Genomic DNA, 224,327 nt, shown 5'->3' with positions numbered 1-224,327 from the left:
ACCGCCGACCGCGAGGCCCTCGCCCGGCTCCTGACGGGCGTCCGGCTCACCGCCGTCGTCCACACCGCGGGCCTGCTCGACGACGGCGTGGTCGAGTCCCTGACCGAGGAGCGCCTCTCGGCCGTCCTGCGGCCCAAGGTGGACGCGGCCGCGCACCTCGACGAGCTGACCGCGGACCACGACCTCGCCGCGTTCGTGCTCTTCTCGTCGGTGGCGGGCGTGCTCGGCAACCCGGGTCAGGCCAACTACGCCGCGGGCAACGTGTTCCTCGACGCGCTCGCCGCGCGCCGCAGGGCCGCGGGCCGTCCCGCCACCTCCCTCGCCTGGGGCCTGTGGGCCGAACGCACCGGACTGACCGGCCACCTGGACGACGGCACCCTCTCGACGCGCGGCATCGCCCCGCTCTCCACCGAGCAGGGCCTCGCGCTCCTCGACCGGGCGCTCGCCGACGACCGGCCCCTGCTCGTACCGGCCCGCCTCGACCCGGCCTCGCTGCGCTCCGACGCACTCGCCGGGACGCTGTCCCCGGTGCTGCGCTCCCTGGTGCGGGTCCCGCGGCGGCGCGCGGGCGATACCGGTCTGCGCCGCAAGCTCGGCAGGATGTCCGAGGAGGAGGGCCGTCGGCTGCTGCTCGACGTCGTGCGCGCCCAGCTCGCCTCGGTCATCGGCAGCGAGTCGACGGACGGGATCGACCCGGACCAGCCGTTCAAGAGCTTCGGCATCGACTCGCTGCTCGCGGTGCAGCTGCGCAACCGGCTCAACTCCGCGACGGGGCTGCGGCTTCCGGCCACCCTGGTCTTCGACCACCCGACGCCGGCCGCTGTCGTCGACTTCACGCTCGCGCTCGCGCGGGAGCGTGCCGAGGCCGCGGCCCCGGCACGGCCCGTCGCCGCCGCCGTCCCGCGTACGGACGACGACCCGATCGTGATCGTCGGCATGGGCTGCCGCTTCCCCGGCGGCATCGCCTCGCCCGAGGCGCTGTGGCGGCTCGTCGCCGAGCGGCGCGACGCCGTCTCGGAGTTCCCGGCGGACCGGGGCTGGGACCTCGACCACCTCTTCCACCCGGACCCGGACCACTCGGGGACCTCGTACGTCCGGCACGGCGGGTTCCTGCACGAGGCGGGCGAGTTCGATCCGGCGTTCTTCGGGATCTCGCCGCGCGAGGCGCTGGCGATGGACCCGCAGCAGCGGCTGCTCCTGGAGGTCTCGTGGGAGGCGCTGGAGCGGGCGGGCATCACGCCCGGCTCGCTGCACGGCAGTGACACCGGGGTGTTCGCCGGTGTGATGTACCACGACTACGGTGGCGGCGGCCGGCTTCCGGAGGAGGCCGAGGGGCACTTCCTGACCGGTACGGCCGGCAGTGTCGCCACCGGCCGGGTGGCCTACACGCTGGGTCTCCAGGGTCCGGCCCTGACCGTCGACACGGCCTGTTCCTCGTCGCTGGTCGCCCTGCACCTCGCGGTGCGCGCCCTGCGGTCCGGCGAGTGCTCGCTCGCCCTGGCGGGTGGTGCCGCGGTGATGTCCACGCCGAACACCTTCATCGAGTTCTCGCGGCAGCGGGGCCTCGCGGCGGACGGCCGGGTCAAGTCGTTCTCGGCGGACGCGGACGGCACCGCCTGGGCCGAGGGCGTCGGCGTCCTCGTCGTCGAACGGCTCTCCGACGCCCGCCGCCTCGGACACAAGGTCCTGGCCGTGGTGGCCGGTTCGGCCGTCAACCAGGACGGCGCCTCCAACGGACTCACCGCCCCCAGCGGCCCCGCCCAGGAGCGGGTGATCCGCGCCGCCGTGCAGGACGCCGGAGTGACGTTCGCCGGAGTCGACGCCGTCGAGGCGCACGGTACGGGAACGGTCCTCGGCGACCCGATCGAGGCACAGGCGCTCCTCGCCACCTACGGCACCGAACGCGACGGGCAGCCCCTCCTCCTCGGCTCCCTCAAGTCCAACCTCGGACACGCCCAGGCCGCCGCGGGCGTCGGCGGCATCATCAAGATGGTCATGGCCCTGCGCCACGGCGAGCTGCCCGCGACGCTCAACGTCGGCACGCCCAGCACCCTCGTCGACTGGGACACGGGCGGTGTCGAGATCCTCACCGAGCCGCGCCCCTGGCCCGTGACCGAGGGCAGGGTCCGCCGCGCGGGTGTCTCCTCCTTCGGCATCAGCGGGACCAACGCCCACGTCATCCTGGCCGAGCCCCCGGTGGAGGAGCCGGACGAGAACGCGGCGCCCGGGCCGGACGGCTCGACCCTGCCGTGGCTCGTCTCGGCCCGCTCCTCGGAGGCGCTGGCCGAGGGCGCCGCACAGCTCGCCGCCTTCGTACGGGAACGGCCCGAGCTGAGCACCGCCGACGTCGCGCTCTCCCTGGCGACCGGGCGCTCCGCCTTCGAGTCACGTGCCGTGATCCGCGGCGCCGAGGGCCGCGACGGGCTGCTCGCGGGCCTCGACGCCCTGGCCTCGGGCGAGGTCCAGCCCGTCACCTCGGCGGTCACCGGAGCGAAGCCGGGCCGCACGTCGAGCGCTCCCGTGGTGTTCGTGTTCCCGGGGCAGGGTTCGCAGTGGGCCGGGATGGCCACCGGCCTGCTGGACTCCTCGCCGGAGTTCGCCCGGGTGATCGCGGCCTGCGAGACCGCGCTGGATCCCTTCGTCGACTGGTCGCTCACCGCCGTCCTGCGCGGCGAGGAGGGCGCTCCGGGCCTGGACCGGGTGGACGTGGTCCAGCCGGCCTCCTGGGCGATGATGGTCGGCCTCGCCGCCCTCTGGCGCGCCCACGGCGTGAACCCGACGGCGGTCGTGGGGCACTCGCAGGGCGAGATCGCCGCGGCCGTCGTGGCGGGCGGCCTCAGCCTGGAGGACGGGGCCCGTGTCGTCGCCCTGCGCTCCAAGGCCCTGCGCGTCCTGTCCGGCGGTGGCGGCATGGCCTGGCTCAGTGTCCCGGAGGCCCGGGCGGAGGAGCTGCTCACCGCGTGGAGCGGGCGCGTCTCGGTCGCCGCGGTCAACGGGCCGTCGTCCACCGTGGTCGCCGGACAGCCCGCGGCCCTCGACGAACTCCTGGCCCGGTGCGAGGCGTCCGGGGTCTGGGCCCGTCGCATCCCGGTGGACTACGCCTCCCACTCCGCCCACGTCGACGAGATCCAGGACACCCTCGCCCACGAGCTGGAGGGGGTCGCTCCCCGCTCGGGCCGGGTCGCCTTCCATTCCACGGTGACCGGTGGGCTCCTGGACACGGCCGAGCTGGGTGCCTCGTACTGGTTCCGGAACCTTCGCAGCAAGGTCCGGCTCGCCGAGGTCGTCACCGGGCTCGCCGCTCCGGGAACGGTGTTCATCGAGGTCAGCGCCCACCCCGTCCTCCTCTCCGGCATCACGGAGACCCTCGGCGACGGCGGGGCCGCCGTCGGCACCCTGCACCGCGACAACGGCGGACTCGACCGCTTCGCCCACTCCGCAGCCGAAGCCTGGACCCACGGCGTCACCCTCGACTGGACCACCCTGCTCACCCCCTTCGGGGCACGCGCCGTGGAGCTTCCGTCGTACCCCTTCCAGCGGCAGCACTTCTGGCTCGTCAACGAGCCCGTCGCCGCTCCGCGCGAGGTCGTGCGGCCGGTGGACCGTCCTGTCGAGCAGGCCGGCCTGCTGGGCGCGCGGCTGCCGGCGTCGCCGCTGGCGCAGGCACAGTTCGCTCCGCACCTCGACCCGGTGGCGCACCCCTGCCTGGGTGACTTCGTGGTCGGCGGACGGCCGGTGGTCAGCGCCGGTGTGCTCGTGGAGTCGCTGGTGGAGGCGGTGACCGAGCTCGCCGGGCCGGGGCCGGTCTCCGTCGAGGACCTGGAGCTCCCCGTCGACCTGGTGCTCGACCCGGTCGGCGCCGATCCGTCGGCGGCCGGTGCCGGGCGCGTCGCCCAGCTCGTCGTGGACGAGGGGCGGTTCCGCTACTTCGCCCAGGACGCCTCCGGTGCCTGGCAGTTGCACGCGCGGGGCCGGGCGACGGCCGGTGCTCCGGCCGCGCCGACGGTCACGCTCGCCCCGGTGGGTTCGGGCCGCGAGCTGACCGGGGACGAGCTCTACCGGCTGCTGTGGCGGCGTGCCCTGTACCTGGGGTCCTCCGCCCGCTGGGTCGAGCGGATCCGGCTCGGCCGGGGCGAGGCCACGGCGGAGATCCGTGCCGCGCTGCCCGGCGAGGCGGAGGGGTACCTGATCCACCCCGGGCTCGTCGACGCCATGTTCCAGACGGCGCTGGCCTGCTTCCCCACCGACGGCCCGGCCCTGGTGCCGGCCGGTCTGGACCGCTTCGCGCACTACGGCCGTGGCGGGGTCCCGGACGGGCTCCGCTGCCACGCGGAGCTGTTCGAGGACGGTACGCGGGCGCGCATCCGGCTCCTCACGGCGCAGGGCCGGCTGGTCGCCGAGGCCGACGGCGTGCGGTTCGTCCCGGTGTCGGACCGGGCGGCGGCGGAGCCGGCGGCGACCCGTGCGCCCTCGGCCGACCGGGTGTCCCCGGTCGAGCCGGAACCGGTGCGGCGGGCCGAGGTCCCGGCGCCCCGGGCGCCGGAGCCCGCCGAAGCGGCCGAGGTCACGCCGTCGGCGGCGCCCGGGGCGGTGCGCGACCTCGTGGCGCGGACCGTCGCGCAGGCGCTCGGCACGGTGGCGGCCCGGCTGGACGCCGGGCGGTCCCTCCAGGCCCTCGGTCTTGACTCGCTGATCGCGATGAAGATCCGGACGGCACTGGACCGGGAGTTCGACGTCCTGCTGCCGATGACGGCGTTCCTGGGCGGCCGCAGCACCGAGGACATCGCCGGGGACGTGCTCGACGCGCTCGGCGCGGGAGCCGAGGACGAGGTGCCGGAGACGGGCGCCGGGTCCCGCTCGTCCGCCGACGACGCGGAGCGGTACGAGCCCTTCGGCCTGACCGACCTCCAGCAGGCGTACCTCGTCGGCCGGGGTGACGCCTTCGAACTCGGCAACACCTCCACGTACTTCCAGATCGAGATCGACCTGGAGCAGGTGGACGTGGACCGGCTGGGGGCGTCCTTCCGGGCCATGGTCGAGCGGCACGACATGCTGCGGGCCGTGTTCACCGAGGAGGGCGAGCAGCGCGTCCTGCGCGAGGTCCCGGCCTATGTGATCCGTGAGACCGACGTGTCCGGGCTGGCCCCGGCCGCGCGCGAGGCGGCGCTGGTCGCCGTCCACGAGGAGATGCGGCACCAGGTCTTCGACACCGCCCGCTGGCCGCTGTTCGACGTGCGGGTGACGCGGATCGACGAGCGGGTGATCCGGCTGCACGCCGGGTTCGACGCCCTGATCATCGACGGCTTCAGCACGTCGATCCTGTTCAAGGAGTGGGCCGCCAGCTACCGGGGCGAGGAGCTGCCCGAGCTGGAGCTGCGCTACCGGGACTACGTGCGGCAGGCCCGCGAGCTGGACAGCGGGCCCGCGTACGACCGGGCGGTGGCGTACTGGCGGGACCGTCTCGACACCCTGCCGGCGGCGCCGCAGCTGCCGCTGGCCGTGGCCCCGTCGAGTCTGGACCGGCCGGTGTTCCACCACCGCGGCGCGACGCTCCCCCGGGAGGAGTGGGACCGGTTCAAGGAGCACGCGGCGGCGGCCGGGGTCAGCCCGTCGGCGGCCCTGTGCACGGCGTACGCGCAGGTGATCGCGGAGTGGAGCGCCACGCCCGACTTCTCGCTGAACCTGCTGTACTTCAACCGGCTGCCGCTGCACCCGCAGGTCGGCGACGTGATCGGCAACTTCTCCACCACGCTGATGCTGGAGATCCGCGACGCGGCCGACGCCACGTTCGCGGCCCGTGCGAACGACGTGCAGGCCCGGCTGTGGAGCGACATGGAGCACAGCCAGGTCAGCGGTGTGCAGGTGCTCAGGGAGCTGAACCGGGCGCGGGGCGCCACGATGCGGGCCGCCGCACCGGTGGTCTTCACGAGCCTGGTGAACTTCGCGGGGCAGCAGGACACCGAGCGGCGCGGCGTCGTCCAGTACCTGGCGGGGATCGGTGAGAACGGCCGTCAGGTGAGCAGCTCGGTCCGGACGCCGCAGGTGTGGCTGGACCACCAGGCGGTGGAGGAGGCCGGTGAACTCGTCCTGAACTGGGACGTGATCGAGGAGCTGTTCCCCGAGGGCTGCGTGGACGCCATGTTCGCCGCGTACCAGCGGATGCTGCGCGAGCTGGCGGGTGACCCGGCGGCCTGGCAGCGGCCGCGTCCGGCGCTCGTCCCGGCGGCCGACCTGGAGGTGCGGGCCGAGGCCAACGACACCGACGGACCCCTGCCCGACGGGCTGCTGCACGACGCGGTCCTCGCCCAGGCCGGGGCCACGCCCGACGCGCCCGCCGTCATCGCACAGGCGCTGACGCTGACGTACCGGGAGCTCGACCTCAGGTCGAACCAGGTGGGGCACGCGCTGCGGGGCCGGGGAGCCGGTCCCGGCGACCTGGTGGCGATCGTCATGGACAAGGGCTGGGAGCAGGTCGTGGCGGCGCTCGGCATCCTGCGGTCGGGGGCGGCGTACGTCCCGATCGACGCGCGGGTGCCCGTCGAGCGGCTGCACGTGCTGCTCGACAGCGCCGGGATCAGCCAGGTCGTCACCCAGCCGTGGGTGGACGAGACGGCGGAGTGGCCCGAGGGCGTGGTCAGGACCGTGGTGCGGGCCGAGGACGCGGGTGAGGAGGCCCCGCTCGGCGAGTCCGGCGCCAAGCCGGGCGACCTCGCCTACGTGATCTTCACCTCGGGCTCCACGGGGCTGCCCAAGGGCGTGATGATCGAGCACGGCGCGGCCCTGAACACGGTGGTCGACGTCAACGAGCGGTACGGCGTCACCGCGGCCGACCGGGCCCTCGGACTGTCGGCGATGCACTTCGACCTGTCGGTCTACGACGTGTTCGGACTGCTCTCGGTGGGCGGCGCCCTGGTGCTGCCCGAGCCGGCCGCGCACCGCGAGCCCGCCCGCTGGGCGGAGCTCGTCACCGAGCACGGGGTGACGATCTGGAACAGCGTTCCCGCGCTGATGGAGATGTTCACCGAGCACGCCCTGTCGAACGGTCTGACCGGTCTGCCGGTGCGGCTGGTCATGATGAGCGGCGACTGGATACCGGTGTCGCTGCCGGGGCGGATCCGGCTCCTCCTGCCGGACGCCGGGCTGTGGAGCCTCGGCGGAGCCACGGAGGCGTCGATCTGGTCGATCCTGCACCCGATCGGGGACGTCCCGGACGACTGCGTGAGCATCCCGTACGGCAAGGCGATGCGTAACCAGCGCTTCCACGTGCTCGACGCCTCGATGCGGCCCTGCCCCGTGTGGGTGCCCGGCGACCTGTACATCGCGGGGGTCGGGCTGGCGCGCGGCTACCTGAACGACGAGGCGAAGACCCGCGCCGCGTTCCTGCACCACCCGGTCACCGGTGAGCGGCTCTACCGGACCGGCGACATGGGCCGCTTCCTGCCGGACGGCACCATCGAGTTCCTCGGCCGGCTGGACTCCCAGGTGAAGATCCAGGGCTATCGGATCGAGCTCGGCGAGGTCGAGTCCGGGCTCACCCAGTGCGAGGGGGTGCGCAGTGCCGCGGTCGTCGCGGCGGGCGAGCGGCACGGGCCGAAGCGGCTGATCGCGTACGTCGTCCTCGACGAGGGGCGCGACGACACGGAGCAGGGGATCACCGAGGCGCTGCGGCGGGTGGTTCCGGCGCACCTGGTGCCGCAGCGGATCCTCGTCCTGGACGAACTGCCCCTCAGCGACAACGGGAAGGTCGACCGGGCGGCGCTGCCCGCCCCGGACGAGGTGGCCGCGGAGGGCGCCGGATTCGTCGCGCCGCGCGACGAGGTGGAGCGCCGGCTCGCGGAGATCTGGGCGGAGTTCTTCGGCGTGACCGAGATCGGGGTGACCGCGAGCTTCTTCGACCTCGGCGGGGACTCGCTGCTCGCGGTGCGGCTGATGGCCCGGATCGCGCGCGGCCTGGGCCGCAGCCTGCCGCTGTCGACCCTCTTCGCCCGGCCGACGATCGAGCTGCTCGCGCGGGCGGTCCGGGAGGCCGGGAGCGGGGAGGTCGGACGCGGGGCGCTGGTGCCGGTGCGCACGGGCGGCACGCGGACGCCGCTGGTGTTCGTGCACCCGGTCGGCGGTGACGTGCTCTGTTACGCGGAGCTCGCCGAACTCCTCGGCGAGGAGCAGCCGTTCTACGCGCTCCAGCTGCCGGACGCGGAGCTGGACGGGGTGGGGGCCATGGCCGCCCACTACGTGGCCGCGGTCCGGGAGGCGCTGCCGGAGGGTCCGTACCGGCTCGGCGGCTGGTCGATGGGCGGGGTGATCGCCCTGGAGATGGCGGCCCAGCTCACCGCGGCGGGCGCCGAGGTGGAGCTGCTGACCGTGATCGACCTGATGGTGGAGCCCGGTCCGGCCGAGGGGGCGCCCGTCTCCGACGAGACGCTGCTGTCCTGGTTCGCCCGGGACCTGGCGGGGCTGGCCGGTGTGCGGTGGGAGCTGCCGGCCGAGGCCTTCGACGGCCGGCCGCCGGTGGAGGTGCTGCACGCCGAGGCGCGGGCCGCGGGGGCGCTGTCCGAGGACATCGACCTCGACACGCTCAGCGGCATCGTCGGCCGGTTCCGGAGCAACTACCGGGCCCTGCTGCGCCACACGCCCACCGCCTTCGCGGGGCGCGTGGTGTCGCTGCGGGCCGCGGACGGCGGCGCGACGGTCGAGACGGCGCGCCGCTGGATGCGGTACTTCCCCGGGGACGCGACCCTCGTGGACGTGCCGGGCGACCACTACACGGTGATGCGCGGCGAGCGGCTGCGCGTCCTGGCGGGCGAGCTGCGCCGGGCGCTCGACGCGCGCTGACCGCTCCGGCCGGGCCGCCCCGCCGGCGGCCCGGCCGGACCCTTCCGGACCGGGCGCCGCCCGGTCCGTGCCGGACGGGGCACGGCCCCGGTCCGGCCGATCCACCCCGGACCGTTCCCGCGGTTCCGCGGGCTCCAGGTCCACGAGACGAGGACATGCGGTATGCGAACAGATCAGGCCGACCCGACGCGTCGGCCGACGAGCACCCTCCCGGCCACCGTGCCGGTCGCCGTCGTCGGGGCGGGCCAGTCCGGGCTCGCCGCCGCCTACCACCTGCGGCAGGCCGGGATCCGGTGCGTGCTGCTCGACGCGGGGGACGAGGTCGGCGAGACCTGGGAGCGGCGCTGGGACACGCTGAGGCTGTTCACCTCCGCGCAGTTCTCCGGGCTGCCGGGGCTGCCCTTCCCCGGCGAGGCGGCGCACTACCCGGGCAAGGACGAGGTGTCGGCGTACCTGCGGGAGTACGCCGAGCGGTTCGACCTCCCGGTGCTGACCGGTCACCGGGTGCTGTCGCTGCGCCGGGACGGCGACGGCTATCTGCTGACCACCGCCGGGGGCGAGTGCCGGGCCGGGCAGGTCGTCATAGCGACCGGCGCGTTCGGCGCGGCCCGGGTCCCGGACTTCGCCGCCGGGCTGAGTCCGGACGTGCCGACCCTGCACACCAGCGCGTACCGGAGTGCCGCCCAGGTGCCGCCGGGCACCGTGCTCGTCGTCGGCGACGGCAACTCCGGCCGGCAGATCGCCGCGGAGCTGTCCGAGACCCACTCGGTGGTCCTCAGCTGCGGCGAGGCCGTCTCGCCGCCCCTGCCCCAGAGGGTCGTCGGCCGGGACATGTTCTGGTGGATGAGCGTCCTCGGCGTGATGAGCCTGCCGGTGAGCATGCAGGCGCCGGATCCGGTCGTCGGCGACCGGGTGCCCGGTCTCGTCGCGGCGGGCCGGATTCGGACGGTGGGCCGGATCACCTCGGCCGAGGGCGCCGAGCTGGTGGCGGCGGACGGGGAGCGCGTGAAGCCCTCGGCGGTGATCTGGGCGACCGGCTACCGCACCGACTGGAGCTGGCTCGATCCGGAGATGCTCGACGAGGAGGGGCAGCCCCGGCACACCGAGGGCACGGGCGTCCTGCCCGGCAGCCACTACCTGGGCCTCTACCGGATGCGTACCCGGGGCTCGGCGCTGATCGGCTTCGTCGGCCGTGACGCCGAGCGCGCGGCGGCGGCGATCACCGCCGCCGCGACCTCCACGACCCCTGCTGCCACGCCGGAGGGCGAGCCGTCATGACCACTGCCACCACGACCGAACTCGACGTGCTGGGCGCCCTGCTGGCGTTCGACTTCATCGGCTTCGCCCAGAAGTCCGCCGCCCTGGACCCCGCCGACGCGCGGTACGGGCGGGCCGTCGGCTGCGCCTTCGGGCTCGCTGCGCGCCGTCGCTTCCCCCGGGGCGCGCACCCCGAGGAGGTGCGCGCGTACGTGGCGCGGTTCCTCGGCTCGCTGGAGGCCGGGGCCGAGGACTTCGACGCGGCGGTGCTCGAAGCCCTGATCTTCGCCGGACTGGACGGGGACGGAGGCCAGGGACCGGGGCCCACGGACCCCGAGCGGACGATGCAGGCCCGGCTCGTCCTGACGCTCCGCTGGGTGCGGGAGCTGGAGCTCGGTCCCGAGGAGCAGCGGGAGCTGCTGGCGCAGGCCGGCCGGCGCGTGGCGGTCTGACGGCCGGCGTACGGGAGAGGCGGCGTCCCGGATGCTCCGGGGCGCCGCCTCCGCGTGCGCTCAGCTCCGCGCGGCGCCCGGCTCCCAGACGTCCAGTGCGCCGTCCCCGTACAGGCTCCTGACGGCCCGCTTGTCGTACTTGCCGACGCTGGTCTTGGGCACGGCGTCCAGGAAGGACCAGCGCTCCGGGATCCACCAGCGCGCGACGCGTCCGCCGAGGAACGCCCGCAGTTCGTCGCCGTCGACGTCGGCTCCGGGCACCAGCGACACGCAGGCCAGGGGGCGTTCCTCCCAGCGGGGGTCGGGGACGCCGACGACGACCGCCTCCAGGACGGCGGGATGCTCGATGATCGCGTTCTCCAGCTCGATGGTGGAGATCCACTCGCCGCCGCTCTTGATGCCGTCCTTGAGCCGGTCGCTCACGACCACCCAGCCGCCGGGTTCGATCACGCCGAGGTCGCCGGTGCGCAGCCAGCCGTCGTGGAACTTCTCCGGGGACTCCTCGGTGTGGAGGTACGAGCCGGTGACCCAGGGGCCGCGCAGCTCCAGCTCGCCCACCGAGGTGCCGTCCCACGGCTGTTCGGTGCCGTCGTCCGCGATGAGCCGCACCTCCACGAAGGGCATCACGCGGCCGCTCTTGGCGAGCCACTGGACCTCCTCCTCGTCGGGGGTGCCGTGCGGCGGGACGGCGAAGGTGGCGAGCGGGCTGGTCTCGGTCAGCCCCCAGCCCTGCTTCAGGCGGACGCCGTAGCGCTCTTTGAGCCGGGCGAGCAGGGCGCGCGGCGGGGTGGCGCCGCCGCACCCCGCGAGCCGTACGGCACCGAGGTCGAGCGGGTGCTCCTCGCCGTGGTGGACCAGGCTGTTCCAGATGGTGCAGATCGCGGCGACCGCGGTGGGCCGCTCCTCGTTGATGACGCGGGCCAGGTCCGGGGTGTGCAGCTGCCGGCCGTTCATGATCAGGTCGGAGCCGGCCAGCCAGGCGGCGTAGGGCCAGCCCCAGGCGTTGGCGTGGAACATGGGTACGACCGGCAGGACGCGGTCGCCGTCGTGCATGGCGAATCCTGCGCCGGCGGAGACGCCGAGCGTGTGGAGGACGATGGAACGGTGGCTGTAGGCGACGCCCTTGGGACGGCCGGTGGTACCGGTGGTGTAGCAGAGCGCCGCCGCCTCGCGCTCGCCGAGGTCGGGCCAGTCGTAGCCGGGCGGCTCGGCGGCCAGGAGCGCGTCCCAGCGGTGCACGGCGAGGTGCGCGGGCAGGTCCGGCTCCGGCGCGTCGCCGATGACGACCACGTGGCGCACGCCGTCGAGCCGGTCGCGCAGCGGGACGAGCAGGTCCAGGAGGGTCGCGTCGACCAGGAGGACGGTGTCCTCGGCGTGTTCGACGATGTATCCCAACTGGTCGGGATGGAGGCGCAGGTTGAGCGTGTGCAGCACCGCGCCCATGCTCGGCACGGCGAGGTAGGCCACCAGGTGCTCGGGGGTGTTCCAGGCGAGGGTGGCGACCCGCTCCCCCGGCTGCACGCCGAGCCGGGCGAGGGCGGAGGCGAGCTGTTCGGCCTGGCGGGCGATGTCGGCGAAGGTCTGTAAGGACCGTGCGGTCGGTCCGTCGGCACATCGGACCACCGTGCTGTCCCCGTAGACGCGTTGACCGTGCGTGAGGATGTCGCGGACGAGCAGTTCGCGGTCCTGCATGGTGCTCTTCATGATGCGGCCCCTTGGAGGTGCGCGGTGGGATGGGAAGGCACTGCGGGGGTGCTTCGCGCGCGGTGGAACGCCGAAGCCGGCCCCGTACGGCGGAGCCGGCTCTGGAGGAGGGTGGCGGGGACGGAGCGGCCCCTTTGTGGGGGCGCTCCGTCAACGTCCGTGGCGGAGCTCCGTCAAGGTCCGTGGCGGCGCTCCGGCACCCCGTGCGGCGGTGCCCCGTCACCCCCTTGTCGCGGTCCGGTCGTCGGCCGGATCAGCCCGTGTACTTGATGTCGCCGAGCAGCGCGTTGCTGACGTGGTCGTGGTCCAGGAGGTTGACGCGGGCGTTCATCTTGCCGCTGCCGATCACGAAGGCGTAGTTGCCGGTGCCCCCGGTGATCTTGAAGGTCCCGGACGGGTAGACCAGGGTGGCCGAGGTGAGCGGCGCGGTGAGCGCGTAGCTGATGGTGAGTTGGTCGCCGTCGGCCTCGACCATCGTGGCCGTGCCCTTGATGTCGTACTTTCCGGGGATCGTGGCGGTGCACACGACCTCGTCCTGGGTCCAGGTGGCGCTGGTGACGGGCTTACCGACGGAGGTGCCCTTCCCGGTCACCTTGTAGCCGTTGCAGCCCACGGTGTCGGGGTGCGTGGTCGCGACCACCGCGAAGTTGCTGGTGATGTTGACCGTCGGTTCGTACACCGGCGCGGGGATCGGCACGTGGTCGGCGGCGAAGGTGACGCCGGCCGTCCCCCCGGTGACGAGTGCCGTCGCGGCGATGACGCCCGCTATGCGCGCGGACCAGTGGCGGACCATTCTTCCCATGTTCTCCCCCGTACGTGTCGGATGCCCAACTCAGCCCGATCGACGGACTGTTGGGGACAAGCTTCCCCGATCGGGACCTCTCCCGTCGAGGCGTTCGCAGCATGGGCGTTGCGGACGGGGGCCGGGCCGGCCCTGTCGGGGACGGGGCCGGCCCGGGGCGACGGGTGCGGACGGGCGCCGTCACCCGCGCCCGAGGTGGAGCGGGGTCAGATCTGCCAGCGGAAGCCCATGGTGCCGTCCAGGTTGGCGCTGACGTGCGCCTTGTCGAGCAGGTTGACCGAGGCGTTCATCTTGCCGCCGCCGACGGCCTCGTCGAAGCTGCCGGTGCCGCCGGTGATCGTGAACGTGCCGGTGGGGTACACCAGCGTGTCCTCGTTCAGCGGCGCGCTGAGGTGGTAGGTGAAGAAGAGCTGGTCACCGTCGGCCTCGGTGATCGTCACCGACCCGTTGATGTCCCACTTGCCGGGGACGGTGGCGGTACACGCGTCCTCCTTCTGCGACCAGGTGCCGCCGCCGGTGATCCGGTTGCCGGAGACGGTCCCCGAACCGACCACCTTGTATCCGTTGCAGCCCGTCGCGTCGGGGTGCGTGGTCGTGACCACGCCGTAGTTCCCGAGACCGGTGAACGCGCTGGCCCCGGGCGGGGTCGTCGCCGCGTTCGAGACGCCGGTCGTGCCGCCGACGACCAGGGCCGCGCCGGCCATCACACCCGCTATGCGCGCCGAACGACGCTGAGCCATCTTTGCCATGTGGATCCCCCCGCATGTGTCAGTTCTTGACGAACTCGACCCGCCTACCGGGCCGTTGACGACATTTTCCATGATCGGGTGGTCCTCCGTCGAGGAATTCCGGCCAGAGTTTCCGGAACCCGGTGATCGGTTTCCGGTATCCGGAAGCCTCTGTTCCATGTCGGCGCCGGACCGCGGGACCGTATGCGTGCCGACGGAGGCGGCCGTACGTGACCGGCAGGGCGAGGATCCTCTTCGCTATCCTCGCCGACGAGCGGTACGTCCGGCGCCACCGCACCGCACTCTCCTCTGTCTCGCGCCGCCCCCTCGAAGGACTGACGCCATGCCTCCGAACGAACCGGACGTCCTCGTCTCGGACCATGAGCGGTCCGAGGCCGAGGAGCGCCTGCGGGCCGGGGTCGGGAGCGGGCGGCTGCCGCTGGCGGACCTGTCGGCCCGGCTCGACGCGGTGCACGCCGCGCGCACCCGGGGTGAGCTGGAGGAGGCCTGTCGCGGCCTCCCCGTCCCCGGCCCTCGGGACGCGCTCGTGGTGGACCTGCCGCCGAGCTCGCGCGGCTTCGTCGCCGGCGTCTTCGGCGCCTTCCACCGCCGGGGCGCCTGGGTGGTCCCGCCCAGGCTGACGGTCTGGTCGATGTGGGGCGGCGGCAGGATCGACCTCACGGAGGCCCGGTTCAGCAGCCAGGAGACCGAGATCCGGGCCGTCGCCCTGTGGGGCGGCACCAGGATCGTCGTGCCGGAGGACATCGACGTCGAGGTGCGGGGCCTCGGGCTCTTCGGCGTCTTCGGCAGGCGCGCCGCCCGGCGGACCGGGAAGGCGGGGGCGCCCCGCGTCGTGATCAGGGGCCTCGCGCTGTTCGGCGCCGTCGTCACCCGCACCGGAACGTAGGCCGGCCCCGGCCGGAGATGGGTGCCCGCACGGATGGACGGCGCTCCGGGGATCAGCGAGGCTTCCGGTGATCCCCGAGCACCAGGAAGTCGACCGTCATGCTGTTCGCCGTCGCCGCCTTCGGCATCGCGCTCTTCGCCGTCACCCTGTGGTGCGCGGTCGTCGTCCTCCGCATGGAGGACCTGCCCCGGTGGCGCCGGGCCTTCCCCCTCGCCTGCCTCCTCCTCTCCTGCTCGGCCAGCGCGCTCCGCGCCGTCGACGTCCCCGAGGTGGCGGCAGCCGTCGCCTTCCCGCTCAACCTCGCGGCCGTCATCGTGGCGCTGTCGGAGATCCGCGCCGCCCGGCGCCGCCGCGCGACCCCGGCACGCGGCTGAGCCGGACGCAACGACGTTCACATCAGGGCCGCTCCCACGACGGCCGTCGCCGACACGGCGATCAGGGTCAGGACGTTGAGCACCATCTCCCACCTCCATCCGCGGCGCTCGGCCTCGGCGTCCAGCGTGAAGACGGCCGGGTCGTCCGGCGCGTACCGGATCGTGACGTCCCGCCCGTACGAGCCCGCCGGGTCCGGCAGGCCCGTCTCGCAGTAGGCGGTGACCGCCACGCCCTCGCGGGTGGTGAAGGAGACGACGGGCACCACGGTCGTGGAGGTGTGGCCGTCGTCGTCGGTGCTGACCCTCCGGAGCACGGCGACGACCCGCCCGGGCGCGGTGGACAGGGACTCCAGCGTGTCGATGCGGCGCCGTGCCCGGCGCAGGTTGCCCGGCAGGTGGTACGCGCCGGAGACCGCCCACGGCCCGCCGAACCCGAACAGGGCCCAGGGCCAGCCCCGTTCGATCGCGGCGACGACCACCGCGCCCGCGTACACGAGGAACACGGCGAAGTTCGGCCATCCCAGCCCGCGACCGGGCCCGTCCGGGTCCGTGGTGAGGCGGTAGGCGTGCGGCCGGCCGCGCGGGTAGCGGACGCCGATCTCCCGGCCGGTCCACGCCGTGGTGATCCGCCCGGCGCGTTCGCCGTCGTCGGTGACGGTGAACTCCTCCCCGGTGTCCGGGTCGTGGAAGGTGACGACCACGGGAATCCCGTCGCTCGGGGAGCTGCCGTGGCGCGGCTCGCGGACCCGCTCGATCCGGCCCACGGCCGTGACCGTCCGCTGGGCGCGGGTCCTCCCGGCCAGCGAACGTCCGTACCCGATCAGCGCGAGCGCGCCGAACACCCCGCACCACAGCGCGAGGTACCCGTGCAGGCCCATGCGTCCTCCTCCCGTCCCCGCGGCTCACCGTGCCGGTGTGCGCCGCACCACCCTGCCCTGTCCGTCGGCCTCCAGCGAGGCCGGTCCCTCGGGTCCGGTGACGGCGACCCGGAGGACGAGGGAGCCGGTGAGCCGGTCGGCGGTGAGCTGCCAGGCCGTCCCGGAGGAGACGCCGAGCGTGGTCCGCGCCTGCCCGACCAGGTCCGGGATCCGCTCGAACGGCAGGGACCGCGGGTCGAAGCGGGGGCCGCGCGCGCCGGAGGGGGCATACACCACCGCGACCAGGTGCTCCTGCACGACCACGGTCAGCGCCTCGCGTGGCGCCCCTCCCCCGGTGAGGCGGTCGACGGCCCGGCGCAGCTCACCCTCGTCGAGGAACGACCGGCCGGCGCCGAGGCCGACGCTGCCCGAGGCCTCCGACACGGTCACGGTCCACGAGGCGGAGGAGGAGACGGAGGGCTCCGGGCCGGCCGGCGGGAGCGCGGTGGCGTCCCCGAACAGCTCCGCGCGGAAGAGCAGGACCACGGCGGTCGCGCCGAGCAGCAGACCGCAGAGGGTGACGAAGCCGGCGGCGGCGCTCTCCGGGGGCGCGCCCACCACGGGCGCCCCGGGCGCGGGGTCGAGGCGGGCACCGGCCGCGCGCTCCTCCCACTGGGGCGTCGGCCGCCTCACGATCCTCGCCCGCCACGGCCGGTCCGCCGGGTAGGCGACCACGACGACGCCGCCCGGCCGGTGGTCGGGGAGGTCGACGACGTGGATGTCCTGGGTGACCGTCACGCGGAACGGCGGCGCGTCCTCCGGCGCGACGGCGAGCTCGAACCGCACCGGCACGTCGGTGGTCTCGCCCACGACGGCCGTCCGGTCCACGATCAGCGCGAGGGCCGCCGTGGGCACGACGGCCGCCTCACGCGCGCGGCGCGGCGCCCCGGCGAGGAGGTGGAGCAGCCCGTACGCGACGGGGACGGCCAGGCCCGTGACGAACAGCGGCACGCTCTCGACGACCGTGCCGACGACGAGCGCCGCGGGCGACATCCCGACCACCCCACCGGTCAGGAACGCCCGGGCCAGGGCGGCCGTCCGACGGGCTGCGGACGGCCGTGCCGTGGTGATCGCCATACGGTCGATTGTGCCGGGCGGCGGTCCCCAACGACAGGCCCGCGAGCGGGACTTCGCCGACCCGATCCCGTCCGCCCGCGCCCGGCGGCCCGCTCAGCGGACCCCCTCCCAGAGGAGCCGTTCGCGGGCCCGCGGGTCCTCGACGGGTCCGGAACCGTCCCCGGTGAAGGTCATCGTGGCGCGGTGCGTCCGGTCGTACGCCTGCCAGCCGGGACGGCCCGTCTTCGCGAAGGACACCCAGGCCCCGTGCACGGCGTCCGCGAGGGACTGCGGCGGGTCGGACCCGAGCAGCGGGGCGTACGACGGGTCGTGGAGGCGGTCGAAGACGAAGGGGAGTTCGAGGGCGTGGCAGGCGCCGAGCGTGCCGCCGAACCGGGGCGAGCGCCAGGCGAACTCGTACAGGTACGAGCCGGGTACGGACTCGGCCAGGCGGACGGCGGGGATCCGGTAGAACCAGTCCGTGGCCACGGCGTCGAGCAGTTCGCCGGGGGTCGCGTCCGGGCGGGCGGCCCGGTAGACGGCGAGGGCTCCGGCCGGGTCGAGGCCGTAGGCCGCGGTCAGGGCGCGGAGCGAGGACTCGGGAAGGACGGCGAGGCGTTCCGTCGGGACGAGGAAGAGCCGGTACTCCTCGCGGTTGCTGCCGATCAGGAGGTCGACGCCGCTGTCCGGGCCCGGGAGGGCCAGGTCCTCCAGGACCGGCTCGAACGGCATCATGTTGAGCGCGGCCTCGCCCCAGCGCGCCGGGTCCGGATCGGCCCCCACCTCGGCCCGCAACTGAAGCTGGGCGGGCAGGAGTTCGTCCAGAGGCACGCCGTCGAAGGCCTCCGGGGTCGGCTCGATCCCCAGCTTCTCCGCCAGCCGGGCCGCGACGAGCTCCGCCGACGGCGGCCGCAGGAAGTGGTGGCAGGCGCCGCTCTGGAGGATCGCCCGGTGGAACAGCCCCCGGGCCCCCCCGGCGGTGAGCAGGGCGCCGATGCTCATCGCGCCCGCCGACTCGCCGAAGACCGTGACCCGGCCGGGGTCGCCGCCGAAGGAGGCGATGTTGTCCCGGACCCAGCGGAGCGCGGCGATCTGGTCGAGCAGGCCCCGGTTGTCGGGGCGGCCCGGCAGGCGCAGGAAACCGTCGGCCCCGAGACGGTAGTTGAGCGTGACGCAGACGACGCCGTCCCGGGCGAAGGCGCTCCCGTCGTACGCGGAGGCCGAACCCGAGCCGTTGGTGAAGGCACCGCCGTGCACCCACACCAGGACGGGCAGGCCGGCGCCCGGTTCGGGGGCCGGGGTCCACACGCCGAGGTTCAGACACTCCTCCCCCGGGACGACGGCGTCGGGGATGAGGGCGTCGAAGGGCGGGGCGTAGGGCGCGTGCGGCGCCGTCGGTCCGTGGGCCGTGGCGTCGCGCACCCCGGTCCACGGCTCCGGCGGTGCGGGCGCCCGGAAGCGTCGCGCGCCGAACGGCGCGGCGGCGTAGGGGATTCCGAGGAAGGAGGTCACGCCGTCGGGGGAGGTCCGGCCGCGGACCTCCCCCTGCCGGGTGCGGCACACCGTCATGCGGACAGGACCTCAAGCAGTGCCTTGCCGAACTCCTCGGGGCGTTCGAGGTGGACGGAGTGGCCCGCGCCCGGCACGGCGACCTCCCGCACCGCGCCGCCGGCCGCCGCGTAGCGGTCCAGGACGTGCCGGGTCTGCGCGATCATCGGCTGCGCCGGGGTGCCGTCCCAGCCCGGCACGGCGCCGATCGAGCCGAGGTGCGCCAGGTCGAACATCGACGTGTCGGAGACGATGATGTCGTCCTCGCCGCGGATCCACAGCACCGGCGGCCTGGGGTCGACGAGGTGCAGGTCGTCGACCCGGAAGTGGGTCGGCGCCATGCTGTTGAGCACCCCGCGCGTGCCGGGCGCGATGCCGGGCCAGGCGCTGGACGGCCTGCTGTCGCCCGGGTAGTGGTCGTCGCCGAGGCGGGTGGCGAGCATGGACTCGACGTACGCGTCCTCGTCCGCGAGGCGCAGCGGCGGCTTCACGTAGCAGGAGGTCAGGACGGAGCGCGGGGAGGTCCGGGAGTCCTCGCCGCGGTCGCCCTCGGCGAGCCGCCGGACGAAGTCGGGGTTGGCGGTGCCGCCGCCCGATCCGGCCCCGTCCTCGGAGTTGAGGGTTCCGTCGATCCCGTGCGTGCCGCCGAAGCCGTACGGGGAGACCGGGCTGACCAGGGTGGCGGAGAGCACCGCGGCCGGGTGGTCGCGGAGGTACTGGAGGACCACGCCGCCGCCCATGGACCAGCCGACGAGGTGGGCCCGTTCGACGCCGAGGGCCGTGAGCAGGGCGGCGAGGTCGTCGGCGTGGTCGCGCAGGCCGCGGGTGGCGTCGACGGGGAGCGGGTCGGTGCCGCCGAAGCCGCGCAGGTCGACGGCGAGGGGGCGGTACCGGTCGGGCAGGGTGCCGAGGGTGCTGTGCCAGAAGGCGGAGGAGGAGACGTTGCCGTGGACGAAGACGACGGCTTCGCCCTCGGTCCGGGCCTCGGTGATCTGCTGGGTGAGTCGGGCGGTGGTGACGCGGCGGGTGCGCAGGGTGGTCATGTTCTCGGGTCCTTCAGGAGAGCCAGGTGGCGACCTGGGCTGCGGCGGTACTGTTCCAGCCCAGTTCGAGGTGGTTGGCGGTCGCGACGGTGGCCTTGCCTCCGACGGTGGGGATGCCGGTGGCGTCGAGCGCGCTGGAGACGAAGACGACTCCGTCGCTGGGGCCGCGGTTCTCGTTGAAGATGCCCACGATGTCGGCGGATCCACCGGCGAGCAGGTAGGTGGTGACGGAGGCGGGGACGCCGGCGGCGCGCAGCGGGGCGATGAGCGATCCGGCGTCGACGGCGGCCTGGATGCCGGTGCCGGCCGTGTTGAGGCCCTGGCCGCCGTAGTAGGTGGTGTACCAGTCCTGGGCGGCGCCGTCGACGCCGTACACCCCGTCCCAGCGGGCCAGCATCTGGCGCTGGCCCGGGTAGTTGTCCTGTCCGCCGGCGGGGGTCATGGAGAGTTCGGGGTGCGCGGTGTAGGTGCCGTAGCAGGTCATGTGGGTGTGCGGGGAGGGTGCGTTGACCTTGCCCCCGCACTCCGGCCAGAGGGAGAAGTCGTGGGCCCAGCCGTGGGCGTAGGGGTAGTCGTAGCCGCCGTTCGGGCCGCCGAGGGTGATCAGCCGGCGGACGTCACCGGCGTAGGCGCGGCCCCAGGCGGGCTTCAGGGACGACACGTACGCGCGGGTCGACATCTGGCCCTTGCTCCAGCCGACGAGGTCGACCTTGTCGACGCCGAGCCTGGCCTTGAGGACGGCGATCGCGTCGCCGACGATCTGGGCCTGCATCAGGTTGTCGCCCTGCTTGTGCGCGAAGCCGACGGCGAAGACGCGGTGGCCGCGCCCGGAGAGGTACTGCATGAGGCCGGTGGAGGGGCAGGTGGCGGCTCCGCAGCCGTAGCCGCCCGATTCGCCGGGGTTGGCCCAGGCGCGGTCGGCGGTGTCGTTCGCCCCGTGGACGAGGAGGACGGGCGTGGTGCGGCTGCCGGTGTTCCAGCCGGGGGCGGAGTAGAGCAGGAAGCGGCCCGAGGAGGGCCGGGAGACGCCGCCGAAGTACGTGACGCGCTTGCCGTCCTGGTCGCCCTGGCCGTCGGCGGGGAAGCCCTCCGTGCGGAATCCGGTGGTCGTGTCGGCGTAGCGCTCGACCTTCTCCCAGCCGTTGGTGACGGTCCCCGCTCCGTAGGTCGCCTCCAGGGTGCGGTACGGGGGCGCCGTCGCGCCGCTCGCGGTGGCGGGCGCCGTGAGCACGCCGGCGGCGACGAGGCCCAGCACCGCGGCCGTCCGGGCCACGCGCTGTCTCCACCCGCTCCTCGGACTGCGTCCCTCGGCCATGGTCCGGCTCCCCCGCTCGTGCGCTCGCGGCGCGTCCGTCCGGTGCCCGTCCCGGCACCGGGTCCGCACACGGTAGGCGGCCCCGGGCACCGGGGGCATGGGGCGGCACCACACACCGGGGGCCGTGCGCATGGTGGCCGGGCTCGGGACGGTGTCCCGGACGCCCCTGGGGAGTGTGTCGACCATCAGGCCGGGCTCGCGACGCCTGGTCCGATCGACAAGGCACCCCCTACGCCTCGCAGCCGTACTTCTTCGCGAGATTGGCCGCGGCTTCCCGTACGACGGCCGCGCTGTTACGAAGGGCGGTGTTCCGGTCGACGAGGCCCTTCTCCTCCTCCTGCGAGGGCGCCTTGAGCGTGACGGTCAGGTAGGGGGCGGTCGAGCCCAGGCGGGCGGCGCAGCCCGCGGGCAGGGTCGCCTCGGCCTCCTCCGGCAGCGCCCAGCCCTTGAATCCGGGGCCGAGGGGGACGGAGTCCTTCCTGGGGCCGGAGTCGTGCCGCTGGTCGGCGACGATCAGCTGGAAGATCCCCCGGGGGGACGCGCTGTCCGGGTCGGCGCGTTGCACCTGGCACGTCCTGAACACCGCGTAGTCGCTGCTGCCGCCCTTGCTCTCCCACTCCTCCGCGCTGACTTCGCCGCCCCTGCCGTCGTCGATCAGCTCCGCCGTCGTCCGGCTGAGCGCGCCCTGGCACAGGCTCTGCGGGAGCGGCGGCTTCGGGTCGTCGGGCCAGAGGCTCGCCGTCACGACGGCCGCTGCGGCGGCGCCGAGGACGAGGGTCAGCGGCAGCCACTTCTTGTCCATCAGTAGCGCTCGCCCATCTTCATGTCCGCGTCCTTGATCCCGTTCTGGTACCACTGCTGGGCGGTCGGCTGAAGACCGTCCTCGTATTCTCCCGGACTCGCGTCCAGCTCCGAGGGGGCGAGGCCGCGTTCCTTCGCCATCTCGCGCAGCATCGCGTACATCTCGCGCTCGCCGTTGTCGTAGTGGTTGATCATGTTGTTGCGGGTCTCGGCGTCGACCTTGGAGTTCAGGCCGTTCATGTACTCGGCCGTGGCGACGTCGACCGAGCGCTGGAGGGCGTCGCCCGCGAGGGGGATGGCGGTCAGGGGGGCGCCGATGACGTGGTAGTTCATCATCTTGTTCCAGCCGTTGGCGTCCTTCTGTGCCTGGCCGAGGTCGTAGATGACGTCGCCCCGCACGCCGTCGAGGTGGCCGAGCACCGACGAGGACTGCTTGATCCAGGCCCGCAGTTCCGGGTCCTCCTTGCGGTACGAGTCCGCCGGGAAGCGGTCCAGGCCGTCGGCGATCACGGCGGTCTGCGAGGCGTGGATGACACCGAAGGCCTGCGGGTCCTCGGCCGTGGACCGGATGATCCTCGTCAGGGCGCCCCGGTCGACGTCCAGGTTGTTGAAGTCGGTCGGGCCGTCCAGGTTCTTGCCGAGGATCTGGTGCACGTCCGATCCGTAGTCGCCGATCATCTCGCCCATGGCCATGCGCAGGGGGACGGGGACGGCGCTCTGGTTCTTCTTCGTCTCCTCGGCGTACGCGTCGAGCATCCGGTCGAGGATGGCGGTCTGCGCCCCGTCGTGGCGGTGTCCGACCGGGTGCAGCGGGCTGCCCGGTTCCCGGCCGGTGGCCGCGGCGTCGACGGCTGCCGCGAACTCGGCGCGGGCCGAGGTGCGCTGGAGGTCGTCGGGCATCTTGTCCTGGACGTCGGCGCCCGGCCAGTCGCGGTCCTCCATGAAGTACTTGAGGTTGTCCGTGGTGTGCGGGTCGAAGTAGTGGGTCGCGGCGGAGGGGGTGCGGCTCATCGCGTTGAGGAGACCCTTCATCGGGTCTTCCTGCGTGCCCTGCCAGTTCTTCATGAAGCCGTCGTAGGCGTCCTTGTCGTTCGTCTCCCACGCGCGGATGCCGTCGCCGACCTGGGTGAGGAACGCCTCGCTGTAGACCGGGTCGTCCTCGTCCTTGCGGAACGGGCTGTCGTTGCGATCCTTCGGGTCGTACGGCTTGTCCCCCACGTCGGCCGCCATCAGCTTCGTGAGCGTGCTCAGTCCCTCCGCCCCGCCCCCCAGCTGGCCCGGGTGCCGGTTCGGCAGCCCGTTGCCGTCGCGGGCCAGGCCGATGAGCCGGTCGGTCCACGCCGAGGTCGTGCCGCCCGGCGAGCCGATCGGGGAGTCGGGCCCGGTGGCCGTGGCGAGGCTCCCGGAGAACGCCTTGTAGAGGCGGGCGTCCGTCGCCGAGACGGAGCCGTCGCGGCCGCCGTGCTCCATGCTGCCGGCGAGCAGGAGGACCGCTTCCTGGCCTTCGCGGCCGTTGTAGCTGAGACGCGTCATCAGCTCCGCGGAGAAGGCCGGGGAGTTCTTGCCGCCCTCGACGAGCGTGAGCAGCCGCTCGCGGTCCTTGTCGTCGAGGTACTCCCAGCGGGCGTACAGCTTGGCCGCCTCGCGGCCGTTCTCGGTCTGCTGCTTCTCCTCCGCGCGCAGCTTTCCCGCCTCGGCGACCCCGCCGATGTCGGTGCTGCCGAAGTCGTTCGGATGGTTCTTGATCAGGGCGCGCAGGCCCCAGGCGCACAGCTCGTCGGCCTCGGCCGCACGCTGCAGGATGCCTTCGAGCTTCCCGCGCAGCGCGTCGAACTGCGCCTCGGTGGCGACGGGTTCGGTGCTGTTCGCCGGGCGCCGGTCGGGGTGCACGCGGTGGCTGAGGACGCCGTTCGGGTAGATGGTGATGCCCGGCGGCGGATTGTCGTACGTGGCCTTCAGGTCGTCCTGCGCGGACTTGAGCAGGGTGTGGGCGTCCTGGAGGAGGTCCCGCACGGATTCGGCCTCGGTGACGGCGTCGCCGAACTCCTTGGCCGTCTTGGTGACGAACTCCTTGGTCACGGAGGCGTTCTCACCCCGCCAGGTGGACCGGTCCGCCTTGGACGTCATGGCCGAGGCGTCCGTCCGGAGCCGCGTCAGCTTGGAGATCATCTCGGTCCACTGCGTGGCGGCGGTGTCCATGGGGCCGAGCTTGGCGTTCAGAAGCTGTTCGAACGTGGGCATGGCTGGCTCGGCTCCTCACCGGAAGTACTGGTTGATCCGCGACGCGGACACGGCGTCGTCGACTCCGGGGGCGACCGGGCCGACGGTACGCAGCCGGGTGGCGATCCAGTCGTCCTCGGTCCGGTTGGACTTCTTCGTGAAATTCAGGTGGTTGGAGATGTGGGCGCAGGCCTGGAGGAGGGTCCTGACCTGGGTCTCCCAGGTCTTGTTCACCTCGCTCAGGGCCGCACCGGCGTCGAAGCCGTCACCCTTCAGGCTTCCGCCCGCGGTCTCGCTGGCCGCGCTCGCGTGCTTGCCGGCGGATTCGAGACCATTGCTCAGGCCGTACGCGGCGTGGCCGATGTCTCCCAGGTCGTCGTCCTCCACGACGTAGTCCCCGGACCCCTTCGCGGGGGTGGAACCTCCCGCGTTGTCGGCCTTGTTCAGCCGCATGGCCACGGCCGCCTTCTCCGCGGCCCACTCGTCTTCGAACGACACCGTCGACACCCCCGTGTCCCCTCGCCAAGGCTTCCCGGCCGCTCACGCTAGGCACTCGGTCACGGCCTCACCACAGGAGGTCGATCTTAAATACGACTTCTTGGCGCGGAGCGGTGTCCCGGCGGGCCTCGGATCAAAGGGCCAGGTCAGAGAAGCGTCGCGGGTCGAAAGATGGGTGTCGGCATGTAGGTGTCCACGGTGGGGCCCGGACGCGTGCGGTCGCTGCCGCGCCCCCGCCGGGACGGTGCTGGGCGGGGGCGCGAGGGTGGGGGCGGGGACCGCGCGGGCGGGAGCGGGGCCACGGCGCGTCGGTGCCGGACCCGGTCAGGTCAGGTCAGGTCAGGTCAGGTCAGGTCAGGTCAGGTCAGGTCAGGTCAGCGTGAGTCCTCCGTCGACGGGGACGATCGCGCCGGTCAGGTACGAGCCGCCCGGCTCGGCGAGCGTCGTGATCCACCACGCCACCTCCTCGGGCGTCGCCACCCGTCCGGCCGGGATGCGCTGCGCGATCTGGTCCAGGAAGCCCTGGTACTGCGCGTCGGACATGCCGACGCGCAGCCCGATGCCGGTGTCGGTGACGCCCGGTGCCACCGACACCACGCGGATGCCGCGCGGAGCCAGTTCGACCGCCCAGGCGCGGGTGAACTGGTTCAGGCCCGCCTTCGCCGCCATGTAGACCGCGTTGTCGGGGAAGCCCTGGGTGGTGAGCGAGGCCGCCGTGCTGACGTTGACGATGGTGCCGCCGGTCTCCTCCAGCGCGTCGAGCGCCGCCTGCGCCAGGAAGGCGGGCGCCACCAGGTCCGTGGTGAACTGCCGCTCCACGGCCGTCCGGTCGAGCTTCGCCAGCGGTGCGAAGGTGCCGGTCGCGGCGTTGTTCACGAGGACGTCCAGGCGTCCGAAGGCGCCGAGCGCCGCCTCCACCACCCGCCGGCCGGCTTCGGGGCCGGTGACGTCCGCCACCAGGGTCCGGATGTTCTCGTGCCCGGCGGCGGTCTCGTCCAGCGTGGCCCCGGTACGGCCGACCACGAGGACCCGGTCGCCCCGCTCCGCGAACCGGAGGGCCGCCGCGCGGCCGATCCCGCTCCCACCACCCGTAATGATCACTGCCCGTGTCGTCATGGCGGCGACCGTACGGACCCGTGGTCGAGACGGGGTCGATCCTCAGCCGTGCGGCCGGTCGTCGCGGGTGATGACCCGCTCCGCGACGAGCAGTGCCCCGTTCCTGCGCACCAGCCGGTCCCGCATCACGCAGGACAGCTCGATCCGGGGTGCTCCGTCGCGCGGGGTGGCGAGGATCTCTACGTGCGACACGGCGTCGGCGCCGTCCTCGGCCGGCCGGACCACCGTCATCGTCACCCAGTGCCGGTGGACCTCGCCGGCGGCCGCCCGGCCCGCCACCGCCGCGCGGGCGCCCGCCTCGATGCCGTCCCGGCCGCGCACCGGCTCCGCCATGGACGGGGAGGCGAAGGTCGCGTCGTCGGTGAAGGTGCGCGCCCAGGCCGTGGCGGCGCCGTCGTCGAGCAGCTGCATGTGCGCGGCGTAGAACCGTTCGACCGCGACGGCGTCGATGCCCGCCTCGGCAGAGGTGTGCGCGGCGACGGCGTCGGCGTGGGTGCGGGGCGTACGGGGTGGGGTGGTCACGGTGCCTCCCGGTCGGAGTGGTCGTCGGTGGGCCGAGTCTGGCCGACGGAGGGCCGGCCGCCGTCGAGACCGGCTCGACTCCGGGAGCCCGGGCCGCCGGAGTCGAGCGGTCTTCCAATGCCCCTTGAGCGGGGGCCGCGAGGCTGGGCGCCGTCGCTCAGGAGGTGACCGTGCGCATCATTGACCTGTCCTCGCCGGTGGACGCCGGCTCGTTCGAACCGGACCCCGTGGTCCACGAGGTGATGACCCCGCGCGAGGGCGCGCTGCACATGCGCGACGAGATGCGGGCCCACTTCGGCCTGGAGTTCGACCCGGACGACCTGCCGGACGGCGAGTTCCTCTCGCTGGACCGGCTGAGCCTGACGACCCACACCGGCACCCACGTCGACGCGCCCTCGCACTACGGCTCGCGGACCACGTACGGCACCGGCGTGCCCCGCCACATCGACGCGATGCCGCTGGAGTGGTTCCTCGGCCCCGGGGTCGTCCTCGACGTGCGGGGCCGCGAGGCCGGTGTCGTCGACGCGGCGGACCTGCGCAAGGAGCTCGACCGGATCGGGCACGTCCTCGCCCCGGGCGACATCGTGCTGCTCCACACCGGCGCGGACGCCTGGGCGGGGACGCGGCGGTACTTCACCGACTTCGTGGGCCTCGACGCGGGCGCGATCGCCTTGCTGCTCGACGCGGGGGTGAAGGTGGTCGGGACCGACGCGTTCAGCCTGGACGCGCCGTTCGGCACCATCATCGACACCTACCGGCGCACCGGCGACAAGGACGTGCTGTGGCCCGCCCACGTCGCGGGCCGGCACCGGGAGTACTGCCAGGTCGAGCGGCTGGCCGGGCTGGACCTGCTGCCCGCCCCGACCGGCTTCCGGATCTCCTGCCTCCCGGTGAAGATCGCCGGCGCGGGCGCCGGCTGGGCCCGGGCCGTCGCCCTCGTCGACGACACCCCCTGACCCGCCCGGGGCGCCCCCGCACCCTTCCGCACCCCCGCGCCGGCGGCTGCCGACCGGCGCCGTGCACCGCAGTCGACCCGAGGAGAACCGCATGTACAGCACGGACCTGGCCGAGGTCTACGAGACGGTCTACCGCAGCCGGGGCAAGGACTGGGCCGCCGAGGCCGAGGCCGTCGCGAAACTGGCCCGCGACCACGCCCCGGACGCCGACTCGCTGCTCGACGTGGCCTGCGGCACCGCGGCCCACCTGGGCCCCTTCAGCACCCTCTTCACGACCGCGGAGGGGCTGGAGATCGCCGCCCCGATGCGGGACCTCGCGCTGCGCCGCAGGCCCGGACTGACCATCCACGAGGGCGACATGCGCGACTTCGACCTGGGGCGCACCTATTCGGTCGTGACCTGCATGTTCTGCGCGATCGGCTACCTCGGGAGCGTCGAGGAGATGCGGGCGGCGATCGCGTCGATGGGCCGCCACCTCGGACCGGGCGGTGTGCTCGTCGTCGAACCCTGGTGGTTCCCCGAGCAGTTCTCCGAGGGCTTCGTCGCCGGGGACCTGGCGCGCGAGGGCGACCGGACCGTGGCGCGGATCTCGCACTCCACGCTCCAGGGGCGGGCGACCCGGATGGAGGTGCGCTTCCTCGTCGGCGAACCCGACGGCATCCGCACCTTCACCGAGATCGACGTCCTCACCCTCTTCACGCGCGAGGAGTACGAGTCGGCCTTCCGCGAGGCGGGCTGCTCCGTCGAGTACCGGCCGGGCGACCCGACCGGCCGCGGCCTGTTCGTCGGCGTCAAGGAGGGCGGGCGATGACCACGTACGTCTGGGACTACCTGCGGGAGTACGCGGCGGAGCGCGAGGAGATCCTCGACGCCGTCGACACCGTCTTCAGCTCCGGGCGGCTCGTCCTCGGCGCCTCCGTCGACGGTTTCGAGCGGGAGTTCGCCGCCCACCACGGCGTGGAGCACTGCGTGGGCGTGGACAACGGCACCAACGCCCTCGTCCTCGGTCTCCAGGCGCTCGGCGTGAAGCCCGGGGACGAGGTCGTCACCGTCGCCAACACGGCGGCCCCGACCGTGCTCGCGATCGACGCGGTCGGCGCCACCCCGGTCTTCGTGGACGTGCGCGAGGAGGACTACCTCATGCGCACCGACCAGCTCGCCGGCGTGATCACGGAGAGGACCTCCGCGATCGTCCCCGTCCACCTCTACGGGCAGTGCGTCGACATGACCCCGGTCACCGAACTCGCCGCCCGGCACGGCATCAAGGTCCTGGAGGACTGCGCGCAGGCCCACGGCGCCCGGCACCACGGCCGGCTCGCCGGCACCATGGGCGACGCCGCCGCCTTCTCCTTCTACCCGACGAAGGTGCTCGGCGCCTACGGCGACGCGGGCGCCGTCCTGACCCGCGACGCGGACGTGGCGGCGGCGCTGCGCCGGCTGCGCTACTACGGCATGGAGGAGCGGTACTACGTTGTCGGCACCCCGGGACACAACAGCAGGCTCGACGAGGTCCAGGCGGAGATCCTCCGCCGCAAGCTCCGCCGCCTCGACGCCTACGTCGAGGGCCGGCGCGCCGTGGCGCGCCGCTACGAGGAGGGGCTGGCCGGCACCGGTCTGGTCCTCCCCTCGAACGCGGTGGGAAACGATCACGTCCACTATGTCCACGTGGTCCGCCACCCCGAGCGGGACCGGATCATCGAGCGCCTCAAGGACTACGACATCGAGCTGAACATCAGCTACCCGTGGCCGGTGCACCGCATGACGGGCTTCGCCCACCTCGGCTACGCGGAGGGCAGTCTGCCGGTGACCGAGCGGCTGGCGGAGGAGATCTTCTCGCTGCCGATGTACCCGTCGCTGCCGCTCCACACCCAGGAGAAGGTCATCGGGGCGATCCGCGAGGTCGTCGCCGGACTCTGACCGGCGCCCGGCCGGTCTCCCCGGTCCGGGCCCGGTGCGCGCGTGTCCCGGTGGGCTCCCCGCCCACCGGGACACGCGCGCGTGCGGCCGCCGGGCTCAGCCGGCGTGGTAGAGGCTGTGCAGGCAGGCGATCAGGCTCCGGGCCTGCACGTTGACGTAGTGGCTGTGCCGCAGCAGGTCCGACAGCTGGTGCAGGGTGACCCAGCGGTGGTCGGGCGAGGCGGTGTCGAGGCCGTCCGGGGCCTCGACGACCAGGTACCGGTTGAGCGCCCGGTGGAAGCGGCCGCCCTCCTCCGAGAGGACCGTGTCGTACCGCACCGCCCCGGGCCCCGCGCCCAGCACGGTGTCCAGGAAGCGTGGCAGGGAGCCCTCCGGGAGGCCGGCGTAGCTCTCCGGCACGCACTGCACGGTCGGTCCCAGCTCCACCACGTCGGTGAACCCGGGCTCCACGCGCGCGTGGACCAGGACGTGCAGGACCCCGTCGATCCGCCGGACCAGGAACGCGATGACGCCCCGGCCCACCGGTTCGATCATCGGCTGGTTCCACTGCCGCACCTCGCGCCCGCCGGCCTCCACCCGGACCCCGATGACGTCGAAGAAGGCGCCGTCGTCGTGGCGTATCCGGTGCTTGTCGCGGGTCCATCCGGTGAGGTCGTCCAGCGGGATCCGGCGGACGGTCAGATCGCCGCCGGCCCGCCGGTCGGTGATCCAGCCGAGGATCTCCTCCAGGGGGTGGAGGCTGCCCGCGGCGGGGTCGCCGGAGCGCCGCAGCGCCCGCCGGAAGGGGTCGGGCTCGTCGTCCGCCTCCGTGCCGGGCCCGGTGAAGGGCAGGCAGGACAGCACGGTCCGGCTGTCCATGTTGACGGTGTCCTCGCGCCCCAGCAGCTCGTGGACCTGGCCGATCGTCAGCCAGCGGTAGCCCTCGCGGGCCTCGACCGGCTCCGGCAGCTCGACCACCATGTTGCGGTTGCGCTTGCGGTAGAACCACGAGCCCTGCTCGGACTGGCGCACGTCGGCCAGCACGCCGGGGCGCCGGTGCGCGTCGAGGAAGTGCTCCACGTAGGGCACGGCCAGGCCCTGGTGCACCCGCGTGTAGTTGCTGCGGGTGGCCTGCACGGTCGGGGACACCTGGAGCCCGTTGGCGTTGCCGGGTTCGACCTTGGCCTGGACGAGGGCGTGCAGGACCCCGTCGATCCGGCTGACGAGCAGGCCGAGGATGCCGATCTCGGGCTGGAGGATGATCGGCTGGGTCCAGCGGGGCACCGCCGCGCCCGGGTGCTCCACCGCCAGTCCGTGCACGGTGAAGAAGCGGCCCGTGTGGTGGCCGAGGTCGCCGGTGGCCGGGTCGGTGACCCAGCCGTCCAGCTCGTCGAGTCCGACCCGCTCGATCCGGGTGTACGCCCTGCGGGCGTGGCCGGCGAACCAGTCGGGGAAGTCCGACAGATCGCCGAGCGGCCCTGCGCCGCGCACCCGCGCGGAGGCGTCGATCCGCCGCGCGGCCTCCGCGCGCGACGCCCCCGTACCGGCACGGGGGACGGGATGGGGGGCGTTCATCGGAGCCTCCTCGGGCGGGTCCGTCCGGTCTCTGCGCGCGCGTACGTCCGGTTCATCCGGTCCCTCCCGGCGGCTCGGCGTCCCCCGCCGCGTCCCACATCGCGCGCAACGACGCGTCGAGCGGGATGCGCGGCCGCCAGCCGAGCAGGTCGGCGGCCAGGCCGATGTCGGCGCAGGTCCAGCTGCCGCCCTTGCTGGCGACGGCCGCCGGGCGCAGCCGCACGGCGGCGGGGTCGACGCCCGACACCTTGACGAGGACGTCGACGAGCTCGGTCATGGGCACCGCCTCCCCGCGTCCGATGTTGACCACCCGGCTCCGGCCGGGCGCGGCCACCGCGGCGACCGCCGCCCCGGCCAGGTCCCGCACGTCGACGAAGTCGCGGCGGGCTTCGGCCACGTCGAGGGTGAGCGTCCCGCCGGGGGCGAGGGCGCGCAGCCGCTCCGCGACGACGCCGAGGAAGCTCGCGGTGGTGGTGTGCGGCCCGCAGACGTTGACCGCCCGCAGGACGAGCGCGTCGATCCGGCCGGCGCGCGACTCGGCGAGCAGGTGCTCGGAGCCGGCGCGCTTGGTGACGCCGTACGGGGTCAGCGGTCCGGGGGCGCGGTCCTCCGCGATGAGGACGCCGTCCTCGACGGGGCCGTACTCGTGGATCGAGCCGATCTGGACGACGCGCAGCAGCCGGCCGGTCGCCGCGCAGCCTGCGGCGAGCCGTTCCGGCAGGTCGACGTGGGCGCTGCGCATCTGGTCGGCGGTGGTGCCCCAGCCGCCGGTGGCGTTGACGACGGCCGTCGCCCCGTGCTCGTCGAGGAGGGCGGCGAGCCGGCCGGGCGCGGCGGTGGCGACGTCGAGGGGGGTGAAGGGGTGGGCGCGGAGGTGCGGGGCGGGGCGGCGGGCGACGGCGAGCACCCGGTGCCCGGTCCGGTGGAGTGCGGCGCACACGGTGCGCCCGACGGATCCGGTGGCACCGAGCACCACGACCGTGCCGGCGGGTCCGCCCCTCGGGTCGGCTTCCACCGGGGCGCTCAGCGCGGGCCGCCGGGGCCGGAGGACCAGAGCTGGTCCTCGACCGCGCGGGAGGCGGCGTAGTCGGGGAGGACGCCCTTGTCGCGGGCCTCGGCGAAGGAGAGGGCCTCCCGGTCGCGGTCCGACTGCACGACGTCGAGTCCGGAGGGGAGGATGATGCCGAGGTCCTCGTCGAAGACGTCGAGGGCGAGTTCGTGCTCGGCGACGTAGGCGCCGGTGAGCATGTAGGACATCACGGTGTCGTCCTCCAGCGCGACGAAGGCGTGGCCGACGCCGACCGGGAAGTACGAGGCGCGGAAGTGGCGCTGGTCCATCTCGACCGCGTCCCAGCGGCCGAAGGTGGGCGAGCCGACCCGCAGGTCGACCACGATGTCGACGGCCCGGCCGCGCGCGCAGTACACGTACTTGGCGGTGCCGGGCGGGGTCACCGTGAAGTGGATGCCGCGGATGGTGCCGCGGCGGGAGACGCTGTGGTTCGTCTGGGCGACGGGGAAGCCGGGCCGCCCGAGTGCCTCGGCGAAGGCCTCCTGCTGGAAGGGGGAGACGAAGAGGCCGCGCTGGTCGGCGAATTGGCGGGGGGTGAACTCGTACGCCCCCTCGACCTGGAGACTTCGTACCTGCATCGTTCGGTTCACCGTCCGGGGGGTCGTCGGATGTGTGGTGGGCTGCGGGGTCGCCGCGGGGTGTGCGGCCGGGCCGGTCACCGGCGGCGGTGCTCGACGGCGAGGCGCTCCAGGGTCGGGACCACCTGGGCCGGTGCGGGGGCGGCGAGCGCCTCGCGCCGGAGCGCCATGGCGTTGCGCTTGAACTCCGGCTCCTCTAGGAGCCGGACGAGCAGCTCGCGCAGGCCCTTGGCGCTGAGCTTGCCCGGGACGTAGAGGCCGGTGCCGGTGGCGTCGAGGTGGCGGGCCTTGTTGATGGTGTCCCAGACGCCGTCGACGACGATGAGCTGCGGGACACCGTGGATCATGGCGGTGCCGAAGCTGCCGGAGCCACCGTGGTGGATGACCGCGTCGCAGGTCGGCAGGAGGGCGTCGAGCGGCACGAAGTCGACGGCCCGGACGTTGTCGGGGACGGTGTCGAGGTCTTTGAGCTGGTTCTCGTCGAGGGTGGCGACGACCTCGACGTCGTCGAGTCCGGCGACCGCCTCCAGCAGGTCGCCGATGGAGGCCCGGTCGGCGCCGAGGACCTCGCGGTGGGCGACGCCGAGGGTGAGGCAGACGCGGCGGCCGCGCTTCGGCGGTTCCTGGAGCCACCGCGGCACCGTCGACTGGCCGTTGTACGGCACGTACCGCATCGGCACGTAGTCCAGGTCGACGGGGAGGCGCATCGACTGGGGCATCGGGCACACGGTGAAGTCGCCGGTGACCGCGGCCTCCTCGAAGGAGGCTCCGTGCCGCTCCAGGCTCCAGGTGAGCCATTCGCGGAGCGGGTCGTCGCGCTGCTCCGGCGGCCGGGCGGCGAGCTGGTCCAGGAAAGTCCGGCGCATGTTGCCGGCCAGGTCCATGCCGAAGAGGACCCGGCCGTGGGCGGTGCCGGTGGCGAGGGCGGCGATGGCGCCCGCGAAGGTCATGGTGTCCCAGAGGACGAGGTCGGGCTTCCAGGAGCGGCAGTGCTCGACGAGCTCGTCGACCATCCGGTCGGAGCAGCAGTTCTGGAAGACCACGGAGGTCATGGCGGTGAAGACGCCGAGCGTGTAGTCCCAGGTGAGGCGTTCCGGGCGGGTCTCGCTCATGTCGAGTCCGACCTGTGCCTGGCTCTCCAGCTGGTCGACGTCCTGCCCGATGTTCTCCTGGGTCTCCTGCATCTGCTCGTCGAGGTGGAGCTCCTCGCCGACGCCGACGGCGGTCAGCCCGGTCTTGGTGATCTCCTCGGCGAGATCGGGATGGCTCGCGATCCGGACGTCGTGTCCCGCGGCCCGCAGGGCCCAGGCCAGAGACACCTGCGCGTGCATGTGCGACTTGGCGGCGAAGGTGGTGAAGAGTACCCGCATCCCTACCCCTGTTCCGGCGAAGACCTGTCTGTTTCCAACGTCCGCACCACCCTCGGCCCGCTTCCTCGTACGGTGGTCGAGAGTCGTTGCAGGGGCACTCGACCGGGGGCCCGCGCGGGGCTTCTCCCCCTCCCCGCCGACCGGAGAACAGCAGGTCATGCACTACCGTGGAGTCCGGTCGGCGCCCTCCGGCCACGAGCGGAGTGCCGGTTCCGGTCCCGCGCCGGAATCACGTCGGACACGCAGCAGGGAGACCATGTCAGCCACACGATTGCTGGTCCTCGGGGTCGTGCGGATGCACGGCAAGGCACACGGCTATCTGGTCCGTTCCGAGCTGCTCTCCTGGGGCGCGGACGAGTGGGCCCACATCAAGTTCGGCTCGATCTACCACGCGCTGCGTCAGCTGGCCAAGGAAGGGCTGCTGACCTCCACCGACATCGCCGAATGGCCGGGCCGGGTGGACTACGAGATGGCGCCGCCGGGCGAGGAGGAGTTCCTCCGGCTGCTCCGTGACGCCCTGCGGCAGGGCAACAACCGCCCGGACATGCTGGGGGCGGCGATCGTCCTGCTGCCGTCGCTGCGCCGCGAGGAGGCGGTCGGGCTGCTGAAGGAGCGGATCGCGTCGCTCTCGGCCGAGCAGGGCGGGGTGGCCGAGCGGGTCGACGAGACGGCGAGCGAGCAGCCGGACCGCGCCCACGTGCGGGAGCTGCTCGGGCTCTGGGAGCACAGCGCCGCGAGCCAGGCCGCGTGGGCCCAGGGTCTGATCGACCGGCTGGAAGCGGGCGCGTACGTGATGTACGGGGAGAATCCGGCCTCCTGAGGCGCCGGGGGCGACCCCGCCGGTGGAGTGACCCGACGTCAGGTGGTACTCAAGTTTGTGCACCCATGGTGCCGGACCCAGGAGGACATCACCGTGCCGATCATGCTGAGCCCGCAGGACGTGGACGACGTCTTCGACGACGAGACCTTCCTCGAGGAACGCTTCGCCGACGTCCAGGCACTGCTCCTGGGAGCCCGTCACGAGCCCGGCGCCGAGACCCTCGTCGACGTCCCCTCCGGCGGGTTGCGGCTCACCGTCCGACCGGACTCCCCCGGCCCCCTCGGCCGTTGCTCCACCATCCGGATCGATCCCTCGCCGCCCGCTCCGGCGGCCCCCGCCGACGGCCGCGTCGAACTGGTCCTCGGCGACGACGGCTCGCTCCTCGGCCTCGCCGACGCCGGGGCCCTCGACGACTGGCGCGCCGCCGTCCCCTCCGGCCTCGCGGCCCGCTACCTGGCGCCGCCCGGCCCCCGCGCCCTCGGTCTCTTCGGCGCCGGGGAGCGGGCGTGGGCCTGCCTCCTCGTGCTGCGCCGCGCCCTCCCCTCGCTCGCCGTCGTCCGCGTCGTCGGCCACGACCGGGACGCCGCCGGGGACTTCGCCCTCGCCGCCGCGCGGCACACCGGCCTCACGGTCACCGCCACCGACGACCCGCACGCCGGGGCCCGGCACGCCGACGTCGTCGTGCTCACCGGCGGGCACCCGCCGGTCCGCGCCGACCGGCTCAGCGCCGGCGCCCTCCTCATCGACCAGACCCGCACCACCCGCCCGCCCCGCACCACCCGCCCGGACGTCCGCGGCGTCTGCCTCGCCCCCGCCGGCCGGACGGCCGGCGCCGCGGCCACCGGCGGGCCCGGCTGCCTCGCCCTCGGCGAGATCGTCGCCGGCCGCGCCCTGCCCCGCCGTCTCGGCGCCGACATCGTCCACTACCGCTCCGACGACCTGGCGGGCTGGAACGGCATGGCCGCCGCCGCCGGACTGCACCAGGCATGGCGCCGCGACCTCGGCACCGCCCTTCCCGCGAGCCGTGCCGGCCGCTGACGCAAGGGCGTCATCCAGCCGTCTTCTAGGCCTCCGCTAGGGCCCCGCGAGCCACGTCGCCGAGGGTGGCAGCTCCGTCCCCGGCACAGTCGCCGCCGGACTCCCGGACGATGAGGAGAGCGCTGCCATGTCAGCTGAGCGGCCCGGCCCCACCACGAGCGGCCCGGCCACGTTCGTCAACAGCTTCACCCTCCACACGACCCCCGAGGAGTTCGAGGAGGTCTTCGCCCGCACCGCCCGGTTCCTGGAGAACCGGCCCGGCTTCCTCGGCTACACCCTCGTCCGCCACGTCGACGAGCCCGACCGGTACGTCAACATCGCCCGCTGGGCCGACCCGGCCGCCTTCCGCGCCGCCGTCACGGAGCCCGGGTTCGTCCCGCACGCCCAGGCCCTGCGCGCGATCAGCACCAGCAGCTCGAACCTCTACGTCGAGCGCCGCAGCGTCACCGCGGAGACCCGATGACGCGGCGCGTCGCCCTCACCGGCATCGGCGTGATCGCCCCCGGCGGCGTCGGGACCAAGCAGTTCTGGGACACCGTGACCGCCGGGCGGACCGCCACCCGGACCATCAGCCTCTTCGACCCGGCCCCCTTCCGGTCCCGGATCGCGGCCGAGTGCGACTTCGACCCGGTCGAGCACGGTCTCGTCGGCGAGTCCGTCGAACAGCTCGACCGCGCGGCCCTGTTCGCCCTCGCCGCGCTGCGGGAGGCGGTCGCCGACAGCGGTCTCGTCACCGACCCCGACCGGGCCCACCGCACCGGCGTCAGCCTGGGCAGCGCCGTGGGCTGCACCCAGAAGCTGGAGCAGGAGTACCTCGCCCTCAGCGGCGGCGGCCAGGAGTGGCTGGTCGACCACACGGCCGCCGGCAGCCGCCTCTACGACCAGTTCGTGCCCAGCTCCATGGCGGCCGAACTCGCCTGGGCCACCGGTGCCGAGGGACCCTGCACCGTCGTCTCGGCCGGCTGCACCTCCGGTCTCGACTCGATCGGCCACGCGGCCGCGCTCATCCGCGAGGGAGCGGTCGACGTGATGATCGCGGGAGCGACCGACGCCCCGATCTCCCCGATCACCGTCGCCTGCTTCGACGCCATCCGCGCCACCTCTCCCCGCAACGACGACCCGGCGACCGCGCTCCGCCCCTTCGACCGGACCCGCAACGGCTTCGTCCTCGGCGAGGGCGCCGCCGTCCTCGTCCTGGAGGAGCTGACCGCCGCCCGCCGCCGGGGCGCCCGCGTCTACGCCGAGATCGCCGGATACGCCTCCCACGGAAACGCGTACCACATGACCGGACTCCGCCCCGACGGACGGGAACTGGCCGCCGCCGTCACCGACGCGCTCGCCGAGGCCCGGCTCCCCGCCGACGCCCTCGGCTACGTCAACGCCCACGGCACCGCCACCCGGCAGAACGACGTGCACGAGACCGCCGCCCTCAAGCGGGCCCTGGGCAGCCACGCCGCCCGCGTCCCGGTCAGCTCCATCAAGTCGATGATCGGCCACTCCCTGGGCGCCATCGGCTCCATCGAGGTCGCCGCGACCGCCCTCGCGCTCGCCCACGGCGTCATCCCGCCCACCGCCAACCTCCACGATCCCGACCCCGAACTTGACCTGGACTACGTGCCGTTGCACGCCCGGGAGACCCGCATGGACACCGCCCTCACGGTCGGCAGCGGCTTCGGGGGATTCCAGAGCGCCATGGTCCTGCGGCTCCCCGAGGGGAGGACCGCGTGAGCGTCGTCGTCACCGGCATGGGGGTCGTCGCCCCCACCGGCCTCGGACTCGACCGCTACTGGGCGGCCACCCTGCGCGGCGAGTCCGGCATCCGCCGCATCCGCGCCTTCGACCCCGGCCGCTACCCCACCCGGCACGCGGGCGAGGTCACCGGCTTCGACCCGGCCGAGCACCTGCCCGGCCGGCTCGTCCCGCAGACCGACCGGATGACCCAGTTCGCCCTCGCCGCGGCCGACTGGGCCGTCGCCGACGCGGCCGTCGACCTCGACGCCATTCCCCCGCTGGAACGCGGCGTCGTGACCGCGAGCTCCTCCGGCGGCTTCGGCTTCGGACAGCGTGAACTCCAGCACCTGTGGGGGGAGTCCCCCAAGAAGGTCAGCGCCTACATGTCCTTCGCCTGGTTCTACGCCGTCAACACCGGCCAGATCTCCATCCGGCACGGCCTCAGCGGCCCCACCGGCGTCCACGTCGGCGAACAGGCCGGCGGCCTCGACGTGATCGCCCACGCGCGCCGCCAGATCCGCTCCGGCACCCGGCTGATGCTCGCCGGGGGAACGGACAGCTCGCTCTGCCCGTACGGCATGGCCGCCCAGCTCGCCGGCGGGCGGCTCAGCACCGGCGCGTACCGCCCCTTCGACGGGCGCGCCGCCGGGCACCTCCCCGGCGAGGGCGGCGCCATGCTCGTCCTGGAGAGCGCCGGACACGCGCGCGAGCGCGGCCGCCGGCCGTACGGCGAGATCGCCGGCTTCGGCTCCACCTTCGACCCGCGCCCCGGATCCGGCCGCCCGCCGACGCTGCGGCGCGCCGTCGAACAGGCCCTGGCCGACGCCCGTACGGATCCCGGCGAGATCGCCCTCGTCCTCGCCGACGGCGCGGGCCTGCCCGGAGCCGACGCCGCCGAGGCCACCGTGCTCACCGAGGTCTTCGGGCCCCGCGGCGTGCCCGTCACCGTGCCCAAGGCGGGCACCGGCCGTCTCTACTCCGGCGCCGGACCGCTCGACGTGGTCACCGCCCTGCTCGCCCTGCGCGACGGCGTGGCCCCGCCCACCGTCGGCGTCGACCGGGTGCCCGAGGCGTACGGCCTCGACCTGGTCACGGACCGGCCGCGCCCGGTCACCGGCACCGCCGCCCTGGTGCTGGCCCGCGGCCACCACGGCTTCAACAGCGCCCTGGTCGTCCGCTCCGCGGACCGCGCCGTCGCCGCCGGAGCCGCCGCGTGAACGGCGGAGAGCTGTACGTCCGGGGAACCGGGATCTGGCTGCCGCCCGCCGAACGGATCGCGGACGCGGTCGCCGACGGGCGCTGCGACCCGGCCGTCGCCCGCGCCACCCGCATGGAGTCGGTCACGGTCTCGGCCGGCGACGCCGGGCCCGAGATGGCGGCCCGGGCCGCCCGTACCGCGCTCGCGCGGGCCGACGCCGGTCCCGGCGACATCGACCTGGTGCTGCACGCGAGCTTCTACCACCAGGGGTTCGACATCTGGGCGCCCGCCTCGTACGTCCAGCACCACTCCGTCGGGAACCACTGCCCGGCGATGGAGATCGGCCAGGTGTCCAACGGCGGCATGGCCGCCCTCGACCTGGCCTGGGCCTACCTCGCCGCCGACCCGGGACGGTCCGGCGCCCTCCTCACCACGGGCGACCGCTTCTGCCCGCCCGGCTTCGACCGCTGGCGCAGCGACCCCGGCACGGTCTACGCCGACGGCGGCACCGCCCTCGTCGTCTCCCGGCACTCCGGCTTCGCCCGGGTCCGCTCCGTCGCCACCGTCTCCGCGCCCGACCTGGAGGGCATGCACCGCGGCGACGACCCCTTCGCCGCCGCGCCGCTCGGCCACCGGCCGGTCGTCGACCTGGAGGCGCACAAGCGGGACTTCCTCGCCCGGTACGGCACCTCCCCGGCCGTCGCCCGGGTCTCCGCCGCCCAGGAGACGGTGGTCAAGCAGGCGCTGGCCGAGGCCGGACTCGGGCTCGCCGACATCGACCGGTTCGTACTGCCCCACCTCGGCCACCGCCGGCTCCACGTCGCCTACCTCACCAAGTTCGGCATCGACCCCGGGCGCACCACCTGGTCCTGGAGTCGCACCGTCGGTCACCTCGGCGCCGGGGACCCCTTCGCCGGTCTCGACCACCTCGCCTCCGGAGGCACCCTCCGGCCCGGCGACACCTGCCTGCTCTTCGGCGTCGGCGCCGGCTTCAGCTGGTCCTGCGCCGTCGTCGAGATCCTCACCCGGCCCACCTGGAGGGACCGATGACCGACCGCGCGGCGCGGACCGCCGGACCGCCGGACGACCGGCCCGTGGCCCTGCTGCTGCCCGGGCAGGGCTCCCAGCACGTGCGCATGGCCGCCGGGCTGTACGGCGTCGAGCCCGCCTTCACCGACGCCATGGACGAGGCACTCGACGCGCTCGCCGCCCCCGGCCCGCTCGGCCGCCGGGCGACCGGACTGCGCGAGGACTGGCTGAACAGCCGGGACAGCGCGGTCGTCGACCACGTCACCCGCTCGCAGCCGCTGCTCTTCGCCGTCGACCACGCCCTCGGCCGACTCGTCCTGGACTGGGGCGTCCGCCCCGTCGCCCTCCTCGGCCACAGCATCGGCGAGGTGGCCGCCGCCGTCCTCTCCGGGATCTTCACCCTGCGGGACGCCGCCGCCCTCGTCCACGACCGGGTCGGCCGGCTCGCGGACGCGCCGCCCGGCGGCATGGTCGCGGTCGCCGCCGCACCCGAGGAGCTCGCCCCGTACCTCGGCGGCGGGGTCGTCGTCGGGGCCGTCAACGCCGTGCGGCAGACCGTCCTCGCCGGACTCGCGGATCCGCTGCGGGCGACCACCGAGGAGCTGCGGGCCGCCGGATTCGTGGTGCGGCCGGTGGCCGCCTCGACGGCCTTCCACAGTCCCGCGCTCGCCCCGGCCATGGAGGGCTCCGAGGACCGGATCGCCGCGCTGCCGGTCGGCGATCCGGCGATCCCCGTCGTGTCCGGCTACACCGCCCGCCCGCTGACCGTCGCCGAGGCGAAGGAGCCCGGCTTCTGGTCCCGGCAGCCCGTCGACCCGGTCCTCTTCTGGCCCGCCCTCGACGGCCTCCTCGACGGCCCGGACCTCGTCCTGGTCGAGGCCGGCCCCGGCCAGGGCCTCTCGCAGCTGGCCCGCCGTCACCCGGCCGTCCGCTCGGGCCGGTCCGTCACGGTGCCGCTGCTGCCGTCCGTGCCCGGCCCGCCCGAGGCCGACCTCGCCGCCGTGCGCGCCGCGGCGGAACGGCTCCGGCCGGGAGGCCTCCCGCCCGGACGGACGGCCGGGCCCTCCGGCGTGTAGCCCGAGTCGAGTGCCCCTGGAGGTGGTGTGGCTAGCGTCGGGAGCGACCTTCCCGCCCTCCTCCGCGCCTCCCGTGCACCGCACCGGAACGGCCCGCGGACCGCGGGACGTTCCGGGCCAGTCCCCCGTACCGGACCTGCCCCTTCCCGGACCCGAGGGTCCCTTCCCAGGACGGTGTCATGCTGACCGAGCAGACCAACAGCGAGCTGGGCCGCCACCTGCTGACCATCCGAGGCGTCCAGTTCATCTTCGGCGCCCAGGGCGACCCCTTCGCCCTCATCCTCCGCGCCGGCGACGACGACCCGCTCCGCCACGGCGAGCGCGCCCGCGAACAGGGCCTGCACGAGAGCGCGGCCGGCGCGTGGGTCACCGCGAGCCACGCGCTCGGCGCGCGGATCCTCGGCGACCCCCGCTTCTCCGCGCGCCACGCGGAGGAGGGCCCGCAGCACCACCCGGGCGTGGACGTCTGGGACAACCCCCTGCTCTGCCACGTCGTCCCCGTCGACGACACCCGCCTCAACCTCGAACCCGCCGTGTACGAGCGGCTCGCCCGGACCGCCGCCCCGCTCCTCGGCGCGGAGGCGCTGGCCGGCCGGACCGCCGACGTGGAGCGGGCCTACCGGGAGGCGCTCGCGGACGCCGAGGCCCGGTTCGACCTCTACCGTGACCTGGCCGTCCCGGCCGCGCTGACCGTGGTCGCCGAGCTCCTCGGGCTGCCGGCGGGCGGCCGGGAGCGGCTCGCCGCACTGCACGCCGGGCTGGCGACCGCCTTCGACGCCGGTCACTGCCCGCAGCAACTCCCCGTGGCCCGCGCCTTCCTGGAGGCCGAGACCGCGCTCTCCGAGGAGCTGGGATCGCTGGTCGCCTCGGGCCGCGCCACCGGCCTCGCCGGGCTGTCCGGGGCGGACCCGGAGGACGCCGTCGCGATCGGTGTGCTCGCCGTCGTCGCCGGGGTCGAGGCCACCGCGACCGCCGTGTGCAACGCGGTGGAGACCCTCCTGGCGCACCCCGGGCAGTGGGAGCGCCTGACCCGCGACCCGTCCCGGGTGGCCGGGGCCGTCCGGGAGGCGCTGCGGCTGTCCCCGCCGCTCCGCTTCGAGAGCCGGATCGCCCGTGAGGCCGTCGAGCTCGACGGGCAGACCGTCGAGGAGGGGCGGCGGGTCGTCGTGCTGGTCGACGCGGCCAACCGCGACCCGGAGGCCTTCCCGGACCCCGGCGCCTTCGACCCGGAGCGCCCCGCGGAGCTCTCGCTGACCCGGACGGGCGGCCCGGCCGACGCCGTCACGGCGGACCTGGTGCGGGTCCAGACCGAGGCGGCCGTCCGCGTCCTGGCCGAGCAGCGGCCCGACCTGCGGATCGGCGCCGAGGTGCTGCGCCGGGCCCGCTCCGCCGTCCTGCGCGGCGTGCTGCGCTTTCCCGTCGCATGAGCGGCGGGAGCGGCGCTCCCGGCTTCGGCCGAATGTGCCGCGTGAGCGACCTCAGCCGCGTGAGCGGCGTGTCCGGCCCGAACCGCACGAACCGCGTACGGGACCACAGCCGCCTGAACCGCACGAACCACGCACGAGATCACAGCCGCCCGCCCGGCACGAACCCCGTACGGCACCGCAGCCGCGTGGGCCGCGTGCGGGACCGCATCAGCCGCACGGTCCGTCCGTCGGCCCTCACGGAAGGAGGCGCCCGGTGCGCGTACTACTGACCGCGTTCGCCCAGGACGCCCATCTCAACGGCATCGTGCCGCTGGCCTGGGCGCTGCGCACCGCCGGGCACGAGGTGCGGATCGCCGGCCAGCCCGGTGCGATCGGGTCCATCACCCGGGCCGGTCTGACCGCCGTGCCGGTGGGCGAGGACCACCGCATGGACGACGTCATCCGCACCGTCGGGCACGGGATGCTCCTGCACCACCTGGACCGCGACTACCTGGAGAACCGGCACGAGCGGCTGAGCACCGACTACCTGCGGGCCTCCAACGCGATCCTGACGTCGACGTTCTACCCGCAGATCAACAACGAGTCGATGATCGACGGGCTCGTGGAGTTCGCCCGCTTCTGGCGGCCCGACCTCGTCCTCTGGGAGCCGTTCACCTTCGCCGGGGCGGTCGCCGCCAAGGCGACGGGGGCGGCGCACGCCCGGCTGCTGGCCTTCCCCGACCTGTTCGCCCGCACCCACCTGGAGCTGCGCCGGCGTCAGGCGGAGCTGCCGCCGGAGCTGTGCGACGACCCGATGGAGGAGTGGCTGGCGTACACCCTCGACCGGCACGGGGCCGCCTTCGACCCCGAGGTCGTCACCGGGCAGTGGTCGGTCGACCAGATGCCCGCGGGGGTGCGGATGGAGCTGGGTCTGCCCCGGCTGCCCATGCGGTACGTCCCGTACAACGGTCCCGGTCCGGCCGTCGTCCCGGAGTGGCTGCGCGAACCGCCGGAGCGGCGCCGGGTCTGTCTGACGCTGGGGCTGACGATCCGGGACACGGAGTTCCCGAACGCGATCGACCTGGACGAGGTGCTGGCCTCGGTCGGCGACCTGGACGTGGAGGTCGTCGCCACCCTGAGCGAGACCGAGCTGGCCGGGGTCTCGAAGGTGCCGGACAACATCAGGGTGGTGGACCACGTCGCCATGCTGGCGCTGCTGCCGACCTGTTCGGCGATCGTCCACCACGGCGGCGCGGGCACCTGGGCGACGGCGGCGGCCTACGGCGTGCCGCAGGTGGCGCTCGGCTGGATGTGGGACGCCATCTACCGGGCGCAGCGTCTGGAGGACCTGGGCGCCGGGCTGCACCTGCACTCGGAGGGGCTGACCGTGGACGTGCTCCGCGACAAGCTCGTCCGGGTGCTGGACGACCCGTCGTACCGGGAGGGGGCGCGGCGGCTGCGCCGGTCGATGCTGACGGCGCCGGCTCCGAACGAAGTGGTGCCGGCCATCGAGCGGTTGACAGCGCGGCACCGTCCGGCGACCGCCGGGCGCTGACGGACCAGACGGCGGTGCGGGCGGGGCGGACGCGATCCTCCGCCCGCCCCCCGTACGACAGGAGGGAACGGGTGTGAACATCCTGGTGACCGGCGCGGCCGGCTTCATCGGCTCGCACTTCGCGCGCATGCTGCTGGACGACGGCGGTCCGGGGCGGGAGGGCGACCGGGTGACCGCGCTGGACGTGCTGACGTACGCGGGCACCCTGAACAACCTGCCCCTCGGGCACCCCCGGCTGGACTTCGTCCGCGGCGACATCGGCGACGCGGCGCTGCTGGACAAGGTCGTGCCGGGGCACGACGCCGTGGTGCACTTCGCGGCGGAGTCGCACGTGGACCGCTCGGTGGAGGGGGCCGAGGCCTTCGTCCGCACGAACGTGCTGGGCACCCAGGTGTTGCTGGACGCGGCGCTGCGGCACGAGGTCCGGGTCTTCGTCCAGGTCTCCACCGACGAGGTGTACGGGTCGATCGCCGAGGGGCGGTGGACCGAGGAGGAGCCGCTGCTGCCCAACTCTCCGTACGCGGCGTCGAAGGCGTCGGCCGACCTCCTGGCCCGCGCGTACGCCCGCACCCACGGGCTCGACGTGCGGATCACCCGCTGCGCCAACAACTACGGTCCCGGGCAGCATCCGGAGAAACTGATCCCGCGCTTCGCCACCCGGCTCCTGGACGGGCTTCCGGTGCCGCTCTACGGGGACGGCTCGAACCTCCGGGAGTGGCTGCACGTCGACGACCACTGCCGGGCGGTGCGGATGGTGCTGGAACGGGGCCGGGCCGGGGAGGTCTACAACGTGGGCGGCGGCACCACGCTGAGCAACCGGGAGATGACCGCCCTGCTGCTGGAGCTGTGCGGCCGGGACTGGGACCTGGTGGAGCGGGTCGAGGACCGCAAGGGGCACGACTTCCGGTATGCGGTGGACGACGCCAAGATCCGGCGCGAGCTGGGGTACGCGCCCCGCAGGTCGCTGGAGGCCGAACTGGCCGCGACGGTGGCCTGGTACGCCTCGCACCGCGATCACTGGGAGGCCGGAGGAGCGCTTCCGCCCCGACCTTGCTAAAACTTGAATATCCCGAGCGCCCTCCCCTATGCTCGGCGGGTACCCAAATTTGAGCACCCGAAGGCACTGCCTGAAAGAAGGGGTGGGCATGGCTGACGCCGATCTGGCGATCCAGACCGAGGCTCTGAAGAAGAAATACGGCGACAAGGAGGCCCTCTCCGGATTCGACTTAGAGGTACCGAGGGGCGTGGTCTACGGCCTGCTCGGCCCCAACGGCGCCGGAAAGACCACCGCGGTCCGCGTGCTGTCCACCCTGCTGAAGGCCGACGGCGGGACGGCCCGCGTCGCCGGCTACGACGTCGCCACCCAGGCCGCCCAGGTCCGGCAGCGGATCGGCCTCCTGGGCCAGCACGCCGCCGTCGACGAGGACCTGAGCGGCCGTCAGAACCTGGTGATGTTCGGCCGCCTCTACCACATCGGCAAGCGCAACGCGCAGCTCCGCGCGGACGAGCTGCTGGAGCGCTTCGGTCTCACCGAAGCCGGGAACAAGCCGGCCAAGCAGTACTCCGGCGGCATGCGGCGCCGCCTCGACCTCGCCGCCAGCCTCATCCTCGCCCCCGGCGTCCTGTTCCTCGACGAGCCGACCACCGGCCTCGACCCCCGGGGGCGCAACGACGTCTGGGAGTCCGTCCGCGGCCTCGTCGCCGACGGGCGCACCGTCCTGCTCACCACGCAGTACCTCGAAGAGGCCGACCAGCTCGCCGACATGATCTCCCTGATCGACGGCGGCCGGGTCGTCCAGACCGGCACCCCCGACCAGCTGAAGAACATGCTCGGCGGCGACCGGATCGAGGTCGTGGTCCGCAGGCCGCACGACCTCGACGCCGCCGCCCGGATCATGGGCTCGCTCCTCGGCACCGACCCCGCCACGGACGCGGACAACCGCCGGGTCGGCGCCGTCGTCCAGGACCGGGTCGCCGCCCTCACCTCGGTCGCCCGGGCCCTCGACGAGAACAGCATCGAGGCGGAGGACATCGCCCTGCGCCGCCCGACCCTCGACGAGGTCTTCCTCAGCCTGACCGGCAACGGATCGGCCTCCTACGCCGAGCAGCGCGACAAGGAGGTCATCCCCTCATGACCGCGATCACCGCCCCCGAGGTGCCGACCAACCCGCTCGCCAAGCTGGGCTGGATCCTCGCCGACTCCTGGACCCTCACCCTCCGCGGGCTCTCCCACTGGGCCCGCAACCCCACCCAGATCCTCGCCGGACTGGCCTTCCCGATCCTGATGGTGCTGCTCTTCGGCGGCATCTTCGGCAGCGGGATGCAGGTCGAGGGCGGCGGGGACTACATGGACTACCTGATGCCCGGCATGTTCGTCATGTCGATGGCCTTCGGCATCGGCGAGACCATGGCCGGCGTCACCGCCGACGCCTCCAAGGGCGTCACGGACCGCTTCCGCTCCATGCCCATGTCCGCCGGATCGGTCGTCCTCGGCCAGTCCATCGTGAACATGCTGTACAGCAGCGTGGTCCTGGTCATCCTCATGGGGTGCGGCGCCGTCGCCGGCTGGAGCTGGAACGACGGCTTCGCCCCGGCCCTCGGCGGCTTCGCCCTGCTGCTCCTGCTCCGGTTCGCGCTGCTCTGGGTCGGCATCTACCTCGGCCTCGTCATCAGCTCCCCGGAAGCCGCCTCCGCCGTCTACACGCTGCTCTTCCCGCTCGGCATCGTCGCCAACACCTTCGCCTCCCCGGAGATGATGCCGGGCTGGCTCGGCACGATCGCCGAGTGGAACCCGCTCTCCTCCACCGCCCACGCCACCCGGGAGCTCTTCGGGAACCCGGGCGTCGGGGGCACCTCCTGGATCGCCGAGCACGCCATGCTCATGTCGTTCGTCTGGCCGCTCCTGATCTTCCTGGTGTTCTTCCCCCTGGCCGTCCGCAAGTACCGCGCCCTGAGCCGGTAGCGGACCCCGTACGGGCGCGGGCCGGCCACCCCCGTACGGCCCGCGCCCTCCCCGCCTCCCGGGCCCCCGACACGGGCCCGGGAGGACCGCTCCGCCGAGCGGGAGCCGAGAGCCCCGCGAGGCGGAGTCGACCGACACCTGACCGCCCCGGCCTAGCGTGCGGACATGACCCTCCACGACATCCCGATCGCCGGACTCGACGGAACCCCCGACCTCCTCGCCCGCCACCGGGGCGCTCCCCTGCTCGTCGTCAACGTCGCCTCCGGGTGCGCGCTCGCCGCCGGGCAGTACCCCGCCCTGGAGGCGCTCGCGCACGAGCACCGGGCGGACGGCCTCGTCGTCGTCGGCGTGCCCTGCAACCAGTTCGGCGCCCAGGAGCCGGGCACCGCCGAGGAGATCGCCGCCCAGTGCTCCGTACGCCGGATCACCTTCCCCCACACGGAGAAGACCGAGGTCAACGGAGCCGGTCGGCATCCGCTCTACACGGCCCTCACCCCGCTCACCGACGCGGAGGGCCACACCGGCGACGTGCGCTGGAACTTCGAGAAGTTCCTCGTCTCCGCCGCCGGCCACCCCGTGGGCCGCTTCGCGCCCACGGTCGACCCCCAGGACCCCGGCCTGCTGAAGGCCGTCCGCGACCAGCTGCGATGAGTCCGGGGGCCGGCGACGCCGCACCGCGCGGCGTCCGCCCCACGACACCACGTCATACGACGCAGAGAGGACCATTCGTGAACCAGACGCCGCCCACCGCACCGGACGAGGGCATCCAGGTCGTCGGTGCCCGGGAGAACAACCTCAAGAACGTCTCGCTCGTCATCCCCAAGAACCGGATCACGGTCTTCGTCGGCGTCTCCGGATCCGGTAAGTCCTCCCTGGTCTTCGACACCGTCGCCGTGGAGGCCCAGCGGCAGCTCAACGCCACCTTCCCGTGGAACATCCGGCACGACCTCCCCAAGTTCGAGCGTCCGCACGTCGACGCCGTCACGAAGATCACCACTCCGGTCGTCGTCGACCAGCGCCCCCTCGGCGGCAACGCCCGCTCGACCGTCGGCACCGTCACCGACGTCTACACGGTGATGCGCGTCCTCTTCGCCAACCACGGCAACGACGGCCTCGGCCAGACCTGGCTGTACTCCTTCAACGACCCCAAGGGCATGTGCCCCGAGTGCGAGGGCCTCGGCCGCGCTCGCCGCGCCAACCCCGAGCTGATGATCGACCGCTCGCGGTCCATCGCGGAGGGCGCCATCCGGGTCCCCGGGCACACCGTCGGCAGCACCAGCTGGCAGTTCTACGCCCGCTACGAGCGCCTCGACGCCGACAAGAGGATCGACGACTACACCGAGGAGGAGCTGCACACCCTCCTCTACGGCAGCGGCGGCACCGTCGAGATCACCTACCCCAACGGCAACGTCCTGGCCCTCAAGTACGAGGGGCTCGTCGACAGCTTCGTCCGCCGCCACCTCAAGCGCGACTCGACCGGCATGAGCAAGGCGGCCCGCGACGCGGCGGCCGAGTTCTTCACCGAGGGCCGCTGCCCCACCTGCGACGGCGCCCGCCTCAACCAGAAGGCCCTGGCCACCCGGATCGACGGCCGGAACATCGCCGACTGGACCCGGATGCAGGTCAGCGACCTCATCACGGTCGTCACCGCCCTCCAGGAACGGCTGGACACGCCCCTCGTCACCACCATCCGCGAGACGCTGGAGCAGATCGAGTCGATCGGCCTCGGCTACCTCACCCTGGACCGCTCCACCTCCAGCCTCTCCGGCGGCGAGGGCCAGCGCCTGAAGCTCGTCAACCACCTCGGCAGCGAACTCACCGGCCTCACGTACATCTTCGACGAGCCCAGCGTCGGTCTGCACCCGCGGGACGTCAGCCGGCTCAACGAGCTGATCCGGGCGCTGCGCGACAAGGGCAACACCGTCCTCGTCGTCGAGCACGACCCCGACGTCATGGCCGTCGCCGACCACATCGTCGAGATCGGCCCGCGGGCCGGCGTGCACGGCGGGACGGTCGTCTTCGAGGGCAGCCACGCCGAGCTGACGGAGGCCGACACCCTCACCGGGCGGGGCCTGCGGCGCATCGGCGGGCTCAAGGAGACCCCCCGCCCCTTCGGCCGGACCCTGCCGGTCCGCGACGCCACCGTGCACAACCTGAAGAACGTCTCCACCGAGATCCCGGCCGGCGTCCTCACCGCCGTCACCGGCGTCGCCGGGGCCGGCAAGAGCTCGCTGATCGCGCACGCCTTCCGGGAGCAGTACCCGAACGCGGTCTTCGTCGACCAGTCGTCCATCGCGCGCTCCTCCCGCTCCACCCCGGCCAGCTACCTCAAGCTGATGGACCCGATCCGCAAGCTCTTCGCCAAGGCGAGCGGCGAGGACGCCAGCCTCTTCAGCTTCAACTCCAAGGGCGCCTGCGAGGAGTGCGAGGGCCGTGGCGTCCTCATCACCGAGGTCGCCTACATGGACCCGGTCACCACCCACTGCGAGAGCTGCGAGGGCCGCCGCTTCAAGGAGTCGGTGCTGCGCCACACCGTGCGCGGCAAGAACATCGCCGACGTGCTGGAGATGTCCGCGGAGGAGGCCACGGAGTTCTTCCCCTCGGGGCCGCTGCGCACCCGGGTCGGAGCCCTGATGGAGACCGGCATCGGCTACCTCGGCCTCGGCCAGTCGCTCGCGACGCTCTCCGGCGGCGAGCGCCAGCGGCTCAAGCTCGCCGACCGGCTCTCCGGCTCGGGCACCGTCTACATCCTGGACGAGCCGACCACCGGGCTGCACCTGTCGGACATCGACATGCTGCTCGGCCTGCTGAACCGGATCGTCGACCGGGGCAACACGGTCGTCGTCATCGAGCACGACCTGGCGGTCGTCGCCCAGGCGGACTGGGTCGTCGACCTCGGCCCCGAGGGCGGCAACACCGGGGGCGAGATCGTCTTCACCGGCACGCCCGCCGAGCTGCTGCGCACCCCGCACTCGCACACGGCGGAGCACCTGCGGCTGTACCTGGACCGTCCCCTCCCGTCGGCCTGAGCCACCTCGCGGGAGGCTCCTCCCGCGACGACCCGGGGCCGTACCGCCGTGGCGGTACGGCCCCGGGGTGCGTGCGGGGGTCAGGCGCCGTCGTGGTCGACCCGACGGTGCCGGACCGCCCAGCCGCCGGCGGCCGGGACCAGCTCGTCCTCGCAGACGGCGCTCAGGTGCAGGACGGTCGGGCCGCCCGGCCGGGTCACCAGGACCTGCGCGTACGAGCGGGCGCGGACCGCGCCGTCGCCGGCCGGGTCCACGGTGAGCATGGCGAACACGTGCCGGCGCTGCTGCGGGTCCGCGGCGAGCCGCGCCTGGTTGGCGCGGACGGCGGCGGCGATGGCCGTCCGGCCGCGGACCGGCTCCGGGCCGGCGTTCTGGCCGAAGACGGCGTCCTCGGTGAAGGTGGCCGCCCACTCCTCCGCGCGGCCCTCGTCGAGGTGGCGCATCTGCTCGGCGTAGAACCGCTGTACGGAGACGTACACGTCGTGGCCGACGGGTCCGGCCGCGCGCAGGCCGTCCGCGTGGGCCGCCGCGTGGCCGAGGGTGGCCCGGCTGTTGCGGCCGAGGGCCTCGCGGACGAACGTACGGGCGCGGGCGACGTCGGCGTCCGGTCCGAGGACGTCCCGCACCGCGCCGGGGGCGATCCGCACGGTGTGCCGGGAGGTGACGACGCAGCCGTCGCCGTCCTCCTCGAAGATCCACTCGCCGGTGTGGGCGTCCATGAGGGCGGGGGTGTGGATCTGTTTGTAGACGATCCGCTCGGCCGGGAAGCAGATCCGTATGGACGTGGTGGTGTGGGTGGAGCCGTCGGCCGTACGGGTGTCCATCTCCAGGATCTGCTCGCCGGGGACGTCCTCGGTCAGCGAGACCCGGGCGACGTGCGGCAGGCGTTCGGTCCACCGGTCGGCGGCGCGGATGAACTCGTAGGCGTCCTTGGCGGATCCCGCGACGCGCACGGTGTCGTCGAAGGTGAGGACGAGCCCGTCGGCGGCCGTCTCGGCGCCCGCGCGCAGGGCCTGGAGCTCGGAGGCGGTGTTGGTGTCGATGGCGCGGCGGATCCAGGCCACGTTCTCGGGGTCGTCGCCGACCGCGGTGAAGGTGTGGGTGAAGCGCACCCGGCTGCGCCCCTCCCCCAGCGGTTCGATGTGCCAGGTGCCGCCCATGCTCGCCACCGGTGCCTGCGACCGCTCCTGCCGGAAGGTCACCGTGCGTGCGGCGCGGTCGAGTTCGCGGCGGGAGGTCCAGTTCTTGACGGCTCCGTTGGCGGTCGCCCAGATCCGCAGGCGCTCCACCCCGTCCTTCCCGCCGCCGCCCTCCAGGACGTCGACGTGGAGGTTGGGCGGGAAGTGGACCGGCCAGCGGGCGGCGTCGGCGACCAGGTCGTAGACCGCGTCGGCGGGGGCGTCCACCTCGATCTCGTGGACGGTCTCGTGGACGGTGGGCGCGGCGGAGGTCTGCGGGTTCTCGTCGGACATGGCTCTCCTCAGTAGTTGCCGAGGCCGCCGCAGACGTTGATCGCCTGCGCGGTGACGGGAGCGGCCGTGTCGGTCAGCAGGTAGCCGACCATCCCCGCGACCTCGTCGGGGGTGGTGTAGCGGCCGAGCGGGATCTTGGCCTGGAAGCGGCCGAGGACGTCGTCCTCGGTGGTCTCCCAGGCGGCGGCGTATCCCTGGCGGACGCGGACCGCCATCGGCGTCTCGACGTAGCCGGGGCAGACCGCGTTGACCGTGATCCCGGTCTTGGCGAGTTCCAGGCCGAGGGCCTTGGTGAAGCCGACGACGCCGTGCTTGGAGGCGGAGTAGGGGGCGCCGAGGACGACGCCCTGCTTGCCGCCGGTGGAGGCGATGTTGACGATCCGGCCCCAGTCGCCCGCCCGCATCCCGCCGGTGGTGAGCACGGCGCGGGTGAACCGGAAGACGCTGTCGAGGTTGGTGGCCATGACGTCGTCCCACAGCTCGTCGGTGAGCGTGTGGGTCTCGCCGCCGCCGCTGCGGCCGGCGTTGTTGACCAGGATGCCGACCGGTCCGTAGCGCGCCACGGCCGCGCCGACCAGCCGCTCGATCGCGTCCGTGTCCCGCACGTCGCAGGCGGCTCCGTCCGCCTCGTACCCCTCGGCGCGCAGCTCCTTCGCGGTGAGCGCGACGCGGTCGGCGTCCCGGGCGCAGAGGAAGACGCGGTGTCCGTCGGCGGCCAGGTGGCGGGCGACGGCGAGCCCGATCCCGCTGGTGGCACCGGTGACGACGGCGGTCCTGACGGTACGTTCGGTCATGACGTGATCAGCCCTTTCGCGTGCAGAACTCGGTGACGGACCCGATGACGTAATCGATCATCTCGGCGGTGAGTCCCGGGTGGACGCCGATCCAGAAGGTGTCCTCGGTGACGGTGTCGCAGTTGGTCAGCTCGCCGACGATCCGGTAGTCCACGTCCTGGTAGGCGGGGTGGCGGGTGATGTTGCCGCTGAAGAGCCGCCGGGTGCCGATGCGGCGCGACTCCAGGAAGTCGACGAGCTCGCGGCGGGTGAAGGCGGCGTCGGGCAGCACGGTGAGGACGAAGCCGAACCAGCTCGGGTCGCTGTCCGGGGTGGCCCGGGGCAGCAGCAGGCCGGGCACGTCGGCGAGGCCGTCGTGGAGCCGCTGCCAGTTGCGGCGGCGGGCGAGGCCGAAGTCGTCGATCCGGCGCATCTGGCTGAGCGCCAGGGCACCCTGGAGGTCGGTCGCCTTCAGGTTGTACCCGACGTGGGAGAAGATGTACTTGTGGTCGTACCCGGCCGGCAGGGTGCCCAGCTGGTAGTCGAACCGCTTGAGGCAGGTGTTGTCCGTGCCGGGTTCGCACCAGCAGTCCCGGCCCCAGTCCCGCATCGACTCGACGATCCGGGCGAGTTCGAGGCTGGAGGTGAGGACGCAGCCGCCCTCGCCGGCGGTGATGTGGTGGGCGGGGTAGAAGCTGACCGTCGAGAGGTCGCCGAAGGTGCCGGTGAGCCGTCCCCGGTAGGTGGAGCCGACCGCGTCGCAGTTGTCCTCGATGAGGAAGATGCCGTGCCGGGAGGCGAGTTCGGCGACCTCGGCGACGGGGAAGGGGTTGCCGAGCGCGTGGGCGATCATGATGAGCCGGGTGCGCGGGGTGATCGCCGCCTCGATCTGTTCGAGCGAGGCGTTGTACGTGCCCATCTCGATGTCGACGAAGACCGGCTTCAGCCCGTACTGGACGAGCGGGTTGACCGTGGTGGGGAAGCCGGCCCCGACGGTGATGGCCTCGTCGCCGGGGCGCAGCCGCACGTCCTTCAGCTTGGGCGAGGTCAGCGCCGCGACCGCCAGCAGGTTCGCCGACGAGCCGGAGTTGACCATGTGCGCCTTGCGGCGGCGGAAGTAGCGCGCGAACTCGCTCTCGAACTTGCGGGACCGCACGCCGGCGGCGATGCGCAGCTCCAGCGCCGCCTCGACGAGCGCGATGCGGTCCTCCTCGTCGAGGACGGCCCAGGCGGGCAGGATCGGAGTGACCCCGGCTTCAAAGGCGCGGGTCTCCTGCTCCTTGTGGAAGGTGCGTGTCAGGTTCAGGACCTGCGCCTTGGTATCCGATATCTCTGACATCTCCGCCTCAGCTGTGGTGGGCGACACGGGGGTCGCGGGACAGCGGTCCGGCGTCGGCGCCGGCGCGGTGCTCGGCGACCAGCCGCTCGATGACCGGGACGATCTCGTTGGGGCTGGGCACGGCGCGCAGCTCCTCCTGGAGCCGGCGGGCGCCCTCGGCGTACGACGGCTCGGTGAGGAGCCGGCCGACCTGGGTGCGGACCGCTTCCGGGAGCAGTTCGGCGCTGGGCAGGCAGATGCCCGCGCCGATCTCCTCCAGTCCGCGGCCCATGACCTCCGTGTCCCAGCCGAAGGCGAGGATGAGCTGCGGGACGGCGTGCAGTTCCGCGGTCGCCTTGGTGCCGACGCCGCCGTGGTGGACGACGGCGGCGCAGGTGGGCATCAGGTCGTTGAGCGGGACGAAGTCGACGAGCCGGACGTTGTCCGGGAGGTCGGCGGCCGCGAGGGTCTCCGCGTCGACGGTGGCGACGATCTCGGCGTCGAGCTCGGCGAGGCCGCCGAGGAGTTTGAGCATGTCGACGCCGGTGTCGGCAGCGGAGGAGCCGAGCGTCACGCACACGCGGGGGCGCTCCGGGGCGGTGCGCAGCCAGTCGGGGACGACGGCGGGGCCGTTGTAGGCGACGTGCCGGACCTGGACGGTCGGCAGCCCGAGGTCGAGCTGGGTGCTGGGCGGGGTGGTGTTGACGGTCCACTCGCCGGTGACCATGGTCTCGGTGTAGCCGTGCGGGGAGCCGATGCGGGCGAGGGTCCGCTCCAGCCATTCGGCGGTGGGGTCCTCGCGGTGCTCGGGTTCCTGCTCGGCGGCGAGGCGCAGGAACTCCTGCCGGGCGCGGACGCTGATGTCCGGGCCCGAGACGAGCCGGCAGTGGGCGGCGCCGGTGGCGCGGGCGGCGAGGGCGCCGGCGAGGGTGAAGGTCTCCCAGACGACGAGGTCGGGCTGCCAGGAGCGGGCGAAGGCGACGAGCGAGTCGACCATGACGTCGTTGTTGAGGGCGCCGTACAGGGTCGGCACCATGACGTTCTCCAGGGCGAGGAGCTGCTCCCAGGTCCAGGGGCGGTCGCCGCGGGCGGCGAAGTCGAAGCCCTGGACGTGCGCGGACGCCTCGTCGTGGAGGGCGCCGAGGAGGCCCATGTCCTCGACCGCGCCCAGGGACCACTCGACCGGGACGGCGGTGAGTCCCGTACCGGTGATGACGTCGGTCAGTTCGGGCTGGCTGGCGACCCGGACCTCGTGGCCCGCGGTGCGCAGGGCCCAGGCGAGCGGCACCAGGGGGTAGTAGTGGGTGTGGTGGGCCAGGGACGTGAACAGGACCTTCATCGGGTCTCCTCCTCGCCGAGCAGCGCGGGCAGCCGGACCAGGCGGCGGGTGACGGGGGCGCGGCGCGCGCGGACGGGCGCGCCGTCGGGCCGGAGGTGCGGGAAGCGTGCGGCGAGCAGCCGGAGCGCCTCCGCGGCGACGGCTCGGGCGCCCGGGAGCAGCAGCCGCGCGTAGGGGGCGGGCGCCGCCGGACCGGGGCCGGGCACGAGGGTGACGTGGTCGCCCGCCCCGATGCGGACGCCGGCCGCCTCCAGGGGGGCGAGGGCGGTCAGCGGGTGGAGGTGCCAGGGGCCCTGCGGGGGCACGGCGGCGCGGACGGCCGAGGCGGCGTGCGCGGGGTCGGTGCGCAGCCGGGTCCACTCCCCGGGCCGGTCGAGGAGGCCCAGCAGCGTCTCGCCGAGGAGGTCGGTGGCGGCGCGCGTGCCCGCGACGGCGAGGACGAGTCGGGCCTCGGCGTCGTCCGTCGGGGCGAGGAGGCCACGCAGGGTGCGGACTCCGGCGGCGGCCCGTCCGGTGACGGCGAGGGTCTGCGGACAGAGCAGGGCGTCGACGCAGGGCGCGGTGTCCGTGACGGCGGCGGCGAACGCGGCCTGCCGGTCGTCCTCCACGCCGAGGAGCGCGGCGTAGCCGGCGGCGGCGAGCGGGGCCGCGACGGTGCCGATCAGGTCGGCGGGGCCGGGCGCGATGCCGGCCGCCGTCGCGGTGACCAGCCGCCGCAGCGGTGCGGCGGCGGCGCGGAGGGCGCCCCGACCGCCCCGGTGGGCGAGGTCGCGGGCCGCGGTGGTCCGCTGCCGGTCCGGTGCGGGCAGCCACGGTTCGGGCTGGGGGACGGCCGCCGCGACCACGAGGTCGGGGCGGCCGAGCAGGGCGGGCAGGGCCGCCGGGCCGGCGACCCAGTGTCCGAGCCTGCTGCGCCACAGCGGTCCGCGCTCCGCGAGGGCCGCGTGGAAGGGTGCGGGGTCCTCGTCGAAGCCGCGCACCAGGCCGGCGTACGGGTCTCCGTCGCCGGGGACGAACGGTTCGCCGTTCACCGAGTAGAGCCACTGGGCCGCGTGTACGAGCTGTAGGTCGCGCCCCAGCGCACTGGTCGCCACTGTCACCGAGCCACCTCCGTCATCCGATTACCCGGCAACGTACGGGCCCGGATTAGAAGAACGCTCGAAGGCGGACCTGGGTCGTCACGGGCCCGTTCCGGGGTGGTTCCGGGGTCCAGTGGTCCTCAAGCGGCGTTGGATCGTCCGGAAATACGGTGGGGGCGCCAAGGGACTCCCGCGAGGTGATGAGGATCGCTATGCCAGAGCACCGTCAGCAACGGGCGCTCAGAATGGGCGTGATCGGGACCGCGAACATCGCGATCCGCCGGATCATGCCCGTTCTCGCCGCGCACGACCGGGTCGACCTCGTGGCGGTGGCCAGCCGGGACGAGGCCAGGGCCGCGCAGGTCGGGGCCGTCTTCGGCTGCGAGGGTGTCGGGGGGTACGAGGCGCTGCTGGAGCGGGAGGACCTGGACGCCGTCTACATCCCGCTGCCGCCCGGCATGCACCACGCATGGGCGATGCGGGCGCTGCGGGCGGGGAAGCACGTGCTGGTCGAGAAGCCGATGTCGGACTCGTACGAGAAGACGCTGGAGCTGCTGACGACGGCGTCCCGGCTCGGGCTGGTGCTCGCCGAGAACTTCATGTTCCTGCACCACTCGCAGCATGCCGCGGTGCGGGCGATGCGGGACGACGCGGTGGGCGGACTGCGCCAGTTCTCGGGGACGTTCGCGGTGCCGCCGCTGGCACCGGAGTCCTTCCGCTACCGGCCGGAGCTGGGCGGCGGGGCGCTGCTGGACGTGGGGGTGTATCCGCTGCGGGCGGCCCAGCTGCACCTGACCGGGGAGCTGGAGGTGCTCGGCGCGTTCCTGCGGGTCGACGGGGCGACCGGGGTGGACGTGGCCGGGAGCGTGCTGCTCTGCGACGAGCGCGGGGTGACGGCGCAGCTGGACTTCGGCTTCGAGCACGCCTACCGGTCGATGTACGCCCTCTGGGGGGACCGGGGGCGGGTCAGTGTGCGGCGGGCGTTCACGCCGCCGGAGCAGCTGCGGCCGGTGGTGCGGATCGAGCAGCAGGACGTGGTGACGGAGCGGGCGCTGCCGGAGGACAACCAGGTCTTCAACGCCATGGACGCGTTCGTGCGGGCGGCGCTGGGCGAGGCCCGGCCGGCCGGCGAGGAGACGGCGACGCTGCGGCAGGCGCTGCTCGTGGAGCGGGTGCGCCAGGTCGCGCGGACGGTCGGCGTGCCGGCGTCCGCGTCCCGGCTGCTGGTCGGGGGGCCCGGCGCGCGCTGAGGCCGGCGGACCGGCGGGTGTGACGGCGCGCCGGTCCCGTCCCCGCGGCGGCCCGGGGCGGTGGAATCCGCCCCGGGCCGCCGCTTCGTCGTCACCGGTCGAGGATCCGCCGCAGGACGTCGCCGAGGACGGCGGCGGTGTCGGTGGGCGCCTCGTCGGCGCGCCAGGCCACGATGCCGTCGGGGCGGACGAGGCTGGCGCCGGACTTGCCGATGCCGTACGCCCCGGGCACCCGGTCGTCCGGGTCGGCGAGGTCGGCACCGATCCGGAGCACCGTGACCGGGACGGACAGTTCGGTGGCGAGCCGGGCGGCCGCGGGGGCCCACGTGTCCCCGGACTCGCCGGCGATCAGGGTCCAGCCGTCGCCGAAGAGTTCGACGGTGGAGACGGGTGCGCCGTCCCGGAGGACCGGGACGTGCGGGCCGCGGAACCCGGGGCGGCCGGTCGGCTCCAGCGGGTTCTCCACCCGGGCCGGGTCGTCGTCCGGGGCGAGCACGGCCGTGGAGCGGTACCGGAAGCCGAGGAGCGTCTCGGCGTATCCCACGGAGCGTTCCCACACGTCGGCCATGTGCGGGGCCATCCGCTCGGCGTAGATGGCCAGCGCCTCGGCGACGACGAGCTCGGCGGCGGTGCGGCGTTCCGGTTCGTACGTGTCGAGGAGGCCGGGTCCCGCCTGGCCCTTCAGGACGGCGCCGAGCTTCCAGGCGAGGTCGAAGCCGTCGGCGACGGCCGCGTTGCCGCTCATGCCTCCGGTCGGCGGGGTGACCTTGGCGGCGTCGCCGACGAGGAAGACCCGCCCGTCGCGCCACCGTTCGGCGATCCGGGCGGCCATCTCCCAGCCCTGGATGTCGATGATCTCCGGTTGCAGGCCGGGTTCCTCCAGGGCGAGCCGGATGAGCTCGGTGCACCGCGCGGGGGTGAAGTCGTCGGGGCTCTCCCCCTTCTCCGGGTCGTACTCGACGAAGAGGGTGAAGCGGTCGGGGCGGTCGGTGGGGCCGAAGGTGCCGGTGAACTCGGGGTGGTGGAGGTAGTACCAGCCGGTGGAGCCCGCCTCCAGCAGGCCCGTCAGGTCCGCGTCGAAGATGACGCCGGTCATCAGGGCGAGGGTGCCGTGTCCGTACCGTCCGATGCCCAGGGACTCGCGGACGGCGCTGCGGTTGCCGTCGGCCGCGACGAGGTGGCGGGCCCGCAGGTCGTATCCGCCGTCGGGGCCCTCCAGGGTGGCCGTGACGCCGTCCTCGTCCTGCCGGAAGGAGGCCAGCCGGGTGCCGAAGCGGACGGCGCCGCCGTGGCGTTCGGCCTGGGCGAGGAGGATCGGCTCCAGTTTGTCCTGGGAAAGCATGGCCCAGCCCGCCGGGGTGCAGGGGGCGGTGGCGGCGACCATGTCGTCGAAGCTCTCGGACACGGTGCGGAGGGGTTCGCCGCGGACCGTGCGGCCGATCCGGATGACGAAGTCGCCCTGGTCGCCGCGGATGTCGTCGGCCCGGACGACCTCGTCGGCGACGCCGCCGATCCGGAGCAGTTCCATGGTCCGCGGGTTCTGGCCGGCGGCGCGCGGGTAGGGCGAGAGCCCCGGCCTGCGCTCCACCACGAGAACCCGGAGGCCCTGCCGGGCCAGGAACATCGCGGTGGACAGGCCGCCGAGACCCGCACCCACCACCAGGACGTCGACCTCGTGGTCGTTCATGTCGCTCCTCTCGTGTCGTTCGCTGCTCGGGTGCGGGCGGCGCCCGCGTCCCCGGTCATGTCAGGACGCCGACGAACAGGCCCCGCCCGGAGGGCTGTCCCGGCAGGTACTCGACCTGGAACCCGGCGGCGCGGAAGGCGTCCTCGTACTCCTCGCGGCTGAACAGGGAGATGTCGTGGCGGTCGACGAAGTGGTGTGCTCCGGCGCCCGGTTCGGCGACGACGACGTGGACGTCCATGTGCGAGACGCGGCCCCGGCGGGCGGAGTGCGAGACGCGGGAGACGGTCACGCCGTCGACGGTGACCACGTCGGCGGAGACATGGCCGTCGAGGAACGTCTCGTCGAACCACCAGGGGTCGACGACGGCCACCCCGCCGGGCTCCAGGTGCAGGGCGAACATGACGAGCGCGCGCCGCAGTTCGGTGGTGGACTCCATGTATCCGATGGAGCCGAACATGCAGGTGACCACCGAGAAGCGGGCGTCGAGCCGGAAGTCGCGCATGTCGCCCGGGTGGACGGGCGTGCCGGGCAGCGCCGCCCGGGCGGCGGCCGCCATCGGCTCGGACAGCTCCAGTCCCTCGACGTGGTCGAAGAGTTCGGCGAAGTGGCACAGATGGCCGCCGGTGCCGCAGGCGACGTCGAGGAGCCGGGAGGCGTCGGGACGGTGCCGGCGGGCGGCGGCGGCCACGGCCTCCGCCTCGATGCGGTAGTCCTTGCCGCGTTCCTTGTGGACCAGGTCGTAGACCTGGGCCAGGTCTCGTCCGTACATGGTGTGTCCGGCTCCCGTCGGCTCCGGCTCCCGCCCGGTCACCGGGGGCCGAGGGCGTGCGCGAGGAGGGCTCCGGCCAGCGGCTCGTGGACGGAGGACGGCAGGGCGTGACCCATCCCGGGGATCTCGACGAGCCGGGCGGAGGGGATGAGGCCGGCGAGGTGCTTGCCGTGCGGCGGCGGGGCGATGGGATCCCGCTCGGCCTGGATGACCAGGGTGGGCACGGTGACCCGGGCCAGTTCGGCGGCGCGGGCGAGCGGCGGCAGGGTGAGCTGGTAGTGCGCGTACGGCTCGGCGAGGGCGCCCCCGGCGTGGTCGACGGCCCGCTCCTCCCACAGGGCGTACTCGGCGTCGTCGAAGGCGACGGCGTCGCCGTTGAGGACGCGCCACTTGCGGACCCGCTTGTCGATCTCCTCGGCCCGGCCCTCGGCGGGCTGGGACATCAGCGCCAGGGCCTCCAGGAACGGCGGCTGCGGTCCGGGCAGTCCGTCGGCGGTGGGCTCGCCGCGCATGACGCGCTCGATGTTGTCGTCGAAGTCGATGTCGAGGCCGCCGCCGAGCATCAGGGCGAGGCTGAGCAGCCGGTCGTGATGGTCGAGGGCGATCACCTGGCAGATCGTGGCGCCCATCGAGAGCCCCAGGACGTGCGCGCGGTCCACCCCCCAGCCGTCGAGCACGGCGATCGCGTCGGCGGCCATCTCGTCGAAGCCGTAGGGGTGTTCGGCGAAGTCGCGGGTGGTGGAGCGGCCGGTGTCCCGGTGGTCGTAGCGGATCACGTGGAGCCCGCCGTCGGCGAGCCGCCGGGCGAACTCGTCGGGCCAGCCGTACGCGGACAGGTTGCCGCCCATGACCAGGAGCAGCGCGGGGTCGGCGGGGTCCCCGAAGTCGTCGCTCCACAGGTCGACGTCGCCGCTCGGGACGAGGCGTTCAGGCATGGTGGTGCTCCTCCTTGGCTGAGGGGCCCGGCCCGGGGGCGCGGACGAACTCCAGGATCGAGAAGTCGAAGGGCAGGGTGCTCGAACCGCTGCCGCCCTCGGCGGTGAGGGCGAGCCCGGCGTCTGCGGCGAGCCGGACCACCTCGTCGCGGGTCCTGACGCGGCCGCCCATGAAGACGAGCATCCGCAGGTCGAGCAGGGTCGAGAAGAAGCGGTCGGAGCCGTCGCCGGCGCGGTCGGCGCGGTCGAGGACGACGACCCGGCCGCCCGGCTCCAGGGCTTCGACACAGCGCCGGAGCACCGCGAGCACGTCCTCGTCCGACCAGTTGAGGAGGACGAAGGAGAGCAGGACGGTGTCGGCGCCGCCGGGCAGCGGGTCGAAGAAGCTGCCGTCGACGACGGCGAGCCGGTCGTCGAGTCCGGCCCCGGCGAAGCGGCGGCGGGCCCGCGCGGCGGGTCCGGGCAGTTCGACGAGGGTGCCGCGGAGCTTCGGCGCGGTCCGGGCGGCGGCGGCGAGCAGGGCGCCGTCACCGCCGCCGACGTCGAGGACGTGCCGGGTGCCGGTCCAGTCGAGGGCGGCGACCGGGGCCTCGTAGGCGAGGTCCTCGTCGCAGGACATCAGGGCGTCGAAGGAGTCGGCCAGCTCCGGCTCGGCGGAGAGGTCCTCCCAGAAGGGGCGTCCGAACCGGTCCTGGTAGGCGGGCCGGCCGGTGCGGATCGCGTCGAGGAGCCCGGCGAAGGCGAGATCGGCGCGGGCGATGGCTCCGCGCAGGTCGAGCCAGGCGCGCTGTTGGGCCGGATGGTCGTCGGCGAGCAGAAGCCCGAGACGGGTGGGGCGCAGCGTGCCGCCGTCACCCTCGCCGTCGCCGTCGCCGTCGCCGTCACCCTCGCCGTAGCCCTCTCCCGCCAGGACGCCGGTGACGATGAGGTGGCGGACCAGGCGGGCGAGGGTGGGAGCGTGGGTGCCGGTCCGGGCGGCCAGCTCGCCGACGGTGGTGGCGCCGTCGCGGAGGTGGTCGACGAGCCGGAGGGTGGCCGCGACCCGGACGGCCATGGGGGTGACCAGATTCCCGAGCTGCTTGAGCAGGATGTCCAGGTCCTGGTCGGTGGGGTCCTGGTCGGTGGAGAGTGTGGTGCTCACCGTGTTCCTTCCCTGGGTGCCGAGGATGCGCGGGGCGCGCGGAGGGTGGGCGGGGTCAGTGCCGCCAGCCCTCCTCGGTCGGCCAGGGCTCGCCGAGCTGGCGGTAGGTGCCGAGGTAGTCGGGCCAGTCGCGGTGGTCGCGGATCTTGTCGTCGACGATCCGGATGAGGTGGATCTGCTCGCCGGAGAAGCGGCGGCCGGTGGCCGGCATCCCGACGAGTTCGCCGACCTGGCGGCCGTAGAGGGCGAGCTTGGCGCGGACCCAACTGCCGTTCTCCTCGTAGGAGATCTCCTCCAGGTGCGCCTCGTCGGAGAAGGTGAGCTTGAGCCACTTGACCGCGAGGCCGAAGGCCTCGGGGCCGCGGACCGTGGGCATGTGCTCCAGGGCCCCCGGATTCAGGTAGTCGGGGTGAATGAATTCAGCCACGTCGTCGACGTCACCGGTGTTGTACGCGTTCACCATGCGACGCACGATGTCGATGTGATCGGCCACGGCGGGACCTCCTCGTCGGGAAAAGGGGCGGTGGCCCCATCCTGACTTCCCGGAGCGCCCGCAACAATCCGATCCCGGCTCCGTCGACCGAAAGGAAAGCGGAATTCGAGCGGGCGACGAGTGCGGATCGACCCCCGTTCCAGAAACAGCGGAGAAAGTGGTCGCGTCGGCTACCTCATCCGGAGAGGAACCATGGACGAGACGAAGTACAAGTCAACGGTGACCGAGGCATTCAACGAGGCCGCCGCCACCTACGACCAGATGGGAGTCGAATTCTTCACTCCCATGGGACGGCGGCTCGTGGAGCGGACCGCCCCGCGCCCGGGCGAGCGGATCCTCGACGTCGGCTGCGGCCGCGGCGCGGTGCTGTTCGAGGCGGCCGACCGGGTGGGCCCCTCGGGCCACGTACTGGGCATCGACATCGCGCCCGCGATGGTGGAGGCGGCCCGTGAGCGGGCGGTGGCCCTGGGGACCCGGCACGTCGAGGTGCGGGTCATGGACGGGGAGCACCCCGATCTCCCGCCGGCCTCGTTCGACGCGGTGACGGGCAGCTACAGCGTGATCTTCCTGCCGGACGCGCCGAAGGCGCTGGGGCGGTACGCGGCGCTGCTGCGCCCGGGCGGCCGGATCGCCTTCACCAGTCCGGTCTTCACCGACGACACCTTCCCGTTCCTGCCGCCGGTCTTCACCGAGCTGATCCCGGAGCGGCTGCTGCGCAACCTGCCGGCGGAGTGGCAGCCGGAGGCCCTGAGGCGCCGGTTCAACAGCTGGCTCGGGGACCGGGACGAGCTGACCCGGACGATGATCCGGGCCGGTTTCGAGGAGATCGAGGTCGTGGACGAGCATGTGCGGCTGGTGGCCGCGGACGGCACGACGTGGGTGGACTGGTCGCACACCCAGGGCATGCGGCTGCTGTGGCAGCACCTTCCGGCCTACGAGAGCGCGCAGTTGCGGAAGCGGCTGATCACGGAGCTGGACCGGCTGAGGGGGGACGGTCCGCTGCACCTGCCGACCCCGGTGCGGTTCGTGCTGGCGTCCGTGGCGGGCTGATCCTCTCCTCGTGCGCGAGCCCCGGGAGCCCGGTCCGCGTGCGGACCGGGCTCCCGGGGATCTCAGTAGACACGCGAGGCGCCCGCGGAGGACATGCGGACGATGTCGCCGGTGGGGCGGCGCAGGCCGCCCTGGGCGTCGATCGGTTCGGCGTTGAGGATGGAGCGGTGCAGTTCCTGTGCGGCGAGCCCGGGCTCCAGGCCGAGGTGGTTGACGAGGTTGACCCGGAGGCGCTGGAACACCTCCAGGGCCTGGGCACGCCGCCCGTTGAGGTAGAGGGCGCGCATGTACTGGGCGTGGAGGCCTTCGTGGTACGGGTTGTCCGCGGTGAGCGCGGCCAGCTCGGTGAGCACCTCGCGGTACATGCCCAGCCTCAGCTGTGTGTCGACGAGGTACTCGAGGACGACGAGCCGTGACTCCTCGAACTGCTGGCGGCGCCCTTCGACGATGCGGCCGGCGGTGACGTCGACGAGCGCCGGGCCCCGCCAGACCTGGAGGGCGCTGGTGAGGGTGGCGAGGGCGGTGACGTCGTCGCCGGAGGACAGGGCCCGGCGTCCGTCCGCGACGAGCTCGTGGAAGCGGTGCACGTCCAGGTCGTCACGGCCGGAGCGGAAGAGGTACCCGCCGGAGCGGGTCACGAGGATCTCGGAGGCCACCTGCCGGGTGGTCAGTCCGGCAGCGGTGGCGAGCAGCTTGCGGAGGTTGAGGATGTACGTCTGCAGCGTGGTGAGGCAGCTGACGGGCGGATCCTCGTCCCAGAGCTCCCGGATCAGCGACGACACCGGCACGACCTGGTCGGCGTGCACGAGGAGCGTCGCCAGAACACTTCTCATCTTGGGCGCGCTCGGCGTGTGCGAGTCCTCACCCACCTGTACGGACAGCGGCCCTAAGACACCTAGCTTCACGACGGTATTCCCCCATGAGGTCAGCTTGGGACAGTGCTTACCATTCCTTTAACGTGACGTCACCCCGCGAACGTTCCCCGGGAGCCCACGGGGGTGGGCCTCCGGAACGGTTCCGCGATGTCGCACCTCACGTCAAGACCGGCCGAGGGTCGGGGACGGCCGGCCACGGTGGGGCCACCCGGCCGTCAGGCCACGGCGAGCAGCCGGTTGACGGTCGCCAGGAAGGCGGCCGGGGTGCGCACGTCCGCGAGCTCGTCCTCGGGGATGTCCACCCGGTACTCCTGGGAGACGCGGGCGGTGGTCTCCAGGAGGGCCAGGGAGTCGTACCCCAGCTCCGTGAACTCCACGTCGACGGCGTCCTCCGCCCCTGCCACGCCCTCCTCCTCCCCCGCGCACTCGCGCAGGATGCCGAAGAGCCGCTCGACGGTCAGTTCCTTCGCCATCGTCCTACCTTCCCTCACGATCGATTTCGGAATGAGCCGCGGTCACGCATAGCACCCTATGCAGGAGCGGATGCGGCATGCTCGAGAACCGATCGAGGACGCCGGACAGAAGCCTCCGAATCGCCCCCGACCTCGTACGGCGGTCGACTCTCCTCCGTCCTTCATTGTTTGTCGGAACTCGGCCGCCTAGGGTCGTCGAAAGATCCCGGAACAGGAGGAGTCGTGAAAGGAATTGTCCTTGCGGGCGGCTATGGAAGCCGTCTGCATCCCATCACTCTCGCCGTTTCGAAACAATTACTGCCGGTGAATGACAAACCTCTGATCTACTATCCGCTCTCCGCACTCATGCTCGCCGACATCCGCGACATCCTGATCATCGCGCTGCCCGACGACATTCCTCAGCTCCAGCGGCTGCTCGGCGACGGAAGCCAGCTGGGGTTGTCCCTGTCCTATGCGGAACAGCCGGTCCCCGAGGGGCTGGCGCAGGCGTTCCTCATCGGCTCCGACCACATCGGGGACGACGACGTCGCCCTCGTCCTCGGCGACAACATCTTCCACGGGAACGGCTTCTACGACCTGCTCGCGACCCACCGGCGGAGCCTCGACGGCTGCGTCCTGTTCGGCTACCCGGTGACCGACCCGGAGCGGTACGGCGTGGGCGAGGTCGACGAGAACGGGCGGCTGGTCTCGCTGGCCGAGAAACCGGAGAAGCCCCGCTCCAACCTGGCCATCACCGGCCTCTACCTGTACAGCAACGACGTCGTGGAGATCGCCCGGCAGATCCGTCCCTCGCCGCGCGGCGAACTGGAGATCACCGACGTCAACCGGGTCTACCTGAACGCCGGGCGCGCCGAACTCGTGCCCTTCGGACGGGGATTCGCCTGGCTCGACGCCGGCACGCCGGAGTCGCTGCTCCAGGCCGGACAGTACGTGCAGACGATGGAGGACCGGCAGGGCGTGCGCATCGCCTGCCTGGAGGAGATCGCGCTGCGGATGGGCTTCATCGACGCGGAGGCCTGCCACCGGCTGGGCGTCAGGCTCTCCCGTTCCGGATACGGCTCCTATGTGATGGCCGTGGCCGAGGAGATGCGGGCCTGAGCCCGGACGTGCGGGGAGGGCCCGGGTGGCCGGGGCCACCGGGCCCTCCCCGCACCGAGGTCACCCCTCGTCGAGCAGCGCCAGCTGCTTCTCGTCGAGCGCGATGCGCTCCGCGGCCATGTTGGCCCGCAGGTGACCGACCGACGACGTGCCGGGGATCGGCATGATCACCGGCGAGCGGTGCAGCAGCCAGGCGAGGACCAGCTGCGCCGGTTTCGCGCCGGTCTCCGCGGCGATCCGGGCCAGGGCGCCGCCCGCGGCCGGGCGGGCGGCGCCGGCGAGCGGCTTCCAGGCGATGAAGGCGATGCCCTCCCGCTCGCAGTGGGCCAGCTCGGGCTCGTAACGGCGGTCGTCGAGACCGTACTTGTTCTGGACGCTGGCGATCGGGGCGACGGCGCGGGCCTGTTCGATCTGTGCGACGGTCACCTCGGAGAGCCCGATGTGCCGGACCTTGCCCTCGTCCTGGAGCTGCTTGAGCGCGCCGACCTGGTCCTCCAGCGGCACCTTCGGGTCGACCCGGTGCAGCTGGAACAGCTCGACGCGCTCCAGCCGCAGCCGGCGCAGGCTCAGTTCGGCCTGCTGGCGCAGGTAGTCGGGGTGGCCGAGGACCCGCCACTGGTGCGGACCGGGACGCACCTCGCCCGCCTTGGTGGAGACGACGAGGCCGGGGGCGTACGGGTGGAGGGCGGCGGCGAGCAGCTCCTCGTTGGCGCCGAGTCCGTAGACGTCGGCGGTGTCGATGAAGGTCACGCCGAGCGCGACCGCCTCCCGCGCGACCTCGATGGCCTTCTCCGGTCTGGCCGGCGGTCCCCAGTGGTGGGGGCCGGTCAGCCGCAGGGCGCCGAAGCCCAGGCGGCGGACGCTCAGGTCGCCGCCCAGGGTGAGGTGGGTGGCGACGGTTCGGCGTGACTCCACGAACTCGATTCCCTTCGTGTGGTGCGCGTGCGGGCGTCCGGGGTCAGGGCAGCCGGACGGAGAGCGGGTGGCGGAAGACGTTCCGCGGGTCCCAGGCGGCCTTGACCCGCTGGAGCCGGGGGTAGCTGTCTTTGTAGTACAGGGTCGTCCAGGGCACCCCGGAGGTGTTCCAGGCCGGGTCGGCGGTGTCGGTGTCCGGGTAGTTGATGTAGCAGCCGTCGTGTTCGGCGTTGGGGACGGGGACACCGCCCGTGTCGGCGAAGACGTCCCGGTACAGCTCGCGGATCCACCGCAGGTGCAGGGCGTCGGTGGCCGGGTCCATCCAGGTGACGGAGAACCACGCCTTGAGGATCGAGTCGCGCTGCGGCACCGCGGTCGCGCTCGCGGGCAGGGCGTTCGCCCGGCCGCCGTACGAGTAGAGGTCGACCGCGCCCCACCCCTCGAAGGCCGGGTCGGTCAGATGGCGGTGCACGGTGGCGATCCGTTCGGCGGTCCAGGTGCGGCGCAGGTAGGCGCTCTTCGACTTGTGCCGGTCGTACCCGCCGGTGTCGACGCGGACGCCCAGGGTCGCCTGGAGCCACAGGTCGTCCTGGTGCTCGACCGCGGGCGTCAGCCCGGTGCCCTCGTTGACCGCCGCGACGAACCGGTCGATCAGGTCGGCCGCGTCGGCCCGGCCGCCGTCGAAGCGGACCTCCATCGACACCGAGCCGATGGCATGGGTGTTGAGGTGCAGGGTGCTGTAGAGGCTGCCGTAGCGCGGATCGGCGTGGTGCGCCTCGAACCAACGGCTGTAGTTCCGCACGAGCCGGGTGAAGCGGGCCAGGTCGAGGTCGGCCCAGGACCAGGTGACGAACGTCGTGCGGAGCCGGGCCGGCGGCTTCGGGAGGAGCGTCTCGGGGTCGTCGCCCTGGGCCCCCGGCGAGCGGAACAGATAGCGGGTGACGATGCCGAAGTTGCCGCCGCCGCCCCCGGTGTGGGCCCACCACAGCTCGCGGTGGGGGTCGTCGGGTTCGCGGGTCGCGGTGACGACGCGGGCTTGGCCCGAGGCGTCCACGACGACGACCTCGACGCCGTACAGGTGGTCGACGACGGTGCCGTCGCGGCGGGTCAGCGGACCGTACCCGCCGCCGGCGACGTGCCCGCCGGCCCCGACCTGCGGGCACACCCCGCCGGGCAGGGTGACCCCGTAGTCGTAGAGCAGGGTGCGGTACACCTCGGCGAGCGTGGCGGCCGGCTCGACGGCGAAGGCCCGGCGCTCGCGGTCGTAGGAGACCGAGCGCATCGGCGAGGTGTCGATGAGCACCTTGACGTCACCGTGGTCGGCGAAGTTCTCGAAGCAGTGCCCGCCGCTGCGGACGGCGACCTGCTTGCCGGCCCGTACCGCGGTGGTCAGCACCTGGACGATCTGTGCGGCCGAGTGCACCACGTGCACCTTCTCCGGCGAGGCGGTGAACCGGCCGTTGAACCCCCTGGCGACCAGCTCGTGGTACCGGGCGTCGCCCGCCCCGACGGTCGTGACGCGCGCCTCGGGCACGCACGGCGTGGTCTTCGGCGGCCTCCCGGCGTCCGCCTGCGCCCCCCTCGTCGCGGTCACGGTCGCGGCCCCCGCCGCTGCCGCGGTCAGCAACCCCCGGCGGCTGATTCTCCCCACAACACACCCCTTACGACGTACGGACATCGAACAGGGGGAACCGACGCGGTGGCCCCCCGAGAACAGGGCCTCCACCGCGTCGGCCCGCTCCACGGCACGACGGGAGCTCCCCAGCCCGCGCGTCGCGCCACCCCCACGGCTCAGCCCTGTCGCGGCTCCAGCACCACGACGGGAATGCGCCGTTCTGTCTTCTTCCGGTAGCTCTTGTACTGCGGGAAGATCGCGGCCATCGCGTCCCAGAGCCGGTCCCGCTCCGCCCCCTCGGCCTCCCGGGCGACGACCTCGTGCACGTCGGCCGCCACCTGGATCCGGGCCCGCGGGTCGGCGAGCAGGTTCAGGTACCACTGCGGGTGCAGGTCGGACCCCCCGTTGGACCCGACGACGACGAAGTTCCCCTCGTCCTCCCCGTAGATGAGTCCGGTGCGTCGCAGCGCTCCCGAGGTGCGCCCCCGGTGGGTCAGCACCAGCGTCGGTTTCCCGTACCAGATGTGCCCCTTGGCCCCGTCACTCGCCAGATACCGCCGCACGTGCGTGGCGACCCAGCTCGTCGGACTGTCCTGCGCCTCGTCCTGCCCGTCCATGCACTCACTCCGTCCAGGGTGGCAACAACGCCACCGCATACTACAGTTTGAGTACCTCCCCCGAGGCAAACCCATATCGCTTAACAGACAGGCAAGTTGACCGAAAACCATGCTCTGCGCCGACCTGGCGGCGCGCTTCGAGCATCCTCGCCGGACGGCCCCGGCACAACACCTTCAGGCCATCCGGGCCACCCGGTCGAGCGACTCTGGACGCGTTCTCGACCGGCATGGTGACCTCCGGTTCCGGGTGCGGCGCCCGTTCATTTCCGCGCCTCGAACCCGGCCAGGAGGGCCCGCGGGTCGAAGGTGACCCGGATCCGGACCACCTTCCCGTCCTGCACCCGCATCCAGTTCACGGTCGGGGTGGGGGGTGCGACGCTGGTGCACAGGTCGAACCAGGTGATGACGTCCTCGCCCTCCGCCACCCGCACCTTCACGTCGATCTTCTCCAGGACGCGGCCGAGCCCCGCCAGCCCGGCGAGCGCCTCGTCCACCCCCGATGCCGTGCCCAGCGCTCCGACGAAGTCGACGTCCTCGGCCAGTACCCCCCGCAGGGTGTCGAGGTCGCCCGCCTCCCAGGCGGCGAAGTAGGTCTCGGCAAGCTCTCGCGCAGTCCTCGTTGTCATACCTCCATCGTTCAACCGTTCCGTCCATCCGTCCAACAGATGGATCGGATGGGACCTATCATCACTGGACATGGAGATGCACCAGCTGCGCTACTTCGCCTCGGTCGCGGACGAGGGCTCCTTCACCGCCGCCGCCCGTCGCCTGCTGGTCAGCCAGTCCGGCGTCAGCACCCAGGTGGCCAAGCTCGAACGGGAACTGGGGCAGCGGCTGATCGACCGCTCCGGCCGCCGGATCCGCCTCACGCCGGCCGGTCAGGCGGTCCTCCCCCTCGCCAAGAGCGCGCTCGCCACACTGGAGGCCATCACGCACACGGCCGCCGAGTTCGCCGAGGCGGTCCGCGGCCGGGTCCGCCTCGGCATGATCATGGGCTGCACGATCCCGGCCTTCCTCGACACCGTCGCCGACCTGGGCCGCAGCCACCCGGGCATCGAGATCAGCCTCCACGAGGGCTACTCCGACCGGCTCCAGGTCCAGGTCCTCGCCGGCTCCCTCGACCTCGCCCTGATCGGCTACGCGGACGAGGTCGCCTCCGGCCTGGAGGCCGGCGTCGTCGTCGACGAGCCGATCACCGCGACCGTCCCCGCCGGGCACCCCCTCGACCGCCCCGACCTGCGCCTGGCCGACCTGCGGGACGAGAGGATCCTCTGCCTCTCCCGGGGCACCGGCATCCGCGCCGCCTACGAGGACTCCTGCCGCGGGATCGGCCTCGACCCGCGCGTGGACATCGACGCCAGTTCCCCGGCCGCCCTGCTGCGCCTCGCCGAGCGCGGCGCGGGCGTCGCCGTCCTCAGCGCCTCCGCCGCGCACGGCTCCGGCCTGCGGACGGTCTCGCTCACCGACGCCGCCACGCCCGCCCGGCTGGGGATCATCACCCGCCGGGGCCCGCACTCCCCGGCCGCCCAGCTCCTGCGCACCAGACTCCTCGCCGCGATGCGGGCGGAGTGAGGCGGGCGGAGTGATGCGCCCGGACCGATGCGGGCGGGCTGAGGGCGCGCGTCGCACGCGCGCGGACGGCGTGGGCCGGACACCCACGCGCGGAACGGCCGGTCAGGACCGTTTCGACGGGCTGAGTCCCTCCACGGCGAGGTGGAAGAGGCGGCCGGCCTGGGCCTCGGGGTCCTTGTGGTGCTCGGTGGCCAGGGCGATGCCGACCGCGAGGGTCAGCAGGTCGTGGAAGGTGACGTGCGGGGCGACCGCCCCCTCCCGTACGGCCCGCTGGAGCAGAGGGCTTCCGGCGGCCTCGATGCGCGTGCCGCAGGAGTCCGGAGAGGGTTCCTCGACCGGGGGCTCGTAGCTGAGGGTGTCGGCGAATCCGCGGGCCGACACGGCGTAGGACACGAGGGCGCGGAGCCACTCCAGCAGAGCGGTGCGGCCGTCCTCCGCCGTGCCCAGGCGCTCGGCGTGCGCGCACAGGCCCTCGATCCGCTCCTGGAAGACGGCTTCGAGAAGGGCCCGGCGGGTGGGGAAGTGACGGCGGACGGTCGCCGATCCCACGCCCGCGGTACGGGCGATCTGCTCCTGGGAGGCCTCGGCACCGTGCGCGGCGACCTCGGCCTCGGCGACGGCCAGGATGCGCTGGTAGTTGCGTCGGGCGTCCGAGCGCTGCGTCGCCATGATCTCCTCGTCGATCTCCCCGTTGCCAAACGGCGGGGCCCGCCATATCGTAGCGGAGGCCTAAACGGCGGGCCCCGCCGTTTCCGTTCTCCCCCGCGAGGAGCAGCGACGATGCCCGTCGACAGCGATACCGTCCTGGTCACCGGAGCCACCGGCCAGCAGGGCGGGGCCACGGCCCGCGCCCTCCTGGCCGCCGACGTCCCCGTGCGTGCGCTCGTACGCGATCCGTCGTCGCCACCGGCCCGGGCGATCGAGGCGCTGGGCGCCGAGCTGGTACGAGCGGACCTCTCCGACCGGGCCTCCCTGGACCCGGCGGTGGAGGGGATCCGCGCCGTGTTCTCCGTACAGATGCCGCCGATGTCCGACGCCGGAGTGGACTTCGCGGGCGAACTCGCGCAGGCCACGCACCTGATGGAGGCGGCGAAGGCGGCGGGAGTCCGGCAGTTCGTGCAGTCCTCGACGAGCGGGGTCGGTGCGCACACCCGAGCCCCCGGCTGGGCCGAAGGGCGCTGGGCCGCCCTGGCGGACTACTTCGACACCAAGCAGGCGATCATGGACGCGGTGCGGGGCGCCGGTTTCGCGCACTGGACGGTGATCAAGCCCGCCTTCTTCATGGAGAACCTCCCCCTGCTGGCGCCCAGGGGGCCCCGCGGCGGGCTGCTGACCGTACTGAAACCGGATACCGAGCTGGCCCTCGTGGCGGTGCGGGACATCGGCGCGGCCGCCGCGCACGCCCTCCGGGATCCCGACCGCTTCCACCGGGTGGAACTGGAACTGGCCGGGGACCTGCGCACGATGGAACAGATCGCGGGCATCCTGTCCACGGCCTGGGGCGTGCCCGTGACCGCGCCCTCCATGGACGTGGCGGAGGCCCTGGCCGCGGGCATGCCGGCGTGGGGGGCGGGCCACGAGTGGAACAACGCGGTCCTCCAGCCCGCCCGGCCGGAATTCGCCCGCGAACTGGGCATCCCGCTCACCACCTTCGCCGCGTGGGCGGCCGAGGAGCTGACACCCGAGTCCGGCCAGGACTGAAGATCGGGCGACGCCTGGCGGAGGGGGAACGGGTGCCCGATCCCGCCCGCCGTAGAGGAATGGGTGCCCGATCCCGCCCGCCCTAGGGGAACGGATGCCTGGTCCCGCAGGTCCTAGTCGACCACCCGGAGGACGATCTTCCCCTGCAAGTGGCCCTCCTCGGCGCGGACATGGGCCCGACTCGCCTCGCTCAGCGGGAAGACGCCGTCGATGCCGACCCGCAGCCGTCCGGCATCGATCAGGCCCGCCAGCACGGCCAGGTGCTCCCCGCTGGAGCGGACCTGCCATCCGGCCACCGCGATGCCGAGCTCCGCCGCGCGCTCGCGGTGGTACTCCCCCGGGAAGACCGCGGCGATGGAGCCGCCGCGCCGCACGACCGGCAGGAAGCGGTGGCCGTCCGGGCCACCGACGGCGTCGATCAGGACGTCCACGTCCCGTACGGCGTCCTCGACCGCGACCCGCGTGTAGTCGACGAACCGGTCCGCGCCCAGGTCCTTCAGGAACGCCTCGTGGCGCCCGGAGGCCACGGCGATCACCTGCGCGGCACCCGCGATCCTGGCCAACTGCACGCAGAAGTGGCCCACTCCGCCGCCGGCGCCGTTCACCAGGACCGTGCCGCCCCGCCCGAGCCGCAGGTGCTCGACGAGGAACTGATGGGCGGTGAGGCCCGCCATCGGCACGGCCGCGGCCTCCACGTGGCTGAGCGCGGCCGGCTTGCGGGCGAGGTGACCGGCGGGCGCGGTGACGAACTCGGCGTACGCCGAGGCCCGGCCCGGAAAGTTCACCAGCCCGAACACCTCGTCGCCGGCCCGCCACTCGGTGACGCCTTCGCCCACACCCACGATCACGCCGGAGACGTCGGAGCCCGGGACGAACGGCAGCGGCCACACCGGACGCATCGCCTCCGGGATGTTCGCGAAGCCCCTGCGCGCGTACCAGTCGGGCGGGTTGACGCCCGCCGCGTGGACGCGCACCAGCACGTCACCCGGCCCGGGAACCGGCTTCGGCACCTCCTCGTACACCAGCTCCTCCGGATCACCGAAGGCGTGCACCCGTACGGCCCGCATCGTCGCTGTCTCCATGCCTCTCCCCCGGACGTCGCATGACGCACCCCGGCCGGATAGGATCCGGAGCACTGCTCCGGATATTAATCGGAGCAGTGCTCCGTTTGTCAACGTCAGGACTTCTCATGCCAGTTGAAGGGGCCCCGCAGGGGCAGCGCGCCGACGCGCACCGCAATCGCGAGCGGATCCTCGACGCCGCGGCCGAGGTCGTCGGCGAGGACGGGACGCAGGCCTCGCTCCGGGACGTCGCCCGCAGGGCGGGGGTCGGGCTGGGCACGCTCTACCGGCACTTCCCGACCCGCGACGCACTCCTGGAGACCCTGCTGCGGACCAGCTTCGACCAGCTCGCGGAGGAGGCCGCCAGGCTGCTCGACGCGGACCTGGCGCGGGACCGGGCGCTGGCCGACTGGCTCGGCGGGTTCACCGAGCGCGCGGGCGCCTTCCGGGGACTGCCGGCCTCCCTGATGGCCACCCTGGGCGATCCGGAATCGGCCCTGCACGCCTCGTGCCTGGCCATGCGCGAGGCCGGCGGGCGGCTGCTGCGTGCGGCCCAGGAGACCGGACGGATCCGGTCCGACGTCGACGGCACGGACCTGTTCGCCCTGGCCAACGCCCTCAGCTGGATCGCCGACCAGGCACCCTCGATCGGCGCGCGGCGCGACCGCCTCCTCGCGCTGATCATGGACGGTCTCGCGCACCCGGGCGACGGTGCCTGAAGGGCGCGCGGACCGGGCGTCAGCGGTCGCTCACGACGCCGCGGTCGGGAGCGCTCATGTCGCCCGTGGCGGGCGTGCCCTCGGCGAGCCCGTAGCGCAGGTACACGACGCCCTTGGGGCCGGCCGCGGGCGGTTCGAGGAGCGTGAGGTTGCTGGGCACCGCCCCCGTGTCGAAGACCTTCTTCCCGACGCCGAGCACGAGGGGGTGCAGCCAGAGGTCGAGACGGTCGAACAGCTTCTCGCGCAGGAGGGTCTGCACGAGGTCCAGGCTTCCGACGACCTTCACGTGCTCGTGCCGGTCGCGGACCTCACGCACGGCGTCGGCGAGGTCCGGACCGAGCTGCGAGGACCCGGCCCACGAGAGGTCCGGGCTGCCGCGCGACGCCACGTACTTCGGGATCCGGTTGAAGAGCGTGGCGATCTCGTCGTCCTCTCCTCCCTCGTGGTGGGGCCAGTAGGCGGCGAAGATGTCGTACGTCCGCCGGCCGAGGAGGAGGGCGTCCGTGCCCTCGTACGCGGCCAGGATCTGCGCCCCGGAGACGTCGTCCATCAGCGGCGCCTGCCAGCCGCCGAACGGGAAGCCGGCGGGATCCTCGTCCGGGCCGCCGGGCGCCTGCCCGACGAGGTCGGCGGTCGCGAACATCTCGATCTCGATGAGACCCATGGCGTAACTCCCGACAGTGCGCTCGTCTGCTTCGAGGGCTCAGGACCGCTCGACCGCGGCCTTGATCCGTCGGCCGAAGGCGGGGGCGTCCTTGCGGGCCGCGCGCAGCGCCGGCCCCAGCAGGAGCCGGCCGAGACCGTGCCCTTCGAGGAGGTTGAAGATCCGTACGCGGGTACGGCCGCCGGGCAGGGCCTCGAGGTCGTAGCCGCCCTCGGCCGTGATGAGGTTCTTGCTCTGCTCGCTCCAGCGGATCGCGCGTGGCGCGTCCAGGCTCGTGACGCGGAACTCGCGGGAGGTCTTCATCCCGGCGTCCTTCACCGTGCTGCGGAAGACCGTCCCGGCGGCGGTCGGGCCGTCCGGGGTCTTCGTGATCTCCAGGACCCGGGGGCTGAACTCGGGATCGTTCCGGCCGTCGGCGAGGTAGGCGAAGACCTCCTCCACCGGCCGGTCGACCTCGACGACGGCCTCGAACTCTCCGGACATTGCGGCTCCTCGCTGGGTGTCCGGCACACGCTTCACCGCCAGGATCCCAGAGAGCCCCGCCCGCTGCCTCCCGACCGGACGCAGCCCACCCGATCGCGGGGTCGATCGGGGCCCGGTTCACCCGGCCACAGGGGCGATCCGAACCCCGCTCACCCGACCTCAGGGTCGATCCGAGGCCCGCCCACCCGACCACAGGGTCGATCCGAGGCCCGCCCACCCGGCCACAAGGACGATCCGAGCCCCGCTCACCCGGTCGCGGGGTACACGCTCAGGTCGATGTCCACCCCGGCGTACTCGTTGATCACGTACGCGCTCCCACCGGCCCAGAGGCTGCGGTCCTTGCCCGTGCGCGCGTCGAGGATGACGCCGTCGGCGTCGGCGCTGGCGTAGACAGCACCGTGGAAGGCGTTCCGGACGTCGGGCTTCTTCCGCGCCGGGTCGTCCTCGGAGACGGTCCAGAGCACCTTGCGGGTCCGGGCGTCGATGCCGCGTGCGGTCTCCTTGGTGTCGCAGACGATCACGGACCGCCGGTCGTCGAAGCAGTGGATGAAGCTGCCGTCCGGCGCACCGGGGACGAGTTCGCCCGTACGGCTGTCGCGCAGCGAGCCCGCGACGAAGAAGCCGCCTCCGACCTGCTCGACCTCCACGCTCCTGTGGCCCTCCGTCTTCCAGCGCGGGGAGCCGTCGGTGAGCGCCAGGCCTGCGAGGACGAGGTCCCCTTCCCGGGAGTGCCAGCCGTCGATGGCCTGGAAGGACGCCTCTTCGCCCAGCCGGGCACCGATGACGATGCCGCTGTCCAGCACGCCGCCCGCGAAGCCGTCCTCCTGCCAGGTCACCTGGTGGCTCTTCAGGTCGACGGCGTAGGTCGTGGCGCTCCGGCCGCCGTCGCTTCCGGCGTCGTCCGGGGTGGTGAGGATCCTGACGGCCGCGGTGCCGCCTTCGGCGCCGATCACCGCCGGCTCCAGATCGCTGACGGTCGCCCCCTTCGGCGCGGGCAGCCGGACCGTCCAGGACACCTTGCCGCTGTCCGCGTCGACGGACCGCAGGTAGACGTCGGTCCGGTCGCGCTCGGTGCCCGAGCCCTTCGTGTAGTCGGCGTACGCGAAGAGGACCTCCGTGCGTCCGTCCGGCCGGGCGAAGACCGGGGGGATGGTCTGGTCGTCGCTCGGCTGGCCCTCCTTGCCGGTGTACCAGTCCTCGCGACCGAGGGGCGACGACCAGAGCTTCCGCCCGGTGTGGGTGTCGTAGGCGTCGAGGGCCGCGGAGGTGCGGTGGTACAGCGTGGGGCCGTTGAGGGCGAACCCCCAGTCCTTGATGTCCTCGTCGACGGGCAGGGCGATCTCCTTGCCGAACTTCACCGGTGGATCGAACGCCTTCGCCTTCTCCGGGGCCGGTGCCTCGGCGCCGGAGGACGCACCCGGCGACCCGGCACCCGCGTCCTTCTCGGACGCGTCGGCGGAACAGCCGACCAGTCCGGTCAGCACGGCCGCGAGAGCCAGGTGCATGACATGCCAGTGCGTCGCTCGCACAGTGATCTCCTTCATCCAGTCAACTTCGGGGCAGCCTAGTGTCGTTGCGCCCGCGACGCCTTCGCTTATGTGACGGGACGGAGCCCCCGGCCGACCCGGCGTCCGACGCCTGGCTCCTGGCTGCTGGCTCCTGGCTCCCGGCTCCCGGCTCCCGGCTGCTGGCTCCTGGCTCCCGGCTCCCGGCTCCCGGCTCCCGACTCCCGACTCCCGACTCCCGACTCCCGACGGCGCGCAGAGGACCGCGAGGGGAATCTCGACGGCGGCGGCCATGGCGAGGGCCAGGGCAGTCTCCTGGCCGGGCGCGGCGGTGGCGAGGTCGGCGCAGGCGTCGGCGACGAGGAGCACCGCCGCCGCAGCCGCGGGGAAGCGGTGGCGACCGTCCGCGCGCAGAAGACTGCTCCCGGCGGCGGTCAGGGCCAGGGCCTCGAAGGAGTCGAGGGTCACCCAGGCCACGGCCTCGGCGGTCGGCAGGGTGGCGGCCAGGTAGCCCATCCAGGGCAGCAGGGCCAGCCCCGCCCCTTTGAGCAGACGGCCCTGCCATCGGTGGGCGCGGCTCGGGCGGGCCGGGCCGGTGGGTACGAAGCCGGTCGCGGAGAAGACGCGGGCGCGGTGTTCGAAGGCAATGCTGGACAAGGCGGAGTCCTCTTCCGGGGTCGCGAACCCGGCGGTCGGGCTCGTGATCAACTCTCCGAAATCCAGCGGACGATGTCGGTAACGCCACCGTCCGTCTGGGGGTGGCACCAGGTGCACCTCCGAGACGGACAGCAGGACCACCGCGGGCGCAGACACCCTGCGCCTAGGGTTGGATCATGAAGATCCCGCCGCTGCCCCGACGCGCGCTCGGCCGCCTGACCCGCGACCTCTCGTTCGTCGCCACCGGGGTGCCGCTGCACCTGGTCCTGGGATTCCTGCTGTTCATGGTCTACGGCCTGCTCTGGGAGATCGTCGAGGGGCGGGACAGCTCCGCGCCCCTGCTGCTCGGGCTCGCCCTGACGCTGGTCGTGATGTCGGTTCCGGCGCTGACGGCCACCCAACGCAGGCGGTTCAGGCGGTTCCTCGGCATCGGCATCCCCCGGCCCGGCTGGCGCGGTTCCGGGCGTCAGTTCGCCTTCCACAGCCTGGCGGGACTGCTGCTCGGCGGGCTCGAAGCGCTCCTGCTCGCGGCGCTGTCGGCGGGACTGGCCGCCACCACGGTGTACGGGTGGATCTGGGCCGTCCCCTGGCGATGGCGGATCGACCACCCCGGATACACGACCCAGGCGTTCTACGTCACCGTCGCGGGCGTCGCCGTGCTCGCCGCCGTACCCGCCCTCGCCGCGTCACTGGTCCGTCTGGAGGCGCGCCTCGGTCCCGGACTGCTGGGGCCCCATCCGGACGAGGACCTGGCCCTTCGGGTGGCCGATCTCACCGAGAGCCGGGCCGGAGCGGTGGACGCCGCGCACGCCGAACGGCGGCGCATCGAGCGGGATCTGCACGACGGCGCCCAGCAGCGGCTGGTGTCGCTGGCGCTGAATCTGGGCCTCGCCAAGGCCACGCTCAAGGATCTGCCGCCGGAGGCGCGGGAGGTGATCGACACGGCGCACCGCGAGGCGAAGGAGGCCATCGAGGAACTGGACGACCTGGTGCGCGGCCTGCACCCGGCCGTACTGGACGAGTTGGGTCTGGACGCGGCGCTGTCGGGCCTCGCCGCCCGGGCGCCCCTGCCCGTACGGCTGCGGGTGGACCTACCGCGCCGACCCTCGCCGGCCGTGGAGGCGGTCGCGTACTTCGTGGTCTCCGAGGCGCTGACCAACATCGCCAAGCACGCCCGCGAGGCGACCCGGGGGGATGTGACGGTCACCCGTCTGGGCGGGATACTGCGGCTGGTGATCGCCGACGACGGCACCGGTGGGGCCGATCCGTCCAGGGGCAGCGGTCTCAAGGGGCTCGCCCAGCGCGTACGGTCCGTGGACGGAACCTTCCGGATGACCAGCCCCGTGGGGGGCCCGACGACGATGAACGTGGAGCTGCCGTGCCCGACATGAGCCGTGGCGCGCCCGAAGCGCACCGTGCGACGTCCGCACGTGGACGTGCCGTGATCGCCGAGGATTCCGTGCTTCTGCGCACCGGGCTGGTCAAACTGGTGGAGATGGCGGGCTTCGAGGTGGCCGCCGAGGTGGGGGACGCGCCGGGCCTGCTGGCCGCGGTCGAGGAGCACCGGCCCGACCTCGCGGTGGTGGACGTCCGCATGCCGCCCGGCTTCACGGACGAGGGCGTGCGCGCCGCGCTCTCGATACGCCGCGACCGGCCGTCCACGGCCGTGCTGCTGCTCTCCCAGTACGTGGAGGAGCGCTACGCGGCGGAGCTGCTGGCCGCACACACCAGCGGGGTGGGCTATCTCCTCAAACAACGGGTGGTGGACGTCGAGGAGTTCGTCGAGGCTCTGCGGCGGGTGGCAGGGGGCGGCACCGCGCTCGACCCCCAGGTCGTCGCGCAGTTGCTGGTGCGACGCCCGAGCGCACCGCTGGACCGGCTGACTCCCCGCGAGCGGGACGTGCTGGCCCTGATGGCCGAGGGGCGCTCGAACGCGGGCATCGCCACTCGACTCGTGGTCAGCGAGAGCGCGGTGGCCAAGCACATCAACAGCATCCTCGCCAAGCTCGACCTCCCCAAGGCCGATGCCGACCACCGCCGCGTCCTGGCGGTCCTGCACTTCCTGGGCATGGCGACGAGCTGACCGCTCCGGCCGGGAGTTGAGCGGAGGGGGCCGTGATGCGGCGTCGGGGCGAGTCGACCGGTGCGAACTCGTCCCTGAAGAGCACCTGTTCCTGGCCACGACAAGTGAACGATGGTGCGAGGTAAGGTCACTTCGCTACACGCGATCACGGCCTCCCGGGAGCAAGGAGTACTGGTGTCCACGGCACCCCCGCCACCGAACCATCCGCCTCATCGACCCCCGTCGAGTACACCGGCAGGGCCGCCCCCTCCGCCGCTGTACCCGCCTCAGGTGCCGAGACGCCAAGGTTGGTTCGGGAGCCTGTCCGAGGGCGGCAAGGTCACCGTGATCGGCTCGGCGATCGTCGGCGTCTCCACCCTGGCGGCCGCGATCCTCCCCTCCCTCCTGTCCTCCGGGGACCGGAAGGGGACGGACGAGGCGAAGCCTCCGGTCCAGACGCAGTCCGAGACGCCGACTCGGGTGACGGATCCTGACAGCGGGACGCCCTCGCAAGAGGAGACACCGGAACCGGATCCGACCGGCACCACCCCCTCGACGGAGCCGACGACCCCTACGGGACCCCCGGCCCCCACGTCGTACAAGGTCGCCTACAAGGACCGCACCATGTCGCTGAGCATGGCTCGTGGCGCCGAGTCCGGTTCGGGCACGACGGGCTCACTCGACTTCGACGCGCCGGCCGCTCGTCGCTACCTGGACAGTGCGTGGGCCGCCGAGAAGGAGAAGGCGGAGGAGTCCGGCGTCCCTCTTCAACCCGACTTGACCTACGCGAACGCCGCATCGGGCTTCCTCATCCTCACCGAGGGCCGGACCGCCGCCCAGCTCCAGCCTTCGGATCCCTCGGAGAAGGCCGAGGACTGTGCGGCGGCGGCACAGGTCGGCGGCTTCTCGGAGGCGCGACTGAACGATTGGCAGCTTCCCCGCAAGACGGTCTTCTGCGTCCGGACGGACCAGGGAAACATCGCCCGCGTCCTGATCGTCGACTTCGTCGGCGGCACGGAGGACGACAACGAGGCGTTCGCCGAGCCTCCGGACCAGATCACCCTCAAGGTCACCCTCTGGAAGCCGAGCGCCTGACCCGGGACGCCGCGGACCGGCCGAGGCGGCGGTCGGGCTAGGCGTTGAAGCTGATCCCGGCCGGCTCCGGCGCCTCCGTCGCGGCACGGACGATGTCCTCGACCAGGCCGTTCGACAAGTCCCGGCCTTCGCTGACGTCGACACCCACCTTGGCCTGGAACGCCACGAGGATGAGACCCAATTCGCTGTCCGGGAGGCGGCTCGACAGAACGTCGGTGGGCTTGACGGGGACAGGAATGTCATAGAGATGTGCCTGCGGCGCTTGGGCGACGTACTCACGCAGAACCTCTTGGAGCGCGGCCAGGGCGTACTCGTAAGTGATCTTCTCCATCTACGGACTGTACGGGCAACTCCCCCGGCCCAGGGGCGATCCTTCCGGCGGTTGCACTCGAACGAGTGATCAGAACGACTACACACCGTGAGAGACACCCACCACCCTGCCTCTGCCCCCACCCCACGCTATGTCCGCCCACCTCGCGGCCTCGCGGCCGGCCGGATCACAGTTCTGCGGGCGAGGCCGGGGGGCGGTTGGAGGAGCTCCAGTCGAGGCGGAGGACGGCGAGGTCGTCGGTGTGGCGGCCGGCGTTCAGTGCCTGTGTCTCCTTGATGAGGTGGTCGAGCTGGGTCGCGGGGTCTGCCGGAGGCATGCGGGCGATCAGTGCCAGCAGGCCTTCGGCGTCGAGCCGGCCGTCGGTGCCGTTGTGGCCTTCGGTGAGGCCGTCGGTGTAGAGGGTCAGGGCTCCGGACGGCGGCAGGGGGATGACGGTGGGGGGCCAGTGGCACAGCGTGGGCGCGATACCCAGGGCGATGCCGTGGGCGGCGGTCACCTCGGTGGTGCCTTCGGGCGTGGTGAGCAGGGGTTCGTGGTGGCCGGCGAGGTGGAGGGTGGCGGTGCCGGCGTCCTGGTCGAGGGTGAGCAGGGTGCAGGTGGCGAACAGGGAGGCGCTGCCGCGTTCGGCGATCAGGATGCGTTCCATCAGGCGCAGCAGGCCGGCGCCCCGGTGTCCGCCGAGCACGAGGGAGCGCCACGCTATGCGCAGGCACACGCCGAGGGCGGCTGCGTCGGGGCCGTGTCCGCTGACGTCTCCGACGACCGCGTGGAGCAGCCCGTCGGTTTCCTCCACGACGTCGAGGAAGTCTCCTCCGAGCAGGGCGTACTCGGTGCCGGGCAGGTAGCGGGAGGTCACCGTGACCTTGGAGGTCTCCAGGAGCGGTTTCGGGAGCAGCCCGCGTTCCAGACGGGTGTTCTCCTCCGCTCGCAGGCGGACGGCCTGCGCCTGGGCGTTGGCGAGTTCCGTCTGGCTGCGGTAGACGGCGTAGCGGAGGGTGCGGTTGAGCAGATCCGCCTCGACCTTCCCCTTGACCAGGAAGTCCTGTGCTCCGGCGGCCATGGCCTCGGTGCCCGCCTGGGCCTCGGACAGGCCGGTCAGGACGATCACCGCGGCGTGCCGGGCCAACGCGCGGACGCTGGTGACCAGGGTGGTACCCGCACCGTCGGGCAGGTGCAGGTCGAGGAGGATGCAGTCGACGGGGTGGTCGGCCAGGGTCTCGCGGGCCTCGGCGAGGGTGCTGCGGGTGGTCAGCTCGAAGCGGAGCCCGGTGTCGAGGAGGAGTTCCTCGACGATCAGGGCGTCCCCCCGGTCGTCCTCGATGAGAAGGATGCGGTAGACCGGCTGGTCGGCGCCGGCGCCGGAGGCGACCGTCATGGCTACGGTCACGGCGTTCTCAGCTCTGCGCCGGAGCGGGTCGCTTCGGGGAGGGTGGCCGGGCCGGGGCGCTCGGGGTGTTCGTGGGCGAGGGTGAAGGTGATGCGCGCGCCGTCGCGGTAGTCGGGATCGATGCCGATGGTGCCGCCGTGGAACTCGACGATCTTCTTGCACATCGCGAGACCGATGCCGCTGCCGCCGTAGGCGTCCTTGTTGTGGAGCCGCTGGAAGATCACGAAGACCTTGTCGGCGTACTCCGGGGCGATGCCGATGCCGTTGTCGGTGACGGTGAAGCGCCACAGATCGCCCTCGCGGGCCGCGGTGACGTGGATCTCCGGGGCCTGGCCGGGCCGGCGGAACTTGACCGCGTTGCCGATCAGGTTCTGCCAGAGCATGCCCATCTGGGTGGGGTCGGCGGCGAGCGTCGGCAGCGGGTCGTGGGTGATCTTCGCCCCGGCCTCCTCCACGCCGACGCTCAGTGCGGCCAGCGTCCGCTCCAGCACCTCGTCGAGGTCGACGCTCTGGTCCTCGTGGTGGACGCGGCCGACGCGTGAGAAGTCGAGCAGGTCGTTGATGAGCACCTGCATGCGGTTGGCGCCGTCGACGGCGAAGTCGATGTACTGGTCGGCCCGCTCGTCGAGCTGTCCGCCGTAGCGGCGCTGGAGGAGCTGGGTGAAGCTGGAGACCTTGCGCAAGGGCTCCTGGAGGTCGTGCGAGGCGACGTAGGCGAACTGTTCCAGCTCGGCGTTGGACCGCTGGAGGTCGGCGGCCTGGGCGTCCAGCCGCATGCGCGCTTCCTCGGTGAAGGCCAGCTCCCGCACCAGGCGGCGGCGCATGAAGTCGATCTCCCGGCTCAGGCGCCTCAGGTCCGCGGGGCCGGTGGGGGTGATGGGGTGGTCGAAGTTTCCCCCGGCGATCGTGCGCGCGTCGGTCCCGAGGCGGTCCAGGGGGCGGGTGATGCCACGGCGCAGGCCCTCGAAGACCAGCCCGGTCATCACCGCGATGACCAGCGCGATCGTGGTGAACAGCCAGTTGCGAAGCCGCATCGTGGAGCCCAGGTCGTCGCGCGCCCGGGCGCGGTCCGCGAGCAGCCGTCCTTGCTGGACGGCCAGGGTGCTGCGCACCTGGTCGAAGGCCGTCTTGCCTTCCGCGGCGCGTGTGGCGACCAGCGGTGAGGGCGCTCCCGGCGGGGAGGCGGCGATCGGCCGGGCGAACCTCTCCTGCCACCGCGCGATGGCGCCCTCGACGGCCTCCAGATCCCGCAGCCCCTTTGCGTCACCGTGCAGCAGATCCGACAGTTGGGCGATGTCCGTCTTCTGCTCGACCAGCCCCTCGCGGTAGGGCACGAGGAACTCCGGCGTGCCGGTCAGGCCGTAGCCACGGACTCCGGTCTCCTGGTTCAGCAGGGCCGCCTCCAGGCGGAACCCCGTGGCCAGGGCGGGAGACTTCACGTCCGACAGGTCCGTGCTGAGCCTCTCGGTCCGCCCCAGCACCCACGCCCCCAGGGCCCCGAGCACGACCAGGACGACCAGGGAACCCGCGACGCCGACGCGCAGCCAGCGCCGGGTCGTCCACGTGGCGAACCTCCGCTCGCGCGGGCGCTTGTCATCGCCGGTCATCGTGTGAACCCCTCCGCTGTGGCAGCCGCATCCAGTCGGATTCGGCACGCGTACTCTAGACCCAGTCGACAACCCGTGTTGTCGCACCCTTGTATTAGGCATACAGTGCCGGTCATGCCTGGCAAGAGCTTCGAACTCCGCACCACCCCGACGGAGACCGCCGCGGTCCTCGACGCGGCGGTGGGCGACCTTGCACGGCACCTCGCTCAACAGCTGGTGAAAACCCCGTCCCGTCCCGCGCCCGACGATCCGTCCCACGCACTGACCGTGCTCCACGTCTTGGACCACCTCCAGCGGGCGACGGAACGCCTGCAACGGGACGCGGCCGTGGCAGCCGCGCAGGCGGGTGCCGGTTACCCGCAGATCGGCGCGGCATGCGGCATGACCCGACAAGGCGCGCGGCGCCGCTGGCCGGGGATCTTCCACCACTCCACCGAAGCACCCACGGAGCACCCGATGACGACCAACCCCGCCCGCCCCTTCGACGTCCTCCTCGTCGAGGACGACATCGCCGACGCCATGCTCATCGAAGAGGCCCTGTCCGAGCGCGGGGCCCGCAACCTGGTCCAGGTCACCGACGGGATCGCGGCGCTCGAGCACCTGCGGGCCCCCGGCAGCCCGCGCCCCGACCTCATCGTCCTCGACCTGAACATGCCCCGCATGAACGGCCGCGACCTCCTCAAGGTCCTCAAGAAGGACGAGGACCTCCAGGGCATCCCGGTCGTCGTGCTCACCACGTCCTCGGCCCCCGACGACGTCAGCGACGCGTACCACAGCCACGCCAACGCCTACGTGACCAAGCCCGTCAACCTGGAAGAGTTCGAGAAGGCGGTCCAGAGCATCGACTCCTTCTACCTGGACACCGCCACCCGCGCCCCCCGCACCGCCTGAACGAGCCGGCACCCCGCAGACCGCGCCGAGGCTCGCCGGGTCCCCGACCATGTGTCGGGGGGACGCGACGGGTGTCGACCTGGCGGACGCGCCGTACCGCCCCGGGGACGGCTGGTCCGGGTGGTTGCCCGCCCACCCGGTCCGCGCCGCTCAGTGGCCGGGCCGCAGGGAGACGACGAGGTCCTGGTCCGCGTTGCGGGTCATGAAGAGGCCGGAGTTGTCCGGCAGCGTCAGGTAGGGGAGCTGGGTGCCGACGCTGAGTACCTTCGGGTCCCCGGTCACTGTCCGGAGGTCGAGCTGGGCGGGGACGGATTCGGTGTCGTTGCCGATGGAGTCGTCGCGGACGGCGCCGTAGGCGGTGCCGTCGTCGCGGAGGGAGCCCAGGACGATGGTCTTGCGGTTTCCGTCTCCCGCCAGGCAGATGCCTCGCTTGGTCTTCAGGTCGAACGCGAGGGGTCCGGCGGCCAGGTAGCGGCCGTCGGGCGAGGTGATGACGGGGTAGTCGCGGCCGGCGCTGGTCTCGTCGGGGACGTCGTAGTCGCAGACGACTTGGGCGGTGAGCGTGCCGGAGGCCAGGTCGTGCACCGACCAGACGGCATCGTCGTCAGAGCCGTACCTGCCGCCGGTGTCCCAGCCGGCCAGAACGTAGCCGTGGGCGGCGGCGTAGACGGTGCCGTTCCACGAGTCGAGGATGCCGGTGGTGGCGCTGACCTGCTTGGGCCGGATCGAGTCGCTGAACCACTTTCCGGGGATGCCGAAGCCTCCGCCGCCCATGCCGACGAGCGGCCCGTCGGGAGTGGCGGCCATGACGCGGCTGCTGTTGCAGGCTGCCGCCTTCTCACACTGCGGCAGCAGCTTGTTGGCGTCCTCGTAGAGGGTCGTCCTGCCCGTGGCCACGTCCACCGCGGCCGACGAACGGGGGAACGCACCGCTCGCTCCCCAGGCCACGAGCAGGCGGCCACCTGATGCCTGTACGCGGATCTCGCCGGGGCCGGCGGAGACGGGGACGTCGATCTCCCGCACCGGCTTGACCGCGGAGCCGGAGGCGTCGGCCGGATAGAGCGCCAGCCGTACCACCTCGACGCCCTCGTGCAGATCGTCCTTGCCGCGCATGCCGTGCGCGTACGCGACCACATAGGCCCGGCCGCCCTGCTCGAAGCCCATCACATCGGGGATCTCGCCGGTCTCACCGGTGCTGCTGTCGCCCTGGGCGCCGTCGACGGGGGTGGGCGGGTTCCACGGTGCCGAGCGCCAGGCGACCTGGCCGCTGCTGCCCGACCGCGCGGTGATCGTGTAGCCGTTGGAGGCCACCTGCATCACCGCGACCGTCGGCGTGCCCGGAACGTTCGTCAGGGGCAGCGTCGTCGCCGACTGCGGCACCCACGACAGCTTCGCGTCCCAGCCCTTCGCCGCGTCGTAGGCCGCCGGCACGCTCAGCTTGACCGGCGGCTCCGCGCGATCCAGCGGACCGGGACCGCCATGACGGGTCGAATCGGCGTCCGACCCGGAGCTCGAACAGCCCGTCACCACCATCAGCACCAGTGCCCCGGCCACCGCCGCACGTGCTCGCATGATCCCCCGCCCTCGTGATTGCCATGATCAGATCAGCTCCGCACCCTAACAACGCCACCCGAGCCATCCGTCCGTCGGCTCCGCGATCAAGCCACTCGACGAGCACCCGCAGGCGGGAGCCGGCCGTGATGACGACGCCCGCGAGTTCGGCCCGCTCCGCTGTTCCCGCGTCAGCCGCACCGGTTGGCCGGCTCGGTGAACAGGCGCTTGATGAAGATCTGGAAGCCGAGTTCCCCGAGCCGCGTCTCAGCGCATCCGACAGCCCCCCGGCGGTCCGCGGCCCTACGTGATCCGGACGCTGCCGACACGACCTGGCCGAACACGGGGGGGCCGGGTCCCTCCCTGGCCCCGGCCGGGAGGGTACGTATCGTAGGCGCGAAGGTTGCACGAATGTCCGGGGGTTGCGTGCGCATCACGGATCACGCTCGGTGGGACCGGGGCTTCCCGGTGAGGTACCTCCTGGTCCAGGAGGACGAAGACGGCGTGGAACAACTCTGGGGAAGGTGCGCGAGCGTCGAAGGCCTGTTCGTCGACCCGGTCCCGCCGCCTCGGGAGATCCTCACCCTCCGCGGATACAGCCCCGACGGCCTCCTGAGCGAGGTCCTGGCCGAGCCCGGCGTTTCGTTTCGGGGGCTGGGCGACGTGTGCGTCGAGGTCTGGGACGACGAGCAGTCCGTGCAGTGGTGGACTCTCGTCGATGCGGTCGTGGTGGCCCGTCAGCCCCATCCCGATGACCCGACGCGGTACGACATCGTGCTCGGCGCCGGCGTCAGGAACGAGGAGAGCTTCTTCGACGTGCCCGCGACACCACGCTTCGAGCTCTTCCTGGGCACGTGGGACGCTTCCGCACGTGCAGGCCGGTGCTCCGCGGTGGACGGCCTGTTCGAGCCACGGGCGGACGCGGCCCCGTCCCGCTGGAGCTGATCGGCTGCGAAGCCACGGAGCCACTGCTCGCGGGGACTCAGCGACCACGCCGGTGGACCGGGAGCTGGGCCGATCTCCTGGTGCTGGATCGCCAGGGCGCTGTGATGGCTTCTCGCCCCGTGGGCCTGGCCATCACCGGAGCGCGCCCGTCCGTGCTCGGCGATGGGCTCGAAGACATCACCCTCACCGATGGTGGCGCCGATCGGCCGTCGCCGGCGGCCCGGTCGATCTGGGCGGAGTGGTATCAGGGCCCACCGGCGGCACCCAACATGTGGGCACCGTACGACGCGCAGGGCAGAGCCGCTTGGCTCGACCTCACCACCCGCGCCTGGCGGGTGGCCGCGCCCCGACCGGACCGTACGGGCGGCGAGTACCATCTCGACGGCCGGTTCGTCACAGACGTCCCCGGACTGCACTGCGCGATCGCCGAGGCGTTGCTCGGGCCTGGCCGCTACTTCGGCCGGGAGTGGGCCTCCTTTTCAGACTGCCTGTGCGGTGGATTCGGAGTGGCCCCGCCCTTCACCTTGACCTGGCATGACTCCGAGGTCGCGCGCCGCGCACTGGCGGATGCTGTGCAGGATACGGAGGATCAGCTCTCCTACTTCGAGGAGATCGTGCAACTCCTCGAAGGGCGCGGCGTCACGGTCGTGCTCCGGTAGTCCGCAGGCACCCGAGCGACGATGACTCGGGGACGGGCTGAGCAAGATTCAGCGCCTGCTGTTGCCGGGCGCTAGCAGGCCGGCGCGCTCGGCGATCCCCTCCGGGGACGGCTCGAAGTGGCGGCGCACAATCTCCGTCTTCCTATGTCGCGACTTCGTCAACAGCACCAACAGGCTGCCCCGGCCTCACCAAGACGCATCAGGTAGCCGGAATTGCGGTACTGGGGACGGTCCCAGCAAGTGCCCGGCCCGCGCACAGCGGTGTACTCGTCAACCGGCCCGCGGCCTGCCCGTAGGAGATTCGGGCGAGTTCGGTACCGGGGCTGTTGAGACCATCTGCATGTCCTCAGGTCGCTGATGCTCACCCCTTGCTCGCGGGACTCAACTACCTGCGTAGTTGGGGAACACGAGCGGATCGGGACGCGGCAGTGTCCGGCGAGGTTGGTGCTCCCTGCTTCAGGACTTGCTTCCCCGGACCGGTATCGTGGGAATCTTCGTGCGGCGCAGGCCGACGGAGTCCTTGAGGGCGAATGTCGACATGACTGATCTCCTGTCCCGCGACGCCGAACGCCGTCTCGATGCTGCTCTGAGGGGGCTTGCCGCCACGTTCCGCGGCGCCACGGCAGCGCCCGAAGAAGTCAACTGCGAGTGCCATTGGGGCAGCGCCGAAGAGCTTGCGCTGCTCAAGGTGCCGGATGTGGAGCTCGCCCCCGACCTTCTGCGCCGAACTTGGCAGGCGCCTGATTGGGACGATCACGCGGCGGTGCTCCGCCGAATCCTGCCTCAGCTCGCGCGCGATCTCACCGACATCGGATCGGAGTCGTTCCAATATCAGGAAGAAATCGGCCAGTCGTTCGCTCGGGCTTGCTGGCAGGAGTGGCCTGCAGAGCAGGTGGCGTCGGTGCGGGAGTTCCTGTGGGCATTCTGGATGCGGAACCTCGTCGCAGCCGACGCTCACGCCCATGAAGCCCTCGTCCTGTGCGTCGAGGTTTCCGGGGAACTACGTCCCTGGCTCGATGCCTGGGAGGATCTCGACCATCCCGCAGCCGACCGGAACCTCGTGGAAGCCATCGCCGACTGGTCCCATGCACTACTCCTCGACGAACTGCCCTGGATCAGCCGATATGACGAGGTCGACCTGCTGGCCGTGCTCACCGCATGGCTCACCGGCCATGCACCGGGCCGCCTTCGAGCCGGCAACGCCCCGAACGACCTGCTGCAACGCCTCAGACTGGTCGGCTTGTCCGGGGGCGATCGCTGGGACGATCCCCATTGGCCCCGCCACAACCCCCTCACCGAAACTCAAGATCACGGACCGGCCCCCACCGCAGCCACGAACTGAGCCGTCGACGCACCGGTGACGACTGGGACCGCCGGGTCCGCAGCCACCGAACACGATGCGGCCCTCAAGCGAAGAGTGCGGGCCGAACCGTGTTGTCAGCGCCTTCGCTTCGTCGCGATCGGGGGACTTGGAGGGTGGGGGCGATGTCGGGGACCCGGCCGTCGGTGGGGGTTCGGCGGCCGTCGGGTCTACCCCTCTGGATTCGCCGAGTCGGCGGAACCGGTCCTGTTCGCGGGTGTCGTCGCGCTGGCGCCCCGACGGCTCAGGAGCGGGTGACCCCGCACTCCCGGTCCCGCGGCCTCACAAGATCCTCGACGGAGCCGAATCCACATGAGCGTCCAGCACCCCGGCACCTGGATACGCGACACACGACGCGGTCCCTGCGGGCACGCCGCTCACGAACGTCGGCGACATCGCGCTGCGGCAGTCCGTGCGCCCCGCAGACGAAGACGACCATTGTTCCCAGGGAACGTCACCCGTGTTCACCGCTACCACTGGCTGACCGGTTGACTTCATCGGATCTCGCCCCGGGAGAGTTCGCCGCTCGGAAACGTGATGTCCTGGAGACGCCGCACCCGCATACCGTGCACGCATGACGCCAGAGCTGCCCTCCGATGTTGCCGACGCGCTCGGCCTTCTCCTCGGCACCGGGGACGCCACTCACCGGGCCCTGCGCCGGCAGGTGCCGCACCTGCGGATCTCTGCACGCTGCACATGCGGCTGCGGCACGACGTACTTCGACCTGGACGCGGACGCCGTGCCGGCAGCACCGTCTCCCGCCGGTACGGTCGTGGTCGCTCAGGCGCAGCTGTTCGACGCGGAAGAGGACTGGATCGGTGAGGTCCTGGCCTTCGCCCGGAACGGATACCTGACGTGGCTGGAAGTCTGCTCCATCACCGACAGCCCCCTGACACTGACGGACGCACTACGGATGCTGCGGCCCTCGGGGGTGTCCGGAACGTCGGGTGACCATGGTTGAGAACCCGACCACCAGGGGCCTGGTCGTCACAGGTGCGACTCTCGACTTCAACAGGCGAACTTCGCGGCCAGGTTGCGGGAAGCCTGCCCCATCCGCGAATACACCAGGAAGAGGACAGCTGTGACCTCGTTCGATGTGAGCGAGCCGGAGGCGCCTTGGGTCATTTTCGGGCCGCGCGAGGCCGTCGAGTTCGACGAGCAGGTGCTCGCGCTGCGCACCGCGGGTGGGCGGGTGTACGAGCTGGAGGCCCGTGACCTGGCGGACCAGGTGAGCACCTGCGACGCCTTCGCCGAGGCGATCGGATTTCCAGGTTATTTCGGACGTAATTGGGATGCTCTGGTCGACAGTCTTGATGATCTTCATCATCCCGCCACCGGCGGGATCGGCATCGTCGTGGTGGTGCACGGGGCCGACGCTCTCCTGGGGGCGGACCACCTCAGGGTGTTCGTGACGATGCTCTGTCTGGCGGCGGACCGCGCGAACACGGATGTCGATCCTGACGGCGAGCCCCGCGGCATTCCTGTGGTGATCGAGCACTTCGTCTTCCTGCTCGACGAGGTGCCGGCGAAGGAGTTCGCGGCCGGGATCGAGGACCCGGACCTGGTGGTCTCCGTCGAGGGAGATTTCCTCACAGTGACCCTGGATCTCACCGTCTGGCGACCGTGACCTCCTGGCTCTCGGTCGACGGGGCCAGGTCGACAGCCGGAGCTGATGGAGCAGAGGCGAGTCGAATCGCCCGTCGGCGATCGGCGACCGGCGCCGCAGGGGCGGAGAGCAGTACACCCAGCTCAACCAGAACGTGCCGGCCTCGGACGATGCCGATGGGAGGCGCGGGATCGCATGCGACGAGTCGTCCCGTGCCTCCGGGTCAGACCGCGTCGGCGCTCGCGGCGGCTCGCAGTGCCTTCTTGTCGGGTTTGCCCGCATCGGTCAGGGGCAGTGTGTCGGTGAAGGTGACCTGGTCGGGCTCGTACATCGCGCCCCGCTGCCCGCGTACGAAGGTCCGTACCTCGTCCGCGGTGACCCGGCTTCCGGGAGCGGTGACCACGGTGGCGTGGATGCGTTCGTGTCCGCCGTCGCCCTTGACGCCGTACACGGCGCTCTGCCGCACGGCGGGGTGGGTGTGGAGGAAGTCCTCCAGTTCGGTGGTGTAGACGTGGCCGCCGACCACGGCGATCATGTCCTTGATCCGGTCGACGACGCTCAGATAGCCGTGCTCGTCGAGCCGTCCGAGGTCGCCGGTGAGGACCCAGCCGTCCTTGAGGACCTGGTCGGTCAGCTCCGGGTTCTTCCAGTAGCCCTCGAAGGCGTGGACGGAGCGGACGCAGATCTCCCCGACGTCGCCGGTGGGCAGGGCGTGGCCGTCGGCGTCGCGGATCTCCACCTCGACGCCGGGTACGGGCCGTCCCGCGGTGCGCAGGATGTCGGGGCGGTCGGGGTCGTGCTCGGCGGCGGGCAGGACGCTGACGGCGCCCGCTTCGAACTGCCCGTAGCCCTGCTGGAGCACGGGGCCGAGGCGGCGTACGGCCTCGGCGATGCGCACCGGTGAGGAGGGGGTGCCGCCGTAGGTGATCTGCCGGAGGCTGGAGGTGTCGGTGCTCGCGGCGTCGGGGTGGTCGAGGACCTGGTAGAGCAGTGGGGGCAGCAGCATCATGTTCGTGATGCGTTCGCGGGCGATCGTGGCGAGGATGTCGGCCGGATCGAAGGCGTAGTGCAGGACGACGGTGCCCCCGGAGGCGAGGGTGGCGTCCGCGATGAAGCCGGCCGCGTGGGACAGCGGGGTGCACACCAGGTCGCGCCGGTCTCCCCCGGTGAACAGCCGCTGGGTCAGGGCCATGCTGTCCTGCATCCGCCCGAACGTCGACCGCACGCCCTTGGGGTGGCCGGTCGTTCCGCCCGAGTGCCGGATGAAGCACAGGTCCTCGGCCCTCGCACCGCTGGGGACCGGCGTGTTGGGCTGCTTGTCGGCCAGAGCGAGGAGATCCTCGCCCAGGTGCGGGGCCGGAACGTCCCGCGCCGCGCCGCCGGGCCGCGCGCCGAGGCGCAGGACGTGCTCGACGGGCGGAACGGCGCGCAGCAGTTCGCGGGCGCGGTCCTCCAGACGGGGATCGACGATGAGCAGGTACGTGTCGACGTCGGCCATCATGAGGGCCTGCACGTCAGCGGACAACCGGTTGTAGAGGTGGTTGAAGTGCCCGCCCAGGAGGTTGACGGCGTAGCGCGCGGCGATCGTCTCCGGGAGGTTGCCGCACAGCAGTGTCACCGTCCGGCCGGGACCGACTCCGTACTCGTGCAGGACGCGGGCGAACCGGTGCACCATCGAGCGGAACCGCACGGCGGTCAGGCGCCGCTCACCGCTCACGACGACCTCACGGCCCGGCTCGTCGGCCAGTCCCTCCAGGATGATGTCGACGTAGTTGCGGAATGCGGGTGTGCCGGGCAAGAGGTGTACCCCTTCTCGATACTGCTGGACGCCGGAGAACCTGTCCGGGCCTGACGGTCGTCGGGCTGGCCCTGAGGGGCCGCGTGCTTCTTCTACGTCAGCAGGTGATGGCCAGGCCCGTCAGGGCGGTGCAGGAGACACTGGCGGAGTTGTTGGTGGTGTCGGGGTCGGGGTCGGCCCCGGTGATGGTCGCGGTGGCCGTGAGCGTTCCGACCGCCAGCGGATTGATCTTCGCGGTCACGACGGGAACGAAGCCCTGGCCGTCGGGCATGCCGGTGAGGTCGCAGGTGACGGTCTTCGCGGTGTTGTCGTAGGCGCAGCCGGACAGGTCGATGGTGGCGCCGGTGGTCTGGGCCGGGAGCCGCAGGACGGCGGTCACGGTGCCCGCGGCGCGGTCGGGTCCGGCGTTGCCGAAGAAGGGCCGGTAGGTGACGGTCCCGGGAGCCCCGGCCGCGGTGACGGAGGCGTACAGGTCGGAGGAGCCGGCGGCATGGGCGGGCGACGCGAGGGCGAGCGTCGCGGCACAGAGCAGGGCCGTGACCGGTACGGCCGTGCGGAGGGGCGCTCGGTGCACGGGAACTCCTTGAGGCGAGGTGACGCGGATGTCCCACACAGGTCGTGGGCCGCGCGGGAGCACGTGGTGGGGTCGCAGGAACTGTAGGGGAGAGGAAAGCCCTGTCGCGGTTCCGGCGTGAACGTGCCGCGGGAATGGCCTGAACCAGCAGCCCGACGACGGCGCGCGGCAGTGGCCTTGACGAGAGCGCCGCCGGGAGCACCAAAGCAGTGGGACGGCCGGTGGACAGCCCGGCCGGTATGCAGGATCGGCCGTATTTCAGGTCAATGTGGGGAAACACCGGCCGGGCTCCGCAGGAAGCCACCGACGGTACTGGTCTGCGCGGGGGCAGACTCCTTCCTCCCGCGCCCCGGCACGGCGACATGGGCTGGTTTCGGCCCGCTCTGAGATCTTGTGTCTGAGGCTGCCGGCCCAGGAACAGGTATGAGGCATGACCTCGTCCACGTCGGCGCCGAAGCCCGTGCAGCCGTTCGTCGTCCGGCTCAGTACCGCGCTCCGCGAGCGCCGTGTGTGCCGTTGAGCCGTCGGCTTCCCCCGTCCGCGTGTGGCACCACCCTCCCCCTCGCTTGGAGCGCATGTGAGCACGATCGTCACCCTGACCGATGCGACCTTCGACGCGAAGGTCGTCAAGGCGTCCGGCCCCGTCCTCGTCTCCTTCCTCGCCGAGTGGTCCGGGCCCTGCAAAATGGTCGAGCCCGTCCTGAAGGAGATCGCGGCCGAGTTCGCCGGCCGCCTGACCGTCGGCAACCTCAACATCGACCAGAACACCGTCACCCCGCCGAAGTACGACGTGACCGCCATCCCGACCCATCTGCTGTTCAAGGGCGGCAAGGTGGTCGGCACCAAGATCGGCCCATGGAGCAAGGCCCAGCTTGTCGAGTGGCTCAAGGAGAACAACGTCTGAGCGGCGCACCCGGGCCGACTCCGCCCGGCGGACGTCCACTGCTGGGCGGGGCCGCCGTTGTCCTTGCTGGAGTTGCCGATCTCCGGGCACTTCCCGCTGTTCAGGTGGCGCAGCTGACCGCTCGCCGGCACCGGTAAGAGAGACGGCCAGGCGTTGAGGCCCTCGGCGACGGCGCCCTGACCGTTGCCCTGGGACACGGCACTTGAGCGCCCGGGGCACCTGCGCCCACCCCTGCACACCGGACAGGCGGAGGAGATCCGGGCAGCATGGACCGCACGGGAGCTGGCCTGGTCCGGCAGCGGAGAGCCCGAACCCTCAGCGCACGTCCCGGCGCATCGGAACGAGTACCGCGGCGATCGCCGCCAGCAGGGCGTACCCGGTGAGCAGGAGTCCCGCGCCCCACGGCGGGAGGAGTGGTACGGGACGGGTCGCCAGCTGGCCGGCTAGGGAGTCGGCGATGTAGGTGAAGCCGGTCAGCGAGGCCGTGGCTCCGCCGGGGAGCAGCGGGTAGGCGAGTTTGACACCGGGGATCAACGTCAGTGTCAGCTCGCCCATGTAGAGGTAGCCCACCACCAGGCTGAGCGCCGCCACCTGATGGCGGATCAGTGCTCCTGCGGCGACCCCGAGCAGTGTGTATACGGCCATGGTGACGGCCAGGCGCGCGAGCAGTTGCAGCACCTCCGCGGTCGCCATCGCCGAGGTCACGCCCCTGGCCGCCGTGCCGCCGAAGAAGGCGGCCGCGGCCGTGGCGGTGAGCACGGTTCCGTAGACGAGTCCGGCGGTCCCGAAGACGACGGTCTTGGCGATGAGTACCTGCCGGCGTCTCGGTGCGAAGAGGAAGGTGTGGGTGATGGTTCCGTGCCGGTACTCGGAGGTCATCGCCAGGGTGCCCAGTGCGGCCGGGATGATCACCGTGAAGCCGAGCATCCCCAGAACCGTCCGGACGCCGTCCTCGGTGTCCAGGCCGGGCATCGGCGGGTCGAAGTTCTCGGGGCCCACGAGCGTCAGGAGACCGGTCAGTCCGGCGCCGAGGCCCACGGCGACCGTCAGCGCCCCCCACCACAGCCGGGTGGAGAGGAGTTTGCGGAACTCCGCCCTGATCAACGCGTTCATCGCTCTGCCTCCGCGTCCTTCGTCCTCTGCTCTGCGGTGAGGCGGAGGTACATCTCCTCCAGACCTCCTGCCCGGGTCATGAGCCCGTGTACGCGCAGTCCGGCCCTCGCGGCGACATCGGCGACGCCGTGGTCGGTCATGTTCCTGACCCGGAGCCATCCGTCCGCCGCCGCGTCCACGGTCACCCCGGCCTGTCGGCCCCTGTGGAGCAGCTCCTCGCGCAGAGCGGAGGCGTCCGGCGAGCGGACCAGTACGGAGCCGGGGGCGGAGCGCTCCAGCTCCGCCAACGGGGCGGCGGCCACGAGCCGGCCCCGGTTGATCATGACGACGTGGTCGGCGACCTGACGGACCTCGCTCAGCACATGGCTCGAGACGAGCACGGTGCGTCCTTCGGCCGCCCTCTCGCGCAGCAGTCCACGAAGCCAGGCGATGCCTTGCGGATCGAGGCCGTTGGCCGGTTCGTCGAGGAGGAGGACTTCCGGATCCCCGAGCAGGGCCGTCGCGAGGCTGAGCCGTTGGCGCGTGCCGGTGGAGTACGTCCGCGTGCGTCGGTCGGCCACCGGTGCGAGCCCGAGTTGTTCGATCAGAGTGTCCACCCGGACGGCGGGGTGACCACCCATGGCGCAGTGGATGCGCAGATGGTCGCGGGCCGTGTGGCCGGGATGGAACGCGGAGACACTCAGCGCCGCGCCGACCTGGCTCGTCGGGCGTGTCAGTTCGGCATAGCGGAGTCCCCCGATCGTCGCGGTTCCGGCCGTCGGGGTCACGAGGCCGAGAAGCATGCGCAGGGTCGTGGACTTCCCGGCACCGTTGGGGCCGAGGAATCCGGTCACCGCGCCCGGCGTCACGTGGAAGCTCAGGTCCTCGGTCGCGGTGACCGAACCGAATCGCTTGGTCAAGCCCCGTACCTCCACGAGGAGGCCGGAGAGGTGACGCCGTGCCATCAGCTGTTCCCCTGGCGCTGCTCGATCAGCCGGCACACCTCTCGTGCTTCGTCGAGGGACAGGACGAGTTCGTCGTACTCCTGGCCGGTGACCGCGCGGTCGAGCGTCAGCAGGAGTCCGGGCCGGTTCCGGTACGCGACGACGAGCCGGCGGGGCCCCTTGACCAGTCCCCAGACGCCGATCTTGGTGAAGCCGGAGATCTCGATCCCCTTGCGGGTCCCGTACGCCGCTTGCAGGGGCGCGTCGACCGGCACGGCGCGGAGGACCGCGGCCAGGGGGACGGTGAGGGCGTCGCGGCGGAGCCATAAGCCCTCGTACCTGCTGAACTCGACGGTGAGATCGGTGGTGGAAACCTTCACGTGTGCCATGGGCACGTCCCTCCCTCGGGGCGCCTCTCCTCCGCTGGGGGGAGTGCGGCACCAGGACCCTGTGCGTCTGTTCTAGTAGATGTATAGCAGATACAATTCCCCTCGTGCAGCTACTACTTGACCTCGACAGCGAGGTCCCCATCTACCAGCAGATCCGCGACCGGGTGGTGGAGGCCATTGCCGACGGCGTACTGGGCCCCGGCGCCGCCCTGCCCTCGACCCGACAGCTGGCCGTCGATCTGGCGATCAACTTCCACACCGTCAGCAAGGCGTACGACCTGCTCCGACGCGAAGGGTTCGTCCGCGTCAACCGCAAGAGCGGCGCCGTGATCCACCCCGACGTCAAGCGGCCGTCGACCGGAGGCGACTGGGACCGGCGCATGCGCACGCTCTTGGCCGAGCTGGACGTCCGCGGCGTGCCCAAGGACGAGGTGATCACGTACGTCGAAGCGACGCTCCGCGGTTTTCCCGGCAGGGACGAAGCCCCCGGACACCCGTAGCGAAGTCCTCCGCCGACCATGAACATCCGATCACGAAATGAGTGAACGCCTTGCTGCACCACGCACTTGTCGACCTCGGCATCCTGGTATCCGTCTGCGCCGGGCTGGCCCTCGCCCCCAGCCCGCTCGTCAACCCCCCACAGGTACCGTTCGGCGTCCGGGTGCCCCCGCACAGGGCCGGCGCCCCCGAGGTCACCGCGCAGCGAAGGCACTACCGCGTCCGGCTCCTCTCGGTGGGCGTGGCCACCGCCGGACCCGTGCTCCTCGCCTCCGCCGCTCTCGACCGGCCCGGCGTCGGCGGACTGGGCGGTGCCCTCCTGGTCACCGTCGCCGCGATCGTCCTGTGGAGCCGCGCACACCGGGCGCTCGTCGACGCCAAGGAACGTGGCGGCTGGTACCGGCAGACCCGACAGGGTGCCGCCGCCGACACCTCCCTGCGCACCGATCCCGTCCGCTTCCCCTGGCCGTGGGCGATCCCCGCGGTCGTGACGGTCGTCGCCAGCGTCCTCGCCGGTGTCGCCGTCTATCCGGACCTGCCGGCGGAGTTGACGCTGCCGTACCTGTCGGCCGACGGCACCGTCCACCCGCGGTACACGACCACCCCGTGGACCGCGTTCGCCTTCGTCATCGCCCAGGTCCTGCTCACCGCCGGCGTGGCAGGCACGGTCGCGGCCGTCCTGCGAGCCCGGGCCGACCTGGATGTCAGCCGCCCCCAGACCGGTGCCGCCCTGTACCGCCGCTACCTCACGAGCCTCTCCCGCTCTCTGCTCGCCACGGCAGCGCTCATGGACATGATGCTGCTCGGCCTGTCGGCGATGGCGTGGAGCGAGATCCGTTCCCAGCCCCTGACCGCGCTGGTCATCGGCCTGCCCTGCCTGGCGACCCTGGCGATCGCCACCCACCTGCTCCTGCGCGTGGGCCCCGGCGGCCGCCGGCTGCCCGCAGCCGTCATCGACCCCACCGAGGCCGACACCGGTCTGGTCCCCCGCGACGACGATCGCTTCTGGTACGGCGCCGGAACCCTGTACATCAACGCCGACGACCCGGCGGTGCTGGTCACCCCCCGCATCGGCATCGGCTGGACCGTGAACCTGGGCAACCCCCGCTTCCTCGCACTCACCTCAGTCCTCGTGGCCTTGGCCGTGGCCACTCTCACCGTCACCGCGATCACCGCCTGAAGCACACCACCCGCGCACGACGACGTACTTCAGAAAGCTCCAGGAGAGGTCGGTGCGGGGTGGACACAGCGAGATGAGGCGCGAGTCGTAGCACACGATCCGCAACCGAGGCCGGTCACATACTCGGCGGATCTCATACGCTCCGCCCACCATGTGACCGCATCAACGCTCTTTCATTTCAGCCCTGTTGGCGTTGAAGCGCGCCTTCTTCACTCGATTGCCGCATGTGTTCATCTCGCACCACTTGCGGGTGCGGCTCTGGCTGGAGTCGAAGAAGGCCGCCCGACACGTCGGCGATGCGCACAGGGCCAGGCTCCCGTCGCGCTCACCGGAGACGATCTCGATCGCGTCAGCCGCGATCACGCCGAGGGCATCCTCGACGCGGGAGTCCGGGCCGAGCCGCCAGCGGCGCTTGCCCTCGAGGGTCAGGACGGCCGCGGCGCGGCCTCGAGCGCTGCAGTCGTTGATGACCTGGACGGCGGATCCGGGGAGATCGCCTCGGAGTGCGGCCGCGGTCGCGACGGCGTGGATCGATTCCCTGAGCTCCCGGGCGAGGGCGAGTTGGGCAGAGGTGACCGAGTCCACGGCGAGACCGCTCACCGCCAGCCAGTCGACGAGCCGGTGCGGCACGGGGATGCGCTCGACAGGGTTGCCCCGGCGTTCCGTCAGAGTCGCCGTGAAGCTCGTCGCGAGCACCTTGCCGAGGCGGAAGGGGGGGAACTCAGCATGCATGGAACCACCTTAGGCGGTTGCGTCGAGCGGGAGGGAGTTGTTAGAACCGTCTTAGCCGGTTCCTCACGGAGCTGGTTCCACGACAGTCACAGGAGGGTCGATGAACCGCCCCAACAGCGACGTGCACGCCTTCGAAGCCCACGCCGACGAAGCCGACCTCGACGATCTGCGCGCGCGGCTGGCCGCGGCACGGCTCCCGGAGGCCGAGACGGTCCAGGGCGCCGCTCCCGGTGCCGGCCGCTGGGCCCAGGGCGTCCCTCGCGCGGACATCGTCGATCTTGTGGACTATTGGCGCACCGGGTACGACTGGCGGGCGTTCGAAGAACGCCTCAACCGCGTCGGCCAGTTCCGTACGGCCGTCGACGGACTGGGGATCCACTTCCTGCACCGCCGATCGATGCGCGCGGACGCCACGCCGCTGCTCCTGACGCACGGATGGCCGGGCAGCATCGTCGAGTTCATCGACGTGGTGGACGAGCTGGCCGATCCCAAGGATGCCGACGCGCCGGCGTTCCACGTCGTGGCGCCGTCACTGCCCGGCTTCGGCTACAGCGACAAGCCGACGACCACCGGGTGGGGAACCGAGAGGATCGCGGCCGCGTGGGTGGAACTGATGGCACGACTCGGGTATGACAGGTTCGCCGCCCACGGGGGCGACTGGGGCGGCAACATCACCACGGTGCTCGCGGGCAGGTTCCCGGAACACGTCCTCGGCATCCACACCCTGTTCGCGGAGGCGCCTCCGGGGCTGACGTCGGAAGGACTGTCGGCTGTCGAGCGCGCGTGGGCGGAAGAGACCCGCGACTTCTGGCAGCACCGCGCGGCGTACGCGAAGCAGCAGGCCAGCCGGCCGCAGACCATCGGCTATGCGCTCGTCGACTCGCCCGTCGGGCTTCTCGCCTGGATCCTCGACAAGTTCGCCGAATGGTCGGACACCGAGGACAGCCCGTTCGAGGCGATCTCCAGGGACCGCATCCTCGACGACGTCACCTTGTACTGGCTCACGCGGACCGGCGCGTCAGCAGCCCGTATCTACTACGAGAGCCACAACTCGCTGGACCCCGAGCTGCGGGTCGACGTCCCGGCAGCGATCACCATGTATCCCCGCGACATCGAGAAGACTCCGCGCCCGTGGGCACAGGAGCGCTACCGGCGCATCGTCCGATGGAACTCGCCCGAGACCGGAGGCCACTTCCCGTCCCTGGAAGTCCCCGCCTCTTTCGTCAAGGATCTGCGAGAGGGCCTCACGGCGGTCCTGGCCGCCGCCCACTGACGGCTCCGTGGCCCGTACGGTCACAGATCGAGCGTGGCGAGGTCGATGGCGGCGGCCATGGCGCGGGTGCCCGCGTCGTTGAGGTGGAGGTGGTCTCCGCTGTCGAGGTCGGCGCGGATGTGGTCCGGGGCGTGCGGGTCCTGGACGGCCGCGGCGATGTCGGCCACCGCGTCGAAGACGGCGGAGGTACGGATCCAGTCGTTGACCTCGCGGCGGACCGCACGGCCTTCGACGGTGTCGATGCCCGGGTAGATGGTTCCGGCGTAGGGGCCCATGGTCAGGGCTATGGTCTTCAGCCCTGCGGAGCGTGCCTGCTCGGCAAGGCGGGTGAAGCCCGCGATGAGGTCTTCGGCGGTGGCCGGAGCCTCCCCGGCCATGCCGGGCAGGCCCACGTCGTTGAGCCCGAAGTGGAAGAGCACGTGGGTGGCGCTCGGAACGGTCAGGACGTCACGGTCGAAGCGGGCCAGGCCCCGCAGACCGACCTCGTCGGTCAGGAGGCGGTTGCCGCCGATCCCCTGGTTGACGACCCATCCCCGCTCGAGGCGCCGGTTCAGCTGGTCGGGGAAGCGCTGGTTGGTTCCGGTGGAGGTGCCGACACCCTCGAACCACGAGTCGCCGAACGCGACGGCGACCGCGGTCCCCTCGGGAGCGAGAACGTCGACACCGGTGACGTAGAACCGTCCGTCGATCTCCTCGGCATCGGTGAAGTCCGCCGAGACCTTGCTGCCGGGGAGCAGGTAGGCGTTCTGCGACGGGGTGTGCGCGTAGGTCGCCAGGCCGGTGTCCCCGGGGAGCTGGAGCGTGAGCGCGAGGTCGGCGCCGGCGGGGACAGCGAGGGGAACCGGATCGCTGTGGAGGCGCTCGCCGGCGGGGATGACCGTCTCACTCGCGCCGTCGAAGCGCAGGGGGGTGTCGGTGGCGGGGTCGATCGCGCCCGCCTCGGTGCGGACGGCGACCCGGGCGGCCGAGACGACGAGGGGTTCCTTTCCGTACTCGTTGCTGAGGAGGACCCGCAGCGCCTCCCCTCCCCCGTCGAGGTGGAGAATCTGGCGCAGGGTGTGGTCGTGGAAGCCGCGGGACGGCTTCATCTGGATGCCCTCGTAGGGGCTGAGGACGGCGGAACGGAAGGCGGCGGCCCAGACGGTCATGGCGGACTCCTCGTCAATTTTAGTTGCCGTGAGGAATATCCTCGCGGCAGGTAAATATCTACCCGGAAGATGTTCCTCACGTCAACTATCCCCACGGCAAGTACTTGGCTAGGCTGTCTCCATGAACCCCGACGTCGTCCACGACCCCCGGCTGACCGCGGCCGGTCTCTTCTTCGAAGCCCACGACGGCCTCATCGCACGGCTCGCCCCGACCCTGGATCAGGCAGGCCTGTCGTCCCTCGACTTCGGTGCCCTGATGCGGCTGAGCCGATCGCCCGGACGCCGGCTGCGCATGAGCGACCTGGCCGCGCAGCTCCTCCTGTCGACCAGTGGCGTCACCCGCCTCGTCGACCGCCTCCAGCGGGGCGGCCTCGTGCACCGCGAGGCAAGCCCGGAGGACCGGCGAAGCACCTACGCCGCCCTCACCCCCGAAGGCGGCGCCCGACTCGACGCCGTCCTGCCCGGCCACGTCGAGGACATCGAGAACTGGTTCACGGGCCTGTTCACCCCCGCCCAGCTGACCGACCTGACCGCTCGCCTCCAGACACTCCGCGACACCGTCCACCCCAACGCCGCGAAGGACACCAACTCCACCTCGCCGGCCCACACATGACCGCTCGCAGCCCCACCCCGTGAAGGCGCGCCGACGGGAGGGCACGGGGCAAGGCGACGGCCCCTCCTCGACGCATTAGCCTCACGGTGTGGACCACCGCAGCAGCCTCACGGATCAGCCTCATCCCGTCCCCGTATCCCGCGACGTGCTGTCGGCGACCACGCAGTGGACGTCACTCGCCACCGCCTTCGGTACGGCCGAGGCGCTGCCGGCAGCCCTGGCACTCCTCACCGATGCTGATCCCGGTGTCAGGGAGGCAGCTCTGCGCGACGCGCTGGGGGCCGTGACTCACCAGAACACCATCTACGAGGCCACCGTCCCCGTGGCGCTGTACGTCGCGGCCATCCTCAGTCACCCGACCATCCAGGTGGACGAGGACCCCGACGCCGGCACACAGCACCGCCCGGCTCTCGTCCAGCTCCTCGAATGGCTTGGTGACACCGCCTACGACGCCAACGACGAAAGCGCGGCGTTCGAGGAACAGCTCGACGGAGAAGGGCCCGATAAGCCGATGCGGGCGTTCCGAGACGCACGGCCGGCGATCCACTCCGCTGTTCGTCCTTTCCTCGACCACGAGAACGCAGCCGTGCGCCACACCGCGCTCGTGGCGTCCATCCCCCTCATCGAGCATCCCGTCCTCGCCCGGCACCAGGCCGAGCTGACCGAACACGCGCGACGCCTGCTGGACACCAGCACCGACCGACACCAACGAGACCGCACTCTGAACGCACTGAACTCCTGGGGCCACGACACCAGCGGCCTGGAGAACGCTTCCGACCGAGCAGCCCGCGTGCACCACGCCCGCCTCAGAGCCGCACACGAGGCCGGGGAGGGCGGCTACAGCGACGACCCACCGTTCTGACGGCGCAGGTGTGCTGCCGCTACGGGACGAACCGGACGAGCTGCCTGCTGATCGGTGTCCGCGAAGGGCCGAACCGTCCGCGCGCTGCCTGCTGATCGCCATCCGAGAAGGGCCGAACCATTCGCGCTGCCTGCTGATCGGTGTCCGGGACGGACCGCACCCGGCCTGCGGTGGTGAGGTATCCGTCGACGGCTCCGACGGCCCGACAGACGGCAAATCGAGGCCGAGAGCCTGACCGCGCTCCTGGCTTCCCATGGAGCCGTCACGTGCGGCTGGTTTGACGTGATCCTGCTGGAGCCGTGGGCCGTGCTCGCCTAGGCTCCCTGTCAGGTCACTTGGCACCAGGGCAGCCTGCCCGGAGCGGACGGCCTCGGGACGGATGACAGCATGATGGCGGCGGAGACTTCTCGAGCTGTGGGTGAGCTGCCGGAGGCGGTGTTCGACCCGGCACGGCTGGCGGCGGTGGCCGAGTCCGGTCTTCTGGACACGGCACCGGAGGGGGCGTTCGACGACCTCGCGCAGCTTGCGCTGGCGATCACGGGTGCGCAGAAGGCGTTCTTCACCGTCGCCGACGGCCGGCGCTCGTTCTGGAAGACCGCCCTGGGCATGGACCCCGCGAGCGGACGGGAGAACGACATCCGTGACAGTCCCTGCCACATCCTGATCGGAACCGGTCGGGAGCTGGTCGCCGAGGACGCCGTCCGCGACCCCCGGATCAAGGACCTCGCGGCCGTCGACGCGCTGAACATCGGGGCGTGGGCGGGATATCCGGTGTTCTCGCCCGACGGTCACGTCCTGGGCGGGTTCTGCGTGGTCGACCAGAACGCGCGTCCGTTCACGCCCGCGCAGTCCGAAGCCCTGCGGACCCTGGCACGGTCGGTGTCCTCCGAGATCGCGCTGCGCCGGGCTCTGCGCCAGGCCCGGGCGAGCGGGGAGGCGTCTGCGGCGCTCGCCCGTACCTTGCAGGACAGCCTCCTGCCGCCCCGGCTGCCGGACGCGCCGGGGCTGGACGTGGCCGGGGCGCACCTGCCCGCCGACGCCACCGGTGCCGCCGGGGCCGAGGTGGTGGGTGACTTCTACGACCTCTTCCGCACCCGCGGCAAGAGCTGGTGCGCGGTCATGGGCGACGTGAGCGGCAAGGGCATCGACGCCGCCAAGGTCACCGCTCTGGCCCGCTACACCATCCGGGCGGAAGCCACCCAGCACACCAGCGCGGTCACCGTGCTGCACCGCCTGCACGAGGCGATGGTCGACCAGCAGGTCAGCGACCGCTTCCTCACCGCCGCCCTCGTCGTCTTCCGTCCCGATGCCGACGGCGTCAGAGGCCGCTTCGCCAGCGCCGGTCACCCCCCGGCCCTGATCCGCCGGGCGGACGGCACCGTCGAAGAACTCCACGCCGACGGCATGCTCCTCAGTCCCCTCCTGCCGATCGCCCACGACCGGCACCGTGAGACACCCTTCCGCCTGGGCCCCGGCGACGCCCTGCTCCTCTACACCGACGGCATCACCGAAGCCCGCTCCCGCGAGCGAGGCCCGCTCTTCGGCGACGACCGGCTCGCCGCCGCACTGGCCGCGACCCACGGACGCACCGCCGCCGAGACTCTGGATCACCTGTGGCGGGAAGCGTCCGAGCACGCCGGCGGCCACGCCGTCGACGACACCGCCCTGATGCTTCTGCGCGTCACCCCGCGCACCTGACCCCTCGGCCGCCGGAGGGTTCCATGGTCGCCCCCCCCCACACCTCACCGCCTGCCAGGAACAGGCCCGCCGACGGGAGGAAGGCGCCGTCCGTGTCACTCTCGGCAGCGCCCTTGAGCGGGTCGACGACGTGCACGAGCGCCTTCTGATCGGGGCTCCGTAAGGCCGCGCAGCAGGGTCATGGCCGCCGCGCGCATGTAGCGGCCGCGAACTATGGTGTCCCACCACATACGCGGCTGACCTGCCCCTTCCTACGGTGTGGCGACACCGAAACGTCCCCGTCATCCGCTCGGAAGTGGTGCACATGGCCGCCGCAACAACCGCTCCCACACCCCCCGGTTCCCTCAAGCGCATCGTCGCCGCGAGTCTCATCGGCACCACCATCGAGTGGTACGACTTCTTCCTCTACGGGTCGGCCGCCGCGCTGGTCTTCAACAAGCTGTTCTTCCCCGAGTCCGACCCCCTCGTCGGCACCCTGCTGTCGTTCCTCACCTACGCGGTCGGGTTCGCCGCGCGGCCGCTCGGCGCGCTGGTCTTCGGGCACTACGGGGACCGGCTCGGCCGGAAGAAGCTGCTGGTCCTGAGCCTGCTCCTGATGGGCGGGGCGACGTTCGCGATCGGGCTGCTGCCGACGCACGCGACCGTCGGGTCCGCCGCACCCGTGCTGCTCACCGTGCTCCGCCTGGTCCAGGGCTTCGCGCTCGGCGGCGAGTGGGGCGGTGCCGTCCTGCTCGTGTCCGAGCACGGCGACGCCAAGCGGCGCGGGTTCTGGGCCTCCTGGCCGCAGACCGGCGCACCGGCCGGACAACTCCTCGCGACCGGCGTGCTGTCCGCGCTGACGGCGCTGCTCTCGGACGCCGCCTTCGCCTCCTGGGGCTGGCGCGTGCCCTTCCTGCTCTCCGGCGTCCTGGTGGTCGTCGGCCTGTGGATCCGGCTCTCCGTCGACGAGTCGCCCGTCTTCAAGGCGGCGCTGGCCGCCGCCGAGGAGCGCAAGGCGCTCGCCGGGCAGGTCGAGAAGATGCCGCTGGTGGCGGTGCTCAAGCACCACTGGCGGGACGTGCTCATCGCGATGGGCGCGCGGATGGCGGAGAACATCTCGTACTACGTGATCACCGCGTTCATCCTCGTGTACGCGACCACCCAGGTCGGCCTGAGCAAGCAGACCGCCCTGAACGCCGTCCTCATCGCCTCCGCCGTCCACTTCGCCGTCATCCCCGCCTGGGGCGCGCTCTCCGACCGGATCGGCCGCCGCCCCGTGTACCTGATCGGCGCGGTCGGCGTCGGCGCCTGGATGTTCCCGTTCTTCCTGCTGATCGACGAGGGGAGCTTCGGCTCCCTGCTGCTCGCCGTCACCGTCGGACTGGTCCTGCACGGCGCGATGTACGCGCCGCAGGCGGCCTTCTTCTCCGAGATGTTCGCGACCCGGATGCGCTACTCCGGGGCCTCGATCGGCGCCCAGTTCTCCTCCGTGGCCGCCGGGGCCCCCGCCCCGCTCATCGCGACCGCGCTGCTCGCCGACTACGGCACCTCGACCCCGATCTCGCTGTACGTCATCGCCGCCGCGCTGCTCACCGTCGTCGCCCTCGTCTGCGCCCGCGAGACCCGCGACCGCGACCTCGCGGAGATCGACGAGCGGACCCCCGAGGACGCCCGCGTCCGCGCCGACGTCTGACCCCTCGCACGCGAGCCCCGTGCCCCGCTCACCGCGAGCGGGGCACGGGGCCGTGGTGCGTCACGCGCCCGTGACCACGTCCGAGAGCGCGTGCAGGCGCAGGGCCAGCTGGATCTCCAGGGCTCGGGCCGGGGACTGCCAGTCGGGGCCGAGGAGCCGGCCGACACGCTCCAGGCGCTGCGCCACCGTGTTGACGTGGACGTGGAGTTCGTCCTTGGTACGAGCCGGGCTCATGCCGCTGGCGAAGTAGGCGTCCAGCGTGCGCACCAGGTCGGTGCCCCTGCGCCGGTCGTACGCCACGACCTGGCCGATCGTCCGGTCCACGAAGCCCTCGATGTCCCGGCCGTCGGCGAGGAGCAGCCCGAGGAAGCCGAGGTCCTCGGCCGCCGCGCCCTGGCCCGAGCGGTGCAGCAGGCCGAGCGCGTCCAGGCAGCGGCGGGCCTCGCCGTACGCGACGGCCACCTGGTCCGGACGGTCCAGCAGCGCCCGTACCGGTGCGGAGGCGCCGACCGTGACCGGCTCGCGCAGGGTGCCGCCCAGACCCTTCGCGGTCTGCCGGGCGAGGTCGGCGGCGCTCTCCCCCGGGCCGAGCGGCAGCAGCAGGACCGTACCGCCGTCGCGGGCCGAGGCCAGGCCGTGGCGGGTGGCGGCCAGGTGCGAGGCGGCCGACCAGAGCCGTCGGCGGTCGGCGCTCTCCCGGCGGCCGGCGTCGGAGTCGGCGGGGCCGCCGGCGGCCCGGTCGACGCGGGCGGCGAGCACGACGTGCGGGACGTCTCCGTCGGTACGGAGCCGGGCGGCGCGCTCGCGCAGCAGACCCCGGTCCCGGTCGGGGGCGTCGATGAGGTCGTCGAGGAGCTCGCCGCGCACCCGCTGCTCGGCCTCCCCCGCGGAGCGGCGGGCGAGCAGCAGCAGGGAGGTCACCAGGGCGGCGCGCTCCAGGGTGCGCTGGTCGACGGGGTCGAGGTCGGGCCGGCCGCGGAGCACGAGCGCGCCGAGCGGCTCACCGCCGGCGGACACGGCGGCCACCCAGTCGTCGCCCTCACGGACCGCGTGGCCCCCGTCGCGGCGCGCGGACCCGGCGCCCGCCCCGGTGAACCCCACCGGTCCGGCGCCCGCCTCGGTGAATTCCACGGTCCCGCCGAGGACCTCGGAGACGGCGTGGGCCACGTCGTGGACGCCTCCGCCGCGCAGGACCAGTTCGGAGAGCCGGTCGTGGACCTCGGAGGCGCGCTCGATGACGCCGCTGTGCTCGCGGATGATGTCGTTGGCCCGCTCCAGCTCGGCGAGGGCCGAGCGGGTCTCGGCGAGCAGGTTGGCGGTGTCGATGGCGACGGCGGCGTGCGCGGCGAAGGAGGCGAGCAGGGCGACCTGCTCGCGCTCGAAGACCCTGGCCCTGCGGTCGGCGGCGAACAGCACGCCGATGACCTGGCTGCCCAGGCTGAGCGGTACGCCGAGGATGGCGACGAGGCCCTCGTCCCGTACGGCCGCGTCGATCGTGCGCGTGTGCTGGAAGCGCGGGTCCTGGAAGTAGTCGTCCGTGACGTACGGGCGGGCGGTCTGGGCGACCAGGCCGCCGAGCCCCTCCCCCATGCCCAGCCTGACCTGCTGGAAGCGGGCGGAGACGGAGCCCTCGGTGACCCGCATGTACGTGTCGCCGGCCGTCGGGTCGTTCAGGCTGAGGTAGGCGACCTCGGTGCCGAGGAGCGAGCGGGCGCGCTGCACGATGGCGCGCAGCACCGCGTCGAGGTCGCGGAGTCCCGCGAGGTCGTGGGCGGTGGCGAAGAGCGCGGAGAGCTCCGCCTCGCGGCGCCGCCGTCCCTCCAGCTCGGCCCGGACCCGCAGGGCGAGCTGTTTGGCCTCTTCGAGCCCGGCCAGCGTCTCGGGGCCCGCGCCGCTCGCGCGGGCGAGCAGCACGGGCCGGTCGTAGGCCTCCGCAGCCGCTCCCCGGGCGAGGAGTTCGAGGTAGGAGACGTGTTCATGGGACATGGACACAGGGATACCTGCCGTACGTGTGGTCGCACCACCCCTGTGGACGAGCGGCTTCACAGGGGTCCGCCTCAGTGCGCGGTCCAGCCGCCGTCGAGGGTGAGGGAGGTGCCGGTCATGAACGAGGCCTGGGGGCTACAGAGGTAGAGGACGGCCTCGGCGACCTCCTCGGGCTCGATGAGCCGCTTGAGCGCCGAGTGCTTGAGCAGGACCTCGGCGAGGACCCGCTCGGGCGGGATGCCGTGGGCGGCGGCCTGGTCGGCGATCTGGCGTTCGACGAGCGGGGTGCGGACGTAGCCGGGGTTGACGCAGTTGGAGGTGACGCCGTGCGGCGCGCCTTCGAGGGCCGCGGTCTTCGACAGCCCCTCCAGGCCGTGCTTGGCGGCCACGTAGGCGGACTTGAAGGCGGAGGCGCGCAGTCCGTGGACGGAGGACAGGTTCACGATCCGGCCCCAGCCCCGCGCGTACATGTGGGGCAGGGCGCCCCGGATGAGCCGGAAGGGCGCCTCCAGCATCACGGTGAGCACGGTGTGGAAGACGTCCGGCGGGAACTCCTCGATGGGGCGGACCAGCTGGATCCCGGCGTTGTTGACGAGGATGTCGGTGCCGGCCGCCGCCTCCTCGGCCGCGTCGAGGTCGGTGAGGTCGAGCAGGCGGGGTTCGAGGGCGCCGGGGAGCGCTCCGGCTTCCTCGGCCAGGGTCTCCAGGCCCTCGGCGGCGCGGTCGACGGCTCTGACCCGGGCCCCGGCCGCGGCGAGCCGTAGCGCGCAGGCGCGCCCGATGCCGCCGGCCGCGCCGGTGACGAGCGCGGTGCGGCCGGTGAGGTCGAGGGCGAGCCCCGCGGCGCGGGGCAGGGGCGAGGCAGCGTCCGTACCGGGCTCGGTGCCGGGGACGGTGATGGGGGCGCTCATGCTCCGCACCCTATGAACGGGCCCCTCCCCCACCGATGTGTGCTCACGCCACAGTTCAGTCCGTTGCTGTGGTGCGGAACCATGTGGGTTCGTCGGCGAGCGCCTTCTCGATCCGCAGGTACGAGAAGCGCTTCATCTCCGGCAGCGCGTCCACCTCGAACCAGCCGACCTCGGTCGACTCGTCGTCGTTGACCCGCGCCTCGCCGCCGACGGCCCGGCAGCGGAACGCGACGTCCAGGTACTGGCAGATGTCGCCGTTGGCGTAGACGACGGGCTTGCGCAGGGTCTCCACGAGCAGGATCCGCTCGGGCACGCACCGTACGGCCGTCTCCTCGTACACCTCGCGGACCACGGCGTCGGCGGGCTGCTCCCCGGGGTCGACGATCCCGCCGACGAGCGCCCAGCTGCCGTTGTCGGCCCGCTTCCCGAGCAGGACCCGTCCCCGGTCGTCGAAGACGACCGCGCTGACGCCCGGCAGGAAGAGCAGCTGGTGGCCGGCCGTCTTGCGCAGTTCGCGGATGAAGTCAGGAGTAGCCATGCCCCGACCCTAGATCATCTCCAGATCGTCCCAGGGGGACGCCCGGGTCCGCGCGGTGCCTCAGCCCGCCGTGGACCGGCGGGCCCGCACCGCGCGGGTGGCGGCCCAGCCGAGCCCGGCCGCGGCGAGCGCCGCGAGGAGGGCCTCGGGCAGGGTGCCCAGGCGGGTGGCGGGGGTCTGCGAGGAGCGCAGCGGGATCTTCTCGACGAGGACGTCGGGGGTGAACATCTTCGTCTGCGCGACGATCTCGCCGTCGGGGCGGATGACCGCGCTGACGCCGCTGGTGACCGGGACGACGACCGCCCGGCTGTGCTCCACCGCGCGCACCCGGCTCATCGCGAGCTGCTGGTAGGTCATCTCGCTCCGGCCGAAGGTGGCGTTGTTGCTGGGGACGGAGATCAGCTGGGCGCCGTGGGTGACGGTGTCGCGCACGGCCCAGTCGAAGGCGGCCTCGTAGCAGGTGGCGAGGCCGACCTTGGTGCCCGCCAGGTCGAAGACGCCGACCTTCGTGCCGGCGCCGAAGTCGCGGCTCACCCGGTCGACGTTGCTGTTGAAGATCCGTACGAAGGAACGCATCGGGATGTACTCGCCGAACGGCTGGACATGCCGCTTGTCGTACGTGGCGACCGGGCCGCGCGCGGGGTCCCACTGGATGAGCGTGTTGCGGAGCTTGCCGGTCTCGGGGGCGATGACGGCGCCGATCACGGTGGGGACGCCGATGGCCTTGACGGCGCCGTCGATGACGTCGGCGGCGTCGGGGTTCGCGAAGGGGTCGATGTCCGAGGAGTTCTCCGGCCAGAGCACGAAGTCGGGCTGCGGCTCGCGGCCCTCCTTGACGGCCTGGGCGAGCTCGCGGGTGCGGGCCACGTGGTTGTCGAGGACCGCGCGGCGCTGGGAGTTGAAGTCGAGGCCGAGGCGCGGCACGTTGCCCTGGACGGCGGCGACGGTCGCGGTGCCGTCCTCGGCGGAGTCGTCGACGAGGGGCAGCGCCGCGACGGCGCCGGTGACCGGGACCAGGACCGCGAGCGCGGCGGCGGCGAGCCGGCCGCGCGGGACGGTTCCGGCGGCGCGGTGGGCGCGGATCTGGCGGACCGCCTCGTAGAGGCCGAAGCCGCAGAGCGCGACGGCGAAACCGAGGACGGGGGTGCCGCCGACGGCCGCGAGCGGCAGGAAGAAGCCGTCCGCCTGCCCGAAGGCGACCTTGCCCCAGGGGAAGCCGCCGAAGGGCACGCGCGCGCGTGCGCCCTCCGCGAGGATCCAGACCCCGGCGGCGAAGAAAGGCCACCAGGGGAGGCGGGAGACGGCCGCGATGCCGAGTCCGGCGGCGGCCACGAAGAGGGCCTCGACGGCGGCGAGCGCGAGCCACGGACCGGCGCCGACCTCCTCGCCGGTCCACACGAGCAGCGGGAGCAGGAAGCCGAGGCCGGCCAGGTAGCCGAGGCCGAATCCGGCGCGGAGCCGACGGCCCCGCAGGGTCCAGCCGAGCAGCGCGAAGGCGGGCAGCGCGAGCCACCACAGGGGGCGCGGCGGGAAGCTCAGGTAGAGCAGGAACCCGGACAGCAGTGCCGCCCCGGGCCGTACGAACCGCCGCAGCCGGGAGACCGGCGTGGGGGCGGCGTCGGGTCCGGACGCGTCGAGGGGGGTGATGGTGGCGCTCACCTTGCGGAGTCTACGTGTCGCCCCTGTGGGCGGGGTGCGTGGTGGGAGGGGTTACGGGGGGGCTCGCCCCCCGATCAGGCGCCGGGCTCCCCCGTACGGCCACGGCGCCACCGGAGGGGGTAAGGGACGCCTCGCCCGCCCGCTCAGACGCCGGTCGCGGCGGGTGGAACCGGTGGGGCCGGGCGGTGGAGGCGGTCGCGGATGACGCGGACCGCGGATTCCGCGTCGTCGACGGTCACGGTGAAGGTGAGGCCGTCGCCGAGGCGCAGCACCAGGCCTTCGCCGCGGCGGACGATCACGGCCGTGCCCTTCTCGGGCCGCCAGCGGTAGCCCCAGCCGCCCCACTGGCGCGGGGTGACGCTGGGCGCGAAGTCGGCGCCGACGACCTGGGCGAGCGGGATGCGGCGGCGCGGCAGACCCATGTGGCCGCAGCGGACCTCCATGGCGCGGTCGTCCACCTTCACGGCCACGTGGACGAAGGCGAGGGTGCCGAAGAGGACGAGCAGTCCGGCCGCGACGCAGCCGATCACCGCCATGAGGAGCGCGGCGATGCCGGAGGTCCAGGGCGACTCCACGGCGAGCGTGATGCCCAGGGCCATGCAGGCCGCGCCGGCGACGGCCGCGACCCACTGGAAGCGGTTGGTGGCGCGGCCGGTCCAGACGGCGGACGTCGGGTCGCCGCCGTGCGGGCTCGGGTGCTGGGATGACTCCCTCATAAGGGGAGCGTACCGAGAACCGGCGGGAGCGGCGCGCCGGAGCGTGTTCGACTGGTGACGCTCGGTTACACGGCGCCTGCCGGGGTGATCAGTGCGCGGCGGCGGTGGCCGCGAGCGTGCGCCCCTCGGCGTACCCCAGCGCGGTGGCGGGGAGCTGCCCCGGCCGGCCGCTGAGCAGGATCGCGAGGGTGCCGGTGGGGTCGGCGTCGGGTGCGGGTGCGGAGCCGATCCGGCGCAGGGCCTGTGCGGCGACGGCCTCGGCGGAGCCGTGGAAGACGATCGGCGGCAGCCCGGCCCGGCGGCGGGGCGTCAGGGCGGCGAGGATCCGCTCCTCGACGAGCTCGTAGTGGGTGCAGCCGAGGACGACGGCGCGGACGTCGGACGGGGTGAGCGCGGCCGCCGCGGCGACGGCGGCGTCGACGGCGTCCCGGTCGGCGTGCTCGACGGCGTCGGCGAGGCCCGGGCAGGGCACCTCGGTGACCTCGGCCCCGTCGGCGAAGTCACGGATGAGTCCCCGCTGGTAGGCGCTGCCGGTCGTGGCGGGGGTGGCCCAGATGGCGACCTTGCCGCCGGCCGCGGCGGCGGGCTTGATCGCGGGCACGGTGCCGATGACGGGGATGTCCGGTTCGAGGGCGGCGCGCAGGGCGGGCAGGGCGTGCACGGTGGCCGTGTTGCAGGCCACGATCAGCGCCTGCGGGCGGTGCGCGGCGGCGGCGAGGGCGACGTCGACGGCGCGCCCCGTCAGGTCCTCGGGGGTGCGCGGGCCCCACGGCATGCCGTCGGGGTCGTTGGAGAGGAGGAGATCCGCGTCCGGCCGGAGGCGCCGCACCGCGGCCGCCGCCGGGAGGAGGCCGATTCCGGAGTCCATGAGCGCGATCTTCACCCGGTCACCCTAGCCGATGAGCCGTTCGTCCCCCTCGATCTGGGGCAGACTGCCGCGAATGAGCACCCTTGCCTGGTTCTCGGTCGTCTCGCTGGCGGTCTGGCTCTGGCTCCTCCTCGGCCAGGGTTTCTTCTGGCGCACGGACCAGCGGCTGCCCTCGGTGCGGCGGACGCCGGGCGGGTGGCCGCGGGTCGCGGTCGTGGTGCCGGCGCGGGACGAGGCGGAGGTGCTGCCGCTGAGCCTGCCCTCGCTGCTCGTCCAGGACTATCCGGGGACGGCGGAGGTCTTCCTCGTCGACGACGGAAGCACCGACGGCACCGGGAAGCTGGCCGTCGAGCTGTCCGAGCGGTACGGCGGGCTGCCGCTGACCGTGGTGTCGCCGGGTGAACCGGAGCCCGGCTGGACGGGGAAGCTGTGGGCCCTGCGGCACGGGATGGCACTGGCCCGGGCGCGCGGGCCGGAGTTCCTGCTGCTGACGGACGCGGACATCGCGCACGAGCCGGACAGCCTCCGGCGCCTGGTGGCGGCGGCCGTGGACAACGGCCTCGACCTGGTGTCGCAGATGGCCCGGCTCCGGGTGGCGAGCTTCTGGGAGCGTCTGGTCGTCCCGGCGTTCGTCTACTTCTTCGCCCAGCTCTATCCCTTCCGCTGGATCAACCGCCCTCGGCCGTGGGCGACGGCGGCCGCCGGCGGCTGCGTGCTGCTGCGGACGGAGACGGCCGTGGCGGCGGGGGTGCCGGAGGTGATCCGGCAGGCGGTGATCGACGACGTGTCGCTGGCGCGCGCGGTGCGGCGGACCGGAGGACGGATCTGGCTGGGGCTCGCGGAGCGGGTGGACAGCGTCCGTCCGTATCCGGGGCTCGGGGAGCTGTGGCGGATGATCGCGCGGAGCGCGTACGCGCAGCTGCGGCACAGTCCCCTTCTCCTGGCGGGGACGGTGGCGGGTCTCGCGCTCGTCTATCTGGTGCCGCCGACGGCCCTGGTGGCGGGTGCCGGGAGCGGGGACGCGGCGGCGGCGTGGGCCGGGGGCGTCGCGTGGGCGGTGATGGCGGGGACGTACGTGCCGATGCTGCGCTACTACTGGCAGCCGCTGTGGCTCGCCCCGCTGCTGCCGTTCACGGCGTTCCTCTATCTCCTGATGACGGTCGACTCGGCGGTCCGGCACTACCGGGGCCGGGGTGCGGCGTGGAAGGGCCGCACGTACACGCGCCCGGAGACCGCTCCGGACCGTTGAACGACCGGATGAACCACCACCTGAACCATCGGATGAACCCCCGGCTGAACACCCGGCCGTTCAAGAGGAGTTCCGCGTCACGGACCCCAGGCCCGGACACCAGGGGCCGCCCGGCGCCCTTCCCGGTGTTCCTCATGTCCACCTGAGCACATTCTCAAGGAACCCTTAAGAAACATCGGTCACCCCTCCCATGCCTCGGACATGCCATCAACAGATGGTTATGTTTCCGGCAGCCGTCCCCTGTGCCACGGACCGTGGGCAGCGCCGCGCTCCCGACGCCGGCACGGCTGCCCCATCACGCACCACCGCTCTCCCTCCACCCTCGTCACCGCGCGGGTCCGGGTGCCCCGACCGTCCGGCACCGCACCAGGCCCGCCGGTTCCCAGGCCCGGAAAGGAATCGTCGCCATGGTCTCGCCCCTCCCCCGAGGCACTGTCCGGCTGTCCGCCCTCCTCGATGTCCTCCCCGACGCCCTCCCGGACGGTCTCGTGCTCGTCGACGGCGCCGGCACGGTCGTCGGCGCCAACGCCCGCGCCCTCGGCATGTTCGGGACCCGCTCGGCACCCGACGGCACCCCTGCCACCGGGACCGGGACGTCCGGCTGCTCCCTCGCCGGACGCCACCTGCGCGACCTCCTGCCCGATGCGTACGCGGGAGTCCCGAGCGGTCCCTTCGCCGCTCCGGACGGCGCGGGGCGGAACCGGTCCGTGCGGACGTCCGCACGGCGTCCCGACGGGAAGACGTTCCCCGTCGAGGTCACGCCCGTCCGCCCGGAGCCCGACGGTGAGGCGCACGAAGAGGGCGAGGACGAGGAGTTGTGGGCGCTCGTCGTGCGCGACGTCACCGAGACGCTCGCCACCGAGGCCGAGCTCGCCCGGGTGCGGCAGCAGTGCGAGATGATCCTCCGCGCCACGACCGAGGGCGTCGTCGGTACGGACCTCGCCGGGCGGGTGGTCCTCGTGAACCCCGCCTTCACCCGGATCCTCGGTTACGAGCCCGGCGAGGTGAGCGGCGTCGAGCTGCACCCGACGGTCCTCCCCCGGCGTGCCGACGGCTCCCCCTTCCCGTACGAGGAGTCCGCGCTCGCCGACACGCTCAGGTCCGGCCACAAGCACCGGGTGCGCGGCCAGGTGCTGGCGGCGAAGGACGGCGGGCGCGTGCCCGTGGACCTGACGACCGCTCCGGTACGGATCGGGGACCGGCTCGTCGGGGCCGTGGTGGCCTTCTCCGACCGCAGGCCGTACGAGCGGCTGATCGAGGAGCACGCCGCCGACACCGTCGGCAGGGCCGAGCGGCACGCCGCCGACCGCAGGGAACTGGAGGCCCGGTACGCGGAGGAGCGCGCGGAGCTGGAGGCCCGGTACGCGGCCCTCGCGGCCCGCCACGCCGAGCTGACGGCGCTCCTCGGCGCTCCCGCGCGCGGGGAGCCGCAGCCGGGTCGCGAGGCCGCCGTGGACCCGGCGGGACCGGCACCGGTCGCCGTCACCCGCCATCCCACGACGCTGGGCACCGTCGTGAACGCCGGTCTGGAGAAGGCCTCGGCGCTCACCGGCTCGCACCGGGCGCAGTTCGCGGTCCACGCGCCGCCCGTCGTCGTCACCCTGGATCCCGCACACGCCTCGACCGCCCTGGCCCATCTGATCGCCGACGCGGCCGGAGTCACCTCGACCGGTGAGGCCCCTCGCCCGGGTCCCTGCGCGCGGCAAGCTGCCGACACCACCGTCGTCATCACGGCGGCGGTACGGGACGACGAGCTGCGCATCGAGGTCTGCGGCCCACGGGCCGTGAACGACCCGGCCCATCTGCTGGTCGCCCGCCGCATCGTCGACGCCCACGGCGGAGTCCTCACCGCGCGGGAGCGTCCACGGACGACGGGCCTCACCTACGTCGTCCGGATCCCCCAGGCCCCGCCGCCGGCGTCCGCCGCCGCGCTCCCGCGGCCCGCGCAAGCGTCCCCGGCCTCGCTCTCGCGGCCCGCGCAGGCGCCGGTCGCCGGGTCCTGGATCATCGGTGCGGCCGTCAGCGCCCGCCGCGACCGTGCCGCCGCGCTCCCCTCCTCCGCCCCGGGGCCGTCCCCTCTCACGGCTCAGGCCGGCCGGTCCCGCCCGTACGTCGTGCCCCCGCGCGCGGAACAGGCGACACCTCGTACGGCCTCCCCGTCCCCTGTCTCCCAGCGCCCCGAGCGCACCCAGTGGGGGCAGCGCGACACGGACGAGGCCGACCAGCAGCGCATCGTCCGTCTGCTCGCGCGGATCAGGCGTCCTTCCGCCTGACGACGTGTGACGGCGGGACCAGTACGGGGCGGACATCGGTCGCGCCGCGCCCGCCCGCCGTCACGCGCCCGCCCGCCGTCACGCGCCCGCCCGGGGTACGGGCGCGACTTCACGAGCACGGGGCGTCCGGTGATTCCGGTACGCCGCACCACCACAGGAGGCACCAGCACATGCCATGGCGCGTCGTCACCGGCCGGAGAGGCTCACGCGGCGGAGGACGGCGGGGACGTCGTGCCGCTCGGCCCCTCCACCGCGAGCACGCCCCCTCCTGGCCGTCCGCCGGGGCGGGTCCAGGTCCTCATCCGGGGACCGGGCGGGCCGAGCAGCCGTCCGCCGGGGCGGGTTCGGGTCCTCGGCCGGGGCCCGGGCGGGCCGAGCGGCGTCGGGCGGCGAAGGGCGGACGGCGCCGAAGGCGGGGCGGGGCGCCCGCGGCCCCGGAGACATCGGCCGCCGAGCGGCGTCCGCTGTCCCGGGTGGAGGCCCGCCGCGCCGCGCGGGCAGCCAGGGAGAGCACGGGCGCGGTGGCCAGTCGTGCCGTGGGTGAACTGTTCATCACCTTCGGCGTCGTCATGCTGCTGTTCGTCACCTACCAGTTGTGGTGGACGAACGTCCTGGCCGGTCAGGAGACCGACAAGGCCAAGGCCCAGATCGAGGACACCTGGGCCCACGCCGACGACGGCGGCAAACCCGAGGCCTTCGAACCCGGCAAGGGCTTCGCCATCATGTACATCCCCAAACTCGACGTCGTCGTCCCCATCGCCGAGGGCATCAGCAAGAGCAAGGTCCTCGACAAGGGCATGGTCGGCCACTACGGCGAAGGCACCCTGAAGACCGCCATGCCCGCCGACAAGGAAGGCAACTTCGCGGTCGCCGGCCACCGCAACACCCACGGCGAACCCTTCCGCTACATCAACCAGCTCAAGCCCGGCGACCCGATCGTCGTCGAGACCAAAAGCGCCTACTACACCTACGAGATGGCGAGCATCCTGCCGCAGACCTCGCCGTCCAACATCTCCGTCATCGACCCCGTACCCAAGCAGTCCGGCTTCAGGGGACCCGGCCGGTACATCACACTCACCACCTGCACCCCCGAGTTCACCAGCACCTACCGCATGATCGTGTGGGGCAAGCTCGTCGAGGAACGCCCACGCAGCAAGGGAAAGCCGCAAGCGCTCGTAGGCTGAGACCCGACACCTCCGTCGACGGGACGACGGGGCTCGTCTTCCTCGGCCCTCTCCCCGGCCTCGCGTCCCTCAGGCCCCCGACTGCGGGGCCTCCAGCTTGACGCCCGCGTGGCGGACCGTGTGCAGGTAGCGGGGGCGAGCCGCCGACTCGCCGAGCTTCCGCCGCAGCCAGGAGAGGTACGCGTCCACGGTGCGCTGACCCCGGTACGTCCGCAGCCACACCTTCTTGAAGAGTTCGCTGCGCGGTACGACGACACCGGGACGCCCGGCCAGGAACTCCAGCAGGTCGAACTCCTTGCGCGTCAGGTCGAGGTCGGTCCCGTCGAGGGACGCGCGCCGCTGTGCCGCGTCGACGGCGAGACCGCCCACCCTCAGGAGGCCGGAGGGCCTGCGGCCGGCGCCGACGACCGCGCGCCGCAGGACCGCGGCCGTCTTCGCGACGAGAAGGTCGCCGGAGAAGGGGCTCACCAGGAAGGCGTCGGCCCCCTGGGCGAGCACCCGCACGACCTCCCGCTCGTCGTGCCGCGCCGTGACGACGACGGGGATGTCCGAGTACGTGCGGAGGATCTCCAGCACGTCCATGCCGCCCAGGTCGAGCAGGCCGAGGTCGAGCACCATCAGGTCGAAGGGTTCGTCCAGGACCGCGCGCAGCGCCTCCGGCGCCGTGCCGCAGCTCCGTACCGCGTACACCTCGGAAAGACACGCGTGCAGGACGGAGCGGACAGCGGGATCGACCTCGACGAGCAGCACCTTTGCCATGCGGGGCACAGTACGTGACACACATGGCCGAAAAGATGGCACGGTGGCGCCGCGTGCGTGGTCGAGACATGGCATGTCGGGTGGCGCCAGGCTCCGTACGAGGTCAGGGCGCTGCCGGACGGGCCGCTCGCGGTCTCGGTTAAAGACCTTTAAGGCATGCCAAAGTCGGTGTTAAGGCCCTGCTTCCCCGTCGACTCCTAAGATGACATGTGTCGCCACGGGGCCGGACAAGGCATGGCCCCGACCGATGAGGCGAGCCGGGGCCGGGAAGAGCGCGCGCAAGTGCTGGAGCTACCGCTCCGACTCCTCGCGGGGAGAGACCGACGTGTAGAAGACGGAGGACCCCTGCTTGGTGCGCTGTGCCTCTCCTCGGGCGACGAGGCTCTCCAGAGAGGTGCGTACGACGGTGGTCTGGACATGGCGGTCGCTGTGCCGCGCGCTCAGAGCCGTCGTCACCTCGCGGGCGGAGCAGGGAGAGCCGCTCGCGGCGAGGTGGGCGCGGATCAGCTCGACGAGGGTGGGCCGGGCCGCCCCGGAACCGCGCTCGCCCTTCCCGGACTTCTGCCGGGGGACCACCTGATCAGATGCCGGCACCGCGGACCGAAGGGCCTCCTGGAGATGGAGAAGCACCACATGATCATGATCCAGCGCTTCGAGCTCCGCCGTCAGGCGGTCGATCTCGCCCCGGATCCTCGCCCGCTCCTCCACGTTCCGTTCGAGGTCGTCGGCGACCTTGCTGGTGTAGGCAGACGTGAGTTCCGTTTCTCCCGACACGCTTCTCTCCGTCACATGATCTCGGACGCGAATCGCTTCGCTCCGTCCAGGGCTTCGGGCGGCGACGGAATCGTCTTCGACTCCGTCGGGCGACGTCGGCTCAAGAAGTCGGCGGCGCGGAACTTCGGCGTTCCCGTCGCTGTGACTCCTTTCGGACTCACGGCCCCGCCGGGGATATCACGCAGAACGTGAAATGCGGGTGCGTCACGTACCCCTTGACGTGGGGTTCGTGGCGCTTAGCAGACGGCGATGACCGACGACCACTGTAGGGCATGGGTCCCGTTAGCAGGCTTTTGGGGATACGGCGGCCATGAAAGCGAACTATTGGCCGTGCGACCAATTCGCGTTCCGGCAACGAGGCGGAGAGGGAGAGGAAACGGAGCCGTCAGGCAGAACCATCGTGCCCGCGCGAGGAGATGCTCGGCCGCGACTCGCGTACGGGGTGCGATCGCTCCCCCGCATCGCGCCTGCCACGCTCGACGGGGCCCGCCCTTGTCCTCGGCCCCTCCTGCTCGCCACGCGAACCGCGCGTCGCGGAAGCGGAAAGGGAAGGAAGCCCGTGTCGAAGAGTGACGCCGAGGACCGCGCAGGGCAATTCCCCTTTCGCTCGGTCCCGGACATCGGGACGAGCGGGATTCCACGGCCGACACGGCAGGCACGTCAGGCACGTCAGCAGAAAGAGTCAGTGGTGAACTTCGAGAAGAACTCGACGACGCTCGCGCACGAAGACGTGCTGGACTTCGTTCCCGACGGTGTGCTGATCGTCGACGACAACGGAACCGTGACCCGTGCGAACCTGGCCGCGGCGGCACTGCTCGGATACGAACGGCACGCGGTCGAGGGCCGGGGCGTACTGGACTTCCTCCCGTCCTTCGACTGGAACCTGACCCGCCTGCCCCCGCACTCCGGGGAGTGCGGGCGCCCCCACGCCGCGGGCGTACGGACCACGGCCCGGACGCTCGGCGGCGGGGCCTTCACCGCCGAGATCAGCGCCCTGCCGCTGGACCGGGACGCCTTCCACGTCGACATCCCGGACGGCTCCTCCCTGGTGGTCTCCCTGAGGAACGTCACCCCGGCCGAGGAGGAACGGGCGGCGCTCTCGCACGCGCTGCGCCAGGCCGAGGCGGTCCTGCGCACCGCCTCCGAGGCACTCGTCGGAACCGACGCCGAGGGCAGGATCGACCTCGTCAACCCGGCAGCGGCGCGGCTGCTCCAGGGGAAGGCCTCGGATCTGGCCGGACGCGAACTCCTGCCGCTCCTCACCCCCCTCGGAGACGGCGGCGAACCGCTCGACGCGCAGACCGCCCCCTGGATCCTCGCCGTCGCGACCGGTCGCGGCGGCGGGCTCCCCGGGCAGGTGGTGCGCCTGCCCGACGGCACCCGGCTGACGGCGGACATCGCCGCACGGCCCGTCACCGAGGACGGCCGGGTCGTGGGCGCCGTCGTCGCGCTCACCGATCGCCGGCCGTACGAGGAGCTCGCCGACGCGTACCTCGCCGCGCGGACCCGCACCGCTCGCCAGCACGAGGCGGCGCTCGCACGGCAGGAACAGCGGACGGACCGCGCCGTGGACCACGCGCACGAGCTCGCCGGCTTCCTGTCCGGGCCGCTGACGCGGGCGCTTCACCACCTGCACGCCGAGACCAGCAGGCTCGCGGGCGACAGCGCCCGGCCCCTGTGGCCCGAGGCGGCCCTCGGCCTCGACACGCTGGCGGCCGAGCTGCGCATGACCATGGCCCTGGTGAGCTCCAGGTCGCGGCCGTACGTCCCTGACGGCGCGCCGGACGAGCCGCGTCGGCGCACGGTCCTCATCGACGACGTGGTGCAGGCCGGGATGAGGGCGGCGACGGCCTTCGGGGGAACGACGCACGTCGAGTTCTCCGTCCACGCGCCGAGGTTCGCCGTCCACGTGGACCCCGAGGACATGACGACCGCCGTCGGCCGCCTGATCGCCGAGGCGATCCACACCGACGAGGACGCGGCCCCTCGCGAGCCCCGTCATGTGTTCGTCGCGGCGCTCCACCGGCACAGCCTGCTGCGCATCGAGGTCCGCGGCCCCTACGGCGGCGGCGTGGGGGAACACCTCGACGTCGTCCAGGGGATCGCGCGGGCGCACGGCGGAACGCTGCACACCCACCGCGCCCCGGGATCCGGCGGCAGCACGTACGTCCTCGAACTGCCGTCGGCCGTCCGGGACGACACCGTCACCGACCCCGGGACGACATCCCCGCCCGCCCTCCGCCCCGCCGGCCGGCACCGCGCCCTGACGGCGTAGCCGACCGGGGCCCGACGTCTCCGGCGGATGCGGCGCGTTCCGTGGTCCGGCGGTGGCGGCCCCACCCTCCGGTCGAGGGCACGGCCCGCCCCTCCGATTCGACGACGGTCGCTCCGCTCCCGACGACAAGTCGGGGCTATCCGCACCGCTCCATTCCAGAACTGGCCGGCGCCGTTCGGCGGTTCGGTAGCCGGGTCGTCACGGAGCGCGCTATCGGTCGGCGGGTTGTCGACCGAACACCAGTTACGGTCGGTAATAGCGCGGTAATCCAGAGCTTCGGGTGTTCAAGATCGATACGATCCGGCCAGGTCGGCGGGGCGGAGTCCAGCCGTCCGGGACCGTCGCCGAGGCTCATCCACGGTGTGTGCATCGGGTGAAAATCTCCCGCCGTTAACACAGCCTTTAACAATGTTTCGGCAGGTCAGGACGGCAAAACCAGCGTAAAACGGATAACCCCAAGATGGGGGCTCCCCAACCAGCACATCGTGGGCTTAACTTATGTGCCATGACCTCCCCCCGCTCCACCTATGGAGGCGGTTACCACACCGCGCCGTCCTTCCCGGACACCCCGATCTACGACTCCCTGGTCGCGGAGCGGGGCACGCCTCAGATCGCCCCGATCCGAGTGCCCGCCGCCTACGACACCGGCAGCAGCTTCCCCACGAGCGGCTCCTACCTGCCGGCGCTCCCCTCGGCGCTGCCCGCCCTCCCGGCGGCGCCCGGCCCGCAGTCCGCCCCCGCCTACAACAGCGGCTACGGCTACCCTCAGCCCGCTCCGCAGATGGCCCCCGTACCGCTCCAGCACGCCCCGGCCCCCTACATCCCGCAGCAGCAGGCGGCCCCGCGCGGCTACCCGGGCGCCGGCTCGTACCCGCAGCAGCCCCGCCCGGCCGCCGCCGGATACGAGGCGATGCGCCCCGCGGCGCCCCGGCCCGCACCGGTCCCCGCCCCGGCGCCGTACGACGACCCGTACAACCGCCCCTACCAGGGCGGGGGTTACTGACCCCGCGCGGCGTTCCGGCCCCGGGAGGACCGGGGTGGCTGGCAGGATGAGGACATGCCGACTCCCGTCCTCCGCTCCGTCCACGTCCATCCCGTGAAGGCCATGCGCGCGCTGGACCGCTCGGAGGCCGAGGTGCAGCCCTGGGGGCTGGCCGCGGACCGCCGCTGGGCCGTCGTCGACGCCGCGCACAAGGTCGTGACCCAACGCCGTCACCCCCGGATGGCGTTGCTCGCGGCGCGGCCGCTGCCGGACGGCGGCGTCGTCCTGTCCGCTCCCGGCCGGGCGGACCTGGTGGTCGAGGTCCCGCACTCCTCGACCACCCTCACGATGGAGATCTTCGACAAGCCCGTGGAGGCGGTCCCCGCCGCTCCCGCCGCGGCCGCCTGGCTGTCCGCGTTCCTGGAGACCGACGTACGGCTCGCGCACATGGACGCGCCCGAGCACCGGCGGCCGGTCGACCCGGTGTACGCGCTGCCCGGCGAGACCGTCACCTTCGCCGACGGCTATCCGCTGCTCGTCACCACGACGTCCTCGCTCGACGCCCTCAACTCGCTGATCGCCGCGGGCGACCACGCCCACGAGGGCCCCCTGCCCATGAACCGCTTCGGCCCGAACCTGGTCGTCGAGGGCACCGCCCCCTGGGCGGAGGACGGCTGGACGCGGCTGACCGTCGGTGAGGTCACCTTCCGGGTCGCCCGGCCCTGCGGGCGCTGCGTCGTCACCACCACGGACCAGCACACCGCCGAGCGCGGCAAGGAACCCCTGCGCACCCTCGCCCGGCACCGCAAGAGCGACGGCCGCGTCATCTTCGGCCAGAACCTGGTCCCCGAGCACACCGGCACCGTCCGGGTCGGCGACGCCGTGAAGATCCTGGACTGACCCGGACACCGGGCCGGGGACGTCGGCGGCGCGCGTCACACTTCCCCCGCCCGGCGGGCGGGGAACCCGGCCCGGGGTCACACTCGTTGGAGGAGCGTTGACGACGAGGGGGTCCACACGTGCGCGCAGCCACCGGACTCTGGCGCTGGCGGCACAATCCCCTGCGCCGGACCACCGATCTCGTCGAGGCGTGGGTCGCCTTCGCGGCGGCCGTCCTGCTCTGCCTCGCGGTGCCCCTGACCGGCTGGGCGGCCGGCACCTCCGCCTACGGCTCGCTGTCGCGCGCGGTCCGCACCCAGCAGGAGCAGCGGCTGCCGACGACGGCCCGGGTGGTGCGGCTCGCCGACGGCCCGGTGAGCGGCCCCCGGTCCGTCGAGACGGCCGGCGAGGAGCGGCTGCGGCGCTCCGTGGTGGCCCGCTGGACGGCGCCGGACGGGTCGGCCCGCACGGGGACGGTGGCGACCGCCCGGCGGCACTCCGCGCCCGGCTCCTCGTTCCGGCTCTGGACGGACCGGGACGGGCGGCCGGTGGGCCCTCCCCTGGGGGAGGCGGCGGCGCGGGCGCACGCGGTGGTCGCCGGTGTGACCGCCGGGCTCCTGGCCGGCGTGCTGGTGGAGCTGGTCCGCCGTCTCGCCGTACGGAGACTGGTGCTGCTGCGGTACGCGCGCCTGGACCGGGCGTGGGCCGCGGCGGGTCCCGACTGGGGCCGTACGGGCACGGGCAGCTGAGCCCGGCACGCCCGCCGGACCACGTTCGGGTGAGACCGCTCCGCGACCGGGTTCGACCGCTCCGGACCACCCGGGACCGGCGGTGACGCGTGTCCGGCACCGCCGGGCGTCCGGCGCGGGTGCGGGCCGCCGACCCGTCAACCCGGGGGCGCCGCGCGCGCTACGGTGGGGCATCGGATCAGCGGCGAGGCATGAGGCGGGGGCAGGACACACCCATGGCACAGGGCACGGTCCAGGTGACGCACACCGGCACATCGCGGTGGCGGCGCCGCACGGGTGAGTACCCCTCTCTCGCCGCCGCGCTGGAGGCCGCCGGCGACGGGGACGTCCTCACCGTCGCGCCCGGCACCTACCGGGAGAATCTGGTGGTCCGGCGCGCCATCACCCTGCGGGGCCCCGAGGGCGGGGTCGGCTCGGTGCGGATCGCGCCCCCGGACGGGGTCCCGCTGACCCTGCGGGCCTCCGTCGTCGTCCAGGACCTGCACATCGAGGGGCAGGACGTGGCCGCGCCCGCCCTGCTCGTCGAGGACGGCACCCCCGAACTGCTCGACCTGCGGATCATGACCCGCTCGGCCGCCGGGATCGAGGTCCGGGGCGCCGCCCGCCCGACGGTCCGCCGCTGCACCGTCGACAATCCGGCCGGGGTCGGCATCGCCGTGCTCGACGGCGCGGGCGGGGTGTTCGAGGAGTGCGAGGTCGTCTCCGCCGGGCAGGCCGGGGTCTCGGTGCGCGGCGGGGCGCATCCGCGCCTGGAGCGCTGCCGGGTGCACCACGCCTCCGGCGCGGGGATCGCCGTGACCGGCGAGGGCACCGGCCTGGAGGGCGTCGGCTGCGAGGTGTACGAGATCAAGGGCGCCGGACTCCAGATCGCGGCCCGCGCCACCGCCCACCTCACCGACTCCTCGGTGCACCGCACCTCGGCGGACGGCATCACGCTCGACACGGACGCGGTCCTGACGCTCTCGGACTGCGACATCCACGACGTCCCGGAGAACGCGGTCGACCTGCGCTCGCGCTCCGTCCTCACGCTGACCCGGTCGACGGTCCGCCGCTTCGGGCGCAACGGCCTCTCGGTGTGGGATCCGGGGACGCGGGTGGACGCCAACCAGTGCGAGATCCACGACAGCACGGGCGACTATCCGGCGGTGTGGGTGAGCGACGGCGCGACCGCGGTCCTCGACGCCTGCCGCGTGCACGACGTCCCGGACGCGCTGTTCGTCCTCGACCGGGGCTCGCGCGTGGACGTCGTCGACAGCGATCTGACCCAGGTGCGGAACACGGCGGTGTCCGTGAGCGACGGGGCCACCGCCCAGCTCGACGACTGCCGGATCAGGGAGGCCTCCACGGGCGCCTGGTTCCGGGACCACGGCAGCGGCGGCACCCTCGGCGGCTGCACGATCGACTCCGTGCAGACCGGCGTCATCGTGACCAAGGGCGCCGATCCCACGATCGACCGGTGCGTGGTCACCTCGCCCGCCGAGGCCGGGTTCTACGTGTCGGCGGAGGGCCGCGGCTCCTTCCACGGCTGCCGGGTGACGGGCAGCGGCGGATACGGCTTCCACGTCACGGACGGCTGCCGCACGATCCTGCGCAAGTGCCGCACGGAGCGGTGCGCGCGCGGCGGGTACGAGTTCCCCGAGGAGGGCGCGAGCGCCGAGGACTGCACCAGCGACGAGAGCGCGGTCCGCTCCTCCGTGCCCGACGGCGGAACCGTCCTGACGGCCACGCAGTCCCCGGGTCTGCTCGGCACGGTGCCCACGGCGCGCGAGCCGGTCCCGGCCGCCGCCCCGGCCGTGCCGGAGCCCGCGCCGGAGGCCCGCTCCTCGCAGGACGTGCTCGGCGAACTGGACGCCCTGGTGGGTCTGGAGAGCGTCAAGCTGGAGGTCCGGACCCTCACCAACATGATCGAGGTGGGGCGCAGGCGCCAGGAGGCGGGCCTGAAGGCGGCCTCCGTCCGCCGCCACCTGGTCTTCACCGGGAACCCGGGCACCGGCAAGACGACCGTCGCCCGGCTCTACGGCGAGATCCTGGCCTCGCTCGGGGTCCTGGAGCGCGGGCACCTGGTCGAGGTCTCCCGGGTGGACCTGGTCGGCGAGCACATCGGCTCGACGGCGATCCGCACGCAGGAGGCCTTCGACCGGGCGCGGGGCGGGGTGCTCTTCGTCGACGAGGCCTACGCCCTGTCGCCCGAGGACTCCGGGCGGGACTTCGGCCGCGAGGCGATCGACACGCTCGTGAAGCTGATGGAGGACCACCGGGACGCGGTGGTCGTCATCGTCGCCGGGTACACCGCCGAGATGGAGCGCTTCCTCACCGTCAACCCGGGCGTGGCCTCCCGCTTCTCGCGGACCATCTCCTTCGGCGACTACGCGCCGGAGGAACTGCTGCGGATCGTCGGCCAGCAGGCGGACGAGCACGAGTACCGGCTCACCCCGGGCACGGACGAGGCCCTCCTCGCGTACTTCGAGAAGCTGCCGAAGGGTCCGGCGTTCGGCAACGGACGCACGGCGCGGCAGACCTTCGAGTCCATGGTGGAGCGGCACGCGGGCCGGGTCGCCGCGCTCGCCGAGGCGAGCACGGACGACCTGACGCTGCTCTATCCGGAGGACCTTCCCGAGCTGCCCTGATCCGCCCCCTCGTCCGCGGCCCGCTGCCGGGGCAGGGCGGGCGGCAGCCGGTCGAGGAGCTTCGAGCGGCACCGCGCGAACGCCGGGTCGGCCTGGTAGTCGGAGTGGCCCAGGATCGGTTCGGGCAGCGGGTGCGCGCGGGTCCGGCCGTACGCGACGGGGTCGAGGAGCACCGCCGCGTCGACGGCCGGTCTGCCGTCCTCGGCGGGCACCCGGACGGGGCCGCCGATCGGGTCGGTGGCGCGGTACAGGTTGCTCCAGCAGTGCACCGTGCGGTTCAGGCCGCGCAGTGCCTCGGGGCCGAAGTAGGCGGGGAACCAGCGGCCGTAGAGCCGCTCCAGGGGTGAGCCGTACGTGAGCAGCGCGACCCTGCTCCGGGTCGCGGGCAGCAGCTGCCAGACGGCGGCCGCCGCCAGCACGCTGCCCTGGGAGTGGCCCGAGATGACGAGCCGCCCGCCGGTGGCCCGGGTCCAGGAGCTCATCCGCCAGGTGAGGTCGGGGACGGCGCGCTCGGCGTAGCAGGGCGGGGCGAACGGGTGGGCGGCCCGGGGCCAGAACGTGCCCACGTCCCAGAGGATGCCGATGGTGCGGCGGGCGGAGGCGTCCTTGTAGGCGCGCCGGCCCCAGGTGACGAAGAGCAGGAAGCCCAGGCCGATCATCCAGGAGCCGAGGGCCTGGGTGACGGAGGCCAGGGAGGCGATCGCGGGATGGGCCCCGTCGAAGGCGCGGCCGGGCACGTTCCCGCTGGCCCAGGCACCGGCGACGGACGCGGCCCCGAGCAGCAGCGTCGCGCCCGAGACCACGCCGACGAGGACGGGCGCGGAGTCGGTGAGGGAGGCGCGGGCCCGGTCGGCCGCGATCTGTCCCGTACGGACGGGGTCGCGCTCGGCGGCGGCGTCGTAGTCGGCCTCGACGGCGGAGCGCAGGCGCCGGGCGTCGAGGGCGGTGCGTACGGCGAGGAGGGCGGCCGGCACGAGGAGCAGCAGGAGCAGGAGCGGGATGACCGAGGCCTGCCAGCTGAGGAGCACCGGCGGGCCGATCCGGGGACCGCTGTGATCGCCCATGCCGGGGGTGGCGGGGCCGTCGAGCCAGTCGGCGACCCGCTGTGCCACGCCTCCGGACATGACGCCGCCGAGCGCGCAGGCGAGCATGGCGACGGCGGGCCCGCCGAGTCCGCGCAGCGCGGTGCGGGGGTCTCTGCGGGGGCGCTGGAGGAGCAGGGCGACGACCCCGAGGACGACGACGAGACCGCCCTGGGCGAGGGTGAGCGCGCCGAAGACGGCGTCGCCCGGAAGGGTCCCGCTGGAGGTCCAGCCGGGGCGCGCCCAGCCGGCGTGCAGGGCGGCGAGCGCCAGCAGGAGCAGGGACGCGGCGGGCAGCCAGGAGACGAGCGCCCGTTCGACGCGCCAGTCGAGGCGGCGCTCGCTGCGGCCGCGCCGGCAGACGACCCAGAGCACGACGAGGGCGAGGAACGCGACGGCGCCCCGCAGCCCCCAGCCGAGCACCGTACGGGGGCCGGGGAGGCCGGCGTCGTGGCGGGCGGTCGCCGTGACGAGGGCGGCGGCGACGGTGAGGAACCCGGCGGCGGTGTGGGCGGCGCGGAGGCGGGCGACGAGCCGGCGGCCGTACCAGAAGCCGGGGCGGCCGAGCGCGGGCCGGAGCTCGACGGGACCGGCGGGGTCGGCGGCGTCCGCGGCCTCCGTGTCGGCCGGGGGCTCCGCGACGGGCACGTCGTATCCCGTGGGCGGGCGCTGTGCCTCGTACGCGCTCCAGGTCCGGTTGGAGAGGTACCAGAGCAGGCCCACGAGCACGGTCGGCACGACGGCGGCCAGGGCGAGGCGGCGGCCGGGCACGGACCACCAGCCGCCGCGCCCGGCGGAGAGGAACCCGAGCCAGGAGTACCGGTCGGTGCAGGCGGTGGTGGCGGCGCACTGCCAGGCCGTCAGGTCGAGCGCGACCTCGCAGGCGGCGGCGGTCAGGAGCACGGTGAGGGTGAGGGCGACGAGCCGGACGAGGACGCCGTAGAGCCGCACGAGCCCCGGCCTGCCTTGGGAGGGCGGCCGCATCCAGTGCGCCAGATTGGCCACCATGAAGGGCAGGAGCAGCAGCCACAGGGCCCGGGCGCCGTCCCCGGAGGTCAGGTTGGACCAGCAGTACGCCTCCGGGACGGGGCGTGCCGCGTACCGCTCGGGGTGGTCCTCGGCGTCGAGGTCCTCGCCGCGCCGGTACATCGCGGCGGTCCGGTCGCCGGTGACGCGGACGGTCCTGGGGTCGTCGAGCATGTCCTGGGGGGTGGCTCCGCCGACTCCGTGGACGAGGAGTTCGAGCGCCGCGCCCCCGCTCTCCGGGGCGGGTGTGGCAGGGGACACTGAGGCGACTTCCTCTCGGAGTGGGAAGATGCGTCGTCGGCAAACAGGATCCCGGAAAGCCGTGCGGCCGCGCACGGACTCTCACCGAATCCGACAATCATCCCCTTGTCTCCTGCGGAAGGACCGGCCCCGGCGGTGACTGACAACCAGAACCTCCTCGCGGAGCAGCGGCGTGCCCTGATCCTCGACGAGGTACGGCGGCGTGGCGGCGTGCGGGTCAACGAACTGACCCGCCGTCTGAACGTCTCGGACATGACGATCCGCCGCGACCTGGACGCGCTGGCCCGGCAGGGCATGGTCGCCAAGGTCCACGGCGGGGCCGTTCCGGTGGTCGAGGCGAGCACCCACGAGCCCGGCTTCGAGGCGAAGTCGGTGCTGGAGCCGAGCGCCAAGGACGAGATCGCCCGGACGGCGGCGGCGCTCGTCGCGCCGGGCACGGCGATCGCCCTGTCCGGCGGCACGACGACCTACGCGCTCGCCCGCCACCTGCTCGACGTGCCGGACCTCACCGTGGTGACCAACTCGGTGCGGGTCGCCGACGTGTTCCACGAGGCGCAGCAGACCGGCGCCGGGGGCGAGTCGCGGCGCGGGGCGGCGACGGTCGTCCTGACCGGCGGGGTCCGCACGCCGTCCGACGCGCTCGTCGGGCCGGTCGCCGACCGGGCGATCCGCTCGCTCCACTTCGACCTGCTCTTCCTCGGCGTGCACGGGGTGTCCGCGGAGGCCGGGCTCTCGACGCCGAACCTGGCGGAGGCCGAGACCAACCGGTGCCTGATGCGCTCGGCGCGGCGGGTCGTGGTCGTCGCCGACCACACCAAGTGGGGCACGGTGGGACTGAGTTCCTTCGCCTCGCTCGACGAGGTCGACACCTGGGTGACGGACCGCGGCCTGCCCGACGGGGTACGCACCGAGGTCGCGGAGCACCTGCCGGGTCTCGTGGTGCCGGGCGAGGAGCAGGCGTGAGCCTCATCCTCGTCGAGCGGACCGTGCCGCTGGCGCCGGAGGAGGTGTGGCTCCGGCTCACCGACTGGCGGGCGCACGGCCGTCAGGTGCCGCTGACCCGGACGCGGGTCCTGACGCCGGGGCCGAACGGCGCGGGGACGCGGTTCACCGCGCGGACGGGCATCGGGCGGCTGTCCTTCGACGACCCGATGGAGGTCGTGCGCTGGGAACCCCCGTCGGCCGGCCGGCCCGGCGTCTGCCGCCTGGAGAAGTCGGGGAGGGTCGTGCGGGGGTGGGCGCGGATCGAGGTGACGGGGGCGGAGGGCGGCTCCCGGGTGTACTGGACGGAGGAGCTGACGCTGCGGGGCGTGCCGCGCGCCCTGGACCCACTGCTGGCGGCGACGGGCCGCGCCCTCTTCGGCCGAGCACTGGACGGGCTGCTGCGGGGGCGGTGAGGGGTGGCCCGCCGGGGCGGCGCGCCCGCCGGCCCTGTTGTGGGCGGCGCCCCACCGTTGTGGGCAGGCGTTCCGCAAGGGGCGATGGGGGTCCCCCCTGCTCGAGCGAAGCCGAGAGCTTGGGGGAGGGTGGGCACAACGGAACGGCGCCCTTGCCGGCGCGGGAGGCTCCTGGGCCTGAACCCGCACCGCAGGTAACGGCACCTTTGTGGTGCGGGCCAGGGCACGGAACGCGGAGGCGCCGCTAAGGGGCGCCGTCCCGTGTGCCCACCCGTCCCGCCCCAGCGGGACGATTGCCCACACGGGGCGTGGCCGGAGGCCCGCCCACACCGCGAGGCGCAAACCAACCGGGGCGCGGGCCCGCGCAGATGGCGGGCCCGGACCGGGACGCAGGCCCCGCGGGCGCAAGGGCCCGTCGGCGCGGGCGCGTGGGCTCGGGCCCCGCAGGCCCAGCCCCTGGGATGTTGACGAGGTGTCAGCTATCGTGCTCCATCCATTCGCGCCCCGGGAGGACCCATGCCCCGCCGACTGCGCCCCGTGGAGCTCGACTTCACCGTCTCCGCGCCCGTCCGTCTCGTCTTCGTCGCGACCCTCGCCGCGCCGCCCCCGGCCGTCTACCGGTCGGTGGCCGTGGAGGTGGGGAGCCTGCCGTCCTGGTTCAGCGCCGTGGTGTCGGCCGTGCCGACGGGCGACGGCGCGGGGCGGAGCGTGCGGCTGCGCGGCGGGATCGCGTTCGACGAGACGATCCTGGCGTCGGAGCCCGGCCTCCGCTACGCGTACCGGGTGGACGTCACGAACGCCCCCGGTGTGACCGCCATGGCGGAGGAGTGGAGCCTCTCCCCCGCCGGCACGGGCACCCGGCTGCGCTGGACGATGGCCGCCGACGGCTCCGCCCCGTTCCGGCTCGCGCTGCGCCTCGCGGCGCCGGGAGTCGGCTACTCCTTCCGGGACGCCGCCCGTCGGCTGGACCGGCGGCTCACTCCGGCCATGCCCCCGTCGTGAGGAACCGCTCGATGGCGGCGGAGTACGGGGCGATGTCCAGGCCCTGCGCGGCCAGCCAGTCGTCGGAGTAGTACTTGTCGAGGTAGCGCTCGCCGCCGTCGCAGATCAGGGTGACCACGCTGCCGGTGCGGTCGTGGGCGACCATCTCGGCCACGATCTTGAAGGCGCTCCACAGACCGGTGCCGGTGGAACCGCCCGCCTTGCGGCCGATCGCCGTCTCCAGGGCGCGGACGGCGGCGACGCTCGCCGCGTCGGGGACCTTCATCATGCGGTCGACCGCGCCCGGCACGAAGCTGGGCTCCATGCGGGGGCGGCCGATGCCCTCGATGCGCGAGCCGCAGTCGGAGGTGGCGTGCGGGTCGTGGTGCGTCCAGCCGTCGAAGAAGCACGAGTTCTCCGGGTCGGCGACACAGATCCGGGTGTCGTGCTGGAGGTAGTGGACGTAGCGGGCGATGGTCGCCGAGGTGCCGCCGGTCCCGGCGGTGGCGACGATCCAGGCCGGTTCGGGGTACCGCTCCAGCTTCAGCTGCTGGTACATCGACTCGGCGATGTTGTTGTTGCCGCGCCAGTCGGTGGCGCGCTCCGCGTAGGTGAACTGGTCCATGTAGTGGCCGCCGGTGCGCTCGGCGAGGGCCGCGGCCTCCTCGTACATCGTGCGCGAGTCGTCGACGAAGTGGCACTGTCCGCCGTGGAATTCGATGAGCCGGCACTTCTCGGGGCTGGTCGTGCGGGGCATGACGGCGATGAAGGGGACGCCGATGAGCTTCGCGAAGTACGCCTCGGAGACGGCCGTCGAGCCGCTGGACGCCTCGATGACGGGCTTTCCGGGCCGGATCCAGCCGTTGCAGAGCCCGTACAGGAAGAGGGAGCGGGCGAGGCGGTGCTTGAGGCTGCCCGTCGGGTGCGTCGACTCGTCCTTCAGGTAGAGGTCGATGCCCCACTTCTCGGGGAGGGGGAAGCGCAGCAGATGGGTGTCGGCGGAGCGGTTGGCGTCGGCCTGGACCTTCCGCACGGCCTCCTTCAGCCAGGCCCGGTACGCCGGGTCGCTGCGGTCGACGTCGACGGTGGCCGCCGCGGCGGTCGCACTCTCGTGGGTGGTGCTCATCCGTCCCTCTCCTCATGTGTCCCCGATGGACTCCCCCAGCACCGACAATACCGCTCTCACCTGGGCAAACGTTCCCTTTGACGATCCATAGGCCTGCCTTGTGGACCCGTCCGGGAAGCCCCCCGGAAGGGCTACTGGTGCGCGCGGCGACGGCCCGGCACACTGAGTGGGGCAACCGGGTGAAAGGGGCGGATCGACATGGCGAATCCCGAGTTCAGCGCCAGGGGCGTACGGATCGCGCGCTGGCCGCGCTCGCTGACGCGGGCGGGAGAGGTGCGGATCGAGGACGGGCGCCTCGCGCTCCTCACGAGTTACGGCAGCGAGATCGACAGCGCTCCGGTCTCGGCGGTGCGGGCGGGGCGCCCGTGGTTCGCGAAGTCGGACGAGACGGTGGCGACCGTGAACGGCACGCGGTACCGGCTGACGCTCCAGGACCGCGACCCCGGCCGGGACGGCGGGGCGCAGACCTCGGGGCGCTTCCTCGCGGCGCTGCGGAGGGCGGCCGGACGGTCCTGAGCTGCGACGGCTCGCGGCGAGTTGCGGGGCGGTCACGGCTGGTCCAGGCTGGAACCCACCTCACTGAGGGTTCAGCGGTGGTGACGCTGCGATCGGGTCACCGCCCCTTCTGTACCGCATTGACGGATCCGAATCTTCGTCTTCTTCCGGACCACTTCGGGGAGTCGCAGCCGTGATCAGCGAGCCGAGCAGGTACTACGCGGTGGAGCTTCAGGCCCTGCCGTCGCGGATCGGACAGGTCCGCCGCATCATCTCCGCCCACCTCCGACATTGGCAGCTGGACGCCCTGGTCGACCAGGCCGTCCTCGGCGTGACGGAACTTCTGACGAACGTGCACCGTCACGCCCGGCCGGACAAGGACTGCACGGTGGAGCTCGAGCTGCTGCTCGACCGGCTCACCGTCTCGGTCCGTGACCACGATCCCCGGATCCCCGAGGTGCGTCCCCTGGACGCCTTCGGCCCGGTGGACGACCTCGACGCGCTCGCCACCTCCGGACGGGGTCTCGGCATCGTCCGCGCGCTCAGCGAGAGCTGGGGCATCCGGCCGTGCGGGGCGGACGGCAAGGTCGTGTGGTTCACGCTCACGGCGCCGCCCCTCGGCGGCCCCGTCGAGGAGTCCGCGCACGCCGTGAGCTCCGCCGCGGCGGACCTGCCGCTCGCGGGCCTCGGCTACAGCCGGCTCCCCGGTGTCCCGCTCAGCGCTCCGGCCGAAGCGGTGCCCGCCCCGTCGCTGGCCGGCCCGGTCCTGGCGGGCCGGGCGGGCTGACGGGGCCGGCGGGGCTTTGGGCGGTCACTCCGTGGCGATCGCCCGGAGGATCTCCAGCCGGGCCGCCCGGCGGGCCGGGCGCCAGGCCGCCAAGGCCCCCGCCACCAGTCCGACCAGGGCGACGGCCGCGAGCCGCACCACGGGCACGGCGAACGCGAGGGCGCTGCCGCCCGAGCCGTCCGTGGCGCGCACGAGGGCCCAGCCGAGGAAGGCGCCGAGTGCGAGACCGCCGACCGTGCCGAATGCGGCGACGAGTACCGACTCCCAGCGGACCATCGCCCGCAGCTGTGTCCGGGTCTGCCCGACGGCCCGCAACAGGCCCAGTTCGCGGGTGCGTTCGTGGACGGAGAGGGTCAGCGTGTTCGCGATGCCGAGCAGCGCGATGAGGACCGCGAGCGCGAGGAGCGCGTAGATCAGGGTGAGCATCATGTCGATGCCGCCCGCCGAGGCCGCCGCGTACTCCTCCCGGGTCTGCACCTCCGGGTGGCCGTACCGGTCGGCGACCTCGGTCACGGCGGCCTTGCCCTGCTTGGCACCGACGCCGTCCCGGAAGGACACGGCGACGAGCCGGTCGGCGTCCTGGGTGCGGTGCGGGGCCCAGGCCGCCCGGGTGACGAGGTAGTCCCCGGCGAGGTCGGCGCGCTGGTAGACCGCGCGGACCGTGAAGGTGTGGCGGCTGCCGTCGGTGAAGGTCAGCACGGCGGTCCGGCCCGGCGCCAGGCCCGAGTCGGCGGCCTCGTCGGCGGCGACGGCGATCCCGTCCGTACCGAGTCCGGTGAGGGAGCCCTGTACCTCCCCCAGGTCCAGCGTGCGGGCGAGCGCGGCCGGGTCGGTGACGGTGAGCGCGCGGCCCCTGCCGTCCACCTCCGCGACGCCCCGCCCCAGGCCGACGGCGGTGTCGACCTCGGGCAGCGCGGCGACGGCCGGGGCGAGGCGGGGGCTGAGCCCGCTGCCGCCCGCGCCGAACGAGGGCGTGCCGATGGCCACGTCCCCGGCGAAGGAACGGTCGACCGTGCGGTCCATGGTCGCCTTCAGCGAGGCGCCGAAGACCGTGAAGAGGGTGACGACGGCGACGCCGATCATCAGGGCGGTGGCGGTCGCGGCCGTACGGCCGGGGCTGCGCAGGGCGTTGCGCCGGGCGAGGCCGCGGTTGGTGCCGCGCAGCGGCCGGCCGAGCACCCGTACGGCGAGCGTGGCGGCGACCGGTCCGAGGACCACGAAGGCGGCGACGGCGAGACCGGCCCCGAGGGAGGCGAGCCACAGCGACGGGGTGCCCAGCACCCCGGCCAGGACCGTGCCGACGGCGGTCGCGAGCAGGGCGCCGCCGGTCAGGGCGCGTCGGCGCGAGGTGCCCGAGGCGTCCACGTCGGTCTCGCGGAGCGCGGCCAGCGGGGCCGTGCGTCCGGCCCGTACGGCCGGCAGGAGCGCCGAACCGGCGCAGACGGCGAGCCCGACGCCGAGCGGCAGCAGGAGGGAGGTGCCGGTGACGACGAGGTCGCCCTCGGGGAAGGGGAAGCCGATCGCGGGGAACAGCGCCTGGAGTCCGGCGGCCACGCCGATCCCGGTGAGGAGTCCGGCGAGGGAGGCGAGGAGTCCGACGGCGAGCGCCTCGGCGAGCGTGCCGGTGACGATCTGGCGGCGTGCGGCGCCGATGGCGCGGAGCAGGGCGTTCTCGCGGGTGCGCTGGGCGACGAGGACCGCGAAGGTGTTGTGGATGGTGAAGACGGAGACGAGGACGGCGACCCCGCTGAAGACCAGCAGGAAGGTGGTGAAGAGGTCCAGGAAGCGTCCGGAGACCATCTGGGTGTTCTCCTCGGCGGCCTGCTGTCCGGTGATCGCCTCGACACCGTCGGGCAGCGCGGGCGTGAGCGCGGCGACGAGTTCCTCCTGCGAGACGCCGGGACCCGCCCGTACGGCGATGCTGGTCGCCTCGCCGGGCCGGGCGGTCAGGTGCTTCTCCGCGTCGGCGCGGGTGAGGCCGGTCCAGGTGACCTGCCCCATGCCGTCGGCGCCGCCGAAGGTGGCCAGGCCCACGACGGTGACCTTCACCGGGTCGGGGGTGCGCAGGACCGTCGTGTCGCCGACGGCGAGACCGGCCGTCTTCGCCGCGCCCCGGTTGACGACGACCTCGCCGGGGGCGTGCGGCGCGTGGCCTTCCGCGAGGCGGTACGGGTTGAGGGCGGGGTCCTCGATCCAGTTGCCCGCCAGGGTGGGCGGACCCTTGCCGCCGACGGGGGTGCCGTCGGCGGTGAGGAGCTGGCCCGCGCCCTCGATGCGGGGCGCGGCGGCGGCGACCCGGGGCAGGGTGGCGAGCCGATCGGCGAGGGCCGCGTCGACGGGGCCCCTGGTTCCCTGGCCCTCGCCGGGGGCGGTCACGGTGGTGGAGCTGCGGACGACGGCGTCGGTGCCGCGGGTGGCGCTGGTGAACATCGAGTCGAAGCTCGCCCGGAGGGTGTCGCCCATGACGAGGGTGCCGGTGAGGAAGGCGACGCCCAGGAGGACGGCGGCGAAGGTGCCGAGGAAGCGGCGCCGGTGCGCGCGGAGGGAGGAGCGGGCGAGGCGGAGGGTGGCGGGGGTGTTCATGGGGTGCCTCCGGGGACCGTCGTGATGCCCGTGTCGAAGGCCTTCATGCGGTCGAGGACGCGGTCGGCCGTGGGGCCGGTCATGCGGTCGACGAGCCTGCCGTCCGCGAGGAAGACCACCTCGTCGGCGTGGGCGGCGGCGACGGGGTCGTGGGTGACCATGACGACCGTGCGGCCGGTGTCGCGGACCGTGCGGCCGAGCAGGCGCAGGACCTCCTCGCCGGAGCGCGAGTCGAGGTTGCCGGTGGGTTCGTCCGCGAAGACGACGTCGGGGTCGCCGGCGAAGGCCCGGGCGACGGCGACCCGTTGCTGCTGCCCGCCGGAGAGCTCGCCCGGCCGGTGGTGGAGGCGGTCGCGCAGGCCGACGGTGTCGACGAGCCGGTCGAAGCGCTCGCGGTCGACGGGGTGCCCGGCGAGGTCGAGCCGGAGGGTGATGTTCTCGGCGACGGTGAGGGTCGGCAGCAGGTTGAAGGCCTGGAAGACGAAGCCGATCCGGTCCCGGCGCAGCCGGGTCAGGCGCCGGTCGTCGAGGCTGGAGAGGTCGGTGTCGCCGACGAGCGCGGCGCCGGAGGTGAGGGTGTCGAGTCCGGCGGCGCAGTGCATGAGGGTGGACTTGCCGGAGCCGGACGGGCCCATGACGGCGGTGAAGCGGCCGGCGGGGAAGCCGACGCTCACCCCGTCGAGGGCCCTGACCTCGGTGTCGCCGCGCCCGTAGACCTTGACGGCGTCGACGACGCGGGCCGCGGGGAGCGGGGCGGGCGCGGTCATGTCCGGCGTCCCTTCGGGTCCGCGCTGCGGCCGAACTGCTCCTCCAGGACGCTCAGGCGCCGCCAGTACTCGTCCTCGTCGATCTCCCCGGCAGCGAACCGGTGGCCGAGCAGGGCGATGGGCGAGTTCTCGTCCGGTCCGCCGTCGCGGCGGGCGCCGGGGCCGAAGCCCGGGCCGAAGCCGCGTCCGCGGCGCCATCCGGCGCGACGGGCGACGGTGACGACCGCGATGACGACGGCCGCCCAGACGAGGGGGAAGAAGAGGATCCACGGGCCGGGGCCGGCGTGGGCGAGTGTGTTCATGGTGGTTCAGCTCCTCCGCTGGGGTGCGGTGTTGTCCGTGGTTCGAGCGTCGCTCCGGGAGGGGGTCCGGGTCGTCGTACGGGCAGCGGCTTCCGGCGTACGCCCCGGGGAGTACGCCGGCGCGCGGGACCTGCTTCCGTTCTGTACCTACTGGTATGTACAGTGCGCTCATGAGCATGAACGCGTCCGAGCGGCTGATCGAGGCGACCCGTGAGCTGCTGTGGGAACGGGGCTATGTGGGCACCAGCCCCAAGGCCGTCCAGCAGGCGGCGGGAGCGGGCCAGGGCAGCATGTACCACCACTTCGCCGGCAAGCAGGACCTGGCGCTCGCCGCCATCCGGCGCTCGGCGGAGGAGCTGGGTGCCGCGGCCGAAGCGGTCCTGGGCGGCGGGGGCTCGGCGTACGCCCGCGTGGAGGCGTACCTGCTCCGCGAGCGCGACGTCCTGCGCGGCTGCCCGGTGGGGCGGCTGACCATGGACCCGGAGGTGATCGCGGACCCCGGGCTGCGCGCCCCGGTGGAGGAGGTGCTCGGGCGGGTGCGCGGGCGGCTCGCGGAGGTGGTCCGGGAGGGCGTCGACAGCGGGGAGTTCAGCCCCGCCCTCGACCCGGACGAGATCGCCGCCTCGGTGCTCGCGACCGTCCAGGGCGGTTACGTGCTGGCCCGTGCGACGGGTTCGCGGGCGCCCTTCGACAGCGCCGTACGCGGGCTGCTCGCCCTGCTCGCCCCTTCCGCGTGAGCCACGCGGACCCCGAGAGAAGGAGTCTCACCGTGCACGCGATGCAGTACGAGATCACCCTGCCGGCCGACTACGACATGGAGATCGTCCACGACCGGGTGGCGACCCGGGGCCATCTGCTCGACGACTTCCCCGGGCTCGGCCTGAAGGCCTATCTGGTCCGGGAGCGGGAGTCCGGCTCGCCCGTGAACCAGTACGCGCCGTTCTACCTCTGGAACACCGCGGAGGGCATGAACTCCTTCCTCTGGGGCCCCGGTTTCCAGGGCATCGTGCGCGACTTCGGCCGGCCGGTGGTGCGGCAGTGGACGGGAGTGTCGTACGAGGAGGGGCCGGCGGCCGCCGTGGTCCCGGGCGCGGCGACGCGCCGCAGGACCCCGCTCGGGGAGGCGGTGGCGCCCGGCGAGGCCGTGACGGAGGCCGTCGCCCGGCACGCGCGCGAGGCGCGGCGGGACGGGGTGGTCGCGTCCGCCCTGGCGGTGGACCCGCACCAGTGGGAACTGCTGGCGTTCACCCTGTGGGCGGGCCCGGAAGCCCCCGCCGACGAGGGCGAGCGCTTCCGGGTGCCGCACCTGTCGCAGCCGGGCCGTGCCGGGCTCCGGCGGGGGCGGCAGTGGTGAGGGCCGCCCGGCGGTGAGGCTCAGGCCACCGCGACGAGCGTGAGGTAGGCGATGCCGAGGACACCGCGGTAGCCGTTCAGCCAGCTCGCACGCTGCCGGTCGACCCGCTCGCGCGTCTCGGCGGCGCGCGGGTGGTCGGGGTGGGCGGCGAGCCAGACCTCGGTGTCGTAGCGGTAGCCGGACTCGAACTCCTCCCATTCCTCCCGGGTCGCCGTCTCGATCCAGGCGGGCCGGAAGCCCGCGTCGATCGCGAGGTCGACGAGCGCACCGAGCGAGGTGTGGTCCCCGGTGGTCGCGTCGGGCCACATCCCGGCGAGTTCCGCGTCGGTGGGCGTGCGCTCCCAGAAGCCCTCGCCGAGCACGACCCGTCCGCCGGGCCGGACCAGCCGACGCAGTTCGCGCAGGGCGGCGGCCGGGTCGTGCGGCAGGTCGGGGTCGCAGAGGGCCTGGCTGGAGCCGAGACAGAGGACGGCGTCGACGGGGCCCCGGTCGGTGCCGCGCGCCGACTCCTCGACGAACGCCACCCGGTCGGCCAGGCCGCGCTCTCCGGCGAGCTCCCGGCCGCGCTCCAGGTCCTCGGAGTTGATGTCGATCCCGGTGCCGGTGGCGTCGGGCACCGCCTCCAGGAGGCGGAGGAGCAACTCGCCCCAGCCGCAGCCGATGTCGAGCGCGTCGGCCGGCCCGGTGGCGGCGAGCCGCTCGATCATGCGGGTGGCGCGGGCCTCGGAGAGGGGACCGTGGAAGACGAGGCTGCCGAGGCGCGGAGGAAGGTCCGCGGCGGAATCAGAGGTGATCATGGGGAGGAACGGTACGTCGCCCCGGTCCCCGGCACACCTGATTTCCGACGGCGCCCGCGCCGGTGCGCGGCTAGCCTGGGAGGCGTGTAGTACACCACGCGCGTGTCCCGTCACGTCGACGCCCCCGCCTCGGTCGTCTACCGGTCGCTCCTCGATCCGGACGCCGTGGCCCGCTGGCGGGTCCCCTTCGGCATGACCTGCGAGGTCCAGTCCTTCGAGGCGCGCGAGGGCGGCGCGTTCCGGGTGTCGCTGCGGTACGGGTCGGCCGGCGGCGCGGGGAAGTCGGGGGGCGGCACGGACACGTACCACGGCACGTTCCTGGAGCTCGTGCCGTACGAACGGGTCGTCGAGAGCATCGAGTTCGAGACGCCGGACCCGCGTCTGCACGGCACCATGATCGTCACGACGACGCTGACCGCGATCGGCGACGGCACGGAGGTCTCGGTCGTGCACGAGGGGGTGCCGGACGTCGTTCCGGCCCCGGAGAACGAGACGGGGACGCGCATGGCCCTGGACCGGCTCGCCGCGCTGGCGGAGGGACGGCCTGACCCGGCCGGAGACTGACCGGACCCGGCGCGGGGGGCGGAGGCGTCGGAGCGGTTGAGCGGCCACGCGACGCTGGGCCCGTTTCGCCTCAGGCTTCGGCTTCGGTGTCCGCTTCGACTTCGGCTTCGACTCAGGCTTCGACTTCGACTCAGGCTCAGGCTTCGGCTTCGGCTTCGGCTTCGGCTTCGGCTTCGGCTTCGGCTTCGGTCAGACCGTCTCGCGGCCGAGGGCCGCCAGCGGGTCGTCCAGGACCGGCTGCCAGGCCAGTTCGGCCGCGCCGACCAGGCTGTTGTGGTCCAGGGTGCACGGGAGGATCGGCACCCCGCCGCTGCGGCCCCAGAGGCTGCGGTCGGCGACCACCGCGCGGAGCCGCTCGGGGTCCGCGTCGAGCAGCTCGCGGTGGAGCCCGCCGAGGATGATCCGGTCCGGGTTGAGGATGTTCACGAGGCCGGCGAGGCCCAGGCCCAGGCGGTCGATCAGCTCCCCCACCGCGACCCGGACCCCCGGGTCCTCGGGGCTGGTGCGCAGCAGGTCCCGGGACTGCTGGAGCAGCGAGACCTCGGGGCCCGGAATCCGGCCCGCGGCCGTGAGGAACGCGAGCGGGTCGGTCTCGACGTCGAGGCAGCCGCGGCTGCCGCAGTGGCAGGGTCGCCCCTCCGGGTTCACCGTGAGGTGGCCGACCTCCAGGGCCAGGCCCGAACTGCCGGTGTGCAGACGGCCGTCGAGGACGAGCGCCCCGCCGACTCCGCGGTGGCCGGTGGCGACGCAGAGCAGGTCCCGGGCGCCGCGCCCGGCGCCGTGGCGGTGCTCCGCCAGCGCGGCGAGGTTCACGTCGTTGCCGGTGAAGGCGGGGCCCTCGATCCCGGCGGCCCGTACCCGCTCGGCGAAGATCTCCCGTACGGGGGCTCCGGCGGGCCAGGCGAGGTGGAGCGGGTTGAGCGCCGTCCCCTCGGGTTCGGCGACGGCGGACGGTGCGGCGAGTCCGGCCCCGACGCAGCGGCGGCCGCTCGCCGCGAGGAGCGCCGTGCCCGCCTCGACGACGGCGCCGAGGACCTGCGCCGGGTCGGCGGAGACGGTGACGCAGCCGGGTGCCGTGGCGACGATCGTGCCGCCGAGGCCGACGAGCGCGGCCCGGAAGCCGTCGGCATGCACCTGGGCGGCGAGGGCGACGGGGCCCTTCTCGTCGACGGCGAGGCGGTGCGAGGGCCGCCCCTGGGAGCCCGCCGCGGCACCGGGGTTGGAGTCGACCCGGATGAGGCCGAGGGCCTCCAGCTCGGCGGCGACGGCGCCCGCGGTGGCCCGGGTGACGCCGAGCTCGGCGGTGAGGACGGCCCTGGTCGGGGCCCTGCCGGTGTGGACCAGTTCCAGCGCGGGGCCGAGCGCGCTACGCCCCCTGTCCAGCCGTGTCCGGGTCGTCGTCGCCTTGCCGTTCATGGGGGTGAGTCTCCCATGATCAGGCCGGTCCGCCGTCCCCGCCCGGTTGATTCCCCCGCCGCTCGCCCCCTATCCTGAGTTTGTGCCGCTACTAAACAAAGTACGGACGGCCATGACGGGGGGACCCGGCGGAGACAACGCCACCCGCTCCCTGACCCGCCTCCGCTCCGCCCTGACCCTCTTCTTCGCCCTCGACGGCTTCCTGTTCGCCGGCTGGGTGGTCCGCATCCCCGCCGTCAAGCAGCAGACCGGCGCCTCGGCCGGAGACCTCGGCCTCGCCCTCCTCGGCGTGTCCGCGGGCGCCGTGATCACGATGACGCTGACCGGGCGGCTCTGCCGCCGGTACGGATCCCACGCCGTCACGGTCGTCACCGCCGTCCTCCTCTCGCTGTCGGTCACCCTCCCGGCGCTCACCCGGTCCCCGCTCGCGCTCGGTCTCGTGCTGCTCGTCTTCGGCGCCGCGTACGGCGGGATCAACGTCGCCATGAACAGCGCCGCCGTGGATCTCGTGGCCGCGCTGCGGCGGCCCGTCATGCCGAGCTTCCACGCCGCGTTCAGCCTCGGCGGCATGCTCGGCGCCGGCCTCGGCGGCCTGCTCGCCGGGAGCCTGTCCCCCACCGCCCACCTCGCCGGACTCGGCCTCGTCGGACTCGCCCTCACCGCCCTGGCCGGACCCGTGCTGCTGCGGCACCCGTCACCCGTGCCCCACGAGGCCCTCCCGTCGCCGTCCGCCGCCGCCCCGCGGGCGGCCGGGGCACGCCGTACGGTCCTCGTCTTCGGCGTCATCGCGCTCTGCACGGCGTACGGCGAGGGGGCGCTGGCCGACTGGGGCGCACTCCACCTGTCGCAGGACCTGAACGCGCACCCCGGGGTGGCCGCGGCGGGCTACTCCGTCTTCGCCCTGACCATGACCGCGGGCCGGCTCTCCGGCACCGCCCTGCTCGAACGCCTCGGCCAGACCCGCACCCTGGTCGCGGGCGGTGCCACCGCGGCCGCCGGCATGCTCCTCGGCGCGCTCGCGCCGAGCGTCTGGGCCACGCTCCTCGGCTTCGCGGTCACCGGCCTCGGCCTGGCCAACATCTTCCCCGTCGCCGTGGCCCGCGCGGGCGCGGTCGCCGGTCCCGGCGGGGTCGCCACGGCGTCCACCCTCGGCTACGGGGGGATGCTCCTCGGCCCTCCGTCGATCGGCTTCCTCGCCGACTGGTTCTCCCTGCCCGTCGCCCTCACGACCGTCGCGGTCCTCGCGGCCGGTGCGGCCGTCATGGGTTACTGGGCCCGCAACGCGGGAGCCACCGGGGCGCGTTGATCCGTCACCCTCGTCCGCCTGCCACAATCCGCTCCATGGACACCCTGACGATCACGGAGCACATCGACGCCCTGGAGGCCGCGGGCCGCGGCCTCGCGGACGCCGCGGCACAGGCCGGGCCCGACGCGGAGGTGCCGACCTGCCCCGGCTGGCGGGTCCGCGACCTGCTCCGCCACACGGCGATGGTGCACCGCTGGGCCACCACGCTGGTGGCCGAGGCCCGCACCTCGTACCACCCGGGTGACGGCGAGACCACGCTCGACGGGGAGGACCTGCTGGCCCACTTCCGCGAAGGACACGCGCGCCTCGTCGCCACCCTGCGCGCGGCGCCGGAGTCGCTGGAGTGCTGGACCTTCCTGCCCGCGCCCTCCCCGCTGGCCTTCTGGGCCCGGCGGCAGGCGCACGAGACGACCGTCCACCGCGCCGACGCCGAGTCCGCCCTCGGCGGCGGTCCCGGGCCGGTGGATCCGGCGGTCGCCGTCGACGGCGTCGACGAACTGCTCGGCGCGTTCCACTCCGGCGAGCGCAGCCGAGTGCGGCCCGAGGAGCCCCGCACCCTGCGGCTGCGGGCGACGGACACCGGCGACGTCTGGACCGTACGCCTGACCCCGGCGGAGCCGCCCCGGACGGAGCGGGGCGCGCGGGGGCCCGCCGACACGGAACTGAGCGGTCCCGCCGACCGGCTCTACCTGACCCTCTGGAACCGGCTGCCGGCGGACGCCGTCACGGTGTCCGGCGACCCGGACCTCGCCCGGCTGTGGCGGGAGACGTCCGCGATCACCTGAGGGTGAGACGCGTCCGCGACCACCTGGGGGTGAGCCCCGGGGCCGGTCGGGCCGGGTTCAGGCCGGGCCGGGCCTGTCGAGCGGGGGGTCGGGCCGGTCGGGGCTCACTCAGACCGGGCCGGTCGGGCCCGGATCCGCCACGGCGGGTCGGGAACGGACCGGTCGGGCTCAGCCCAGCCAGCCCGGGCGGACCAGGCCCGACTCGTAGGCGAGGACCACCAGTTGGGCGCGGTCACGGGCACCGAGCTTCACCATGGCACGGCTCACATGGGTCTTCGCCGTGAGCGGGCTCACCACCAGCCTGCGGGCGATCTCCTCGTTCGACAGGCCGATGCCCACCAGGGCCATCACCTCCCGCTCCCGGTCCGTCAGGGCGCCCAGCGCGGCCGTCGCCGCCGGGGCCTTGGAGCGGGCCGCGAACTCCTCGATGAGCCGGCGGGTGACGCCCGGGGAGAGGAGCGCGTCCCCGTGGACCACCGCGCGCACGGCCCGCAGGAGCTCCTCCGGCTCGGTGTCCTTGACCAGGAAGCCGGAGGCACCCGCGCGGATCGCCTCGAAGACGTACTCGTCGAGCTCGAACGTGGTCAGCATGACGACCCGCACCCCGCCGAGGCCGGGGTCGCCGGTGATGTGGCGGGTGGCCTCCAGGCCGTCGAGCCGGGGCATCCGGATGTCCATGAGGACGACGTCGGGACGCAGGGCGCGGACCCGTTCCACCGCCTCGTCGCCGTCGGCGGCCTCACCGGCCACCTCGATGTCGGGCTGGGCGTCGAGCAGCGCGCGGAACCCCGCCCGTACCAGCGACTGGTCGTCGGCGAGCAGAACGCGGATCACGGGGTTCCCTCCGGGCGCAGCGGGAGCACGGCGTGGACGCGGAAGCCGCCGTCCGGGCGGGCGCCCGCCTCGATGGTGCCACCCAGGGCCGCGGCCCGCTCCCGCATGCCGGCCAGTCCGTTGCCGCTGCCCCCGGCCTCGGTGCCGGTGGCGGGGCCGTCGTCGTCGACGGTCAGTTCCAGGCGTCCGGCGCCGTGTCCGACCCTCACGAGGGCCGTACGGGAACCGGAGTGGCGCACCACGTTGGTGAGCGCCTCCTGCACGATCCGGAAGGCGGCGAGGTCGGCGCCGGGCGGCAGGGCGGCCGGAGGTCCGGACGTCTCGACGGTGACGGTGAGACCGGCGGCGGCGGCCTGCTCGACGAGCTCGGGGAGCCGGCCGAGCCCGGGGGCCGGGGCGCGTGGGGCGTCGCCGGGGGTGCGGAGGGTGTCGAGGACCTGCCGGACCTCGCCGAGCGCCTCCTTGCTGGCCGCCTTGATCGTGGCCAGCGCGGTCCTGGCCTGCTCCGGGTCGGAGTCGAGGAGGGCGAGGCCCACGCCCGCCTGGACGTTGATGACGGAGATCGAGTGGGCGAGCACGTCGTGGAGCTCGCGGGCGATCCGGAGCCGCTCCGCGTCGGCGCGGCGCCGCTCGGCGGCGGCCCGCTCGGCCCGCTGCTGGGCCCGCTGCTCGCGCCGCACCCGGACGGCCTCGGAGGCGGCGAGCACGGCGACGGCGAACGCCGCGGCCGGCAGCTCCTGCCCCCAGGGCGCGGGTCCGTCCCCGGCCGGGGGCAGCCACCGGTAGAGCCAGTGCGAGAGCAGCAGGTGCCCCGCCCAGACCAGGCCGATGCCCCACCAGGCGGCGGTCCGGTGGCCGTGCACGACGGCCGCGAAGCAGGCGACCGCGATCATGACGAAGACCGGGCCGTACGCGTACCCGGCCGCGAGGTAGCCGAGGGTGACGGCCGCGACGGCGAACACCACCGGCACCGGCCTGCGGTGACGGAACAGCAGCGGGACCGTCCCGAGCAGGAGCAGCGCCCGCCCGGCGGCGTCGAGCGGCTCCCGGCCGGTCTGGTTGCGCGCGGCGAACCCGGAACCGACCAGGACGAAGACCGCGATCAGCAGCGTCGACCGCCAGGGCAACCCGTCGCCGCGCCCCCACCGGTCCCAGGGCCCGCGCGGCCAGTCCTCGTGCATCCCGGCGTCCATACCGGTCACGCTAGCCGGGCGCGCCCCGCACGCACGTCAGCCCGGCGGGGTGGTCGCGGCTACTCCCCCGGGAGTACGAGGCGGGGGGCGGGGGCCCCGAGGCCTGGACGGCGGCCGGGGGGAGGATCCGGGGCCGGAGCCGGGTCGGGAGCCTGGGGCGGGAGCCAGGGCGCGGCCCGGGACCAAGCCCCGGCCCGGAACCAAGCCCCGGCCCGGAACCAGGGCCTGGCCCGGAGCCAGGGGCAGGCCCGGGCCTTGGCCCGCCCCGGCGTCTCCCGTCGGGTCAGCCCCGTGGCAGGAGGCCCACGTCCTGGCCCAGGCGGCGGGCCGCCGTCGCGAAGAAGGTGTCGCGGTCCTCGACGACGCGGTGGAACTGCCCGAAGACCTCGAAGGAGACCAGCCCGAAGAGCTGCGCCCAGGCGGCGACCAGCGCGACGGCCAGGGCCGGGGGGAGGTCCGGGGCGAAGTCGGCGCTCATGCGGACGGCCTCGGGGCGCAGGTCGTCCGCGAGCGGCGGAAGGGCGACGCCCTCGGCCGCGTGAGCCCGGCGGGCGATCTCGATGAGGACGAGTCCGACGCGGGAGGCGGGGACGACCGTGTCCTGGGGGGCGGTGTAGCCGGGGACCGGGGAGCCGTAGATGAGGGCGTACTCGTGGGGGTGGGCGAGGGCCCAGGTGCGGACCGCCCGGCAGACGGCGGTCCAGCGGTCCAGGGGGCGGTCCGTCACGGCCTCGGCGGCGGCCTGCTCGGCGGCGGCGCCGACGGCGTCGTAGGCGTCGACGATGAGCGCGGTGAGGAGGTCGTCCCGGCTGGGGAAGTAGCGGTAGAGCGCGGAGGAGACCATGCCCAGCTCGCGGGCGACGGCCCGCAGGGACAGCTTGGCCGCCCCTTCGGCGGCGAGCTGGGTGCGGGCCTCGTCCTTGATGGCGGCGGTGATCTCGATGCGGGCGCGGGCGCGGGCTCCTCGGACGGTCGTCATGGAGAGCAGTGTGCCACTTTTGGAGCACCGATACGAAACGAGAGCACTGCTCTTGCTTGTGAGCACCGAACCGTGCACACTGATCTCAAGCGAGAGCAGTGCTCACACTTAGCAGCCCCAGGAGACCCCCATGTCCGCTCAGCCCGCCGACCCCGCCCCCACCGGCTCGACCCCTGCCGGCCAGGCGCCCACCGGATCCAAGCCCGCCGGCCCCACCCCCACCGGCCCCACGCCCCCCGCCCACGTCAAGAAGCCCGGCTGGTTCACCGTGCACGTCGTCAACCGGGCCGTCGCCTGGATGACCCGCCGCGGCATCAGCGTCTGGGGCTCCCGTGTCCTCGCCGTCCGGGGCCGCAAGAGCGGCGAATGGCGCCGCACCCCCGTCAACCTCATGACCGTGGACGGCGCCCGGTACCTCGTCGCGCCCCGTGGCCACGTCCAGTGGACCCACAACATGCGGGCCGCCGGCGGTGGGCAGCTGCACCTCGGCAAGCACGTGGAGGAGTTCACCGCCGTCGAGGTCGCCGACGACGACAAGCCCGTCCTGCTCCGCGCCTACCTGAAGCGCTGGAAGGCCGAGGTGGGCGTCTTCTTCGACGGCGTCGGCCCTGACTCCTCCGACGAGGAGCTGCGGGCCATCGCCCCCAGGCACCCCGTCTTCCGCATCACGACGACGGGCCCCGCCTCCCCGGCGGCATGAGCCGGCCGGAGCGGCGGAGCCCGCACCCGTCGTCCGCGGCGCGTGCCGCGATCGGTCAGACCTCTTCCGCTGCCTCCGCGGACTCGGCGCCCTCCGGCTCGGACCCCGCGCGGTCGCGCGCGCTGACGCCCCGCCCCGCCGGGCCGACGCCGGACGTGGTGTCCATGCGCTTGTCGAGGAGCTCCAGGGCCCGCCGGGCGAGCCCGTTCGAGCGGACCATGCCGCCGAGCGTGGCCGCGCCGCGGGTGATGTCCGCGAAGGCGTTCCAGGCCGGCCGCACGCCCGTGATGGTCGCGTGCAGCAGCCCCGGCCGCCGCTCGAAGACGGCGAGCATCCGGCGCCCGACCGCCATCTCGACCCCGAGCCCCGCCTTGATGGCGAAGGCGTAGTTCAGGGCCTGCCGGCGCGCGTCGACCGCGTCGCCCGACTCCGCGACCCGCACCGCCCACTCCCCCGCGAGACGGCCCGAGCGGAGCGCGTACGAGATGCCCTCGCGCGTCCACGGCTCCAGGAGGCCCGCGGCGTCACCGCAGACGAGGACCCGGCCGCGGGAGAGCGGCGAGTCGTCGGTGCGGCAGCGCGTCAGATGACCCGAGGAGATCGTGGGCTCGAAGCCGGCGAGGCCGAGCCGGGCCACGAAGTCCTCCATGTACCGCTTGGTGGCGGCGCCCTCACCGCGCGCCGAGATGACGCCGACGGTCAGCGTGTCGCCCTTGGGGAACACCCAGCCGTAACTGCCGGGCATCGGACCCCAGTCGATGAGGACCCGCCCCTTCCAGTCCTCCGCCACCGACGGCGGCACCGGGATCTCCGCCTCCAGGCCCAGGTCGACCTGGCCGAGCTTCACCCCCACGTGAGCGCCTATCCGGCTGGCGCTGCCGTCGGCGCCGACGACCGCGCGCGCGAGGACGGTCTCGCCGTCGGCGAGGACGACGGCGACCGTGCGCCGGTCCGGGACGGCCGGGCCGTGCTGCTCCACCCGGGTCACCGTGGCACCGGTCCGCAGTTCGGCGCCCGCCTTCTGGGCGTGCTCGACGAGCTGCGCGTCGAACTCGGGACGGTTGATGAGCCCGAAGAGCATCCGGCGCGAGCGGCGGGTGCGGGCGAAGCGTCCGTCCAGGGAGAAGGTGACGGCGTGGACCCGGTCCTGGAGGGGCAGTTCGAAGCCCGGCGGGAGCGAGTCGCGCGAGGGGCCGATGATGCCGCCGCCGCAGGTCTTGTAGCGGGGCAGCTCCGACTTCTCCAGGAGCAGCACCCGGCGGCCGGCGACCGCGGCCGCGTAGGCGGCGGACGCGCCGGCCGGTCCCGCGCCGACCACCACGACGTCCCAGACGTCGGCCGACTCCTCGGCCTCCAAAGCGGACTCCCCCTCCGCGCCCCCGACCGGCGGGACGTCCGGCACCGCGTCGTCCGGCAGGGGCGCCGGCTCCGCGTCCGCACGTCCGGCCGCGCTCCGGGCGGCGCTCCCCTCGGCCCCGGGAGCCGCGTCTGCGGGCTCGGCGGGCTCCGGACCGGCGTTCTCTGCGTGCTCGCTGCTCACGTGTGCTTCTGCTCCTGATCCGACCGGTGGTCTGCTCCTGACGCATCCTACGGCGCGGTAGCCAGGGGCCCGCCCGTAGGATCGACGGTGCGTTCGCCGTACCACGACATACGACGAACGTCCTCCTCAGTCGTAACGTCGCACCCATCAGGAGCGTGCCCATGACCTCGAATCCGATCGCCGAGACCGTCCGGTCACTGATGCCCCGGGCCAAGGCCGAGCTCACGGAGCTGGTGGCCTTCGAGTCGGTGGCGGACGAGGCCGTGGCGCCCCGCAGCGAGTGCGAGGCCGCCGCAGGCTGGGTCGCGGACGCCCTGCGCTCCGAGGGCTTCGAGGACGTGGCGCTGCTCGACACCCCGGACGGCTCGCAGTCGGTGTACGGCGTCCTGCCCGGCCCGGCCGGCGCGCCGACCGTCCTGCTGTACGCGCACTACGACGTGCAGCCGAAGCTGGACGAGTCCGTCTGGCTCTCCCCGCCGTTCGAGCTGACCGAGCGGGACGGCCGCTGGTACGGGCGCGGCACCGCCGACTGCAAGGGCGGCTTCATCATGCACCTGCTCGCGCTGCGCGCCCTCAAGGCGAACGGCGGGGTGCCGGTGACCGTCAAGGTCGTCGTGGAGGGCTCGGAGGAGCAGGGCACCGGCGGTCTGGAGCGGTACGCGGAGCAGCACCCCGATCTGCTCACCGCCGACGCCATCGTGATCGGCGACGCGGGCAACTTCCGGGTGGGCCTGCCGACCGTGACCGCGACCCTGCGCGGCATGACGATGATCCGGGTCCAGATCGACACCCTGGAGGGCAATCTGCACTCCGGTCAGTTCGGCGGCGCCGCGCCCGACGCGCTGGCCGCGCTGATCCGCGTCCTCGACTCGCTGCGGGGACCGGACGGTTCGACCGTCATCGACGGTCTCGCGGGCGACCAGGTGTGGGAGGGCCTCCAGTACCCGGAGGAGGACTTCCGCCAGGACGCCAAGGTGCTGGCGGGCGTGTCGCTGCCGGGCGCCGGCACCGTCGCCGACCGGATCTGGGCCCGCCCGGCCGTCACGGTCATCGGCATCGACTGCCACCCGGTGGCCGGGGCGACCCCCTCGGTCCCGAAGTCGGCCCGTGCGCAGATCAGCCTGCGGGTGCCGCCGGGCGAGGACGCGGCCGAGGTGACGAAGCTGCTCTTCGCGCACATCGAGAAGCACACGCCGTGGGACGCGCGGGTGACGCTGGAGCAGGTCGGCCAGGGTCAGCCGTTCCAGGCGGACACCTCCAGCCCGGCGTACGCCTCGATGGCCGAGGCGATGCGGGTCGCGTACCCCGGTGAGGAGATGCAGACGGCCGGCATGGGCGGCTCGATCCCGCTGTGCAACACGCTGGCCTCGCTCTACCCGGAGTCGGAGATCCTGCTGATCGGCCTGAGCGAGCCGGAGGCGCAGATCCACGCGCCGAACGAGTCCGTCTCGCCGGAGGAGCTGGAGCGGCTCTCGGTCGCCGAGGCGCACTTCCTCGTCAACTACGCCCGCTCGAAGCAGGTCTGACGCCGGATCGGGCCCGGCGTCGGTGCCGGGCCCGGCAGCGGATCGGTTCAGCGTTGGGCGAAGCTCGCCGAGAGCGTAGAAGGGCACGGCGGACCTGCGTGGATGCGTAGGTTCGCCGTATGACATCCATCGGACTCGCCCGGATCACCCCCCGACTCCACCTCCTGGACTTCTCCATCGGTCAGGCCTATCTGTGGCAGGACGGGGAGGAGCTGACCCTGATCGACGCCGGCTGGGCCGGTGCGGCGGACGGCATCGCCGAGGCGATACGGTCGGCCGGCCTGGACCCGGAGCGGCTGCGCCGGATCGTGCTGACGCACTGCCACCGGGACCACGTGGGCTCGGCGCAGGAGCTGGCGGACCGGTACGGGGCGGAGATCCTCGCGCACCGGCTGGACGCGCCGGTGATCCGGGGCGAGGCGCCGGTCCCCGAGCCCGATCTGCTCGACTGGGAGCGTCCGATCTTCGCGCACGGCCTGACCTCGCCGGAGGCCCCGCCCACCCGGGTCGACCGGGAGGTCGAGGACGGCGAGGAGCTGGGCTTCGGCGACGGGGCCGTGGTCGTGCACGCCCCGGGGCACACGCCCGGCTCGATCGCCGTCCATCTGCCGCGCCACGGCGTGCTGTTCGCCGGGGACACGGTGGCCTCGGTGCCGGACGTCATGTTCGGCGTCCTGCACGTCGACCGCGCCCTCGCCCTCGACTCGATGCGGGCGCTCGCGAAGCTCACCCCCTCGGTGCTGTGCTGCGGCCACGGCGCGCCGGTGACCGCGGACACGGCGGAGCGGCTGACGGCGGCGGCAGCGGAGGCACGGGCGTAGAGGTGTCCCGTCGGATCGGGCCGGGCTCTCGACGCCCGACCGGCGGGACGCCTCCCGGGGATCCCCGTCAGCCCACCGGGACGCCCGCCTCCAGGTTGAGGACGGTGCCGCGCTCGCGGGCGCGCAGGGCCCAGTGGAGGCGGCGGTAGCGGACGGGCGGCAGCAGGGCCTCGGCCTCCTCCTCGGTGACGAACCGCCAGCCTCGGAGCTCGGAGCCGGGGAGGCGGAGGCGTGCCGCGTCGGCCGCCCGCAGGGTGCCGCCGTCGAAGAGGAGGCGCAGCCCGCCGTAGCCGGGCGGCTGGGGGCGCTCCCAGTCGACGAGCAACAGGCGGGGCACGGATTCGAGTGCGAGACCGATCTCCTCGGCCACCTCGCGCATGCCCGCCCGGGCGGGGGCCTCGCCGGCCTCGACGACCCCGCCGGGGAACTCCCAGCCGGGCTTGTAGGTGGGGTCGACGAGGAGGAACCGGTCCTGTTCGTCGAAGAGCAGCACCCCGGCGGCGAGCGTCTCGCGCGTGGGCTCGGGCGTCTGGACGATGCCGCAGGGGGCGACCCGGCCGGCGCGGACCGCGTCGGCGACGGCCCGGGCGGCCTCGGCCGCCGTGAGGGCCGAGGTGTCGAGCGTGTACGCGTCGGCTGCGAGCCAGTCCAGGGCGACGCGGTACTGCGGCAGGTGCTGGTGACACCACTCCCGCACGCGGGCGTCCACCGCCGGGTCGCCGAACTCCGCCCGCCCGTCGATCCGCTCCCGCAGGATCGTTTCCTCCGGAGCGAGGAGCACATGGCGCACCTCGATGCGCCGGGCGGCGAGCCCGCCGAAGATCTCGTCCCGGTACTCCTGGCGGAGCAGGGTCATCGGGACGACGAGCACGCCGCCGACCTCGGCGAGCAGGGCGGCCGCGGTGTCGACGACCATCCGGCGCCAGATCGGCAGGTCCTGATAGTCCTCGACCTCCGCGAGCCGCTTGGCCGGGAGGAGCCGGCGCAGCTCCCCGCCGGTGAGCTCGGGGTCGTACAAGGTGCTGTTCGGGATCAGATCGACCAGCTCGCGCGCGGTGCTCGACTTTCCCGCGCCGAACGTACCGTTGACCCAGACGATCACGTTTCCCCCTCTTCGACGGCCCCCAGTGGCTTGCCCGCAACACCCTGCCACGGAAACCACGAGCCTTGTCTCGGCATGGGCGTGACACTTCCGGGCACCCGTCGTTGAGAACGGAGAGCACGAGGGGGTGCGGAGATGAGTCGTACGGTTCTCGAACGGTTTCCGGCCGGCGGCCCGCGGGGCAGCCTGCCGGCGGAGGAGTTCGCCGGGGCGCGACGCGGCGAGGGGGTGCCGGCCCGGGTCGTCATGGACCTGGAGTCCGACACGTTCCTGGTGATCGTCGAACAGCGGACCTTGGAGCGGGTCCGGGAGTGAGTTCCGGTGCGGGTCGGTGGCGCCTCCGCGTCGGAGACGCGTACGGGTCAGGGACGCGTACGGGTCGGTGACAGGTGCGGGTCGGTGACAGGCGGTCGGTGACAGGTGCGGGTCAGGGACGGACGTCCCCCGGCATCGCCGCCGCAGCCGCGCCGAGGAGGCCCGCGTCCGTGCCGGTGACGGCGGGGACGACCGTCAGGTCCCGGACGAACGAGAGCGTGGCGTAGTCACGGAGGCCGCGCCGGAGCGGGGCGAAGAGGACCTCCCCGGCGCCCGCCACCCCGCCGCCGACGACCGCGATGTCGATCTCGACGAGGGCGGCGGTGGCGGCGATGCCCGCCGCGAGCGCCCGCGCGGCGCGCTCGAACGAGGCGATCGCGACCGGGTCCCCGGCCTGCGCGGCGGCGGCCACGGCCGCGGCGGAGACGTCCCCGTCGGGGCCCGGCCGCCAGCCGTCGTCCAGGGCCCGGCGCGCCAGGTGCGGGCCGCTGGCGACGCGCTCGACGCAGCCGCGCCCGCCGCAGGCGCAGGGGTCGCCGTCCAGGTCCACCGGGACGTGGCCGATGTGACCGGCGTTGCCGGTGGGTCCGGGGTGGATCCGGCCGTCGAGGACGAGGCCGCCACCGACGCCCGTGGAGACCACCAGGCACAGGGCGTTGGCGTGCCCGCGGGCCGCGCCCAGCCAGTGTTCGGCGGCCGTCATGGCGACGCCGTCGCCGACGAGGGTGACCGGGCGGCCTCCGGCGGCCCGGCCGACCCGCTCGACGAGCGGGAAGTCGCGCCAGCCGGGCACGTTGACCGGGCTGACGGTCCCCCGGGAGGCGTCGACCGGTCCCGCGCTGCCGATGCCGACGGCCGTCGCGGACGCCCAGAGCGGAGAGCCCGCCAGGTCCGCCAGGACCGCCCCGACCGCCGCCATCACCGTCTCGGCGTCCTCACGCGCGGGCGTGGGCCGCTGCGCGCGGAGCCGGATCCGGCCCGCGCGGTCGACCAGGGCCCCGGCGATCTTGGTGCCCCCGATGTCGAGGGCGGCGACGAGGCCGGTGGCCGGGTCGGTGTGCATGGGCGCGGGGTCTCCCGTCGGCGGTCGGTCGGGGGGCGGGAAGTGGTTCCGTACAGTCTTACCTCCTCTGACAACGTTGTCCAGGCTCTATGCTCGAACCGAGATCGACTCGACACCCTCCGGAGGAACCGCGCACCGTGGCCGACATCGCCAGCCGCACCGAGTCCCGTTACGGCAATCGGCCCACCATGAAGGACGTCGCCGCACGGGCCGGCGTCGGCCTCAAGACGGTGTCCCGGGTCGTCAACGGTGAAGCGGGCGTCACCCCCGACACCGAACGCCGGGTGCGGGAGGCCATCGAGGCCCTCGGCTTCCGCCGCAACGACAGTGCCCGCGTCCTGCGCAAGGGCAGGACGGCGACCGTCGGACTGGTCCTGGAGGACCTCGCCGACCCGTTCTACGGGCCGCTCAGCCGGGCCGTGGAGGAGGTCGCGCGGGCGCACGGGGCGCTGCTGTTCAACGGCTCCAGCGCCGAGGACCCGGACCGCGAGCAGGAGTTGGCGCTCGCGCTCTGCGCCCGCCGGGTCGACGGCCTCATCGTCATCCCGGCAGGGGACGACCACCGTTATCTGGAGCCCGAGATGAGGGCGGGGGTCGCCACGGTCTTCGTCGACCGTCCCGCCGGACGGATCGAAGCCGACGCCGTCCTCTCCGACAGCTTCGGCGGCGCACGCGCGGGCGTGGCCCATCTCATCGCGCACGGCCACCGCAGGATCGGCTTCATCGGCGACCGGCCCCGCATCCACACAGCCGCCGAACGGCTGCGCGGTTACCGCGCGGCGATGGACGACGCGGGCCTCCCCGTCCGGGACGCCTGGGTGTCCCTCGGGTCCACCGACCCGGAGCGGGTGAGCGCGGCGGTACGGGAGATGCGGGCGGCACCCGAGCCGGTGACGGCGCTGTTCTCGGGGAACAACCGGGTCACCGTGACCGTCGTCCGGGCGCTCGCCCGGCACGGGCGGCCGGTGGCCCTGGTGGGCTTCGACGACATCGAGCTGGCCGATCTGCTCGGCGTCACCGTCGTGGCCCAGGACGCCGCCGCGCTGGGCCGGACGGCGGCGGAGCGTCTCTTCCGGCGCCTCGACGGGGCCGAGGAGGCGCCGGAGCGGCTGGTGCTGGGCACGACGCTGCTCGCCCGCGGATCGGGCGAGATCGCGCCGCCGGCCGCCTGAGCCGCCTCTCGCCGGAGCGACGACGGACCCGTCGGGTCGGCCGGATCAGCAGGTCCGCAGGCCCGCCACGGGACCGCCGCCCGCGCCGCCGGACAGGTGGAGCACGCTGAGGTAGACGTTGGTGTTGCCGCTGTCGTCGTCGGTGCGGGCGAACCAGCGGCTGACGGCGCCGCCGTACGACTCGGTCCGGTCGAGGTCCACCTGGCAGAAGAAGACGTGCGGCCCCGCGCCGACCGTGCCCATCTCCCCGCCGTCGTAGCGGGTGGTGGTGGCACTCCGTACCACCTGGCAGGTCGCGGAGGAGCCCGAGGCGGTGCAGCCGGAGGCGGGCGGCGGGGTGGTGGGCGCGGTCGTGGCGCCGCCCCCGCCCCCGGAGGGGTCCCGGGTCGCGGCGGTGCTCCCGCCCTGCCTGCCCGGGGCCGTCGTGGCGCCACCCGCACCGCCCGGACCGCTCCCGCCGGACGCGGTGCCCGGTCCCGTACCGCCCGTGTCCGTGCCGCCCGCCGACGGGTCGGGGCCTGAGCCGTCCGAGCCGGGGCCGCCGGTGGCCGGTGCTCCGCCGGCCGCGGCGCCCGACGCCCGGCCCACGGGGGTGGTGCCGGGGGACGGCGTGCCGGTGCCGGTCGGGCGTCCGGAGGGCGCGGTGCTGCTCCCCGGGTCCAGGACGCGGCCGGGGTCGCCCACAGTGCCGCCGCCCGCGTCCCCGTCCCGCGGGGTCCCCGAGGCGCGCGCGGTGTCGTCGCCGTCCATGAGGGCGTACGTGATGCCGCCGCCGGCCAGCAGGACGGCGGCCACGGCGGCGGCGACCAGGGCGTTGCTCCGGCGGGGCCGGGTCCCGGCGCGCCGCGCGGCCCGCGCCCCGGCCCGTCCGGTCGTGCCCGCGTCGAGCGGGGCGGCAGGCACCGGGACGGCGGGCCCGAAGGCCCCGGCGGGTGGCGCGGCGAGGGGCGGCGGGGTCCGCGCCGGGCCCGCGTGGGGGTTCCCGTGCGCCCCTTCCGCGTACGGGTTCGCCTCGGGGGCACCTGCGTACGGGTGCACCGCCGGGACGTCCGCGTAGGCGTTCGCCTCAGGGACGGCCGCGTACGGGCGCGGCGCCTGGGCCTCCGGCGCCGGCGGCTCGGCGGCGACGGGCGCGGGCGGTGCCCCCGGAGCCGTGGCTCCGCCCGTCACCGCCTCGGGGCGGGGCTCCGTGTCCGCCAGGACGTCGAGCAGTCGGGCCGCCTCGCGGGCGGTCGGCCGGGCGGCGGGGTCCTTGTCCAGGAGCCGGAGCAGGACCGGGGCGAGGGCTCCGGCGCGGCGGGGCTCCGGAAGGGGTTCGGTGACGATGGCGGCCAGGGTCGACCAGGTCGACGTGCGACGGAAGGGCGAGGCGCCCTCGACCGCCGCGTACAGGGTCGCGCCCAGCGCCCAGACGTCGGACGCGGGCCCCGGATCCTGACCCAGGGCGCGCTCGGGGGCGAGGAAGTCGAGGGATCCGACGATCTCGCCGCTGCGCGTGAGGTGGGTCGCGGAGCCGTCGCCGGGGTCCTCCATCGTGGCGATGCCGAAGTCGGTGAGGACGACCCGGCCCGAGGGGTCGAGCAAGATGTTGCCGGGCTTCACGTCCCGGTGGAGGACGCCCACGTCGTGCGCGGCGGCCAGTGCCTCCAGGACGCGGGCGCCGATGCGGGCGGCCTCGGCGGGCTCCACGGTGCCGCGCTCGCCGAGGACGTCGTCGAGGGAGGGCCCCTCGACGAGCTCCATGACGATGACCGGCCGGCCCTCGTGCTCGGTGACGTCGTGCACGGCCACCACTCCGGGGTGACGGACCCGGGCGGCGGCGCGGGCCTCGCGGGTCATCCGCAGGCGCAGGTCGGCGAGTTCGGGCGCCGCCGCGTCGGAGAACGTACGGAGTTCCTTGACGGCCACCTCGCGGCCGAGGACCTCGTCGACGGCCCGCCAGACGACGCCCATGCCTCCTCTGCCGAGTCGGCGCACGATTCTGTAGCGGCCCGCGAGCCGCCCGTTCTCCCCCGATGACACCGCTGCCCCGTCCCCTGTCGATCATGTGAACTCGACCAGAGTACGGGGCAGTTGGCCAGAAAGTGACCGTTTAGCGATCAGTCGTGACCGTGAGGTCGCCTCGGCGCGGGGCGGCGAAGCGGTCCAGGTCGGCGCGGGTCATACCGGTGAGGGCGTCGACCTCGGCGGTGTCGAGCGCGCCGCACTGGAGGCCGCGCAGCAGGTAGGAGGCGAGGGCCTTGGCCGTGGCGGGCTCGTCCATGACGTCGCCGCCGGCGTGGTTGGCGTAGGCGGAGAGTCGCTTGGCGGCGGTCTCGAAGCCTTCGCGGTAGAAGGCGAAGACGGCGGCGTAGCGGGTGGGGATGTGGCCGGGGTGCATGTCCCAGCCCTGGTAGTAGGCGCGGGAGAGGGCGCGGCGGGTGAGGCCGTAGTGCAGGCGCCAGGCCTCGTGGACGTGGGCGGTGGAGCCGACGGGCAGGACGTTGGTGGAGCCGTCGGAGACGCGGACGCCGGTGCCGGCGGCGGCGACCTGCATGATCGCCTTGGCGTGGTCGGCGGCCGGGTGGTCGCTCGCCTGGTAGGCGGCGGACACCCCGAGGCAGGCGCTGTAGTCGAAGGTGCCGTAGTGCAGTCCGGTGGCGCGGCCCTCGGCGGCGTCGATCATGCGGGCGACGGCGGCGGTGCCGTCGGCGGCCAGGATGGACTGGCTGGTCTCGATCTGGATCTCGAAGCCGAGGCGGCCCGCGTCGAGGCCGTGGGCCTTCTCGAAGGCCTCCAGGAGCCGGACGAAGGCGGTGACCTGCTCCGGGTAGGTCACCTTGGGGAGGGTGAGGACGAGGCCGTCGGGGAGGCCGCCGTTCTCCAGGAGGCCGGTGAGGAAGACGTCCGTGGTGCGGATGCCCCGGTCGCGTACGGCCGCCTCCATGCACTTCATCCGGATGCCCATGTACGGGGCGGCGGTTCCGTTCGCGTACGCCTCGGAGATCAGGCGGGCGGCGCGGGCGGCGTCGTGGTCCTCGTCCTGCCCGGCGTAGCCGTCCTCGAAGTCCACGCGGAGGTCCTCGATGGGCTCGCGCTCCAGCTTGGCCCGTACGCGGCTGTGGACGTCCTCGGCGAGGTCGTCCGAGAGGCCGAGGACGGCGGCGAAGGACGCGGCGTCGGGGGCGTGCTCGTCGAGGGCGGCGAGGGCCTGGTCACCCCAGGAGCGGATCGTTCCGGCGTCGAAGACGTTGCCCGGGACGTAGACGGTGTGGACGGGCTGGCGGGTGCCGGGGTCTCCCGGGTAGCGCCGGTCGAGCTCGGCGTCCACCGCTGCGAGCGAGGCGCTGATGCCCTCGCTGACCGCGCCCGCGAGGCTCGTCGACACCTTCTCCTGCTGACCCATCCTGCATCCTCCTGTTTTCCGCTTCACGGAATCAACAATCCGTATAGCGAAGTTAATAGGCGCCGGGACCTGCGTCAATGGTTGTCCGAAACGGCCGGGGGCCGCACGGCGAAAGATCGCCGTGCGGCCCCCGGGACCGAAGAACCGCAGGTCATCAGCCCTTGCGGGTCTTGACCTCTTCGGTGAGCTGCGGGACGACGTCGAAGAGGTCGCCGACGACGCCGTAGTCGACGAGGTCGAAGATCGGGGCCTCGGCGTCCTTGTTGATCGCGACGATCGTCTTCGAGGTCTGCATGCCCGCGCGGTGCTGGATCGCACCGGAGATGCCGGAGGCGATGTACAGCTGCGGCGAGACCGACTTGCCGGTCTGGCCGACCTGGTTGGCGTGCGGGTACCAGCCGGCGTCGACGGCGGCGCGGGAGGCGCCGACGGCGGCACCGAGCGAGTCGGCGAGCGCCTCGATGATCGCGAAGTTCTCCGCGCCGTTGACGCCGCGTCCGCCCGAGACCACGATCGCGGCCTCGGTCAGCTCCGGGCGGCCGGTCGACTCGCGCGGGGTGCGCGCGGTGACCTTGGTGCCGGTGGCCAGCTCGCCGAAGGAGACCGCGAGGGCCTCGACGGCGCCGGCGGCCGGGGCGGCCTCGACGGGAGCCGAGTTCGGCTTGACCGTGATGACCGGGGCGCCCTTGGAGACGCGGGACTTGGTGGTGAAGGAGGCGGCGAACGCGGACTGCGTCGCGACCGGGCCCTCGTCACCGGCCTCCAGGTCCACGGCGTCGGTGATGATGCCGGAGCCGATGCGGACCGCGAGGCGGGCGGCGATCTCCTTGCCCTCGGCGGAGGACGGGACGAGCACGGCGGCCGGGGACACCGCGGCGACGGCGGCCTGGAGCGCGTCGACCTTCGGGACGACCAGGTAGTCGGCGAACTCGGGGGCGTCGGCGGTGAGGACCTTGACGGCACCGTGCTCGGCGAGCGCGGCGGCGGTGTCGGCGGCGCCGTTGCCCAGCGCGACGGCGACCGGGTCACCGATGCGGCGGGCGAGCGTCAGCAGCTCCAGGGTGGGCTTGCGGACGGCTCCGTCGACGTGGTCGACGTAGACGAGGATGTCAGCCATGGGACTTCAATCTCCTGCGAAGGGGGCGGTCTGAGGGGAACGGGCGCGGTTCGCGCGAGCCCTTTAGATGAACTTCTGGCTCGCGAGGAACCCGGCCAGCTCCTTGCCGCCCTCGCCCTCGTCCTTGACGATCGTGCCCGCGGTGCGCGCCGGACGCTCGGCAGCGGAGTCCACCGCCGTCCAGGAGCCCTCGAGGCCGACCTCGTCGGCGTCGATCTCCAGGTCCTCCAGGTCCAGGGACTCGACCGGCTTCTTCTTGGCGGCCATGATGCCCTTGAAGGACGGGTAGCGGGCCTCGCCCGACTGGTCCGTCACGGAGACGACGGCCGGAAGCGAGGCCTCCAGCTGCTCCGACGCGGTGTCGCCGTCGCGGCGGCCGGTCACGACGCCGCCGTCGATCTTGACCTCGGAGAGCAGCGTGACCTGCGGGACGCCCAGGCGCTCGGCGAGGATCGCCGGAAGCACGCCCATGGTGCCGTCGGTGGAGGCCATGCCCGCGATGACGACGTCGTAGCCGACCTTCTCGATGGCCTTGGCGAGCACGAGCGAGGTACCCATGACGTCCGTGCCGTGCAGGTCGTCGTCCTCGACGTGGACGGCCTTGTCGGCACCCATGGAAAGCGCCTTGCGCAGGGCGTCCTTGGCGTCCTCGGGGCCGACCGTGATCACGGTGACCTCGGCGTCGTCGGCCTCTTCGGAGATCTGAAGGGCCTGCTCGACGGCGTACTCGTCGAGCTCCGACAGAAGGCCGTCGACGTCGTCGCGGTCGACGGTCAGGTCATCGGCGAAGTGCCGGTCGCCGGTGGCGTCGGGCACGTACTTCACACAGACAACGATCCTCAAGCTCACGCCGGCTCTCCTACTGCATCGGTCATAACTGGGCTGCCTTGTTGCTCGCAGCATAGGCGCCTGAAGGGCGGGTTTCCGGTCGGGGCGCCTGACGCCCCGACCCAAATATTACTCGCCAGTACACCCAGTTCGTTACCGCTGAGCAAGCGCTCAGGCGTGTGACCTTGCCAACGCGCGGAGAGCGGCGCGCACGGGAACTCTCAGTCGCGCAGCGCGTTGAAGCGGCCGTGGTGGTAGAGGAGCGGGCGCCCCGCCCCGTCCGGATCCCCGGCGACCGCCTGCGCGATCACGATCCGGTGGTCCCCCGCGGGCACCCGGGCCACCACGCGGCAGACCAACCAGGCGAGGACGCCGTCGAGCACGGGCACGCCCTCGGGGCCGACGCTCCAGCGGGTTCCCTCGCCGAAGCGGTCGGCGCCGCTGCGCGCGAAGGTGGCCGCGAGGTCCTGCTGGTGCTCGCCGAGTATGTGCACCCCGATGTACTCGGCCTCGGAGACGACCGGCCAGCTGGAGGAGCCCGTGCCCACCCCGAAGGAGATCAGCGGGGGTTCGGCGGCCACGGAGTTGAGCGAGGTCGCGGTGAAGCCGACGGGCCGCTCGCCCTGCGCGGTGACGACCGCGACTCCGGCGGCGTGCCGGCGGAAGACGGAGCGGAGCAGATCGGGTGAGGCCTGCCGGGGTGCGCCGATCGTGGGAACCGTGCTGAGCTGGAGGTCCGGAGTGACCGTCATGGAGTTGTCCTTCTGCGAGGGCGTCATGAGTGGAGTCCTGGGGTGGTCAGACACCCGGACAGCGCGCGCTCGCGTTGCGGGCCAGGTCCACGTGGGCCCGGCCGTAGAGAAGGAGTTCTATGGGCACCACGCCAGGGTGACGATCGGTGGACGGTGCAGTCAAGTGGGTACCGGGATGTGGGAGAAGTGTCACGGCGTCAGACCGCCCGGCCGAGCGCGGCGATGACGTCCGCGCGGCGGGGCTGCCCGGCGGCCCGGCGGACGACGCGCCCGGCGGCGTCGAGGACGAGGACGGTCGGGGTGCGGGCGATGCCGAGCTCCCGCACCAGGTCGAGCCGCGCCTCGGCGTCGATCTCCACGTGCCCCACGCCCGGCACCATCGCGGCGACCTCGGCGAGGGTGCGGCGGGTGGCCCGGCAGGGCTGGCAGAACGCCGTCGAGAACTGGACGAGGGTGGCCCTCTCCCCCAGCGCGGCGCCGAGCGCCTCCGGCCCCAGGACCTCGGTCATGCCACTCCCCTTCAGTCGTCCGTTCCCCAGGTGCAGCACCGGACCCCGCGGATCGATTCCCGCCACGGCCACCGCGAGTGACGAGAATCTCCCTGTACGAAGGCGTCTGGACTGGTCACGAGGCCCCGCATGGGGCACGATCTGCCCAAAGCCGAAAACCTACGGCCGCGTAACTTCGCCGGGAGAACCCGCTCCGGGCGCCTGAAGAAGAGGTTCCTCTCCGATGGCAGAACTCGTCTATCGACCGGTCGTCGGTGCCGCGCTGACCCTGTTCAAGGCGCTCGACCTGAAGATCGACACCCAGGGTGCGGAGCACATCCCCCGGACGGGCGGCGCCGTGCTCGTGAGCAACCACATCAGCTATCTGGACTTCATCTTCACCGGTCTCGCCACGCTGCCGCAGAAGCGCCTCGTGCGCTTCATGGCGAAGGACTCCGTCTTCAAGCACAAGATCTCCGGGCCGCTCATGCGCGGCATGAAGCACATCCCGGTGGACCGCGCCGCGGGCGAACACGCCTACAAGCACGCCCTGGAGTCGCTGCGCGCCGGGGAGATCATCGGTGTCTTCCCCGAGGCGACCATCTCGCAGTCCTTCACGCTCAAGAGCTTCAAGACGGGTGCCGCGCGACTGGCGCAGGAGGCGGGCGTCCCGCTGATCCCGATGGCGCTGTGGGGCACCCAGCGACTCTGGACGAAGGGCCGGCCCCGGAACTTCAAGCGGAGCCACATCCCGGTCACGATCCGCGTCGGCGAGCCCGTCGAGGCTCCCGCCGACCAGTACGCGGGCGCGATCACCCGGCGGCTGCGCGAGCGCGTCCAGGAGCTCCTGGAGGCCGCCCAGCGCGCCTACCCGGTGCGCCCCAAGGACGCGAGCGACACCTGGTGGGTGCCGGCGCACCTCGGCGGTACGGCTCCGACGCCGGCCCAGGTCAAGGACGCCGGCTGACGCGGCCGCGCCGCCCGTCGGCTCAGAGGCCGGTCGGCAGCGTCCGTTCGAGGGCCGCGCGGTCCGGCGCGGCCTTCAGGGCCGCCAGGACGGCCGGGTGCGGCTCCGCGTACAGCTCGGGGTGGTTCACCTCCCCGAGGCCGGGCCGTACGGTCCAGGCGAGCCGCTCCTCCCGCAGCGAGAACCGGGCGTCGACGCCCGGCTTGTTCCCCCGCACGTCCTGGCGGGCCCAGACGCGCTCGCCGGGCAGCAGGACGGCGACCAGGCCGTGGACGACCGGGTCCGAGCCGTCGTCCTCGGTGAGCCGCTGGTAGCAGAGGGCCGCCGGGATGCCGCGGGCCCTCAGCAGCGCCGCGTAGGCGATGGACTTGGCGTAGCAGATGCCGGTGCGGAGCTCCAGGACGTCCGAGGCGCGCCAGGTGACGCGGGGGTCGCCGGAGTCCATGGAGTGCGGGATCGTGTCGCGGACGAGGACATAGGCCGCCTCGGCGTATGAGTATGCGTCGGGGTGATCGTCGGCGAGGTGTCGCGCCGTCCTCGTGACGAGCGGGTGGTCATGGTCGACCGCTTCTCCCACTGCGAGATACGCATGGATGTCGGGGTTCTGCTGGATGAGTTCCATGCGGGACGACCCTATGAAGACGGCCGGACAGAGTCAATGACTTTCCGTCCGGCCGTATATTCATGCATCGCTCGTCAGCGCGCCATCTCTTCCTTCAGGGCCTGGAGGAAGGCGTCCACGTCGTCCTCCGTGGTGTCGAAGGCGCACATCCAGCGGACGTCACCGGCGGCCTCGTCCCAGAAGTAGAAGCGGAACCGTTCCTGCAGGCGTCGGCTCACCTCGTGCGGGAGGCGGGCGAAGACCGCGTTGGCCTGCACCGGGTAGAGGATCTCCACCCCGTCGACCTCGCGCACCCCGGCGGCGAGGCGGCGGGCCATCGCGTTGGCGTGACGCGCGTTGCGCAGCCACAGGTCCTTCGCGAGGAGGGCCTCCAGCTGCACCGACACGAAGCGCATCTTCGAGGCGAGCTGCATGGACAGCTTGCGCAGGTGCTTCATGTGGCTGACCGCGTCGGGGTTGAGGACGACGACGGCCTCGCCGAAGAGCATGCCGTTCTTCGTGCCTCCGTACGAGATGACGTCCACGCCGGCCGCGTTCGTGAACGCGCGCATCGGGACGTCGAGCGAGGCGGCCGCGTTGGCGATGCGGGCCCCGTCGAGGTGCACCTTCATGCCCTTGGCGTGGGCGTGCTCGACGATCGCCCGGATCTCCTCCACCGTGTAGACGGTGCCGAGCTCCGTGTTCTGGGTGATCGAGACGACCTGGGGCATGGCCCGGTGCTCGTCCTCCCAGCCCCAGGCCTGCCGGTCGATGAGCTCGGGGGTGAGCTTGCCGTCCGGGGTCGGGACGGTGAGCAGCTTGAGGCCGCCCATCCGCTCCGGCGCGCCGCCCTCGTCCACGTTGATGTGGGCGCTCTCGGCGCAGATGACGGCGCCCCAGCGGTCGGTGAGCGCCTGGAGGGCGGTCACGTTCGCCCCGGTCCCGTTGAAGACCGGGAACGCCTCGGCGGAGGAGCCGAAGTGGCTGTGCATGATCCGCTGGAGGTGATCGGTGTACTGGTCCTCGCCGTAGGCGACCTGGTGGCCTTCGTTGGCGAGGGCGAGGGCCGCGAGGACCTCGGGGTGTGCGCCGGCGTAGTTGTCGCTGGCGAAGCCCCGGACCGACGGGTCGTGGTGACGACGCGCGTCGGTCCTGGGGCCGAGTGCCGGGGTCACGGCTTGGGGGTCAGCCACAGACGCTGTCCATTCACTTCCTGGGCGGGCTTGTCCCAGAGCCCGGCGATCTCGTCGGCCAGGTCCTTGACGTCGGTGAAGCCCGCGAACTTCGCGTGGGGGCGCTCGGCGCGCATGGCGTCGTGCACCAATGCCTTGATCACCAGGATGGCAGCCGCCGCCTGCGGACCGTCGTCGCCCCCCAGCTTGCGGAAGGAGTCCGCCATGGCCAGGGTCCACGCCTCGGCGGCCGCCTTGCCCGCGTTGTACGCGGCGTTGTTGGCGACCGGCTTGTGCGCGCCGGACTGGCTGATCAGGGCGTACCGCCCGCGCCCGCCGGCGCGCAGCAGCCCGTCGTGGAAGGCGAGCGAGGTGTGCTGGACCGTGCGGATCAGGAGCTTCTCCAGGAAGTCCCAGTCCTTGGGGTCGGACTCGGTGAAGGAGGGGGCGCCGCGCCAGCCGCCGACGAGGTGGACCAGGCCGTCGATCCGGCCGAACTCCTTCTCGGTCTTCGCCGCCCAGTCGCGCGTGGCGTCCAGGTCGAGGAGGTCGACGGTGTCGCCGACGACCTTGGCCCCGCCGTGCGCGTAGCGGGCGGCGTCGACGGCCTCGGCGAGGCGCGCCGGGTCGGCGTCGGAGGCGACGACCGTGGCGCCGGCCTCGGCCAGTCGCTGGAGCGCGGCCCGGCCCGCGGGACCGGCCGCGCCGGCGACCGCGATGACGGCGCCGTCGAGCGGTCCGCCGTTTCCGTTGGAGATCATGGGCGACGCCTCCTCGGTGTTCTCGGTGAGGTCGCTCACGCGGCGGCCCGCTCGGTGCTCGGGACGTCGGCGGCGGTGATCCCCTTGGTGTCGGCGATCACGCCCTTCAGCCTCTTGGCGAGGGCCTCAAAGAACATGCTGAGCGGAAACTCGTCCGGAAGCACGTCGTCGACGAGCTTGCGGGGCGGCAGCGAGAGGTCGAGGGCGTCGGGACCCTTGGCCCACTTCGATCCCGGGTGCGGGGCGAGGTAGCCGGAGACGAACTCGTACGCCTTGAACCAGTGGACCAGCTTCGGGCGGTCGATGCCCTCGCGGTAGAGGGTCTCGATCTCGGAGCAGAGGCGGTTGGTGACCTCGGGGGCCCGGTCCCAGTCGATCCTCAGGATGTTGTCCGTCCAGCGCACCACGTCGTTCCGGTGGAGGTACGCGAAGAGGAGCTGGCCACCCAGGCCGTCGTAGTTCCGGTTGCGGTCGCCGGTGAGCGGGAAGCGGAACATCCGGTCGAAGAGGACGGCGTACTGCACGTCACGGCCGTGCGCGTTGCCCTCGGCCTCCAGCTTCACGGCCTCCTTGAAGGCGGTGAGGTCGCAGCGGAGCTCCTCCAGGCCGTACATCCAGAAGGGCTGGCGCTGCTTGATCATGAAGGGGTCGAAGGGCAGGTCGCCGCGGCTGTGGGCGCGGTCGTGGACCAGGTCCCAGAGGGCGAAGGCCTGCTCGCAGCGCTTCTGGTCGCCGAGCATGACGGCGATGTCCTCGGGGAGCGTCACGCCGAGGGTGTCGACGGCCGCCTCGGTGACCTTGCGGAAGCGCGCGGCCTCGCGGTCGCAGAAGATGCCGCCCCAGGTGAAGCGCTCCGGGACCTCGCGGACGGCGACGGTCTCGGGGAAGAGGACGGCCGAGTTGGTGTCGTAGCCGGCGGTGAAGTCCTCGAAGGTGATGCCGCAGAAGCCGGGGTTGTCGTAACGGGTGCGCTCCAGCTCGGACAGCCACTCGGGCCAGACCATGCGGAGCACGACGGCCTCGAAGTTGCGGTCCGGGTTGCCGTTCTGCGTGTACATCGGGAAGAGCACGAGGTGCTGGAGCCCGTCGGCGCGGCCGCTGGCCGGGTGGAACTCCATGAGGGAGTCCAGGAAGTCCGGCACCGCGAAGCCGCCCTCGACCCAGTGGCGCAGGTCCGCGACGAGGGCGCGGTGGTAGGCGCCGTCGTGCGGGAGGAGCGGGGAGAGCTGCTCGACGGCCGCGACCAGGCGGTCGACGGTCAGCTCGGCGAGCGCGCGGGCGGGGGCGCCCTCGGCCTCGAAGTCGATGGAGCCGTCCGGGCGCTGCCAGGGACGGATCTCCTCCACGGCATTCTTGAGCTCGGTCCAGGCCGGGTGGTCGATCACAGGGGCGTCGGTGGATATCCCCCCACCGGTCACGTCCTGCACAAGAATTTCCGTCATGCCTCTTCCTCCACAGGAGAACCTTGCGTCAGGACAACGTAACCAGTGACGACTGATTCCCACAAGGGGAGACAAGGGAAATTATCCTGCGAGACCCCCCAGAAGACAGAAGTTTTTCCTGCGAACCAGGGGGTAGGCGCTTCTTCCGCCGTACGGATCAGCCCAGCGGCTTGATCAGCAGCTCGAACTCCAGGTCGTCGCGCTGGGGCAGGCCGAAGCGCTCGTCGCCGTACGGGAAGGGGGTCGTCCGGCCGGTGCGCCGGTAGCCGCGCCGCTCGTACCAGGCGATGAGCTCCTCGCGCACCGAGATCACCGTCATGTGCATCTCGCGCGCGTCCCACAGCTCGCGCACCCGGCGCTCCGCCTCCGCGATGATCTGCTTGCCCAGACCCGCGCCCTGGAGGTCGGGACGGACCGCGAACATGCCGAAGTAGGCCGCCTCGCCCCGGTGCTCCAGCTGGCAGCAGGCGACGAGCTCGCCGTCGCGCTCGACGACCAGGAGACGGCTCCCGGGCGCCTCGATGACCGCGGCGACGCCCTCGGGGTCGGTGCGCTGCCCCTGGAGGATGTCCGCCTCCGTCGTCCAGCCGCCGCGGCTGGCGTCGCCCCGGTAGGCCGACTCCACGAGCGGGACGAGCGCCGGGACGTCGTCGAGGACCGCCTCGCGGTAGCTGATCCGGCCGGTCTCCTGGGACGTGGCGGTGTCCATGTGTTTCGGGCTCCCCTCGGGCGCTGACGATCGGCGTGCGCGATCGTCCCGAGCCTAACGCGCGCGCCCCTTCGCTCCCCTCGTACACCCGTGCGCACCTGTGCGCCCGCGTGCGGCGCCGGGCGGACGGGCAGCCTTCCTCCCGGGGGACGGCGTCCAGGGGAGGTGTGCCCGTGCACGGAGCGGCCCTGACCGGGTGGCTGCTGGTCGCGCTGTGCGCGGCGACGGGCGCGTACTGCCTGCTGCGGATGCGCGCCTGCGTCGGCGCGGAGCGGCGGGCCGCGGGCGGCGAGGCGGTGATGGGCTTCGGCATGGCCCTGATGGCGCTTCCCGCCGCCGCCCTCAGTCCGCCGCAGTGGAGCTGGACGCTGTACGCGGCCGTCTTCGGCGCCGCGACGCTGCACGGCCTGCTCGCGCTCCGGCACGGCGGCCGCCATCTGCACCACCTGGTCGGCTCGCTCGCCATGGTCTACATGGCGCTGGCGATGGCGGCCCCCGACGCTGCGGGGGCGCACGCGGGGCACACGGCCGGGGCCATGGGGCCCGCGGGAGGCATACCCCTGCTCACCGGCGGCCTCCTCCTCTACTACATGGCGTACGTGCTGCGCGCCGGGACACGGCTCGTCCCGGTGGCGGCGACCGAGGGCGGACCGGGGCCGGCCTGGGCGACCCGGCCGGAGCTGACGCTCGCCTGCCGCCTCGCCATGGCGCTCGCGATGCTGGCGATGCTGGTGACGCTGTGAGGCGGCGCGCGCCCGGGCGTGAGGGGTGACGCAATGGAGCCGCGTGTGCGGACCCGGGCGGTGACACAGCGAGGCCCCGCGCCCGGACCCGGGCGGGTGACGCAATGAGGCCGCGTGCAGCCGGACCTGGCCGGTGACGTCGTAAGGCGGCGCGCCCGGCGCGCCTCCCCTGGATCCGGCCCCGCGGCGGCGGCTTCCGGCCAACCAAACCGTGGCGTACGTCACTTGCCGCACGCGCCCGTACCCCCGGTGCGTACCGCGCTCATAGGGTGACGCCATGTGGGTCTCCCTCGCGCTGTTCCTGCTCGGCGTCCTGACCGCCCTCGCGGCCCCCCGGCTGCTGTCCCGGGCGGACTGGGTCGAGCGAGAACCCGTGGTGGCCCTGTGGGTGTGGCAGTGCGTGGTGGCCGCCGTACTGCTGAGCTTCGCGCTCTCCATGACCTTCAGCGCCTCGGCCGCCTGGCAGGCCGTCCGGGGGCAGGTCTTCGCGGGCGCGCCGCGCGCCGTGGTCGACGCGTACGAGCTCGGCACGTCCGGTCCCTGGTCCGCGGTCCTCGCGGTCGTCCTCGCGGCCGGCGGGCTCTGGTCCGGGGCGATGCTGGGCCGCGAGATCGGTCTGGCCCGCGCCCGGCGCAGGCAGCGGCACTGCGAGCTGCTGGTCCGCGCGCCCCTGCTGCCCGGGGAGCTGCCGGGCAGCGAGCGGCTCGTCGTCCTGGAGGGCGAGCGGGCGCACGCCTGGTGGCTGGCGGGCTCCACGCCCCAGCTCGTCATCACGACCGCCGCGCTGCGACGGTTGAAGGGGCGTCAGCTGGACGCGGTCCTGGCGCACGAGCAGGGCCACGCCCGGGCCCGGCACGACTGGCTGCTGCACAGCTCGGGGGCACTGGCGGCCGGATTCCCGGGGATCCCGGTCTTCGCGGCCTTCCGCGAGGAGATGCACCGGCTGGTGGAGCTGGCCGCCGACGACGTGGCCTCGCGCCGCTTCGGCCGGCTGACGATAGCCCTCGCCCTGGTCGAACTGAACGAGGACCGGGGCGTGTTCGGCCCCGGCCCGGCCCCCGCCGCGGACCTCCCCCAGCGGGTGAACCGGCTGCTCACGGCCGCGCCGCGCCTCACCGCCGGGCGCCGGCTCCGCCTGACGGCCGCGGCGTCCCTGGTGCCCGTGGTCCCGGTGCTCGTGGCCTTCGTCCCGGCGCTCCGCACACTGGGCTGACGGCGGGTGCGAGCTCGCGCGACCGGGAGCGGCCGGACAGCCGTGGACGACCCGACCGCCGACGGGCCGACGACTGACGGGCCCGCCGGTGGCGCGGTCCGGGCCGGACCCAGGGGCCCGGCCGCCCCGGGGGCGGTGGAGCGGCGCGGACCCGGGGACCCGGCCGACCGGACGGCGGCGCGCGGTGGACCCGGGGAGGGCGGTGCGGGGCTCGCCGTCGGGCAGGATCGGGGGATGCGCACCTCCGCCGTGATCTCCGGGGCCCTGGCCGTGGTCCTGCTCGTGCTCGTCGTCGTGGGGTGGTCGCCGCTGCTCTCCCTCGACCGGTCGGTCGCCGAGTCCCTCCACCGCAGCGCCCTCGCCCACCCCGGGTTCACCCACGTCAACCGGATCCTCTCCGACTGGGTGTGGGACCCCTGGACGATGCGCGCCCTGGCCGCCGTCGCCGTGGTGCTGCTGTGGTGGCGGCGGGAGCGGCGGACGGCGCTGTGGGTCGCCGGGACGAGCCTGCTGGCCGTCGGGCTCCAGCAGGCCCTCAAGGCGCTGGTGGGGCGGGACCGGCCGCAGTGGAGCGACCCGGTCGACTCCGCGCACTACGCCGCCTTCCCCTCGGGGCACGCGATGACGGCGACCGTCACCTGCGGACTGCTCCTCTGGGTCCTCGCCCTGCACTGGCGCGAGGAGTGGCGTGGCTGGGGCACGCTCGCGGGCGCGGCGGTCGTCTCGGTGCTCGGGGTCGGCTGGACGCGGGTCTACCTGGGCGTGCACTGGCCCTCGGACGTCGTCGAGGGGTGGCTGCTCGGCTGGTGCTGCGTGGCCGTGGCGGTGCTCGCGTACCGGCGGACCGCACCGGACCCGGACGGCGGAGACGCCGCGAGCGGTGGGAGCAGAATGGGAGAAAGACGATGAAGCCGCCTGTTCTGGACGATCCCCCGTGTCGCCCAGAACAGACGGCGTCCCCGGCGGTGTGCCACACGGGCATGCCGACGGGATGCGCCGAGTATATTGGCCGGCAGCCAGTCAACGCAGGAGTCCAGCATGTCCCCGCGTAGCCCATCGGTCAATGAAGAGCTGCGACGCAGGTCGCGGGAGCGCATCCTCCAGGCCACCGTGGACCTGGTCGACGCCCACGGCTACGAGGCGACCACGCTCGGCGACATAGCGGAGCGGGCCGGGACGGCGCGGGGACTGATCTCGTACTACTTCCCCGGCAAGCACGTGCTGCTCCAGGCGGCGGTGCACCGGCTGATGCACCTCACGCTGGAGGAGGCGCTCGAACGGGAGCCACGCACGGAGGACGGCCGCGAGCGGCTCGCCCGGGCGGTCGACGCGATCCTGGGGCTCGCGGTGACGCGGCCCACCCTGATGCGGACCCACATGGCGGGCATCCTGCAGGCCGACGGATTCGTGCAGTGCGAGGAGCAGCAGCGCCTGGCGTTCCTGCTGCGGGACACGGTCACGCGCTACGGCTCCCCGGACGTGGAGACGGACTACCCGCTGCTGCGCGCCCTGCTGATGGGCTCGGTGGTGGCGGTGCTGCTGCCGGGCGCCCCGATGCCGCTGGCGCGCCTGCGGTGGGAGCTCTTCCAGCGGTACGGGCTCGACTGGGAGGCGGGCGCGCCGCCGGACGGGGGTCCGCCCGACGGCGCGCCGCGATCACCGTAGAGGGGCCGTCGCCAGGTGGTCACCGCCCGGCGACGTGCCGGACGGTGACCTGGTGAGGTGCCCGAGTGGCGGGCCTGATGACCTGCTCGGTGACGAGCCCGGTGGCGGGCCTGGTGACCGCCCGGTGATCAGTGCCGGAAGTCGTCGAAGTAGTCCGGCTGCGTCTGGACGTTGAGCTCGTCCATCCGGATGCGCTTCGCCGGGTCCGTACGGCGGTCGGAGAGCTTCAGGACGTCGAAGCCCTTCGCGATGTCGTTCGAGTAGATGTGGCCGTTGTAGTAGTACGCGGACCACGAGCCGCCGGTCGCGACGGTGGTGGCGGACAGCGGGCCGCGCTCGAAGTAGGCGATCTCCTTCGGCGCGGAGGAGTTCGTGAAGTCCCAGACGGAGACACCGCCCTGGTACCAGGACTGGACCATGAGGTCCTTGCCCTTGACCGGGATCAGCGAGCCGTTGTGGGCGACGCAGTTCTCGGTGTCGGCCTGGTGGCGCGGAATCTTGAAGTAACCGCGGAAGACGAGCTTGCGCCGGTCGCCCTTGCCGACGATGTCGTAGATGCCGTCGGCGCCGCGGTTCGGGCCGATCTCAGCGTTGCAGGTGGCGGCGCCGCCACCGCCGAGCTCGTCGGTGAAGACGACCTTGTCCGCCTTCTGGTTGAAGGTCGCGGAGTGCCAGAAGGCGAAGTTGACGTTGTCCTGGACCTGGTCGATCACCCGCGGGTGCTCGGGGTCCTTGATGTCGAAGAGGATGCCGTCACCCATGCAGGCGCCGGCCGCGAGGTCCTTCTCCGGCAGCACGGTGATGTCGTGGCACCCGGTGGTCTTGGAGACGCCCGGGTTGGTGGGCGAGCCCGGGTTGCCGCCGCCGTCCGGGCCCTCGCCCGGGAAGAGGACGGGGAAGTTGACGACGGCCGCCTTCTCGGGCGCCTTGCGCGGCACCTTGATGACAGAGATGCCGTCGTGCGGGGGCTGGCAGTCGGGGAAGGCGGCGTTGGGCGAGTACGAGGAGACGTACACGTACACGTTCTTGCCCTTGGGCAGGATCGTGTGGGTGTGCGAACCGCAGGCGGTCTCGACGGCGGCGACGTACTTCGGGTTGGCGATGTCGCTGATGTCGAAGATCTTCATGCCCTCCCAGGATTCCTTCACCGAGGCGGGCTGCGTCGTGCTGGCGCACGAGTTGTCGCTGCGGGAGGAGTCGGTGGAGAGGAAGAGCAGGTTCCCGGAGACCGAGATGTCGTTCTGGGACCCCGGGCAGAGGACCTGGGCGACGGTCTTCGGGGTCTTCGGGTTGCTGATGTCGTAGATGCGGAAGCCGTCGTAGTTTCCGGCGAACGCGTACTTGCCCTGGAACGCCAGGTCCGTGTTGAGGCCCTGGAGGGCGTCCTTGGGGACGTTCGCGAGGTGCTCGATGTTCTTGCTGTGGACGATCTCGTCCACGCCGGGTATCTCGCCGCTCTGGATGGCGGAGCGCGCTTCGGCCGCCTGCTGCGAGGAGACCGCGCCCCGCGCGGGGGCGGCGTCTCCTGGGTCGGGGGTGGCGGCCGCGGGGCCTGCGGCGAGCAGTGTGGCCAGCAGCCCGGCGGCGGCGGATGCCACGCCCAGGCGTCTGACCCGGGCACGCGGGGCTCGCGTGTCGGACGTGGTACGCGGGGTACGCAACGAAGTCACTCCGTCCTCCCTGGTGTCCGTTCGGCTGTGAACGGGTGTGGGACCCCGGCAGTATCTTCCGTGGCGTGGACATCTCAACAGATGGCAACACAGACGTAATGAAGGTTTTTGATCGGTCCCCGCGAGAAAAGTGCTAGGAACGGTCACTGAGCCCGCAAGAACACCTGGAGGTCGCGTTGTTGATCCGCCGTCAGCGTGCCGTCACCCTCGCGACCCTGTCCGTCGTGGCCGTACTCGCCCTGGGTGCCTGCGAGTCGGGGTCCGGCCAGGACGCGCCGCGGGCCGGTGCCTCGACCGCGCCCTCGGTGGTGGCACCGGGCAAGCCCGGCGAGCCGGCCCGGCGGATATCCCCCGAGGAGGCCGCCCGGCTACTCCCCGACGAGAGCCCGAACGGCGCCGACTTCCGGTACGCGCAGATGATGATCGTGCACCACGAGCAGGCCCTGACGATGACGGAACTGGCCCCGGCGCGGGCGTCCTCGCCTCAGGTGAAGAAGGTCGCGGAGCGGATCGCGTCGGCCCAGCGGCCGGAGATCGACGCGATGGAAGGTTGGCTGAAAAACAACGGCGGTCCGCGTGAACAGGGCGCCCACGACCACCACTCGATGCCGGGCATGGCGACCGAGGCGCAACTGACACAGCTGAGGAAGGCGAAGGGCGAGGCCTTCGACGCCCTCTTCCTGAAGCTGATGATCAGGCATCACGAGGGTGCCGTGACGATGGCCGCCGAGGTGCTGAGCGAGGGGAACAACGTCCTCGTCGAGGAGATGGCGAACGACGTGATCGCCCAGCAGACCTCGGAGATCAACCGGATGCGTTCCCTGTAACTCCCCCGGGGGGGCGAGGGCGGCGACCGTCGGAGCGGGCCGCCCTCGGGGCCGTCGGGCCGTCTCGCCCTCGCGACCGTCAGGCCGTCCCGCCCGCGCCCTCGCGGCCGTCCTGGGCGCTCGCGGCGGCCAGGACGGAGTCGAGGAGGCCGGGGAAGAGGGCGTCGAGGTCGGTCCTGCGCAGGCAGTTGAGCTTCGCCGTGCCCTGGTACATCTGCTGGATGACCCCGCTCTCACGGAGCACCCGGAAGTGGTGCGTGGTCGTGGACTTGGTGACCGGGAGGTCGAAGTACGAGCAGCTGAGCTCGGTCTGCTCGCGCGCCAGTTGCTGCACGATCCGCAGCCGCACGGCGTCGGAGAGGGCGTGCAGCACCTCTTCGAGGCGGATCTGGTCGCGCGCGGGGTGTTCGAGGACGCGCGGGCTGGTGGTGGTCGTCATGGCGGCGGCTCCACTTCATCCGGGATGCCGCCCATTGTACGAGAGCCCTCGTAGTTTGACAGACGCCGTACTACGATGAGTATCGTACGAACACCTTCGAGGCATCCCGAAACGGAGTCCGTCATGAGCGTCGCCCTGTTCGAGCCCTACACCCTGCGGTCCGTCACCGTGCCCAACCGGGTCTGGATGGCGCCGATGTGCCAGTACTCGGCGGAGACGACCGGACCGCACGCCGGGGTCGCCGGCGACTGGCACTTCGCGCACTACGCCTCCCGCGCCACCGGCGGCGCCGGACTGATCCTCGTCGAGGCGACCGCCGTCGCCCCCGAGGGCCGCATCAGCCCGGCGGACCTCGGCCTCTGGAACGACACCCAGATCGAGGGGCTGCGGCGGATCTCCGGATTCCTCAAGGAGCACGGCACCGTGCCCGGCATCCAGATCGGACACGCCGGGCGCAAGGCGGCCACCAACCGCCCCTGGCAGGGGCGCGGCCCGGTCGACGCGTCCGAGGGCTGGCAGCCGGTCGGACCCAGCCCGGTCGAGTTCGCCGAGGGCTACCCCGTACCGACCGAGCTGACCGTGGAGCGCATCCGGGAGATCACCGGGCAGTTCGCCGACGCGGCCCGGCGCGCCCTGGCGGCCGGCTTCGAGGTCCTGGAGGTGCACGGCGCGCACGGCTACCTCATCGGAGAGTTCCTCTCCCCGCACAGCAACCACCGCACGGACGCGTACGGCGGCTCCTTCGAGAACCGCACCCGGCTCGCCCTGGAGGTCGTCGACGCGGTGCGCGCCGTCTGGCCCGAGGAGCTGCCCCTCTTCTTCCGGATCTCCGCGACCGACTGGCTGGAGGACCAGGGCTGGACGGCCGACGAGACCGTACGGTTCGCCGCCCTCCTCCGCGAGCACGGCGTCGACCTCCTGGACGTCTCCAGCGGCGGCAACGGCGGACCGGCCCGGATCCCGGTGGGCCCCGGCTACCAGGTGCCCTTCGCCGCGCGGGTCAGGGCGGAGACCGGGCTGCCGGTCGCCGCGGTCGGTCTGATCACGGAGAGCGAGCAGGCCGAGAAGATCCTCTCGAACGGCGAGGCCGACGCGGTCCTCCTCGGCCGCGAGCTGCTGCGCGACGCCTCCTGGCCGCGCCGCGCCGCCCGCGAGCTGGGCGCGCGGACGCCCGCCCCGTCGCAGTACGCCTGGGCGATCTGAGCGCACGGCCGGAGAGCCGGGGCGCACGGGGCCGTGGGTCCCGGGCGCGCGGTCGGAGAGCCGGGGCGCGCGCGGGCCCCGGCTCTCCGACCGCGCGTCCGGGACCCCGGAGTGCGGGGCCGGACGGGGGCCGGAGTGTCTCCGGGGGCCGTTGTCAGTGGCCGGGTGCAGACTGGCCCGTATCCGCGACAACGGCGTCCTGGAGGTGGCAGTCATGCCCGACGTACTCCTTACCGTAGGCACCCGCAAGGGCCTCTTCATCGGCCGGCGGCACGACGGGCGGTGGGAGTTCGACGACCCCGCCTTCCCCGCGCAGGCGGTGTACTCCGTCGCCGTCGACACCCGGGGCCCCGCCCCGCGGCTCCTCGCGGGAGGGGACAGCGCCCACTGGGGCCCGTCCGTCTTCCACTCCGACGACCTCGGCAAGAGCTGGAGCGAGCCGGCCCGGCCGGCGGTGCGGTTCCCCGAGGACACCGGAGCCTCGCTGGAGCGCGTCTGGCAGCTCCATCCGGCGCCCGAGCACTCCCCCCGCGTCGTGTACGCGGGGACCGAGCCGGCCGCGCTCTTCCGGTCGGCGGACGGCGGCGAGTCCTTCGAGCTGGTGCGCCCGCTCTGGGAGCACCCGACGCGCTCGAAGTGGGTGCCCGGCGGGGGTGGCGAGGCCGTGCACACCGTCGTCACCGACCCCCGTGACCCGGACGCGCTGACGGTCGCCGTGTCGACCGCCGGGGTGTTCCGCTCGACGGACGGCGGGGACGCGTGGGCGCCCTCGAACGAGGGGGTGTCGGCCGTCTTCCTGCCCGATCCGCACCCCGAGTTCGGGCAGTGCGTCCACAAGATCGCCCAGGACGCGGGCGACCGGGACCGGCTCTACCTGCAAAATCACTGGGGCGTGTTCCGCAGCGACGACGCGGGCGCCACCTGGAGCGACATCGGCTCGGGACTCCCGTCCGACTTCGGGTTCGCGATCGCCGCGCATCCGCACCGCCCCGACACCGCCTACGTCTTCCCGATCACCGCCGACTCCGACCGGGTCCCGGCGGGGCACCGCTGCCGCGTCTACCGCACGACGGACGCGGGCTCCACCTGGGAGCCGCTGAGCCGGGGGCTGCCCGAGGGCGACCACTACGGCACGGTGCTGCGGGACGCGCTCTGCACGGACGACGCGGACCCGGCGGGCGTCTACTTCGGAAACCGGAACGGCGAGCTGTACGGCAGCGCCGACGACGGGGACAGCTGGCAGCTCCTCGCGGAGCACCTGCCGGACGTGCTGTGCGTGCGGGCGGCGGTGATCTGACGGAATTCCGAGTTCCGCCGGATTCCCTCAATGCCCTTCAGGAGAAGGGGAGTTCGTTCATGCCGTCATGCGATCATGGGGCCGCTCCCCCGGCCGTCGGCCGGGGCCTCCCTGATTGCAGAGGACCATGAAGCCCAGCCCCTCCTCCCGCGCCCGTCGCGGCCTGCTCGTGCTCGCCGCCGCCCTCGGCCTCGTCTTCGGCGTCACCGCCGCCCCGGCCCAGGCCGACTCGCGCGTCTACGACTTCGCGTACACGATCCGTCCGCAGCACGCCCCGGGGATGTGCCTGGAGGTCGCCGACTGGCGCACGGACAATGGCGCGCCCGTCCGCCAGTGGCCGTGCACGGGCAAGGCCAACCAGCAGTGGCGCAAGTACTACATGACGAGCTCCTCCACCGGCCCGTACTGGTACGTGAACGTCAACAGCGGCAAGTGCCTGGAGATCGGCGGCTGGGCGACCGACAACGGCGCCACCGCCAACCAGTGGAGCTGCCACTGGGGCGCCAACCAGACCTGGTACGGCAACACGGGCCTCATCTACCCGGACTACGCCTACGCCTCGAACAAGTGCCTGGAGATAGCCGACTGGAGCCAGAGCGCGGGCGCCCTGGCGCGCCTGTGGGACTGCCACTACGGCGCCAACCAGAAGTTCGGCTTCACCATCGCCTGAGCCGACTCGGGGGGCGTCGGGACGCGCCCGGCGCCCCTGGGCGGGTCTTGTCGATCAGGCGTCGCGGGGCAGACGGGAGCTTGACGACACGCCCTAGGGCAGGCGCCAGTCCACCGGCTGGGCGCCCTGGGCGAGGAGCATCTCGTTCGCCCGGCTGAAGGGGCGCGAGCCGAAGAAGCCCCGGTCCGCCGACATCGGCGACGGGTGCGCGGACTCGACCGCCGGCAGGTCCCCGAGGAGCGGACGGGCCCTGCGGGCGTCGCCGCCCCAGAGGATCGACACCAGGGGCTTGCCCCGGGCGGCCAGCGCGCGGATGGCCTGCTCCGTGACCTCTTCCCAACCCTTGCCCCGGTGCGCGCCCGCCTTGCGGGGGGCGGTGGTCAGCGCCCTGTTGAGGAGGAGCACACCCTGGCGGGTCCACGGCGTCAGATCGCCGTTCGACGGCCGGGGCAGACCGAGGTCGGTGTGCAGCTCCCGGAAGATGTTCTCCAGGCTGGGCGGCAGCGAACGGACCTCGGGCGCGACCGAGAAGCTGAGCCCCATCGGCATCCCGGGCGTGTGATAGGGGTCCTGACCCACGATCAGGATCCGCACGTCGTCGAACGGCTGCTGGAACGCCCGCAGCACGTTCGGCCCGGAGGGCAGGTAGGTCCGCCCCGCGGCGATCTCCGCCCGCAGGAAGTCCCCCATCGCGGCCACCCGGCCCGCGACGGGCGCCAAAGCCTCCGCCCAGCCGGGCTCCACCAGTTCGTTCAAGGGTCGCGCTGTCACGATCCGTCACTCTACCGGCCTACAGTGACACCCCGGTCCGGCCCGGACCTCCGCGCGCTCCCGCGCACGTCTTCGAGGATGGTGCACCGTGGTTTCCGTGAACGAGCACGCGGACGGGCTTGTCCTCGGTGTCGACTCCGGGGGGTCGGGGCTCCGGATCGCCCTGGCCGGGGCCGCGGGGGCAGGGGTCCTCGCCGAGCGCGTCTCGCGCGAGCCCGTGCGCACCGGGTCCGGGGGGATCTCCGCCGGGCACTTCCTGGAGCAGGTCCTGCCCGCCGTCGGGGACCTTCGGGAGGCCCTCCCGGGGCGGCCCGTCGTCGCCGTGGCCGTGGGGGCCGCCGGGATGGCGACCCTCGGAGACGAGCTGCGGGCCGAGCTGCCGGGTGCCTTCGCCGAGGCGTGGGGCGTGCGCCGGCTCGTGCTCGCGGCCGACGCGGTCACCGCGTACGCCGGGGCGCTCGGGCAGCGGCCGGGTGTCGTGGTCGCGGGCGGTACGGGGCTGATCGCGCTCGGCACGGATCTGACGTCCTGGCGGCGGGCCGACGGCTGGGGCCATCTGCTGGGCGACTGCGGCAGCGGTGCCTGGATCGGCCGGGCGGGCCTGGAGGCGGCGATGCGCGCGCACGACGGGCGCCGCGGCGGCTCGGAGACGCTCCTGGCCCGGGCCGAGAAGCGCTTCGGGCCCGCGGCCGGCCTCGCGGGCGTGCTCTATCCGCGGACGGACCGGCCCGCCGTACTCGCCTCCTTCGCGCCCGAGGTGGGGGACTGCGCCGCCACGGATCCGGTGGCGGCCGGGATCCTCGCGCGGGCCGCCGCGCACATCGCCGAGGCCGCCGAGGCCGCGTGCCCGCCGGAGCCGGGTGCGGCGGTGGCCCTCACCGGGGGGCTCTTCAGGATGGGCGAGCCGCTGCTCGGCCCCCTGCGGGCCGCTCTCGGGGAGTCGCTGCCGACGGCGCGGACGGTGGAGCCGGCGGGCGATCCGCTCGCCGGGGCGGTCGCGCTGGCCGCCGCGCACGCCACCGGCACGCTGCGCCTGCCGGAAGACCCCGCGCTGCTCCGCCTGTTCGGCGCCTGACCGGCCCGGGCGAACCGTCCGCGCAGGTGGGAGCGGGTGCGCGGGAGCGGGCGGGGGTCCGCTCGGCGCGAGGGCACGAGGGGGGCGGAACGGAAGCGGGGGCCGAGAGCGGACATAGGGGGGCAGAAGACGCGTGACCGCACCTCAGCCAACGGCGCGGCGGGCGAAACCAGTAGCATGCGGCGCCATGAGCTCCCCCACTGGGCCTGCTTCCGGCCTGCCTGTACGAATGCCTCGACCCCGCCAGTCCGGGCGGCACCGTCGCCCCGAACCCGCGGCGGCGCCCGAGGGCGCTCCCGCACTGGTTCTCGCCGTGCCCGGCGCGCCGTCCGCCGCCATACGCTCGCTGGCCGAAGAGGTCGTGAGCATCGCCCGCTCCGAGCTGCCCGGCCTGGAGGCCGCGATCGGCTTCCTGGAGGGCGACGACAGCGAGTACCCCTCGCTCGCGACCGTCCTGACGACGGCCGCCACCCTGCGCACCGAGCGGTACCAGCTGGCCCTGGCCGCCGGCCGCGAGGCCACCGCCCCCACGGGCCCGGCCGCGGTCGTCGTCCCGCTGCTCGCGGGCCCGGACAGCGTGCAGATGCGCCAGGTCCGCCAGGCCCTCATGGACGGTGGCAACACCGCCGAGCTGACCGACGTCCTCGGCCCGCACCCGCTGCTCGCCGAGGCGCTGCACGTGCGGCTGTCCGAGGCCGGTCTGGCCCGCGCCGACCGCGCCCGCCTGTTCACGGTCGCGACGGCCGCCGACGGCATCATCCTGGCCACGGTCGGCGGCGAGGAGGCCGTGCAGGCCGCCGGGATCACCGGCATGCTGCTCGCCGCGCGCCTCGCCGTCCCGGTGATGGCCGCCGCGCTCGACCAGGAGGGTTCCATCACCTCCGTGGCCGACCAGCTGCGCGCCGCCGGTGCGGAGCAGCTGGCCCTCGCCCCGTACCTGATCGGCCCGGAGCTGGCCGAGGGTCTGCTCGAAGAGGCGTCGAAGGAGGCCGGTTGCGCCGCCGCCGAACCGCTGGGCGCCTACCCCGCCATCGGCAAGCTGGTCCTCTCGCAGTACACCGCCGCGCTGGGCATCCCGCCGCAGCAGCCGCAGGGCGCGCCCGCGCTCTGAGCCGTACGGAAGGGCCCGCGCCGGACACGTCCGGTGCGGGCCCTTCGGCGTGTGGGGCGGGCGTCGGGCCGGTCAGCCGAGGACGACGCAGGAGGCCGCGGGGGCTTCGACCGCGCCCGCGCGCACGGGGACGCCGGTCCGCGGGTCGAGGGTGAACCAGGTGACGTCGCCGGAGCGCTCGTTCGCCGCGTAGAGGTGCCGGCCCGTGGGGTCGAGGGTGAGGTCGCGGGGCCAGGTGCCGCCGCAGGGCACGGTGGCGGTGAGGCGGGCGCGCGCTCCGTCCGCGTCGAGGGCGAGCACGGCGAGGGTGTCGTCGCCGCGCACGGCGGCCCAGAGGAAGCGTCCGTCGGGGGCGACGACCACCTCGGAGGGGTAGCTGGGGCCGGTCGTGCCCTCGGGGACGACCGGGGTCTCGGCGAGCGGTTCGAGGACGCCCCGCGCGGCGTCCCAGCGGCAGACGGTGAGGGTGGGCTCCAGCTCGTTCAGTACGTACGCGTGCGTGCCGTCCGGGTGGAACGCGAGGTGGCGCGGTCCGGTGCCGGGGCGCAGCGCGGTCTCGCCGTGGAGGGTGAGCGTCCCGGTCCGGGGGTCGAGGGCGCAGATCCGTACGGAGTCGGTGCCGAGGTCCACGCTGAGGACCCAGTCGCCGCTCGGGTCGGGGAGCACCTGGTGGGCGTGCGGGCCGTGCTGGCGGTCGGCGACGGGGCCGCTGCCCTCGTGCCGCAGGACGGCGGTGGCGGGACGGGCCGTGCCGTCCTCGGCCAGCGGCAGGACGGTGACGCTGCCGGAGGTGTAGTTGGCGGTGAGGAGGTGTCCGGCGGCGAGCGCCAGGTGGGTGGGACCCGCACCGTCGACGGGGGCGGGGGTGCCGAGCGGCCGGGGCGCGGGGCCGGTGACGTCGAAGGCGGCGACGGTGCCCGTCCCGGTCTCGGACACGGCGTGCAGGACAGGCCCGTCGAGGGCGAGGAAGGAGGGGTCGGCGACGGCGTCGCTGCCGCCGGTGACGGTGAGCGCGCCGGTCTCCGGGTCCACGTCCGCGGCGAGGACGCCGCGGCCGCCCGCCGAGGTGAAGGAGCCGATGTACGCCCGTACCGCGCTCCGGCTCTGGTCCGTCCCTGTGCCGCTCACGGCGCCTCCCCTGCCCCGGGGCCGGTCGTGCGCGACCGGCCGTCGTCTCGTGGCGCCGACGGTAGCAGGCGGTCTAGACCAAAGCGGGGACGGAGCGGGTGTCCCGTCCGGAGCGGCGGAGCCCTCTCGGGAGGGCTGCGGCGTCAGGTGCCGTGAAGGCGCCTCGCCTGCGGGGAAGGGCCGGGCCGCCCCGCAGGGGACCTCCCGCGTCAGGAGCGGACGAGCAGCGGGCCCCTGGGGGTGCGCAGAGGTTCGTCCAGGGCGGCCAGGAGCTTCTCCAGGCCGCTCACGTGGCCGAGCGCGCCCTGGCCGGCGGCCAGGTGAGCGGCCTCGGCGGCCGGGGTGTCCCGGTCGATCGCGCGGTCGCCGCGGGGGGACGTGAGCCGCTCCACGGCGGCCTCGACGCGCCAGCAGGCCGCCGCGAGCCGGGCGTCGTGGCTCGCGGCGGGGTCGGCCGCGACCGCCGTCAGTCCGCGCACCTCCTCGGCGCACTCGTCGAGCAGCGCGAGGACCTGGCGGGCGCGGGCCTTCCGGCCCCGGAACGGGCTCAGCGGGTGGACCAGCGGCGCGAGGGAGAGCCGCACGCGTCCGAGGACCAGCTCCAGCTCCGTGGCGTGCGGGGTCGGGTCGGCGTCGGGTTCGCCGGACAGGCGCCGCAGGGAGGCGGAGGTGGCGGCGTGCACGCCCCGAAGGGCCCGCTGGATCCAGGCGTCGTTGATCGCGTGGGTGGTGACCGGGAGGATCAGGAGGACGGCGAGCGCGGCGGCGGCCGCGCCCACGGCGGTCTCCTCCAGGCGCAGCACGAGCAGTGCCGGGTCGAGCACGCCGAGGAGTCCGTACAGCAGGCCGGCCATCACGGTGACGGCCAGCATCATCCAGCTGTAGGAGACGGGCGCCGCGTAGAAGATCCCGAAGACGCACAGGGCGACCAGGAGGGCGGTCGGCACCGGCGCGCCGTGCAGCGGGATGGCGACGACCATGCCGACGGCGATGCCGATCACCGTGCCGAGGACCCGGCGGAAGCCGCGTACGAGCGTCTCGCCCCGCGACACCGTGTTCACGAAGATCCACCAGGTCGTGCCGACGGCCCAGTACCAGCGGTCCTCGGAGAGCACCTGGCCGATCGCCAGCGCCACGCCGCAGGCGGCGGCGGCCTGCACGGCCTGCCGGGTGGTCACGCGGGCGAGACCGGTGCCGGGCAGCGGGGCCGGGACGGCGGCGGGGGGCGTACGGCGCTCCAGCGGCCACAGGACGAAGCGCACCGTGGCCGCCGCGGCCAGGGCGATGCCGACGGCGGCGAAGAGCTCGGGGAGCTGGCCGGGCACCGCGTGCAGGAACTGGGTGGTGAAGAAGTTCATGAAGGCGAAGATCCCCAGCGCGTGGCCGCGCGGGCCCCAGCGCCGGGCGTAGACGCCGCAGAAGACGGTGGCGAGGAAGGCGAGGTCCCTGAGCGGGGTGAGGTCGTGCAGCGCGGTCGCGACGGCGAGCACGGGGAACCCGGCGGCGGGCAGCAGCAGGGTGGTCGTGAACTGGGCGCGGACGGTGCTGTCGGTCACGGTGAACAGCGCCAGCAGTGCGGCGAGACCGCCCGTGATGGAAGCGGTGAGCGAGAGCCCGGCGAGCTCCGCGAGGGCGACGGCGAGCGCGATCCCCACGACGGCCCGCAGCGAGTTCCTCAGTCTGACGCGCCCCGGATCCGGCGCCACGAACATCCTCTTCACGGCGGTGAGCCGCCCCCTTGTCTTGCCTTCCGTCCCGTCGCGCGGTGTCCCGGGGTGGTGGGAGCGCGCGGACACGACGAAGGCGCCGCGGTCCGGACCGGCCTCGTCGCCGCCCCGGCGCTGCGGCGCCGAAAGTACCTGGATGGGACAAGGAAACCATCCGGGTGCCGCTGGCTCAACTCAGAGCCGGTCGGGTGGGCCATTGGCCCGCCTTGTCGCCGCACGACCCGGCCACCGACGGACCAACGGACCAGTCGGGCACCCGGCGGGAGCGCGGGCCCATCGCGCGGCCTCCCCGGACGGGAGCGGCCGGTCGGGACACGCTTCCCCGCCGCGTCCGGTCCGCCGGGGCATGGGTACAGTCGGAAACCGGACGAGCCGGGGCGAAGGAGGCCGACGGAGCATGGCGGTGGACGCGCTCGACACGCGGATCCTGCGGCTGCTGATCGAGCAGCCCCGGACGAGCGTCCGCGAGTACGCGCGGATCCTCGGGGTCGCGCGGGGCACCGTCCAGGCGCGGATCGACCGCCTGGAGCGGGACGGGGTGATCACGGCCACGGGGCCGGTCCTCTCCCCCGCCGCCCTCGGGCACCCGGTGCTCGCCTTCGTGCACGTCGAGGTCACCCAGGGACACCTGGACGAGGTCGGCGACGCGCTCGCGGCGGTGCCGGAGATCGTGGAGGCCTTCTCGATCACCGGCGGCGGCGATCTCCTGACGCGGGTGGTGGCGCGGGACGCCGGACATCTGGAGGATGTCATCCAGCGGTTGATCCAGCTGCCCGGCGTGGTCCGCACCCGCACCGAGATCGCGCTGCGCGAGCGGGTGCCGCACCGGCTGCTCCCGCTCGTCGAGGCGGTCGGACGGCGGTCGGGGACGGCCTGAATCCCGGCGCTCTCCGACCCGCCCCGGCGTGAAGGATGGCACATGCGATGAAATTCGCCTGAATTCCTTGCACGTGAGACCTCCAACGTCCTAACGTGATCGTCATGCAGTCCTACACCATCGGTCAGGCCGCACGCCTCCTCGGCGTCAGCCCCGACACGGCACGCCGCTGGGCCGACGCCGGCCGGATCCCGACCCACCGCGACGAGAACGGTCGGCGGCTCATCGACGGCCGCGACCTGGCCGCCTTCTCCATCGAGGTCGGACAGGGGGCCGCCGGGGGCGACGACGGGTCGTACACCTCGGCCCGCAACGCGTTCCCCGGGATCGTGACCGCCGTCAAACTCGGCGACATCGCCGCCCAGGTCGAGATCCAGGCCGGCCCGCACCGGCTCGTGTCGATGCTGACGCGCGAGGCCGTGGAGGAGCTGGGCCTGGAGGTCGGCGTGCAGGCCATCGCCCGGGTGAAGTCGACCAGCGTGCACATCGACCGCGCCTGAGCCGACATGTGACGATCCGTCACCGCGCGCACTCCGCAATGTGACGGATCGTCATGGAACGGATGTCACGCCATGACGGCCGCCCGTCATGGCGCGGACCCCGCAGCGCGCTCCGGAGGCGTCGGGCTCCGGGGACAGAGGGCGTCCGGCTCCGGGGATATTCACGGGCGGCGGGCAATCCCCTGTGGCAGGGTACGACCGCCCTGTCCCCCCGTGTGATCCGGAGCGTTCCCGTGCCCCTGCCCGAGCGGCTCGTCCCCCTCCTCGACCAGTTCGACTTCGCCCGGAAGCGGCTCGCCGACCGGATGGCGGGACCCGTGGTGGACAGCGGCAACGGCACGGACGTCGAGGTCGGCCCGATGACCGACGCGGAGTACCTGTGGGAGCCCGTGCCCGGCTGCTGGTCGGTCCGGCGGCACGCCGAGGGACCGGGGAGGGGCGCGACGCTCCTGGTGGGCGGCGGCGCGTGGGGGCGTGACACGACGCCTCCTCCGCACCCCGTGCCGCCGCCGTTCACGACGATCGCCTGGCGGCTCAGCCACCTCTCCGAGATGCTCGCCCTGCGCGCCGACCACACCGACGGCAGCCGCACCCTGACCCGCGACGACCATCCGGTGGCCGGGGACGCCGTCGGCGCCATGGCGGCCTTCGACGCCGCCGCCACCGCCTGGCGCCGGGCGCTGCTGTCCGTGGACGACGAGGCCCTCGACACGGTGGGCCACTGCACGTACCCGCACGGGAGCGACGCGGAGGACCCCTTCCTGGAGATCGTCTGGTGGGTGAACCAGGAGCTCCTGCACCACGGCGCGGAGATCGCCCTCCTCCGCGACCTCCACCGCACGCTCCGGTAGCGGGACGCGGGAGGACGTCAGCGGGTCGTACGGGCCAGGAGCATCGCCACGTCGTCCTGGGCGGCCCCCACCAGGAGCCGCCCGAGGACCTCGTCGCACAGCGTGCCGAGGGGCCGGTCGAGGGGCCGCAGCGCCTCGGCGAGCTGCCGCATGCCCTGGTCGAGGTCCCGGCCGCGGGCCTCGATGAGGCCGTCCGTGTAGAGGACGAGGAGTCCGCCCTCGGGCAGGACGACCTCCTGCGTGCCGAAGTCGTGGGCCCCGGTGCCCAGCGGGGTCCCGGGCTCCCCTTCGAGGAAGGTGATGGTGCCGTCCGGGGTGGCGACGGCCGGCGGCGGATGGCCCGCGCGGGCGATGACCCAGCCGCCGGTGGCCGGGTCGTGCACCGCGTACACGCAGGTCGCCATCTCGTCCTCGCCGAGGTCGGCCACGACGGCGTCCAGGGAGCTGAGCATGCGGGCCGGCGGGATGTCATGGCGGGCCAGGGTCCTCACCGCGGTGCGGAGTTGGCCCATGACGGCCGCCGCGTGGATGCCGTGCCCCATGACGTCGCCGATGACCAGGCCCGTCCTGCCGCCGGGCAGGGCGATGACGTCGAACCAGTCGCCGCCGACGTCGTGGGAGCTCGCCGGGAGGTAGCGGCCGGTGAGCTCCAGTCCGGTGACGGCGGGCAGTTCGTTGTTGGTGAGGCTGCGCTGGAGGGTCAGGGCGGCCTCGCGCTGGGTCGTGTAGAGCCGGGCGTTGTCGATGTTCAGGGCGGCGCGCGCGACGACCTCGTCGATGAGGACGCAGTCCTGCGCGTCGAAGGGCTCGCGGGTCCGCAGCCGGGTCACCGTGATCGCCCCGAGCACCTGGCCCCGGGCCACGAGCGGCACGAGCCGGGCCGAGCCGGTGCGGGTGGCGAAGTAGGCGCGGAGCGCCTCGGTGCGCGGATCGGTGAAGAGCGCCGGGATGTCGGACGTGTAGAGGTTGGTCGGCCGACCTCGGCCGACCACCTGCTCGTACACCGAGTCGAGGGGGATCTGGAAGGTCTGCCCGGGAACGAGGAGGGCCGTGGGGGCGCTCGGGTCGGGGAAGCGGGCCGCCAGGCGCCGCAGCACCCCCCGGGTGGAGGCGGCCGGATCGTCGGGTGCGAGCACGGACTCCAGCATCTGCACGTCGGCCGAGTCCGCCAGCTGGGGCACGAGGAAGCGGACGGCCTCCTCGGCCGTCTGCCGGAGGTCCAGGGTCGTGCCGATCCGCGCCCCGGCCTCCGCGAGCAGCGCGAACCGGTGGCGGGCGCGCTCGACCTCGGTGTGCGCCTCCTGGCTCTCGGTGATGTCGACCAGGGAGGCGATGAGCCCGAGCGGCCGCGTGCCGGCGCGGTCGGCGAGCGGGGCGTAGGAGCAGGACCAGATGTGGTCGCGGTCGGGGTCCGCGGGGGTACGGCCGACCCGCCGGGCGTCCACCACCGCCGTACCGCTCTCCAGGACCTGGCGCATGAGCGCTTCGAGGGAGGCGGCGTTGACGCCGGGCACGACCTCGGTGAGCCGGTGCCCCACGTGCCGCGCGGCCGGGACGCCGTTCATCCGGGCCAGGGCGTCGTTGACGCGCAGGAAGCGCAGGTCGGGGCCGAGCAGCGCGAGACCGATGGGCGACTGGGTGAAGAGGCTCTCCATCGCCGCCAGGTTCTCCCGCATCCGCAGGACCTCGGAGGTCTCCACGGCGATGAGCAGGGCCCCCGGGCGGCCCTCCGGGTCGGCGGCCGGGACGATCCACATCTCCATGGCGATCGTGTGCCCGTCGCGGTGGCGGACGGGCAGGGTGCCGACCATGGTCTCGCCCGCCTGCACGCGGTCGGTGAGCCGCTCGGCGAGCTCGCGGTTCGCGTCGGGGACGAGGAGCGGGGTGGCGAGCCTCCCGAGCGCGTGCTCGGGCCGGTGGCCGAGGAGGTCCTGCGCGGCGAGCGACCACTCGACGATCCGGCCCTCGGCGTCCTCCCGCCAGAGAGCGATCGGCAGCAGCTCCCGGAGCACGCCCGCGTCCCCGACGGCCGCCCGGGGCGGCTGCGGAACCCTGCTCGACGACTGATCAGTCTCCAACGCCTCGACCTACGCATCGGCCTGGCCCCGGGGGGCTCAATACCTACCGATTCACCCTAGCCGAGGAGCCGACGGCGGGCGCTGCGCAGTGCGGCCGATCGGTGCGGGCGCTGCGCGGCGCCGCCGATCGGTGCGGACGCTGTGCGGTGCCGCCGATCGGTGCGGGCCCTGGACACCCGGGGATCCCGGATCTCCCCTTCCCCCGGCCCCCGGCCCCCGGTCCCTCGGATCCTCCGGGCCTGCGGGGCGGGTGGGGCCGACGGGAGGGGTGGGACGGACAGGACCGGTGGGTCGGGCGCTGCTGGCGGGACCGGCAGGCGGGCGCCGGCCGGCCGGGCGGCGCCGAGGGTTCCGTAATTCTACGGATGTGCGGGGACGGGCGGGGGTGCAACAGTCGGAGCGATCCCCGTGCGCGGGCCTCTCGCCGCGCGTCCCCTCCCCCGTCTCTCCCCGGAGCAGCCCGCATGAGCAGCCGCTCGCCCGACGACCCCCTTCCCGGCGTGTCCCGGTACGCGGCCGGGGCCCCGGCCGCCGAGGGACCGGGGGACCCGCACGAGCTGCTCCGCCGGGCCCGGCGGCTCACCGCCGAAGGGCACCCGTCGGCCGGCGGCGCCTGGGAGCGGGCGTCGACCGCCCTGCGGCGCGCGGGCCACCCCCTCGCGCCCGGCGACCACGCCGACGCGCTGGACGCGACCGCGCTCGACTGCCGGGGCCGGGCCCGGCCGGCCGCAGGCCCGCTCTTCTCCCGCGCCGCGGGCCTGCACGAACGGGCCGGGCGGCGCGGCAAGGCCCTCGTCTCGCGGGCCCGGGCGCTGCTCAGCGAGCCGGAGCCGGGGGCGACGGTCTGCGCCGGGCTCGCGGCCCTCGGCGAGCGGGCGAGGGTCCTGCACACCACCGGGCAGGCCACCGCCGCCGAGACCGCCACGGTGCTCCTGCTGCGCTGCCGGGCCCGCGCGGACCTCCTCGACACCGGCCCCGACCCGGCCGCCGAGGCCACCGCCCTGCGCCGCGACCTCACCCGGCTGATCGCCTTCGTCACGCCGCACCGGGCGGACCCGGCGGTCCTCCGGGTGCTCGCCGAGGCCCGGACGCTGCTCGGCCGCGTCACCGTGCCCGACGACCCGGCCGCCGCGCTCGTCCGGCTGCGGGCCGCCGTGACCGACCACCGCACCGGCGGGCGGCCGTGGCAGGCCGCCGAGAGCGAGCTGCTCCTCGCCGGGGTGCTCCGCGCCACCGGCGCCCCGCAGGAGGCGGCCCGGGTCCTCCGGGCCGCCACGCCGCTACCCGGTGCCGACCGGGCGCGGCAGTGTCTCGCCCTCGCGCGGACGCTCGCCCTGTCCGGAGGCGAACCGGACGGGGACACCGAGACGGCCCTGCTCGCGGAGGCCGTGCGGCACGCCGACGGGGTCACCGGGGACAGCCGCCTGAGCACCCTCGCCCGCCTCGCGCTCGGCATCGCGCAGGCGGAGCGGGGCCGTTGGCGTGCGGCCTCCGCCGTCCTGGAGGAGGCCCTGTCCGGGCTCTCCGGGGACGGCGACGACGACGAGACGGCACGGGTACGGGCCAGGGCCTGGCTCGCGTACTGCGCGCTGTGCCTCGGCGAACCCGGCCGGGCCGCCGGAGACTTCGCGTACGCCGAGGCGGAGGCCAGGCGGTGGGACGACCGGCACCACGGCGCGGCCCTGAGCCACCTCACCGCGTACGCGCTCTGCGCGGCCGGGGCGCCGGAGAAGGCGGCCCGCGCCTATGAGCGGGCGGCGGACCTGTGGCGGTCGGCCGGTGACCACGCCGCCGCCGCGCACTCCCTGCAGTCCAGGGCCCGGCGCGTACGGGAGGTGTGGGGCGCGGACGCCGCCGACGTGGTCGAGGAGGAGGCCCTGCGGGAGGCGGCGCGCGGGCTGCCGGGCGACGGGGAACCGGACCGCGCGCGGGCCTCGCTGCGGAGCCTCCCCGAGCCGTACGGGCCGCCCGGGCCCTATCAGGTGGACGTGTACGGCGAGGTCGGCGGCACGGGGACCGGCCGGGGTGGCCGGTACGGCCCGGAAGAGCGGGGGGCGGCCCGGGCACGGGGGTGCGCGTGAGCCGGGTGGTCGGCCGGCCCGGGCCGCGCACCGCCCTCACCCCGGGGTCGACGCTCCTCGGGAACGCGGCGGGGCTGATCGTCTGTCTGCCCGACACCTACGCGTGGCCCACCTGAGGGCCGACGTCGAGGGCCGGGTGGCCGCCGCCTATCCGCGCGGGGACCGACCGCCCGCCGCTGCGTCCCGGACGACCAGCGAGGCCAGGCCCGCCCGGGTCTCCACCCCCGTCTTGCGGTAGACCCGGGCCACGTGGCTCTCGACGGTGCGGGGGCTCAGACAGAGCCGGTCCGCCATCGCCTGATTGGTGAGGCCCTCGGCCACGAGGGCCGCTATCTCCCGCTCGCGCGGGGTGAGGACGGCGAGCGGCCCGCCCGCGGTGCCGGCGCGGGATGGTGCGGGCCGGCTCCGGTCGGCCAGGTCCACCAGCATGCGGGCGCCCGCCTCGACGGCCAGGCGGCGGCCCCTGCGCCACACGGCGGCGGCCTGCGGACCGTCGCCCGAGGCCTGGAGCTGCGGGGCCGCGAGGAGCAGGCTCTGGGCCTCGCGCAGGATCGCGCCCGAGCGCGCGCCGTCCCGCGCCGCCTCCGTGAACTCCCTTGCCGCAGAGCCGGGTTCGCCCCGATGGGCGAGGACGCGGCCCCGGGCGCGGTGGGCCGCGCCGCACTGCTGGGGCAGCCCGAGGGCCTCTGCTTCCGCCCGGGCGAGGCGGGCGGTGCGCTCGGCCTCCGGGAGGTCCCCCGCGGCGAGGGCCGCCCCGGAGAGCAGTTCGAAGTAGCCGGGGCGCAGGGACGGCTGGAGCCGGGAGAGGTCGCGGTCGCCGCCCGCGCGCACGAGCACCTCCCGGACCCGGTGCGGGTCGCGGCCGGGCGGGACGGTGTGGGCGAGCATGGACCGGGCCTGGGTGGCCCACCAGCCCTCGGCGGTCCCGACGGCCGCCGCGGCCTCCTCGGCGGCGGCGGGTGCCTCGGGGGCGCCGAGGGGCCGGGCGTGCAGGAGCACGGTGGCCCGCATCGCCCCGCTGAAGCCGATGAGTTCGGCGCCGCCCAGGGCGCGGGCGACCGCGAGGGCCTCCTCGGCCCGGTCGAGCGCGACGGCGACCCTGCCGGTCAGGAGGTGGACGTACGCGGAGCAGAGCAGCAGCTGCGAGAGGGCGAAGGGCCGTCCGGCGCGGCGGGCCACGGTGATGCCCCGGGCGGTGTGCCGCTCGGCCGCGCCGTACCGCTCCAGGAAGGCCTCGCTCCAGCCGAGGCGCACCAACGACTCGGCGTGCTCGGCCAGTCGGCCGTCGGTGAGGGCGTCCGTGAGCGCGGCGGCCTCGGTGGCGTGGACGCGGGAGGCGGCGGTCCCGCCCTCGTACGCCTCGCCGAGGGCGGCCAGGGTGAGGACCTCGGCCGTGCCGGTGTCGTCGCGGCGCCGGCGGGCCGCGTCGAGGGTCTCGGCGACGGTGGCGCGGACCTGGGGGTAGCGGGCGGCGAACAGGGCGCGGCAGCCCCACTCGACGACCAGCCGGGTCCGCAGGTCCGGCCGGGGCCCCGGGCTCCGCTCCAGCTCGCGGCGGAGCAGGGCGTCGGCCTCGGGATACCGGCCGAGGTGGCGCTCCGTGAAGGCGCACAGCAGCACGGCGGAGGTCAGCGGCTCCGGGTCCCCGGGTCCGTCCGCCCCGGGGTGGCCGCCGTCGATGAGGGGATGGAGGAGGTCCCGGCTCTCCGCGACGCGGCCCGCCGCGCCGAGGGCGCGGGCCCGGCGGAGCGTCAGTTCGCGCCGGGCCGGGCGGTGCTCGGCCCCGGCGGGCAGCAGGTCGAGCACGGCGCCCAGCCAGTCGGCGGCGCGCGCGGGGTCGGCCGCCCCGATCCGCTCGGCGGCCTCGGTCAGCTCGGCCGCGGTGACCGGGTCCCAGACGGCCGTGGACCGGAGCAGGTGCGGGGCGCGCTCGGTCAGCGGAGCCCCGGCCTCGGCCAGCGCCCGGGCGGCCCGCCGGTGCAGCTCCCGGCGCCGCCAGGGGTCGAGCGCGCCGAGGACCAGCTCGGGCAGCGCGGGATGCCGCAGCACCAGGCCGCGCCCGTCGGGACCGCACCGGACGAGGTCCCGCCGCACGAGCTCCCGCAGTGTTTCGCCCGTCTCGTCCTGGAGCGCCTGCTCCGAGAGCGCCTCTCGCGGTAACGCCTCCTCCTGGGGCGTCTCCCGCTGGAGCGCCCCGTCCTGGGGCGTCTCGTCCTGGGGCGTCCCGTCCTGGAGCGCCCCGTCCTGGTGCGTCTCGTCCTGGGGCCTCTCGGCCTGGAGTGCCGTCTCCCGGAGCGCCGGCCGAGCGGGGTGCCGGTCGGGTCGGATGAGCGTCGTGAGCAGTTCGGCGGTCGCGCTGTCGCCGAGGACCGCCAGCGCCTCCACGGCCGACCGCCGGGCCGGGTCGAGCGGGGCGAGTTCGGCCAGGAGGGCGGCCACCGGCCCGGGGTGGGGGGCCTCGGCCCCGCGCGTGCGGGTGTGCGCGAGCGCCCGGTAGTAGAGCGGGTAGCCACGGCTCGCGGCGTGGATCTCGCGCGCCAGCGCGGGCGGCAGTCCGGCCCCGAAGCCCTCGGCGCAGTCCTCGGGCGTCAGGGGGGCGAGTAAGAGCGGTGCGAGGGACCCGGTGTCCTCGGCACGCGCGAGGGCGGCCGCCAGGGCGGGCGGGGTCTGGCGCTCGCGCCGGGCGAGGACCAGGAGGAACGGTGCCCTCGGCGGGTGGCGGAGGAGGTGGTCGACGAGCGCGACGGAGGCGGGGTCGGCGGTGTGGAGGTCGTCGAGCACGAGCACCAGTCCGGGCGCGGCGACCCGGGTCAGGGCGGCCGCGATCCGTCGCGCCTCTCCGGCGGTCTCGACGCGCTCCGCGAGGTCGGCCAGGTCGGGCGCGGCCGCCCGGTCGCGGTGGTCCAGATCGGCGAAGGCGTCCAGGAAGGGCTGGTAGGGGGTGCCGGGCTCGGGAACCGGTCCCGCGCGGCCGTGCAGGACCGTCGGCCCGTGCCGCCCGGCCCGGAGCGCGAACTCGGTGAGCAGGCGCGTCTTGCCGATGCCGGGCTCCCCCGTGACGTCCACGGCCACCGGGCCCGCACCGCCGGCCCGGGCGCGCAGCAGGGCGTCCAGCCGGGCGAGTTCCCGGTCGCGTCCGACGAGGGGCGCGCGGTCGACGCGCCTCCGGTCCGCGAATGCCTCCATGTGTGTCCCCCTGTCCCGCCGTCTGCCGCGTTCTCAGTTGTACGGCACGCCACTAACAGGGGTCAGCCGGTCGCGAGGTCCTTGAAGGCGCGGGTCTGTTCCGTGATGGCCCGCTCGGTGGGCAGGCGTTCGATCGAGGACGCCCCGAAGAAGCCCACGACGCCGCTGGTGTGCTCCAGGACGTGGCGGGCGTCCTCGGGTTCCGCGATGGGTCCCCCGTGGCAGAGGACGAGGACGTCGGGGTTCACCCGCTTGGCCGCGTCGTGCATCTCCTGGACGGCGGCGGCCGCCTGGTCGAGCGTCATGGCCGTGCCGGCGCCGATGGCGCCCTTGGTGGTGAGTCCGACGTGCGGCACGAGGACGTCGGCTCCGGCGGCGGTCATGTCGGCGGCCTGCTGGGGGTCGAAGACGTACGGGGCGGTGAGCAGGTCGCGCTCGTGCGCGGCGCGGATCATGTCGACCTCCAGGCCGTACCCCATGCCGGTCTCCTCCAGGTTGACCCGGAAGGTGCCGTCGTACAGACCGACCGTGGGGAAGTTCTGCACTCCGGCGAAGCCCATGGCCTTGAGCTCGTCCAGGAAGAGGTCCATGCGCCGGAACGGGTCGGTGCCGCAGACTCCGGCGAGGACGGGGGTGTCGCGGACGACGGGCAGCACCTCGCGGGCCATGTCCTGGACGATCGCGTTGGCGTCGCCGTACGGGAGGAGGCCGGCGAGCGAGCCCCGGCCGGCCATCCGGTAGCGGCCGGAGTTGTAGAGGATCAGCAGGTCGACGCCGCCGGCCTCGGCGCACTTGGCGGACAGGCCGGTCCCCGCGCCCGCGCCGACGATCGGGCGGCCCGCGGCGACCTGGGCGCGCAGCCGGTCGAGCACGTCCTGGCGGCTGAGGGTGGTCCGGGTGTTCACGCTGGTCTCTCCTCGGGTGTGTCGATGTCTCGCTGACTCGGTGTCTCGCTGACTCGGTGACTCGGCGGTCGGTGGTGCGGGGGCTGTCGGTGCTCGGCGGTCGGCAATGCGGCGGTGCGGCGGGTCACTCGACGGTCAACGGTCCACCGCGCGGGGATCCTCGGTCGTCAACGGTCCACCCCACGGGGGTTCTCCGCGATCAGCCGGTGGAGGCGGTCGGCCATGGCGACCGCGAAGGAGGGGTCGTTGACGTGGGCGTCGAGCTCGTGGACGCGGACCTCGCCGCCCAGGACGGCGGCGCGCAGCGCGTCGAGCCCGGCGCGGTCCGCCTCGGGGTCGGCGAAGGGTCCGTCGGCCGTGGAGACGGCGGAGACACCGCGCAGGGGCCAGAAGACCTCGGCGGGACCGCGGGCCGCGCGGAGCTTGCGGCCCATCCCGGTGCCGAGTTCCGCCATCTCGCCCGCGGTGGTGCGCATCAGGGTGACCGTCGCGTTGTGGGCGAGCAGCCGGCGTCCGGCGAACCGCTCCGGGACGGTCGCGGCGGGGCCGAAGTTGACCATGTCAAGGGCGCCCGGCGCGACGACCTGCGGGATGCCGACGGCCCCCGCGGCGGTGAGCCGGGACGGTCCGGCGCTGAGCACGCCGCCGACGAGCTCGTCGGCGAGTTCGGTGGTGGTCAGGTCGAGGACGCCGTCGAGCATGCCGTCCCTGGCGAGCTTCTCGACGGCCCGGCCGCCCGCGCCGGTGGCGTGGAAGACGAGGACCTCGTAGCCGAGTTCGGCGAGCCGGGCGCGGGCCGTGTCCACGGCCGGGGTGGTCACGCCGAACATGGTGGCCGCGACGACCGGCCGTCCCCGGCCAGCGGACTCGTCGTGGTTGCGCTCGTGGCGTCGGGCCATTCCGGCCGCGGCGGCCGCCGCGTTGCCGAGGACCTGCCGGGAGACGGCGTTGAGCCCGGAGATGTCGACGACGCTGTACATCAGCGTGAGGTCGCTGCTGTCGACGTACGGGGAGACGTCACCGCCGGCCATGGTGCTGACGAGCACCTTGGGGACGCCGATGGGCAGGGCCCGCATGGCCGGGGCGGCGATCGCGGAGCCCCCGCTGCCGGCCGCGGCCAGCACGGCGTGCAGCCTCCCCTTGCGGTAGAGGTCGACGACGATCCGGGTGAGACCCTGCGCCATGGCGGTGACGGCCGCCCCGCGGTCCCCGGCGGCGCGGAGACTCGCCAGGTCGTGTCCCGCGGCCCGCGCCACGACGTCGGCGCAGACGTCGGCCGCCGGTGCCTGGGCGGACGGCGGCATGACCCCCGTGTCGACGAGGAGGACCTCACTGCCGTACTCCCTGAGCCGCTCGCGCAGCCAGGCGTACTCCTCGCTCTTGGTGTCCAGTGTGCCGACCAGCACGACGGTCGCCATGCCCTCACCCTTCTCCCGGTCCCGCCCTGTGTCCCGGTCCCGTCCACCGGTCCCGCCGTGACGATCCTCCGTCGGGTGACCTGCGAGGACAACGACCAGTCGGGCCGGATTGGCCTGCGCCGCGGTGACCGGGGCGCGGGCGCCGTGGAGCAAGATGGGGGCCATGGCCAGGATTGCTTCGACCCGTCTGTCACGGCTCCTCACCGGCTGGTCGTCGGAGGGAGCGGGGCCGCTGCCGCGCCGCCTCGCCGACGCGCTGCGGGAGCTGGCCGAGCGCGGGGACGTCGCCGGCGGCAGCGTGCTGCCCTCGCAGCGCGAACTGGCGCTGGTCCTGGGGGTGAGCCGGTCCACCGTGACGGCCGCGTACGGGCTCCTGGAGCACGAGGGGTGGCTGGAGAGCGTGCGGGGCAGCGGGTCCCGGCTGCGCGGGTCGGGTGCGCTCGACCGGTACGTGGCGGAGGGGCGCCTCGTGAGCTTCCACGCGCGGGCGGGGGGCTCCGGGACCGCCGACCTGTCGAGCGGGGCGCTGCCCGGGCTCGGCGCGGTCGCCGAGGCCGTCGGGTCGCTGAGCGGGGGCGACCTGCGCGGCCTGCTCGGGGACGACGGCTACCACCCGTACGGGATCCCCGCGTTGCGCGAGGGCATCGCCGCGTACTACCGGGCGGCGGGGGTGGCGACGGAGGCGGAGCAGATCCTGGTGACCTCGGGCTCCCAGCAGGCGGTGTGGCTGGTGACGCAGGCGCTGGTCGAACCGGGCGACACCGTGGTGGTGGAGAACCCCACGTACCGGGGAGCCCTGGAGGCGCTGCGCGCGCGGGGCGCCCGTCTGGTCCCGGTCGGCGGCGACGGGGCGGACGGGGCCGGTCCCGCCGAGCTGCTGCGGCTGTGCGCGCACGGGCGGCCCCGGCTGGTGTACCTCCAGCCGACGGTCCACAACCCGACCGGTCGCACGCTCGGCGACTCGGTGCGGCGGGAGTGGCGGCGGGTGCTGGCGGACCGGGAGCTGTTCGCGGTCGAGGACACGGCCTGCGCCGAACTCGCCCTGGGGGACGGGGAGGACGGGGACGCCACCGCCCCGGTCCCGCTCGTCGCGGGGCTCCCGATGACCTCCACGGTGACCGTCGGCACGCTCTCCAAGCTGTTCTGGGGCGGGCTGCGGGTGGGCTGGGTGCGGTCGTCGCCGCAGGTGGTGGCGCGGCTCGCGGAGATCAAGACCTCGGTGGACCTGGCCTGCTCGGTCGTGGACCAGCTCGTCGCGGTCCGGCTGCTCGACGGGCTGCCCGAGGCACGTGTCCGGCGCAGGGCCGAGCTGCGGGGGCAGCGGGACGCGGCGGAGGCGCTGGTGCGCGGGGCGGCGCCCCACTGGGAGTGGACGCGGCCGGCGGGCGGCCCGGCGCTGTGGGTGCGGGTCCCGGGCACCGACACGGAGGCCCTCGCCCAGCTGGCGCGGCGGCACGGGGTGTCGGTGGTGCCGGGCGCGGCGTTCTCGCCGGTGGACGGCTTCCGGGACCGGCTCAGACTGCCGTACGCCCGTGGCACGGAGGCGCTGGCCGCCGCGCTCCCGGTCCTGCTGGACTGCGCGGACCGCGCGGCGGGCTGACGGCACGGCGGCGACCGGGGAGCCCCCTCAGGGGTGCATCCGGGCCCCCTTCAGCACCTTGTCGACGGCATTGCGCGGCCCGTACACGGCGATGCCCACCAGATCCAGCTGTCCCGTGCCGACGGCCCGTACGGCGGCCCGGTTGTCCCGGTCGTTGCCCGTGGTGAAGAGGTCGCCGGTGAACACCGCGCGGGGCAGTCCGCGCGCGAGGGCGCGGCCGTGGGCGGCGGTCAGGGTCTCCTCGGCGCCCTCGAAGACCAGGACGGGCTGGCGGAACATCGGCAGGTAAGGGGTGTCGTCGGCGTCCGCGTAGGGCGCGCCGATCACCTCGGGAAGCTCCGTGCCGAGCCCGCTGACCAGGAACGCCGTCACGTTCAGGCGCTGCCAGGTCTCCAGGTCCTCGCGCAGCAGCACGGCGATCTTGGTGTCGAAGCGTACGGGGGCGTGCTCGTTCGTCGTCATGGTCCGAGACTGCCGCCGGGCCCCTCGTACGGTCTTGTACGTTTCTTGCGAGGTGACCGCGGGGTGGCCGCGCGCACGGCGTCCCACCGGCGCCCCACTCGTCGACACTCGTCGGCACTCGTCGACACTCATCGGAGGAGAGGTTTCCCGTATGGCGGCTCGTGGGGAGACCCGGCAGGAGGTCTCGGCCTGGCGCCCGCGGGTGCCGGGTGTCGTGGAGGTCTTCCACGCCCGGTTCACCGAGCACGCGTATCCGATGCACGTGCACGACGTGTGGACCCTGCTCATCGTCGACGACGGCGCGGTCCGCTACGACCTCGACCGGCACGAGCGCGGGACGCCCCGCGACACCGTGTCCCTGCTCCCGCCGCAAGTGCCGCACAACGGTTCCCCCGCGACCTCCGACGGCTTCCGGAAGCGGGTGCTCTACCTGGATTGCACCCAGCTGGACGCGAGCCTCATCGGTCCGGCGGTGGACGCGCCCGACCTGGTCGACCCGCTGCTGCGGAGGCGCGTCGGGCAGCTGCACGCCGCGCTCGCGGAGCCGGGGGACGAACTGGAGGCGCAGAGCCGCCTCGCCCTCGTCGGGGACCGGCTGCGCGGCCATCTGCGGCCCCGGCAGGTGAGGCCGGGGCCGGAGGCCGGGCCCGGCGTGGCTCATGCCCTGCGCGAGCTGCTCGACGCGCGCGTCGTCGAGGGCGTCACCCTGGACGAGGCCGCCCTGCTGCTGCACGCGCACCCCGCGCATCTCGTACGGGCCTTCAGCGGGGCCTTCGGGATCGCACCGCACCAGTACCTGACGGCCCGCCGGATCGACCGGGCCCGGCAGCTGCTGCTCGACGGCCGGGCGCCCGTCGACGTGGCGGCGGCGACCGGCTTCTACGACCAGTCCCACCTGAACCGTTCCTTCAAGCGGATCGTGGGCACCACTCCCGGGCGCTTCGCCGGCGCGCGCGGCGGACCCTCGTCGGGGGTGTGATCCGGCCACCCGGCCCGACGTGCCGTTCCTCTCCCGCGGACGGCTGGATTCCGCCCGGGGTCGCGCAAACGGAACAGATGACGCACTGGTGGTGACTCCGCTCCGGCCGGTGTGATCCCCGCGCCCCGTCGCACGCCCTGTCGAAGCCGATCTTCCGCCCCCACCCTGATCGGCGGCGGGACGAGCGAGCGGGGAGCGGGTGACCGGGTGGGCGACGGTGTGGACGTGTGCGTGGTCGGAGCGGGGCCGGCCGGTCTGACGCTCGCGATCGGCCTGCGCCGTCTCGGGCTGCGGGTGCGGATCGTCGACAGGGCGACCGCCGCCGCGCGCGAGGTCCGCCCCCTGGTGCTCTGGGCGCGGGCCCGCGAGGCGCTCGACGCCCTGGGGATCGACGCGGTCCTGCGGCGGCACGGCAGGGAGGCGGACGCGGTCACGATCCACGCGCGCGACCGGTTCCTCGGCGAGCTCACCACCGGCTGGGTTCTGTCCGCCCACGCCCGCCCCCTGGCCGTCGCACGGCACGACGTGGAACGCCTGCTCCGCGAGGAGCTCGCCCGGCTCGGCACCCGCGTCGAGTGGAGCGCCGAGCTGACCGGCGTCGAGGTGCACGAGGACCGGGCCGCGTTCACCCTGCGCCACGGGGACGGCCGGGTCGAGTCCGCCGCCGCTCCGTGGATCGTCGGCTGCGAGGGCGTCTCCAGTGTGGTCAGGGACCGGCTCGGCATCCCCTTCGAGAGCCGCCCCGGTGTCGGCCTCCTCGTCGCCCGGGGCGCCGCCCGGCCGGGCCGGCCGCCGGGTGAACGGCCCGGCGGAGGGCGCCTCTTCCTGGCCCCGCACCGTTCGCTGCTCGTCCTCCCTCAGCCCGGCGGGGACCTCCGCTTCTTCTGCTTCCTGGACGGTCCCGGCACGGCCCCGGCCGCCGCGCCCTCCCGGGCCGAACTGCGCGACCTGGTCGCGGACACCCTCCGCGTCCCGGGGCTCCGGCTCCTGACGACGGACCGTGCCGGACAGGACCGGGACCGCCCCGGCGACCGGATCGCCGCACGGCTCCGGCACGGCCGCGCGCTGCTCGCCGGGGGCGCGGCGCACGCCTGGGACCGGGCCGGCGGCCACGGCGTGAACCTCGGCATCCTCGGCGCCCACAACCTCGCCTGGAAGCTGGCCGCCGTGCACCGGGGGCAGGCGGGCGAGGGACTCCTGGACACGTACAGCGACGAGCAGCGGCGGATGGCGGTCCGTTACGTCCGCGCGATGCGGTTCGACTTCATGGAGCGGCCGTTGCCCCCGCTGGGCCACCGGGCGTTCACGGCCGCGGTGCCGGCCGCGCTCCCCCGCCGCGGCTTCCGGCGCCGTCCCGACCCGCGCCCCGGCCACCGGGGCGGCGCGCTGTCCTGGCACCTCGCCGCCCCGTACCACCGGACCGGGCCCCGCGCGGGCGACCGCATGCCCGACGTCAGGGTCGCCGCCGCGGGACCCGTCGCCCGGCGGATCCACACCCTGCTCGGCTACGGGCGGTGGACGCTGGTCCTGCGCGCGGGGCGGGCCGAGCCCGCGCTGGTCGACGCCCTGCGCCGGGAGTGCGCCCGGTTCCCGGCGCCGGTGCGGATCCTGCCCGTGACCCCCCGGGACGGCATCGAGGCCGGACGGCTCGGCCACCCGGGCCTCCTGTGTCTGGTGCGGCCCGACGGGTACGTGGGGCTCGTCGCCCCGCTCGCCCGCCCCGCCCTGCTCGGCGCCTATCTCGCGGCGCTCGGCCACGCGCGGACCGACCGGTCCCCCGGGCCTCGGGGGAACCTCTCGACACCCCGTCGCGTTATACCCCCCAAGGGTATGTAGAGGAGGGGTTCCATGACCACCAGACGACTGACCGCGCTCACCCCGGAGCAGGCACCCGGACGCGCCCGCGAGCTGCTCACCGACCTCGTCGAACGGCACGGGTCCGTCGGCGAGATGGTGTCCACGATGGCCCACTCGCCGGCTCTGCTCGACGGCTATCTCGGCCTCTCGCGCGCCATGAAGCGGGTCAGGATCCCGCGGGCCCTGAGCGAGAAGCTGTCCCTCGCCGTCCAGGAGTGGATCGGCTGCGGCACCTGCCGCGAAGCGCACCAGGAGGCCGGACGCGCGGCGGGACTGACCGCGACCGACATCGAACTGGCCCGCCAGGGCACCTCGACCGACCCGCGCGAGGCCGCTCTCATCGGCCTCGCGCTGCGGGTCCTCGCCGAGCCGGGCTCGCTCGCGGACGAGGACGTGGCGGAGGTGCGGGCGCACGGCTGGAGCGACCGGGTGATCGCCGAGGTGGTCGGCGTGGTCACGCTCAATCTGCTCACCGGTGCGTTCAACCTCCTCGCGGGCATCCAGCCGGAGCACGAGGAGTGAGCGGAGGCGGGCGGGCCTACCTCGCGGCGGGCGCCGCGAACGTCACGTCCGCCGCCGTGACGGTGGTCTCCGCGTCGCTCCCGAGGGCGTACGCGGCGACCCGGGACACCGTCGCCGCCGGGACCGACTCGGCGATGCCGGGCGCCCCCGGGATGTCCTGGGTGGCGTGGGCGTCGTGCGGGACGACGACCCGGTAGCCGAGCGCCAGGGCCGTACGCGCCGTCGCCTGGACGCACATCTCCGACATGACGCCGCAGACGGCGACCGACCGCACGCCCGCCCCGGTGAGCACCTCGCCCAGCGTGGTGTCCTCGAACCCGTCGTCGTGGGGCTTGCGGATCACGACCTCGGTGGGACCGTGGGCCACGGCGTGGTGCAGTTCCCAGCCCGGCGTGTGCGGTTCGTCCTCGGCTCCGGGCGGCCCGTCGTTCTGTAGGTGGGCGATGAACGCGCCGTCCCGCCGGGCCCGTTCGATCAGGTCGCTGGTGCTGTCGACGAGCCGGGCGGCGGCGGGCACCGCCCCCTCGCCGGTGACGAAGGCCGACTGGACGTCGACGACGATCAGGGCATCCACGGGCAGCGCGCGCTCGGTCATCCGGCCATCATCACCCCCACCGACCCCCCGCGCCACGGAGTTTCGGCCCCGCCGGCGCGGGTGGAAAACCCGGGCGCTCCCCTCCGGCCCGCGCGTAGCCTCGGGGGCCGGGAAACAGGGGAGGATCCGCATGGCCGAGTCGACGGCGTCTGCGTGGTGGGAACTGCTGCCGGACGGCATCCGGAGTCAGGTCGACGGGTACGTCCTCCAGGACGCGCGGCTCCAGGCCGTGCGGGTCGTGTGGCAGACGTGCCGGGGCCGCGGTCTGGGGCTCCACGACGCGGAGCGGGTCGTCCACGACCGGTACCTCCACCACGGCGACCGGATCGCGCGCACCCCGCCGAGTCCCCTGGACCTGGAGTCGCTGGCGGCCCGTGCCGCGGGCTGTCCGGGGCGGGTGGTCGCGGTCGAGGCCGTCTGGGACGGGGACACCGTGCACGACTGGTTCGTGCTCCTCCTCGCGCTCACGGACGACCCCGTCGGCGAGCACGAACTCGCCATGATCCACCGGGAAGCCGCCGTGCTGCACCTGGGCGGGAGGCGGACCCGCGACCGGCTCCACCCGGCGGCCGAGGCCGCCGAATCGGCCGGCCGGGCGCTGGCCCGGCACCTCGCGGTCCCCTTCCACTTCGGGAGCCCGGACACCCCGGACGACGGGGCCCCGCGATGGCGTTCCTGAGCCGCGCCCGCACGCATATTCGTTTGCCGCCGCTGAGTCCGGTCCGATAGGAATCCCGCATGCTGCGAGGTACCACGGTCGGGCTCAGGGCCCGCCACGAGGAAGACATCACGCTCCTGCGGACCGAGCTCTACGACGACGTGGTCAACGGGTCGCGGTCCGAGGCGGCGCCGTGGCGGCCGATCACACCCGGCGCGAAGGACCCCCGGCTCGTGGTGGACGACACCAACGAGCGGAACGTCTCCTTCTCCATCGTGGAGCTGGAGGGCGGTTCGCTGATCGGCAGCGCCAACCTGTGGGGCATCGACAACCACAGCCGGAGCGCGCACATCGGTCTGGGCCTCTTCCCCTCGGCCCGCGGCAAGGGCTACGGCACGGACGTGGTCGCCGTGCTCAGCCACTACGGCTTCGCCGTGCGCGGCCTCCACCGGCTCCAGATCGAGACGCTGGCCGACAATGCCGCGATGCTGCGGTCGGCCGAGCGCAACGGCTTCGTCCGCGAGGGCGTGCTGCGCTCCTCCGCGTGGGTCATGGGCGAGTTCCTGGACGAGGTGCTGCTCGGCCTCCTGGCCGACGAGTGGAAGTCCCGCCCGGCCTAGGGGGTGTAGTCAGGGAGACCGGCCGGACGCCCCCGGGGAGCGCTCCCCTCGCCCGCCCGGACGGCGCGGGCGAGGAGCCACCGGCCCGAGAGGCCCGTGACCAGGAGTCCGGCGACGAGCGTGACGAGGGCCGCGCCGGGGCCGGAGGACCAGTCGACCGCGGGGGCGCGGGCGGCGAGGACCACCCCGAGGGCGACGGCCACCGCCGGTACGGCGTGGAGGGCGGGGCGGATCCGGGCCAGGTCGTCCTCCACCAGGGAGCCGAGGACGCCGACGCCGAGCGCGAGCGCCCAGACGCCGAGGCCCTGGGCGTCCGCGCGGTTCACCGTCCAGGGGAGCAGCGCTCCCCAGAAGCCGGGGAAGCACAGCAGTCCCGCGCCGATGCCGAGCCATCCCGAGCCGAGCACGGCGAGCGGCGGTTTCGACCAGGCGGGGAGCGGGGCGACCGGACTCCGCCGCGCCACCGCGCCGGTGGGGCGGCTGCGGTACTGGGCCGCGAGGCAGCCGACCGCGGCGAGGGCGAGGACGCCGAGGGTGGCGACCCAGCCGAGGCTGAACAGGGCGAGGAACAGGGGACCGCCGCGTACGGCCTGGAGGCTTCCGGCGTTCAGCACGGTCACCGTGAAGAGGCCGACGAGGACGATCGCGAGCGGCAGCACCAGGCTCCTGGCCTCCTCCCAGACGCGGGCCCGGCCGATCGTGAAGAGCGCGGGCGCCACGCCCGCCATGGCCGCCCCGACGAGGCCGGGGCTCAGCGCCTCGGGCGACACCCAGGCCCCCGCCGCGTGCCCGGTCAGGGCCGCCACGGCGAGCAGCGTGCCGACGGCGGCGCTGATGCCGCCGACGACACCGCTCAGGACCACGACGGCGGGCGCGAGCGCCCGTCCGCCGGTGTCTTCCGCGCGCGTGACCGTCTCCTGCCCGGTGGCGCTCATCCCCTGGCTCCTTCGGCGGAGGCGCCCGTCGCGACCGGCGCGTGCGCCGGCATCGTGGGCAGGTCGGCGAACTCCCGCTGCCGTCGCGTGACTTCACGCGCGTACAGGATCCGCAGGCTCACCACCGCGACGGCGGCGTACGCGAGCATGCCGCAGCCGACCCCGACGCCCGCGACGAGGGCCGTGAGCCGGTCGAGGCCCAGGGTCCGTTCGAGTACGGGCACGGTCGCCGCCGAGAAGGCGGGCGCCAGGCAGAGCGCGGCGAGGTGCAGCGACCACTCCTCGCGCGCCCAGTGCGCGCCCCGGGCGCCGGCGCGCGCCGCCCGGACGGCGAGGACCGCGTACGTGACGGGGTACGGGACGAGATAGGCGAGGAGCAGTCGGCGCCCGGCGGTGCCCTCGTCGAGGAACGCGGCCGTGATCCACACCAGGCCCGCCGCGCCCGCGAGATGGGCGGCGATCCGCACCGGCGGGGGACACCAGGTGCCGGTCACGCCGGGGACGGTGGGCCGTCGGTCGAGGCTCCGGGAGGCGAGGAGGGCGCCGAAGGTGACGAGCGCGCCGAGGTGCATGATCGCGACCCGGTTGATGTCCGCGAGGCCGAGCCCGGGATACAGGGAGGGCAGCAGGCCCCACTCGATCCGGAGCAGCGGAGCGGTCATCAGGAAGCCGTAGCAGAGCAGCATCCAGCGCTGGTGGAGGTCCGGGAGGCCCCGGACGGCCGCGAGGACGCCGAAGGTCACGCTGCCGACGGTGCCGGCCAGGATCGTGGCCAGGACGATCCAGAACGCGGCCCCGCTGAAGGCCTCCTCGGGCGGGGTGCGCACCAGGTACAGGGCGGCGCCGGCCATCGACGCGTACACGGTGACCGCGAAGACGGTCCCGGCGATCCGGTGCAGCCGGACGCGGCGGCGGACGGCGGAGAGCAGCTGCACGGGGCCGAGCACCATGAGCAGGCCGCCCAGGACCGAGTGCGCGATCAGGGGGACGAGGCTGCGGCCGTACGGTCCCATCCGGTCGCGCACCGCCTCGGCCACGAACTCCGGGGAGACGGAGCGGCCGAGGAGCCACTCGCCGAGGGCGGGCGCTCCCGGCCGGGCGTACGGCCAGAGCTCGGTCACGGCGATCGGCGCGTACGCCAGGCAGACCACGGTCACCGTCACGGTGGCCGCCCTCCCCCACCGCGCGCGCGTGCCGGTCGGACGCCCCATGGCGGTTCCCCCTCTCGATAGTCACTTCTGGACTATGGAGGAAGGTAGGGCGGGAGGCGGCCGGGGTCAACCGGTCGGTAACAAAAGGCCGGTGGCGGGCTCAGGGCTCGCGGCTCTCCACCCACTGCCAGAAATCGACCATCATCCGCTCATACCGGATGCCGAACTCCAGCGCCTCGCGCTGCCCCCGCGTCAGCAGTTCCCCGACGTCCTGCGCGAGGTCCTCGTAGGTGTCCAGGGTCCGCCGGTGCTCGTCGATCTGGACCGGGGCGTGGACGCGCGGACTGGCGCCGAACCACAGCTTGAGGATGCCGCGTTCACGGGCCTCGACGGGGACGAAGGCGGGGTCGGCCAGCCAGCCGCGCAGCGCCGCCGTCCCCTCCGCCGTGAGGCTCATCAGACGCCGGTTGCGCCCGCCCGGCTGCCGCACCTCCGACAGCAGTCCCGCGTCGAGGAGCCGGTCGCACTGCGCGTACACCTGGGCGTGCGGCATCGACCAGAACGGGGCCACCGTCCGCGCGGCCTCCACCTTCACGTCGTACGGAGTGGCCTCGCCCAGCTTGTCGATGATGCCGAGCACGAGGAAGGAAGGCGTGGTCAAGCGGACTTCAGACATGCGGCGACGGTACCGCGACGGCGGCGCGGCCCCGCGTCGTCGCCTGCCCCGGCCGCGCGACCGGGCCCGGGCGGGGGCCCGCCGTCTACGAGGCGGGGCCGGTCGCCCCGGGCTCGGAGCGGACCGGAACCGCCGCGTCCCTCGGCCGGCCGAGGGCGCGGGGTGGCCCCGGCTCGGGGCAGAGCAGGTCGTCCAGCGCCGTCAGCCGGATGAGCCTCAGGGTCCACGGCTGGTCGCAGACCAGCCGCCACCGCGCACCGCGCCGGTGCACGCGCCCGGCGCAGTGCGCGAGGAGGCCGAGACCGGTGGCGTCGCAGAAGGTGAGGCGCCGGATGTCGACGGTCAGGGCCTCGGCCTCCCGGGCGAGGGCGTCGAGCTCGGGCCGCAGGTGCCGCACGAGGACGAGGTCGAGCTCGCCCCGGAGGGCGGCGACGGTGACACCGCCGGTCGAGCGGACGTCGAGGTACGGGTCATGACGGGGGATCTGCTGCATCGGGTGCTCCACAGGGTGGCTCCATGTGTCACGTCGAGCCTGGCCGCCCTGCCAGGGGGAGGGACGTTTCACCTCGACCGCAATCACCTGAATCGGTGAATATTCACCCCCTTTTCTCTCGCTCGGACACACCCGGACCGGACGTCAGTGCGGTGAGGACGGCCGCCGAGCGGCCCCGCCCGCAGGGAGACGGCGGCGCCCGAGCGTGCGGAAGCGCGCGGAGTCACGACGCGGCGCCTCGCGCTACGGCGCGGCTTTGGTGAGCGTCCGCAGGGGAATCCGCCGGAACTCCACCGTCTCGTACGGGCTCCTCGCCCCGGTCTCGTACAGCAGGCCGACCGTCTCTCCGTCGAGCCGCACCAGGTCCGAGTAGCCGGCCTTCCGCCCGTCCACCGTCAGCGCCTTCGTGAAGCTCCGCCCGCCGTCCCGGCTGCTCCACAGCGCCTCCTCCTCGCGCGCGGTCGGCACCGAGGGGGCCGAGAACAGCAGGAGGCCGTCGCGACCGCCCAGGTGCAGCAGGCCGCCGTGCACCACGGGCACGCGGTCCAGGGTGCGCTGGGGCGCGAAGGGGCGGTCGAGGCTCCGGCCGCCGTCGCCCGAGGTGGCGTCGGCGCGATGACCGGGGCTCGTCCCCAGCTGGTCCCGCGCGCTGAAGTACAGGGATCCGTCGGGGAGCTGAGCGGCGGACGTCTCGTTGGCGTTGACGAATCCCTCGTAGGCGTCGTCCACGAAGCCGAGGGACCAGGACCGGCCGCCGTCGTCGCTGAGGAGCGCGTGCGCGCCGTAGTAGCGGGGCTCCTCGCCGGTGTCCGGCGATCCCGGGGGCGGCGCCGCCGAGTGGTCGGCGGGCACGACGAGCCGCCCGGCGTGCGGGCCGCGGGTCAGGGCGAGTGCATGCCCGGGGCCGGTGGCGTACCAGCGCCAGCCGGGCCGCTTCACGCGCGTGGTGATCTCCTCCGGCGCGGAGAACGTCCGCCCGTCGTCGGAGCTGCGCTGGACGAACACCCGGCGCCCGCGCACCGGGGGGACCTCGCCGCGCAAGATCCGGCGCTCCGTGGCCTCCGCGCCGTTGTACGAGCTGAGCAGCACCACGTCGCCCGAGCGCGGGTCGACGACCGGTGCGGGGTTCCCTCGGGTGTCGCCGCGCCCCTCGGCGGCGACCGTCAGGGGCCCCCACGTACAGCCGCCGTCCGCCGACCGGCGGACCACGACGTCGATGGCCCCGGTGTCCCCCGCCCCGGTCCGGCGGCCCTCGGCGAAGGCGAGCACGGTCCCCGCGCGGGTCCGTACGACGGCGGGGATGCGGTACGTCGCGTAGCCGCCCGCCCCGGACGCGTACGGGACGGAGACCTGGCACCCGGCCGGGGCCGCCGGCGGGCCGGACGCCCCGGCGGGGTCCCGCGCGCCCCGCTGCGCGGCGTACAGTCCCGCGCACACCAGCAGGAGGAGCAGCCCCAAGCTCTTCACCCTCACACGCCCCATCCGCCCCACCCTTCCCCCCTCGCGGGACGGCAGGGGGAACTCCGGGGCGACACCCGGGGCCGTATCGGCGAATTCGCGCGGACGGCCCCGGAGCGGTGGTTCAGCCCGCGAAGCGGGCCATCCACGCCTCGACCTCGGCCGAGGAGCGCGGCAGACCGGCCGACAGGTTCTCGTGGCCCTCCTCGGTCACGACGAGGTCGTCCTCGATGCGGACGCCGATGCCGCGCCACTCCTCGGGCACGGTCAGGTCGTCCGGCTGGAAGTACAGGCCGGGCTCGACCGTGAGCACCATGCCCGGTGCGAGGACGCCGTCGACGTACTCCTCCGTGCGGGCCCGCGCGCAGTCGTGGACGTCCAGGCCGAGCATGTGGCCGGTGCCGGCCATGGTGAAGCGGCGCTGGAGGCCGAGCGCGTAGGCGCGGTCGACGGGGCCCTCGATGAAGCCCCACTCGACGAGGCGCGCCGCGAGGTGGCGCTGCGAGGCCTCGTGGAAGTCCCGGTACGGGGCACCGGGCTTGACCGCGGCCATGCCCGCCTCCTGCGCCTCGTACACCGCGTCGTACACCTGGCGCTGGACGGGGGTGAAGGTGCCGCTGATGGGGAGCGTGCGGGTGACGTCGGCGGTGTAGAGGGAGTGCGTCTCCACGCCCGCGTCGAGGAGCAGGAGTTCGCCGGGGCGCACGGGTCCGTCGTTGTCGGTCCAGTGCATGATCGTGGCGTGGTCTCCGGCGGCGCAGATCGAGCCGTAGCCGACGTGGTTGCCCTCCAGGCGGGCGCGGCGGAAGAAGGTGCCCTCGATCCACCGCTCGGACGAGGCGACGGCGCGGGAGAGTTCGGCGACGCAGTCGGTGAAGCCGCGCACGGTGGAGTCCACCGCCTTGCGCATCTCGCCGAGCTCCCAGGCGTCCTTGACGAGGCGGAGGTCGCTGAGGGCCCCCTCCAGCTCGGCGTCGCGCTCCTCGTCGGTGGTGACGGCGGCTTCGAGCGCCGGGTCGACGCCCCGGACGATCCGGGTCGGCACGCCGGAGCCGGCGGCGAGGTCCTCGGTGACGGTACGGACGTCACGGCAGGGCAGTCCGAGGACGGTCTCGGCCTCGGCGAGGGAGCGGCGGCGGCCCATCCAGAGCTCGGCCGTGTAGCCGATCCAGAACTCGTCGTCGTCGCGGCTGTCGCGCGGCAGCTGGTAGCAGAAGGCGTCGTGGCCGCCGTCGGCGCGGGGTTCGAGGACGAGGGCGCCGTCGCGGGCCTGGTCCCCGGTCATGTGCACGTAGCCGGAGTACGGGCGGAAGGGGTAGGTGTCGTCGTTGGAGCGGGTCTTGAGGTTCCCCGAGGGGACGATCAGCCGCTCGCCGGGGAAGAGCGCGGAGAGCGCGGTGCGGCGTGCGGCCGCGTACGGGGCCTGCTCGGCCGGTTCGAGGTCGTGCCGCTCGGTGTCCGCCCACCCCGTCCTCATGAGGGCGGAGAGCTCCTCGGAGACGCTGTTGTAGAGGCCGTTCTTGCGACCCTTCGCCACGTCCTGCACCTTCTTCCGGTTGTCTTCTGGGCCGCCGGACGTCGGCGGCACCCGGACGGTACTGCGCCGCGGGCGTCCCGGGTGCCCCGATCGGTCAGTGGCACGGATCGGCCACGACGCGTCCTCGGCGCCCCGATCGGTCAGTGGCGGGGATCGGCCACACCCGGGCGGCGGGGAGGTCAGGGGCCGGTCGATAATGCGGTCCATGGCGAACGAGAAGCTCGGTGAGGCGCTGCGGCTCCTCGGGATCGGGGACGAGGCCCGGCGGGTCTACGTCCGGCTCCTGGACCTCGGCCCGGCGCCGCTGAGCGAGGTGGGCGGCGCGGCCGGTCTGGGCGGCGCGGCCCTGTCGGCGGCGTACGCGGAACTGGTCGACGCGGGGCTGGCGAGCCCCGCCTCGCAGGGTCCGGACCTGGTGGCGCCGGTGCCGCCGGCCGCCGGTCTGGAGATCCTCGGGCGGCACCGGGCGGCCGAGCTCGACGAGTCGCGGATCACCGTGGGCGGTGCCTTCGAGTCGTTCCGGCGGCAGCGGCTCGCCGCGTACAACGACGATCTCGTGGAGGTCGTGACCGGCGACGCCATCGGCCCCCGGAGCCGGCAGGCCTGGGCCAGCGCCCGTGAGCAGATCCGGCAGTTCGACACGCCCCCGTACACGCTCATCCCCGGCTCGACCGACGACGCGCTGGCGACGCTGGCCCGGGGGGTGACGCAGCGGGTCATCTACTCGCAGGCGTCGCTGGAGCACCCGGACAAGATGCGGACGAGCATCGAGCCGTGCGTCGAGGCGGGCGAGCAGGCCCGGGTGCTGCCGCAGCTCCCGGTGAAGCTCATGATCATCGACGACGCGTACGCGCTGGTGTCCCTGTCGATCAGGGAGGCGGACGTGCACAACACGATGCTGGTCGTGCAGCCGTGCGGGCTGCTCTCCGCGCTCATCGCCCTGTTCGAGCAGACCTGGCGGAGCGCCCTGCCGTTCCACGGCCGCACGGCCCGTCCGGCGGGCGTGCTGCCCGCCGGACTGCTGCCCTCCGACCGCCGGCTGCTGTGGCTGCTGGCGGGCGGGGCGGGCGACGACGTGATCGCCCGGGAGCTCGGGGTCAGCCGCCGCACGCTCTTCCGCCGCGTCCAGGTGCTGATGGCCCGGCTGGGCGCCACGAGCCGTTTCCAGATGGCGCTTCAGGCGCAGCGCCAGGGCTGGCTCTGAGACCCGGGCCGGGCGCCTGGCCCGGGCCATGAGACCCGGACGAGGCGCCCGGTTCTGAGACCGGGGCGAGGCGCCGGGCGCTGAGACCCGGGCCAGGCGCCAGGCTCCGGGACTCAGGCGAGGTGCTTCCGGAGGAAGGTGTGGACGAGGGCGCTGTTGTGGGCGGCCTGCTCGTTGTCCCCGGCGCCCGCGTGGCCGCCGCCGGTGTTCTCGTGGAACAGCACCCGGTGGCCGAACTCCCTCAGCCGGGCGGCGGTCTTGCGCGCGTGGCCGGGGTGCACCCGGTCGTCGCGGGTGGACGTCATCAGGAGCACCGGCGGGTAGGTCCGGTCGGCCTCGATGCGGTGGTACGGGGAGAGGGCACGCAGGTGGGCGAGGTCGGCCTCGTCGTCCGGGTCTCCGTACTCGGCGATCCAGGAGGCGCCGGCGAGGAGCTTGTGGAAGCGGGTCATGTCGAGCAGCGGGACCTGGGCGACGATCGCGCCGAACAGCTCGGGGTGACGGGTGAGCATCGCGCCCATGAGCAGGCCGCCGTTGCTGCCGCCCGAGGCGCCGAGCCGGTCCGGGGTGGTGATGCCCCGGGCGACGAGGTCGCGGGCGACGGCGGCGAAGTCCTCGAAGGCCCGGGGCCGGTCCGCGCCGAGGGCGGCCTGGTGCCAGTCCGGCCCGTACTCGCCGCCGCCCCGGATGTTCGCGATGACGTGCGTGCCGCCGCCCTCCAGCCAGGCGCGGCCGGTGACGGCGCCGTAGTAGGGGGTGAGGGACACCTCGAAGCCGCCGTAGCCGTACAGCAGGGTCGGTCCGGGGCCGGTGACGGCGTGGTCGGGGCCGATGACGAAGTACGGCACGCGGGTGCCGTCCTCGGACGTCGCGAAGTGCTGCCGGACGGTGAGTCCGGCGGTGTCGAAGCGGTCGGGGGCCTGCTTGAGGACCTCCGTGTCGCCGCCGACCTGGCCGCGGTGGAGGCTGGAGGGCTGGAGGAAGCCGGAGACGTCGAGGAAGTACTCGTCGGAGACGTCCGGGTCGGTGTCGACGACGCCGACGGCGGACAGTGGCGGGACGCCGACGAGCGGCTTCCGCGTCCAGCCGGCGCCGTCGCGGCCGGGGGTGAGGACCTCGATGTGGGTGCTGACGTCCCGCATCGTCTCCAGGATCAGGTGGTGGCGGGTCCAGGAGTGCCCGGCGAGGGCGGTCCGCTCGTCCGGGGTGAACAGCGCCTCGGCGGTGCGGTCGCCGGCGAGGAAGGCCTCGAAGTCGAAGGCGAGGAGGGAGCCGGTGGGCTGCCCGAGCCAGTCGGACTTCAGGGTGACGAGCAGGTGTCCTCGGTGGACGTGGACGAGGGCGTCCTCGGGGACGTCGACGCGCACGGTCGTGCCGTCGGGCCGCAGGAGGTGCGTCTCGCTGCGGAAGAAGTCCAGGGAGCGGCCGACGAAGTCCCGCTCGAAGCCGGGTGTGTCGTCGCGGTAGCCCCAGGCCGACACATCGGTGTCGGCGGCCTCGTAGACGAGCTCGGACTCCTCGACGGGCGTGCCGCGGTGCCAGCGGCGGACCGTGCGCGGGTAGCCGGAGTCGGTGAGCGAGCCCGGTCCGGTGTCCGTACCGACGAAGACGGTGTCCGCGTCGATCCAGCCGATGCGGGTCTTGGCCTCGGCGACCTCGAAGCCGCCCGCGACGAACTCCCCCGTGGTCAGGTCGAACTCGCGGACCACGACGGCGTCGCCGCCGTCCCGTGACAGCCGCACCAGGGCGCGGTCGTGGGCGGGGCGGCGCACCCGCGCCCCGTCCCACACCCACTTCTCGTCCTCGGCGACGGCCAGCGCGTCGATGTCGAGGAGCACCTCCCACTCGGGCGCGTCCTTGCGGTACTGCTCCAGGGTCGTGCGCCGCCACACGCCGCGCACGTGGGCGGCGTCGCGCCAGAAGTTGTAGAGGAACGCGCCGCGCCGGACGGTGTACGGGATGCGGTCCGAGGCGTCGAGCACCTCCCGGACGCGTGCCTTCAGCGGGGTGAAGCCGGCGTCTGCGGCCAGCGCCTCCGCCGTCTCGGCGTTCCGCTCGGCCACCCACGCGAGGGCGGCCTCGCCGGAGACGTCTTCGAGCCACATGTACGGGTCGTCATCGTTCACCCCCGTATTGTGCGGGACCGGGGTCAGCCCCGGTGTGCGCGGTGCAGCCGCGCGGCGAGGTGGTGCTGGAGCGGCCGGCCGACGGCGGCGAGGTCGTGGACGAAGTCGAGGGTGTCGCCGCCGGTGAGGGTGTAGCGGCGGCGGGTCGCGTCGACGCGCTTGGCGGTGGGGGCGAGGGCGACCTGCTCGGTGGCGAGGTCGACGGCCGTCCCGTCCGCGTGACCGACGGCGATCTCCGCGATGCCGGTGGGCTGGGTGATCAGGGCCTCGACCCGGCCCTCGGGCTGGAGCCGCCACCAGCCGCTCTCCCGGGCGGAGGGACGCAGCGGGGTGCCGTCCGCGTCGATCAGCCAGGCCCGCGCCTCGTAGTGCAGGAAGGGCCGCCCGTCATGGCTGAAGGTGACCTCCTGCCGGTACGTGAACTCCTCGGCGAGCGTGGGGTAGCCGCCGCGCCCGGTCCCGGTCCAGGTGCCGAGCAGCCCGGCCACCGGCGCGAGCAGCGGGTGCGGCGCGGGCGCCCGGTCGGGGCTGAGGGCGTCGGGGTAGGGGTACGCGCGGTCGCGGTCGTCCATGGGGTGTGCTCCTGGGTCGGGTTCGGTGCCGCACCGCGGGCCCGTGCGCCGGGGGCCGGGGTGCCGGACGGCAGCTTAGGCGCCCGGCGCACGGGTCCGGGGCCGCCGGACCGCGGCTCAGCCGCCCGAGGTTCGGGTGCCGCGCCGGGACGCCCGGAGTACGAGCGCGGTGGTGACGCCCGCCGCCAGGCCGACGACGAGGGCGGCCGGGATGCCGTCGCCGAGGCCGGCGGAAAAGTACGGGAGGCCCTGGTCCGAGCGCGTCCGGGTCACCGCGATCCGCAGGAGCTGGCTCGCGAGGAGACCGAGGACGGTCGCGCAGACCGCGCCGACGGCCGTCGCGGGGAGCGTGGCGCGGGTGAGGAGCCCGGGCAGGAGGCGCAGGGCCCACCAGACGACGACGAGGAGGAGGACGTCGGGGGCGCGGTACAGGAGCCAGTCGCCGAGCGGGCCGCCCTCGGGGCCCGACCAGCCGCCGAGCAGCAGCCACTGGCGCAGCAGGTCGCCCGGTTCGGACAGGAGCCCGTCAACCGGGGAGAACTCCTGGAGGGCGGCGGCGACGGACCGGTACGAGAGGACGACGAGGGACAGCGCGATCACGGCGGTCCCCGCGGTGGCGGCCAGGCGCGCGGACCGGGCCGGGACCTCGGTGCGCGGCGGTCGGCCCGTGTCCCCGGCGGTGATCCGGGCGAGGAGCACGGTCGCTCCCGCGACGACGAGCCCGACGGCCAGGGGGAGCTGCCGTCCGGAGGCGATCACGTTCGCCAGCTGGGGCAGGAAGCGGTAGCTGCCGTGCCCCGTCGAGGCGATCAGCCACGGCGCGGACACGGTGACGGCGAGGGTTCCGGCCACCGCGGCCCAGGCCCACAGGGCGAGGAACGCGGCCGTCGCCCGCCCGCGCAGCGGCGGCAGTCTGCGGATCAGGAGGAGGGCGCCGAGCACGAAGAGGACGAACACGGCGGCGAAGCGGATCTGAAGGCCGGTCGTGTACAGGGCCGTGTAGTGGTCCCGGCCGTCGTCGCCCCGGGTGTCCGGGAGGGCGCCGGAGCCCTGCGCGCCGGCGTCGAGGAAGAGCGGCGGGTCGTACGCCCAGGGGGTGAGCCACCGCCGGAGCTCGGCGAGGGCGTCGATGCCGAGCGTCCCGCCGCTTCCGGGCAGGTGCAGGGCGTCCGCGCTCGCCCCCGCCCACCAGAGCAGTGCGGTGAGCAGCAGCCCGCCGGTCAGTGCGGGTATCACCGCGCGCCGGTACGTCATGTCGTGTCCCCCGTCGTGAACGGTTCCGGTCAGCGGGACCCTAGAACACGGCGATCACGCGCGGGGCACGGTCGCACCTCGTTTCGACCCCCGCGGACGGGCCGGACATCCGTCCAGCGTCCGAGACACCGTTGACCGGACGCGTGACGGCCGCTACGTTCGCGCCATGTTGCGTACAGCCCTGCTCACCACGCGCGGTCACATCGACCTGCTGCGGGTGGCCTCCGCCGCGTGTCGCCGCGGCTGCTGACGCCCTTTCACCCGCACCACCCCCCTCTGACGCCCTGATCGCCGTGCGCGCGTGTCCGTTCCGCGCCCACGGCCGCTGAGGCGTACCTTCACCTCCCTCTCGCCCCCGGAGTCCGTCATGACGGTCGACCACGCCCCTCCCTCCTCTCCGCCCGACATATCGCCTTTGCCGGATGTCGAGTCCCTGACCCCGTCCCGGGCCCCGGGCCGTGGACCGGCCGTTCCGCGCTGGCTGCGCCGGACGGTGGTCCCGGTCCTGCTGCTCGTCCTCTGGCAGGCGAGCAGCGCCGCCGGGATCCTCCCGGCGGACGTGCTGGCCTCGCCGGGGACGATCGCCCGGGCCGCCGGGGACCTCGTCGCGGACGGGACCCTGCCGACCGCGATGGGGGTCTCGCTGCGCCGGGTCGCCGTGGGACTGCTGCTCGGCGGAGTGGTGGGGATCGCGCTCGCCCTGGTGTCCGGGCTCTCGCGGCTCGGGGAGGACCTCGTCGACGCCCCCGTACAGATGCTGCGGACCGTGCCCTGGGTCGGTCTCATCCCGCTGTTCATCATCTGGCTCGGCATCGGCGAGGCGCCCAAGGTGGCGCTGATCGCCCTCGGCGTCGCCTTCCACCTCTATCTGAACGTGTACGCCGGGATCCGCGGGGTCGACGCCCAACTCGTCGAGGCGGGCGAGTCCCTGGGGCTCGGCCGGTGGGGTCTGGTCCGGCACGTCGTCCTGCCGGGCGCGCTGCCCGGGGCGATGACCGGGCTGCGGTACTCCCTCGCCACGGCCTGGCTCGCGCTCGTCTTCGGCGAGTCGATCAACGCCGACGCCGGGATCGGCTTCCTCATGAACCAGGCACGGGAGTTCTTCCGCACGGACGTGATCGTCGTCTGCCTGGTCGTGTACGCCTTCCTCGGCCTGCTCGCCGATGCCCTCGTCCGCACTCTCGAAAGGCTGCTGCTGCAATGGCGACCGACCTTCACCGGGCAGTGACCGTCCAGGACCTCACCCGCTCCTTCGACGGGCGACCCGTCGTCGACGGGCTCGATCTCACCCTGCGTGCCGGGCAGTTCACCGCGCTCCTGGGACACAGCGGCTGCGGCAAGTCGACGCTCCTGCGGATCCTGGCGGGACTCGACAGGGAGGTGTCCGGCACGGTCCTCGTGCCGCGCCGCCGCGCCGTGGCCTTCCAGGCGCCCCGCCTCATGCCGTGGAAGAAGGTGTGGCGCAACGTCCTGCTCGGACTGCCGGGGAAGCCCGGCCGGGCGGTGGCGGAGCAGGCGCTCGCCGAGGTGGGGCTCTCCCACCGCTCCGGAGCGTGGCCGAAGACCCTCTCCGGCGGTGAGGCCCAGCGCGCCTCCCTCGCACGGGCGTTGGTACGGGATCCGGACCTGCTGCTGCTCGACGAGCCGTTCGGCGCGCTCGACGCGCTGACGCGGATCAAGGCCCAGCGGCTGGTGGCCGAGCTGTGGCAGCGGCGCGGCTGCACGGTCCTGCTCGTCACCCACGACGTCGACGAGGCCCTGCTGCTCGCGGACCGCGCCCTGGTCATGCGGGACGGGGCGATCGCGTACGACACCGCCGTCGACCTCGACCGGCCCCGCTCCCCCGGCGACCCCGCCCTCGCCGCCCTCCGCACCCGACTGCTCGCCGAACTGGGCGTGGCGGAGGGCGAGTTCGCCGGTCACGTCCCGGCCTGACCGGCGTACCCCCGGCCCCGCTCCCGCTCCCGCCCGCTGTCCCGCTTCCGCCCCCGCCACCGTTCCCGCCCCCGTTCCCACTCCCGCCCCCTCCCCCGAGGAGACCTCCATGAAGTCCTTCCGCCTGTCCGCCGCGGCCCTGCTCGTGCCGCTCGCCCTGCTCGCCTCCGCCTGCTCCGGTGCCTCCGCCGCCGGAGACACCACCTCCGACGGCAAGGGCTCCCTCGTCCTGAACGTCGGCGACCAGAAGGGCGGATCGGAAGCCCTGCTGCGCGCCGCCGGAGAACTCGACGACCTGCCGTACCGGGTGAAGTGGTCGACCTTCACCTCCGGTCCACCGCTCCTCGAAGCGGTCAACGCGAAAGCCGTCGACATCGGCTCCGTCGGCAACACCCCACCGGTCTTCGCCGCCGGCGCCGGCTCGAAGATCACCGTGGTCGCCGCGACGCACGGCGACTCCGCCGGCGAGGCGATCCTCGTCCCGAAGGACTCCCCGCTGCGCACCGCGCGGGACCTGAAGGGCAAGAGCGTCGCCGTCGCCCAGGGCAGCTCCGCCCACTTCCAGCTGATCGCCTCGCTCCGCGCGGCCGGCCTCGGGCTGTCCGACGTCCGGGTCAGCCTCCTCCAGCCGGCCGACGCCCTGGCCGCGTTCACCAGCGGCAAGGTCGACGCCTGGGCGGTCTGGGACCCGTACACCTCCCAGGTGCTGCTGAGCGGCAAGGGCCGGGTGCTGGCCGACGGCCGCGGCCTCGTCAACGGCCTCGGCTTCCAGGTGGCCGCGCCCTCGGCGCTGGCCGACCCGGAGAAGGCGAAGGCGATCGGGGACTTCGTGGAGCGGCTGCGCCGGGCCCAGGACTGGGTGTTCGGCCACCCCGAGGAGTGGGCGAAGGCCTGGGCGAAGGAGACCGGACTGCCGTACGAGGTGGCCCTCGCCGCCGTGAAGCGCAGCAACGGCACCCGCATTCCCGTCGCGCTCGACGACGCGGCGATCGCCTCCGAGCAGAAGATCGCCGACACGTTCGTGGCGCTGAAGCTCGTCCCCCGCACGTTCCGCTTCGCCGACTTCGTCGACACCCGCTTCAACAAGGACCTGCCGCCGTCCACCACGGCGGCGCGCGGCTACGGAAAGGCCTCCTGATGACCGTCCACCTGCACTGGTTCCTGCCGACCGGCGGCGACGGCCGGACCCTCGTCGACCGGCACGCCTACACGGACGGCGGGATCACCCGGAACCGGACCGTGTCCGGGGTGCGCGCCCCCGACATCGACTATCTCGTCCAGATCGCGAAGGCCGCCGAGCAGCTGGGCTTCGAGGCCGTGCTGACCCCGACCGGCACCTGGTGCGAGGACGCGTGGCTGACGACGGTGGCGCTCGCCCAGCACACCGAACGGCTGAAGTTCCTGGTGGCGTTCCGGCCGGGGGTGATCTCGCCGGTGCTCGCGGCGCAGATGGCGTCCACGTACCAGCGGATCACCCGGGGCCGTCTCCTGCTCAACGTCGTGACCGGCGGCGACTCCGCCGAGCAGCGCCGCTTCGGCGACCACCTGGACCACGACCGGCGGTACGCGCGCACGGCCGAGTTCCTCTCGGTGGTGCGGGGCGTGTGGGCCGGGCGGCCGTTCGACTTCCAGGGCGAGCACTTCCAGATCGACGGCGGGCTCACCGCCCTGCCGCCGGACCCGCTGCCCGAGGTCTTCTTCGGCGGCTCGTCCGAGGCGGCCGGTCCGGTCGCCGCGGAGCACGCGGACGTGTACCTGACCTGGGGCGAGCCGCCGTGGCAGGTGAAGGAGAAGATCGACTGGATCCGGCGGCTCGCCGAGGAGCGCGGCCGGACGGTCCGGTTCGGGATCCGGCTGCACACGATCTCGCGCGACTCGGCGCGCGAGGCCTGGGCGACCGCCGACCGGTTGCTGTCCGACCTCGACGCGGAGACCGTCGCCGCGGCGCAGGAGCTGCTCGGACGGAGCGAGTCGGTCGGCCAGCAGCGGATGCTGGCGCTGCACGGCGGGGGCTCGCTCGACCGCGACCGGCTGGAGATCTCGCCGAACCTGTGGGCGGGCGTCGGTCTGGTCCGGGGCGGGGCGGGCACCGCGCTGGTCGGCAGCCACTCCGACGTCGCCGACCGGATCGAGGAGTACCACGCCCTGGGCGTCGAGCACTTCGTCCTGTCCGGCTACCCGCACCTGGAGGAGGCGTACTGGTTCGGCGAGGGCGTGACGCCCGAACTGGCCGCGCGCGGGCTCCTCGCGTCGGCCCCGGCCTCCCCGCTGCTCGGCGTCCCGGCGGCGAACGGCCGCCCGGCCTCGGCCCCGGGCGGCGCTCCCCTGCTCGTGCCCGGCGGGCGGTAGGAGCGGGCGGCCGGGCCGGACCCGGCGTCACACTCCCGCCGTCGTCCTCGGACCCGTGCTCCGAGGACGACGGCGGCCCCGTCCCCGCGAGGTTCCGGAGGCGCGGGCACCACGGCTCCCCCGGTACCCCGTTCCCCGGCACCCCGGGTCGGATCTACGCTGCCCGGCATGAAGATCGGTGAACTGATAGGCACCGGCCGCACCGCCGACGTCTACGCCCTCGACGAGCACCGCGTGCTGCGGCGCTACCGCGACCCCTCGCACGGCGACCCGGCCTCCGAGGCCGCCGTGATGATCTACCTCGCGCGGCACGGCTATCCCGTCCCCGCCGTCCGGCCGGAGGACACCCCCGGCCCCGACAGCCTGGTCATGGAGCGGATCACCGGCCCCACCATGACCGAGGCGCTGCTCGCCGGCACGATCACCCCCGACCGGGCCGGTGAGGAGCTGGCAGGGCTGCTGAACCGTCTGCACGCCGTCCCCGCTCCGGAGACCGCGCCTCCGGGGCACCGGATCCTCCATCTCGACCTGCACCCCGAGAACGTCCTGCTGACCGGCTCCGGGCCGGTCGTGATCGACTGGAGCACGGCGGAAGTGGGACCGCCCGGCCTGGACTCGGCGATGTCGGCCCTGATCCTCGCCCAGGTGGTGGCCGGGATGGCCGTCGGGCTTCCCCCGGCCGCCCTGGAGGCGGTCCGGGAGGTCCTGGCCTCCCTGCTCCGCAACCTGGACGACCCGGCCGCGCCGCTCTTCGCGCGGGCCCGCGCCCGCAGGGCCGCCAACCCCACCCTGGGCCCCGATGAGGTCGCCCTGCTCGACGAGGCCCTGAGGATCATCGAGGCGATCCCCCGCTGAGGCGTCGGCGGGGCCCGGGAGGCCGGGAAGAACCCCGCCCCCGCCCCGGTTGGTGGAAGCGTGAACGATTTCGGGTTCGAAGCGGTCAGGTCGGTGGACGTCGTCGTCATAGGCGCCGGGCAGGCGGGGCTGTCGGCCGCCTTCCATCTGCGGCGCACCGGTCTGGAGCCGGACCGGGACTTCGTGGTGCTGGACCACTCCCCCGAACCCGGTGGCGCCTGGCAGTTCCGCTGGCCGTCCCTCACGTACGGCAAGGTCCACGGGATGCACGCGCTGCCCGGCATGGAGCTGACCGGTGCCGATCCCGCGCGCCCCTCCTCGGAGGTGATCGGCGCGTACTTCGACACGTACGAGCGGACCTTCGGCCTGCGGGTGCACCGGCCCGTGGACGTCACCGCCGTCCGGGAGGGCGAGGGCGGCCGGCTCCGGGTCGAGACCTCGGAGGGCGTCTGGGCGACGCGGGCCCTGATCAACGCGACGGGCACCTGGGACCGCCCCTTCTGGCCGCGCTACCCGGGGCAGGAGACCTTCCGGGGCCGTCAGCTGCACACCTCCGGATACCCGGGGCCCGAGGCCTTCGCCGGGCAGCGGGTGCTCGTCGTGGGCGGCGGGGCCTCCGGGACCCAGCACCTGATGGAGATCGCGGAGGTCGCCGCCGGGACGACCTGGGTGACCCGGAGCGAGCCCGTCTGGCGCGAGGGGCCGTTCGGCGAGGCCGAGGGGCGCGCGGCCGTGGCGCTGGTCGAGGAGCGGGTGCGGCGCGGGCTGCCGCCGCGGAGCGTCGTCTCGGTCACCGGGCTTCCCCTGAACGACGCGATCCGCGCGGCACGCGCGCGCGGGGTCCTGGACCGGCTGCCGATGTTCGACCGGATCACCCCGACCGGGGTGGCCTGGGACGACGGGCGGGCCGTCGACGTGGACGTCATCCTGTGGGCGACCGGCTTCCGGGCGGCGATCGACCATCTGACACCGCTGCGGCTCCGTGAGCCGGGCGGCGGCATCCGGGTGGAGGGCACGCGCGCGGTGCGGGACGAGCGCGTCCACCTCGTCGGCTACGGACCCTCGGCCTCGACGATCGGCGCCAACCGGGCCGGGCGCGCGGCGGTCTCCGGCATCCGCCGCCTGCTGGCGCGCGAACCGGTGGCGGCTCCGGCCGGCTGAGCCGTCGGGTCAGCGCTTCTCGGCGGCCCGGTTGGCGTTGAACTCGGCGACGTTCGCCTGGTGGACCGCGTAGTCGGCGGTGAAGCGGGTGTCTCCCGGGGCGACCGTGACGAAGTAGAGCCAGTCGCCGTCCGCCGGGCGGATCACCGCGTCCAGGGCCTCGTCCCCCGGGTTCCCGATGGGGGTGGGCGGCAGACCCTTGCGCGCGTACGAGTTGTACGGGCTGTCGGACCTCATGTCCTCGTGGCTCGTGTCGACCGTGCTGCGGCCGAGGCCGTAGTGGAGCGTCGAGTCCATCTGGAGCGCCATGCCCCGGGCGAGCCGGTTGTGGACGACGCGGGCCACCTTCGCCATGTCCTCGGGGTTGTCGGCCTCGGCCTGCACGATGCTGGCGGCGACGACCGTCTCGTACACGCTCAGTCCGTGGGCCCGCGCGCCCTCGGCGATCCGGGCCGTGCCGTAGTGCTTGGCCGCGGTGTCCGCCATGAAGCGCAGCAGCGCCTCCGGGGTGGTGGTGGAGAGCACGGGGTACGTCGCGGGGAACAGGTAGCCCTCGGGGTTGCCGCCGGCCGGGGCGGGCAGCGGCAGGGCGCCGGGCGTGGTGGCGGTCCGCCGCGCGGTGCCGTCGGGCAGCCGGAGGGCCCGGTCGACGGCCCGGTAGACCTGGCCGGATCGCCAGCCCTCGGGGACCAGCAGGGTGCGGGGCTGTTCGACGGCCGGTCCGTCGTGGGTGAGCAGCAGCGGGACGGCGACGCCCGCGGTCACGGTGAGGACGGCGCCGAGGAGCAGCGCGAGGCGGCCGCGGCGGGTGAGGCGGCCGCGGTGGGGCGGCGTGCCGCGCCGGGGCGGACGGGGCAGTGAGGGGCGGCGGGGTCGGCGCGGAGGCGCGTACGGGGACGACGACCGGTACGTCATGGCCGCACGCTAACCCGGGCCGTGCGCGAATCCCGGGAACCGCGCACGCGGCGGCGCCGCCGGCCCCCTGGGACGGGGGACCGACGGCGCCGGGCACTGCGATCGTCAGACGAGCCAGCCCAGGAAGTGGAGGACGCCGGCGAGCAGGTTGGTGATGACGTTCATGGTGGTGCTTCTCCTCGTGCAGGTACATCAGTGGGACGGTGCGGTCGCGGTCTGCAGCCCGTCGCTCGCACTCCGTCATCCTCCGGCGCCGTGTGGGCGCCGGGCAACGGATCCCGGCACGATCACACGTTCTGGGGAACAACCGCTCCCACGTTCGCCTGTTCGGTACGGGCGTCCCGGCGGACCAGGTCCGCGTACCGCCCGCCCTGGGCGAGCAGCTCCTCGTGGGTCCCGCGCTCGGCGATCCCGCCCGCCTCCAGGACGACGATCTGGTCGGCGTGGCGGACGGTGGAGAGCCGGTGCGCGATGGTGACGGTGGTGCGGCCCGCCGACAGGGCGTCGATGGCGCTCTGCACCGCCTGCTCCGTCCGGGTGTCGAGGGCGCTGGTGGCCTCGTCGAGGATCAGCACCGGCGGGTCGCGCAGGATGGTGCGGGCGATGGCGAGCCGCTGCTTCTCGCCGCCCGAGAAGCGGTAGCCGCGCTCGCCGACCAGGGTGTCGTACCCGTCGGGGAGCGAGGCGATGTGGTCGTGGATCTGGGCGGCGCGGGCGGCGGCCTCGATCTCCTCGTCGGTGGCGTCCGGCTTGGCGAAGCGCAGGTTGTCGGCGACGGAGGCGTGGAAGAGGTACGTCTCCTGGGAGACGACGCCGACCGCGCGGGCGAGGGTGTCGAAGTCCAGGTCGCGCACGTCGGTCCCGTCGAGGGTGACGCGGCCGCCGGTGACGTCGTACAGCCGGGGCACGAGGTAGCTGAGGGTGGACTTGCCGGAGCCGGTCGGGCCGACGACGGCCAGGCTGCCACCGGCGGGGACGGTCAGGTCGATGCCGTCCAGGGTCGGGCGGCTCTGCCCCTCGGGGTCGTAGTGGAACGCGACCTTCTCGAAGGCGACCTCGCCGCGGATCTCCGGCAGCCGGACCGGCGCCTCGGGCTCGGTGATGTCGACCGGCAGGTCGAGGTACTCGAAGATGCGCTGGAAGAGCGCGAGGGAGGTCTGCACCTGGACGCCGGTGGAGAGCAGGCTCACGGCGGGCCGGAAGAGGCCCTGCTGGAGCGAGACGAAGGCGACGAGCGTGCCCAGCGAGATCTCGGAGCCGCCCGAGCCGAGGGCGATGCCGGCGGCCCAGTAGATCAGGGCGGGCATGGCGGCCATGACGATGCCGATGGTGGACATGCGCCACCGTCCGGCCATGGAGGAGCGCACTTCGAGGTCGACGAGGCGCTCGGACTCCTCGGCGAAGGACCGGGTCAGCGAGTCGGCGCGGCCCATGGTGCGGCCGAGCAGGATGCCGCTGACCGAGAGGGACTCGGTGACGGTCGCGGCCATGGCGGCCATCTGCTTCTGCCGCTGGGTGGTGATCCTCTTGCGCTCGCGGCCGACGCGGCGGCTGATCCAGACGAAGACCGGCAGCAGGAGCAGCGAGACGAGGGTGAGCCGCCAGTCGAGGGCGAGCATGGCGACGACGGTCGCGATGACGGCCGTGAGGTTCGAGACGAGGGAGGTGGCCGTGGAGGTCACGGTCGCCTGCATGCCGCCGATGTCGTTGGCGATGCGGGACTGGACCTCGCCGGTGCGGGTGCGGGTGAAGAAGGCCAGCGGCATCCGCTGGAGCTGCTCGTAGACCCCGGTGCGCAGGTCGTGCATGACGCGCTGGCCGACCGTGGTCGAGATGAGGGTCTGGAGGACGCCGAAGACGCTGGTCAGGACGGCGGTGGCGATCATGCCGAGGGCGAGCAGGCTGAGCAGCCCGGTGCGGCCCTGGGGGATGGCGACGTCGAGGATCTCCCGGAGGAGGAAGGGCGAGGCGACCGAGACGAGCGAGGCGGCGCCGACCAGGAGGCCGACGAGCGCGAGGCGCGCGCGGTAGGGGCGGAAGAGCCGGAGGATCCGCCGCACCTGGGCGGGCTCCTGGGGCTGGCCGGAGTCGCGGGGCGGGGGCGTCCATTCGGACTGGTCGTGGGGGCGCATGGGCTCCTTCAAGGTGGACGATCGAACGGAGCATAGCTCACTGTTACCTATACTCACAATGAACCAGGTCCTGATATTGTTCCCGCATGAGCACCTCCGACCGCCCGAGCCCCTCGGACCGCCCGGGCGACACCGCCCGGCCCGGCGGCACCAGCCTCCGGAGCGGGACCGACCGGCCGGGCGGGACCGACACCGACGGCCTCCTCGCCGAGCAGCTGCTGCGCCTCACCCGGCGCCTGCACCGCATCCAGAAGCACCACCTGGAGCCGGTCGGCATCACTCCCGCGCAGTCCCGCCTGCTGCGCCTGGTCGCGCACTTCGGCGAGCCGCCCCGGATGGCCGACCTCGCGGCCCGTCTGGAGGTCGTCCCGAGGGCCGTGACCAGTCTCGTCGACGGTCTGGAGGCGGGCGACCGGGTGCGCCGCGTGCCCGACCCGAGCAACCGCCGGGTGGTGCGCATCGAGCTCACCGACACGGGCCGCGCCACGCTGCGCGAGCTGCGCAGCGCGCGCCGGGCGGCCGCAGAGGACATCCTTGCTCCATTGACCGTCGAACAGCGCGAGGTGCTCGAAGGTCTGCTGTCCGCCCTGGTCGACCCCGGCCCGGAGCGCGGCTGCTGACCCGCTGGGCACGGGGACGCGCCGAAGGGGAGTCATCAGATGCCGCTGCTCGAACCCGACCCGCGGGCCCTCCGTCCCGGTACGAAGCGGACCCCCGCCCCGGACCGCGTGCCGGAGCTCCAGGCCCGGGGCACGCCGCGGCGGCTGCGCGAGGAGCTCACCGAGCTGCTCGGGCCCGGGAAGGTCCTGTCGAAGATCTCCGACCTGGTGCGCTACGCCTCGGACGCCAGCCCGTACCGCTTCGTCCCCCAGGTCGTCGTGGTCGCCGAGGACATCGACGACATCTCCGCCGTCCTGTCGTACGCCCACGGCAAGGGCCGCGAAGTGGTCTTCCGCGCCGCCGGGACCAGCCTCAACGGTCAGGCGCAGGGCGAGGACATCCTCGTGGACGTGCGGCGCCACTGGGCGGGCGTCGAGGTCCTGGACGGCGGTGCCCGGGCCCGGATCCGGCCCGGCACCACCGTCGTGCGGGCCAATGCGGCGCTCGCCCCGCACGGCCGGGTCCTGGGCCCCGATCCGGCCAGCGCGATCGCCTGCACGGTCGGCGGCGTCGTCGCCAACAACGCCTCGGGCATGACGGCCGGCACCACCCGGAACTCCTACCGGACCGTCGCCTCCCTCACCGTCGTGCTGCCGAGCGGGACCGTGGTCGACACGGCGGACCCGGACGCCGACGCGGAGCTCGCCCGCGCCGAGCCGAGGCTCTGCGCGGAGCTGATGGCGCTGAAGGCGGAGATCGAGGCGGACGGCGAGCTGACGGCCCGGATCCGCGCCAAGTACGCCATCAAGAACACCAACGGCTACCGGCTCGACGCCTTCCTCGACGGCGACACCCCGGTGCGGATCCTGCGCGGACTGATGGTCGGCTCCGAGGGCACCTTCGGCTTCATCTCCGAGGTCGTCTTCGACACCGTCCCGCTGGACCGCGAGGTGTCCACGGCGCTGCTCTTCTTCCCCTCGCTGCCGGCCGCCGCCTCGGCCGTGCCCCTGTTCAACGAGGCCGGGGCGCTCGCCGTCGAGCTGATGGACGGCAACACGCTCCGCGCCTCGGTGAGCGTGGCCGGGGTGCCCGCCGACTGGGCGGAGCTGCCGAAGGAGACGGCGGCGCTGCTGGTCGAGTTCCGGGCCCCGGACGCCCCGGCCCTGGAGGCGTACGAGCGGGCGGCGCGCGCCGTGCTCGACGGCCTCTCCACGGTGGCCCCGGTGGCGTCCGTGGAGAACGCCTTCACCCGGGACCCGAAGCGGATCTCCGGCTACTGGAAGGCCCGCAAGGCCTTCGTGACGGCCGTCGGCGGCTCCCGCCCCTCCGGCACGACACTGATCACCGAGGACTTCGCGGTGCCGCCGGACCGTCTCGCCGAGGCCTGCGAGGCGCTGCTCGGGCTCCAGGAGCGGCACGGCTTCGACGCCGCCGTGGCCGGTCACGCGGCCCACGGCAACCTCCACTTCCTGCTCGCCTTCGACGCGGCCGACCCCGCCGACGTCCAGCGGTACGCCGCGTTCATGGACGAGTTCTGCAAGCTGACCGTGGAGCGCTTCGACGGCTCGCTGAAGGCGGAGCACGCCACCGGCCGCAACATCGCGCCCTTCCTCGAACTGGAGTGGGGCGCGCGGGCGACCGACCTAATGTGGCGGGTCAAGGAGGCCCTCGACCCGGCCGGCGTGCTCGCCCCGCGGATCGTCCTGGACCGCGACCCGCAGGCCCATCTGCGCGGCCTGAAGACGATTCCGGCCGTGGAGCGGATCGCCGACCCGTGCATCGAGTGCGGCTTCTGCGAACCGACCTGCC

202 protein-coding genes (2 of these 202 only partly in view) are annotated in these 224,327 nt (G+C 73.6%); 99 read left to right on the top strand and 103 right to left on the bottom strand.

Annotated features, from left to right (window positions below):
• The 3 genes from ACFYXU_RS14425 to ACFYXU_RS14415 form a co-directional block, all read left to right on the top strand.
• Positions 1–8,832 carry the 3' portion of an amino acid adenylation domain-containing protein gene (locus tag ACFYXU_RS14425; RefSeq protein WP_389457838.1) on the top strand. 4,323 nt of this gene lie to the left of the window's left edge, so the window shows 8,832 of its 13,155 coding nt (coding positions 4,324–13,155); the start codon falls outside the window, past its left edge; it ends in the stop codon at positions 8,830–8,832.
• Between the two features lie 162 nt (positions 8,833–8,994).
• Complete coding sequence (locus ACFYXU_RS14420; protein WP_389457836.1) at positions 8,995–10,110, top strand: flavin-containing monooxygenase; 1,116 nt, start codon at positions 8,995–8,997, stop codon at positions 10,108–10,110.
• The gene (locus ACFYXU_RS14415; RefSeq protein ID WP_389406526.1) at positions 10,107–10,541 is read left to right on the top strand and encodes a hypothetical protein; all 435 of its coding nucleotides are present in this window, start codon (positions 10,107–10,109) and stop codon (positions 10,539–10,541) included. The genes ACFYXU_RS14420 and ACFYXU_RS14415 overlap by 4 nt, the downstream gene beginning before the upstream one ends.
• A gap of 60 nt (positions 10,542–10,601) precedes the next feature.
• On the opposite strand, the gene ACFYXU_RS14410 is transcribed toward ACFYXU_RS14415, so the two are convergent.
• The 3 genes from ACFYXU_RS14410 to ACFYXU_RS14400 form a co-directional block, all read right to left on the bottom strand.
• The gene (locus ACFYXU_RS14410; protein ID WP_389457834.1) at positions 10,602–12,245 is read right to left on the bottom strand and encodes a long-chain fatty acid--CoA ligase; all 1,644 of its coding nucleotides are present in this window, start codon (positions 12,243–12,245) and stop codon (positions 10,602–10,604) included.
• A 253-nt stretch (positions 12,246–12,498) separates the two neighbouring features.
• Complete coding sequence (locus tag ACFYXU_RS14405; RefSeq protein WP_361401692.1) at positions 12,499–13,047, bottom strand: hypothetical protein; 549 nt, start codon at positions 13,045–13,047, stop codon at positions 12,499–12,501.
• 206 nt (positions 13,048–13,253) lie between these two features.
• Complete coding sequence (locus tag ACFYXU_RS14400) at positions 13,254–13,796, bottom strand: hypothetical protein (protein ID WP_384571514.1); 543 nt, start codon at positions 13,794–13,796, stop codon at positions 13,254–13,256.
• Positions 13,797–14,118: 322 nt separating this feature from the next.
• Here ACFYXU_RS14400 and ACFYXU_RS14395 point away from each other — a divergent pair, with 322 nt between their 5' ends.
• Both ACFYXU_RS14395 and ACFYXU_RS14390 read left to right on the top strand, forming a co-directional pair.
• On the top strand, positions 14,119–14,682 hold the full coding sequence (locus ACFYXU_RS14395; RefSeq protein WP_389457832.1) for a DUF1707 domain-containing protein: 564 nt from the start codon (positions 14,119–14,121) through the stop codon (positions 14,680–14,682).
• A 98-nt stretch (positions 14,683–14,780) separates the two neighbouring features.
• Positions 14,781–15,056, top strand: a complete 276-nt coding sequence (locus tag ACFYXU_RS14390) for a hypothetical protein (RefSeq protein WP_389457830.1) — start codon at positions 14,781–14,783, stop codon at positions 15,054–15,056.
• A gap of 17 nt (positions 15,057–15,073) precedes the next feature.
• Here ACFYXU_RS14390 and ACFYXU_RS14385 read toward each other — a convergent pair whose 3' ends face one another.
• From ACFYXU_RS14385 to ACFYXU_RS14340, 10 genes are all read right to left on the bottom strand, one after another.
• Positions 15,074–15,934, bottom strand: coding sequence for a DUF3592 domain-containing protein (locus ACFYXU_RS14385; RefSeq protein WP_389457828.1), 861 nt, complete (start codon positions 15,932–15,934; stop codon positions 15,074–15,076).
• A 24-nt stretch (positions 15,935–15,958) separates the two neighbouring features.
• Positions 15,959–17,050, bottom strand: a complete 1,092-nt coding sequence (locus tag ACFYXU_RS14380) for a hypothetical protein (protein WP_389457826.1) — start codon at positions 17,048–17,050, stop codon at positions 15,959–15,961.
• Between the two features lie 93 nt (positions 17,051–17,143).
• Positions 17,144–18,598: a carboxylesterase/lipase family protein gene (locus tag ACFYXU_RS14375; RefSeq protein WP_389457824.1), complete on the bottom strand. Its 1,455-nt coding sequence runs from the start codon at positions 18,596–18,598 to the stop codon at positions 17,144–17,146.
• Positions 18,595–19,620, bottom strand: a complete 1,026-nt coding sequence (locus ACFYXU_RS14370) for an alpha/beta fold hydrolase (protein ID WP_389457822.1) — start codon at positions 19,618–19,620, stop codon at positions 18,595–18,597. The genes ACFYXU_RS14375 and ACFYXU_RS14370 overlap by 4 nt, the downstream gene beginning before the upstream one ends.
• A 13-nt stretch (positions 19,621–19,633) precedes the next feature.
• On the bottom strand, positions 19,634–20,893 hold the full coding sequence (locus ACFYXU_RS14365; RefSeq protein WP_389457820.1) for an esterase/lipase family protein: 1,260 nt from the start codon (positions 20,891–20,893) through the stop codon (positions 19,634–19,636).
• Positions 20,894–21,164: 271 nt separating this feature from the next.
• Complete coding sequence (locus tag ACFYXU_RS14360; RefSeq protein ID WP_376517033.1) at positions 21,165–21,737, bottom strand: hypothetical protein; 573 nt, start codon at positions 21,735–21,737, stop codon at positions 21,165–21,167.
• Positions 21,737–23,977: a DUF6571 family protein gene (locus ACFYXU_RS14355; RefSeq protein ID WP_389406517.1), complete on the bottom strand. Its 2,241-nt coding sequence runs from the start codon at positions 23,975–23,977 to the stop codon at positions 21,737–21,739. Before ACFYXU_RS14355 ends, ACFYXU_RS14360 begins: the two co-directional genes overlap by 1 nt.
• 15 nt (positions 23,978–23,992) lie before the next feature.
• The gene (locus tag ACFYXU_RS14350; protein ID WP_376517038.1) at positions 23,993–24,454 is read right to left on the bottom strand and encodes a hypothetical protein; all 462 of its coding nucleotides are present in this window, start codon (positions 24,452–24,454) and stop codon (positions 23,993–23,995) included.
• A gap of 369 nt (positions 24,455–24,823) precedes the next feature.
• Positions 24,824–25,555 carry an SDR family NAD(P)-dependent oxidoreductase gene (locus ACFYXU_RS14345; protein ID WP_389458474.1) on the bottom strand — a complete coding sequence of 244 codons (732 nt, stop codon included), beginning with the start codon at positions 25,553–25,555 and terminating at the stop codon, positions 24,824–24,826.
• A 57-nt stretch (positions 25,556–25,612) separates the two neighbouring features.
• A complete protein-coding gene (locus ACFYXU_RS14340) occupies positions 25,613–26,092 on the bottom strand; it encodes a nuclear transport factor 2 family protein (protein ID WP_389457818.1) in 480 nt (159 codons plus the stop codon).
• Between the two features lie 170 nt (positions 26,093–26,262).
• Between ACFYXU_RS14340 and ACFYXU_RS14335 the strand changes: the two genes are divergently transcribed.
• From ACFYXU_RS14335 to ACFYXU_RS14325, 3 genes are all read left to right on the top strand, one after another.
• On the top strand, positions 26,263–27,048 hold the full coding sequence (locus tag ACFYXU_RS14335) for a cyclase family protein (protein ID WP_376517042.1): 786 nt from the start codon (positions 26,263–26,265) through the stop codon (positions 27,046–27,048).
• Positions 27,049–27,139: 91 nt separating this feature from the next.
• On the top strand, positions 27,140–27,859 hold the full coding sequence (locus ACFYXU_RS14330; RefSeq protein ID WP_376517044.1) for a class I SAM-dependent methyltransferase: 720 nt from the start codon (positions 27,140–27,142) through the stop codon (positions 27,857–27,859).
• Complete coding sequence (locus ACFYXU_RS14325) at positions 27,856–28,965, top strand: DegT/DnrJ/EryC1/StrS family aminotransferase (RefSeq protein WP_389457816.1); 1,110 nt, start codon at positions 27,856–27,858, stop codon at positions 28,963–28,965. Before ACFYXU_RS14330 ends, ACFYXU_RS14325 begins: the two co-directional genes overlap by 4 nt.
• 96 nt (positions 28,966–29,061) lie before the next feature.
• Here ACFYXU_RS14325 and ACFYXU_RS14320 read toward each other — a convergent pair whose 3' ends face one another.
• From ACFYXU_RS14320 to ACFYXU_RS14305, 4 genes are all read right to left on the bottom strand, one after another.
• Complete coding sequence (locus ACFYXU_RS14320; protein WP_389457814.1) at positions 29,062–30,519, bottom strand: NDP-hexose 2,3-dehydratase family protein; 1,458 nt, start codon at positions 30,517–30,519, stop codon at positions 29,062–29,064.
• 52 nt (positions 30,520–30,571) lie between these two features.
• Positions 30,572–31,534 carry an NAD-dependent epimerase/dehydratase family protein gene (locus tag ACFYXU_RS14315; protein ID WP_376517434.1) on the bottom strand — a complete coding sequence of 321 codons (963 nt, stop codon included), beginning with the start codon at positions 31,532–31,534 and terminating at the stop codon, positions 30,572–30,574.
• Between the two features lie 8 nt (positions 31,535–31,542).
• On the bottom strand, positions 31,543–32,166 hold the full coding sequence (locus ACFYXU_RS14310; protein ID WP_389457812.1) for a dTDP-4-dehydrorhamnose 3,5-epimerase family protein: 624 nt from the start codon (positions 32,164–32,166) through the stop codon (positions 31,543–31,545).
• Between the two features lie 77 nt (positions 32,167–32,243).
• Positions 32,244–33,536 (bottom strand): activator-dependent family glycosyltransferase, encoded by a 1,293-nt coding sequence (locus ACFYXU_RS14305; RefSeq protein WP_389406511.1) that lies wholly within the window; start codon positions 33,534–33,536, stop codon positions 32,244–32,246.
• Positions 33,537–33,792: 256 nt separating this feature from the next.
• On the opposite strand from ACFYXU_RS14305, the gene ACFYXU_RS14300 reads away from it, so the two are divergent.
• The 14 genes from ACFYXU_RS14300 to ACFYXU_RS14235 all read left to right on the top strand — a co-directional run bounded on the left by ACFYXU_RS14300 (position 33,793) and on the right by ACFYXU_RS14235 (position 49,380).
• Entirely contained in the window at positions 33,793–34,356 is a 564-nt protein-coding gene (locus ACFYXU_RS14300) for a PadR family transcriptional regulator (RefSeq protein WP_329849309.1), read from the top strand.
• 102 nt (positions 34,357–34,458) lie between these two features.
• Complete coding sequence (locus ACFYXU_RS14295; protein ID WP_389457809.1) at positions 34,459–35,394, top strand: hypothetical protein; 936 nt, start codon at positions 34,459–34,461, stop codon at positions 35,392–35,394.
• A gap of 127 nt (positions 35,395–35,521) precedes the next feature.
• On the top strand, positions 35,522–35,857 hold the full coding sequence (locus ACFYXU_RS14290; protein ID WP_329849305.1) for an antibiotic biosynthesis monooxygenase family protein: 336 nt from the start codon (positions 35,522–35,524) through the stop codon (positions 35,855–35,857).
• Complete coding sequence (locus ACFYXU_RS14285) at positions 35,854–37,122, top strand: beta-ketoacyl-[acyl-carrier-protein] synthase family protein (protein WP_376517426.1); 1,269 nt, start codon at positions 35,854–35,856, stop codon at positions 37,120–37,122. Before ACFYXU_RS14290 ends, ACFYXU_RS14285 begins: the two co-directional genes overlap by 4 nt.
• Positions 37,119–38,342 (top strand): ketosynthase chain-length factor, encoded by a 1,224-nt coding sequence (locus tag ACFYXU_RS14280; protein ID WP_389457807.1) that lies wholly within the window; start codon positions 37,119–37,121, stop codon positions 38,340–38,342. Before ACFYXU_RS14285 ends, ACFYXU_RS14280 begins: the two co-directional genes overlap by 4 nt.
• The gene (locus tag ACFYXU_RS14275; protein ID WP_376517423.1) at positions 38,339–39,373 is read left to right on the top strand and encodes a ketoacyl-ACP synthase III family protein; all 1,035 of its coding nucleotides are present in this window, start codon (positions 38,339–38,341) and stop codon (positions 39,371–39,373) included. Before ACFYXU_RS14280 ends, ACFYXU_RS14275 begins: the two co-directional genes overlap by 4 nt.
• Entirely contained in the window at positions 39,370–40,428 is a 1,059-nt protein-coding gene (locus ACFYXU_RS14270; protein WP_389457805.1) for an acyltransferase domain-containing protein, read from the top strand. Before ACFYXU_RS14275 ends, ACFYXU_RS14270 begins: the two co-directional genes overlap by 4 nt.
• 179 nt (positions 40,429–40,607) lie before the next feature.
• The gene (locus tag ACFYXU_RS14265) at positions 40,608–41,855 is read left to right on the top strand and encodes a P450-derived glycosyltransferase activator (RefSeq protein WP_389406506.1); all 1,248 of its coding nucleotides are present in this window, start codon (positions 40,608–40,610) and stop codon (positions 41,853–41,855) included.
• 253 nt (positions 41,856–42,108) lie between these two features.
• Entirely contained in the window at positions 42,109–43,389 is a 1,281-nt protein-coding gene (locus ACFYXU_RS14260; protein ID WP_376516907.1) for an activator-dependent family glycosyltransferase, read from the top strand.
• A gap of 73 nt (positions 43,390–43,462) precedes the next feature.
• Positions 43,463–44,446 (top strand): dTDP-glucose 4,6-dehydratase, encoded by a 984-nt coding sequence (gene rfbB / locus ACFYXU_RS14255; protein ID WP_389457803.1) that lies wholly within the window; start codon positions 43,463–43,465, stop codon positions 44,444–44,446.
• 88 nt (positions 44,447–44,534) lie between these two features.
• Entirely contained in the window at positions 44,535–45,524 is a 990-nt protein-coding gene (locus ACFYXU_RS14250) for an ATP-binding cassette domain-containing protein (RefSeq protein ID WP_389406504.1), read from the top strand.
• Positions 45,521–46,351, top strand: coding sequence for an ABC transporter permease (locus tag ACFYXU_RS14245; RefSeq protein WP_376516912.1), 831 nt, complete (start codon positions 45,521–45,523; stop codon positions 46,349–46,351). The genes ACFYXU_RS14250 and ACFYXU_RS14245 overlap by 4 nt, the downstream gene beginning before the upstream one ends.
• 165 nt (positions 46,352–46,516) lie before the next feature.
• On the top strand, positions 46,517–47,002 hold the full coding sequence (locus ACFYXU_RS14240; protein WP_329849292.1) for a glutathione peroxidase: 486 nt from the start codon (positions 46,517–46,519) through the stop codon (positions 47,000–47,002).
• Between the two features lie 77 nt (positions 47,003–47,079).
• Positions 47,080–49,380: an ATP-binding cassette domain-containing protein gene (locus ACFYXU_RS14235; RefSeq protein WP_389457801.1), complete on the top strand. Its 2,301-nt coding sequence runs from the start codon at positions 47,080–47,082 to the stop codon at positions 49,378–49,380.
• An 80-nt stretch (positions 49,381–49,460) separates the two neighbouring features.
• Here the strand turns inward: ACFYXU_RS14235 and ACFYXU_RS14230 are convergent, their stop codons facing one another.
• From ACFYXU_RS14230 to ACFYXU_RS14210, 5 genes are read right to left on the bottom strand one after another with little or no spacing between them, the layout of a single operon-like run.
• Entirely contained in the window at positions 49,461–50,852 is a 1,392-nt protein-coding gene (locus ACFYXU_RS14230) for a nuclear transport factor 2 family protein (RefSeq protein ID WP_389457799.1), read from the bottom strand.
• Between the two features lie 8 nt (positions 50,853–50,860).
• Entirely contained in the window at positions 50,861–51,646 is a 786-nt protein-coding gene (locus ACFYXU_RS14225) for an SDR family NAD(P)-dependent oxidoreductase (protein WP_389406501.1), read from the bottom strand.
• 7 nt (positions 51,647–51,653) lie between these two features.
• Positions 51,654–52,964 (bottom strand): lipopolysaccharide biosynthesis protein RfbH, encoded by a 1,311-nt coding sequence (rfbH, locus tag ACFYXU_RS14220; protein ID WP_389406500.1) that lies wholly within the window; start codon positions 52,962–52,964, stop codon positions 51,654–51,656.
• Positions 52,965–52,971: 7 nt separating this feature from the next.
• A complete protein-coding gene (locus ACFYXU_RS14215; protein WP_389457797.1) occupies positions 52,972–54,282 on the bottom strand; it encodes an activator-dependent family glycosyltransferase in 1,311 nt (436 codons plus the stop codon).
• Positions 54,279–55,382 carry a hypothetical protein gene (locus ACFYXU_RS14210; protein ID WP_376516925.1) on the bottom strand — a complete coding sequence of 368 codons (1,104 nt, stop codon included), beginning with the start codon at positions 55,380–55,382 and terminating at the stop codon, positions 54,279–54,281. Before ACFYXU_RS14210 ends, ACFYXU_RS14215 begins: the two co-directional genes overlap by 4 nt.
• Positions 55,383–55,606: 224 nt before the next feature.
• Here ACFYXU_RS14210 and ACFYXU_RS14205 point away from each other — a divergent pair, with 224 nt between their 5' ends.
• Entirely contained in the window at positions 55,607–56,611 is a 1,005-nt protein-coding gene (locus ACFYXU_RS14205; protein WP_376516927.1) for a Gfo/Idh/MocA family protein, read from the top strand.
• Positions 56,612–56,702: 91 nt separating this feature from the next.
• On the opposite strand, the gene rdmE is transcribed toward ACFYXU_RS14205, so the two are convergent.
• From rdmE to ACFYXU_RS14180, 5 genes are read right to left on the bottom strand one after another with little or no spacing between them, the layout of a single operon-like run.
• A complete protein-coding gene (gene rdmE, locus ACFYXU_RS14200; protein WP_389457794.1) occupies positions 56,703–58,298 on the bottom strand; it encodes an aklavinone 12-hydroxylase RdmE in 1,596 nt (531 codons plus the stop codon).
• Between the two features lie 55 nt (positions 58,299–58,353).
• Positions 58,354–59,067 (bottom strand): class I SAM-dependent methyltransferase, encoded by a 714-nt coding sequence (locus ACFYXU_RS14195; protein ID WP_389457792.1) that lies wholly within the window; start codon positions 59,065–59,067, stop codon positions 58,354–58,356.
• A 38-nt stretch (positions 59,068–59,105) separates the two neighbouring features.
• Entirely contained in the window at positions 59,106–60,002 is an 897-nt protein-coding gene (locus tag ACFYXU_RS14190; RefSeq protein WP_389406496.1) for an alpha/beta fold hydrolase, read from the bottom strand.
• Positions 59,995–61,143 carry a methyltransferase gene (locus tag ACFYXU_RS14185; protein ID WP_389457790.1) on the bottom strand — a complete coding sequence of 383 codons (1,149 nt, stop codon included), beginning with the start codon at positions 61,141–61,143 and terminating at the stop codon, positions 59,995–59,997. Before ACFYXU_RS14185 ends, ACFYXU_RS14190 begins: the two co-directional genes overlap by 8 nt.
• Positions 61,144–61,198: 55 nt before the next feature.
• Positions 61,199–61,636, bottom strand: coding sequence for a SnoaL/DnrD family polyketide biosynthesis methyl ester cyclase (locus tag ACFYXU_RS14180; RefSeq protein WP_389457788.1), 438 nt, complete (start codon positions 61,634–61,636; stop codon positions 61,199–61,201).
• A gap of 192 nt (positions 61,637–61,828) precedes the next feature.
• On the opposite strand from ACFYXU_RS14180, the gene ACFYXU_RS14175 reads away from it, so the two are divergent.
• Positions 61,829–62,686: a class I SAM-dependent methyltransferase gene (locus ACFYXU_RS14175; RefSeq protein ID WP_376517626.1), complete on the top strand. Its 858-nt coding sequence runs from the start codon at positions 61,829–61,831 to the stop codon at positions 62,684–62,686.
• Between the two features lie 62 nt (positions 62,687–62,748).
• On the opposite strand, the gene ACFYXU_RS14170 is transcribed toward ACFYXU_RS14175, so the two are convergent.
• Positions 62,749–63,519 carry an AfsR/SARP family transcriptional regulator gene (locus tag ACFYXU_RS14170; RefSeq protein ID WP_329849273.1) on the bottom strand — a complete coding sequence of 257 codons (771 nt, stop codon included), beginning with the start codon at positions 63,517–63,519 and terminating at the stop codon, positions 62,749–62,751.
• Between the two features lie 257 nt (positions 63,520–63,776).
• Positions 63,777–64,034: an acyl carrier protein gene (locus ACFYXU_RS14165; protein WP_329849272.1), complete on the bottom strand. Its 258-nt coding sequence runs from the start codon at positions 64,032–64,034 to the stop codon at positions 63,777–63,779.
• A gap of 222 nt (positions 64,035–64,256) precedes the next feature.
• On the opposite strand from ACFYXU_RS14165, the gene rfbA reads away from it, so the two are divergent.
• Entirely contained in the window at positions 64,257–65,132 is an 876-nt protein-coding gene (gene rfbA / locus ACFYXU_RS14160; protein ID WP_376517789.1) for a glucose-1-phosphate thymidylyltransferase RfbA, read from the top strand.
• A 60-nt stretch (positions 65,133–65,192) separates the two neighbouring features.
• On the opposite strand, the gene ACFYXU_RS14155 is transcribed toward rfbA, so the two are convergent.
• The 4 genes from ACFYXU_RS14155 to ACFYXU_RS14140 all read right to left on the bottom strand — a co-directional run bounded on the left by ACFYXU_RS14155 (position 65,193) and on the right by ACFYXU_RS14140 (position 68,905).
• On the bottom strand, positions 65,193–66,047 hold the full coding sequence (locus ACFYXU_RS14155) for an aldo/keto reductase (protein WP_389457786.1): 855 nt from the start codon (positions 66,045–66,047) through the stop codon (positions 65,193–65,195).
• Positions 66,048–66,090: 43 nt separating this feature from the next.
• Entirely contained in the window at positions 66,091–67,725 is a 1,635-nt protein-coding gene (locus tag ACFYXU_RS14150; protein WP_389457784.1) for an FAD-binding oxidoreductase, read from the bottom strand.
• A 113-nt stretch (positions 67,726–67,838) separates the two neighbouring features.
• Positions 67,839–68,279: a nitroreductase family deazaflavin-dependent oxidoreductase gene (locus ACFYXU_RS14145; protein WP_389457782.1), complete on the bottom strand. Its 441-nt coding sequence runs from the start codon at positions 68,277–68,279 to the stop codon at positions 67,839–67,841.
• 260 nt (positions 68,280–68,539) lie between these two features.
• Positions 68,540–68,905, bottom strand: coding sequence for a nuclear transport factor 2 family protein (locus ACFYXU_RS14140; protein ID WP_376515709.1), 366 nt, complete (start codon positions 68,903–68,905; stop codon positions 68,540–68,542).
• Positions 68,906–68,975: 70 nt separating this feature from the next.
• Here ACFYXU_RS14140 and ACFYXU_RS14135 point away from each other — a divergent pair, with 70 nt between their 5' ends.
• On the top strand, positions 68,976–69,851 hold the full coding sequence (locus ACFYXU_RS14135; protein WP_376515711.1) for a LysR family transcriptional regulator: 876 nt from the start codon (positions 68,976–68,978) through the stop codon (positions 69,849–69,851).
• Between the two features lie 102 nt (positions 69,852–69,953).
• Here ACFYXU_RS14135 and ACFYXU_RS14130 read toward each other — a convergent pair whose 3' ends face one another.
• Positions 69,954–70,520: a TetR/AcrR family transcriptional regulator gene (locus ACFYXU_RS14130; protein WP_376515713.1), complete on the bottom strand. Its 567-nt coding sequence runs from the start codon at positions 70,518–70,520 to the stop codon at positions 69,954–69,956.
• 111 nt (positions 70,521–70,631) lie between these two features.
• Here ACFYXU_RS14130 and ACFYXU_RS14125 point away from each other — a divergent pair, with 111 nt between their 5' ends.
• Positions 70,632–71,552 (top strand): NmrA/HSCARG family protein, encoded by a 921-nt coding sequence (locus ACFYXU_RS14125; protein WP_389457779.1) that lies wholly within the window; start codon positions 70,632–70,634, stop codon positions 71,550–71,552.
• Positions 71,553–71,665: 113 nt separating this feature from the next.
• Here ACFYXU_RS14125 and ACFYXU_RS14120 read toward each other — a convergent pair whose 3' ends face one another.
• On the bottom strand, positions 71,666–72,634 hold the full coding sequence (locus tag ACFYXU_RS14120; RefSeq protein WP_389457777.1) for an NADP-dependent oxidoreductase: 969 nt from the start codon (positions 72,632–72,634) through the stop codon (positions 71,666–71,668).
• 107 nt (positions 72,635–72,741) lie between these two features.
• Here ACFYXU_RS14120 and ACFYXU_RS14115 point away from each other — a divergent pair, with 107 nt between their 5' ends.
• Entirely contained in the window at positions 72,742–73,332 is a 591-nt protein-coding gene (locus ACFYXU_RS14115) for a TetR/AcrR family transcriptional regulator (protein ID WP_376515719.1), read from the top strand.
• 19 nt (positions 73,333–73,351) lie between these two features.
• Here the strand turns inward: ACFYXU_RS14115 and ACFYXU_RS14110 are convergent, their stop codons facing one another.
• From ACFYXU_RS14110 to ACFYXU_RS14100, 3 genes are all read right to left on the bottom strand, one after another.
• Positions 73,352–73,996 carry a dihydrofolate reductase family protein gene (locus ACFYXU_RS14110; protein ID WP_389457775.1) on the bottom strand — a complete coding sequence of 215 codons (645 nt, stop codon included), beginning with the start codon at positions 73,994–73,996 and terminating at the stop codon, positions 73,352–73,354.
• Positions 73,997–74,035: 39 nt separating this feature from the next.
• Positions 74,036–74,479, bottom strand: a complete 444-nt coding sequence (locus ACFYXU_RS14105) for an SRPBCC family protein (protein WP_389406486.1) — start codon at positions 74,477–74,479, stop codon at positions 74,036–74,038.
• Positions 74,480–74,724: 245 nt separating this feature from the next.
• Complete coding sequence (locus ACFYXU_RS14100; RefSeq protein WP_389457773.1) at positions 74,725–76,641, bottom strand: hypothetical protein; 1,917 nt, start codon at positions 76,639–76,641, stop codon at positions 74,725–74,727.
• A 176-nt stretch (positions 76,642–76,817) separates the two neighbouring features.
• On the opposite strand from ACFYXU_RS14100, the gene ACFYXU_RS14095 reads away from it, so the two are divergent.
• The 3 genes from ACFYXU_RS14095 to ACFYXU_RS14085 all read left to right on the top strand — a co-directional run bounded on the left by ACFYXU_RS14095 (position 76,818) and on the right by ACFYXU_RS14085 (position 79,798).
• Positions 76,818–78,032 (top strand): sensor histidine kinase, encoded by a 1,215-nt coding sequence (locus tag ACFYXU_RS14095; protein ID WP_389457771.1) that lies wholly within the window; start codon positions 76,818–76,820, stop codon positions 78,030–78,032.
• Positions 78,029–78,724 (top strand): response regulator, encoded by a 696-nt coding sequence (locus tag ACFYXU_RS14090; protein ID WP_389457769.1) that lies wholly within the window; start codon positions 78,029–78,031, stop codon positions 78,722–78,724. Before ACFYXU_RS14095 ends, ACFYXU_RS14090 begins: the two co-directional genes overlap by 4 nt.
• A gap of 270 nt (positions 78,725–78,994) precedes the next feature.
• Positions 78,995–79,798, top strand: a complete 804-nt coding sequence (locus ACFYXU_RS14085) for a hypothetical protein (protein WP_389457767.1) — start codon at positions 78,995–78,997, stop codon at positions 79,796–79,798.
• Positions 79,799–79,835: 37 nt separating this feature from the next.
• Here the strand turns inward: ACFYXU_RS14085 and ACFYXU_RS14080 are convergent, their stop codons facing one another.
• The 3 genes from ACFYXU_RS14080 to ACFYXU_RS14070 all read right to left on the bottom strand — a co-directional run bounded on the left by ACFYXU_RS14080 (position 79,836) and on the right by ACFYXU_RS14070 (position 83,123).
• Complete coding sequence (locus tag ACFYXU_RS14080; RefSeq protein ID WP_361401522.1) at positions 79,836–80,129, bottom strand: hypothetical protein; 294 nt, start codon at positions 80,127–80,129, stop codon at positions 79,836–79,838.
• Positions 80,130–80,295: 166 nt separating this feature from the next.
• Positions 80,296–81,504 carry a PP2C family protein-serine/threonine phosphatase gene (locus tag ACFYXU_RS14075; protein ID WP_389458472.1) on the bottom strand — a complete coding sequence of 403 codons (1,209 nt, stop codon included), beginning with the start codon at positions 81,502–81,504 and terminating at the stop codon, positions 80,296–80,298.
• Positions 81,505–81,512: 8 nt separating this feature from the next.
• Complete coding sequence (locus ACFYXU_RS14070; RefSeq protein ID WP_376511180.1) at positions 81,513–83,123, bottom strand: ATP-binding protein; 1,611 nt, start codon at positions 83,121–83,123, stop codon at positions 81,513–81,515.
• A 114-nt stretch (positions 83,124–83,237) separates the two neighbouring features.
• Here ACFYXU_RS14070 and ACFYXU_RS14065 point away from each other — a divergent pair, with 114 nt between their 5' ends.
• Positions 83,238–84,014: a response regulator gene (locus tag ACFYXU_RS14065; protein ID WP_389409059.1), complete on the top strand. Its 777-nt coding sequence runs from the start codon at positions 83,238–83,240 to the stop codon at positions 84,012–84,014.
• Between the two features lie 150 nt (positions 84,015–84,164).
• Here ACFYXU_RS14065 and ACFYXU_RS14060 read toward each other — a convergent pair whose 3' ends face one another.
• The gene (locus ACFYXU_RS14060) at positions 84,165–85,586 is read right to left on the bottom strand and encodes a hypothetical protein (protein WP_389457764.1); all 1,422 of its coding nucleotides are present in this window, start codon (positions 85,584–85,586) and stop codon (positions 84,165–84,167) included.
• Positions 85,587–86,069: 483 nt separating this feature from the next.
• On the opposite strand from ACFYXU_RS14060, the gene ACFYXU_RS14055 reads away from it, so the two are divergent.
• From ACFYXU_RS14055 to ACFYXU_RS14035, 5 genes are all read left to right on the top strand, one after another.
• The gene (locus ACFYXU_RS14055; RefSeq protein WP_389409057.1) at positions 86,070–86,510 is read left to right on the top strand and encodes a hypothetical protein; all 441 of its coding nucleotides are present in this window, start codon (positions 86,070–86,072) and stop codon (positions 86,508–86,510) included.
• An 80-nt stretch (positions 86,511–86,590) separates the two neighbouring features.
• The gene (locus ACFYXU_RS14050) at positions 86,591–87,169 is read left to right on the top strand and encodes a barstar family protein (protein ID WP_389409056.1); all 579 of its coding nucleotides are present in this window, start codon (positions 86,591–86,593) and stop codon (positions 87,167–87,169) included.
• 538 nt (positions 87,170–87,707) lie between these two features.
• Positions 87,708–88,511, top strand: coding sequence for a hypothetical protein (locus ACFYXU_RS14045; RefSeq protein ID WP_389409055.1), 804 nt, complete (start codon positions 87,708–87,710; stop codon positions 88,509–88,511).
• A gap of 592 nt (positions 88,512–89,103) precedes the next feature.
• Positions 89,104–89,490 (top strand): hypothetical protein, encoded by a 387-nt coding sequence (locus ACFYXU_RS14040; RefSeq protein WP_389457762.1) that lies wholly within the window; start codon positions 89,104–89,106, stop codon positions 89,488–89,490.
• 120 nt (positions 89,491–89,610) lie between these two features.
• Complete coding sequence (locus ACFYXU_RS14035) at positions 89,611–90,156, top strand: barstar family protein (RefSeq protein WP_389409054.1); 546 nt, start codon at positions 89,611–89,613, stop codon at positions 90,154–90,156.
• A 202-nt stretch (positions 90,157–90,358) separates the two neighbouring features.
• Here the strand turns inward: ACFYXU_RS14035 and ACFYXU_RS14030 are convergent, their stop codons facing one another.
• Both ACFYXU_RS14030 and ACFYXU_RS14025 read right to left on the bottom strand, forming a co-directional pair.
• Complete coding sequence (locus ACFYXU_RS14030; RefSeq protein WP_389409053.1) at positions 90,359–91,933, bottom strand: AMP-binding protein; 1,575 nt, start codon at positions 91,931–91,933, stop codon at positions 90,359–90,361.
• Positions 91,934–92,030: 97 nt separating this feature from the next.
• Entirely contained in the window at positions 92,031–92,507 is a 477-nt protein-coding gene (locus ACFYXU_RS14025; RefSeq protein ID WP_389409052.1) for a hypothetical protein, read from the bottom strand.
• Positions 92,508–93,084: 577 nt separating this feature from the next.
• Between ACFYXU_RS14025 and ACFYXU_RS14020 the strand changes: the two genes are divergently transcribed.
• Complete coding sequence (locus ACFYXU_RS14020; protein ID WP_389409051.1) at positions 93,085–93,411, top strand: thioredoxin family protein; 327 nt, start codon at positions 93,085–93,087, stop codon at positions 93,409–93,411.
• A 315-nt stretch (positions 93,412–93,726) separates the two neighbouring features.
• Here the strand turns inward: ACFYXU_RS14020 and ACFYXU_RS14015 are convergent, their stop codons facing one another.
• From ACFYXU_RS14015 to ACFYXU_RS14005, 3 genes are read right to left on the bottom strand one after another with little or no spacing between them, the layout of a single operon-like run.
• Positions 93,727–94,524 carry an ABC transporter permease gene (locus ACFYXU_RS14015; protein ID WP_389409050.1) on the bottom strand — a complete coding sequence of 266 codons (798 nt, stop codon included), beginning with the start codon at positions 94,522–94,524 and terminating at the stop codon, positions 93,727–93,729.
• Complete coding sequence (locus ACFYXU_RS14010) at positions 94,521–95,468, bottom strand: ABC transporter ATP-binding protein (RefSeq protein WP_389409049.1); 948 nt, start codon at positions 95,466–95,468, stop codon at positions 94,521–94,523. The genes ACFYXU_RS14015 and ACFYXU_RS14010 overlap by 4 nt, the downstream gene beginning before the upstream one ends.
• Positions 95,468–95,836, bottom strand: coding sequence for a hypothetical protein (locus tag ACFYXU_RS14005; RefSeq protein WP_376511199.1), 369 nt, complete (start codon positions 95,834–95,836; stop codon positions 95,468–95,470). Before ACFYXU_RS14005 ends, ACFYXU_RS14010 begins: the two co-directional genes overlap by 1 nt.
• Before the next feature lie 104 nt (positions 95,837–95,940).
• Here ACFYXU_RS14005 and ACFYXU_RS14000 point away from each other — a divergent pair, with 104 nt between their 5' ends.
• Both ACFYXU_RS14000 and ACFYXU_RS13995 read left to right on the top strand, forming a co-directional pair.
• Complete coding sequence (locus tag ACFYXU_RS14000) at positions 95,941–96,336, top strand: GntR family transcriptional regulator (RefSeq protein ID WP_376511201.1); 396 nt, start codon at positions 95,941–95,943, stop codon at positions 96,334–96,336.
• A gap of 41 nt (positions 96,337–96,377) precedes the next feature.
• A complete protein-coding gene (locus ACFYXU_RS13995) occupies positions 96,378–97,514 on the top strand; it encodes a DUF1648 domain-containing protein (RefSeq protein WP_389409048.1) in 1,137 nt (378 codons plus the stop codon).
• 162 nt (positions 97,515–97,676) lie between these two features.
• Here ACFYXU_RS13995 and ACFYXU_RS13990 read toward each other — a convergent pair whose 3' ends face one another.
• A complete protein-coding gene (locus ACFYXU_RS13990) occupies positions 97,677–98,246 on the bottom strand; it encodes a CGNR zinc finger domain-containing protein (RefSeq protein WP_389409047.1) in 570 nt (189 codons plus the stop codon).
• 100 nt (positions 98,247–98,346) lie between these two features.
• On the opposite strand from ACFYXU_RS13990, the gene ACFYXU_RS13985 reads away from it, so the two are divergent.
• Positions 98,347–99,519, top strand: coding sequence for an epoxide hydrolase (locus tag ACFYXU_RS13985; RefSeq protein ID WP_389409046.1), 1,173 nt, complete (start codon positions 98,347–98,349; stop codon positions 99,517–99,519).
• 20 nt (positions 99,520–99,539) lie between these two features.
• On the opposite strand, the gene ACFYXU_RS13980 is transcribed toward ACFYXU_RS13985, so the two are convergent.
• The gene (locus ACFYXU_RS13980) at positions 99,540–100,667 is read right to left on the bottom strand and encodes a GDSL-type esterase/lipase family protein (RefSeq protein ID WP_389409045.1); all 1,128 of its coding nucleotides are present in this window, start codon (positions 100,665–100,667) and stop codon (positions 99,540–99,542) included.
• A gap of 121 nt (positions 100,668–100,788) precedes the next feature.
• Here ACFYXU_RS13980 and ACFYXU_RS13975 point away from each other — a divergent pair, with 121 nt between their 5' ends.
• From ACFYXU_RS13975 to ACFYXU_RS13960, 4 genes are all read left to right on the top strand, one after another.
• Positions 100,789–101,280, top strand: coding sequence for a MarR family winged helix-turn-helix transcriptional regulator (locus ACFYXU_RS13975; protein ID WP_389409044.1), 492 nt, complete (start codon positions 100,789–100,791; stop codon positions 101,278–101,280).
• An 88-nt stretch (positions 101,281–101,368) separates the two neighbouring features.
• Positions 101,369–102,142 (top strand): hypothetical protein, encoded by a 774-nt coding sequence (locus tag ACFYXU_RS13970; protein ID WP_389409043.1) that lies wholly within the window; start codon positions 101,369–101,371, stop codon positions 102,140–102,142.
• A gap of 414 nt (positions 102,143–102,556) precedes the next feature.
• Complete coding sequence (locus ACFYXU_RS13965; RefSeq protein ID WP_376511214.1) at positions 102,557–103,840, top strand: PP2C family protein-serine/threonine phosphatase; 1,284 nt, start codon at positions 102,557–102,559, stop codon at positions 103,838–103,840.
• A 304-nt stretch (positions 103,841–104,144) separates the two neighbouring features.
• On the top strand, positions 104,145–105,512 hold the full coding sequence (locus tag ACFYXU_RS13960) for an MFS transporter (protein ID WP_389409042.1): 1,368 nt from the start codon (positions 104,145–104,147) through the stop codon (positions 105,510–105,512).
• 60 nt (positions 105,513–105,572) lie between these two features.
• On the opposite strand, the gene ACFYXU_RS13955 is transcribed toward ACFYXU_RS13960, so the two are convergent.
• The 6 genes from ACFYXU_RS13955 to ACFYXU_RS13930 all read right to left on the bottom strand — a co-directional run bounded on the left by ACFYXU_RS13955 (position 105,573) and on the right by ACFYXU_RS13930 (position 112,205).
• A complete protein-coding gene (locus ACFYXU_RS13955) occupies positions 105,573–107,498 on the bottom strand; it encodes a helix-turn-helix domain-containing protein (RefSeq protein WP_376511218.1) in 1,926 nt (641 codons plus the stop codon).
• Positions 107,499–107,569: 71 nt separating this feature from the next.
• A complete protein-coding gene (locus tag ACFYXU_RS13950; RefSeq protein ID WP_389409041.1) occupies positions 107,570–108,409 on the bottom strand; it encodes a 3-hydroxybutyrate dehydrogenase in 840 nt (279 codons plus the stop codon).
• A 55-nt stretch (positions 108,410–108,464) separates the two neighbouring features.
• The gene (locus ACFYXU_RS13945) at positions 108,465–108,947 is read right to left on the bottom strand and encodes an NUDIX domain-containing protein (protein WP_329851487.1); all 483 of its coding nucleotides are present in this window, start codon (positions 108,945–108,947) and stop codon (positions 108,465–108,467) included.
• Between the two features lie 60 nt (positions 108,948–109,007).
• The gene (lnt, locus tag ACFYXU_RS13940) at positions 109,008–110,606 is read right to left on the bottom strand and encodes an apolipoprotein N-acyltransferase (RefSeq protein ID WP_376511222.1); all 1,599 of its coding nucleotides are present in this window, start codon (positions 110,604–110,606) and stop codon (positions 109,008–109,010) included.
• A 143-nt stretch (positions 110,607–110,749) separates the two neighbouring features.
• Positions 110,750–111,322 (bottom strand): hypothetical protein, encoded by a 573-nt coding sequence (locus tag ACFYXU_RS13935; protein ID WP_376511224.1) that lies wholly within the window; start codon positions 111,320–111,322, stop codon positions 110,750–110,752.
• Positions 111,323–111,410: 88 nt separating this feature from the next.
• Positions 111,411–112,205 (bottom strand): glutamate racemase, encoded by a 795-nt coding sequence (locus ACFYXU_RS13930; RefSeq protein ID WP_389409040.1) that lies wholly within the window; start codon positions 112,203–112,205, stop codon positions 111,411–111,413.
• Between the two features lie 58 nt (positions 112,206–112,263).
• Here ACFYXU_RS13930 and ACFYXU_RS13925 point away from each other — a divergent pair, with 58 nt between their 5' ends.
• The 3 genes from ACFYXU_RS13925 (at position 112,264) to ACFYXU_RS13915 (ending at position 116,896) form a co-directional block, all read left to right on the top strand.
• Positions 112,264–113,439: a glycosyltransferase gene (locus tag ACFYXU_RS13925; protein WP_389409039.1), complete on the top strand. Its 1,176-nt coding sequence runs from the start codon at positions 112,264–112,266 to the stop codon at positions 113,437–113,439.
• Between the two features lie 407 nt (positions 113,440–113,846).
• Positions 113,847–115,712 carry a PAS domain-containing protein gene (locus ACFYXU_RS13920; protein ID WP_389457759.1) on the top strand — a complete coding sequence of 622 codons (1,866 nt, stop codon included), beginning with the start codon at positions 113,847–113,849 and terminating at the stop codon, positions 115,710–115,712.
• Positions 115,709–116,896, top strand: coding sequence for a class E sortase (locus tag ACFYXU_RS13915; RefSeq protein ID WP_389458470.1), 1,188 nt, complete (start codon positions 115,709–115,711; stop codon positions 116,894–116,896). The genes ACFYXU_RS13920 and ACFYXU_RS13915 overlap by 4 nt, the downstream gene beginning before the upstream one ends.
• A 69-nt stretch (positions 116,897–116,965) precedes the next feature.
• Here ACFYXU_RS13915 and ACFYXU_RS13910 read toward each other — a convergent pair whose 3' ends face one another.
• Together ACFYXU_RS13910 and ACFYXU_RS13905 are read right to left on the bottom strand one after the other, a co-directional pair.
• A complete protein-coding gene (locus tag ACFYXU_RS13910; RefSeq protein ID WP_389457757.1) occupies positions 116,966–117,655 on the bottom strand; it encodes a response regulator transcription factor in 690 nt (229 codons plus the stop codon).
• A 291-nt stretch (positions 117,656–117,946) separates the two neighbouring features.
• Positions 117,947–118,429 (bottom strand): hypothetical protein, encoded by a 483-nt coding sequence (locus ACFYXU_RS13905; protein WP_389409036.1) that lies wholly within the window; start codon positions 118,427–118,429, stop codon positions 117,947–117,949.
• 688 nt (positions 118,430–119,117) lie between these two features.
• On the opposite strand from ACFYXU_RS13905, the gene ACFYXU_RS13900 reads away from it, so the two are divergent.
• The 5 genes from ACFYXU_RS13900 (at position 119,118) to ACFYXU_RS13880 (ending at position 125,941) form a co-directional block, all read left to right on the top strand.
• On the top strand, positions 119,118–120,704 hold the full coding sequence (locus tag ACFYXU_RS13900) for a PAS domain-containing protein (RefSeq protein WP_389457755.1): 1,587 nt from the start codon (positions 119,118–119,120) through the stop codon (positions 120,702–120,704).
• Positions 120,705–121,209: 505 nt separating this feature from the next.
• A complete protein-coding gene (locus tag ACFYXU_RS13895) occupies positions 121,210–121,707 on the top strand; it encodes a DUF6643 family protein (RefSeq protein ID WP_361401399.1) in 498 nt (165 codons plus the stop codon).
• 54 nt (positions 121,708–121,761) lie between these two features.
• Positions 121,762–122,586: an MOSC domain-containing protein gene (locus ACFYXU_RS13890; RefSeq protein ID WP_389457753.1), complete on the top strand. Its 825-nt coding sequence runs from the start codon at positions 121,762–121,764 to the stop codon at positions 122,584–122,586.
• Between the two features lie 119 nt (positions 122,587–122,705).
• Positions 122,706–123,314, top strand: a complete 609-nt coding sequence (locus tag ACFYXU_RS13885) for a hypothetical protein (RefSeq protein ID WP_376511240.1) — start codon at positions 122,706–122,708, stop codon at positions 123,312–123,314.
• 215 nt (positions 123,315–123,529) lie between these two features.
• Positions 123,530–125,941, top strand: coding sequence for a right-handed parallel beta-helix repeat-containing protein (locus tag ACFYXU_RS13880; RefSeq protein WP_376511241.1), 2,412 nt, complete (start codon positions 123,530–123,532; stop codon positions 125,939–125,941).
• On the opposite strand, the gene ACFYXU_RS13875 is transcribed toward ACFYXU_RS13880, so the two are convergent.
• The gene (locus ACFYXU_RS13875) at positions 125,911–128,310 is read right to left on the bottom strand and encodes a hypothetical protein (RefSeq protein ID WP_376511243.1); all 2,400 of its coding nucleotides are present in this window, start codon (positions 128,308–128,310) and stop codon (positions 125,911–125,913) included. The two genes, ACFYXU_RS13880 and ACFYXU_RS13875, sit on opposite strands and share 31 nt — an antisense overlap.
• A gap of 135 nt (positions 128,311–128,445) precedes the next feature.
• Here ACFYXU_RS13875 and ACFYXU_RS13870 point away from each other — a divergent pair, with 135 nt between their 5' ends.
• The 3 genes from ACFYXU_RS13870 (at position 128,446) to ACFYXU_RS13860 (ending at position 130,709) form a co-directional block, all read left to right on the top strand.
• Positions 128,446–129,273 (top strand): DeoR/GlpR family DNA-binding transcription regulator, encoded by an 828-nt coding sequence (locus tag ACFYXU_RS13870; RefSeq protein WP_329849583.1) that lies wholly within the window; start codon positions 128,446–128,448, stop codon positions 129,271–129,273.
• Entirely contained in the window at positions 129,270–129,707 is a 438-nt protein-coding gene (locus tag ACFYXU_RS13865) for an SRPBCC family protein (protein WP_389409033.1), read from the top strand. Before ACFYXU_RS13870 ends, ACFYXU_RS13865 begins: the two co-directional genes overlap by 4 nt.
• 516 nt (positions 129,708–130,223) lie before the next feature.
• Positions 130,224–130,709, top strand: coding sequence for an SRPBCC family protein (locus tag ACFYXU_RS13860; RefSeq protein ID WP_389457751.1), 486 nt, complete (start codon positions 130,224–130,226; stop codon positions 130,707–130,709).
• On the opposite strand, the gene ACFYXU_RS13855 is transcribed toward ACFYXU_RS13860, so the two are convergent.
• Entirely contained in the window at positions 130,684–131,814 is a 1,131-nt protein-coding gene (locus ACFYXU_RS13855) for a PLP-dependent cysteine synthase family protein (RefSeq protein WP_376511249.1), read from the bottom strand. The two genes, ACFYXU_RS13860 and ACFYXU_RS13855, sit on opposite strands and share 26 nt — an antisense overlap.
• Positions 131,815–132,012: 198 nt before the next feature.
• Between ACFYXU_RS13855 and ACFYXU_RS13850 the strand changes: the two genes are divergently transcribed.
• Positions 132,013–132,330, top strand: coding sequence for a hypothetical protein (locus ACFYXU_RS13850; protein WP_329849589.1), 318 nt, complete (start codon positions 132,013–132,015; stop codon positions 132,328–132,330).
• A gap of 172 nt (positions 132,331–132,502) precedes the next feature.
• Complete coding sequence (locus ACFYXU_RS13845) at positions 132,503–133,096, top strand: ATP-binding protein (RefSeq protein WP_376511251.1); 594 nt, start codon at positions 132,503–132,505, stop codon at positions 133,094–133,096.
• Between the two features lie 24 nt (positions 133,097–133,120).
• On the opposite strand, the gene ACFYXU_RS13840 is transcribed toward ACFYXU_RS13845, so the two are convergent.
• Genes ACFYXU_RS13840 through ACFYXU_RS13830 form a run of 3 tightly spaced genes read right to left on the bottom strand, consistent with a single transcriptional unit; the run spans position 133,121 to position 136,748 of the window.
• Positions 133,121–135,679 (bottom strand): ABC transporter permease, encoded by a 2,559-nt coding sequence (locus ACFYXU_RS13840; protein WP_389457749.1) that lies wholly within the window; start codon positions 135,677–135,679, stop codon positions 133,121–133,123.
• The gene (locus tag ACFYXU_RS13835; protein ID WP_389409030.1) at positions 135,676–136,446 is read right to left on the bottom strand and encodes an ABC transporter ATP-binding protein; all 771 of its coding nucleotides are present in this window, start codon (positions 136,444–136,446) and stop codon (positions 135,676–135,678) included. The genes ACFYXU_RS13840 and ACFYXU_RS13835 overlap by 4 nt, the downstream gene beginning before the upstream one ends.
• A complete protein-coding gene (locus ACFYXU_RS13830; RefSeq protein ID WP_376511257.1) occupies positions 136,443–136,748 on the bottom strand; it encodes an SHOCT domain-containing protein in 306 nt (101 codons plus the stop codon). The genes ACFYXU_RS13835 and ACFYXU_RS13830 overlap by 4 nt, the downstream gene beginning before the upstream one ends.
• A gap of 155 nt (positions 136,749–136,903) precedes the next feature.
• Here ACFYXU_RS13830 and ACFYXU_RS13825 point away from each other — a divergent pair, with 155 nt between their 5' ends.
• Together ACFYXU_RS13825 and ACFYXU_RS13820 are read left to right on the top strand one after the other, a co-directional pair.
• A complete protein-coding gene (locus tag ACFYXU_RS13825) occupies positions 136,904–137,485 on the top strand; it encodes a TetR/AcrR family transcriptional regulator (protein ID WP_329849597.1) in 582 nt (193 codons plus the stop codon).
• A gap of 32 nt (positions 137,486–137,517) precedes the next feature.
• A complete protein-coding gene (locus ACFYXU_RS13820) occupies positions 137,518–138,102 on the top strand; it encodes a DUF4865 family protein (RefSeq protein ID WP_389409029.1) in 585 nt (194 codons plus the stop codon).
• Positions 138,103–138,122: 20 nt separating this feature from the next.
• Here the strand turns inward: ACFYXU_RS13820 and ACFYXU_RS13815 are convergent, their stop codons facing one another.
• Positions 138,123–138,899 carry an SAM-dependent methyltransferase gene (locus ACFYXU_RS13815; RefSeq protein ID WP_389409028.1) on the bottom strand — a complete coding sequence of 259 codons (777 nt, stop codon included), beginning with the start codon at positions 138,897–138,899 and terminating at the stop codon, positions 138,123–138,125.
• A 102-nt stretch (positions 138,900–139,001) separates the two neighbouring features.
• On the opposite strand from ACFYXU_RS13815, the gene ACFYXU_RS13810 reads away from it, so the two are divergent.
• Complete coding sequence (locus ACFYXU_RS13810; protein WP_389457747.1) at positions 139,002–139,463, top strand: SRPBCC domain-containing protein; 462 nt, start codon at positions 139,002–139,004, stop codon at positions 139,461–139,463.
• A 189-nt stretch (positions 139,464–139,652) separates the two neighbouring features.
• Here ACFYXU_RS13810 and ACFYXU_RS13805 read toward each other — a convergent pair whose 3' ends face one another.
• Positions 139,653–140,879 (bottom strand): ROK family protein, encoded by a 1,227-nt coding sequence (locus tag ACFYXU_RS13805; protein ID WP_376511265.1) that lies wholly within the window; start codon positions 140,877–140,879, stop codon positions 139,653–139,655.
• Positions 140,880–140,961: 82 nt separating this feature from the next.
• Between ACFYXU_RS13805 and ACFYXU_RS13800 the strand changes: the two genes are divergently transcribed.
• Together ACFYXU_RS13800 and ACFYXU_RS13795 are read left to right on the top strand one after the other, a co-directional pair.
• Complete coding sequence (locus ACFYXU_RS13800; RefSeq protein WP_389409027.1) at positions 140,962–142,185, top strand: MFS transporter; 1,224 nt, start codon at positions 140,962–140,964, stop codon at positions 142,183–142,185.
• A 44-nt stretch (positions 142,186–142,229) separates the two neighbouring features.
• Positions 142,230–142,970: a maleylpyruvate isomerase family mycothiol-dependent enzyme gene (locus ACFYXU_RS13795; protein WP_376511290.1), complete on the top strand. Its 741-nt coding sequence runs from the start codon at positions 142,230–142,232 to the stop codon at positions 142,968–142,970.
• Positions 142,971–143,138: 168 nt separating this feature from the next.
• Here the strand turns inward: ACFYXU_RS13795 and ACFYXU_RS13790 are convergent, their stop codons facing one another.
• From ACFYXU_RS13790 to ACFYXU_RS13780, 3 genes are all read right to left on the bottom strand, one after another.
• Complete coding sequence (locus ACFYXU_RS13790; protein WP_389409026.1) at positions 143,139–143,804, bottom strand: response regulator; 666 nt, start codon at positions 143,802–143,804, stop codon at positions 143,139–143,141.
• Positions 143,801–144,997: a sensor histidine kinase gene (locus tag ACFYXU_RS13785; protein WP_376511270.1), complete on the bottom strand. Its 1,197-nt coding sequence runs from the start codon at positions 144,995–144,997 to the stop codon at positions 143,801–143,803. The genes ACFYXU_RS13790 and ACFYXU_RS13785 overlap by 4 nt, the downstream gene beginning before the upstream one ends.
• 283 nt (positions 144,998–145,280) lie before the next feature.
• A complete protein-coding gene (locus tag ACFYXU_RS13780; RefSeq protein ID WP_376511272.1) occupies positions 145,281–145,976 on the bottom strand; it encodes a TetR/AcrR family transcriptional regulator in 696 nt (231 codons plus the stop codon).
• Positions 145,977–146,106: 130 nt separating this feature from the next.
• Here ACFYXU_RS13780 and ACFYXU_RS13775 point away from each other — a divergent pair, with 130 nt between their 5' ends.
• Positions 146,107–146,676, top strand: coding sequence for a nitroreductase family deazaflavin-dependent oxidoreductase (locus tag ACFYXU_RS13775; RefSeq protein ID WP_389409025.1), 570 nt, complete (start codon positions 146,107–146,109; stop codon positions 146,674–146,676).
• A 55-nt stretch (positions 146,677–146,731) separates the two neighbouring features.
• On the opposite strand, the gene ACFYXU_RS13770 is transcribed toward ACFYXU_RS13775, so the two are convergent.
• Entirely contained in the window at positions 146,732–148,033 is a 1,302-nt protein-coding gene (locus ACFYXU_RS13770; RefSeq protein ID WP_376511294.1) for a geranylgeranyl reductase family protein, read from the bottom strand.
• 344 nt (positions 148,034–148,377) lie between these two features.
• Between ACFYXU_RS13770 and ACFYXU_RS13765 the strand changes: the two genes are divergently transcribed.
• The gene (locus tag ACFYXU_RS13765; protein ID WP_389409024.1) at positions 148,378–149,742 is read left to right on the top strand and encodes a dipeptidase; all 1,365 of its coding nucleotides are present in this window, start codon (positions 148,378–148,380) and stop codon (positions 149,740–149,742) included.
• A 119-nt stretch (positions 149,743–149,861) separates the two neighbouring features.
• On the top strand, positions 149,862–150,563 hold the full coding sequence (locus tag ACFYXU_RS13760; RefSeq protein WP_329849614.1) for an MBL fold metallo-hydrolase: 702 nt from the start codon (positions 149,862–149,864) through the stop codon (positions 150,561–150,563).
• A gap of 67 nt (positions 150,564–150,630) precedes the next feature.
• Here ACFYXU_RS13760 and ACFYXU_RS13755 read toward each other — a convergent pair whose 3' ends face one another.
• Complete coding sequence (locus tag ACFYXU_RS13755) at positions 150,631–151,665, bottom strand: NUDIX domain-containing protein (protein WP_389409023.1); 1,035 nt, start codon at positions 151,663–151,665, stop codon at positions 150,631–150,633.
• A gap of 135 nt (positions 151,666–151,800) precedes the next feature.
• On the opposite strand from ACFYXU_RS13755, the gene ACFYXU_RS13750 reads away from it, so the two are divergent.
• Positions 151,801–151,980 (top strand): hypothetical protein, encoded by a 180-nt coding sequence (locus tag ACFYXU_RS13750; protein WP_329849616.1) that lies wholly within the window; start codon positions 151,801–151,803, stop codon positions 151,978–151,980.
• Positions 151,981–152,092: 112 nt separating this feature from the next.
• Here the strand turns inward: ACFYXU_RS13750 and ACFYXU_RS13745 are convergent, their stop codons facing one another.
• The gene (locus tag ACFYXU_RS13745) at positions 152,093–153,043 is read right to left on the bottom strand and encodes an ROK family protein (protein ID WP_389409022.1); all 951 of its coding nucleotides are present in this window, start codon (positions 153,041–153,043) and stop codon (positions 152,093–152,095) included.
• A gap of 137 nt (positions 153,044–153,180) precedes the next feature.
• Between ACFYXU_RS13745 and ACFYXU_RS13740 the strand changes: the two genes are divergently transcribed.
• Entirely contained in the window at positions 153,181–154,215 is a 1,035-nt protein-coding gene (locus ACFYXU_RS13740; protein ID WP_389409021.1) for a LacI family DNA-binding transcriptional regulator, read from the top strand.
• A 45-nt stretch (positions 154,216–154,260) separates the two neighbouring features.
• Here the strand turns inward: ACFYXU_RS13740 and ACFYXU_RS13735 are convergent, their stop codons facing one another.
• The 6 genes from ACFYXU_RS13735 to ACFYXU_RS13710 form a co-directional block, all read right to left on the bottom strand.
• Positions 154,261–156,237, bottom strand: coding sequence for a serine/threonine-protein kinase (locus ACFYXU_RS13735; RefSeq protein WP_389409020.1), 1,977 nt, complete (start codon positions 156,235–156,237; stop codon positions 154,261–154,263).
• A 70-nt stretch (positions 156,238–156,307) separates the two neighbouring features.
• Positions 156,308–157,600 carry a DUF6986 family protein gene (locus tag ACFYXU_RS13730; RefSeq protein ID WP_329849623.1) on the bottom strand — a complete coding sequence of 431 codons (1,293 nt, stop codon included), beginning with the start codon at positions 157,598–157,600 and terminating at the stop codon, positions 156,308–156,310.
• Between the two features lie 154 nt (positions 157,601–157,754).
• Positions 157,755–158,717 (bottom strand): electron transfer flavoprotein subunit alpha/FixB family protein, encoded by a 963-nt coding sequence (locus tag ACFYXU_RS13725; protein ID WP_389409019.1) that lies wholly within the window; start codon positions 158,715–158,717, stop codon positions 157,755–157,757.
• Positions 158,718–158,780: 63 nt separating this feature from the next.
• On the bottom strand, positions 158,781–159,566 hold the full coding sequence (locus ACFYXU_RS13720) for an electron transfer flavoprotein subunit beta/FixA family protein (RefSeq protein ID WP_361401323.1): 786 nt from the start codon (positions 159,564–159,566) through the stop codon (positions 158,781–158,783).
• Positions 159,567–159,766: 200 nt separating this feature from the next.
• A complete protein-coding gene (locus ACFYXU_RS13715; protein WP_361401432.1) occupies positions 159,767–160,297 on the bottom strand; it encodes a flavin reductase family protein in 531 nt (176 codons plus the stop codon).
• Positions 160,298–160,494: 197 nt separating this feature from the next.
• A complete protein-coding gene (locus ACFYXU_RS13710) occupies positions 160,495–160,806 on the bottom strand; it encodes a thioredoxin family protein (RefSeq protein ID WP_329849627.1) in 312 nt (103 codons plus the stop codon).
• Between the two features lie 223 nt (positions 160,807–161,029).
• Between ACFYXU_RS13710 and ACFYXU_RS13705 the strand changes: the two genes are divergently transcribed.
• Positions 161,030–161,752 carry a lysophospholipid acyltransferase family protein gene (locus ACFYXU_RS13705; RefSeq protein WP_376516948.1) on the top strand — a complete coding sequence of 241 codons (723 nt, stop codon included), beginning with the start codon at positions 161,030–161,032 and terminating at the stop codon, positions 161,750–161,752.
• A 22-nt stretch (positions 161,753–161,774) separates the two neighbouring features.
• On the opposite strand, the gene ACFYXU_RS13700 is transcribed toward ACFYXU_RS13705, so the two are convergent.
• The 5 genes from ACFYXU_RS13700 to ACFYXU_RS13680 all read right to left on the bottom strand — a co-directional run bounded on the left by ACFYXU_RS13700 (position 161,775) and on the right by ACFYXU_RS13680 (position 166,437).
• Positions 161,775–162,374 (bottom strand): transglutaminase family protein, encoded by a 600-nt coding sequence (locus tag ACFYXU_RS13700; protein ID WP_389457744.1) that lies wholly within the window; start codon positions 162,372–162,374, stop codon positions 161,775–161,777.
• A gap of 74 nt (positions 162,375–162,448) precedes the next feature.
• Positions 162,449–163,528: a threonine aldolase family protein gene (locus ACFYXU_RS13695; protein ID WP_376516952.1), complete on the bottom strand. Its 1,080-nt coding sequence runs from the start codon at positions 163,526–163,528 to the stop codon at positions 162,449–162,451.
• Entirely contained in the window at positions 163,525–164,286 is a 762-nt protein-coding gene (locus ACFYXU_RS13690) for an SDR family NAD(P)-dependent oxidoreductase (protein WP_389409063.1), read from the bottom strand. The genes ACFYXU_RS13695 and ACFYXU_RS13690 overlap by 4 nt, the downstream gene beginning before the upstream one ends.
• A 35-nt stretch (positions 164,287–164,321) precedes the next feature.
• On the bottom strand, positions 164,322–165,728 hold the full coding sequence (locus ACFYXU_RS13685) for a DUF6421 family protein (protein ID WP_329849632.1): 1,407 nt from the start codon (positions 165,726–165,728) through the stop codon (positions 164,322–164,324).
• A gap of 157 nt (positions 165,729–165,885) precedes the next feature.
• On the bottom strand, positions 165,886–166,437 hold the full coding sequence (locus tag ACFYXU_RS13680; RefSeq protein ID WP_361401312.1) for a GNAT family N-acetyltransferase: 552 nt from the start codon (positions 166,435–166,437) through the stop codon (positions 165,886–165,888).
• A gap of 173 nt (positions 166,438–166,610) precedes the next feature.
• On the opposite strand from ACFYXU_RS13680, the gene ACFYXU_RS13675 reads away from it, so the two are divergent.
• The 4 genes from ACFYXU_RS13675 to ACFYXU_RS13660 all read left to right on the top strand — a co-directional run bounded on the left by ACFYXU_RS13675 (position 166,611) and on the right by ACFYXU_RS13660 (position 170,058).
• Positions 166,611–167,180 (top strand): DUF5134 domain-containing protein, encoded by a 570-nt coding sequence (locus ACFYXU_RS13675; RefSeq protein ID WP_376516942.1) that lies wholly within the window; start codon positions 166,611–166,613, stop codon positions 167,178–167,180.
• A 277-nt stretch (positions 167,181–167,457) separates the two neighbouring features.
• The gene (locus tag ACFYXU_RS13670; RefSeq protein ID WP_329849638.1) at positions 167,458–168,393 is read left to right on the top strand and encodes a M56 family metallopeptidase; all 936 of its coding nucleotides are present in this window, start codon (positions 167,458–167,460) and stop codon (positions 168,391–168,393) included.
• Between the two features lie 234 nt (positions 168,394–168,627).
• Entirely contained in the window at positions 168,628–169,302 is a 675-nt protein-coding gene (locus ACFYXU_RS13665) for a phosphatase PAP2 family protein (RefSeq protein WP_389457741.1), read from the top strand.
• 129 nt (positions 169,303–169,431) lie between these two features.
• Positions 169,432–170,058 carry a helix-turn-helix domain-containing protein gene (locus ACFYXU_RS13660; protein ID WP_329849641.1) on the top strand — a complete coding sequence of 209 codons (627 nt, stop codon included), beginning with the start codon at positions 169,432–169,434 and terminating at the stop codon, positions 170,056–170,058.
• A gap of 128 nt (positions 170,059–170,186) precedes the next feature.
• On the opposite strand, the gene ACFYXU_RS13655 is transcribed toward ACFYXU_RS13660, so the two are convergent.
• Positions 170,187–171,728, bottom strand: a complete 1,542-nt coding sequence (locus ACFYXU_RS13655) for an LVIVD repeat-containing protein (RefSeq protein ID WP_389409015.1) — start codon at positions 171,726–171,728, stop codon at positions 170,187–170,189.
• Positions 171,729–171,904: 176 nt separating this feature from the next.
• On the opposite strand from ACFYXU_RS13655, the gene ACFYXU_RS13650 reads away from it, so the two are divergent.
• Complete coding sequence (locus ACFYXU_RS13650) at positions 171,905–172,555, top strand: DUF305 domain-containing protein (protein WP_389409014.1); 651 nt, start codon at positions 171,905–171,907, stop codon at positions 172,553–172,555.
• Positions 172,556–172,634: 79 nt separating this feature from the next.
• Here ACFYXU_RS13650 and ACFYXU_RS13645 read toward each other — a convergent pair whose 3' ends face one another.
• Positions 172,635–172,994 carry an ArsR/SmtB family transcription factor gene (locus ACFYXU_RS13645; RefSeq protein ID WP_376516932.1) on the bottom strand — a complete coding sequence of 120 codons (360 nt, stop codon included), beginning with the start codon at positions 172,992–172,994 and terminating at the stop codon, positions 172,635–172,637.
• A gap of 123 nt (positions 172,995–173,117) precedes the next feature.
• On the opposite strand from ACFYXU_RS13645, the gene ACFYXU_RS13640 reads away from it, so the two are divergent.
• From ACFYXU_RS13640 to ACFYXU_RS13630, 3 genes are all read left to right on the top strand, one after another.
• The gene (locus tag ACFYXU_RS13640; RefSeq protein ID WP_389457739.1) at positions 173,118–174,197 is read left to right on the top strand and encodes an NADH:flavin oxidoreductase/NADH oxidase; all 1,080 of its coding nucleotides are present in this window, start codon (positions 173,118–173,120) and stop codon (positions 174,195–174,197) included.
• A gap of 214 nt (positions 174,198–174,411) precedes the next feature.
• Positions 174,412–175,494, top strand: a complete 1,083-nt coding sequence (locus ACFYXU_RS13635) for a WD40/YVTN/BNR-like repeat-containing protein (protein WP_376509664.1) — start codon at positions 174,412–174,414, stop codon at positions 175,492–175,494.
• A 127-nt stretch (positions 175,495–175,621) separates the two neighbouring features.
• The gene (locus ACFYXU_RS13630; RefSeq protein ID WP_389409012.1) at positions 175,622–176,164 is read left to right on the top strand and encodes an RICIN domain-containing protein; all 543 of its coding nucleotides are present in this window, start codon (positions 175,622–175,624) and stop codon (positions 176,162–176,164) included.
• Between the two features lie 93 nt (positions 176,165–176,257).
• Here the strand turns inward: ACFYXU_RS13630 and ACFYXU_RS13625 are convergent, their stop codons facing one another.
• On the bottom strand, positions 176,258–176,935 hold the full coding sequence (locus ACFYXU_RS13625; RefSeq protein WP_389409011.1) for a uracil-DNA glycosylase: 678 nt from the start codon (positions 176,933–176,935) through the stop codon (positions 176,258–176,260).
• An 88-nt stretch (positions 176,936–177,023) separates the two neighbouring features.
• Between ACFYXU_RS13625 and ACFYXU_RS13620 the strand changes: the two genes are divergently transcribed.
• The gene (locus ACFYXU_RS13620; RefSeq protein WP_389409010.1) at positions 177,024–178,010 is read left to right on the top strand and encodes a BadF/BadG/BcrA/BcrD ATPase family protein; all 987 of its coding nucleotides are present in this window, start codon (positions 177,024–177,026) and stop codon (positions 178,008–178,010) included.
• A 187-nt stretch (positions 178,011–178,197) separates the two neighbouring features.
• Positions 178,198–179,121 carry a sirohydrochlorin chelatase gene (locus ACFYXU_RS13615; RefSeq protein WP_376509656.1) on the top strand — a complete coding sequence of 308 codons (924 nt, stop codon included), beginning with the start codon at positions 178,198–178,200 and terminating at the stop codon, positions 179,119–179,121.
• Positions 179,122–179,193: 72 nt separating this feature from the next.
• Here the strand turns inward: ACFYXU_RS13615 and ACFYXU_RS13610 are convergent, their stop codons facing one another.
• Both ACFYXU_RS13610 and ACFYXU_RS13605 read right to left on the bottom strand, forming a co-directional pair.
• Positions 179,194–180,249 (bottom strand): lactonase family protein, encoded by a 1,056-nt coding sequence (locus tag ACFYXU_RS13610; protein WP_389409009.1) that lies wholly within the window; start codon positions 180,247–180,249, stop codon positions 179,194–179,196.
• Between the two features lie 209 nt (positions 180,250–180,458).
• Positions 180,459–181,961, bottom strand: coding sequence for an FUSC family protein (locus ACFYXU_RS13605; protein WP_376509672.1), 1,503 nt, complete (start codon positions 181,959–181,961; stop codon positions 180,459–180,461).
• A gap of 412 nt (positions 181,962–182,373) precedes the next feature.
• Between ACFYXU_RS13605 and ACFYXU_RS13600 the strand changes: the two genes are divergently transcribed.
• The 3 genes from ACFYXU_RS13600 to ACFYXU_RS13590 all read left to right on the top strand — a co-directional run bounded on the left by ACFYXU_RS13600 (position 182,374) and on the right by ACFYXU_RS13590 (position 184,204).
• Positions 182,374–182,853, top strand: a complete 480-nt coding sequence (locus tag ACFYXU_RS13600) for an Lrp/AsnC family transcriptional regulator (RefSeq protein ID WP_329852413.1) — start codon at positions 182,374–182,376, stop codon at positions 182,851–182,853.
• 104 nt (positions 182,854–182,957) lie between these two features.
• Positions 182,958–183,353, top strand: a complete 396-nt coding sequence (locus tag ACFYXU_RS13595; RefSeq protein WP_329852411.1) for a helix-turn-helix transcriptional regulator — start codon at positions 182,958–182,960, stop codon at positions 183,351–183,353.
• Between the two features lie 233 nt (positions 183,354–183,586).
• Complete coding sequence (locus ACFYXU_RS13590; protein WP_389409008.1) at positions 183,587–184,204, top strand: DinB family protein; 618 nt, start codon at positions 183,587–183,589, stop codon at positions 184,202–184,204.
• 17 nt (positions 184,205–184,221) lie between these two features.
• On the opposite strand, the gene ACFYXU_RS13585 is transcribed toward ACFYXU_RS13590, so the two are convergent.
• The gene (locus ACFYXU_RS13585) at positions 184,222–186,282 is read right to left on the bottom strand and encodes a SpoIIE family protein phosphatase (protein WP_389409007.1); all 2,061 of its coding nucleotides are present in this window, start codon (positions 186,280–186,282) and stop codon (positions 184,222–184,224) included.
• A gap of 464 nt (positions 186,283–186,746) precedes the next feature.
• On the opposite strand from ACFYXU_RS13585, the gene ACFYXU_RS13580 reads away from it, so the two are divergent.
• On the top strand, positions 186,747–188,363 hold the full coding sequence (locus ACFYXU_RS13580) for a hypothetical protein (RefSeq protein ID WP_389457737.1): 1,617 nt from the start codon (positions 186,747–186,749) through the stop codon (positions 188,361–188,363).
• A 147-nt stretch (positions 188,364–188,510) separates the two neighbouring features.
• On the opposite strand, the gene ACFYXU_RS13575 is transcribed toward ACFYXU_RS13580, so the two are convergent.
• The 3 genes from ACFYXU_RS13575 to ACFYXU_RS13565 form a co-directional block, all read right to left on the bottom strand.
• Positions 188,511–191,549 carry an AAA family ATPase gene (locus ACFYXU_RS13575; protein ID WP_389409005.1) on the bottom strand — a complete coding sequence of 1,013 codons (3,039 nt, stop codon included), beginning with the start codon at positions 191,547–191,549 and terminating at the stop codon, positions 188,511–188,513.
• A 62-nt stretch (positions 191,550–191,611) separates the two neighbouring features.
• Positions 191,612–192,454 carry a phosphoenolpyruvate hydrolase family protein gene (locus tag ACFYXU_RS13570; protein WP_361401263.1) on the bottom strand — a complete coding sequence of 281 codons (843 nt, stop codon included), beginning with the start codon at positions 192,452–192,454 and terminating at the stop codon, positions 191,612–191,614.
• A 167-nt stretch (positions 192,455–192,621) separates the two neighbouring features.
• Positions 192,622–193,872: a Tm-1-like ATP-binding domain-containing protein gene (locus ACFYXU_RS13565; protein WP_389409004.1), complete on the bottom strand. Its 1,251-nt coding sequence runs from the start codon at positions 193,870–193,872 to the stop codon at positions 192,622–192,624.
• Between the two features lie 163 nt (positions 193,873–194,035).
• Between ACFYXU_RS13565 and ACFYXU_RS13560 the strand changes: the two genes are divergently transcribed.
• Positions 194,036–195,472 (top strand): PLP-dependent aminotransferase family protein, encoded by a 1,437-nt coding sequence (locus ACFYXU_RS13560; RefSeq protein ID WP_389409003.1) that lies wholly within the window; start codon positions 194,036–194,038, stop codon positions 195,470–195,472.
• Between the two features lie 27 nt (positions 195,473–195,499).
• Here the strand turns inward: ACFYXU_RS13560 and ACFYXU_RS13555 are convergent, their stop codons facing one another.
• A complete protein-coding gene (locus tag ACFYXU_RS13555) occupies positions 195,500–195,934 on the bottom strand; it encodes a DUF2000 domain-containing protein (protein ID WP_361401254.1) in 435 nt (144 codons plus the stop codon).
• A 151-nt stretch (positions 195,935–196,085) separates the two neighbouring features.
• Here ACFYXU_RS13555 and ACFYXU_RS13550 point away from each other — a divergent pair, with 151 nt between their 5' ends.
• From ACFYXU_RS13550 to ACFYXU_RS13540, 3 genes are all read left to right on the top strand, one after another.
• Complete coding sequence (locus tag ACFYXU_RS13550) at positions 196,086–196,913, top strand: AraC family transcriptional regulator (protein WP_389409002.1); 828 nt, start codon at positions 196,086–196,088, stop codon at positions 196,911–196,913.
• A 207-nt stretch (positions 196,914–197,120) separates the two neighbouring features.
• Positions 197,121–198,749, top strand: a complete 1,629-nt coding sequence (locus ACFYXU_RS13545; protein WP_389457735.1) for an FAD-dependent monooxygenase — start codon at positions 197,121–197,123, stop codon at positions 198,747–198,749.
• Positions 198,750–198,761: 12 nt separating this feature from the next.
• Positions 198,762–199,292 carry a carboxymuconolactone decarboxylase family protein gene (locus tag ACFYXU_RS13540; RefSeq protein ID WP_389457733.1) on the top strand — a complete coding sequence of 177 codons (531 nt, stop codon included), beginning with the start codon at positions 198,762–198,764 and terminating at the stop codon, positions 199,290–199,292.
• 16 nt (positions 199,293–199,308) lie between these two features.
• Here ACFYXU_RS13540 and ACFYXU_RS13535 read toward each other — a convergent pair whose 3' ends face one another.
• On the bottom strand, positions 199,309–199,887 hold the full coding sequence (locus tag ACFYXU_RS13535; RefSeq protein ID WP_389457731.1) for an isochorismatase family protein: 579 nt from the start codon (positions 199,885–199,887) through the stop codon (positions 199,309–199,311).
• 130 nt (positions 199,888–200,017) lie between these two features.
• Between ACFYXU_RS13535 and ACFYXU_RS13530 the strand changes: the two genes are divergently transcribed.
• The gene (locus ACFYXU_RS13530; RefSeq protein ID WP_389457729.1) at positions 200,018–200,566 is read left to right on the top strand and encodes a hypothetical protein; all 549 of its coding nucleotides are present in this window, start codon (positions 200,018–200,020) and stop codon (positions 200,564–200,566) included.
• Between the two features lie 59 nt (positions 200,567–200,625).
• The gene (locus ACFYXU_RS13525; protein ID WP_389457727.1) at positions 200,626–201,165 is read left to right on the top strand and encodes a GNAT family N-acetyltransferase; all 540 of its coding nucleotides are present in this window, start codon (positions 200,626–200,628) and stop codon (positions 201,163–201,165) included.
• On the opposite strand, the gene ACFYXU_RS13520 is transcribed toward ACFYXU_RS13525, so the two are convergent.
• The 6 genes from ACFYXU_RS13520 to ACFYXU_RS13495 all read right to left on the bottom strand — a co-directional run bounded on the left by ACFYXU_RS13520 (position 201,162) and on the right by ACFYXU_RS13495 (position 207,415).
• Positions 201,162–202,100, bottom strand: a complete 939-nt coding sequence (locus ACFYXU_RS13520) for a hypothetical protein (RefSeq protein ID WP_389457725.1) — start codon at positions 202,098–202,100, stop codon at positions 201,162–201,164. The two genes, ACFYXU_RS13525 and ACFYXU_RS13520, sit on opposite strands and share 4 nt — an antisense overlap.
• On the bottom strand, positions 202,097–203,263 hold the full coding sequence (locus ACFYXU_RS13515; protein WP_389457723.1) for a DUF2306 domain-containing protein: 1,167 nt from the start codon (positions 203,261–203,263) through the stop codon (positions 202,097–202,099). Before ACFYXU_RS13515 ends, ACFYXU_RS13520 begins: the two co-directional genes overlap by 4 nt.
• A gap of 148 nt (positions 203,264–203,411) precedes the next feature.
• Positions 203,412–203,927 carry a PadR family transcriptional regulator gene (locus ACFYXU_RS13510; protein ID WP_376509622.1) on the bottom strand — a complete coding sequence of 172 codons (516 nt, stop codon included), beginning with the start codon at positions 203,925–203,927 and terminating at the stop codon, positions 203,412–203,414.
• A gap of 85 nt (positions 203,928–204,012) precedes the next feature.
• A complete protein-coding gene (locus ACFYXU_RS13505; protein ID WP_389408998.1) occupies positions 204,013–204,420 on the bottom strand; it encodes an STAS domain-containing protein in 408 nt (135 codons plus the stop codon).
• A gap of 243 nt (positions 204,421–204,663) precedes the next feature.
• A complete protein-coding gene (locus ACFYXU_RS13500; protein WP_389408997.1) occupies positions 204,664–205,902 on the bottom strand; it encodes an exo-alpha-sialidase in 1,239 nt (412 codons plus the stop codon).
• A gap of 100 nt (positions 205,903–206,002) precedes the next feature.
• The gene (locus ACFYXU_RS13495) at positions 206,003–207,415 is read right to left on the bottom strand and encodes an aminopeptidase P family protein (RefSeq protein ID WP_389408996.1); all 1,413 of its coding nucleotides are present in this window, start codon (positions 207,413–207,415) and stop codon (positions 206,003–206,005) included.
• A 205-nt stretch (positions 207,416–207,620) separates the two neighbouring features.
• Between ACFYXU_RS13495 and ACFYXU_RS13490 the strand changes: the two genes are divergently transcribed.
• A complete protein-coding gene (locus tag ACFYXU_RS13490; protein ID WP_361401221.1) occupies positions 207,621–208,619 on the top strand; it encodes a LuxR family transcriptional regulator in 999 nt (332 codons plus the stop codon).
• A gap of 113 nt (positions 208,620–208,732) precedes the next feature.
• On the opposite strand, the gene ACFYXU_RS13485 is transcribed toward ACFYXU_RS13490, so the two are convergent.
• From ACFYXU_RS13485 to ACFYXU_RS13475, 3 genes are all read right to left on the bottom strand, one after another.
• Positions 208,733–210,724: a prolyl oligopeptidase family protein gene (locus ACFYXU_RS13485; RefSeq protein ID WP_389409062.1), complete on the bottom strand. Its 1,992-nt coding sequence runs from the start codon at positions 210,722–210,724 to the stop codon at positions 208,733–208,735.
• 44 nt (positions 210,725–210,768) lie between these two features.
• A complete protein-coding gene (locus ACFYXU_RS13480; RefSeq protein WP_376509614.1) occupies positions 210,769–211,317 on the bottom strand; it encodes an FABP family protein in 549 nt (182 codons plus the stop codon).
• Between the two features lie 117 nt (positions 211,318–211,434).
• Positions 211,435–212,571 (bottom strand): hypothetical protein, encoded by a 1,137-nt coding sequence (locus ACFYXU_RS13475; RefSeq protein ID WP_389408995.1) that lies wholly within the window; start codon positions 212,569–212,571, stop codon positions 211,435–211,437.
• A gap of 166 nt (positions 212,572–212,737) precedes the next feature.
• Between ACFYXU_RS13475 and ACFYXU_RS13470 the strand changes: the two genes are divergently transcribed.
• The 7 genes from ACFYXU_RS13470 (at position 212,738) to ACFYXU_RS13440 (ending at position 218,871) form a co-directional block, all read left to right on the top strand.
• Positions 212,738–212,821 carry a putative leader peptide gene (locus tag ACFYXU_RS13470; protein WP_351816447.1) on the top strand — a complete coding sequence of 28 codons (84 nt, stop codon included), beginning with the start codon at positions 212,738–212,740 and terminating at the stop codon, positions 212,819–212,821.
• A 117-nt stretch (positions 212,822–212,938) separates the two neighbouring features.
• The gene (locus ACFYXU_RS13465) at positions 212,939–213,799 is read left to right on the top strand and encodes an ABC transporter permease (RefSeq protein WP_389457721.1); all 861 of its coding nucleotides are present in this window, start codon (positions 212,939–212,941) and stop codon (positions 213,797–213,799) included.
• Positions 213,772–214,506, top strand: a complete 735-nt coding sequence (locus tag ACFYXU_RS13460; protein ID WP_389408993.1) for an ABC transporter ATP-binding protein — start codon at positions 213,772–213,774, stop codon at positions 214,504–214,506. The genes ACFYXU_RS13465 and ACFYXU_RS13460 overlap by 28 nt, the downstream gene beginning before the upstream one ends.
• A 109-nt stretch (positions 214,507–214,615) precedes the next feature.
• Positions 214,616–215,644, top strand: a complete 1,029-nt coding sequence (locus ACFYXU_RS13455; protein WP_376509606.1) for an ABC transporter substrate-binding protein — start codon at positions 214,616–214,618, stop codon at positions 215,642–215,644.
• A complete protein-coding gene (locus tag ACFYXU_RS13450; protein WP_389408992.1) occupies positions 215,644–216,855 on the top strand; it encodes an LLM class flavin-dependent oxidoreductase in 1,212 nt (403 codons plus the stop codon). The genes ACFYXU_RS13455 and ACFYXU_RS13450 overlap by 1 nt, the downstream gene beginning before the upstream one ends.
• A gap of 168 nt (positions 216,856–217,023) precedes the next feature.
• Positions 217,024–217,710: a phosphotransferase gene (locus ACFYXU_RS13445; protein ID WP_389408991.1), complete on the top strand. Its 687-nt coding sequence runs from the start codon at positions 217,024–217,026 to the stop codon at positions 217,708–217,710.
• 60 nt (positions 217,711–217,770) lie between these two features.
• On the top strand, positions 217,771–218,871 hold the full coding sequence (locus ACFYXU_RS13440; RefSeq protein ID WP_361401194.1) for an NAD(P)-binding domain-containing protein: 1,101 nt from the start codon (positions 217,771–217,773) through the stop codon (positions 218,869–218,871).
• A gap of 9 nt (positions 218,872–218,880) precedes the next feature.
• Here the strand turns inward: ACFYXU_RS13440 and mltG are convergent, their stop codons facing one another.
• Both mltG and ACFYXU_RS13430 read right to left on the bottom strand, forming a co-directional pair.
• Positions 218,881–219,786 (bottom strand): endolytic transglycosylase MltG, encoded by a 906-nt coding sequence (mltG, locus tag ACFYXU_RS13435; protein ID WP_376509598.1) that lies wholly within the window; start codon positions 219,784–219,786, stop codon positions 218,881–218,883.
• 287 nt (positions 219,787–220,073) lie between these two features.
• Positions 220,074–221,918, bottom strand: coding sequence for an ABC transporter ATP-binding protein (locus ACFYXU_RS13430; protein WP_376509596.1), 1,845 nt, complete (start codon positions 221,916–221,918; stop codon positions 220,074–220,076).
• An 86-nt stretch (positions 221,919–222,004) separates the two neighbouring features.
• Between ACFYXU_RS13430 and ACFYXU_RS13425 the strand changes: the two genes are divergently transcribed.
• The gene (locus tag ACFYXU_RS13425) at positions 222,005–222,538 is read left to right on the top strand and encodes a MarR family winged helix-turn-helix transcriptional regulator (protein ID WP_376509594.1); all 534 of its coding nucleotides are present in this window, start codon (positions 222,005–222,007) and stop codon (positions 222,536–222,538) included.
• Positions 222,539–222,577: 39 nt separating this feature from the next.
• On the top strand, positions 222,578–224,327 hold the 5' portion of the coding sequence (locus ACFYXU_RS13420) for an FAD-binding and (Fe-S)-binding domain-containing protein (RefSeq protein ID WP_376509592.1). Its footprint extends 1,175 nt past the window's final position; 1,750 of the gene's 2,925 nt are visible here — the first part of the coding sequence; its start codon is at positions 222,578–222,580; the stop codon falls past the right edge of the window.

This window comes from Streptomyces sp. NPDC002232, from assembly GCF_042890295.1.
Lineage (GTDB): Bacteria > Actinomycetota > Actinomycetes > Streptomycetales > Streptomycetaceae > Streptomyces.
The sequence above is the reverse complement of the archived record's forward strand: the minus strand, read 5'-3'. Positions and strand labels throughout refer to the sequence as shown.

What these genes read in the sequence shown, in the direction of transcription:
- ACFYXU_RS14420 (WP_389457836.1), top strand. Translation starts at nt 8,995, where the DNA reads ATGCGAACAGATCAGGCCGACCCGACGCGTCGGCCGACGAGCACCCTC.
- ACFYXU_RS14415 (WP_389406526.1), top strand. Translation starts at nt 10,107, where the DNA reads ATGACCACTGCCACCACGACCGAACTCGACGTGCTGGGCGCCCTGCTG.
- ACFYXU_RS14410 (WP_389457834.1), bottom strand. Translation starts at nt 12,245, where the DNA reads ATGAAGAGCACCATGCAGGACCGCGAACTGCTCGTCCGCGACATCCTC.
- ACFYXU_RS14405 (WP_361401692.1), bottom strand. Translation starts at nt 13,047, where the DNA reads ATGGGAAGAATGGTCCGCCACTGGTCCGCGCGCATAGCGGGCGTCATC.
- ACFYXU_RS14400 (WP_384571514.1), bottom strand. Translation starts at nt 13,796, where the DNA reads ATGGCAAAGATGGCTCAGCGTCGTTCGGCGCGCATAGCGGGTGTGATG.
- ACFYXU_RS14395 (WP_389457832.1), top strand. Translation starts at nt 14,119, where the DNA reads ATGCCTCCGAACGAACCGGACGTCCTCGTCTCGGACCATGAGCGGTCC.
- ACFYXU_RS14390 (WP_389457830.1), top strand. Translation starts at nt 14,781, where the DNA reads ATGCTGTTCGCCGTCGCCGCCTTCGGCATCGCGCTCTTCGCCGTCACC.
- ACFYXU_RS14385 (WP_389457828.1), bottom strand. Translation starts at nt 15,934, where the DNA reads ATGGGCCTGCACGGGTACCTCGCGCTGTGGTGCGGGGTGTTCGGCGCG.
- ACFYXU_RS14380 (WP_389457826.1), bottom strand. Translation starts at nt 17,050, where the DNA reads ATGGCGATCACCACGGCACGGCCGTCCGCAGCCCGTCGGACGGCCGCC.
- ACFYXU_RS14375 (WP_389457824.1), bottom strand. Translation starts at nt 18,598, where the DNA reads ATGACGGTGTGCCGCACCCGGCAGGGGGAGGTCCGCGGCCGGACCTCC.
- ACFYXU_RS14370 (WP_389457822.1), bottom strand. Translation starts at nt 19,620, where the DNA reads ATGACCACCCTGCGCACCCGCCGCGTCACCACCGCCCGACTCACCCAG.
- ACFYXU_RS14360 (WP_376517033.1), bottom strand. Translation starts at nt 21,737, where the DNA reads ATGGACAAGAAGTGGCTGCCGCTGACCCTCGTCCTCGGCGCCGCCGCA.
- ACFYXU_RS14355 (WP_389406517.1), bottom strand. Translation starts at nt 23,977, where the DNA reads ATGCCCACGTTCGAACAGCTTCTGAACGCCAAGCTCGGCCCCATGGAC.
- ACFYXU_RS14330 (WP_376517044.1), top strand. Translation starts at nt 27,140, where the DNA reads ATGTACAGCACGGACCTGGCCGAGGTCTACGAGACGGTCTACCGCAGC.
- ACFYXU_RS14325 (WP_389457816.1), top strand. Translation starts at nt 27,856, where the DNA reads ATGACCACGTACGTCTGGGACTACCTGCGGGAGTACGCGGCGGAGCGC.
- ACFYXU_RS14320 (WP_389457814.1), bottom strand. Translation starts at nt 30,519, where the DNA reads ATGAACGCCCCCCATCCCGTCCCCCGTGCCGGTACGGGGGCGTCGCGC.
- ACFYXU_RS14310 (WP_389457812.1), bottom strand. Translation starts at nt 32,166, where the DNA reads ATGCAGGTACGAAGTCTCCAGGTCGAGGGGGCGTACGAGTTCACCCCC.
- ACFYXU_RS14305 (WP_389406511.1), bottom strand. Translation starts at nt 33,536, where the DNA reads ATGCGGGTACTCTTCACCACCTTCGCCGCCAAGTCGCACATGCACGCG.
- ACFYXU_RS14300 (WP_329849309.1), top strand. Translation starts at nt 33,793, where the DNA reads ATGTCAGCCACACGATTGCTGGTCCTCGGGGTCGTGCGGATGCACGGC.
- ACFYXU_RS14295 (WP_389457809.1), top strand. Translation starts at nt 34,459, where the DNA reads ATGCTGAGCCCGCAGGACGTGGACGACGTCTTCGACGACGAGACCTTC.
- ACFYXU_RS14290 (WP_329849305.1), top strand. Translation starts at nt 35,522, where the DNA reads ATGTCAGCTGAGCGGCCCGGCCCCACCACGAGCGGCCCGGCCACGTTC.
- ACFYXU_RS14285 (WP_376517426.1), top strand. Translation starts at nt 35,854, where the DNA reads ATGACGCGGCGCGTCGCCCTCACCGGCATCGGCGTGATCGCCCCCGGC.
- ACFYXU_RS14270 (WP_389457805.1), top strand. Translation starts at nt 39,370, where the DNA reads ATGACCGACCGCGCGGCGCGGACCGCCGGACCGCCGGACGACCGGCCC.
- ACFYXU_RS14265 (WP_389406506.1), top strand. Translation starts at nt 40,608, where the DNA reads ATGCTGACCGAGCAGACCAACAGCGAGCTGGGCCGCCACCTGCTGACC.
- ACFYXU_RS14250 (WP_389406504.1), top strand. Translation starts at nt 44,535, where the DNA reads ATGGCTGACGCCGATCTGGCGATCCAGACCGAGGCTCTGAAGAAGAAA.
- ACFYXU_RS14245 (WP_376516912.1), top strand. Translation starts at nt 45,521, where the DNA reads ATGACCGCGATCACCGCCCCCGAGGTGCCGACCAACCCGCTCGCCAAG.
- ACFYXU_RS14240 (WP_329849292.1), top strand. Translation starts at nt 46,517, where the DNA reads ATGACCCTCCACGACATCCCGATCGCCGGACTCGACGGAACCCCCGAC.
- ACFYXU_RS14230 (WP_389457799.1), bottom strand. Translation starts at nt 50,852, where the DNA reads ATGTCCGACGAGAACCCGCAGACCTCCGCCGCGCCCACCGTCCACGAG.
- ACFYXU_RS14225 (WP_389406501.1), bottom strand. Translation starts at nt 51,646, where the DNA reads ATGACCGAACGTACCGTCAGGACCGCCGTCGTCACCGGTGCCACCAGC.
- rfbH (WP_389406500.1), bottom strand. Translation starts at nt 52,964, where the DNA reads ATGTCAGAGATATCGGATACCAAGGCGCAGGTCCTGAACCTGACACGC.
- ACFYXU_RS14215 (WP_389457797.1), bottom strand. Translation starts at nt 54,282, where the DNA reads ATGAAGGTCCTGTTCACGTCCCTGGCCCACCACACCCACTACTACCCC.
- ACFYXU_RS14205 (WP_376516927.1), top strand. Translation starts at nt 55,607, where the DNA reads ATGGGCGTGATCGGGACCGCGAACATCGCGATCCGCCGGATCATGCCC.
- rdmE (WP_389457794.1), bottom strand. Translation starts at nt 58,298, where the DNA reads ATGAACGACCACGAGGTCGACGTCCTGGTGGTGGGTGCGGGTCTCGGC.
- ACFYXU_RS14195 (WP_389457792.1), bottom strand. Translation starts at nt 59,067, where the DNA reads ATGTACGGACGAGACCTGGCCCAGGTCTACGACCTGGTCCACAAGGAA.
- ACFYXU_RS14190 (WP_389406496.1), bottom strand. Translation starts at nt 60,002, where the DNA reads ATGCCTGAACGCCTCGTCCCGAGCGGCGACGTCGACCTGTGGAGCGAC.
- ACFYXU_RS14175 (WP_376517626.1), top strand. Translation starts at nt 61,829, where the DNA reads ATGGACGAGACGAAGTACAAGTCAACGGTGACCGAGGCATTCAACGAG.
- ACFYXU_RS14170 (WP_329849273.1), bottom strand. Translation starts at nt 63,519, where the DNA reads ATGAGAAGTGTTCTGGCGACGCTCCTCGTGCACGCCGACCAGGTCGTG.
- ACFYXU_RS14165 (WP_329849272.1), bottom strand. Translation starts at nt 64,034, where the DNA reads ATGGCGAAGGAACTGACCGTCGAGCGGCTCTTCGGCATCCTGCGCGAG.
- ACFYXU_RS14150 (WP_389457784.1), bottom strand. Translation starts at nt 67,725, where the DNA reads ATGTCCGTACGTCGTAAGGGGTGTGTTGTGGGGAGAATCAGCCGCCGG.
- ACFYXU_RS14145 (WP_389457782.1), bottom strand. Translation starts at nt 68,279, where the DNA reads ATGGACGGGCAGGACGAGGCGCAGGACAGTCCGACGAGCTGGGTCGCC.
- ACFYXU_RS14140 (WP_376515709.1), bottom strand. Translation starts at nt 68,905, where the DNA reads ATGACAACGAGGACTGCGCGAGAGCTTGCCGAGACCTACTTCGCCGCC.
- ACFYXU_RS14135 (WP_376515711.1), top strand. Translation starts at nt 68,976, where the DNA reads ATGGAGATGCACCAGCTGCGCTACTTCGCCTCGGTCGCGGACGAGGGC.
- ACFYXU_RS14130 (WP_376515713.1), bottom strand. Translation starts at nt 70,520, where the DNA reads ATGGCGACGCAGCGCTCGGACGCCCGACGCAACTACCAGCGCATCCTG.
- ACFYXU_RS14125 (WP_389457779.1), top strand. Translation starts at nt 70,632, where the DNA reads ATGCCCGTCGACAGCGATACCGTCCTGGTCACCGGAGCCACCGGCCAG.
- ACFYXU_RS14120 (WP_389457777.1), bottom strand. Translation starts at nt 72,634, where the DNA reads ATGGAGACAGCGACGATGCGGGCCGTACGGGTGCACGCCTTCGGTGAT.
- ACFYXU_RS14115 (WP_376515719.1), top strand. Translation starts at nt 72,742, where the DNA reads ATGCCAGTTGAAGGGGCCCCGCAGGGGCAGCGCGCCGACGCGCACCGC.
- ACFYXU_RS14110 (WP_389457775.1), bottom strand. Translation starts at nt 73,996, where the DNA reads ATGGGTCTCATCGAGATCGAGATGTTCGCGACCGCCGACCTCGTCGGG.
- ACFYXU_RS14105 (WP_389406486.1), bottom strand. Translation starts at nt 74,479, where the DNA reads ATGTCCGGAGAGTTCGAGGCCGTCGTCGAGGTCGACCGGCCGGTGGAG.
- ACFYXU_RS14095 (WP_389457771.1), top strand. Translation starts at nt 76,818, where the DNA reads ATGAAGATCCCGCCGCTGCCCCGACGCGCGCTCGGCCGCCTGACCCGC.
- ACFYXU_RS14090 (WP_389457769.1), top strand. Translation starts at nt 78,029, where the DNA reads ATGAGCCGTGGCGCGCCCGAAGCGCACCGTGCGACGTCCGCACGTGGA.
- ACFYXU_RS14080 (WP_361401522.1), bottom strand. Translation starts at nt 80,129, where the DNA reads ATGGAGAAGATCACTTACGAGTACGCCCTGGCCGCGCTCCAAGAGGTT.
- ACFYXU_RS14075 (WP_389458472.1), bottom strand. Translation starts at nt 81,504, where the DNA reads ATGACGGTCGCCTCCGGCGCCGGCGCCGACCAGCCGGTCTACCGCATC.
- ACFYXU_RS14070 (WP_376511180.1), bottom strand. Translation starts at nt 83,123, where the DNA reads ATGACCGGCGATGACAAGCGCCCGCGCGAGCGGAGGTTCGCCACGTGG.
- ACFYXU_RS14065 (WP_389409059.1), top strand. Translation starts at nt 83,238, where the DNA reads ATGCCTGGCAAGAGCTTCGAACTCCGCACCACCCCGACGGAGACCGCC.
- ACFYXU_RS14060 (WP_389457764.1), bottom strand. Translation starts at nt 85,586, where the DNA reads ATGCGAGCACGTGCGGCGGTGGCCGGGGCACTGGTGCTGATGGTGGTG.
- ACFYXU_RS14045 (WP_389409055.1), top strand. Translation starts at nt 87,708, where the DNA reads ATGACTGATCTCCTGTCCCGCGACGCCGAACGCCGTCTCGATGCTGCT.
- ACFYXU_RS14040 (WP_389457762.1), top strand. Translation starts at nt 89,104, where the DNA reads ATGACGCCAGAGCTGCCCTCCGATGTTGCCGACGCGCTCGGCCTTCTC.
- ACFYXU_RS14015 (WP_389409050.1), bottom strand. Translation starts at nt 94,524, where the DNA reads ATGAACGCGTTGATCAGGGCGGAGTTCCGCAAACTCCTCTCCACCCGG.
- ACFYXU_RS14010 (WP_389409049.1), bottom strand. Translation starts at nt 95,468, where the DNA reads ATGGCACGGCGTCACCTCTCCGGCCTCCTCGTGGAGGTACGGGGCTTG.
- ACFYXU_RS14005 (WP_376511199.1), bottom strand. Translation starts at nt 95,836, where the DNA reads ATGGCACACGTGAAGGTTTCCACCACCGATCTCACCGTCGAGTTCAGC.
- ACFYXU_RS13990 (WP_389409047.1), bottom strand. Translation starts at nt 98,246, where the DNA reads ATGCATGCTGAGTTCCCCCCCTTCCGCCTCGGCAAGGTGCTCGCGACG.
- ACFYXU_RS13985 (WP_389409046.1), top strand. Translation starts at nt 98,347, where the DNA reads ATGAACCGCCCCAACAGCGACGTGCACGCCTTCGAAGCCCACGCCGAC.
- ACFYXU_RS13980 (WP_389409045.1), bottom strand. Translation starts at nt 100,667, where the DNA reads ATGACCGTCTGGGCCGCCGCCTTCCGTTCCGCCGTCCTCAGCCCCTAC.
- ACFYXU_RS13975 (WP_389409044.1), top strand. Translation starts at nt 100,789, where the DNA reads ATGAACCCCGACGTCGTCCACGACCCCCGGCTGACCGCGGCCGGTCTC.
- ACFYXU_RS13960 (WP_389409042.1), top strand. Translation starts at nt 104,145, where the DNA reads ATGGCCGCCGCAACAACCGCTCCCACACCCCCCGGTTCCCTCAAGCGC.
- ACFYXU_RS13955 (WP_376511218.1), bottom strand. Translation starts at nt 107,498, where the DNA reads ATGTCCCATGAACACGTCTCCTACCTCGAACTCCTCGCCCGGGGAGCG.
- ACFYXU_RS13950 (WP_389409041.1), bottom strand. Translation starts at nt 108,409, where the DNA reads ATGAGCGCCCCCATCACCGTCCCCGGCACCGAGCCCGGTACGGACGCT.
- ACFYXU_RS13945 (WP_329851487.1), bottom strand. Translation starts at nt 108,947, where the DNA reads ATGGCTACTCCTGACTTCATCCGCGAACTGCGCAAGACGGCCGGCCAC.
- ACFYXU_RS13935 (WP_376511224.1), bottom strand. Translation starts at nt 111,322, where the DNA reads ATGAGGGAGTCATCCCAGCACCCGAGCCCGCACGGCGGCGACCCGACG.
- ACFYXU_RS13925 (WP_389409039.1), top strand. Translation starts at nt 112,264, where the DNA reads ATGAGCACCCTTGCCTGGTTCTCGGTCGTCTCGCTGGCGGTCTGGCTC.
- ACFYXU_RS13920 (WP_389457759.1), top strand. Translation starts at nt 113,847, where the DNA reads ATGGTCTCGCCCCTCCCCCGAGGCACTGTCCGGCTGTCCGCCCTCCTC.
- ACFYXU_RS13910 (WP_389457757.1), bottom strand. Translation starts at nt 117,655, where the DNA reads ATGGCAAAGGTGCTGCTCGTCGAGGTCGATCCCGCTGTCCGCTCCGTC.
- ACFYXU_RS13895 (WP_361401399.1), top strand. Translation starts at nt 121,210, where the DNA reads ATGACCTCCCCCCGCTCCACCTATGGAGGCGGTTACCACACCGCGCCG.
- ACFYXU_RS13890 (WP_389457753.1), top strand. Translation starts at nt 121,762, where the DNA reads ATGCCGACTCCCGTCCTCCGCTCCGTCCACGTCCATCCCGTGAAGGCC.
- ACFYXU_RS13880 (WP_376511241.1), top strand. Translation starts at nt 123,530, where the DNA reads ATGGCACAGGGCACGGTCCAGGTGACGCACACCGGCACATCGCGGTGG.
- ACFYXU_RS13860 (WP_389457751.1), top strand. Translation starts at nt 130,224, where the DNA reads ATGCCCCGCCGACTGCGCCCCGTGGAGCTCGACTTCACCGTCTCCGCG.
- ACFYXU_RS13855 (WP_376511249.1), bottom strand. Translation starts at nt 131,814, where the DNA reads ATGAGCACCACCCACGAGAGTGCGACCGCCGCGGCGGCCACCGTCGAC.
- ACFYXU_RS13850 (WP_329849589.1), top strand. Translation starts at nt 132,013, where the DNA reads ATGGCGAATCCCGAGTTCAGCGCCAGGGGCGTACGGATCGCGCGCTGG.
- ACFYXU_RS13840 (WP_389457749.1), bottom strand. Translation starts at nt 135,679, where the DNA reads ATGAACACCCCCGCCACCCTCCGCCTCGCCCGCTCCTCCCTCCGCGCG.
- ACFYXU_RS13835 (WP_389409030.1), bottom strand. Translation starts at nt 136,446, where the DNA reads ATGACCGCGCCCGCCCCGCTCCCCGCGGCCCGCGTCGTCGACGCCGTC.
- ACFYXU_RS13830 (WP_376511257.1), bottom strand. Translation starts at nt 136,748, where the DNA reads ATGAACACACTCGCCCACGCCGGCCCCGGCCCGTGGATCCTCTTCTTC.
- ACFYXU_RS13825 (WP_329849597.1), top strand. Translation starts at nt 136,904, where the DNA reads ATGTACAGTGCGCTCATGAGCATGAACGCGTCCGAGCGGCTGATCGAG.
- ACFYXU_RS13815 (WP_389409028.1), bottom strand. Translation starts at nt 138,899, where the DNA reads ATGATCACCTCTGATTCCGCCGCGGACCTTCCTCCGCGCCTCGGCAGC.
- ACFYXU_RS13805 (WP_376511265.1), bottom strand. Translation starts at nt 140,879, where the DNA reads ATGAACGGCAAGGCGACGACGACCCGGACACGGCTGGACAGGGGGCGT.
- ACFYXU_RS13785 (WP_376511270.1), bottom strand. Translation starts at nt 144,997, where the DNA reads ATGGACGCCGGGATGCACGAGGACTGGCCGCGCGGGCCCTGGGACCGG.
- ACFYXU_RS13780 (WP_376511272.1), bottom strand. Translation starts at nt 145,976, where the DNA reads ATGACGACCGTCCGAGGAGCCCGCGCCCGCGCCCGCATCGAGATCACC.
- ACFYXU_RS13775 (WP_389409025.1), top strand. Translation starts at nt 146,107, where the DNA reads ATGTCCGCTCAGCCCGCCGACCCCGCCCCCACCGGCTCGACCCCTGCC.
- ACFYXU_RS13765 (WP_389409024.1), top strand. Translation starts at nt 148,378, where the DNA reads ATGACCTCGAATCCGATCGCCGAGACCGTCCGGTCACTGATGCCCCGG.
- ACFYXU_RS13760 (WP_329849614.1), top strand. Translation starts at nt 149,862, where the DNA reads ATGACATCCATCGGACTCGCCCGGATCACCCCCCGACTCCACCTCCTG.
- ACFYXU_RS13750 (WP_329849616.1), top strand. Translation starts at nt 151,801, where the DNA reads ATGAGTCGTACGGTTCTCGAACGGTTTCCGGCCGGCGGCCCGCGGGGC.
- ACFYXU_RS13745 (WP_389409022.1), bottom strand. Translation starts at nt 153,043, where the DNA reads ATGCACACCGACCCGGCCACCGGCCTCGTCGCCGCCCTCGACATCGGG.
- ACFYXU_RS13730 (WP_329849623.1), bottom strand. Translation starts at nt 157,600, where the DNA reads ATGGGTCAGCAGGAGAAGGTGTCGACGAGCCTCGCGGGCGCGGTCAGC.
- ACFYXU_RS13725 (WP_389409019.1), bottom strand. Translation starts at nt 158,717, where the DNA reads ATGGCTGACATCCTCGTCTACGTCGACCACGTCGACGGAGCCGTCCGC.
- ACFYXU_RS13715 (WP_361401432.1), bottom strand. Translation starts at nt 160,297, where the DNA reads ATGACGGTCACTCCGGACCTCCAGCTCAGCACGGTTCCCACGATCGGC.
- ACFYXU_RS13710 (WP_329849627.1), bottom strand. Translation starts at nt 160,806, where the DNA reads ATGACCGAGGTCCTGGGGCCGGAGGCGCTCGGCGCCGCGCTGGGGGAG.
- ACFYXU_RS13705 (WP_376516948.1), top strand. Translation starts at nt 161,030, where the DNA reads ATGGCAGAACTCGTCTATCGACCGGTCGTCGGTGCCGCGCTGACCCTG.
- ACFYXU_RS13700 (WP_389457744.1), bottom strand. Translation starts at nt 162,374, where the DNA reads ATGGAACTCATCCAGCAGAACCCCGACATCCATGCGTATCTCGCAGTG.
- ACFYXU_RS13690 (WP_389409063.1), bottom strand. Translation starts at nt 164,286, where the DNA reads ATGATCTCCAACGGAAACGGCGGACCGCTCGACGGCGCCGTCATCGCG.
- ACFYXU_RS13685 (WP_329849632.1), bottom strand. Translation starts at nt 165,728, where the DNA reads ATGACGGAAATTCTTGTGCAGGACGTGACCGGTGGGGGGATATCCACC.
- ACFYXU_RS13680 (WP_361401312.1), bottom strand. Translation starts at nt 166,437, where the DNA reads ATGGACACCGCCACGTCCCAGGAGACCGGCCGGATCAGCTACCGCGAG.
- ACFYXU_RS13670 (WP_329849638.1), top strand. Translation starts at nt 167,458, where the DNA reads ATGTGGGTCTCCCTCGCGCTGTTCCTGCTCGGCGTCCTGACCGCCCTC.
- ACFYXU_RS13665 (WP_389457741.1), top strand. Translation starts at nt 168,628, where the DNA reads ATGCGCACCTCCGCCGTGATCTCCGGGGCCCTGGCCGTGGTCCTGCTC.
- ACFYXU_RS13660 (WP_329849641.1), top strand. Translation starts at nt 169,432, where the DNA reads ATGTCCCCGCGTAGCCCATCGGTCAATGAAGAGCTGCGACGCAGGTCG.
- ACFYXU_RS13645 (WP_376516932.1), bottom strand. Translation starts at nt 172,994, where the DNA reads ATGACGACCACCACCAGCCCGCGCGTCCTCGAACACCCCGCGCGCGAC.
- ACFYXU_RS13640 (WP_389457739.1), top strand. Translation starts at nt 173,118, where the DNA reads ATGAGCGTCGCCCTGTTCGAGCCCTACACCCTGCGGTCCGTCACCGTG.
- ACFYXU_RS13635 (WP_376509664.1), top strand. Translation starts at nt 174,412, where the DNA reads ATGCCCGACGTACTCCTTACCGTAGGCACCCGCAAGGGCCTCTTCATC.
- ACFYXU_RS13630 (WP_389409012.1), top strand. Translation starts at nt 175,622, where the DNA reads ATGAAGCCCAGCCCCTCCTCCCGCGCCCGTCGCGGCCTGCTCGTGCTC.
- ACFYXU_RS13615 (WP_376509656.1), top strand. Translation starts at nt 178,198, where the DNA reads ATGAGCTCCCCCACTGGGCCTGCTTCCGGCCTGCCTGTACGAATGCCT.
- ACFYXU_RS13605 (WP_376509672.1), bottom strand. Translation starts at nt 181,961, where the DNA reads ATGTTCGTGGCGCCGGATCCGGGGCGCGTCAGACTGAGGAACTCGCTG.
- ACFYXU_RS13600 (WP_329852413.1), top strand. Translation starts at nt 182,374, where the DNA reads ATGGCGGTGGACGCGCTCGACACGCGGATCCTGCGGCTGCTGATCGAG.
- ACFYXU_RS13595 (WP_329852411.1), top strand. Translation starts at nt 182,958, where the DNA reads ATGCAGTCCTACACCATCGGTCAGGCCGCACGCCTCCTCGGCGTCAGC.
- ACFYXU_RS13580 (WP_389457737.1), top strand. Translation starts at nt 186,747, where the DNA reads ATGAGCAGCCGCTCGCCCGACGACCCCCTTCCCGGCGTGTCCCGGTAC.
- ACFYXU_RS13575 (WP_389409005.1), bottom strand. Translation starts at nt 191,549, where the DNA reads ATGGAGGCATTCGCGGACCGGAGGCGCGTCGACCGCGCGCCCCTCGTC.
- ACFYXU_RS13565 (WP_389409004.1), bottom strand. Translation starts at nt 193,872, where the DNA reads ATGGCGACCGTCGTGCTGGTCGGCACACTGGACACCAAGAGCGAGGAG.
- ACFYXU_RS13560 (WP_389409003.1), top strand. Translation starts at nt 194,036, where the DNA reads ATGGCCAGGATTGCTTCGACCCGTCTGTCACGGCTCCTCACCGGCTGG.
- ACFYXU_RS13555 (WP_361401254.1), bottom strand. Translation starts at nt 195,934, where the DNA reads ATGACGACGAACGAGCACGCCCCCGTACGCTTCGACACCAAGATCGCC.
- ACFYXU_RS13550 (WP_389409002.1), top strand. Translation starts at nt 196,086, where the DNA reads ATGGCGGCTCGTGGGGAGACCCGGCAGGAGGTCTCGGCCTGGCGCCCG.
- ACFYXU_RS13540 (WP_389457733.1), top strand. Translation starts at nt 198,762, where the DNA reads ATGACCACCAGACGACTGACCGCGCTCACCCCGGAGCAGGCACCCGGA.
- ACFYXU_RS13535 (WP_389457731.1), bottom strand. Translation starts at nt 199,887, where the DNA reads ATGACCGAGCGCGCGCTGCCCGTGGATGCCCTGATCGTCGTCGACGTC.
- ACFYXU_RS13530 (WP_389457729.1), top strand. Translation starts at nt 200,018, where the DNA reads ATGGCCGAGTCGACGGCGTCTGCGTGGTGGGAACTGCTGCCGGACGGC.
- ACFYXU_RS13525 (WP_389457727.1), top strand. Translation starts at nt 200,626, where the DNA reads ATGCTGCGAGGTACCACGGTCGGGCTCAGGGCCCGCCACGAGGAAGAC.
- ACFYXU_RS13520 (WP_389457725.1), bottom strand. Translation starts at nt 202,100, where the DNA reads ATGAGCGCCACCGGGCAGGAGACGGTCACGCGCGCGGAAGACACCGGC.
- ACFYXU_RS13510 (WP_376509622.1), bottom strand. Translation starts at nt 203,927, where the DNA reads ATGTCTGAAGTCCGCTTGACCACGCCTTCCTTCCTCGTGCTCGGCATC.
- ACFYXU_RS13505 (WP_389408998.1), bottom strand. Translation starts at nt 204,420, where the DNA reads ATGCAGCAGATCCCCCGTCATGACCCGTACCTCGACGTCCGCTCGACC.
- ACFYXU_RS13500 (WP_389408997.1), bottom strand. Translation starts at nt 205,902, where the DNA reads ATGGGGCGTGTGAGGGTGAAGAGCTTGGGGCTGCTCCTCCTGCTGGTG.
- ACFYXU_RS13490 (WP_361401221.1), top strand. Translation starts at nt 207,621, where the DNA reads ATGGCGAACGAGAAGCTCGGTGAGGCGCTGCGGCTCCTCGGGATCGGG.
- ACFYXU_RS13485 (WP_389409062.1), bottom strand. Translation starts at nt 210,724, where the DNA reads ATGTGGCTCGAAGACGTCTCCGGCGAGGCCGCCCTCGCGTGGGTGGCC.
- ACFYXU_RS13480 (WP_376509614.1), bottom strand. Translation starts at nt 211,317, where the DNA reads ATGGACGACCGCGACCGCGCGTACCCCTACCCCGACGCCCTCAGCCCC.
- ACFYXU_RS13475 (WP_389408995.1), bottom strand. Translation starts at nt 212,571, where the DNA reads ATGACGTACCGGCGCGCGGTGATACCCGCACTGACCGGCGGGCTGCTG.
- ACFYXU_RS13470 (WP_351816447.1), top strand. Translation starts at nt 212,738, where the DNA reads ATGTTGCGTACAGCCCTGCTCACCACGCGCGGTCACATCGACCTGCTG.
- ACFYXU_RS13465 (WP_389457721.1), top strand. Translation starts at nt 212,939, where the DNA reads ATGACGGTCGACCACGCCCCTCCCTCCTCTCCGCCCGACATATCGCCT.
- ACFYXU_RS13460 (WP_389408993.1), top strand. Translation starts at nt 213,772, where the DNA reads ATGGCGACCGACCTTCACCGGGCAGTGACCGTCCAGGACCTCACCCGC.
- ACFYXU_RS13455 (WP_376509606.1), top strand. Translation starts at nt 214,616, where the DNA reads ATGAAGTCCTTCCGCCTGTCCGCCGCGGCCCTGCTCGTGCCGCTCGCC.
- ACFYXU_RS13450 (WP_389408992.1), top strand. Translation starts at nt 215,644, where the DNA reads ATGACCGTCCACCTGCACTGGTTCCTGCCGACCGGCGGCGACGGCCGG.
- ACFYXU_RS13445 (WP_389408991.1), top strand. Translation starts at nt 217,024, where the DNA reads ATGAAGATCGGTGAACTGATAGGCACCGGCCGCACCGCCGACGTCTAC.
- mltG (WP_376509598.1), bottom strand. Translation starts at nt 219,786, where the DNA reads ATGACGTACCGGTCGTCGTCCCCGTACGCGCCTCCGCGCCGACCCCGC.
- ACFYXU_RS13430 (WP_376509596.1), bottom strand. Translation starts at nt 221,918, where the DNA reads ATGCGCCCCCACGACCAGTCCGAATGGACGCCCCCGCCCCGCGACTCC.
- ACFYXU_RS13425 (WP_376509594.1), top strand. Translation starts at nt 222,005, where the DNA reads ATGAGCACCTCCGACCGCCCGAGCCCCTCGGACCGCCCGGGCGACACC.